This window comes from Micromonospora inyonensis, from assembly GCF_900091415.1.
GTDB lineage: Bacteria > Actinomycetota > Actinomycetes > Mycobacteriales > Micromonosporaceae > Micromonospora > Micromonospora inyonensis.
Genome location: NZ_FMHU01000002.1, coordinates 2,180,013 through 2,410,698, shown reverse-complemented (window position 1 = coordinate 2,410,698; position 230,686 = coordinate 2,180,013). Strand labels below are relative to the sequence as shown.

Annotated in this window: 192 protein-coding genes, 14 pseudogenes, 1 CRISPR repeat array and 2 riboswitches (2 of these 209 only partly in view); of the genes and pseudogenes, 121 read left to right on the top strand and 85 right to left on the bottom strand. The window is 72.1% G+C overall.

Annotated features, from left to right (window positions below; translation table 11 throughout):
- Positions 1–732: the 3' portion of an SCO1664 family protein gene (locus tag GA0074694_RS25140; protein WP_091462497.1), read on the top strand. It extends 87 nt beyond the left edge of the window; 732 of the gene's 819 nt are visible here — the last part of the coding sequence; its start codon lies off the left edge, out of view; the stop codon is at positions 730–732.
- A 125-nt stretch (positions 733–857) separates the two neighbouring features.
- Positions 858–2,096, top strand: coding sequence for a cysteine--1-D-myo-inosityl 2-amino-2-deoxy-alpha-D-glucopyranoside ligase (gene mshC / locus GA0074694_RS25135; RefSeq protein WP_091462496.1), 1,239 nt, complete (start codon positions 858–860; stop codon positions 2,094–2,096).
- A gap of 50 nt (positions 2,097–2,146) precedes the next feature.
- On the opposite strand, the gene GA0074694_RS25130 is transcribed toward mshC, so the two are convergent.
- Together GA0074694_RS25130 and GA0074694_RS25125 are read right to left on the bottom strand one after the other, a co-directional pair.
- Positions 2,147–2,938: a GntR family transcriptional regulator gene (locus GA0074694_RS25130; RefSeq protein ID WP_091462495.1), complete on the bottom strand. Its 792-nt coding sequence runs from the start codon at positions 2,936–2,938 to the stop codon at positions 2,147–2,149.
- A gap of 164 nt (positions 2,939–3,102) precedes the next feature.
- Positions 3,103–3,972 (bottom strand): PAC2 family protein, encoded by an 870-nt coding sequence (locus tag GA0074694_RS25125; protein WP_091462494.1) that lies wholly within the window; start codon positions 3,970–3,972, stop codon positions 3,103–3,105.
- A gap of 289 nt (positions 3,973–4,261) precedes the next feature.
- Here GA0074694_RS25125 and metH point away from each other — a divergent pair, with 289 nt between their 5' ends.
- The 5 genes from metH to GA0074694_RS25100 all read left to right on the top strand — a co-directional run bounded on the left by metH (position 4,262) and on the right by GA0074694_RS25100 (position 11,234).
- The gene (gene metH / locus GA0074694_RS25120) at positions 4,262–7,765 is read left to right on the top strand and encodes a methionine synthase (RefSeq protein WP_091463956.1); all 3,504 of its coding nucleotides are present in this window, start codon (positions 4,262–4,264) and stop codon (positions 7,763–7,765) included.
- Between the two features lie 324 nt (positions 7,766–8,089).
- A complete protein-coding gene (locus GA0074694_RS25115; RefSeq protein ID WP_141714274.1) occupies positions 8,090–8,821 on the top strand; it encodes a hypothetical protein in 732 nt (243 codons plus the stop codon).
- Positions 8,818–9,504 carry a hypothetical protein gene (locus tag GA0074694_RS25110; RefSeq protein ID WP_141714273.1) on the top strand — a complete coding sequence of 229 codons (687 nt, stop codon included), beginning with the start codon at positions 8,818–8,820 and terminating at the stop codon, positions 9,502–9,504. Before GA0074694_RS25115 ends, GA0074694_RS25110 begins: the two co-directional genes overlap by 4 nt.
- 170 nt (positions 9,505–9,674) lie before the next feature.
- Positions 9,675–10,457: a neutral zinc metallopeptidase gene (locus GA0074694_RS25105; RefSeq protein WP_091463953.1), complete on the top strand. Its 783-nt coding sequence runs from the start codon at positions 9,675–9,677 to the stop codon at positions 10,455–10,457.
- Positions 10,458–10,580: 123 nt separating this feature from the next.
- Positions 10,581–11,234 (top strand): HAD family hydrolase, encoded by a 654-nt coding sequence (locus GA0074694_RS25100; RefSeq protein WP_091462491.1) that lies wholly within the window; start codon positions 10,581–10,583, stop codon positions 11,232–11,234.
- Between the two features lie 108 nt (positions 11,235–11,342).
- On the opposite strand, the gene GA0074694_RS25095 is transcribed toward GA0074694_RS25100, so the two are convergent.
- The 5 genes from GA0074694_RS25095 to GA0074694_RS25075 all read right to left on the bottom strand — a co-directional run bounded on the left by GA0074694_RS25095 (position 11,343) and on the right by GA0074694_RS25075 (position 17,858).
- Positions 11,343–13,892: an ABC transporter permease gene (locus GA0074694_RS25095; RefSeq protein WP_091462490.1), complete on the bottom strand. Its 2,550-nt coding sequence runs from the start codon at positions 13,890–13,892 to the stop codon at positions 11,343–11,345.
- Complete coding sequence (locus tag GA0074694_RS25090; RefSeq protein WP_091462489.1) at positions 13,892–14,662, bottom strand: ABC transporter ATP-binding protein; 771 nt, start codon at positions 14,660–14,662, stop codon at positions 13,892–13,894. The genes GA0074694_RS25095 and GA0074694_RS25090 overlap by 1 nt, the downstream gene beginning before the upstream one ends.
- Before the next feature lie 292 nt (positions 14,663–14,954).
- Positions 14,955–15,635 (bottom strand): response regulator, encoded by a 681-nt coding sequence (locus GA0074694_RS25085; protein WP_091462488.1) that lies wholly within the window; start codon positions 15,633–15,635, stop codon positions 14,955–14,957.
- A complete protein-coding gene (locus tag GA0074694_RS25080; protein ID WP_091462487.1) occupies positions 15,632–16,852 on the bottom strand; it encodes a sensor histidine kinase in 1,221 nt (406 codons plus the stop codon). Before GA0074694_RS25080 ends, GA0074694_RS25085 begins: the two co-directional genes overlap by 4 nt.
- A gap of 88 nt (positions 16,853–16,940) precedes the next feature.
- The gene (locus GA0074694_RS25075) at positions 16,941–17,858 is read right to left on the bottom strand and encodes a RecB family exonuclease (protein WP_091462486.1); all 918 of its coding nucleotides are present in this window, start codon (positions 17,856–17,858) and stop codon (positions 16,941–16,943) included.
- 137 nt (positions 17,859–17,995) lie between these two features.
- On the opposite strand from GA0074694_RS25075, the gene GA0074694_RS25070 reads away from it, so the two are divergent.
- Genes GA0074694_RS25070 through GA0074694_RS25060 form a run of 3 tightly spaced genes read left to right on the top strand, consistent with a single transcriptional unit; the run spans position 17,996 to position 20,770 of the window.
- The gene (locus GA0074694_RS25070) at positions 17,996–19,147 is read left to right on the top strand and encodes a M50 family metallopeptidase (RefSeq protein ID WP_091462485.1); all 1,152 of its coding nucleotides are present in this window, start codon (positions 17,996–17,998) and stop codon (positions 19,145–19,147) included.
- Complete coding sequence (locus GA0074694_RS25065; RefSeq protein ID WP_425413637.1) at positions 19,144–20,160, top strand: tRNA (adenine-N1)-methyltransferase; 1,017 nt, start codon at positions 19,144–19,146, stop codon at positions 20,158–20,160. The genes GA0074694_RS25070 and GA0074694_RS25065 overlap by 4 nt, the downstream gene beginning before the upstream one ends.
- A 37-nt stretch (positions 20,161–20,197) precedes the next feature.
- Positions 20,198–20,770 (top strand): hypothetical protein, encoded by a 573-nt coding sequence (locus GA0074694_RS25060; protein WP_091462484.1) that lies wholly within the window; start codon positions 20,198–20,200, stop codon positions 20,768–20,770.
- An 88-nt stretch (positions 20,771–20,858) separates the two neighbouring features.
- On the opposite strand, the gene GA0074694_RS25055 is transcribed toward GA0074694_RS25060, so the two are convergent.
- Positions 20,859–21,146: a ferredoxin gene (locus tag GA0074694_RS25055; RefSeq protein WP_091462483.1), complete on the bottom strand. Its 288-nt coding sequence runs from the start codon at positions 21,144–21,146 to the stop codon at positions 20,859–20,861.
- Positions 21,147–21,313: 167 nt separating this feature from the next.
- Here GA0074694_RS25055 and arc point away from each other — a divergent pair, with 167 nt between their 5' ends.
- The 6 genes from arc (at position 21,314) to prcA (ending at position 27,472) form a co-directional block, all read left to right on the top strand.
- Positions 21,314–23,095 carry a proteasome ATPase gene (gene arc, locus GA0074694_RS25050; protein WP_091462482.1) on the top strand — a complete coding sequence of 594 codons (1,782 nt, stop codon included), beginning with the start codon at positions 21,314–21,316 and terminating at the stop codon, positions 23,093–23,095.
- A 175-nt stretch (positions 23,096–23,270) separates the two neighbouring features.
- Complete coding sequence (gene dop, locus GA0074694_RS25045; protein WP_091462481.1) at positions 23,271–24,788, top strand: depupylase/deamidase Dop; 1,518 nt, start codon at positions 23,271–23,273, stop codon at positions 24,786–24,788.
- A 93-nt stretch (positions 24,789–24,881) separates the two neighbouring features.
- Positions 24,882–25,097: a ubiquitin-like protein Pup gene (locus tag GA0074694_RS25040; RefSeq protein WP_091462480.1), complete on the top strand. Its 216-nt coding sequence runs from the start codon at positions 24,882–24,884 to the stop codon at positions 25,095–25,097.
- Between the two features lie 272 nt (positions 25,098–25,369).
- The gene (locus tag GA0074694_RS25035) at positions 25,370–25,804 is read left to right on the top strand and encodes an endonuclease VII domain-containing protein (RefSeq protein ID WP_091462479.1); all 435 of its coding nucleotides are present in this window, start codon (positions 25,370–25,372) and stop codon (positions 25,802–25,804) included.
- Positions 25,723–26,562, top strand: a complete 840-nt coding sequence (gene prcB / locus GA0074694_RS25030) for a proteasome subunit beta (RefSeq protein ID WP_091462478.1) — start codon at positions 25,723–25,725, stop codon at positions 26,560–26,562. The genes GA0074694_RS25035 and prcB overlap by 82 nt, the downstream gene beginning before the upstream one ends.
- Positions 26,563–26,623: 61 nt before the next feature.
- Positions 26,624–27,472, top strand: a complete 849-nt coding sequence (gene prcA, locus GA0074694_RS25025) for a proteasome subunit alpha (protein WP_091462477.1) — start codon at positions 26,624–26,626, stop codon at positions 27,470–27,472.
- A gap of 148 nt (positions 27,473–27,620) precedes the next feature.
- Here the strand turns inward: prcA and rfbB are convergent.
- Positions 27,621–28,596 (bottom strand): annotated as a pseudogene (rfbB, locus tag GA0074694_RS25020) (dTDP-glucose 4,6-dehydratase).
- 178 nt (positions 28,597–28,774) lie between these two features.
- Here rfbB and pafA point away from each other — a divergent pair.
- Together pafA and GA0074694_RS25010 are read left to right on the top strand one after the other, a co-directional pair.
- Positions 28,775–30,133, top strand: coding sequence for a Pup--protein ligase (gene pafA, locus GA0074694_RS25015; RefSeq protein ID WP_091462476.1), 1,359 nt, complete (start codon positions 28,775–28,777; stop codon positions 30,131–30,133).
- A 92-nt stretch (positions 30,134–30,225) separates the two neighbouring features.
- A complete protein-coding gene (locus tag GA0074694_RS25010; RefSeq protein ID WP_091462475.1) occupies positions 30,226–30,405 on the top strand; it encodes a hypothetical protein in 180 nt (59 codons plus the stop codon).
- Between the two features lie 149 nt (positions 30,406–30,554).
- Here GA0074694_RS25010 and GA0074694_RS25005 read toward each other — a convergent pair whose 3' ends face one another.
- Together GA0074694_RS25005 and GA0074694_RS25000 are read right to left on the bottom strand one after the other, a co-directional pair.
- Positions 30,555–31,637, bottom strand: coding sequence for a DUF3866 family protein (locus GA0074694_RS25005; protein WP_091463945.1), 1,083 nt, complete (start codon positions 31,635–31,637; stop codon positions 30,555–30,557).
- A gap of 68 nt (positions 31,638–31,705) precedes the next feature.
- Positions 31,706–32,692: a cation diffusion facilitator family transporter gene (locus GA0074694_RS25000; RefSeq protein WP_091462474.1), complete on the bottom strand. Its 987-nt coding sequence runs from the start codon at positions 32,690–32,692 to the stop codon at positions 31,706–31,708.
- 199 nt (positions 32,693–32,891) lie between these two features.
- Between GA0074694_RS25000 and GA0074694_RS24995 the strand changes: the two genes are divergently transcribed.
- The 6 genes and pseudogenes from GA0074694_RS24995 to GA0074694_RS24970 all read left to right on the top strand — a co-directional run bounded on the left by GA0074694_RS24995 (position 32,892) and on the right by GA0074694_RS24970 (position 37,960).
- On the top strand, positions 32,892–33,887 hold the full coding sequence (locus tag GA0074694_RS24995; RefSeq protein WP_091462473.1) for a helix-turn-helix transcriptional regulator: 996 nt from the start codon (positions 32,892–32,894) through the stop codon (positions 33,885–33,887).
- Positions 33,884–34,897 (top strand): annotated as a pseudogene (locus GA0074694_RS24990) (helix-turn-helix transcriptional regulator); the annotation flags it as partial. The gene GA0074694_RS24995 and the pseudogene GA0074694_RS24990, both read left to right, overlap by 4 nt.
- A gap of 148 nt (positions 34,898–35,045) precedes the next feature.
- Positions 35,046–35,294 carry a hypothetical protein gene (locus GA0074694_RS24985; RefSeq protein WP_091462472.1) on the top strand — a complete coding sequence of 83 codons (249 nt, stop codon included), beginning with the start codon at positions 35,046–35,048 and terminating at the stop codon, positions 35,292–35,294.
- A 199-nt stretch (positions 35,295–35,493) separates the two neighbouring features.
- Entirely contained in the window at positions 35,494–35,826 is a 333-nt protein-coding gene (gene tatA / locus GA0074694_RS24980) for a Sec-independent protein translocase subunit TatA (protein WP_091462471.1), read from the top strand.
- An 18-nt stretch (positions 35,827–35,844) separates the two neighbouring features.
- The gene (gene tatC / locus GA0074694_RS24975) at positions 35,845–36,795 is read left to right on the top strand and encodes a twin-arginine translocase subunit TatC (RefSeq protein ID WP_091462470.1); all 951 of its coding nucleotides are present in this window, start codon (positions 35,845–35,847) and stop codon (positions 36,793–36,795) included.
- 223 nt (positions 36,796–37,018) lie between these two features.
- The gene (locus GA0074694_RS24970) at positions 37,019–37,960 is read left to right on the top strand and encodes a diacylglycerol kinase (RefSeq protein WP_245714898.1); all 942 of its coding nucleotides are present in this window, start codon (positions 37,019–37,021) and stop codon (positions 37,958–37,960) included.
- 27 nt (positions 37,961–37,987) lie between these two features.
- Here the strand turns inward: GA0074694_RS24970 and GA0074694_RS24965 are convergent, their stop codons facing one another.
- Positions 37,988–39,280, bottom strand: coding sequence for a CobW family GTP-binding protein (locus GA0074694_RS24965; RefSeq protein WP_425413636.1), 1,293 nt, complete (start codon positions 39,278–39,280; stop codon positions 37,988–37,990).
- 102 nt (positions 39,281–39,382) lie between these two features.
- Between GA0074694_RS24965 and rpmB the strand changes: the two genes are divergently transcribed.
- From rpmB to GA0074694_RS34005, 17 genes and pseudogenes are all read left to right on the top strand, one after another.
- Entirely contained in the window at positions 39,383–39,619 is a 237-nt protein-coding gene (gene rpmB, locus GA0074694_RS24960) for a 50S ribosomal protein L28 (protein ID WP_091462468.1), read from the top strand.
- Entirely contained in the window at positions 39,619–39,786 is a 168-nt protein-coding gene (rpmG, locus tag GA0074694_RS24955) for a 50S ribosomal protein L33 (protein ID WP_091462467.1), read from the top strand. The genes rpmB and rpmG overlap by 1 nt, the downstream gene beginning before the upstream one ends.
- The gene (rpsN, locus tag GA0074694_RS24950) at positions 39,786–40,091 is read left to right on the top strand and encodes a 30S ribosomal protein S14 (RefSeq protein ID WP_091462466.1); all 306 of its coding nucleotides are present in this window, start codon (positions 39,786–39,788) and stop codon (positions 40,089–40,091) included. Before rpmG ends, rpsN begins: the two co-directional genes overlap by 1 nt.
- 196 nt (positions 40,092–40,287) lie before the next feature.
- Positions 40,288–40,689, top strand: coding sequence for a Fur family transcriptional regulator (locus GA0074694_RS24945; protein WP_425413635.1), 402 nt, complete (start codon positions 40,288–40,290; stop codon positions 40,687–40,689).
- A 61-nt stretch (positions 40,690–40,750) separates the two neighbouring features.
- Positions 40,751–41,689: an ATP-binding protein gene (locus tag GA0074694_RS24940; RefSeq protein WP_091462465.1), complete on the top strand. Its 939-nt coding sequence runs from the start codon at positions 40,751–40,753 to the stop codon at positions 41,687–41,689.
- Between the two features lie 167 nt (positions 41,690–41,856).
- The gene (locus GA0074694_RS24935) at positions 41,857–43,401 is read left to right on the top strand and encodes a type III PLP-dependent enzyme domain-containing protein (protein ID WP_091462464.1); all 1,545 of its coding nucleotides are present in this window, start codon (positions 41,857–41,859) and stop codon (positions 43,399–43,401) included.
- Positions 43,398–44,735 (top strand): pyridoxal-phosphate dependent enzyme, encoded by a 1,338-nt coding sequence (locus GA0074694_RS24930; protein WP_091462463.1) that lies wholly within the window; start codon positions 43,398–43,400, stop codon positions 44,733–44,735. The genes GA0074694_RS24935 and GA0074694_RS24930 overlap by 4 nt, the downstream gene beginning before the upstream one ends.
- On the top strand, positions 44,735–45,979 hold the full coding sequence (locus GA0074694_RS24925) for an aminotransferase class V-fold PLP-dependent enzyme (protein ID WP_091462462.1): 1,245 nt from the start codon (positions 44,735–44,737) through the stop codon (positions 45,977–45,979). The genes GA0074694_RS24930 and GA0074694_RS24925 overlap by 1 nt, the downstream gene beginning before the upstream one ends.
- Before the next feature lie 9 nt (positions 45,980–45,988).
- Positions 45,989–47,287: an ATP-grasp domain-containing protein gene (locus GA0074694_RS24920; protein WP_245714897.1), complete on the top strand. Its 1,299-nt coding sequence runs from the start codon at positions 45,989–45,991 to the stop codon at positions 47,285–47,287.
- A complete protein-coding gene (locus GA0074694_RS24915) occupies positions 47,284–48,540 on the top strand; it encodes an ATP-grasp domain-containing protein (RefSeq protein WP_091462461.1) in 1,257 nt (418 codons plus the stop codon). The genes GA0074694_RS24920 and GA0074694_RS24915 overlap by 4 nt, the downstream gene beginning before the upstream one ends.
- Positions 48,537–49,838 carry an MFS transporter gene (locus GA0074694_RS24910; protein WP_091462460.1) on the top strand — a complete coding sequence of 434 codons (1,302 nt, stop codon included), beginning with the start codon at positions 48,537–48,539 and terminating at the stop codon, positions 49,836–49,838. The genes GA0074694_RS24915 and GA0074694_RS24910 overlap by 4 nt, the downstream gene beginning before the upstream one ends.
- A 26-nt stretch (positions 49,839–49,864) precedes the next feature.
- Entirely contained in the window at positions 49,865–51,019 is a 1,155-nt protein-coding gene (locus GA0074694_RS24905) for an ABC transporter substrate-binding protein (protein WP_091462459.1), read from the top strand.
- A complete protein-coding gene (locus GA0074694_RS24900; protein WP_091462458.1) occupies positions 51,016–52,122 on the top strand; it encodes a FecCD family ABC transporter permease in 1,107 nt (368 codons plus the stop codon). Before GA0074694_RS24905 ends, GA0074694_RS24900 begins: the two co-directional genes overlap by 4 nt.
- Positions 52,119–52,934, top strand: a complete 816-nt coding sequence (locus tag GA0074694_RS24895) for an ABC transporter ATP-binding protein (RefSeq protein WP_091462457.1) — start codon at positions 52,119–52,121, stop codon at positions 52,932–52,934. Before GA0074694_RS24900 ends, GA0074694_RS24895 begins: the two co-directional genes overlap by 4 nt.
- Before the next feature lie 114 nt (positions 52,935–53,048).
- A complete protein-coding gene (locus GA0074694_RS24890; protein WP_091463932.1) occupies positions 53,049–53,576 on the top strand; it encodes a P-loop NTPase family protein in 528 nt (175 codons plus the stop codon).
- Between the two features lie 70 nt (positions 53,577–53,646).
- Positions 53,647–54,251: pseudogene (locus GA0074694_RS24885) on the top strand (RtcB family protein).
- Positions 54,248–54,340 (top strand): annotated as a pseudogene (locus GA0074694_RS34005) (peptide chain release factor H); the annotation flags it as partial. The pseudogenes GA0074694_RS24885 and GA0074694_RS34005, both read left to right, overlap by 4 nt.
- Positions 54,341–54,430: 90 nt before the next feature.
- Here the strand turns inward: GA0074694_RS34005 and GA0074694_RS24880 are convergent.
- Positions 54,431–55,207 (bottom strand): SIR2 family NAD-dependent protein deacylase, encoded by a 777-nt coding sequence (locus tag GA0074694_RS24880; protein WP_091463930.1) that lies wholly within the window; start codon positions 55,205–55,207, stop codon positions 54,431–54,433.
- 222 nt (positions 55,208–55,429) lie between these two features.
- On the opposite strand from GA0074694_RS24880, the gene GA0074694_RS24875 reads away from it, so the two are divergent.
- Complete coding sequence (locus GA0074694_RS24875) at positions 55,430–56,707, top strand: serine/threonine-protein kinase (RefSeq protein WP_176738113.1); 1,278 nt, start codon at positions 55,430–55,432, stop codon at positions 56,705–56,707.
- Between the two features lie 86 nt (positions 56,708–56,793).
- Positions 56,794–58,575, top strand: a complete 1,782-nt coding sequence (locus GA0074694_RS24870; protein ID WP_091462455.1) for a vWA domain-containing protein — start codon at positions 56,794–56,796, stop codon at positions 58,573–58,575.
- Between the two features lie 100 nt (positions 58,576–58,675).
- Here GA0074694_RS24870 and GA0074694_RS24865 read toward each other — a convergent pair whose 3' ends face one another.
- The 5 genes from GA0074694_RS24865 to GA0074694_RS24845 all read right to left on the bottom strand — a co-directional run bounded on the left by GA0074694_RS24865 (position 58,676) and on the right by GA0074694_RS24845 (position 64,508).
- Entirely contained in the window at positions 58,676–59,518 is an 843-nt protein-coding gene (locus GA0074694_RS24865) for a carbohydrate ABC transporter permease (protein WP_091462454.1), read from the bottom strand.
- Complete coding sequence (locus GA0074694_RS24860) at positions 59,508–60,470, bottom strand: carbohydrate ABC transporter permease (protein ID WP_091462453.1); 963 nt, start codon at positions 60,468–60,470, stop codon at positions 59,508–59,510. Before GA0074694_RS24860 ends, GA0074694_RS24865 begins: the two co-directional genes overlap by 11 nt.
- A gap of 10 nt (positions 60,471–60,480) precedes the next feature.
- Positions 60,481–61,755, bottom strand: coding sequence for an ABC transporter substrate-binding protein (locus GA0074694_RS24855; protein ID WP_091462452.1), 1,275 nt, complete (start codon positions 61,753–61,755; stop codon positions 60,481–60,483).
- A gap of 15 nt (positions 61,756–61,770) precedes the next feature.
- A complete protein-coding gene (locus GA0074694_RS24850; RefSeq protein WP_091463927.1) occupies positions 61,771–63,396 on the bottom strand; it encodes an FAD-dependent oxidoreductase in 1,626 nt (541 codons plus the stop codon).
- Between the two features lie 71 nt (positions 63,397–63,467).
- Positions 63,468–64,508, bottom strand: a complete 1,041-nt coding sequence (locus tag GA0074694_RS24845; protein WP_091462451.1) for a LacI family DNA-binding transcriptional regulator — start codon at positions 64,506–64,508, stop codon at positions 63,468–63,470.
- A 340-nt stretch (positions 64,509–64,848) separates the two neighbouring features.
- Between GA0074694_RS24845 and GA0074694_RS24840 the strand changes: the two genes are divergently transcribed.
- Positions 64,849–65,868, top strand: coding sequence for a glycoside hydrolase family protein (locus GA0074694_RS24840; RefSeq protein WP_176738112.1), 1,020 nt, complete (start codon positions 64,849–64,851; stop codon positions 65,866–65,868).
- A 44-nt stretch (positions 65,869–65,912) separates the two neighbouring features.
- Here GA0074694_RS24840 and GA0074694_RS24835 read toward each other — a convergent pair whose 3' ends face one another.
- Together GA0074694_RS24835 and GA0074694_RS34370 are read right to left on the bottom strand one after the other, a co-directional pair.
- Positions 65,913–66,656 (bottom strand): YqjF family protein, encoded by a 744-nt coding sequence (locus tag GA0074694_RS24835; protein ID WP_091462450.1) that lies wholly within the window; start codon positions 66,654–66,656, stop codon positions 65,913–65,915.
- Positions 66,657–66,752: 96 nt separating this feature from the next.
- Positions 66,753–67,158: pseudogene (locus GA0074694_RS34370) on the bottom strand (transposase); the annotation flags it as partial.
- A 431-nt stretch (positions 67,159–67,589) separates the two neighbouring features.
- On the opposite strand from GA0074694_RS34370, the gene GA0074694_RS24825 reads away from it, so the two are divergent.
- The gene (locus GA0074694_RS24825; RefSeq protein WP_176738111.1) at positions 67,590–69,200 is read left to right on the top strand and encodes a hypothetical protein; all 1,611 of its coding nucleotides are present in this window, start codon (positions 67,590–67,592) and stop codon (positions 69,198–69,200) included.
- 149 nt (positions 69,201–69,349) lie between these two features.
- Here GA0074694_RS24825 and GA0074694_RS24820 read toward each other — a convergent pair.
- Positions 69,350–69,976, bottom strand: a pseudogene (locus tag GA0074694_RS24820) (transposase family protein); the annotation flags it as partial.
- A gap of 122 nt (positions 69,977–70,098) precedes the next feature.
- Here GA0074694_RS24820 and GA0074694_RS24815 point away from each other — a divergent pair.
- Positions 70,099–70,308 carry a glycosyltransferase family 2 protein gene (locus GA0074694_RS24815; RefSeq protein ID WP_176738110.1) on the top strand — a complete coding sequence of 70 codons (210 nt, stop codon included), beginning with the start codon at positions 70,099–70,101 and terminating at the stop codon, positions 70,306–70,308.
- 572 nt (positions 70,309–70,880) lie between these two features.
- Here GA0074694_RS24815 and GA0074694_RS24810 read toward each other — a convergent pair.
- Positions 70,881–71,087, bottom strand: coding sequence for a helix-turn-helix transcriptional regulator (locus GA0074694_RS24810; RefSeq protein WP_245714894.1), 207 nt, complete (start codon positions 71,085–71,087; stop codon positions 70,881–70,883).
- A 309-nt stretch (positions 71,088–71,396) separates the two neighbouring features.
- On the opposite strand from GA0074694_RS24810, the gene GA0074694_RS24805 reads away from it, so the two are divergent.
- Complete coding sequence (locus tag GA0074694_RS24805) at positions 71,397–72,509, top strand: amidase (RefSeq protein ID WP_091462446.1); 1,113 nt, start codon at positions 71,397–71,399, stop codon at positions 72,507–72,509.
- Positions 72,510–72,626: 117 nt separating this feature from the next.
- On the opposite strand, the gene GA0074694_RS24800 is transcribed toward GA0074694_RS24805, so the two are convergent.
- Both GA0074694_RS24800 and GA0074694_RS33295 read right to left on the bottom strand, forming a co-directional pair.
- Positions 72,627–73,103 carry an MATE family efflux transporter gene (locus tag GA0074694_RS24800; RefSeq protein WP_245714893.1) on the bottom strand — a complete coding sequence of 159 codons (477 nt, stop codon included), beginning with the start codon at positions 73,101–73,103 and terminating at the stop codon, positions 72,627–72,629.
- Positions 73,016–73,609: an MATE family efflux transporter gene (locus tag GA0074694_RS33295; RefSeq protein WP_245714892.1), complete on the bottom strand. Its 594-nt coding sequence runs from the start codon at positions 73,607–73,609 to the stop codon at positions 73,016–73,018. The genes GA0074694_RS24800 and GA0074694_RS33295 overlap by 88 nt, the downstream gene beginning before the upstream one ends.
- Before the next feature lie 247 nt (positions 73,610–73,856).
- Here GA0074694_RS33295 and GA0074694_RS33290 point away from each other — a divergent pair, with 247 nt between their 5' ends.
- The 4 genes and pseudogenes from GA0074694_RS33290 to GA0074694_RS33995 all read left to right on the top strand — a co-directional run bounded on the left by GA0074694_RS33290 (position 73,857) and on the right by GA0074694_RS33995 (position 75,379).
- Entirely contained in the window at positions 73,857–74,330 is a 474-nt protein-coding gene (locus tag GA0074694_RS33290) for an AMP-binding protein (RefSeq protein WP_245714891.1), read from the top strand.
- Positions 74,297–74,710: an AMP-binding enzyme gene (locus GA0074694_RS33285; RefSeq protein ID WP_245714890.1), complete on the top strand. Its 414-nt coding sequence runs from the start codon at positions 74,297–74,299 to the stop codon at positions 74,708–74,710. The genes GA0074694_RS33290 and GA0074694_RS33285 overlap by 34 nt, the downstream gene beginning before the upstream one ends.
- A 1-nt stretch (position 74,711) precedes the next feature.
- Positions 74,712–74,941 (top strand): annotated as a pseudogene (locus tag GA0074694_RS34000) (4'-phosphopantetheinyl transferase); the annotation flags it as partial.
- Between the two features lie 21 nt (positions 74,942–74,962).
- The gene (locus GA0074694_RS33995) at positions 74,963–75,379 is read left to right on the top strand and encodes a 4'-phosphopantetheinyl transferase family protein (protein ID WP_342670946.1); all 417 of its coding nucleotides are present in this window, start codon (positions 74,963–74,965) and stop codon (positions 75,377–75,379) included.
- 29 nt (positions 75,380–75,408) lie between these two features.
- On the opposite strand, the gene GA0074694_RS24785 is transcribed toward GA0074694_RS33995, so the two are convergent.
- Complete coding sequence (locus tag GA0074694_RS24785; protein ID WP_091462445.1) at positions 75,409–76,815, bottom strand: acyl-CoA synthetase; 1,407 nt, start codon at positions 76,813–76,815, stop codon at positions 75,409–75,411.
- Between the two features lie 481 nt (positions 76,816–77,296).
- On the opposite strand from GA0074694_RS24785, the gene GA0074694_RS24780 reads away from it, so the two are divergent.
- Positions 77,297–77,794, top strand: coding sequence for an RNA-guided endonuclease InsQ/TnpB family protein (locus GA0074694_RS24780; RefSeq protein WP_091462444.1), 498 nt, complete (start codon positions 77,297–77,299; stop codon positions 77,792–77,794).
- A 157-nt stretch (positions 77,795–77,951) separates the two neighbouring features.
- On the opposite strand, the gene GA0074694_RS24775 is transcribed toward GA0074694_RS24780, so the two are convergent.
- Positions 77,952–79,580 (bottom strand): glycosyltransferase family 4 protein, encoded by a 1,629-nt coding sequence (locus GA0074694_RS24775; protein WP_141714270.1) that lies wholly within the window; start codon positions 79,578–79,580, stop codon positions 77,952–77,954.
- A 51-nt stretch (positions 79,581–79,631) separates the two neighbouring features.
- Here GA0074694_RS24775 and GA0074694_RS24770 point away from each other — a divergent pair, with 51 nt between their 5' ends.
- Together GA0074694_RS24770 and GA0074694_RS24765 are read left to right on the top strand one after the other, a co-directional pair.
- Positions 79,632–82,154: a CHAT domain-containing protein gene (locus tag GA0074694_RS24770; RefSeq protein ID WP_141714269.1), complete on the top strand. Its 2,523-nt coding sequence runs from the start codon at positions 79,632–79,634 to the stop codon at positions 82,152–82,154.
- A 106-nt stretch (positions 82,155–82,260) separates the two neighbouring features.
- Positions 82,261–82,827 carry a hypothetical protein gene (locus GA0074694_RS24765; protein ID WP_091462441.1) on the top strand — a complete coding sequence of 189 codons (567 nt, stop codon included), beginning with the start codon at positions 82,261–82,263 and terminating at the stop codon, positions 82,825–82,827.
- Between the two features lie 44 nt (positions 82,828–82,871).
- Here GA0074694_RS24765 and GA0074694_RS24760 read toward each other — a convergent pair whose 3' ends face one another.
- Positions 82,872–83,462 (bottom strand): hypothetical protein, encoded by a 591-nt coding sequence (locus GA0074694_RS24760; protein WP_218105807.1) that lies wholly within the window; start codon positions 83,460–83,462, stop codon positions 82,872–82,874.
- A gap of 145 nt (positions 83,463–83,607) precedes the next feature.
- On the opposite strand from GA0074694_RS24760, the gene GA0074694_RS24755 reads away from it, so the two are divergent.
- A complete protein-coding gene (locus GA0074694_RS24755) occupies positions 83,608–84,873 on the top strand; it encodes a low temperature requirement protein A (protein WP_176738108.1) in 1,266 nt (421 codons plus the stop codon).
- 31 nt (positions 84,874–84,904) lie between these two features.
- Here GA0074694_RS24755 and GA0074694_RS24750 read toward each other — a convergent pair whose 3' ends face one another.
- From GA0074694_RS24750 to GA0074694_RS24740, 3 genes are all read right to left on the bottom strand, one after another.
- On the bottom strand, positions 84,905–85,954 hold the full coding sequence (locus GA0074694_RS24750; protein WP_091462439.1) for a cation diffusion facilitator family transporter: 1,050 nt from the start codon (positions 85,952–85,954) through the stop codon (positions 84,905–84,907).
- Positions 85,951–86,655: a substrate-binding periplasmic protein gene (locus tag GA0074694_RS24745; RefSeq protein ID WP_091462438.1), complete on the bottom strand. Its 705-nt coding sequence runs from the start codon at positions 86,653–86,655 to the stop codon at positions 85,951–85,953. Before GA0074694_RS24745 ends, GA0074694_RS24750 begins: the two co-directional genes overlap by 4 nt.
- 224 nt (positions 86,656–86,879) lie before the next feature.
- A complete protein-coding gene (locus tag GA0074694_RS24740; RefSeq protein WP_091462437.1) occupies positions 86,880–87,518 on the bottom strand; it encodes an SRPBCC family protein in 639 nt (212 codons plus the stop codon).
- A 409-nt stretch (positions 87,519–87,927) separates the two neighbouring features.
- On the opposite strand from GA0074694_RS24740, the gene GA0074694_RS24735 reads away from it, so the two are divergent.
- Positions 87,928–88,251 (top strand): TraR/DksA family transcriptional regulator, encoded by a 324-nt coding sequence (locus tag GA0074694_RS24735; protein ID WP_091462436.1) that lies wholly within the window; start codon positions 87,928–87,930, stop codon positions 88,249–88,251.
- Between the two features lie 58 nt (positions 88,252–88,309).
- On the opposite strand, the gene GA0074694_RS33990 is transcribed toward GA0074694_RS24735, so the two are convergent.
- The gene (locus GA0074694_RS33990) at positions 88,310–88,498 is read right to left on the bottom strand and encodes a cellulose binding domain-containing protein (protein WP_342670945.1); all 189 of its coding nucleotides are present in this window, start codon (positions 88,496–88,498) and stop codon (positions 88,310–88,312) included.
- Between the two features lie 2 nt (positions 88,499–88,500).
- Positions 88,501–89,043 carry a cellulase family glycosylhydrolase gene (locus tag GA0074694_RS24730; RefSeq protein ID WP_342670944.1) on the bottom strand — a complete coding sequence of 181 codons (543 nt, stop codon included), beginning with the start codon at positions 89,041–89,043 and terminating at the stop codon, positions 88,501–88,503.
- 218 nt (positions 89,044–89,261) lie between these two features.
- On the opposite strand from GA0074694_RS24730, the gene GA0074694_RS24725 reads away from it, so the two are divergent.
- Positions 89,262–89,714 carry a hypothetical protein gene (locus GA0074694_RS24725; protein WP_091462433.1) on the top strand — a complete coding sequence of 151 codons (453 nt, stop codon included), beginning with the start codon at positions 89,262–89,264 and terminating at the stop codon, positions 89,712–89,714.
- Between the two features lie 89 nt (positions 89,715–89,803).
- On the opposite strand, the gene GA0074694_RS24720 is transcribed toward GA0074694_RS24725, so the two are convergent.
- Both GA0074694_RS24720 and GA0074694_RS24715 read right to left on the bottom strand, forming a co-directional pair.
- A complete protein-coding gene (locus GA0074694_RS24720; protein WP_091462430.1) occupies positions 89,804–89,998 on the bottom strand; it encodes a hypothetical protein in 195 nt (64 codons plus the stop codon).
- A gap of 167 nt (positions 89,999–90,165) precedes the next feature.
- Positions 90,166–91,341, bottom strand: a complete 1,176-nt coding sequence (locus tag GA0074694_RS24715; RefSeq protein WP_091462428.1) for an erythromycin esterase family protein — start codon at positions 91,339–91,341, stop codon at positions 90,166–90,168.
- Between the two features lie 90 nt (positions 91,342–91,431).
- On the opposite strand from GA0074694_RS24715, the gene GA0074694_RS24710 reads away from it, so the two are divergent.
- The 3 genes from GA0074694_RS24710 to GA0074694_RS33780 all read left to right on the top strand — a co-directional run bounded on the left by GA0074694_RS24710 (position 91,432) and on the right by GA0074694_RS33780 (position 94,057).
- Positions 91,432–92,115 (top strand): TioE family transcriptional regulator, encoded by a 684-nt coding sequence (locus GA0074694_RS24710; RefSeq protein WP_091462425.1) that lies wholly within the window; start codon positions 91,432–91,434, stop codon positions 92,113–92,115.
- 509 nt (positions 92,116–92,624) lie between these two features.
- The gene (locus GA0074694_RS33785) at positions 92,625–93,536 is read left to right on the top strand and encodes an FAD-dependent oxidoreductase (protein WP_218105806.1); all 912 of its coding nucleotides are present in this window, start codon (positions 92,625–92,627) and stop codon (positions 93,534–93,536) included.
- Positions 93,537–93,541: 5 nt separating this feature from the next.
- The gene (locus tag GA0074694_RS33780) at positions 93,542–94,057 is read left to right on the top strand and encodes an FAD-dependent oxidoreductase (protein ID WP_218105805.1); all 516 of its coding nucleotides are present in this window, start codon (positions 93,542–93,544) and stop codon (positions 94,055–94,057) included.
- Positions 94,058–94,219: 162 nt separating this feature from the next.
- On the opposite strand, the gene GA0074694_RS24700 is transcribed toward GA0074694_RS33780, so the two are convergent.
- The 6 genes from GA0074694_RS24700 to GA0074694_RS24675 all read right to left on the bottom strand — a co-directional run bounded on the left by GA0074694_RS24700 (position 94,220) and on the right by GA0074694_RS24675 (position 99,466).
- Positions 94,220–95,431 (bottom strand): S8 family peptidase, encoded by a 1,212-nt coding sequence (locus GA0074694_RS24700; RefSeq protein ID WP_091462423.1) that lies wholly within the window; start codon positions 95,429–95,431, stop codon positions 94,220–94,222.
- A 142-nt stretch (positions 95,432–95,573) separates the two neighbouring features.
- Positions 95,574–96,149 (bottom strand): GNAT family N-acetyltransferase, encoded by a 576-nt coding sequence (locus GA0074694_RS24695; RefSeq protein WP_091462420.1) that lies wholly within the window; start codon positions 96,147–96,149, stop codon positions 95,574–95,576.
- Between the two features lie 305 nt (positions 96,150–96,454).
- Complete coding sequence (locus tag GA0074694_RS24690; RefSeq protein WP_176738106.1) at positions 96,455–96,943, bottom strand: C40 family peptidase; 489 nt, start codon at positions 96,941–96,943, stop codon at positions 96,455–96,457.
- Between the two features lie 117 nt (positions 96,944–97,060).
- The gene (locus GA0074694_RS24685; protein ID WP_091462415.1) at positions 97,061–97,426 is read right to left on the bottom strand and encodes a DUF4259 domain-containing protein; all 366 of its coding nucleotides are present in this window, start codon (positions 97,424–97,426) and stop codon (positions 97,061–97,063) included.
- Between the two features lie 83 nt (positions 97,427–97,509).
- Positions 97,510–98,475 carry an MBL fold metallo-hydrolase gene (locus tag GA0074694_RS24680; RefSeq protein ID WP_091462413.1) on the bottom strand — a complete coding sequence of 322 codons (966 nt, stop codon included), beginning with the start codon at positions 98,473–98,475 and terminating at the stop codon, positions 97,510–97,512.
- A gap of 121 nt (positions 98,476–98,596) precedes the next feature.
- On the bottom strand, positions 98,597–99,466 hold the full coding sequence (locus tag GA0074694_RS24675; RefSeq protein WP_091463915.1) for a serine hydrolase: 870 nt from the start codon (positions 99,464–99,466) through the stop codon (positions 98,597–98,599).
- 28 nt (positions 99,467–99,494) lie between these two features.
- Here GA0074694_RS24675 and GA0074694_RS24670 point away from each other — a divergent pair, with 28 nt between their 5' ends.
- Positions 99,495–100,463, top strand: a complete 969-nt coding sequence (locus GA0074694_RS24670; RefSeq protein ID WP_091463911.1) for a LysR family transcriptional regulator — start codon at positions 99,495–99,497, stop codon at positions 100,461–100,463.
- A gap of 98 nt (positions 100,464–100,561) precedes the next feature.
- Here the strand turns inward: GA0074694_RS24670 and GA0074694_RS24665 are convergent, their stop codons facing one another.
- Positions 100,562–100,879 carry a DEAD/DEAH box helicase family protein gene (locus GA0074694_RS24665; protein ID WP_091462410.1) on the bottom strand — a complete coding sequence of 106 codons (318 nt, stop codon included), beginning with the start codon at positions 100,877–100,879 and terminating at the stop codon, positions 100,562–100,564.
- A 583-nt stretch (positions 100,880–101,462) separates the two neighbouring features.
- On the opposite strand from GA0074694_RS24665, the gene GA0074694_RS24660 reads away from it, so the two are divergent.
- The gene (locus GA0074694_RS24660; RefSeq protein ID WP_091462407.1) at positions 101,463–101,780 is read left to right on the top strand and encodes a helix-turn-helix domain-containing protein; all 318 of its coding nucleotides are present in this window, start codon (positions 101,463–101,465) and stop codon (positions 101,778–101,780) included.
- A 36-nt stretch (positions 101,781–101,816) separates the two neighbouring features.
- Here the strand turns inward: GA0074694_RS24660 and GA0074694_RS33275 are convergent, their stop codons facing one another.
- On the bottom strand, positions 101,817–102,800 hold the full coding sequence (locus tag GA0074694_RS33275; RefSeq protein ID WP_245715038.1) for an outer membrane protein assembly factor BamB family protein: 984 nt from the start codon (positions 102,798–102,800) through the stop codon (positions 101,817–101,819).
- On the opposite strand from GA0074694_RS33275, the gene GA0074694_RS33270 reads away from it, so the two are divergent.
- On the top strand, positions 102,735–103,088 hold the full coding sequence (locus tag GA0074694_RS33270) for an aldo/keto reductase (RefSeq protein WP_245714889.1): 354 nt from the start codon (positions 102,735–102,737) through the stop codon (positions 103,086–103,088). The two genes, GA0074694_RS33275 and GA0074694_RS33270, sit on opposite strands and share 66 nt — an antisense overlap.
- 15 nt (positions 103,089–103,103) lie before the next feature.
- Here the strand turns inward: GA0074694_RS33270 and GA0074694_RS24645 are convergent, their stop codons facing one another.
- Positions 103,104–104,663, bottom strand: coding sequence for a protein adenylyltransferase SelO (locus tag GA0074694_RS24645; RefSeq protein WP_245714888.1), 1,560 nt, complete (start codon positions 104,661–104,663; stop codon positions 103,104–103,106).
- 279 nt (positions 104,664–104,942) lie between these two features.
- On the opposite strand from GA0074694_RS24645, the gene GA0074694_RS24640 reads away from it, so the two are divergent.
- Genes GA0074694_RS24640 through GA0074694_RS31965 form a run of 6 tightly spaced genes read left to right on the top strand, consistent with a single transcriptional unit; the run spans position 104,943 to position 111,596 of the window.
- Complete coding sequence (locus tag GA0074694_RS24640; RefSeq protein WP_176738105.1) at positions 104,943–105,770, top strand: TauD/TfdA family dioxygenase; 828 nt, start codon at positions 104,943–104,945, stop codon at positions 105,768–105,770.
- Positions 105,767–107,068 (top strand): DegT/DnrJ/EryC1/StrS family aminotransferase, encoded by a 1,302-nt coding sequence (locus GA0074694_RS24635; protein ID WP_091462399.1) that lies wholly within the window; start codon positions 105,767–105,769, stop codon positions 107,066–107,068. The genes GA0074694_RS24640 and GA0074694_RS24635 overlap by 4 nt, the downstream gene beginning before the upstream one ends.
- Positions 107,058–107,774 (top strand): glycosyltransferase family protein, encoded by a 717-nt coding sequence (locus GA0074694_RS24630; protein ID WP_091462397.1) that lies wholly within the window; start codon positions 107,058–107,060, stop codon positions 107,772–107,774. Before GA0074694_RS24635 ends, GA0074694_RS24630 begins: the two co-directional genes overlap by 11 nt.
- Positions 107,771–108,289 carry a phosphopantetheine-binding protein gene (locus GA0074694_RS24625; protein WP_091462395.1) on the top strand — a complete coding sequence of 173 codons (519 nt, stop codon included), beginning with the start codon at positions 107,771–107,773 and terminating at the stop codon, positions 108,287–108,289. The genes GA0074694_RS24630 and GA0074694_RS24625 overlap by 4 nt, the downstream gene beginning before the upstream one ends.
- A complete protein-coding gene (locus tag GA0074694_RS24620) occupies positions 108,286–111,024 on the top strand; it encodes a type I polyketide synthase (protein ID WP_091462393.1) in 2,739 nt (912 codons plus the stop codon). Before GA0074694_RS24625 ends, GA0074694_RS24620 begins: the two co-directional genes overlap by 4 nt.
- 8 nt (positions 111,025–111,032) lie before the next feature.
- On the top strand, positions 111,033–111,596 hold the full coding sequence (locus tag GA0074694_RS31965; protein ID WP_176738104.1) for an NAD-dependent epimerase/dehydratase family protein: 564 nt from the start codon (positions 111,033–111,035) through the stop codon (positions 111,594–111,596).
- Positions 111,597–111,611: 15 nt separating this feature from the next.
- Here GA0074694_RS31965 and GA0074694_RS24610 read toward each other — a convergent pair whose 3' ends face one another.
- Complete coding sequence (locus tag GA0074694_RS24610) at positions 111,612–112,214, bottom strand: TetR/AcrR family transcriptional regulator (protein WP_218105802.1); 603 nt, start codon at positions 112,212–112,214, stop codon at positions 111,612–111,614.
- A gap of 87 nt (positions 112,215–112,301) precedes the next feature.
- On the opposite strand from GA0074694_RS24610, the gene GA0074694_RS24605 reads away from it, so the two are divergent.
- From GA0074694_RS24605 to GA0074694_RS24590, 4 genes are all read left to right on the top strand, one after another.
- A complete protein-coding gene (locus GA0074694_RS24605) occupies positions 112,302–112,706 on the top strand; it encodes an amidohydrolase family protein (RefSeq protein WP_218105801.1) in 405 nt (134 codons plus the stop codon).
- Entirely contained in the window at positions 112,703–113,557 is an 855-nt protein-coding gene (locus GA0074694_RS24600) for an alpha/beta hydrolase (protein WP_091462386.1), read from the top strand. The genes GA0074694_RS24605 and GA0074694_RS24600 overlap by 4 nt, the downstream gene beginning before the upstream one ends.
- Before the next feature lie 44 nt (positions 113,558–113,601).
- Positions 113,602–113,865 carry an FAD-dependent oxidoreductase gene (locus GA0074694_RS24595; RefSeq protein WP_176738103.1) on the top strand — a complete coding sequence of 88 codons (264 nt, stop codon included), beginning with the start codon at positions 113,602–113,604 and terminating at the stop codon, positions 113,863–113,865.
- 507 nt (positions 113,866–114,372) lie between these two features.
- Positions 114,373–116,244, top strand: coding sequence for an FHA domain-containing protein (locus GA0074694_RS24590; RefSeq protein ID WP_218105800.1), 1,872 nt, complete (start codon positions 114,373–114,375; stop codon positions 116,242–116,244).
- Positions 116,245–116,510: 266 nt separating this feature from the next.
- Here the strand turns inward: GA0074694_RS24590 and GA0074694_RS34365 are convergent, their stop codons facing one another.
- Positions 116,511–116,705, bottom strand: coding sequence for a GntR family transcriptional regulator (locus tag GA0074694_RS34365; protein WP_425413669.1), 195 nt, complete (start codon positions 116,703–116,705; stop codon positions 116,511–116,513).
- Positions 116,706–116,751: 46 nt separating this feature from the next.
- A complete protein-coding gene (locus tag GA0074694_RS24580; RefSeq protein WP_176738102.1) occupies positions 116,752–116,952 on the bottom strand; it encodes a helix-turn-helix transcriptional regulator in 201 nt (66 codons plus the stop codon).
- A gap of 138 nt (positions 116,953–117,090) precedes the next feature.
- Between GA0074694_RS24580 and GA0074694_RS24575 the strand changes: the two genes are divergently transcribed.
- Genes GA0074694_RS24575 through GA0074694_RS24565 form a run of 3 tightly spaced genes read left to right on the top strand, consistent with a single transcriptional unit; the run spans position 117,091 to position 118,020 of the window.
- Positions 117,091–117,327, top strand: a complete 237-nt coding sequence (locus GA0074694_RS24575) for a hypothetical protein (protein ID WP_091462379.1) — start codon at positions 117,091–117,093, stop codon at positions 117,325–117,327.
- Between the two features lie 43 nt (positions 117,328–117,370).
- Positions 117,371–117,739: a Scr1 family TA system antitoxin-like transcriptional regulator gene (locus GA0074694_RS24570; protein WP_091462376.1), complete on the top strand. Its 369-nt coding sequence runs from the start codon at positions 117,371–117,373 to the stop codon at positions 117,737–117,739.
- The gene (locus GA0074694_RS24565; protein WP_176738101.1) at positions 117,736–118,020 is read left to right on the top strand and encodes a PIN domain-containing protein; all 285 of its coding nucleotides are present in this window, start codon (positions 117,736–117,738) and stop codon (positions 118,018–118,020) included. The genes GA0074694_RS24570 and GA0074694_RS24565 overlap by 4 nt, the downstream gene beginning before the upstream one ends.
- Before the next feature lie 41 nt (positions 118,021–118,061).
- On the opposite strand, the gene GA0074694_RS24560 is transcribed toward GA0074694_RS24565, so the two are convergent.
- From GA0074694_RS24560 to GA0074694_RS24550, 3 genes are read right to left on the bottom strand one after another with little or no spacing between them, the layout of a single operon-like run.
- Complete coding sequence (locus GA0074694_RS24560; RefSeq protein WP_091462374.1) at positions 118,062–118,457, bottom strand: hypothetical protein; 396 nt, start codon at positions 118,455–118,457, stop codon at positions 118,062–118,064.
- Positions 118,454–119,287 carry a hypothetical protein gene (locus GA0074694_RS33265; RefSeq protein WP_245714887.1) on the bottom strand — a complete coding sequence of 278 codons (834 nt, stop codon included), beginning with the start codon at positions 119,285–119,287 and terminating at the stop codon, positions 118,454–118,456. Before GA0074694_RS33265 ends, GA0074694_RS24560 begins: the two co-directional genes overlap by 4 nt.
- Positions 119,288–119,340: 53 nt before the next feature.
- Entirely contained in the window at positions 119,341–120,357 is a 1,017-nt protein-coding gene (locus GA0074694_RS24550) for a PaaX family transcriptional regulator (protein ID WP_091462372.1), read from the bottom strand.
- A gap of 214 nt (positions 120,358–120,571) precedes the next feature.
- On the opposite strand from GA0074694_RS24550, the gene GA0074694_RS33260 reads away from it, so the two are divergent.
- The 3 genes and pseudogenes from GA0074694_RS33260 to GA0074694_RS34355 form a co-directional block, all read left to right on the top strand.
- Positions 120,572–120,763: a cellulose binding domain-containing protein gene (locus GA0074694_RS33260; protein ID WP_342670943.1), complete on the top strand. Its 192-nt coding sequence runs from the start codon at positions 120,572–120,574 to the stop codon at positions 120,761–120,763.
- Between the two features lie 28 nt (positions 120,764–120,791).
- Positions 120,792–121,259 (top strand): annotated as a pseudogene (locus GA0074694_RS34360) (RICIN domain-containing protein); the annotation flags it as partial.
- Positions 121,260–121,283: 24 nt separating this feature from the next.
- Positions 121,284–122,041, top strand: a pseudogene (locus GA0074694_RS34355) (CE1 family esterase); the annotation flags it as partial.
- A 37-nt stretch (positions 122,042–122,078) separates the two neighbouring features.
- On the opposite strand, the gene GA0074694_RS24535 reads toward GA0074694_RS34355, so the two are convergent.
- Positions 122,079–123,656, bottom strand: coding sequence for a Na+/H+ antiporter (locus GA0074694_RS24535; protein WP_091462370.1), 1,578 nt, complete (start codon positions 123,654–123,656; stop codon positions 122,079–122,081).
- 390 nt (positions 123,657–124,046) lie between these two features.
- Between GA0074694_RS24535 and GA0074694_RS24525 the strand changes: the two genes are divergently transcribed.
- The 3 genes from GA0074694_RS24525 (at position 124,047) to GA0074694_RS24515 (ending at position 128,016) form a co-directional block, all read left to right on the top strand.
- A complete protein-coding gene (locus GA0074694_RS24525) occupies positions 124,047–125,636 on the top strand; it encodes a glycoside hydrolase family 64 protein (RefSeq protein ID WP_091462365.1) in 1,590 nt (529 codons plus the stop codon).
- 96 nt (positions 125,637–125,732) lie between these two features.
- Positions 125,733–127,286 carry a ricin-type beta-trefoil lectin domain protein gene (locus tag GA0074694_RS24520; protein ID WP_091462363.1) on the top strand — a complete coding sequence of 518 codons (1,554 nt, stop codon included), beginning with the start codon at positions 125,733–125,735 and terminating at the stop codon, positions 127,284–127,286.
- A 226-nt stretch (positions 127,287–127,512) separates the two neighbouring features.
- The gene (locus tag GA0074694_RS24515) at positions 127,513–128,016 is read left to right on the top strand and encodes a GNAT family N-acetyltransferase (protein WP_218105799.1); all 504 of its coding nucleotides are present in this window, start codon (positions 127,513–127,515) and stop codon (positions 128,014–128,016) included.
- A gap of 140 nt (positions 128,017–128,156) precedes the next feature.
- Here GA0074694_RS24515 and GA0074694_RS24510 read toward each other — a convergent pair whose 3' ends face one another.
- Both GA0074694_RS24510 and GA0074694_RS24505 read right to left on the bottom strand, forming a co-directional pair.
- Positions 128,157–128,891, bottom strand: a complete 735-nt coding sequence (locus tag GA0074694_RS24510; RefSeq protein WP_091463891.1) for a VOC family protein — start codon at positions 128,889–128,891, stop codon at positions 128,157–128,159.
- 173 nt (positions 128,892–129,064) lie between these two features.
- On the bottom strand, positions 129,065–129,856 hold the full coding sequence (locus GA0074694_RS24505; protein ID WP_091462360.1) for a hypothetical protein: 792 nt from the start codon (positions 129,854–129,856) through the stop codon (positions 129,065–129,067).
- Positions 129,857–130,047: 191 nt separating this feature from the next.
- On the opposite strand from GA0074694_RS24505, the gene GA0074694_RS24500 reads away from it, so the two are divergent.
- The gene (locus GA0074694_RS24500) at positions 130,048–130,935 is read left to right on the top strand and encodes an AfsR/SARP family transcriptional regulator (RefSeq protein ID WP_091462358.1); all 888 of its coding nucleotides are present in this window, start codon (positions 130,048–130,050) and stop codon (positions 130,933–130,935) included.
- 15 nt (positions 130,936–130,950) lie between these two features.
- Complete coding sequence (locus tag GA0074694_RS24495) at positions 130,951–131,121, top strand: LuxR C-terminal-related transcriptional regulator (RefSeq protein WP_091462355.1); 171 nt, start codon at positions 130,951–130,953, stop codon at positions 131,119–131,121.
- 18 nt (positions 131,122–131,139) lie between these two features.
- Here GA0074694_RS24495 and GA0074694_RS32370 read toward each other — a convergent pair whose 3' ends face one another.
- Complete coding sequence (locus tag GA0074694_RS32370; protein ID WP_342670957.1) at positions 131,140–131,406, bottom strand: GyrI-like domain-containing protein; 267 nt, start codon at positions 131,404–131,406, stop codon at positions 131,140–131,142.
- Between the two features lie 27 nt (positions 131,407–131,433).
- Positions 131,434–131,616, bottom strand: coding sequence for a GyrI-like domain-containing protein (locus GA0074694_RS32365; RefSeq protein ID WP_218105797.1), 183 nt, complete (start codon positions 131,614–131,616; stop codon positions 131,434–131,436).
- Between the two features lie 96 nt (positions 131,617–131,712).
- Here GA0074694_RS32365 and GA0074694_RS24485 point away from each other — a divergent pair, with 96 nt between their 5' ends.
- Both GA0074694_RS24485 and GA0074694_RS24480 read left to right on the top strand, forming a co-directional pair.
- Entirely contained in the window at positions 131,713–132,726 is a 1,014-nt protein-coding gene (locus GA0074694_RS24485) for a pyridoxal phosphate-dependent aminotransferase (RefSeq protein ID WP_091462352.1), read from the top strand.
- A gap of 259 nt (positions 132,727–132,985) precedes the next feature.
- Positions 132,986–133,501, top strand: a pseudogene (locus GA0074694_RS24480) (M23 family metallopeptidase); the annotation flags it as partial.
- Positions 133,502–133,885: 384 nt separating this feature from the next.
- Here GA0074694_RS24480 and GA0074694_RS24475 read toward each other — a convergent pair.
- Both GA0074694_RS24475 and GA0074694_RS24470 read right to left on the bottom strand, forming a co-directional pair.
- Complete coding sequence (locus GA0074694_RS24475) at positions 133,886–135,184, bottom strand: MFS transporter (RefSeq protein WP_091462349.1); 1,299 nt, start codon at positions 135,182–135,184, stop codon at positions 133,886–133,888.
- A gap of 200 nt (positions 135,185–135,384) precedes the next feature.
- Positions 135,385–136,356, bottom strand: a complete 972-nt coding sequence (locus GA0074694_RS24470; RefSeq protein ID WP_091462347.1) for an NAD(+)/NADH kinase — start codon at positions 136,354–136,356, stop codon at positions 135,385–135,387.
- A gap of 198 nt (positions 136,357–136,554) precedes the next feature.
- On the opposite strand from GA0074694_RS24470, the gene GA0074694_RS24465 reads away from it, so the two are divergent.
- On the top strand, positions 136,555–137,925 hold the full coding sequence (locus GA0074694_RS24465; protein WP_091463884.1) for a cellulase family glycosylhydrolase: 1,371 nt from the start codon (positions 136,555–136,557) through the stop codon (positions 137,923–137,925).
- A gap of 169 nt (positions 137,926–138,094) precedes the next feature.
- On the opposite strand, the gene GA0074694_RS24460 is transcribed toward GA0074694_RS24465, so the two are convergent.
- Complete coding sequence (locus GA0074694_RS24460) at positions 138,095–139,480, bottom strand: IS1380 family transposase (protein ID WP_091462344.1); 1,386 nt, start codon at positions 139,478–139,480, stop codon at positions 138,095–138,097.
- A 488-nt stretch (positions 139,481–139,968) separates the two neighbouring features.
- Between GA0074694_RS24460 and GA0074694_RS33775 the strand changes: the two genes are divergently transcribed.
- From GA0074694_RS33775 to GA0074694_RS24435, 4 genes and pseudogenes are all read left to right on the top strand, one after another.
- Entirely contained in the window at positions 139,969–159,156 is a 19,188-nt protein-coding gene (locus tag GA0074694_RS33775) for a toxin glutamine deamidase domain-containing protein (protein WP_091462334.1), read from the top strand.
- A gap of 209 nt (positions 159,157–159,365) precedes the next feature.
- Positions 159,366–159,620 carry a hypothetical protein gene (locus GA0074694_RS24445; RefSeq protein WP_425413634.1) on the top strand — a complete coding sequence of 85 codons (255 nt, stop codon included), beginning with the start codon at positions 159,366–159,368 and terminating at the stop codon, positions 159,618–159,620.
- Between the two features lie 183 nt (positions 159,621–159,803).
- Positions 159,804–161,003, top strand: coding sequence for an IS110 family RNA-guided transposase (locus GA0074694_RS24440; RefSeq protein WP_141714320.1), 1,200 nt, complete (start codon positions 159,804–159,806; stop codon positions 161,001–161,003).
- 155 nt (positions 161,004–161,158) lie between these two features.
- Positions 161,159–161,524, top strand: a pseudogene (locus tag GA0074694_RS24435) (ABC transporter permease); the annotation flags it as partial.
- Positions 161,525–161,751: 227 nt separating this feature from the next.
- Here the strand turns inward: GA0074694_RS24435 and cobF are convergent.
- From cobF to cbiE, 3 genes are read right to left on the bottom strand one after another with little or no spacing between them, the layout of a single operon-like run.
- Entirely contained in the window at positions 161,752–162,522 is a 771-nt protein-coding gene (gene cobF, locus GA0074694_RS24430) for a precorrin-6A synthase (deacetylating) (RefSeq protein WP_091462330.1), read from the bottom strand.
- A 5-nt stretch (positions 162,523–162,527) separates the two neighbouring features.
- Positions 162,528–163,298, bottom strand: coding sequence for a precorrin-4 C(11)-methyltransferase (cobM, locus tag GA0074694_RS24425; RefSeq protein ID WP_091463874.1), 771 nt, complete (start codon positions 163,296–163,298; stop codon positions 162,528–162,530).
- A complete protein-coding gene (cbiE, locus tag GA0074694_RS24420; protein ID WP_091462327.1) occupies positions 163,295–164,521 on the bottom strand; it encodes a precorrin-6y C5,15-methyltransferase (decarboxylating) subunit CbiE in 1,227 nt (408 codons plus the stop codon). The genes cobM and cbiE overlap by 4 nt, the downstream gene beginning before the upstream one ends.
- 311 nt (positions 164,522–164,832) lie before the next feature.
- Here cbiE and GA0074694_RS24415 point away from each other — a divergent pair, with 311 nt between their 5' ends.
- The 4 genes and pseudogenes from GA0074694_RS24415 to cobA all read left to right on the top strand — a co-directional run bounded on the left by GA0074694_RS24415 (position 164,833) and on the right by cobA (position 169,732).
- On the top strand, positions 164,833–166,875 hold the full coding sequence (locus tag GA0074694_RS24415; protein ID WP_218105868.1) for a magnesium chelatase subunit D family protein: 2,043 nt from the start codon (positions 164,833–164,835) through the stop codon (positions 166,873–166,875).
- Positions 166,875–167,489: a cob(I)yrinic acid a,c-diamide adenosyltransferase gene (cobO, locus tag GA0074694_RS24410; RefSeq protein ID WP_091462325.1), complete on the top strand. Its 615-nt coding sequence runs from the start codon at positions 166,875–166,877 to the stop codon at positions 167,487–167,489. Before GA0074694_RS24415 ends, cobO begins: the two co-directional genes overlap by 1 nt.
- A pseudogene (locus tag GA0074694_RS32360) lies at positions 167,483–168,868 on the top strand (cobyrinic acid a,c-diamide synthase CobB); the annotation flags it as partial. The gene cobO and the pseudogene GA0074694_RS32360, both read left to right, overlap by 7 nt.
- A 57-nt stretch (positions 168,869–168,925) precedes the next feature.
- Positions 168,926–169,732, top strand: a complete 807-nt coding sequence (gene cobA / locus GA0074694_RS33220; RefSeq protein WP_281190379.1) for a uroporphyrinogen-III C-methyltransferase — start codon at positions 168,926–168,928, stop codon at positions 169,730–169,732.
- 145 nt (positions 169,733–169,877) lie between these two features.
- On the opposite strand, the gene GA0074694_RS24400 is transcribed toward cobA, so the two are convergent.
- Entirely contained in the window at positions 169,878–170,561 is a 684-nt protein-coding gene (locus tag GA0074694_RS24400) for an alpha/beta fold hydrolase (protein WP_091462320.1), read from the bottom strand.
- A 34-nt stretch (positions 170,562–170,595) separates the two neighbouring features.
- Entirely contained in the window at positions 170,596–171,489 is an 894-nt protein-coding gene (locus GA0074694_RS24395; RefSeq protein ID WP_091462317.1) for an IS982 family transposase, read from the bottom strand.
- Positions 171,490–171,645: 156 nt separating this feature from the next.
- Here GA0074694_RS24395 and GA0074694_RS24390 point away from each other — a divergent pair, with 156 nt between their 5' ends.
- The gene (locus GA0074694_RS24390; RefSeq protein ID WP_342670956.1) at positions 171,646–172,584 is read left to right on the top strand and encodes a helix-turn-helix transcriptional regulator; all 939 of its coding nucleotides are present in this window, start codon (positions 171,646–171,648) and stop codon (positions 172,582–172,584) included.
- Between the two features lie 165 nt (positions 172,585–172,749).
- Here the strand turns inward: GA0074694_RS24390 and GA0074694_RS24385 are convergent, their stop codons facing one another.
- Positions 172,750–173,328, bottom strand: coding sequence for an SMI1/KNR4 family protein (locus tag GA0074694_RS24385; protein ID WP_091462312.1), 579 nt, complete (start codon positions 173,326–173,328; stop codon positions 172,750–172,752).
- Positions 173,329–173,644: 316 nt separating this feature from the next.
- On the opposite strand from GA0074694_RS24385, the gene GA0074694_RS24380 reads away from it, so the two are divergent.
- Positions 173,645–176,032: an ATP-binding cassette domain-containing protein gene (locus tag GA0074694_RS24380; RefSeq protein ID WP_091462309.1), complete on the top strand. Its 2,388-nt coding sequence runs from the start codon at positions 173,645–173,647 to the stop codon at positions 176,030–176,032.
- Positions 176,033–176,418: 386 nt separating this feature from the next.
- Here GA0074694_RS24380 and GA0074694_RS24375 read toward each other — a convergent pair whose 3' ends face one another.
- Positions 176,419–177,444: a hypothetical protein gene (locus GA0074694_RS24375; RefSeq protein WP_091462307.1), complete on the bottom strand. Its 1,026-nt coding sequence runs from the start codon at positions 177,442–177,444 to the stop codon at positions 176,419–176,421.
- Between the two features lie 102 nt (positions 177,445–177,546).
- On the opposite strand from GA0074694_RS24375, the gene GA0074694_RS24370 reads away from it, so the two are divergent.
- Complete coding sequence (locus tag GA0074694_RS24370) at positions 177,547–178,230, top strand: TetR/AcrR family transcriptional regulator (RefSeq protein ID WP_091462304.1); 684 nt, start codon at positions 177,547–177,549, stop codon at positions 178,228–178,230.
- 11 nt (positions 178,231–178,241) lie between these two features.
- Here GA0074694_RS24370 and GA0074694_RS24365 read toward each other — a convergent pair whose 3' ends face one another.
- On the bottom strand, positions 178,242–178,862 hold the full coding sequence (locus GA0074694_RS24365) for a TOPRIM nucleotidyl transferase/hydrolase domain-containing protein (RefSeq protein ID WP_245714885.1): 621 nt from the start codon (positions 178,860–178,862) through the stop codon (positions 178,242–178,244).
- A 263-nt stretch (positions 178,863–179,125) separates the two neighbouring features.
- Here GA0074694_RS24365 and GA0074694_RS24360 point away from each other — a divergent pair, with 263 nt between their 5' ends.
- A complete protein-coding gene (locus tag GA0074694_RS24360; protein WP_091462302.1) occupies positions 179,126–179,419 on the top strand; it encodes a hypothetical protein in 294 nt (97 codons plus the stop codon).
- Between the two features lie 105 nt (positions 179,420–179,524).
- Here GA0074694_RS24360 and cobN read toward each other — a convergent pair whose 3' ends face one another.
- On the bottom strand, positions 179,525–183,163 hold the full coding sequence (cobN, locus tag GA0074694_RS24355) for a cobaltochelatase subunit CobN (RefSeq protein WP_091462300.1): 3,639 nt from the start codon (positions 183,161–183,163) through the stop codon (positions 179,525–179,527).
- 72 nt (positions 183,164–183,235) lie between these two features.
- A riboswitch (cobalamin riboswitch) is annotated at positions 183,236–183,312 on the bottom strand.
- A 69-nt stretch (positions 183,313–183,381) separates the two neighbouring features.
- On the opposite strand from cobN, the gene GA0074694_RS24350 reads away from it, so the two are divergent.
- The 7 genes and pseudogenes from GA0074694_RS24350 to GA0074694_RS31135 all read left to right on the top strand — a co-directional run bounded on the left by GA0074694_RS24350 (position 183,382) and on the right by GA0074694_RS31135 (position 198,895).
- On the top strand, positions 183,382–184,575 hold the full coding sequence (locus tag GA0074694_RS24350; RefSeq protein ID WP_091462298.1) for a hypothetical protein: 1,194 nt from the start codon (positions 183,382–183,384) through the stop codon (positions 184,573–184,575).
- A pseudogene (locus tag GA0074694_RS24345) lies at positions 184,572–185,054 on the top strand (precorrin-8X methylmutase); the annotation flags it as partial. The gene GA0074694_RS24350 and the pseudogene GA0074694_RS24345, both read left to right, overlap by 4 nt.
- Positions 184,937–185,200 carry a precorrin-8X methylmutase gene (locus GA0074694_RS34350; RefSeq protein WP_425413668.1) on the top strand — a complete coding sequence of 88 codons (264 nt, stop codon included), beginning with the start codon at positions 184,937–184,939 and terminating at the stop codon, positions 185,198–185,200. The pseudogene GA0074694_RS24345 and the gene GA0074694_RS34350, both read left to right, overlap by 118 nt.
- The gene (locus tag GA0074694_RS24340; protein ID WP_245714884.1) at positions 185,197–186,720 is read left to right on the top strand and encodes a precorrin-2 C(20)-methyltransferase; all 1,524 of its coding nucleotides are present in this window, start codon (positions 185,197–185,199) and stop codon (positions 186,718–186,720) included. The genes GA0074694_RS34350 and GA0074694_RS24340 overlap by 4 nt, the downstream gene beginning before the upstream one ends.
- A 311-nt stretch (positions 186,721–187,031) precedes the next feature.
- Positions 187,032–188,159: direct repeats of the CRISPR family, unit length 30 nt; unit sequence GCGGAGCACCCCCACGTGCGTGGGGAGGAC.
- 274 nt (positions 188,160–188,433) lie between these two features.
- On the top strand, positions 188,434–189,276 hold the full coding sequence (locus tag GA0074694_RS24335; protein ID WP_091453604.1) for an IS5 family transposase: 843 nt from the start codon (positions 188,434–188,436) through the stop codon (positions 189,274–189,276).
- Between the two features lie 333 nt (positions 189,277–189,609).
- Entirely contained in the window at positions 189,610–198,393 is an 8,784-nt protein-coding gene (locus GA0074694_RS24330; protein ID WP_091462295.1) for a winged helix-turn-helix domain-containing protein, read from the top strand.
- Between the two features lie 298 nt (positions 198,394–198,691).
- Complete coding sequence (locus tag GA0074694_RS31135; RefSeq protein WP_141714266.1) at positions 198,692–198,895, top strand: helix-turn-helix domain-containing protein; 204 nt, start codon at positions 198,692–198,694, stop codon at positions 198,893–198,895.
- 59 nt (positions 198,896–198,954) lie between these two features.
- Here GA0074694_RS31135 and GA0074694_RS24325 read toward each other — a convergent pair whose 3' ends face one another.
- A complete protein-coding gene (locus GA0074694_RS24325) occupies positions 198,955–199,209 on the bottom strand; it encodes a hypothetical protein (protein WP_091462293.1) in 255 nt (84 codons plus the stop codon).
- 112 nt (positions 199,210–199,321) lie between these two features.
- Here GA0074694_RS24325 and GA0074694_RS24320 point away from each other — a divergent pair, with 112 nt between their 5' ends.
- The gene (locus tag GA0074694_RS24320; protein ID WP_091462292.1) at positions 199,322–199,843 is read left to right on the top strand and encodes a SigE family RNA polymerase sigma factor; all 522 of its coding nucleotides are present in this window, start codon (positions 199,322–199,324) and stop codon (positions 199,841–199,843) included.
- Positions 199,840–201,102 carry a rod shape-determining protein MreC gene (locus GA0074694_RS24315; protein ID WP_091462289.1) on the top strand — a complete coding sequence of 421 codons (1,263 nt, stop codon included), beginning with the start codon at positions 199,840–199,842 and terminating at the stop codon, positions 201,100–201,102. The genes GA0074694_RS24320 and GA0074694_RS24315 overlap by 4 nt, the downstream gene beginning before the upstream one ends.
- Before the next feature lie 68 nt (positions 201,103–201,170).
- On the opposite strand, the gene GA0074694_RS24310 is transcribed toward GA0074694_RS24315, so the two are convergent.
- A complete protein-coding gene (locus GA0074694_RS24310; protein WP_091462287.1) occupies positions 201,171–201,707 on the bottom strand; it encodes a hypothetical protein in 537 nt (178 codons plus the stop codon).
- A gap of 285 nt (positions 201,708–201,992) precedes the next feature.
- Between GA0074694_RS24310 and GA0074694_RS24305 the strand changes: the two genes are divergently transcribed.
- Entirely contained in the window at positions 201,993–203,006 is a 1,014-nt protein-coding gene (locus GA0074694_RS24305) for a type III secretion system chaperone family protein (RefSeq protein ID WP_141714264.1), read from the top strand.
- 77 nt (positions 203,007–203,083) lie between these two features.
- Here GA0074694_RS24305 and GA0074694_RS24300 read toward each other — a convergent pair whose 3' ends face one another.
- The 3 genes from GA0074694_RS24300 to GA0074694_RS24290 all read right to left on the bottom strand — a co-directional run bounded on the left by GA0074694_RS24300 (position 203,084) and on the right by GA0074694_RS24290 (position 204,654).
- A complete protein-coding gene (locus tag GA0074694_RS24300) occupies positions 203,084–204,112 on the bottom strand; it encodes a zeta toxin family protein (protein WP_091462284.1) in 1,029 nt (342 codons plus the stop codon).
- Positions 204,112–204,405 (bottom strand): hypothetical protein, encoded by a 294-nt coding sequence (locus tag GA0074694_RS24295; protein WP_091462281.1) that lies wholly within the window; start codon positions 204,403–204,405, stop codon positions 204,112–204,114. The genes GA0074694_RS24300 and GA0074694_RS24295 overlap by 1 nt, the downstream gene beginning before the upstream one ends.
- Before the next feature lie 78 nt (positions 204,406–204,483).
- Positions 204,484–204,654 carry a DUF4913 domain-containing protein gene (locus GA0074694_RS24290; protein ID WP_245714883.1) on the bottom strand — a complete coding sequence of 57 codons (171 nt, stop codon included), beginning with the start codon at positions 204,652–204,654 and terminating at the stop codon, positions 204,484–204,486.
- Between the two features lie 77 nt (positions 204,655–204,731).
- Here GA0074694_RS24290 and GA0074694_RS24285 point away from each other — a divergent pair, with 77 nt between their 5' ends.
- Positions 204,732–205,160 carry a DUF4913 domain-containing protein gene (locus tag GA0074694_RS24285; RefSeq protein WP_091463859.1) on the top strand — a complete coding sequence of 143 codons (429 nt, stop codon included), beginning with the start codon at positions 204,732–204,734 and terminating at the stop codon, positions 205,158–205,160.
- On the opposite strand, the pseudogene GA0074694_RS24280 reads toward GA0074694_RS24285, so the two are convergent.
- The 3 genes and pseudogenes from GA0074694_RS24280 to GA0074694_RS24270 form a co-directional block, all read right to left on the bottom strand.
- A pseudogene (locus GA0074694_RS24280) lies at positions 205,104–206,273 on the bottom strand (type IV secretory system conjugative DNA transfer family protein); the annotation flags it as partial. The gene GA0074694_RS24285 and the pseudogene GA0074694_RS24280 sit on opposite strands and share 57 nt — an antisense overlap.
- Before the next feature lie 482 nt (positions 206,274–206,755).
- A complete protein-coding gene (locus GA0074694_RS24275) occupies positions 206,756–207,802 on the bottom strand; it encodes an ATP/GTP-binding protein (protein WP_245714882.1) in 1,047 nt (348 codons plus the stop codon).
- A 313-nt stretch (positions 207,803–208,115) separates the two neighbouring features.
- On the bottom strand, positions 208,116–209,357 hold the full coding sequence (locus GA0074694_RS24270) for an SCO6880 family protein (RefSeq protein WP_245714881.1): 1,242 nt from the start codon (positions 209,355–209,357) through the stop codon (positions 208,116–208,118).
- Between GA0074694_RS24270 and GA0074694_RS24265 the strand changes: the two genes are divergently transcribed.
- Positions 209,344–209,712, top strand: coding sequence for a hypothetical protein (locus GA0074694_RS24265; protein ID WP_245714880.1), 369 nt, complete (start codon positions 209,344–209,346; stop codon positions 209,710–209,712). The two genes, GA0074694_RS24270 and GA0074694_RS24265, sit on opposite strands and share 14 nt — an antisense overlap.
- Before the next feature lie 122 nt (positions 209,713–209,834).
- On the opposite strand, the gene GA0074694_RS24260 is transcribed toward GA0074694_RS24265, so the two are convergent.
- Genes GA0074694_RS24260 through GA0074694_RS24240 form a run of 5 tightly spaced genes read right to left on the bottom strand, consistent with a single transcriptional unit; the run spans position 209,835 to position 213,223 of the window.
- Complete coding sequence (locus GA0074694_RS24260; RefSeq protein WP_091462279.1) at positions 209,835–210,647, bottom strand: cobalt-precorrin-6A reductase; 813 nt, start codon at positions 210,645–210,647, stop codon at positions 209,835–209,837.
- Positions 210,644–211,486, bottom strand: coding sequence for an energy-coupling factor ABC transporter ATP-binding protein (locus GA0074694_RS24255; RefSeq protein ID WP_091462276.1), 843 nt, complete (start codon positions 211,484–211,486; stop codon positions 210,644–210,646). The genes GA0074694_RS24260 and GA0074694_RS24255 overlap by 4 nt, the downstream gene beginning before the upstream one ends.
- Complete coding sequence (gene cbiQ / locus GA0074694_RS24250; RefSeq protein WP_091462274.1) at positions 211,483–212,229, bottom strand: cobalt ECF transporter T component CbiQ; 747 nt, start codon at positions 212,227–212,229, stop codon at positions 211,483–211,485. The genes GA0074694_RS24255 and cbiQ overlap by 4 nt, the downstream gene beginning before the upstream one ends.
- Positions 212,229–212,546 (bottom strand): energy-coupling factor ABC transporter substrate-binding protein, encoded by a 318-nt coding sequence (locus tag GA0074694_RS24245; protein ID WP_091462271.1) that lies wholly within the window; start codon positions 212,544–212,546, stop codon positions 212,229–212,231. The genes cbiQ and GA0074694_RS24245 overlap by 1 nt, the downstream gene beginning before the upstream one ends.
- On the bottom strand, positions 212,543–213,223 hold the full coding sequence (locus GA0074694_RS24240) for an energy-coupling factor ABC transporter permease (RefSeq protein WP_091462268.1): 681 nt from the start codon (positions 213,221–213,223) through the stop codon (positions 212,543–212,545). The genes GA0074694_RS24245 and GA0074694_RS24240 overlap by 4 nt, the downstream gene beginning before the upstream one ends.
- A 30-nt stretch (positions 213,224–213,253) precedes the next feature.
- A riboswitch (cobalamin riboswitch) is annotated at positions 213,254–213,423 on the bottom strand.
- A gap of 149 nt (positions 213,424–213,572) precedes the next feature.
- Here GA0074694_RS24240 and GA0074694_RS24235 point away from each other — a divergent pair.
- The 6 genes from GA0074694_RS24235 to GA0074694_RS24210 all read left to right on the top strand — a co-directional run bounded on the left by GA0074694_RS24235 (position 213,573) and on the right by GA0074694_RS24210 (position 219,749).
- Entirely contained in the window at positions 213,573–215,141 is a 1,569-nt protein-coding gene (locus GA0074694_RS24235; RefSeq protein WP_091462265.1) for an ABC transporter substrate-binding protein, read from the top strand.
- Positions 215,108–216,163, top strand: a complete 1,056-nt coding sequence (locus GA0074694_RS24230) for an ABC transporter permease (RefSeq protein ID WP_245714879.1) — start codon at positions 215,108–215,110, stop codon at positions 216,161–216,163. Before GA0074694_RS24235 ends, GA0074694_RS24230 begins: the two co-directional genes overlap by 34 nt.
- Positions 216,156–217,031: an ABC transporter permease gene (locus GA0074694_RS24225; RefSeq protein WP_091462259.1), complete on the top strand. Its 876-nt coding sequence runs from the start codon at positions 216,156–216,158 to the stop codon at positions 217,029–217,031. Before GA0074694_RS24230 ends, GA0074694_RS24225 begins: the two co-directional genes overlap by 8 nt.
- Complete coding sequence (locus GA0074694_RS24220; RefSeq protein WP_091462257.1) at positions 217,028–218,047, top strand: ABC transporter ATP-binding protein; 1,020 nt, start codon at positions 217,028–217,030, stop codon at positions 218,045–218,047. The genes GA0074694_RS24225 and GA0074694_RS24220 overlap by 4 nt, the downstream gene beginning before the upstream one ends.
- Positions 218,044–218,739 carry an ABC transporter ATP-binding protein gene (locus tag GA0074694_RS24215; protein WP_091462254.1) on the top strand — a complete coding sequence of 232 codons (696 nt, stop codon included), beginning with the start codon at positions 218,044–218,046 and terminating at the stop codon, positions 218,737–218,739. The genes GA0074694_RS24220 and GA0074694_RS24215 overlap by 4 nt, the downstream gene beginning before the upstream one ends.
- A 101-nt stretch (positions 218,740–218,840) precedes the next feature.
- Complete coding sequence (locus GA0074694_RS24210) at positions 218,841–219,749, top strand: hypothetical protein (protein ID WP_091462252.1); 909 nt, start codon at positions 218,841–218,843, stop codon at positions 219,747–219,749.
- Positions 219,750–219,859: 110 nt separating this feature from the next.
- Here the strand turns inward: GA0074694_RS24210 and GA0074694_RS24205 are convergent, their stop codons facing one another.
- From GA0074694_RS24205 to GA0074694_RS24185, 5 genes are read right to left on the bottom strand one after another with little or no spacing between them, the layout of a single operon-like run.
- Positions 219,860–220,747 carry a Gfo/Idh/MocA family protein gene (locus tag GA0074694_RS24205; protein WP_091462249.1) on the bottom strand — a complete coding sequence of 296 codons (888 nt, stop codon included), beginning with the start codon at positions 220,745–220,747 and terminating at the stop codon, positions 219,860–219,862.
- Entirely contained in the window at positions 220,744–221,922 is a 1,179-nt protein-coding gene (locus GA0074694_RS24200) for an ROK family transcriptional regulator (RefSeq protein WP_091462247.1), read from the bottom strand. The genes GA0074694_RS24205 and GA0074694_RS24200 overlap by 4 nt, the downstream gene beginning before the upstream one ends.
- 15 nt (positions 221,923–221,937) lie before the next feature.
- Positions 221,938–222,804: a carbohydrate ABC transporter permease gene (locus GA0074694_RS24195; protein WP_218105796.1), complete on the bottom strand. Its 867-nt coding sequence runs from the start codon at positions 222,802–222,804 to the stop codon at positions 221,938–221,940.
- Complete coding sequence (locus tag GA0074694_RS24190) at positions 222,801–223,784, bottom strand: carbohydrate ABC transporter permease (protein ID WP_091462246.1); 984 nt, start codon at positions 223,782–223,784, stop codon at positions 222,801–222,803. The genes GA0074694_RS24195 and GA0074694_RS24190 overlap by 4 nt, the downstream gene beginning before the upstream one ends.
- 2 nt (positions 223,785–223,786) lie before the next feature.
- Entirely contained in the window at positions 223,787–225,196 is a 1,410-nt protein-coding gene (locus tag GA0074694_RS24185) for an ABC transporter substrate-binding protein (protein WP_091462243.1), read from the bottom strand.
- Positions 225,197–225,333: 137 nt separating this feature from the next.
- Here GA0074694_RS24185 and GA0074694_RS24180 point away from each other — a divergent pair, with 137 nt between their 5' ends.
- Genes GA0074694_RS24180 through GA0074694_RS24165 form a run of 4 tightly spaced genes read left to right on the top strand, consistent with a single transcriptional unit; the run spans position 225,334 to position 229,524 of the window.
- Positions 225,334–226,368 (top strand): zinc-dependent alcohol dehydrogenase, encoded by a 1,035-nt coding sequence (locus tag GA0074694_RS24180; protein ID WP_091462241.1) that lies wholly within the window; start codon positions 225,334–225,336, stop codon positions 226,366–226,368.
- A complete protein-coding gene (locus GA0074694_RS24175; RefSeq protein WP_091462238.1) occupies positions 226,368–227,225 on the top strand; it encodes a sugar phosphate isomerase/epimerase family protein in 858 nt (285 codons plus the stop codon). Before GA0074694_RS24180 ends, GA0074694_RS24175 begins: the two co-directional genes overlap by 1 nt.
- Positions 227,222–228,493 carry an MGH1-like glycoside hydrolase domain-containing protein gene (locus tag GA0074694_RS24170; protein WP_091462236.1) on the top strand — a complete coding sequence of 424 codons (1,272 nt, stop codon included), beginning with the start codon at positions 227,222–227,224 and terminating at the stop codon, positions 228,491–228,493. Before GA0074694_RS24175 ends, GA0074694_RS24170 begins: the two co-directional genes overlap by 4 nt.
- Positions 228,490–229,524, top strand: a complete 1,035-nt coding sequence (locus GA0074694_RS24165; RefSeq protein WP_218105795.1) for an MGH1-like glycoside hydrolase domain-containing protein — start codon at positions 228,490–228,492, stop codon at positions 229,522–229,524. Before GA0074694_RS24170 ends, GA0074694_RS24165 begins: the two co-directional genes overlap by 4 nt.
- On the opposite strand, the gene GA0074694_RS24160 is transcribed toward GA0074694_RS24165, so the two are convergent.
- Positions 229,514–230,686 carry the 3' portion of a zinc-dependent alcohol dehydrogenase gene (locus GA0074694_RS24160; RefSeq protein WP_091462230.1) on the bottom strand. 3 nt of this gene lie beyond the right edge of the window, so 1,173 of the gene's 1,176 nt are visible here — the last part of the coding sequence; its start codon lies off the right edge, out of view; its stop codon occupies positions 229,514–229,516. The two genes, GA0074694_RS24165 and GA0074694_RS24160, sit on opposite strands and share 11 nt — an antisense overlap.

Here is a 230,686-nt window from a genome sequence, read left to right as displayed (position 1 = left end):
CTCGTGGACGCCTCCAACACCACCCTCCGCGGCACGCTCACCCTGGACGGGGTGACCGTTCGCTGCGTCTACAAGCCGATCCGCGGCGAGCGCCCGCTCTGGGACTTCCCGGACGGCACGCTCGCCGACCGGGAGGTCGCCGCGTACCTGGTCTCCCGGGCCACCGGCTGGGACCTGGTCCCGCCGACGGTGCTGCGGGACGGGCCGTTCGGCCCCGGCTCGTGCCAGCTCTGGATCGACGAGCCGTCCGACGCCGAACCACTTGTCGGGTTCGTGCCGGCGGACACGGTGCCGCCGCGCTGGTTCCCGATCGCCGCCGCCCGGGACGACGACGGCACGCCGTACGCGCTGGCGCACGCCGACGATCCGCGCCTGGCCCGGCTGGCGGTGCTGGACGCGGTGCTCAACAACGCCGACCGCAAGGGCGGGCACGTGCTGGTCGGCCCGGACGACCGGATCCACGGGGTGGACCACGGGGTCACCTTCCACGTCGACGAGAAGCTGCGCACGGTGCTCTGGGGCTGGTCGGGCCGGCCGCTGCCGGAGGACGCGGTGCGGATGCTCGACGCGCTCGCCGGCCAGGTCGACGGCACGCTCGGCGAGGAGCTGGCCGCCCACCTGACGCTGACCGAGATCCGCCGGCTCGCCGCCCGGATCCACGCGTTGCGGGAGTCCGGCCGTTTCCCCCTGCCGTCGCAGGACTGGCCCGCGGTGCCCTGGCCCCCCATCTGAGCTGCGGAACCTACCCGGACGCGGGTACGCCGCCCGCGCGCTGGCCCGACCCCGTCGGGAGCCTGTCGGGTTGATCACCAACGCGGGGCGTCCCCGCCGTCGTAACGCTCGTTAGGCTGGCGGGCATGGAGTCATGGGTGGGGCACGAGGTGCCGCGGCTGCCGGGCAGGGGCGAGCCGCTGACGTTGTTCGACTCGGCGCGTCGCGGTGCACACCGGAGTGATCCGGAGGGTACGGCGACCATGTACGTCTGCGGCATCACACCGTACGACGCCACCCACCTCGGACACGCCGCGACCATGATCACCTTCGACCTCGTCCAGCGGATGTGGCGGGACTCCGGCCGCGAGGTCCGGTACGTGCAGAACGTCACCGACATCGACGATCCGCTGCTGGAGCGGGCCGAGCGCGACGGCGAGGACTGGAAGGTCCTGGCCATGCGGGAGACCGCCCTGTTCCGCGAGGACATGGAGGCGTTGCGGATCATCCCGCCGGCGCACTACGTCGGCGCGGTCGAGTCGATCCCGGACATCGCCGACCGGGTGCTGGTGCTGCTCAAGGACGGCGCGGCGTACCGGCTCGACGACGGCACCGGGGACGTCTACTTCGACATCGCCGCGACGCCCCGGTTCGGCTACGAGTCCAACCTCTCCCGGGAGGAGATGCTGGAGATCTTCCCGGAGCGCGGCGGCGATCCGCAGCGCCCCGGCAAGCGCGACCCCCTCGACCCGCTGCTGTGGCGCGGCGAGCGCCCCGGCGAGCCCTCGTGGCCGGGCGGCGACCTGGGACCGGGGCGTCCCGGCTGGCACATCGAGTGCGCGGTGATCGCCCTGAACCTGCTCGGTGACCGGATCGACGTCCAGGGCGGCGGCAACGACCTGGTCTTCCCGCACCACGAGTGCTCGGCGGCGCACGCTGAGCGCCTCACCGGGCAGGCCCCGTTCGCCACCCACTACGTGCACGCCGGCATGATCGGCCTGAACGGCGAGAAGATGTCCAAGTCCCGGGGCAACCTGGTCTTCGTGTCCCGGCTCCGGGCCGACCGGGTCGACCCGATGGCGGTGCGGCTGGCCCTGATGACCGGGCACTACCGCAGCGACCGCTCCTGGACCGACGCCCTACTGGACGCAGCCGGGGAGCGCCTGGCCCGCTGGCGGCGCGCCGCCGCCGCCCCCGCCGGGCCGTCCGGCGCGGCGCTGCTGGCCGGGGTACGCCGGCACCTCGCCGACGAATTGGACACCCCGGGCGCGTTGGCGCTGGTCGACCGGTGGGCCGAGGAGACGCTGGCCGGCGCTGCGGACGACCCGGACGCCCCGGCACTGGTCGCCACGACGGTGGACGCCCTGCTCGGTATCCGCCTCTGAGCCACTGACCAGGAGGGTCACCGCAGCCGCGTGCGGTGGTCGGGCGGCGGTCAGCCGAGCACGAGGCCCGGGTCCGGGTCGGGTTCCGGCGTCGGACCGGGGACCCGGTACTCCTCGGTCAGCGTGGTCATCGGCCCCGGCCAGGTGGCTTGCGCCACCTCGATCGGCTTGCGCGCGCCGTCGTAGGCCACGTGCAGCAGGTGCAGCACCGGCGTGTCCGGCCGGATCTGGAGGGTCTCCGCCTCCTCCCGGCTGGGCTGGCGGGCGCTGATCGTGTCGGCGGCGGTGACGTACCGCCGGCCGATGGCCTCCTCCGCCTCCTGGTAGAGCGGGCGGCCGAACGCCTCGGCCCGCTCCAGGGAGGTGCCGGCGGTGTCGGCCGGCAGGAACCAGGACGCACCGACCTCGACCGGGGACTCCTCGGTGCGCACCAGGTGCCGCCGGACGAGCAGTTCGGTGCCGTCCGGCACGCCGAAGGCGTCGGCGACCTCGGGCGGGGCGGGGGCGCGTCCCACTCCGACGAGCTGCTGCCGGTACCGGGCGGCGAGGTCGGTGTGATAGCCGCGGAAGCCGCCGTACCGGCCCCGGGAGAGCCGGTTGAGCCGTCGCCGGGTGCCCCGGACGTACGTACCCGAGCCGGGTTTGGTGATCAGGACCCCCTCGACCCGCAGCTGGTCGACGGCGCGCTGGACGGTCTGCTTCGCCACCCCGACCATCTCGGCGATGGCCGGGATCGACGGCAGTCGCTCGCCCGGTGCCCAGTCGCCGCGCCGGACCCGGGCCTTCAGTTGGTCGGCGATCTGGCGGTGCGGGAACTCGGCGGCTCCCGGATTGATCTGCACGGCCTTCCTCCCACCGATTGACAGCTAGGTTCCTAGGATGCCCTACGGGGTATGCCCTCCGCCACCCCGGCACGCTCTCCCCGATGCCTCTCCCGGTGGACGACGACGGGCCCGGGACGTCGAGGTTGACGTCCCGGGCCCGAGTGGTCGGGTGAAGCGGTGACCTACCAGGATCCGGCGGTGGGACCGGCGGAACCACCCCGGCGACGCAGGTACTTCTCGAACTCCTGGGCGATCTCGTCCCCGGTCAGCGGGGTGATACCGGCGTCGCCGACCCGCTCCTCCAGCTCCCGGACGTACTCACCGAGTTCGGCGTCCTGCTCGGCGGCGCTGCGCACCCGCTGCTCCCACTCGGCGACCTCCTCGGCCAGGTCGGCCATGGGCACCGGCAGGTCGAGCACCTCCTCCACCCGGTGCAGCAGGGCGAGGGTGGCCTTCGGGCAGGGCGGGTTGTTGGCGTAGTGCGGAACGTGCACCCAGAACGAGACCGCGTCCACCTCGGCCCGTGTACAGGCGTCGTGGAGCACCCCGACGATGCCGGTCGGGCCGTCGTATCGGGTGGGGGTGAGCTGGTAGCGCTGGGCGGCCTCGGCGTCCGAGGCGCTGCCGCTGATCGGCAGGGGCCGGGTGTACGGAACGTCGGCCAGCAGCGCGCCGAGCAGCACCACCCGCTCGACCTCCAGGCTGTGGCACAGCTCCAGCACCTGCTCGCAGAAGGTGCGCCACCGCATGCTCGGCTCGATGCCCCGGATCAGCACCACGTCCCGTTCGGTCCCCTCCGGGCTGGCCACCATGAACCGGGTGGTGGGCCACTCGACCCGTCGGGTCGCCCCGTCGGCCATGGTGACCGTCGGCCGGCTGACCTGGAAGTCGTAGAAGTCCTCCGGGTCGATCTCGGTGACCTGGCGGGCCTGCCAGACCTGCTCCAGGTGCTCCACCGCGGCGGTGGAGGCGTCCGCGGCGTCGTTCCAGCCCTCGAAGGCGGCGATGGCCACCGGAGAGCGCAGCACCGGCAGCCCGTCGAACTCGGTCACGCCGTCACCTCACCCTGCTCGTTCCGGCCGACGCCGGCACCACGGATGGTGGTGCGGTGGCCCCGCGCGGTGGCGTCCCTGTTGTCCCTCACGTCGCCAGCCTACGTCCCGGCGCGGCATGCGGCCCGTCGGCCGCGCCGGTCGGTGGCCCGGGCCGGTCGTCCTGGCGTACCGGATGCGGTCGGTGGGCCGGACCGTGCGGGCGGTCTGGCGGCACAATGTGGGAGCGACGAGTACCGCTCCACCACGACGCGAGACTCCGCACTAACCTGAACGGGTGCGGACCTCGTTGCTGAATGAGCTGTCAGACCGGATCCTCGTCGCCGACGGCGCGATGGGGACGATGCTCCAGGCGGCCGACCTGACCCTCGACGACTTCGAGGGCTACGAGGGCTGCAACGAGATCCTCAACGTCACCCGGCCCGACGTGGTGCGGTCGGTCCACGAGGCCTACCTCGCCGCCGGGAGCGACTGCGTCGAGACCAACACCTTCGGCGCGAACCTCGCGAACCTCGGCGAGTACGACATCCAGCACCGCATCTGGGAGCTCTCCGAGGCCGGCGCGCGGATCGCCCGGGAGGCGGCCGACGCGTGGAGCACCCCGGAGCGTCCCCGGTTCGTGATCGGCTCCATCGGGCCCGGCACGAAGCTGCCGACGCTCGGCCACGCGGCGTACGCGACCCTGCGCGACGCGTACCAGCAGAACGCCGCCGGCCTGATCGCCGGGGGCGCGGACGCGTTGCTCGTGGAGACCTCCCAGGACCTGTTGCAGGTCAAGGCGGCCGTGGTCGGCTCCCGTCGGGCGATGGCCGAGAGCGGGACGACCGTGCCCCTGATCTGCCACGTCACCGTCGAGACCACCGGCACGATGCTGCTGGGCAGTGAGATCGGCGCGGCGCTGACCGCCCTGGAGCCGCTGGGCATCGACCTGATCGGGCTGAACTGCGCCACCGGTCCGGCGGAGATGAGCGAGCACCTGCGCTACCTCTCCCAGCACGCCCGGGTGCCGCTGTCGGTGATGCCGAACGCGGGCCTGCCCCAGCTGACCGCCGACGGGGCGGTCTACCCGCTCACCCCGGAGGAGCTGGCCGAGGCGCTGGAGCGGTTCGTCACCGAGTACGGCGTCTCGCTCGTCGGCGGCTGCTGCGGCACCACGCCGGAGCACATCCGGGTGGTCTCCGAGCGCCTGCACGGCGTCCGTCCGGCATCCCGGCAGCCGGTCCAGGAGCCGGGGGTCTCCTCGATCTACCACAACGTGCCCTTCGCCCAGGACGCCTCGGTGCTGATGGTGGGGGAGCGGACCAACGCCAACGGTTCCAAGGCGTTCCGGGAGGCGATGCTCGCCGGCGACTGGCAGTCCTGTGTGGAGGTCGCCCGGGGGCAGGCGCGGGACGGCTCGCACCTGCTCGACCTGTGTGTGGACTACGTCGGGCGGGACGGTACGCAGGACATGCGGGAGCTGGCCGGACGGTTCGCCACCGCCTCCACCCTGCCGATCATGCTGGACTCGACGGAGCCGCAGGTGATCGAGGCCGGGCTGGAGATGCTCGGCGGGCGGTGCGTGGTCAACTCGGTGAACTACGAGGACGGCGACGGGCCGGAGTCCCGCTTCGGGCGGGTGATGCCGGTGATCCGGGAGCACGGCGCCGCGGTGGTGGTGATGTGCATCGACGAGGAGGGGCAGGCCCGCACCGCGGCGGACAAGGTCCGCATCGCGTCCCGCATCATCGACGACCTGACCGGCCGTTGGGGCATGCGGCTGCCGGACATCATGGTCGACACGCTGACCTTCCCGATCTCCACCGGTCAGGAGGAGACCCGCCGCGACGCGGTCGAGACCATCGAGGCGATCCGGGAGATCGCCCGGCGGTACCCGGGGATCAACTTCACCCTGGGCGTCTCGAACGTCTCCTTCGGGCTCAACCCGGCGGCCCGGCAGGTGCTCAACTCGGTCTTCCTGCACGAGTGCGTGCAGGCCGGGCTGACCAGCGCGATCGTGCACGCGAGCAAGATCCTGCCGATGACGAAGATCCCGGCGGAGCAGCGCGAGGTCGCCCTCGACATGGTCTACGACCGCCGTCGTGAGGGGTACGACCCGCTCCAGCGGTTCATCGACCTCTTCGAGGGCGTGGACGCCGCTTCCGCGCGGGCGACCCGGGCGGAGGAGTTGGCCGCGCTGCCGCTGGAGGAGCGGCTCAAGCGCCGGATCATCGACGGCGAGCGCAACGGCCTGGAGGCCGACCTCGAGGCGGCGATGGCCGCCGGCACGGCGCCACTGCTGATCATCAACGACATCCTGCTGGACGGCATGAAGGTGGTCGGTGAGCTGTTCGGCTCCGGCCAGATGCAGTTGCCGTTCGTGCTCCAGTCCGCCGAGGTGATGAAGACCGCGGTGGCGTACCTCGAACCGCACATGGAGAAGGCCGACGACGGCGGCAAGGGCCGGATCGTGCTGGCCACGGTCAAGGGCGACGTGCACGACATCGGCAAGAACCTGGTCGACATCATCCTGTCGAACAACGGCTACGAGGTCGTGAACATCGGCATCAAGCAGCCGGTCAACGCGATCCTGGAGGCCGCCGAGCAGCACCGGGCGGACGCGATCGGCATGTCCGGCCTGCTGGTCAAGAGCACCGTCATCATGAAGGAGAATCTCGCCGAGATGGCCGCCCGCGGCGTGGCCGAGCGGTGGCCGGTGCTGCTGGGCGGCGCGGCGCTGACCCGTGCGTACGTCGAGGACGACCTGCGGGCGCTCTTCCCGGGCGAGGTGCACTACGCGCGGGACGCGTTCGAGGGGCTGGCCCTGATGGACCGGGTGATGACGGCCAAGCGCGGTGGCGCGCCGGTGGTGGATCCGGAGCGGGAGGCGGCGCTGGCGGCCCGGCGGGCGCGCCGCGAGCGGCAGCGGGCGATGGTCACCGAGTCGCTGCCGGAGCTGGACGACGCCTCGGTCCGCTCGGATGTGGCGACCGACGTGGAGGTGCCCGCCCCGCCGTTCTTCGGCACCCGGGTGGTCAAGGGCCTGCCGCTGGCCGAGTACGCGGCGCTGCTCGACGAGCGGGCGACGTTCCTCGGCCAGTGGGGGCTGCGTGGTTCCCGGGGCGGCGACGGGCCGTCGTACGAGGAGCTGGTGGAGACCGAGGGGCGGCCCCGGCTGCGGTACTGGCTGGACCGGCTGACGGCCGACAAGGTCCTCGAGGCGGCGGTGGTGTACGGGTACTTCCCGGCCTACGCCGAGGGCAACGACCTGGTGGTGCTGGACGAGAGCGGTCACCGCGAGCGGGCCCGGTTCTCGTTCCCCCGGCAGCGGCAGGAGCGGCGGCTCTGCCTGGCCGACTTCTTCAAGCCGCGCGGCGACCAGTTGGACGTGGTGGCGTTGCAGTTGGTCACCGTCGGCCAGCCGATCAGCGAGTACACGGCGAAGATGTTCGCCCGCAACGAGTACCGCGACTACCTGGAGGTGCACGGGCTCTCCGTGCAGCTCACCGAGGCCCTCGCCGAGTACTGGCACCGGCGGGTGCGGTCCGAGCTGACGCTGCCGTCGGGGCGTACCGTCGCCGACGACGACCCGGCGGACCTGGCCGGGCTGCTGCGCAGCGACTACCGGGGTTGCCGGTACGCGTTCGGCTACCCGGCCTGCCCGGACCTGGAGGACCGGGCGAAGATCGTGGAACTGCTCGGGGCGGAACGGATCGGGGTGCGGTTGTCGGAGGAGTTCCAGTTGGAGCCGGAGCAGGCGACCGACGCGATCGTGGTGCATCACCCGGAGGCGAACTACTTCAACGCCAAGTAGGTCCGGCAGGCAACAGGGGCGGAAGGTGCCGGCGTGACGGCCTCGGCCGCGTGTCCGGACTGCGACAGGCCGGATGGGTCGGGTCGGACGCGCACTAGGATGTGGTCGATGCGGGTTCTTCCCCTCGGACGCGCGACGTTGGCCGTCACGCTGTCCGCTGTCCTGACTGCGGCGTGTGGTGCCGGTACGCCGTCCCCGTCGCGCAGCCCGTCTTCGTCGGCTTCCGTGGCCGGCGGGTCCCCGGCGGCTTCGGGGAGTCCGCCCGAGCGTTGCGAAGCCGGTGTGTTGTCGAATCCGGCGAAGGGTGGCGGAAGCGACCTCAAGGTGAGGATCCTCCGTCAGCAGGGCGGCGGTCCGGGGTGGGACATCGCGTTGCCGGCGGCCTCCGTGAAGTCCTTTCCGGAGTTCACCGGCGACGCCAAGGCGTCCGACACGTCGGATTCCTTCGCTCGGGCCTTCGACGAGGGGGGCGCGTTCTCCCACGACGGGGCCGTCATCGAGCTGTCGTTGTACAACCGTCGGTCCAGCCGGCTCACGATCCACGACATCCGGGTCGTCAACAAGCGGATCGTGTGTCCACCCGAGGGCCTGCTGTTCCTGGAGGGCAACGAGGGCGGTGGGTTGGTGGACCTGGTCTACTCGCTGGACGCCGCGGCACCGGTCGCCCACAGCAGGAGCGCGAGCGGGGAGATCAGCACGGAGCCGTACTTCACCAACGACGTGATCCAGGTCGAGCCGACGGACCAGGCGACCGTTCAGATGGACATGAGCGGGGTCAGGTTCGCGTACGAGTTCGACATCGCGATCGACTACTCGGTCGGCGGGGAGAGCCGAAGCCAGCTCGTGCGGCGTCGGAACGGTCCCTTCCGGGTCACCACCGCGCTCTGCCCGCGTCCTGACCTGCGGTCCCGGTTGAGCGAGGGCGACGTGCAGCGCCTCAAGGCGCAGCGGTACGGACTCGTCCGGCGGCGGCTGCCGCAGGTCGATGCGTCCGGCGGGTTCGTGTACGAGAACGTCACGGCTACCGAGTTCGTCCGGTCATGCCCGACCTGGTGAGACGTGAGTGGCAGCGTACGTCGTCCGGGTTGTACGTCCCGAAGCGTGACGACGGTCCCGGTGACTGCTCTCCGTACGAGCAGGAGGATCTGAAGTACACGCGACGGCAGACCCTGGCCGCGCTGGCCGGTGCGGTCCTCTCCCTCCTGGCGCTGATCGGGTCCGGGGCGGCCCTGGTGTACACCGCCAAGGCGTGGGACGGCCAGCAGACCCTCGTCGAGCAGCAGATCGCCCTCAACCGGGTCAACCAGGAGCGCGAACGGCGGGTGTACAGCTCCCGGGTGGCCCTCTGGGCGACGATCGGCACCGACTTCAGCAGTGTCAAACCGGCCGGTGTGGACGTACACGTGCAGAATCGTTCGCCTGTGCCGCTTCGGCGGGTGCGTCTACTGGTGCCGTTGGAATCCGGACGTGTCGCCGAGGCCCGGATCGCGGACGTGCCGCCCTGTGTCGTCCGGACGATGCGGGTCGCCCCTCCGGTTGGCGAGCGTTTCGCCGATGCGCGCGAGCAGTGGCTGGGATACACCCCCGTGGTGCTGGAGTTCGAGGAGACCGGGCGGTTCTGGCGTCTCGGCGACGGTGGCCTGACGCTGACAGGGGCCGATGTGCCTGCGTACGCCGACCGGTTGCGACTGGCAGCGCCGACGGAGAGCCCGGTCGGGGACTGCGGCGAGGGCGCCTGATCCGGTGTCTTCACTGAGGGGCCGAGGTGTTCGTGATCGGGTCCGGATTCCCCTCTGCGCCTGGGTCGAGCAGCGGTGGGGAGACGGGGTCTGCCCGGGTGCTCCTTTCCGATCAGCAGTCAGGATGGCCCCACGCCGCAACCCGGGCCCTCCGGGCGGTGGGGTGCATCATCGAGGCGGGCGGGGGGTACAGCTGGCGGCGTGGCACCGATGCTGGGGAGGGCACCGTGCGGCGTATTTCCACAGGGCGGATCGGTGGGCTGCTGGTGGCGGCGGTCGTGGCGGGGGCCTGCGCGGTCGGCCCGGTGACCGACGGCGGGGACGGCGGGCCACCGGAGCCGGGTACGACCTCGCAGGACGGGACCACCCGGGCGGACACCCCGACGAACGTCGAGGAGTTCAAGAAGGACATCGACGACGCGGTCCGCTCGGCCGAGACGTACTGGTCGGCGCAGTTCCGGGCCGCCGGGGAGCGGTTCCGGCCGATTCGGCGGATCATCCCGTACCAGCGGGAGGGTGAGGTGTCCTGCGGCGGGCAGGCGCTGCCGCGCAACAACGCGGTGTACTGCTCGGCGGGGGACTTCATCGCCTACGACGTGAACTGGGCGGTGGTGGCGTTCCGGCAGATCGGTGACGCGTTCCTGTACTACCTGCTCGGCCACGAGTACGCGCACGGCATCCAGACCCGGTTGCGCGTCCGCTACCAGTACACGATCGAGCAGGAACTCCAGGCCGACTGCATGGCCGGGGCGTACCTGGGCGGCGTCATCGAGGCGAAGGTGCTGACGCTGGAGGAGGGTGACCTGGAGGAGTTCCGGGAGGGGCTGCTCGCGGTGGGTGACCAGCCGGGGCAGCCGTGGTTCGCCGAGGGGTCGCACGGCTCGGCCGAGCAGCGCACCCAGGCGTTCTTCAACGGATACGAGAAGACCCTCTCCGCCTGCGGTCTGGGGTGACCGGCGGTTGACCCACGTCTCCCCGCCGGGGACCGGTGCCACCGGCGGCGGGCGGGGCTGCGAGGATCGCCGGGACCGCCGCACCCCCGGGAGGATACGCTGAGCAGCCAGCCACCCGCCGCCGTGCTCTTCGACATGGACGGCACCCTCGTCGACAGTGAGAAACTCTGGAACGTCGCGCTCTACGAGCTGGCCGTCGAGTACGGTGGCACGCTCTCCGAGGCGGCCCGGCTCGCCATCGTGGGGACCAGCATGGACGTCTCGATGGAGATCCTGCACGCCGACCTGGCGCAACCGTGGCGTGACCCGCGGGCCAGCGCGGCGTGGATCGACAACCGGATCGTGGAGTTGTTCCGCACCGGCCTGCGGTGGCGTCCCGGTGCGTCCGACCTGCTTCGCGCGGTCCGCGACGCGGGCCTGCCGACCGCCCTGGTCACCTCCAGTGGCCGGCGGCTGGTGGAGATCGCCCTGGACACCCTCGGGCGGGACAGTTTCGACGTGGTGGTCTGTGGCGACGAGGTGGAGGCGACGAAGCCGCACCCCGAGCCGTATCTGACGGCGGCGCGGCTGCTCGGCGTGCCGATCGACCGGTGCGTGGCGATCGAGGACTCGCCGGCCGGGGTGGCCAGCGCGTTGGCCGCCGGGGCGGTGGTGCTGGCGGTGCCGGTCGAGGTGCCGGTCGAGGTGGTCGACGGGGTGCACCTGCGGGAGAGCCTCGACGGCGTGGACCTGGCGGTGCTGGCGGCCCTGCTCCGCTCCGGTCCACCCACCCGGTAGCGCTGCTCGTCCCGCTTCCCGTGCTGTTGCTCGTCGGGTGGTAGGAGGGGTCCCCTGCTCCTCAGAAAGCGGTAGAAGGGGACCCCTCCTACCTAGCAACCCACCACGTCAGTCGTGCGCGATCGCGCCGAGGACGTTGATCCGGGCGGCGCGGGTCGCCGGGACGACCGCGGCGATCACCCCGATCAGCGCGGCGAGCCCCAGGAACACGCCCATCTGCGACCAGGGCAGAACCAGCTTGGTGAAACCCTCGTCCTCCAGGGCCCGGACCACGGCGGCGCCGAGACCGGAGCCGACCACCACGCCGAGCAGCGCGCCGAAGACCGAGATCACCACCGCCTCGACGGTGATCATCCGCATGGTCTGGGACCGACGCAGCCCGATCGCCCGCAGGAGGCCGAGTTCGCGGGTGCGTTCCAGCACCGACAGGGCCAGCGTGTTGACGATCCCGAGCACGGCGATCACGATCGCCAGCGCCAGCAGGATCTGGATCATCGTGAGGAGCTGGTCGAACGCTCCGGTCTGCTGCTCGACGAAGGCCGCCCGGTCGGCGACCGACACCTCCGGGCTGTCGGCGACCAGCTCCTCCAGCCGGGACTGCACCGGCCCGATGCTGGTGCCGTCGGTGAGCTGCACCAGCGCCAGGTACGGCTGCGGGACGGTGAAGTCCGCCGCGCTCTCCCGGGGCAGCACGTACGAACCGGGCAGCCGGTCCTCGGGCACGATGGCGGCCACCGTGTAGGTGTGTCGGGCACCCCGCGCGAACTGGATGGTGAGGGTGTCGCCGACCGCCTTGCCGCGGTTGCGCGCCACCGGCTCGCTCAACGCGATCTGGTCGGGCCGGAGGGTGGCGAGGGTGCCGGAGGTGGCCTTCGCGTGGTAGATCCGTCCGGCCGCCGCCAGGTCGGTGGCGGCGTTGACGTAGCGGCGCTCGCCGTCGACCTCGGCGAAGTCGTTGAACAGCCCGACGACGGTGCCGACCCCGGGCAGCGCGGCGGCCCGGTCGATCACTGCCGGATCGAACGTCGGCTGGCGGGGGCCGGTCTGCGCCCCGGAGATGGTCAGCTCGGCGTCGACGGTGTTCGTCGTCTGGTCGGCGATCGTGGACTTCGCCGAGTCGAGCACCACGGTCACCCCGGTGACCAGGGCGATACCGACCATCAGCGCGGCGGCGGTGATGGCGGTGCGGCGCGGGTTTCGCCCGGAGTTGAGCCGGCCCAGCTTGCCCGGCACGGACCAGGCGAAGATCGCGCCCAGCAGGGAGACCACCGGCCGGCTGATCAACGGCGTGAGCAGCGCCACCCCGACGAAGGTGAACAGCACCCCACCGAGGATGGCGGCCAGGGTGTTCCCACCGGCGTTGTCGGTCAGCCCCAGGGCGAGCAGGACGGCGCCGACGGTGGTGACCACCGCGCCGGAGATGGTGACCCGGGTCAGCGGCCGGTCCGGGGTGGCCACGTCCTGCATGGCCGCGATCGGCGGGATCCGGGACGCCCGCAGCGCCGGCAGCAGCGCCGCCACCAGCGTGATCAGCATGCCCACCGCGAAGGAGCTGACCACCGCCGCCGGGGGTACGGCCAGTCCGGCCAGGGCGAGACCGCCGGCGAACTGCCCGAAGACGTACGCCAGCAGCGCGCCGATACCGATGCCGGCGGCGAGGCCGAGCAGCGAGGCGAGCAGCCCCACCGCGATCGCCTCCAGGACCACCGAACCGATGATCTGCCGGCCGCTCGCCCCGATCGCCCGCATCAGGGCCAGCTCCCGGGTGCGCTGCGCCACGATGATCGAGAACGTGTTGAGGATGAGGAAGGTGCCGACCAGCAGGGCCACCCCGGCGAAGCCGAGCAGGATCTGGTTGAAGAAGGAGAGCCCCTCCTTGAGCCCGGCCGAGGCGGCCTCGGAGGCCTGCTCGCCGGTCTTCACGTCGTACTCGGCGCCGAGGACGCCCGCCACGTCGTCGCGTAGCGTCTCGGGGCGTACGCCGTCGGCGGCGCGGACGGCGATGCTGCTGTACGTGCCGGGCTGGCCGAGCATCAGTCGCTGCGCCACCGGCGTGGTGAACATGACCTCGTGCGCGCCACCGATGCTGTCCCGGTCGCCGCTGTAGCCGAAGATCCCGACCAGGGTGAACTCGCGCTTCGGCTCGAGGGTGAGCACCCCGACCCGGTCACCGACGGACACCTTCGCCGCCTCGGCGAGGGCCGCGTTGATGACGATCTCGTCGTCGGCGCGGGGTTCGCGTCCCTCGCGCAGCCGCACCAGATCGCTCTCGCCGAGCCAGTTGCCGCCCAGCTGCGGCGGGCCGACGGTGGGAACCACCTTGCCGTTGCTGCCGATCAGGCGGGCACCCTGCCCGGCGACCACACCGGTGGCCTCGGCCACCCCGGGCAGCGCGTCGACCTTCTCCAGGACGGTGGCCGGGAACGGGGGCGCGACCTGCTCGCCCTCGGCCTCGTCAGCCGCGATCTTCGGCTTGGTGGTGACGTTGACGTCGATTCCCTCGAACGCGTCGGCGAAGATCGCGTCGAACGAGCGGCCGAGGGTGTCGGTGAGCACGAACGCGCCGGAGACGAACATGACGCCCAGCACCACCGCCAGGCCGGACAGCAGCAGGCGGACCTTTCGGGCCAGCAGGCTCTTCAGCGTCGCCCGGAACATCAGTTGGTCACCTCGGTCACCGGCGTGTCCAGCTTCTTCATGGTGTCGAGCACGGTGTCGGCGGTCGGCTCGATCAGTTCGGAGACGATCTGCCCGTCGGCGAGGAACACCACCCGGTCGGCGTACGCGGCGGCCGTCGGGTCGTGGGTGACCATCACGATGGTCTGCCCGTGCTCCCGGACCGATTCGCGCAGGAAGCGGAGCACCTCCGCGCCGGAGCGGGAGTCCAGGTTGCCGGTCGGCTCGTCGGCGAAGATCACTTCCGGGCGGGAGACCAGGGCGCGGGCGCAGGCGACCCGCTGCTGCTGGCCGCCGGAGAGCTGGCTCGGCCGGTGGTCCAGCCGGTCCCGCAGGCCGACCGTGTCGATCACCGTGTCGTACCAGGCCGGATCGGGTTTGCGCCCGGCGATCGACAGCGGCAGCAGGATGTTCTCCTTGGCGGTCAGCGTCGGCAACAGGTTGAACTGCTGGAAGATGAAACCGACCTGGTCGCGGCGGAGTTTCGTCAGCCCGGCGTCCTTCAGCCCGGTCACCGTGGTGTCCCCGATCGACACGGTGCCCCGGGTCACCGTGTCCAGCCCGGCCAGGCAGTGCATCAACGTCGACTTGCCCGAACCGGACGGGCCCATGATCGCGGTGAAGCGGCCACGTTCGAACTCCACGTTGACCCCGCGCAACGCGAGGACCTGGGCCTCGCCGCTGCCGTACACCTTCCACACCTCATCGGCGCGGGCCGCGACCTGCGCGTGGCGGTCCACCGTAACGGTCACCGTTCCCCCTCAGTTAGCTTCTTGCCGCCGCACCGCCCCCGCTGGTCGGTGCGGCATGGTGTCATCCTCGGTGCCCGGCCGAGCCGATCCGTCCGCCCGGAGGCGGAACAGGAACGGATTTTCGGCTGCGGGTGGGCCCCCATCCGTCCTCGGGGTCAGCCCTGAGTCACGCCGCCCGGGCCGTGGCCGGCGGCGGGCGCCGACGTCACGTCCGGGACAGACCACGCAACGGGCCGTTCCCGTGCGTCACGCTACGTGACCCGGGCAAACCGGGAGAGCGGGTCGGTGAGGGTCAGCCCCGGGGACGGACCAACCCCGACTCGTACGCCAGCACCACCGCCTGCACCCGGTCCCGCAGGCCGAGCTTGGTCAGGACGTGCCCGACGTGTGTCTTGATCGTCGTCTCGCTGACCGACAACGCCCGCGCGATCTCGGCGTTGGACAGGCCCCGGGCGACCTGCACCAGCACCTCCCGTTCCCGGTCGGTCAGCGAGCCCAGCGCCTTCGGTGGCGTGGACGACGGGTCGGGCAGCAGGTCGGCGAAGCGGTCCAGCAGGCGCTTGAGGATCCGGGGTGCCACCACCGCCTCGCCCGCCGCGACCGTCCGGATCCCGGTGACCAGATCCTCGGCCGGCACGTCCTTGGCGAGGAAACCGCTGGCCCCGGCGCGCAACGCCCCCACCACGTACTCGTCGAGGTCGAAGGTGGTCAGGATCAGCACTCGCACCGGCAGCCGTGCGTCGACGATCGCGCGGGTCGCCGCCACCCCGTCCATCCGGGGCATCCGGATGTCCATCAGCACCACGTCCGGCAGGAGCCGGCGGGACAGGTCCACCGCCTCGACACCGTCACCGGCCTCGGCGATGATGTCCAGGTCGTCCTCCGCCCCCAGCACCATCCGGAAGCCGGTACGCAGCAGCGGCTGGTCGTCGGCGAGCAGCACCCGCACCGGCCGCGTCGTACCCTCGGTCATGCCACACTCCTGCCGCGCCGGGTGCCCACGCCCCTGCCGGGGGCGAGCTGGTCCATCGGTAACGTCGCGCTGACCCGGTAACCGCCGCCGGGACGCCGGCCGGTGCGCAGAACCCCACCGTAGAGGCCGACCCGTTCGCGCATACCGACCAGCCCGTGTCCGATCCGGTCGGGTGCGTCACGCCCGGGGCCCCGGCCGGTGTCGGTGATCTCCACGTCGAGCGACACGTCGCCGAAGGTCAGGGCGACCTGCGCGGTGGCCGGGCCGGCGTGCTTGAGCGCGTTGGTCAGCGCCTCCTGCACGATCCGGTAGACGGTCAGGGTCACCCCCTCCTCCAGCGGGCCGGGGGTGCCCTCCACGGTCAGCGTCACCGGCAGTCCCGCCTCGCGGACCTGCTCGACCAGCGACTCGATGCCGGCCAGGCCGGGCTGCGGGGCCAGTTCGGCGGCCGGCTCGTCGGTGCGCAGCACGTCCAGCAGCCGGCGCATCTCCCGCAGCGTGGCCCGGCTGGTGTCCTCGATGGTGGCGATGGCCTCGTCGGCGGCCTCCGGGTCGCGGCCCAGCACCCGACGGGCGCCCGTGGCGAGCACCCCCATCACGCTGACGTGGTGGGCCACCACGTCGTGCAGCTCCCGGGCGATGCGTCGCCGCTCGTCGGCGACCGCCTGCTCGGCCAGGGACCGCTGGTTCGCCTCCGCCACCCGGGCCCGCTCCCGGAGCGCCTCGGTGGAGGCCCGGCGGGCGTGTACCGCCCGGCCCACCGAGAACGACACCAGGCCCACCAGCAGGTTGTTCAGCACCAGGTAGGCGGGGTTCACCTCGAACACGCCCGTCGGCGGCCAGAGCACGTTGACCGCCGCGACCGGCAGCCAGAGCGCCAGCGCGGCCAGGACCGCGGGCCGGATCCTACGGTTCGCCGCCATCGTGTACGTCAGCACCACGAACGTGATGCTCTGCGCGGCCGGGGCGTACCCGAGGAGGGCCGGCAGGAGCAGGGTCAGCACCGCGGCACCGACCGCGAGCCAGGGTGCCATCCGGCGGACCGCCACCGGCGCGGCGCAGAGCACGCTCCAGCCGAGCGCCACCGGCAGTTGCCGGGGCCAGAACTCCCGGGGCGTGAGCAGCGTGAACACGACCTCCAACAGCGCCAGGCCGACGGCGAACAGCACATCCGCGGTGAGCGGGCGCTGACGCAGCCAGTGGGGGAGTTCGGTCACACCACGACGCTAGCCGCCGCCGGGACGCGGGGGTCGTCGCCGACGGTGAACCCTGCCTCATCCTCGTGGAGGAGGACGGCTCGTCCTCTCACTCGTCCGCCCCGGGCGGCGGGGCCGGCCGGGAGCGGGCGTCCCGCAGTGGGTCGGCACTCGCGGCCGACTCCGGGAAGGGCGGCGGGGTCCCACCGAAGGTGGGGCAGTGCGCCTGGTGACTGCACCAGTCGCAGAGCCGGCTGGGCCTCGGTCGGAAGTCCCGCCGCTCGGTCGCCTGCTCGATCGCCCGCCACAGGGCCACCACCGTGCGTTCGAACCGCTCCAGCTCCTCGGCGTCCGGGGTGTAGTCGCAGACCTCGGCGTCGCGCAGGTAGAGCAGGCGCAGCACCCGAGGCACCACCCCCCGGGTCCGCCAGAGCACCAGGGCGTAGAACTTGAGCTGGAACAGCGCCCGGGCCTCGAACGCCTCGCGCGGCGCGCCACCGGTCTTGTAGTCGACCACCCGCAGCGCGCCGTCCGGTGCCACGTCGAGCCGGTCGAGGTAGCCCCGGATCAGCAACTCGTCGTCCACCACCGCGGAGATCAGGCTCTCCCGCTCGGCCGGCTCCAGCCGGCGCGGATCCTCGACGGTGAAGTAGCCGTCCAGCAGGGCGGTGGCGGAGCGGAGGAACTCGGCCACGGCCGCCGGATCGTCGCCGGGGAAGAGACCGGCCAGCTCCGGCTGCTCGGTGACCAACCGGTCCCACTGCGGGGCCACCAGGTCACCGGCGGCGGTCGGGGTCCGGCCGGCGGCCGGCAGGTCGAACAGCCGCTCCAGCACCGCGTGCACCAGCGTGCCCCGGACCTGCTCCACCGACGGGCGTTCCGGCAGCCGGTCGATGCTGCGGAAGCGGTAGAGCAGCGGGCAGGTCTTGAAGTCGGCCGCCCGGGACGGCGACAACGACGCCCGGACCGTCGGCGGCACCTGCGCCGGAGCCGTCTGCTGCTGCGTTGTCACCGGTTCCGCCGTCATGCCCAGGAAGGTTAGGGCACCGGTGTGACACCGGCACCCCCGCCGCTCCGAGGGGGGGAGGTGGCGAAGCGCCGGCGTCGACGCCGCGCCGGACCGACCCGGGCAGACGTACAGCCCGGGTCCGTAGCATCGACCCGATGGAGGAGAAGCCCCGCCCGCGGCGGCCCGACCGGCGTCCCGGCCTGGCCGTGGGCCGGGTGTTCGGGGTGCCGCTGCACCTCAACACGTCGATGGTCCTGCTGGCCCTGCTGGTCACCGTCCTGTACGCGGTGTTCGCCCGCCGCCAGCTCGGCCTCTCCCCGCTCGCCGGCTACCTCATCGGCGTCGGATTCGTGGTCTCCCTGCTGGGCTCGGTGCTGCTGCACGAACTCGGACACGCCCTGACCGCCCGGCGGTACGGCATCGGCGTGCGGGGGATCACCCTGGAACTGCTCGGCGGGTACACCGAGATGGAACGGGACGCCCCGACGCCCCGGGTCGACCTGCTGATCTCCCTCGCCGGCCCGGCGGTCTCGGCGGTGCTGGGCGTCGCCGCCGTGGCCGCCACCCTCGCCCTGCCGGAGCGTACCCTGCTCCACCAGCTCGCCTTCCAGCTCGCGGTGAGCAACGTCGTCGTCGCGATCTTCAACGTCCTGCCCGGCCTGCCCCTGGACGGCGGTCGGGCGCTGCGGGCGGCGATCTGGTCGGCCACCCGCGACCGGCACCTCGCCACCGAGATCGCCGGCTGGGTCGGGCGGGCGGTCGCCCTGGGCACCGCGGCGCTGGTCACCCTGCTGACCGTGCGGGACGTGCTGGCACCGCTGGCGCTGCCGCTGGTGCTGCTGGTCGCCGCGACCCTCTGGCGGGGTGCCGGCCAGTCGATCCGGATCGCCCGGATGAGCCGTCGGTTCCCGCTGGTCGACCTGTCCCGGTTGGCCCGCCCGCTGGTCGGGGTGCCCAGCGGCACCCCGCTGGCCGAGGCGCAGCGCCGCCGGACCGAGAACGGGCCGCCGGACGCCGCGCTCGCCGTCACCGACCCCGCCGGCCGCCCGGTCGCCCTGGTCGACCCGGCCCGTGTCGCGGCGGTGCCACCCGAGCGGCGACCCTGGCTGGCGGTGGACGAGGTGGCCCGGTCACTGGCCACGGTGCCCGCCCTGCCGGTCGGCCTCGACGGAGAACGCGTGGTGGAGGCCGTGCAGACCCACCCGGGCGCACAGTACGTCGTGACGTCAGGCGAAGATGTCGTCGGCGTTCTGCACATCGCGGATCTGGCGCAGCTCCTGGAACCCAAACGGAAGATGAACACGTGACCGCACACCCCACCGCCCTCCCGGCCGAGAACGGCACCCCGGTGCCCGTCGAACCGCCGGCGCTGCCCCCCGTGCACCGGGGGCCCTTCCGCCCCGGCGACCGGGTCCAGCTCACCGACCCGAAGGGGCGGATGCACACGGTCACCCTGGAACCCGGCAAGGCCTTCCACACCCACCGGGGCATCCTCGAACACGACGCGCTGATCGGGCTGCCCGACGGCAGCGTGGTGACCACCTCCGGTGGCGGCACCGCCTTCCTCGCCCTGCGCCCGCTGCTGTCGGACTACGTGCTCTCCATGCCGCGCGGCGCGCAGGTCATCTACCCGAAGGACTCGGCGCAGATCGTCGCGATGGGCGACATCTTCCCCGGCGCGAAGGTCCTCGAGGCCGGCGCGGGTTCCGGAGCGCTGAGCTGCTCGCTGCTGCGGGCCGTGGGCACCGGGGGAGAGCTGCACTCCTACGAGATGCGCGACGACTTCGCCCAGATCGCCCGCCGCAACGTCGAGGCGTTCTTCACCGGCCCGCACCCGGCGTGGCGGCTGCACGTCGGCGACGTCGCCGACTGCCCGGAGACCGGCTTCGACCGGATCGTCCTGGACATGCTCGCCCCGTGGGAGATGCTCGACATGGTCGAGCGGGCCCTCGTCCCCGGCGGGGTCCTGATCGGGTACGTGGCCACCACCCCGCAGCTCTCCGAACTGGTCGAGGCGCTGCGCGAGCGCGGCGGCTGGACCGAGCCACGGGCCTGGGAGTCGCTGGTGCGCGACTGGCACGCCGAGGGGCTCGCCGTCCGGCCCGACCACCGGATGATCGCGCACACCGCGTTCCTGGTCTCCGCCCGCAAGCTCGCCCCCGGCGTCACCGCGCCGCCCCGGCGGCGCAAGCCCAGCAAGGGCACCGAGGCGTACGTCCAGCGCCGGCAGCTGCTGCGCGACGCCGAGGCGGCGCGACTGGCGTCGACCCGGACGGCCGACCCGGACGGTGGTCCCGGCGAGGAGACGGACGCCCCGTGACGACGGACGGGAACCCCGAGCGGTGGGAGGCAGTGGGATGAGCCGGCCGGGCATCGGCGGGGGTGACCTGCCCGCGGTCTTCCCGGACTGGTCGCCGTACCAGGATCTCGAATCGGCGGCACGTGCCTACCTGCGTGACCCCGACGTGGCGCTGGACGCGCTCGGCGGGGTGCTGCGGGGCGCGTCGGTGCTGGGCTTCACCCTGGAACGCTTCGTCAACGAGGTCAACGGGGTGTGGCAGGAGGTCGTCGTCTGCGACGGCAGCCGGCTGATCCTGTGGCACGGCGAAGACGTACCACCGGGGGAGGGACCGCCCGGTTCGATGACCTCGTCCCTGCGGGTGGTGCCGGTCTCCACGGTCACCGAGGTCGGCTGCCGTCGTCGCCTCACCCGCTCCGACAACGGCGAGATCCGGGTCGACAGCATCGACGTCTACCTGCTGCTGACCTCGATGGACGAGGCGCCGCCGGGCGACGAGGTGGTGGGGGCACCCCGGCACGACGCGCTGCGGTTCGGCAAGACGCTCGACGACGGCGGGGCGGGGCAGATCGCCCGCCTGGAGGAGTTCGCCCGGCTCGTCGCCTCGGTGGTCGGTCGTCCGGTCCTCTGACCCCGACTCGCGGGGCGGTGGAGACCGGCTCGCGGCCCGCTGGAGACCGGCTCGACGGCCGGTCCGGTCGGTCGACGACCGGACCCGGTCAGTCGGCGTCCGGGCCGGCCACCTCGACACCGTCGTCCCGGACGACGTGGATGCACTCGCCAGGGCACTCGTTCGCCGAGTCGATCACCTCGAGGCGCAGGTGGGCGGGGACGTCCACGCGGGCGCCCGGGGTCGTCCGCAGCTCGCCGTCGGTGCCCTTGACGTACGCCAGGCCGTCGACGTCGAACTCGAAGACGTCCGGTGCGTACTGCACGCAGAGCCCGTCGCCCGTGCACAGGTCCTGGTCCACCCAGACCTGCAACTGATCGGTCGCGACCTCCGCCATCGCTGCACCCCCATGCTCGTCTCCCGTCCCCGACGGTACCCGACCGTCCGCCACCGACCTCGTCCGCGTCCCCGGCGATCAAGGTTCAGGGCGTTGCGTGGGACCGAATCGGGCTCATAGCGGCTAGTGTTAGGGCAGAACGTTCAAGCCCCCCGGGGAGGTGGGACGTGGCACGCAGCGACGACGCGGATTCGCGCGCCGCACGGTGGGAGAAGGAGGCCCACGATCTCTCCACGCAGGTCGCGTTTCTCCAGGAGGAACTCGCTCTGGTGCGGCGCAAGTTGACCGAGAGCCCCCGACACGTCCGGCAGCTCGAAGAGCGCCTGGCGGCCACCCAGGCACAGTTGGCGCGGCTGACCGAGAACAACGAACGGCTCGTGAGCACCCTCAAGGAGGCTCGCGCGCAGATCGTGACGCTCAAGGAGGAGATCGACCGGCTGGCGCAGCCGCCCAGCGGTTACGGTGTCTTCCTGGCCCGGCACGACGACGGCACGGTGGACATCTTCACTGGCGGTCGCAAGCTCCGGGTGGCCGTCTCACCCTCACTGGACGCGGACGAACTCCGCCGCGGCCAGGAGGTCCTGCTCAACGACGCGTTGAACATCGTCGACGCGTTCGGCTACGAGCGGGTCGGCGAGGTCGTGATGCTCAAGGAGGTGCTGGCGGGCCCCGCCGGCGAGCCGGGGGACCGGGCGCTGGTGGTCTCGCACTCCGACGAAGAGCGGATCGTGCACCTCGCGGACACCCTGATCGGTTCGTCGATCCGGGCCGGTGACTCACTCATGATCGAGCCCCGTTCGGCGTACGCGTACGAGCGGATCCCGAAGAGCGAGGTCGAGGAACTGGTCCTCGAGGAGGTGCCCGACGTCGGCTACACCGACATCGGGGGTCTCCAGTCGCAGATCGAGCAGATCCGCGACGCGGTGGAACTGCCCTTCCTGCACGCCGACCTGTTCCGTGAGCACCAGCTCCGTCCGCCGAAGGGCATTCTGCTCTACGGCCCGCCGGGCTGCGGAAAGACGCTGATCGCCAAGGCGGTGGCCAACTCGCTGGCGAAGAAGATCGCCGAGCGGGAGGGCAAGGAGCGGCACACCAGCTTCTTCCTCAACATCAAGGGCCCCGAACTGCTCAACAAGTACGTCGGCGAGACCGAGCGGCACATCCGGCTGATCTTCCAGCGGGCGCGGGAGAAGGCCGGCGAGGGCACCCCGGTGATCGTGTTCTTCGACGAGATGGACTCGATCTTCCGGACCCGGGGCTCCGGGGTCTCCTCCGACGTGGAGAACACCATCGTTCCCCAGCTGCTCAGCGAGATCGACGGCGTCGAGGGGCTGGAGAACGTCATCGTGATCGGCGCCTCCAACCGGGAGGACATGATCGACCCGGCCATCCTGCGGCCCGGCCGGCTCGACGTGAAGATCAAGATCGAGCGTCCGGACGCCGAGGCGGCCAAGGACATCTTCTCCAAGTACATCCTCTCCGGGCTGCCGTTGCACCCGGACGACCTGGCCGAGCACGGCGGTGACCCCCAGGCGACCGTCGCGGCCATGATCGACGCGGTCGTGCTGCGGATGTACTCGGAGACCGAGGAGAACCGCTTCCTCGAGGTCACCTACGCCAACGGCGACAAGGAAGTCCTCTACTTCAAGGACTTCAACTCCGGCGCGATGATCCAGAACATCGTCGACCGGGGCAAGAAGATGGCCATCAAGGAGTTCCTCACCTCCGGGCGCAAGGGGCTCCGGCTGCAGCACCTCCTCGACGCCTGCGTCGACGAGTTCCGGGAGAACGAGGACCTCCCCAACACCACCAACCCGGACGACTGGGCCCGGATCTCCGGCAAGAAGGGCGAGCGGATCGTCTACATCCGTACGCTCGTCTCCGGAGGCAAGGGCGCCGAGTCCGGCCGGTCCATCGAGACCGCCAGCAACACCGGCCAGTACCTCTGACCGACCAGGGGAGCCCGCGGCGCGACACGCCGCGGGCTCCCGTTGTTCCCGGCCGACGCTCGGGAAAGATCGACCACGCCGCAAACCCGGCGAAGCGCCACGCCCACTTCCCGGGTGACGCGGACTACGCTCAACGTGACACCGGAGCACGTTGGCGAGCGAAGCGGGTAGGTCGATGAGCGTACGACGGATCATGGGCACCGAGGTCGAGTACGGGATCTCCGTTCCCGGTCAGGCCGGGGCCAACCCGATGGTCACCTCGTCGCAGGTGGTCAACGCCTACGGAGCACGCCCGGAGCTCAACCGGGGTGGCCGGGCGCGTTGGGACTACGAGGAGGAGTCGCCCCTGCGCGACGCCCGCGGCTTCACCTACTCCGGCGCCGCCTACGACCCGGCGGAGGCGCTCGCCGACGAGGACCTGGGCCTGGCCAACGTCATCCTGACCAACGGCGCCCGCCTCTACGTCGACCACGCCCACCCCGAGTACTCCACCCCCGAGGTGACCAACCCGCGTGACGTGGTGCGCTGGGACAAGGCGGGGGAGCGGGTGATGGCCGAGGCGGCCCGCAGAGCGGCCACCATCCCCGGCACCCACCCGATCCACCTCTACAAGAACAACACCGACAACAAGGGCGCCAGCTACGGCGCGCACGAGAACTACCTCATGCGCCGGCAGACGCCCTTCGCCGACATCGTGGCGTACCTGACGCCGTTCTTCGTCACCCGGCAGATCGTCTGCGGCGCGGGCCGGGTCGGCGTCGGCCAGGACGGCGGGCAGAGCGGTTTCCAGATCTCCCAGCGGGCCGACTTCTTCGAGGTCGAGGTAGGGCTGGAGACCACCCTGAAGCGGCCCATCATCAACACCCGGGACGAGCCGCACGCCGACGCCGACAAGTACCGCCGGCTGCACGTCATCATCGGCGACGCCAACCTGTCGGAGATCTCGACGTACCTGAAGGTCGGCACCACCGCGCTGATCCTCACCATGATCGAGGAGAAGGCGCTCGGCCCGGACCTGGGCATCGCCGACCCGGTCAGCGAGCTGCGCGCGGTCAGCCACGACCCGGCCCTGACCCACCGGATGCGGCTGCGCGACGGCCGCCGGCTGACCGCCCTGGACCTCCAGTGGGCGTACTACGAGCGGGTACGGTCGTTCGTGGACGACCGCTACGGCACCGACGCCGACGACCAGACCCTCGACGTGCTGGCCCGCTGGGAGAGCGTGCTGGACCGGCTGGGCCGCGACGTCATGCTCTGCGCGGACGAACTGGACTGGGTGGCGAAGCTGCGGCTGTTGGAGGGCTACCGGGAGCGGGAGAAGCTCGGCTGGGGGTCGTACAAGCTCCAGCTGGTCGACCTCCAGTACTCCGACGTGCGCCCGGAGAAGGGCCTCTACCACCGGCTGGTGTCCCGTGGCGCGATGAAGACGCTGCTGACCGACGAGGAGACCCGCGCGGCGATGACCGAGCCGCCGGAGGACACCCGGGCCTACTTCCGGGGACGCTGCCTGGCCGAGTACCCCTCCGAGGTGGTCGCGGCGAGCTGGGACTCGGTGATCTTCGACATCGGCCGGGAGTCGCTGGTGCGGGTGCCGATGATGGAGCCCGAGCGGGGTACGCGGCGACACGTCGGCGAACTCTTCGACCGCTGCGAGAGTGCGAAGGACCTGCTGGAGACGCTGACCGGCGGCTGAGTCGACGGTCGGGGACGAAAGCCGGTCGCGTGAGCGGTTTTCGTCGCTCCCGCGAGGTAAGTTTCTGGCAAGCGATCGTGGAGGAGGCACCACATGGCTACTCGTGACAGCGGCGGTCAGTCCCAGTCGGGCAAGGCGCGCCAGGGCGAGGAGATCGAGGACGTCACCACCGAGGCCAACCCGGAGGTCGCCGAGCGGCACGCCGAGATCACTGAGGACGTCGACGACCTGATCGACGAGATCGACTCCGTCCTCGAGGAAAACGCCGAGGAATTCGTGAGGGGTTACATACAAAAAGGAGGCCAGTGATCATTCTGGGGTAAATCGGATATGCCGGTACCTTTGGATGATTGCGACGGTCGACGCCGCTGCCGCGACTGCGGGGAGTGGAAGCTGCTGGACGAGTTCTGTGCCAGCAGCAAGCGCCCAAGTGGTCGCGGTAGTTACTGCAAGCCCTGTTTCAACCAGCGCTCCAAAGCTAGCTATGCGAAGCGGGTGCGGGAGCAGCAGGGCCGACAGGTGAAGTCGCCCCGGGAGGTCCCCGAGGGCACCGCTTCTGCGCCGACTGCGGGACCGTCAAGATGTTGGCCGAATTCCCTCGTAACCGCTCGGACAGTTCGGGGTACGCCACATACTGCAAGCCCTGTCACAACACTAGGACCCGGGAGACGAAGAAGCGGCTCTACGGCGGGACGCGCGAGTACCACCTGCGGCGGCGGTACGGCATCGGAAAGAAGGAGTTCGACGAGCTTCTGGCCGAGCAGGGCGGGGTCTGTGCGATCTGCGGTGCCTCCGAGCCGCAACATGTGGACCACGATCACCGCAACGGGTGGGTACGCGGGATACTCTGCTTCAACTGCAACGGTGGTCTTGGTCAGTTCCGTGACGACCAGTCACGGCTGGCCGGGGCGATCACGTACCTGAGAGGAACCACGTGGCAGCGGGTTTTGATCCATCCGGGCGTCTACCAGATGTGTTCACCAACGCGGGGACGTCCTCCTTCACCCAGTTCCTGAGTCGGGTGGCACCGGAGCTGCTGCCCGGCCGACGGCCGCTGCCGCCGGGCATGGCCGCCGACCTGGCGCCGCACGCGACGACCATCGTGGCCATCACGGCCGACGGTGGCGTGGTGATGGCCGGCGACCGGCGGGCCACCATGGGCAACCTGATCGCCCAACGGGACATCGAGAAAGTGCACCCGGCCGACGCGTACTCGCTGGTGGGCATCGCCGGCACCGCGGGCATCGGCATCGAGCTGATGCGACTGTTCCAGGTGGAGCTGGAGCACTACGAGAAGATCGAGGGCGCGATGCTCTCGCTCGACGGCAAGGCCAACCGGCTCGCGGCGATGATCCGTGGCAATCTGGGCGCGGCGATGCAGGGTCTCGCGGTGATCCCGCTCTTCGCCGGATTCGACCTGGCCGCGCCGGACCCCGCCCGGGCCGGTCGGATCTTCAGCTTCGACGTCACCGGCGGGCCCTACGAGGAGACCGGGTACGACGCCATCGGCTCGGGTTCGATCTTCGCCCGCTCGGCCCTGAAGAAGCGGTTCCGTCCCGGTCTCTCCATCGCCGACGCGACCCGGCTCGCGGTGGAGGCGCTCTACGACGCGGCCGACGACGACACCGCCACCGGTGGCCCGGACCTGACCCGCCGGATCTACCCGGTGGTGATGACCGCGACGGCCGAGGGGACGCACCGGCTCACCGCGGAGGAGACCGCCGCCCTCGCGGAGAGCGTCGTGGCGGGCCGGATGGAGAACCCGGGCGGCTGACCCCGGCACGTCAGCAGTAACCAGAAGCCGTCAGCACAGCGCCTGAAGGAGAACCGCCGTCGTGGCCATGCAGTTCTACGCCTCGCCCGAGCAGATCATGCGCGACCGTTCCGAGTTGGCCCGTAAGGGCATCGCCCGGGGCCGCAGCGCGGTGGTCCTGAGCTATGCGGGCGGGGTGCTCTTCGTCGCGGAGAACATCTCCAGCGCCCTGCACAAGGTCAGTGAGATCTACGACCGGATCGGCTTCGCCGCGGTCGGCCGGTACAACGAGTTCGAGAACCTGCGGCGCGCCGGGGTGCGGATGGCCGACCTGAACGGCCTCAGCTACGACCGGCGGGACGTGACCGGCCGGGCGCTGGCGAACGCGTTCGCGCAGACCCTCGGCGCGATCTTCACCGAGCAGTCGAAGCCGTTCGAGGTGGAGATCTGTGTGGCCGAGGTCGGGGCCACCGCGGAGCAAGACGAGCTCTACCGACTCACCTACGACGGATCGGTGAACGACGAGCCGGGCCGGATGGCGATGGGTGGCCAGGCCGAGGCGATCTCCGGCGTGCTCAAGTCGGAGCACCGGCCGGACATGTCGCTCGCCGAGGCGGTCAAGGCCGCGGTGAAGGCGCTCGGCACCGTCGGTGGCGAGGGCGGCGCGGCACGGACCATCGCCGCGAACCAGCTCGAGGTGGCGGTGCTGGACCGCAGCCGGGTCGGGCGGACCTTCCGCCGGATCACCGGGGCCGCGCTGACCGCGTTGCTCGACGGTGGCGAGGAGCCGGCCGGGTCGGCCCGTGCGGAGACGCCGAAGCCGCCGTCGGCCCCGGCGGGGAAGCCGACCACCTCGGCCGGTTCGGCTGACCTGGAGGGGCAGGCTCCGGAGGCCGATGCGGGGGAGTCGACCGGCTCGGCGGAGGCGTAGGTAGCCCACGGTCGGCTGCCGGCCGGGTCGCCGAGAGGCTGACCGGACGGCAGCCGACCGGCCCGCCCGGTCCGGCCCGCGTGCGGGACGGAGGTGACGGTGGCGGGCTGCCCCCTGGATCCGTCCGCGTGCGGTGTCGACGTCCCCCTCAGGGGCGGTGCTTCAGGGGCCGCCACCAGGCCCGGTTCGAGCGGTACCAGTCGATGGTGGCGGTTAGCCCGGCCGTCAGGTCGACCCGGGGGGCGTACCCCAGTTCCTGACGGCTGCGGCTGGTGTCGAGCGAGTAGCGCAGGTCGTGGCCCTTGCGGTCGGCGACCTGGCGCACCCGGTCCCAGCCGGCCCCGCAGGCGGCGAGGATCCGACCGGTGAGTTCCCGGTTGGTCAGTTCGGTGCCGCCGGCGAGGTGGTAGATCCGCCCGGGGTGGCCGTGCCGGTGGGCCAGGACGATGCCGTGGCAGTGGTCGTCGACGTGCACCCAGTCGCGGACGTTCCGGCCGTCGCCGTAGAGCGGCACCGGCTGTCCGTCGACGAGGTTGGTGACGAAGAGCGGGATCAGCTTCTCCGGGTGCTGGTACGGGCCGTAGGTGTTCGAGCCGCGGGTGACCACCACGTCCAGGCCATGGGTGCGGTGGTACGCCAGCCAGCAGGTCCGCCGCCGCCTTGGAGGCGGAGTAGGGCGACGACGGGTCCAGCGGCGCGGTCTCGGTCCACGAGCCGGTGTCGAGGGACCCGTAGACCTCGTCGGTGGAGACCTGCACGAACCGGTCGACCCGGTGGCGCAGGGCCGCGTCGAGCAGGGTCTGGGTGCCGAGCACGTTCGTGCTGACGAAGGGGGCGGCCCCGACGATGGAACGGTCCACGTGGGACTCGGCGGCGAAGTGCACGACCAGGTCGTGCCCGGCCACGGTGGCGTCGACGAGGTCGGCGTCCCGGACGTCGCCGTACACCACCCGCAGTCGGGGGTCGGTGCGGACGGCGGCGAGCGCGCCCCGCGTACCGGCGTAGGTGAAGCTGTCCAGGACGGTCAGGACGGTCGGGGTGACCTCCGGTTCGGTGCCTCGCAGTAGGCGCCGTACGTAGGCCGAACCGATGAAGCCGGCACCGCCGGTGACGAGGATCCTCACGGCTGGCCAACTCTACGCGCGACCGTCGTCCGGCGGGCCCGGACGGTCCTGACTCGGTGCCGACGGGGTGACCGGGGAGGCGGTGACCGGCGCGGATGGTGGCGGCCCGACGACCGGGTGCGACAACGCCGCCGTCGAGCGCTGCCCAATCCGGGCCGCGGGGGGCTAATGTCTCATCATGGAGCGGCGAATCTTCGGTATCGAGACCGAGTACGGCGTCACCTGTACCTACCGGGGCCAGCGGCGGCTTTCCCCTGACGAGGTCGCGCGTTACCTCTTCCGCCGGGTGGTGTCGTGGGGCCGGTCGAGCAACGTCTTCCTGCGTAACGGTGCCCGTCTCTACCTCGATGTCGGTTCGCACCCGGAGTACGCGACGCCGGAGTGCGACTCGGTGGTCGACCTGGTCGCCCACGACCGGGCCGGCGAGCGGATCCTGGAGGGTCTGCTGGTCGACGCCGAGAAGCGGCTGCACGACGAGGGCATCGCGGGCGAGATCTACCTGTTCAAGAACAACACCGACTCGGCCGGCAACTCCTACGGCTGCCACGAGAACTACCTGGTCTCCCGGCACGGGGAGTTCGGGCGGCTCGCCGACGTGCTGATCCCGTTCCTGGTCACCCGGCAGCTGATCTGCGGGGCGGGGAAGGTGCTCCAGACTCCGCGCGGGGCGGTCTACTGCCTGTCCCAGCGGGCCGAGCACATCTGGGAGGGGGTCTCGTCGGCGACCACCCGGAGTCGGCCGATCATCAACACCCGGGACGAGCCGCACGCCGACGCCGAGCGGTACCGCCGGCTGCATGTGATCGTCGGTGACTCGAACATGAACGAGGTCACGACGCTGCTGAAGGTCGGGTCGGCGGACATCGTGCTGCGGATGATCGAGGCCGGGGTGGTCATGCGGGACCTCACGCTGGAGAACCCGATCCGGGCCATCCGCGAGGTGTCGCACGACATCACCGGCCGGCGCAAGGTACGGCTCTCCTCCGGTAAGGAGATCAGTGCCCTGGAGATCCAGCAGGAGTACCTCGCCAAGGCGACGGAGTTCGTCGAGCGGCGTGGTGGCGACCAGACCGCCAAGCGGGTGGTGGAGTTGTGGGGCCGGGTGCTGCGCGCGGTGGAGACCGGTGACCTGGAGCCCGTCTCCCGGGAGATCGACTGGGTGACGAAGCTCCGGCTGATCGAGCGGTACCAGCGCAAGCACGACCTGCCGCTGTCGCACCCGCGGGTCGCGCAGATGGACCTGGCGTACCACGACCTGCGCCGTGGCCGTGGCCTCTACGCCCTGCTGGAGCGGCGGGGGCAGGTCGACCGGGTGACCACCGACCCGGAGATCTTCGAGGCGAAGGAGACGCCGCCGCAGACCACGCGGGCCCGGCTGCGCGGCGAGTTCATCCGCCATGCCCAGGAGAAGCGACGGGACTTCACCGTCGACTGGGTGCACCTGAAGCTCAACGACCAGGCGCAGCGCACCGTGCTCTGCAAGGACCCGTTCCGCGCGTACGACGAGCGGGTGGAGCGGCTGATCGCGAGCATGTGACCGGACGGGTGGTCCCGGGCCGTACCGCCTTCCGGCGGGTGTGGCCCGGTGCCCGGCCCTGAGGTCGGACACCCCGGTACGCTTTCCCGGTTATGGTCAACTCCTCACCGCCGGATCGCGAGCGCCTGAACTGGGTGGAGCGGCGCCGGCAGAAGATCCGTGACGAGATCGCGCGGAATCGGCGCGGCGAGTACACCGTGCCGACCTGGGTGCTCACGCTCGCCCTGGTGGCGTTGGTGGGCGGCTGGCTGGCTCTGGTCTTCCTGGCCTGAGCCGTCCCGCCGTCCGGCCCTGCTCCTACGCGACCCGCCACCCGGCCCTTCCCCTTCCCCTGCGGCGACCCGCCACCCGGCCCGTTCCCCTACGGCGCCAAGTAGTCCGACGTGGGGACCGAACGCGGTCGACGCGCCCGTACCGCGGGTCAGCTGGCGAGGCGGGCGGCGTGTCGGCCGGCTGCGGCGGCGGCCAGGAAGTACGCGTGGTCGGCGTCCAGTCCGCGTCCCATCGTCGACAGCGGTACGACGCTGGCCCGCAGCGCGGCGTCCAACCTGTCGCTGTCGACCGGGACGATCCGGTGCCGCGCGGCCAGCGGCGCGAGCGCCGCGTCCACCTCGGCGGCCAGGGCCGGGGGGAGGCCGTCCGGGACGACCAGGTCCGCCGGGGCGAGCGCGACCCGCCCGTACGCGGTGAGGCTGTGGTGGGACACGCCCCGGTGCCGGGGGCGCGGGTCGGCGTCGGAGATCCGCAGGGAGCCGACCGGCCGTCCGCCGAGGACGGCGACCGCGTTGACCGCCTCGCCGACCGCCACCCCGGAGTAGCCCCACCGGGTGCCGGTGCCGAGGTTCCCCGGGCCCTGGGCGACCACGGCGACGTCGGCGTGCAGAACGTGCCGGGCGGCCAGCAGTCCGGTGTGCAGGGTGCTGGCCTCCAGGTCGCCGCCGAAGGCCTGTCCGACGCTGACCGTGCCGGCGAGGTGTCCGCGCAGCCCGCCGAGGGTGCGGGAGAACCAGGCGGGCAACGCGCCGCCGTCGGTGAGCAGGTAGGCCACCCGGCAGGCGGGGGCATCGGCGTGCACACCGGCCAGGATCGCCGGCAGCGCGGAGTGCAGGTCGGCGGTGACCACCGGCATGCCGCCCAGGTCGTCGGCCTCGGCGAGCAGCGCGTGGTGCGGGGAAGCCTCCTCGTCGACACCGAGCAGGATCGGTTGCAGCGGGGTGTACCGGGCCTTGACCAGGTGCCCGGCGTCGCGGGTGGCGGCCTGTGGGGGGTCCTCGGGCAGCCGGTCGGGCAGGGCGACGACGAGCGCGTACCCGCCGGTGCCGAGCCCCATCAGCAGTGCCCCGGCGTTGAGCAGCACGCGGTCGCCGGGTGCGGGTTCGCCGACCAGTTCCGGGTAGGCCAGTGCCCGCATGGTGGCCCCGTCGGGCAGGACCACGTCGAGTTCGATCGCGCCGTGCCACCGGCGTCGCAGCGCCGTGACCGTCCCCGTCCGCCATCGCACCATGACCGGCACGCTATCGGCGCCCACCCGGCCGTGCGCGTCCGGGTACCGCCGTCGGGTGCCGGCGCTGGTCACGTGGTGGGCGGCGAACCGCCCGGGTCCTGGGTGAACCGGGCGTCGCCGCCCGACCCGGGCCGCGAGCGGGTCGGGTCGAGGAAGACGTACCGGATTCCGGGGTGGCGGCCGGTGAGCCGCCGTTCGGCCTCGTCCGCGGCGGCCTCGATGTCCGCGCCGGTCGCCTCGTCGGCGAAGTCGACCTTGGCGGCGACCAGCACGTCGTCCGGGCCGAGTTGCATGGTGAGCAGGGTGTCGATGCGCCGCACGGTGGGCAGGTCGGTGAGTTCGTCCTCGATCTCGCGGCGGAGCCGTCCGGGCACCGCCCGCCCGACCAGCAGCGAGACGTTGCTGTACGCCAGGGTGGTCGCGACGACCAGGAGCAGCAGACCGATCAGGATCGAGGCGATCCCGTCGTACAACTCGTCGCCGGTCAGTTGGGACAGTGCCACGCCGACGGCGGCCAGCAGCAGCCCGACGAGCGCGGCGCTGTCCTCCAGGAAGACCGCCTTGACGGTGGTGTCCGCGGTCGTCCGCAGGAAGCGGCGCGGGGTGGTGCGCCAGCGGCGCGACTCCCGGCGGACCTGGCGCACCGCGCGGGCCAGCGAGACCGACTCGATGCCGAACGAGACGGCGAGCACGACGTACGACGCGAGGTAGTCGCCGCTGTGCTCGTGGACGAGGATGGTGGTGACACCGTGGGTGACGGCGAAACCGGCGCCGGCCACGAAGGTGAACAGCGCGGCGAGCAGCGCCCAGACGTAGCTCTCCTTGCCGTACCCGAAAGGGTGCCGGGGATCGGCGGGGCGCGCGCCCCGGCGCAGCGCGGCGTAGAGCAGCACCTCGGTGGTGGTGTCGGCGACCGAATGGACGGCCTCGGAGAGCATCGCGGCGGAGCCGGAGAGCAGGCCGGCGATCAGCTTGGCCACGGCGATGGCGAGGTTCGCGGCCCCGGCCACGACCACCGTGCCGACGCTCTCGGTCCGCGGTGCGGCCTCCGCCATGGGCTCACCCTACGACCGGCGGCTACTCGTCCGCCCGCCCCGGTTGGTAGCAGGGGTCCCCTGCTACCGCATTTTGATGAGGAGGGGGCCCCTGCTACCACCGAACCAGGTGGGGCGCCGCGTTGGGTGGCCGGTGGTGGCGCGCCGCGCTCGTGGGTGCGCGGTCTTCTCGCACGGCCGGGCTGCTAGCGTCTTGCACGTGTCGCGGACCCGTACCGAGCGCCTGGTCAACCTGGTGATCTGCCTGCTGTCCACGCGACGGTTCCTCACCGCCGCGCAGATCGCCGCGACCGTGCCCGGCTACGAGCACGATCCGGACGACGTCCGTGACCACGAGGCGTTCCAGCGCAAGTTCGAGCGGGACAAGGCCGAGCTGCGGGAGCTGGGCGTGCCGTTGGAGACCGGCACCGCCAGTGTCTTCGACACCGAGCCGGGTTACCGGATCGCCCATCGCGAGTACGCGCTGCCCGACATCCCGCTCGAACCGGACGAGGCTGCCGCGGTGGGCATCGCGGCACGACTGTGGCAGCACGCCGGGCTCGCCGCTGCCGCCTCGTCGGGGCTGGCCAAGCTGCGCGCCGCCGGTGTGGACGTGGACCCCCAGGCGACCCTCGGCCTGGAGCCGATGGTCACGGTGGACCCGGCGTTCGCGCCGCTGACCGCCGCCGCCAGGGACCGGCGTGAGGTCAGCTTCGACTACCGCACTCCCGACGGCGACGCGCCCGCCACCCGCCGCCTCCAACCGTGGGGCGTGGTCTGCTGGCGGGGCCGGTGGTACGTGGTCGGCCACGACCTGGACCGACGGGCCACCCGCTGCTTCCGGCTCTCCCGGGTGGTGGGCGCGGTCCGGGTCACCGGTCGCCCCGGCGCGTACACCCCGCCGGAGGTCGACCTGATCAGCCACGTCGCCCGCTGGTCCGGGCCGGTGGAGCGGACCGGTCGGGCCACCGTGCTGGTCGCCCCGGGCCGGGCCGCCGGGCTGCGTCGCTGGGCGGTCGGGAGCACCACCGGGCCGGACGGGGACCGGCTGGTCCTGCCGTACGCCGACCCGGAGTCGTTGGCCGGTCAACTCGTCGGGTACGGCCCGGACGTGCGGGTGCTGGGCCCGCCGGAGGTGCGGAAGGCGGTCGTCCAGCGGCTGAAGGAGATCGCGGCCCGGCACGACGAGGTCGCGGTGAGCGGAGGTGTCCGGTGAGTCGTACCGCCGCCCGCCCGACCGGTTCGCGTGCCTCGGCCGACCGGCTGGCCCGACTGCTGAACCTCGTACCGTACCTGCTCGCCCGGCCGGGCATCGAGATCGCCGAGGCGGCGGGGGACCTCGGGGTGACCGAACGGCAGCTCCGCGAGGACCTGGAGCTGCTCTGGGTGTGCGGGCTGCCCGGCTACGGTCCGGGTGACCTGATCGACATGGCCTTCGACGGCGACCGGGTGACCATCACCTACGACGCCGGCATCGACCGGCCGTTGCGGCTGACGCCGGACGAGGCGTTGGCGCTGGTGGTGGCCCTGCGGATGCTCGCCGAGACGCCGGGGGTGGCCAACCGGGACGCGGTCGAGCGGGCTCTCGCCAAGATCGAGAACGCCGCCGGGGACACGGTCGGCGCGCCGGTGGCGGTCCGGCTGCCGGGGGACAGCGAGCGGGTCGAGGCGCTGCGCGCCGCGGTGGAGGGTGGCCGGGCGCTGCGGATCACCTACTACACCGCGGCCCGGGACGAGACCACCGAGCGGATCGTCGACCCGCTGCGGATGCTGATGGTGGGTGGCCGGGCGTACGTGGAGGCGTGGTGCCGGCGGGCGGAGGCGGTCCGGCTGTTCCGGGCCGACCGGATCGACGCGGTCACCGAGCTGGACGAGCCGGTGGCGGTGCCGCCGCAGGCCCGCCCGTCCGACCTCACCGGCGGGGTGTTCCGCCCGTCGGCGGACCTGCCGCTGATCACCCTGCGGATCGGCCGTCGGGAGCGGTGGATCACCGAGTACTACCCGTGTGAGCGGGTGGAGGCGGGTGAGGGGGACCACTGGCTGGTCTCGCTGCGCGTCACCGACCTGGGGTGGGCCCGCCGCTTCGTGCTCGGGTTGGGTCCGGAGGTGACCGTGGTGGCTCCGGCGCAGCTGGCCGAGCAGGTGCGCGCCCAGGCGCTAGCCGCCCTCGACGCGTACGCCACCCCACCGGCGGACGACCCGGCCGGCCCCGCCGGGGCGATCGCCAGCGACGGCGACGACGTCCACGCGAAGCCGAGCCCGGTGGTCGACGGGTCGGGCCTGGCTGTCGCGGTTCCCGCACCGGGCGTGGCGACCGGGGTGTCCGGCTCGGCCGGCCCGGCGGGCGACCCGGACGGGCGGTAGGCTGACCGCCGTGGTGAAGTGGATCGTGCTCGCGGTGGTGCTCGTCCCGCTGGTCGTGCTGGCCCTCGCCGTCCGGCCGGTGCTGGCCCGTCTGCCCCGGCTGCGCCGGGCGGCGTTGACCCTGCAGGATCGGCAGGCGCAGGCGGAGACGCTCCAGTCGACCGCCGAGGTGCTCCAGGAGCGGGCCGAGGGGTTGCAGCGGCAGCTCGCCACCACCCAGCACCGACTCGAGCTGATCAAGGCGCGGCGCGGCGGTTGATCGTCGCTCGACGCCCACTCGTCCGCTGGTCGCGAGCTGCGGTTACGGTTCCCCGGGACGGTTGACGGGACACCGGAGGTTGGTCGAGACTTCACCGGCCGGGTCCACAGCCATCGGGGCCGGCGGGTGGCGCAAGCTCTCGGCGCACGTACGATGGGCTGCGACACACCACTCCGACACAGAGCGACTGGAGCTTCCCATGGGTGCCCTCCGACCGTGGCACATCGCCGTACTCGTGGTCGTGCTGATCCTGCTCTTCGGCGCGAAGCGGCTCCCCGACGCGGCCCGCTCCCTGGGCCGTTCGCTGCGCATCATCAAGGCGGAGACCAAGAGCCTGCACGAGGACGACCGCGACCTGGCCGAGAAGGCCGACGCCCAGGCCGGTTACCAGCCGTTGCCGCCGCAGGCCGCCCAGCAGGCGCCGTACGCGCAGCCGCAGCAGCCGCCGTACGCCAACCAGCCGTACCAGGCTCCGCAGCAGCCGGTCGCGCCTCCGGTCGTCAACCCGGTGCAGCGCGTCCGCGAGAACTGACCGGAAGGCCGGACAACCGTGCGCTTCGGCCTCCGCAAGCGCGGTCCGAGCAACTTCGAACGGGCCGCCGACGGCTCGATGACGCTGGTCGAGCACATCCGCGAACTGCGGAGCCGGCTCTTCCGGGCGTCGTTGGCGATCCTGGTCGGTTTCGGCTTCGGTCTCTGGCTGGCCGGGCCGGTCCTGAGCATCCTCCGTAGGCCGTACTGCGACCTGCCGAAGTTCAGGGACACCGGGCCGACCTGCGACTTCGTCCAGCTCGGGCCGGCGGACCTCTTCCTGGTCAACCTGAAGATCGGTCTCTGGGTCGGTCTGATCATCGCCGCGCCGGTCTGGCTCTACCAGCTGTGGGCGTTCATCGCTCCCGGCCTGCACCGGCACGAGCGGCGGTACGCGTACGTCTTCACCGGTCTGGCCGCGCCGCTCTTCGCCGCCGGTGCCGCGTTGGCCTTCCTGGTGACCGCCAAGGGCCTGGAGTTCCTGCTCAACGTCGCGGGTAGCGAGATCCAGACGACCCTGGACATCACCCGGTACGTCTCCTTCGTCACCAACCTGATCCTGCTGTTCGGGGTGGCGTTCGAGTTCCCGCTGATCGTGTTGATGCTCAACTTCGTCGGCCTGGCCAGCGCGCGTCGGCTGCTCAGCTGGTGGCGGGTCGCGGTCTTCGTGTTCTTCGCCTTCGCGGCGGTGGTCACGCCCACGCCGGACCCGTTCGGCATGACGGCGTTGGCCCTCTGCCTCTGTCTGCTCTACTTCGCCGCGGTCGGGGTCGCGTTCCTCAACGACAAGCGCAAGGGGCGGGGCAAGGAGATCTACGCCGGCATCGCCGACGACGAGGTCTCCCCGCTGGAGTTCGACCGGGAGTCGGTCGGCGTCGGTGAGCGGGTGGAGGCGAGCGTACCGGTCGCCGCCCCGGACCCGATCCCCGCGCCGGCACCGATCGACCGCCGGTACGACGACATGACCTGATCCGTCCGCACCACGCTGAAGCGGTAGCAGGGGCCCCCTGTTACCGCTTTTTGCGTAACAGGGGACCCCTGCCACCACCCGGCTGGGGCCGTGAGGACCGCCGACCCGCCCGTCGGTGGTCCTCGACGAACGACAGCGGGCGGGGTGGGGACCGCGGATGGCGCGCCCACACGGTCCACCGCCTGACCATTGGGTCAGCCGGAGGCGGGGCGGTCGCGCTACCGTGCTCGCCGTGACCGCAGACGACCACCTGCCCGCCGCCCCGTCACCGGGCGGCCCCGTCGCCGTTCTGACCAACCCGACCGCTGGCCGGGGGCGGCACCGCGGGATGCTGCCCCGGATGCTGGATCGGCTGGCCACGGCTGGCCGGCCGGTCCGGTTGCTGGAGGCTCGTACCCCGGAGGAGGCCGAGGCGACGTGCCGTACGGCGGTCGCGGACGGCGTGTCGGCGCTGCTGGCCGTCGGCGGCGACGGCACCGTGCACCGCGCGTTGCAGGCGGTGGCCGGGACTGCGGTGCCGTTCGGTCCGGTACCCGCCGGCACGGGCAACGACTTCGCCGTCGACACCGGGTTCCCGGCCGACCCGCTCGCCGCCGTGGAGGTGGTCGTCGCCGCCCTGCGCGACGGCCGGACCCACCCGGTCGACCTGGCCCGGATGACCGGCGCCGACGGGGTCCACCGCTGGTACGGGGCGGTCCTGGCCGCCGGCTTCGACGCGATCGTCAACGAGCGGGCCAACCGGATGCGCTGGCCCCGGGGTCCCCGCCGGTACGACCTGGCGATCCTGGTGGAGTTGGCCCGGCTGCGGCCGCGCCGCTACACGCTGCGTATCGACGGGCAGACGCAGGAGGTGGACGCGGTGCTGGTGGCCGTGGGGAACTGCCCCACGTACGGCGGCGGAATGCGGATCTGCCCGGACGCGGACCCGACCGACGGACTGCTGGACGTGGTGGTCGGCGGCCGGTTCGACCGGCGCACCCTGACGCGGGTGAAGCCGCGCATCTACCAGGGCACCCACGTAGGACACCCGTTGGTGCGCACCTATCGGGCCCGGACCGTCGACCTGGCGGCCGACGGGATCACCACGTACGCCGACGGGGAGCGGTCGCTGGACCTGCCGGTGACGGTCACCGCCGTACCGGCGGCGGTACGGCTGCTCTGCTGACCCGGTCCCACGGGCACTCCGGTGCGCTCAGGCGGGCTCTCCTCCGGTGACGGCCGGGTTTCCGGCGAGGTCGGCGAGCGGGAAGCAACCGGCGAACGGGTCGTGGTAGTCGCGCCAGCCCTCCTCGCCGTCGGCGAGTTCGGCGTCGGTGAGCAGGCAGCCGGCGAGGGTGCGGTGCAGTTCGGCCGGGTCGAGGTCCAGGCCGATGAAGACCAGGTGCTGGTGCCGGTCGCCGTAGTACGGATCCCAGTCCAGGGCGGCGGCGAGCCGCCGGTTGGCCGGCGCCTCCGCCCAGTGCGGGTCCGGCAGCGCGACCAGCCAGCTTCCGAGGGAGCCGAGGCCGAGGCCGCCGCCGGCGAAGTCCCAGGCGATCACGGTCTCGGGTTGGCTGGCCAGCCAGAGGTGGCCGCGGGAACGGACCATCTCGGCGTTGACGTCCTCCAACACGTCGTGCAGCCGTCCCGGGTGGAACGGGCGACGGGCCCGGAACACCACCGAGACCACCCCGCAGTCCGGGTGGGGCTCGTGGACGCCGAGGGTGTAGCCCTCCAGCCCGCGGACGAGCACGCCGGGGGTCTCCGGGCGGTGCCGGCCGGTGCCGCGCAGGCGGCGGCTCAGCTCGCCGGCGTCGACCACGTCGTCGTCGACGAGCACCTGCGTCGCCCACGGCGTCATCCGCGAGAGCAGCACCGACAGTCGGCTGGTGTCGTAGGCGCCTTCGCCGGACCGTCCCCACAGGACGAGCGTGTCGGCGTACTCGATCTGGCGGACGATGACGTCGGCGAGTGAGCGGTTGTCGTCGTCGGCGGCGTGGATGTGTCGGGCCCTGAGGTCGTCGGTGGTGGCCAGCCCGTCGAGCAGGTGCTCGGCGTGCACCACGGTGACGTACGAGTCGACGTGCAGCAGGTCGGTGATCGGTGTGCCGTCGACGAGGCAGTGGGCGCAGGCCACGGCGACCGCCTCCGGCTCGACCACCTCCGGCAGCATCAGTACGAGGTCCCGGTCGGGCTGGGTGCGGGCGAGCCGGGCGAGGGTGGGCAGCACGTCCTCGCGCAGGGTGCAGGAGACGCAGCCGTGGGCCAGCGAGATCCGTTCGTCCTCCCGTACGCCCGCGCCGTCGCGGACCACCCGGCGCACGGTGCCGTCGCGGACGTCGGTGAGGTCGTGCCGGACCAGCAGCAGCGACGGGTCCACGGCGAGCAGGGCGTGCGCGACGCCGTACGTGGCGGCGGGCCAGAAGCCGCTGAGCACGGTCAGGGACGGACGGGTGTCGGATTCCGCAGCGGCGCGACCGGCCGATGCGAGAGGTGACGTCGGCATCACAGCCCTCTCGACTAAGTTGGAAACGATTGTCATTATAGGATGCCTGAGGTAGAAACGAAAACGATTGTCACTCACTGATCGTCTCTCGAAGGAGTTTCCGTGTCCCGACGATGCGAGGTCACCGGTGCCGCGCCGAGCTTCGGCAACGCCGTGTCCCACTCCCATCGGCGCACCCGTCGCCGGTGGAACCCCAACCTCCAGCGCCACCGCTACTGGCTGGCCTCGGAGAAGCGGTGGATCACCCTGCGGCTGACCGCGAAGGCACTGCGCACGGTGGACCGCAGGGGCATCGAGAAGGTCGTGGCCGGGATGCGCGGCCGGGGGGTGCGGATCTGATGGCCCGGCAGACCGACCTCCGGCCCATCGTCCGGCTGCGCAGCACCGCCGGCACCGGCTACACATACGTCACCCGGAAGAACCGGCGCAACGACCCGGACCGGCTGGTCCTGCGCAGGTACGACCCGGTCGTGCGCCGGCACGTCGAGTTCCGCGAGGCGCGCTGATGGCGCGCCGGAGTTTGGGCAACCGCCAGGCCCGTCGGGTCGACCTCGTCGCCCGCCATGCGGCGCGCCGCGCCGGTCTGAAGCAGATCGTCACCCATCCCGACACCGATCCTGCGGTCCGCGCGGATGCGGTCCGTCGACTCGCCCGGCTGCCCCGTGACTCCAGTCCGGTACGGCTGCGCAGTCGCGACGTCGTCGACGGGCGCCCGCGCGGCGTCCTGAGCCGGTTCGGACTGTCCCGGGTGCGCTTCCGGGAGATGGCCCTGCGGGGCGAACTACCCGGGATCCGCAAGGCGTCCCGGTGAGCCGGCGCGCGTTGCGGTAGCGGGCCGGTTGTCACGGCCCTGACCGGTCCTGCGCAGTGGAGGTCGACCTCGTGCCGATCCCGTCCCCGGCGCCCTACTGAAATTGGTTAGCATTGCCAAAAAGCCGTTGCCGGGTGGCGGCGGTGGTCGGCGACCGTGCCGGGTGGACGCCCGGTGCGGGGAGGGGGAGGTGGCGGTGGTGGCGAGGCCGGGCCCTGCTCGTAAAACCCGGCAGCGGGCGGAGGTCGTCCGGTTGCTGGAGGCGTCCGACGGGTTCCGCAGTGCCCAGCGCATGCATGCCGACCTGCGCGACGGTGGTGTCCCCATCGGTCTGACCACCGTCTACCGGCTGCTCCAGGCGTTGGTCGAATTCGGCGAGGTGGACACCATGCGGCTGCCGTCCGGCGAGCGGCTCTACCGCCGGTGCAGCCGTACCCACCACCATCACCTGGTCTGCCGGCGCTGCGGTCGCACCGTCGAGATCGCCGGCCCCGCCGTCGAGGACTGGATGCGTCGCACCACCGCCCGCCACGGGTTCGTCGACGTCAACCACACGCTGGAGATCATGGGGACCTGCGACGGCTGTACCAGCCGGTAGTCCCGCGACGCCCGGCGCGTCTCCTTGTGACGCCGGGGGCCGGTCGCCTACCGTAATGAAAATGAGAATCGCTTTTACTGGCAAGGGTGGGAGCGGGAAGAGCACTCTCGCGGCCCTTTTCGTGGGACACCTGCGCGCCGCCGGGCACCGCGTGCTCGCCGTCGACGCGGACGTGAACGTGCACCTCGCGCCTCTGCTCGGGGTCACGGCCGGACCGGAGGGGGCGCTGTCCCGGCCGGAGAACGCCCGACAGGTGCGGCGGCACCTGCTGGGCACCAACCCGCGCGTGGCGGGCGTCGAGCACTTCGTGCCGACCACTCCACCCGGCCCGGGGTCGCGCCTGGTCACCCTGGACGCCGACGATCCGGTCCTGGTCCGCCACGCGACGGCGCTCGACGCGCGTACGCACGTGCTGCACGTCGGCACGTACGAGCCCGACGACATCGGCGCGGGGTGCTACCACGGGCACCTGGCCATCCTGGAGAACCTGCTGTCCCACCTGCGGCTCGACGTCGACGACTGGGTGGTCTGCGACATGGTCGCCGGCACGGACGCCTTCGCCAACTCGCTGCACGCCCAGTTCGACGTGATCGTGGTGGTCGCCGAGTCGACCCCGGAGTCCGTCTCGGTGGCCCGGCGCTACCGGGAGCTGGCGGCGGCGGCCGGGGTGGCGGACCTGCTGGCCGTGGTGGGCAACAAGGTCGTCGACGGGGTCGACCGGGACTACCTCGCCCGGGAACTCGGGGGTGCTCCGCTGACGGTGCTCTCCACCCAGGCCGGTCTGCGCCGGGCGCGGCAGGCCGGCGCGTGTCCACGCCTCGCGGACCTCGACGACGTCGCCCCGCTGGCGCGAATCGCCGAGTACGCCCGGAGCCGCCCGATGTCCCCCGGGCGGCGGGAGGCGCTGCTGCGCGCCCTGCACCTGCGACTGGCCGGCCAGGACTGGGTCCGCAGCGCCCACGGCGACGTGACCACCCAGCTCGGCCCGGTGCCCGCGTGACCGCTCCGCGCGCCCGCCGACCGTGAGGCGTGGTGGGTGGGTGGGGATCCCGGGTAGGCCCGGATCCGTACCCACCCACCGGACGAGGCGGCGAGTCGTCCGTTCGGGCCTTCCCTCCGGTGTTGATAACGATTATCGTGTTCTACACCGACAGGAGGGATGTGTCAATGGACTCCCCGCTGTACCTGCGTCCGCGGGTCGACGGCCGACTAGCGGAGTTGCTGGGGCAACCACCCCTGCTGCACGACCTCGTCCAGGCGCTGGGCTCACCGCTCAACGTCGTGCTGCCGGACCAGATCGCCGACAACACGGAGGCGTTCCGGGCCGTACACCAGCGGCACCACCTGCGCGGCGAGGTGTTCTTCGCCCACAAGGCCAACCGCTCCTCGGCCCTGCTGCGACGGTTGGCGGCGACCCCAGCCGGCATCGACGTGGCGAGCCTGGGGGAGTTGCAGCACGCGCTCGGCGCCGGCTTCACCCCCCAGCGGGTCATGGCCACCGGCCCCAAGACCCGCGAGTTCCTCTGGCTCGCCGCCCGCTGCGGGATCACCGTCAACCTGGACTCACCCGCCGAACTGGACGACCTCGTCGCCCTCGTCCGCCGGCACGAACTGCCGACGGTGCGTGTCCTGGCCCGCCTGTCCGCCTTCACCTCGGCCGGGGCGACCATCCTGTCCCGACCGAGCCGGTTCGGCACCCCGCTGGCCGAGGCGGACCGGCTGTTAGCCCGCCTCGCCGAGGCGCGGGACGCGGTGGAGCTGGTCGGGGTCGCGTACCACCTCGACACCATCGGTCTGACCGAGAAGGCGGTCGCCCTGGAGGCGTGCCTGACCGTCCTCGCCGGAGCGCACCGCTACGGCCTGCACCCCCGGGTGGTCGACGTCGGTGGCGGCTTCGGCGTCGACTACCTCGCCGACGGCGCGCAGTGGGAGCGCTGGACCAGCGAGCTGGCCCGGGCCGTGCTCGGTCGTCGTCCGGAGCTGACCTGGGGCGGCCACGGCTACGGGTGGCGGGCCGAGGCGGGCACCCTGCGCGGCGCCCTGGGTCTCTATCCGGCGCACCGGCCCTCCTCGGGTCACCGCTACCTGACGGAACTGCTCGGCGCCAGCGCCACCGGTCTCGGCGGTCGCACCCTCGCCACCCTGCTCCAGGAACACCTCTACGACCTGTGGGTCGAGCCCGGCCGGGCACTGGTCGACCAGTGCGGCGCCGTGCTCGCGCGGGTGCTGGAGGTACGGCCCACCGCCGCCGGCTGCCACCTCGTCCGGCTCGATCTCAACGCCGGGGACGTCAGCCTCGAGGAGCACGGCGTGATGATGGACCCGGTCCTGCTGCCGACGACCCCGACCGCGCCGGTGGACCCCGCGACGCACGGCCATCCGGTCTACCTGCTGGGCAACCTCTGCCTGGAGGCCGACCTGATCACCCGGCGCAAGGTCTTCCTGCCCGCCCTGCCCCGCCCCGGCGACCTGCTCGCCTTCGCCAACACCGCCGGCTACTTCATGGACTTCAGCGCCGATCACGCCCTGCACCAGCCGGTGGCCCGGATGGTGGCCGCCTGGCAGGACGCCGGCAGCTGGCGCTGGTGTCTCGACGAGCAGTACTGGCCCCTCGACACCGGACGGCGACCGTCCAGCGACGAACCGACCCCCACCACGACGGCCGGCCGGTCCACCCCCCGTCCGCGCCTCCAGGAGACCGCAGCCGCATGAGATACGACAGCATCACCGACGCCATCGGCAACACCCCGCTGGTCCGCATCGACCCGGCCGTGCACGGCCTGGCCCACATCGACCTCTACGCCAAGCTGGAGCTGCTCAACCCGTTCGGGTCGGTCAAGGACCGGGCGGCCTGGACGATGGCCGCACCCCGGCTGGCCGAGGCCCGCGAGGCCGGCGCGACCGTGGTCGAACTCTCCAGCGGCAACACGGCCAAGGCCCTGGCGGTGATCGCCGGCATGCACGGACTGCCGTTCACCAGCATCACCAACCGGATGAAGGTGCCCGAGATCAAGGACCTGCTCCTGCTGCTCGGGGCCACCATCGAGGAACTGCCCGGCCAGGCCGAGTGCCTGGACCCGACGAACACCGAGGACCCGCTGACCCGGATCCACCGCACGATCAGCGAGTCCGGCTCGGCGTACCTGCACACCGACCAGTACTACAACCCGCGCAACACCCAGGCGCACGTCGACGGCACCGGACCCGAGATCATCAAGGACCTCGACGGGCGCGTGCCGGACTACTTCGTGGCCTGCGTGGGCACCGCCGGTTCCTCCACCGGGGTGGCCCGGGTGCTGCGCGAGAACGACCCGGCGGTCACCGTGGTCGGCCTGGTCGCCGCCAAGTCCGACTTCATCCCCGGCATCCGCAACATCGACGAGGTCCACGAGGTGGGCCTGTTCGACCCGGACACCTACGACACCATCGAGTCGATCTCCGCCGACGAGGCGATCGACGGCCTCCTGGCGCTCAACCGCCGCTGCGGCGTGCTGGCCGGACCGACCGGCGGTGGCGCGTACACCGGGGCCGTGCGGTACCTGCGCCAGGTGGACGCCGAACTGGCCGCCGCCGGGGGCGGGCCCCGTCGCCGCAGTGCCGTCTTCATCGTCTGCGACCGTGTCGAGAGCTACCTCAGCTACATCCGTCGCCGCCGGCCGGAGCTGCTCCACCAGCCCGCCCGCGTCGGTGCGGTCAGCACGGTCACCGACGCCGAGGCGGACGCGGCCCGCACGGTGGACGTGCCCGCCGCCCGGGAGTGGATCGCCCGGGCCCAGCCGCTCGTGATCGACCTGCGGGGCACCTTCGCCTACACCACCGCGCACATCGAGGGGTCGGTCAACATCGTCGACGAACTCTTCGACGAACTGCTGCGCGGAGGGCTGCCCTTCGACACCGGACGGCCGGTGCTGCTGGCCTGCCCGGTGGGGGAGAAGTCCCGGCGGTACGCGGCCCTGCTGACCCGGATGGGGCACACCGACGTCCGCAGCCTCGACGGCGGGGTGGTGGCCTGGCGCGACGCCGGTGCCCCCCTGGTGCGCACCTGATGGCCGCCCCCGCGACGCTGCCCGCAGGGCACCCGGACCGGGTGCTCGCCGAGCTGGCCGACTGGCAGCGCGGCGTCCGCGCCCAGTTCCCCATCCTGACCGGCAGCGGCGAGGCGTACCTGGACAGCGCCGCCACCTCCCAGAAGCCGCAGGCGGTGCTCGACGCCGTGCAGCACTACCTCACCGGCGAGAACGCCAACGCCGGGCGCGGCATCTACCGGTGGGCCAACCGGACCACCGCGCTGCTGCACGACTGCCGTACCCGGGTCGGTGACCTGATCGACGACCCGGACCCGGAGCGGTCCGGTGTGCACCTGGTCGGGGGCACCACCGAGGCGCTGCGCCGGGTGGCCCTGGACTGGCTCGTCGACCTCCTCGCCGACGGCGACGAGATCGTCGTGCCCGCCGCCGACCACCTGGCCAACGTGGTCCCCTGGCAGGAGGCACGGGACGCGGCGGCCCGCCGGGGCGTGACGGTCCGCCTGGTGGAGATGCCGTACGAACCCTCCGGCGACTACGACGTCGCCGCGCTCGCCCCGCTGGTCGGGGAGCGGACCCGCCTCGTCGCGGTCACCCACGTCCACCACGTCTACGGGGTGGACATGAACGTGCACCGGATCCGCCGGCTGGTCGGCGACGACGTGGTGATCTGCCTGGACGCCGCGCAGAGCGTCGGGCACCTGCCGGTCTCGGTGACCGACCTGGACGTCGACTTCCTGGCGTTCTCCGGGCACAAGGCGATGGCGCTGCCCGGCCTCGGCGTGCTCTGGGCACGCAACCGCCGTGGCCCCCGGTACGAGCACCGGGGCTGGCAGGGCAGCCCGCACACCGTCGGCGCGGTGAGCCTGGCGGCGGCCGTGGACTGGTTCGAGGCGACCGACGTGGAGCGGATCGCCCGCTGGACGGTGGCCCTCGGCGCCCGGCTGACCGACGGGCTGAGCCGGCTGCGCGACGTCCGCGTCCTCGGCTGCCAGGACAGCCTGACCCTGGACTCGGCCGTGCAGCGCCGGCACGGCCTGGTGACCTTCCTGCACCCGGCGATCAGCGCCGCCGACCTGGGGTTCGTGCTGGCCGACCACGGGCTGATGGTGCGCGCCAACGCCCACTGCCAGGGGCCGGCGGGGGAGCGGGAGAACTCGGTCCGGGTCAGCCTGCACGCCTACAACACCGTCGAGGAGGTGGACCGGCTCCTCGACGTGCTGGCCCGCCTCGACGCCTCCGTGACCACCCCGTCCTACCACTGAGGAGCACCGTTGACCCCGCTCGCGCAGAATCCACCACCGCCGACCGTGGTGATGGTCGACGTGTACGCGCCGACGATGCGGCTGGCCCGGGCCTTCGCCGCCGCCGGCTGCGCCGTCGTCCGGGTGCGCAGCACCCCGGAGATCCCCGCCGTGTACGCCGGGCACGCCGACCCGGCGGCCGAGGCGCTCTTCGCCGACACCGTCGTCCACTCAGGCGACGTCGAGCTGACGGCCAAAGCGGTCGCCGCCCACGAACCGGTCGCCGTGGTGACCGGCGGTGAACTCGGCGTCGAGCTGGCCGACCGGCTGAGCGAGACGCTCGGCCTGACCAGCAACGGCACGCAGCGCAGCGCGGCCCGGCGGGACAAGTACCTCCAGATCGAGGCCGTGCGGGCGGCCGGGCTGCCCACCGCCCGCCAGCTGCTCGTCACCGACGCCGACGGACTGGCCGACTGGCACCGGGAGCTGGGTACCCGGGTGGTGGTCAAGCCGGTGCGCAGCGCCGGCAACGACGGGGTGACCTTCTGCGACACCCCGGCCGAGTCGGTCGCCGCCTACCGGGCGGTGGCCGGGGCACGCAACATCTTCTCCCTGCCGAACGAGGCCGTGGTCGCCCAGGAGTACCTCACCGGCACCGAGTACGTGGTCAACACCGTCAGCCGTGACGGTCGGCACCGGGCCACCGACGTCTGGCGGTACACCAAGATCTCCGCCAACGGCGTACGCGACCGGATCAGCGGGGCGGTCCTGGTCGCGCCGACCGCACCCGAGCGGGACACCCTCGTCCGGTACGCCGCCGAGGTCCTCGACGCCCTCGACGTGCGGCACGGCCCGGCGCACCACGAGATCATGCTCACCGCCGACGGGCCCCGCCTCGTCGAGGTCGGGGTACGGCTCTGCGGCGCGGACACCGCCGCCCAGGCGTTGCTGGCCCTCGGCGAGTCCCAGGTCGAACGGACCGTCCAGGCATACCTCGACCCGGCCGGGTTCCTCGCCACCGTGGACACCCCGCAGCAGGTCCGTCAGCACGTGGCGATGGCCTTCCTCACCTCCCCGGTCACCGGGATCCTGCGCGGCTACCCGCTGCTGGAGCAGGTCCGGGAACTGGAGAGCCTGCACGAGATCCAGGTCGGGGTGCACCCCGGCGAGCGGTTGCCGCTGACCGTGGACGACACCACCGAACCGATGATGGTCGTCCTCGCCCACGCCCGGGCCGAGGTGGTCGAACGCGACCTGGCGACGGTGGGCTGGCTGGACGGGCACGGCTTCTACGACGTGGAACCGGCCGCCCCCGCAGGTGCGGCGTGACCGCGACGGCAGCCCGCCCGCACGTGGTCGTGCTGCACCGCTGGCGCGACGCGTACGCCCACTACGACCGCTACGTCGACCACGACACGCACGCCGTCAGCTACGTCACCACCGACGTCGGGGCGGCCGGCGTCCCGGAGCGGGCCGCAGCCGTCGCGCTGGTCGACGCCACCGACGACGTCGAGCAGGTGGATGCCCGGATCCGCTCGCTCGCCGCCCGGTTCGGTCGGCCGGTCGCGGTGGTCGCGCTCAAGGAGGACGACCTGCTTCCCGCCGCCGTCCTCGCCGTCCGCTGGGGCTGTGCGGGACGTACCCCGCAGGAGGTCACCCTCTTCCGCGACAAGCTGGTCATGGCCCGGACGGTCGCCGCCGCCGGCATCCCGGTGCCGGCCACCGCGCCCGCGCCCGACCCGGCGGCGGTACGGGAACACGCCGCCCGGCACGGCTGGCCGGTGGTGGTCAAACCCCGCACCGGCAGTTCCAGCGCCGGGGTACGGCTGATCGCCGGCCCCGACGAGGCGGCCGACGTCGGCCACGACCCGGCCCGGCTGGTCCAGGCGTACCAGCCCGACCCGATCCACCACGTCGACGGCGTCTTCGACGGCGCGACACTCGGCCCGTGGCGGCTGTCGGCCTACCTCGACACCTGCCTCGCCTTCCGCGACGGTCGGCCGCTCGGCTCGGTCGAAGTGGACGAGCCGACCGTGGTCGCCGCCGTCGGCGCGTTCACCACCTCGGTGCTGCGTGCCCTCACCGACCGACCCACCGTGTTCCACCTGGAGGTGTTCCTCCGCCACGCCGGGGACGGCCCGCCCCACTGCACGCTGCTGGAGGTCGGGGCCCGCGTCGGTGGCGCGGAGATCCCGTTCGTCTGGCGCGACGTGCACGGCTACGACCTGATGCGGGCCGCGTTCCGGATCGCGCTGGGTCACCCACCGCCGGATCCGCCGCCGACCGGCATCCGTACCGAGGTTGCCGGCTGGCTGCTCGTACCCGCCCCCGCCGGTCGGCCCTGCCACATCGAGGAGGCCACGTCGATGACCGGACGAGACCCGGGCCCGTACGCCGAGGTGGTTCCCCGCGTGGGGGACGTGCTGCCGGCGGCGGACGCCTACTACGAGCACGTCGGTGCCCGCTACCGGTTCCGGGGCGCGGACAGCGCCGCCGTACGCGCGGCCGTGCTGGCCACCGCCCGCGACGCCCGCGTCACCGGGCGGACGGTGACCGGACTGGTCGCCGGAGGTCTCCGGTGACCGGGGGAGCCCGCTACGCGCGACTGTGGCGGGTGCCGGGAGCGCCGCTGCTGCTCGTCGGCGGGGTGGTGGCCCGGCTCGGCCAGGGCGTCACGGTGCTCGCCTGGATCCTCCTGGTCCGTGAGACCACCGGCTCGTTCGCCGACGCGGCACTGGTCGGGGCGTCGGTGTCGCTGGCCACGGCGGTCACCGCGCCGATCGGGGGGCGGCTGGCCGACCGCTTCGGCGCGCACCGGGTGCTGCCGCTCTACGGCGCGGCCTACGCCACCGCCCAACTGCTGCTGCTGGCGGCCACCCTGACCCGGCAGCCGGTGCCCCTGCTCTGCGTCCTCGCCGCGCTGTCCGGGGCGGTCTTCCCGGCCATCAGCCCGGCGCTGCGCGCGGCCTGGACCGTGCTGACCGGAGAGGGCACCGGCCGCGAGGACGTCCGCAGCACCGCGATGGCGGCCGAGTCGACGCTCTTCGAACTGGTCTTCGTCGTCGGCCCGCTGCTGCTGTCGGCGGCGATGCTCGTCGCCGACCCGCTCGCCGCGCTGACCGGCTCCCGGTCCGGGATCGCCGGCCCGGCCGCCGCGATCGTCCTGGCCGCCGCCTGTGCCGGCGGCGGCACGGCGGTGCTCGCCCGGGGCCGGACGCTGCGGCAGCTACGCCCACATGCCGGCAGCCCGACCCGGGGGCTCGGGCCGCTGCGGTCGCCCCGGATGCCGGCGCTGCTGCTCTGCGCCGCCGGTGTCGCCTTCTCCTTCGGCGCGTCGCCGGTCGCGGTGGCCGCCTTCGCCACCGAGCACGACGGCGACCGCGCCGAGGCGGTCACCGGTGTGCTGATCGCCGTCTGGAGCCTCGGCAGCGCCGCCGCCGGACTCTGGTACGGCGCCCGGACCTGGCAGACCCCGCTGACCCGGCAGTTGACCTGGCTGCTGGCCGGTCTCTCGGTCGGCTACGCCGCCTGGGCGTTGTCGCCCAACAGCACCGTGCTCGGCGGGGTACTGCTGCTCAGCGGTGCGGTGATCGCCCCGGCGATGACCGTGCAGGCCGTGCTGATGGCCCGGATCGCCCCGGCGTCGATGCTGACCGAGGCGTACACCTGGCTGACCACCGTCAACCTGTCGCTGGCCGCGCTCGGCTCCGCCGTGACCGGCGCGATCGTCGACGGACCGGCCGGGGCGGCCGGCGGCTTCCTGGCCTGCGCCGCAGCCGCCGCGGCGGCCGCCGTGCTGGCCGCCTGGCCGGGTGTGCTGGCCCCGCGTCGTGTCCGCGACGCCGTCGACCGACCGGCCGACCCGGTGCAGGTCCCCTGAATCCCCTGTTTCCCCGAAAGGTACCGATGAACGTCCCGAACATCGCCTGTCGCCGTCCCCGTGCGGCACTCGCCGGGCTGCTGGCGCTCGCCCTCGGCCTCACCCTCGCCGGGTGCGGCTCCGACAGCGCGGCCACCTCGGCCGGGTCGACCGCGAAGCCGGTCACCGTCACCGACCACTGGAAGCGGACCGTCGAGGTGCCGGCCAACCCGAAGCGCGTCGTGGTGCTGGAGTGGGAAGGTCTGATCACCAAGTCCATGCGGATCTTCGGTGTCGAGGACACCCTGGTCGGGGTCGACACCGCCACGAAGAAGATGGGCTACCGCGCCAAGCTCGTCCCCAGCATCGACCGGGCCGAGGCGCTCGGCTCCCCGTGGAGCGGGGTCAACTACGAGCGCCTCGTCGGCCTCAAGCCCGACGTCGTGTTCCTGGAAGCCTGGGTGGCCAGCCAGGAGAACCGGACCCTGCACCAGGAGGTGATCGACAAGATCGAGTCCCTCGGCGTCCCCGTGGTGGTCCTCCTCTCGCCGTCCAACTTCGACCAGCCCGACATCCGGACCGCCTGGGAACACATCACCATCACCGGTGCGGTCTTCGGCAAGCAGGCGGAGGCCGCGAAGCTCGTCGGACGGCTCCAGGCCGGCCTGGACAAGGTCACCGCCCGGACCCGCGACATCCCGGCCGCCGAGCGCACCCCGGTGGCGTACTTCGCCACGATCAACAACGTGATGGGTACGAAGAGCATCCAGTCGTACCTGCTCACCGAGATCGTCGGAGCCCGCAACGTGGCCGGGGCGGGCACCTTCGTCACCGTCTCCGAGGAGAAGCTGCTCGCCCTCGACCCGGAGGCCATGGTGGTCGCCGGACACGAGGGCTACCTCGACCCGGCCCTGATCCACGCCGGGCGGCACGCCGGCCTGAACTGGGCCAACCTCGGCGAGATGCGGGCCATCAGGAACAAGCGCCTCGTCGCGCTCGGCTACGACGAGTGGCGCGCCACCGTGGAGACCCCGATCGCCCTGCTGAAGATGGCGAAGCTGGCCTACCCGGACCGCTTCGCCGACGTCGACGTCGCCGCCGAGGAGGTCGCCTTCTACCGCGACGTCTACGGCATGGACGAGCAGCGTGCCCGGGAGGCCATCGAGGCGCAGAAGTACGTCGGGGACCTGGAGGTCAAGTGACCCCGTCCGTATCCCGCGCCGCCCTCTCCCCGGTGCCCGGCCCGCCGGACCGGGGAGTGGGCGGCGGCACCACCGCCCCCACCGCCGCGCGTGGCGACCGCGTCCGCATCCTGCTGCTGGCCTCCACGACCGTGCTCGTCGGCGTGGTGGCGGTGGTCTCCATCATGGTCGGCGCGTACGTCGTCCCGGTCGGCGACGTGCTGGCCGTGCTCGCCGCCCGGATCGGGCTGACCGACGACACCAACAACCTGCACGACGCCGTGGTGTGGGACCTGCGGCTGACCCGGGTGCTGCTCGCCGGGGCCGTCGGCGCCGCACTCGCCTGTAGCGGGGCGGCCTACCAGGGCACCTTCCGCAACCCCCTGGTGGAGCCGTTCATCCTCGGCGTCAGCGCCGGGGCGGCGTTCGGCGCGGGCGTGTCCGTCATGGTGGACGTGCCGCTGTCGATGCAGGTGATGGCCTTCGTCTTCGGCATGGTCGCGGTCGGGCTGACCTACGGCCTCTCCCGGGTACGCGGGGAACGCCCCACCGTCACCCTCATCCTCGCCGGGGTGGTGGTCGGCTCGTTCTTCTCCGCGATCTTCTCCCTCTTTCAGTACGTCGGCACCGACGAGCAGCTCCGCCGCCTGGTCTTCTGGATCATGGGAGGCTTCTACCGGGCCACCTGGAGCGACGTCGCCGTCGTCGTACCGGCCTCGGTGCTCGGGTGCCTGCTGCTCTGGCGGGCCGGTTGGCGGATGAACATCCTCAGCCTCGGCGACGACGAGGCGCGGTCCCTCGGCGTCGACCCCGAACCGCTGCGCCGGTGGGTGATCGTCCTGGCCACCGCGCTGACCGCGCTGGCCGTCTCGGTCTCCGGGATCATCGCCTGGGTGGGGTTGCTGGTCCCGCACGCCGCCCGGCTGCTCGTCGGGCCCGACCACCGCTTCGTCATCCCGCTGTCGGCCACCCTGGGCGCGGTCTTCGTGATGGTCTGCGACGACATCGCCCGGACCATCCACTCCGGCGAGGTGCCGATCACCATCATCACCTCCATTCTCGGGGCGCCGTACCTGGTCTACCTGCTGCGTACCCGGTCCACCTTCCTGGGAGCGCAGTCGTGACCCTCCGGGTACGGGGACTCTCCTTCGCCTACGGCGACCGGTCGGTGCTCGACGGCATCGACCTCGACCTGCGGGCTGGTGAACTGTGCGCGTTGTTCGGCCCGAACGGCAGCGGCAAGTCGACCCTCTACCGGTGCCTCCTCGGGCACCTGCGGCACACCGGCACCGTCACCCTCGACGGCGTCGACCTGGGCCGGCTGCGCCCCGCCGAGGTCGCCCGCCGGGTGTCGTACGTGCCGCAGCAGCACACCAACCCGTTCCCGTTCACCGTGCTGGACATGGTGCTGATGGGCCGTACCCCGCACCTCGGTGGGGTGTTCGGCCCCCGGCGGCGCGACGTCGAGGTCTGCGAGCGGGTGCTGGCGCAGGTCGGTCTGGCCGCCGACCGGGACCGGCACTACCACACCCTCAGCGGTGGGCAGCGCCAGCTCGTGCTGATCGCCCGCGCCCTGGCGCAGGACTGCGACGTGCTGCTGCTGGACGAACCCACCGCCAGCCTCGACTTCGGCAACCAGATGTGGGTCTGGCGCACCGTGCGCGACCTGGCCCGCGCCGGTCGGGCGGTGCTGGTCTGCACCCACGAACCGAACCACGTGCTGTGGTTCTGCGACCGGGTGGTGGCGCTGGGCCGCCAGGGACGGCTCCTCGCCGACGGGACGCCCCGGGAGACGGTCACCACCGACCTGGTGACCCGGCTCTACCCCTCGGTCGGGGCGCTCACCACCACCGCCGACGTCACCATCGCCCCGGCCGGCGTCGGCTCCCCGGTGACCGGGCGGGCCCGGCCCGACCACCAGCCGTCCGTGTCCTGAACGGAGGTGGCGGTCGTCGGGGCCGTCCCGGTCGTCGGGGCCGTCCCGGTCGGCCGGGGACCGTCCCGCGCCGGGCCCCCGGCGGCGCGTGCGCAGGTGCCGTACGCTGCCGCGATGAGCCAACCGGCCCGCATCCTGGTCTACGGCGTGTACGGGGCCGGCAAGTCCACCCTCGCCGCCCGGCTGGCCGACCGTCTCAATCTGCCGTGGTACCCGGTCGACGACCTGCTCTGGCAACCTGGCTGGGTCGAGGTGCCGGTCGCGGAGCAGCGCAGCCGGATCGAGGCGATCTGCCGGCGTGACCGGTGGATCCTCGACGGGGCGTACCACGGCTGGCGGGACGTGCCGTTGGCCCGCGCCGACCTGGTCGTCGGCCTGGACTACCCACGCTGGCTCTCCTTCTGGCGCCTGTTGCGCCGCACCGTCCGTCGGTTGCTGACCGGGGAGGAGATCTGCAACGGCAACCGCGAGTCGCTGGGCAGCGTGCTCTCCCGGGACTCGGTCCTGGTGTGGCACGTCACCGCGTACGGCCGGGCACGGCGGCGGATGCGGGCCTGGCAGGCCGACCCGTCCGGGCCACCGGTCCTGCTGTTCCGCTCCCCGGCGGCCCTTACCCGGTGGCTGGCCGACCTGCCCCGGTAGCCGCCGCGCAGACGGGAAAACCAGTTGTCGTGCCGCCACGGTCACCGTCCTCGCCGGCCCCCGAAGCTGGATCGAGTCCGACGCCGTCACCCAGTGCCACCAGGTGGCGGCCTTCGACGGCATGCGGCACGTCGCCGGCATGCCGGACCTGCACCCCGGCAAGGGTGCCCCGATCGGCGCGGCCATGGCCTCGACCGTGCTGTACCCGCACCTGGTGGGCTCCGACATCGGGTGCGGCATCGCCGTCTTCCCCGTCGACCTGAAGCGTGTCGTGCCCGAGCAGCTCGCCGGCCGGTTCCCCGACCTCGACCGCGCGCTGGACCCGGACCGGGACGCCGACGACCCGTCGTGGCCCACGGTGCGGGCCGCAAGATGTCCCGCGCCGACGCCCTGCGCCGGGGCCGGGCCAAGCACACGGTCGAGGAGCTGCGCCGGACGCCGGTGGGTTCGCTGGTGGTCCGCGGTGACCGGCAACTTCTCTTCGAGGAGGCACCGACGGCGTACAAGCGGATCGAGCAGGTGATCGCCGACCTCACCGAGCACGGTCTGGCCACCTCGGTCGCCTCGACGGTTCCCCTGGTCACCTACAAGACGGCCGACCGGCCCCGGAGCGACACGCGACCCGACCGGCGACGCGACCACCGGGACCACCGACGCGGACGGGGCCGGTCGTGAGCGCGGCCGGGGCCGGGCAGTTCGTCGCCGCGTGGACCGGGACGCTGTGCTGGCAGGCTCCCAGTCCCAACCGGGCGGGCCCGGCCCGGACCGGGCGTCGACCGGACGGGCCCGCCCGCAGTCCGCACGGACCCGGGGTGCCGCCACCCGTTGGATCGGCAAACGTCGTCGACGGCATCTCACCCGTCCGCGCCACCCCACACGGCGTCGACGAGGGCGGGGAGCACCCGTGCCGCCGGGCCCCGCAGGTTGACCTCGGCGATCCCGTCCAGCGGCGTCTCCTCCGGGTTGACCTGGACCACGGCGGCACCCAGGCGGGCAGCCACCTGGGGAATCTCGGCCGCCGGGTACACCAGGCCGGACGTGCCGACGGTCAGCAGCAGGTCGCAGGAGGACGCCGCCTCGACGGCCGCCTCCAGGGCCGCCCCGGGCAGCGCCTCGCCGAACCACACCACGCCGGGTCGAACCGGAGCCGCGCAGTGCGCGCACCGGGGTGGGGGCACCCGCCGGCCGTCCACCGGCTCGCCCTCCGCGTCGTCCGACACCGGTGCCGGGCGGGCACAGGACGCGCAGCGGGGGGCGAACAGGCTGCCGTGCAGGTGGACCGGATCGGGTGAACCGGCGCGTTCGTGCAGGTCGTCGACGTTCTGGGTGATCAGGACGGTGCCCGGGGCCCGGTGCTGGATCGCGGCCACGGCCCGGTGCCCCGCGTTCGGGTGGGCCAGTCGTACGGCGTGGCGACGCCACTCGTACCAGCCCCAGACGAGTGCGGGATCGGCCCGGAAGGCCTCGGGCGTGGCGAGGGCCTGGGCGTCGTACCGCTGCCACAGCCCGGTGAGGGCGTCGCGGAAGGTGGGCACCCCACTCTCGGCGGACATCCCCGCCCCGGTGAAGACCACCACCCGCCGGGCCTGTCCGAGCAGTTCCGCGGCTCGGCGCGGGGGTTGGCCCGTCAACGGTCGTGCACCCGGCTCGGCGGGGAGGTCGTCCACCCGGACAATCTACCGTCCGCCCGGCTCCGGGTCGCCCGAGGCGGAAGCGGTTCTCGGCCGGGGCCGTCCCCCGGGGGTACGTGGGCGCGGCCGGACGGGCGTCCACCACCGGCGGGTGGGGGCGTGGCACCATAACCGTGTCCTCCGCCGCCGGATGGCCGGGACACGACACTGATGGAGTCGCCGATGACAGGACTGACCGGCGCACCGGTGCCGGGGGTGGCGCCACTGTGGACGCACGATCCGGTCACCGCTGGTCCCTACCGACTGCTCGGCCGGCTGGGTGCCGGTGGGCAGGGTGTGGTCTACCTCGGCGAGGACGACCAGGGGCACCAGGTCGCGATTAAAATGATCAACGCCGATCTGAGTGATCTCCGGGTGCGGTCGCAGTTCATGAAGGAGGTCGCGGCCGCGCGCCGGGTCGCCCCCTTCTGTACCGCCCAGGTGCTCTTCGCCGAGGTGGACGGGGAGCAGCCCTACGTGGTCAGCGAGTTCATCCAGGGCCCCACCCTCTACCGGCACGTGCGCGAGCACGGCCCGGTCGCGGGCAACGCGCTGCACCGGCTCGCCATCGGCACCGCCACCGCGCTCGCCGCGATCCACCGGTCCGACGTCGTGCACTGTGACCTGAAGCCGGACAACGTGGTGCTCGGTCCCGACGGCCCCCGGGTGATCGACTTCGGCATCGCCCGCGCCCTGGGTGTCACCGAGACCGTGACCAGCCGGGTGATGGGGACCACCGCCTACATGGCTCCGGAACGTTTCCGCAACGACCCGGTCGGTCCACCCTGCGACGTCTTCGCCTGGGCCGGCACCATCGCCTACGCCGCCGGTGGACGGCCGCCGTTCGGCAACGACTCGCTCTTCGCGGTGATGCACCGGGTGCTGAACGACCCACCCGACCTGCCACCTCTGCCGCCGGAACTCGACGAGTTGATCCGACAGTGCCTGGCCAAGGAGCCGGGGGATCGGCCGGCGGCCGAGCAGGTGCTGATGCGGCTGCTCGGGCAGGACGCCAGGGTCACCGCGCCGCTCCGCCCGGAGACCGTGCTCCAGGTGGGCAACGAGACCGCCGGTGCGCCGACGCCGAACGAGCCGCTGCCGTTGCCCCGTCCCGCACCGCACACACCGGTCGCGCCGACCCGTCCGACGGTGGCGACCCGGCCGGAGCCGACGGTGCCACCGCAGGCCCGGCCGTCGTCGCTCGACCGGCCCGCGGCACCGCTACCCGACAGGCACGCCCCGGTGGACGGCGGCTGGGGGCGGCGGCTGCGCCGGGAGGCCGGCGACGCCTGGGGGATCTCGACCGCGATCTTCCTCGCCGCGGTCGGCGGTGCCACCGGGTATGTCGCGTCGAGCACGGTGGCTGCGGCCCTGGCGGCCGGAACCGCCACCTTCGTCGTGGTCTACCTGGTCCGGATGCTGGTCGCGGTGGCCCTCGGCGGCCGGTCCGACCGTCCCTGACCGATGTGGCCGGCTCCGGCACCGGTCAGGTGGTGCCGGACCGGTAGGTTGACTGCCATCAGTCGGCCGCCGAGGAGGATGTCCCCATGGCCCCATCCCACACTCGACAGTGGTTGCCGTACACCGCTGCGGTCACCGCCGGGTTGCTGGTCATCGCCGGGGCGTTCGTGCTCGTCCGGCAGCAGGACGCCGACACCGGGCGAACCCGCGACTGCACCATCGAACTGGAGATCAACTCCTCCACCGAGAAGTCGGCGCTGCTGGGTGAGCTGGCCGAGAAGTACAACACCAGCGACCGGTCGCTCGACGGCGGCGGCTGCGCCCGGGTGCACGTCAGCGGCCTGACCTCGGGCAAGGCCACCGAGGCGCTGGCCGCCGGCTGGACCGGCACCGGTCTGCCGGTGCCGCAGGTCTGGCTGCCGACGTCGAGCCTCTGGACCGGCCAGCTCCGGTTGCTCGACCAGGCCGCCGGCCGGGCACCACAGACCCCGGACCAGTACCCGTCCATCGCGAACAGCCCGCTGGTGATCGCGATGCCCAACCCCAAGGGCGAGCTGGTCCGCCAGCGCGGGCCGCTGGGCTGGGGCGAGATCCTCGGCCTCTCCGGGCGGGAGGGGTGGGCGGGCTTCGGCAAGCCGGAGTGGGGCCGGTTCACCTTCGGCAAGGACAACCCGAACCTCTCCACGTCGGGGCTGGCGGCGACCATCGCCACCTACTACGCCGCCGTGCAGCGGTCCAGCGACCTGACCCGGTCCGACCTCGCGAACCCGGCGGTGACCCAGTTCGTCCGGCGGATCGAGGCCAACGTGTCGCACTACAGCGACGACGTGGTCGACCTGCTGCGCGACCTCGCCGAGGCCGACCTGTCCGGCGAGGGTGCCAGCAAGGACGACATGAGCGCCATCGTCATGCAGGAGGAACTGGTCCACCTCTACAACGAGGGGGAGCTGAGCCCGAAGCAGGAGGGCGAGGCCCGGGGGCGCCGGCCGAACGTCCCACTGGTCGCGGTGCACCCGAAGGAGGGCACCTTCAACCTGGACCACCCCTTCGTGGTGCTGCCCACCGCCGACGAACGGCAGCGCGTGGCGGCGGCCGACTTCCTCGCCTTCCTGACCGAGGGCGACCAGCAGCGCAGCTTCGCCGAGCTCGGCTTCCGGGACCACGAGCGTCGGGCGCCGAAGGAGTTACTGGCCAGCGTCGGCACCGAGCCGACCGACGGCCTGACCTACTTCGAGCCGCCGGACCCGGCGGTGGTCGAGGCGATGCTCGGCAACTGGAGCACCTTGCGCAAGAAGGCCAACATCCTGATCGCGCTGGACACCTCCGGGTCGATGGAGAAGAAGGTCGGTGACCGTACCCGCTTCCAGGTCGCCTCGGCGGCGGCGGCCAAGGGGCTCGGGCTGCTCAACGCGGAGGACCGGGTGGGCCTCTGGTCGTTCTCCTCCGAGACGTCGAAGCGGCCGGAGGGCCCGTACCGGGAGGAGGTCCGCCTCGGTGACTACGACCAGAAGCGCATCAACAGCCGGATCGCGGGCCTGCACGTGGAGGGCAACACCGCGCTCTACGCCACGGTCCGGGCCGCCCACGAACACCTGACCCAGCGGTACGACCCGGAGCGGATCAACGCCGTCGTCGTGCTGACCGACGGCAAGAACGAGTACAACCGGGACAACGACCTGGCCCGGCTGCTCGCCGACGTGAAGCTGGACCCGGAACGGCCCGTCAAGGTCTTCTGCATCGCCTTCGACGAGGACTCCAACTTCGCCACGCTGGACCGGATCGCCAAGGCGTCCTCCGGCAAGGCCTTCGACGCCACCGACCCGGCCCTGATCGACGAGGCGTTCGTCAAACTGGTCAGCAGCTTCTGACCAGGCCCACCGCCGGTGCCGAGGAATTGACCGCCGCACGGGGGCGGAACGCCGCACGCGGTCGCACCGCCCCCGTGCGGCGGCGCGACCGCGATGCGGATCAGCCCTTGAGGCCGGTGTGGGCCAGTCCTTCGATGAACTGCCGTTGGGCGATCACGAAGATCACCAGCACCGGGATGGCGGTCATCGACGCCGCCGAGAGCTGCACGTCCCACATCGGGCCGCCGTACGCGTCGACGAACTGGGTCAGCGCCTGCGGCAGGGTGAACTTCTCCGGCGAGGAGAGGAAGACGATCGGCTCCAGGTAGAGGTTCCAGCTGTGCAGGAAGGTGAAGATCGCCACCGCGCCGAGCGCCGGCCGGGCCAACGGCAGGGCGATCCGCCAGAAGATGGCGAACCGGCCCAGCCCGTCCATGCGGGCGGCCTCCTCCAGCTCACCGGGGAGCGCGAGGAAGAACTGCCGCATGATGAAGGTGGCCAGCACGCTCGGCGCGCCGAGGATCGGCACCAGGATCAGCGGCCAGTGGGTGTCCACCATGCCCCACGAGTTGAACATCCGGAACAGCGGCACGATGGTCACCTCGCTCGGGATGAGCAGGCCGACCAGCACCACCACGAAGAGCACCTGCTGCCCCCGGAACCGGATCCGGGCGAAGGCGTACCCGGCCAGCGAGGAGACCGCCAGCGTGCCGACGGTGACCACGGCCGCGATGTACGCGCTGTTGAGGTACTGCCGGGCGAAGGGTTGCAGCTCGAACACCCGCTGGTACGCCGAGAAACTGAACTCGGTCGGGATCAGCGAGGGCGGGAAGGCGAAGATGTCGCCGATCGGCTTCACCGAGGAGGTGACCATCCACCAGGTCGGGAAGACGAAGGGTACGGCGAGCAGGCAGAGCACGCCGTAGAGGGCGACCTTCGCCCGGGGCGAGAGCCTACTGTTCATGGAAGACCCACCTCCTGCGCATCCGCCACTGCACGACGGTGAGCACCAGCACGATCAGGAAGAGCAGCACCGACAGGGTCGCCCCGTAACCGAACTGGTGGAACTGGAACGCCCGCTGGTAGAGGTAGTAGACGAGCACCGTGGTCGAGGTGCCCGGACCGCCCTGGGTGAGCACGGCGATCTGGGCGAAGACCTGGAGCGATCCGACCACGGTGATGATCGAGGTCAGCAGGATGGTCGGGCTGATCATCGGCATGGTGATCCGCCGGAACCGGGTCCAGGCGCTCGCCCCCTCCACCCGGGCCGCCTCGTACAGCTCCGCCGGCACGCCCTGGAGCGCGGCGAGGAACAGCACCATGTTCAGGCCGACGTTCTTGACCACCTGGACCACGACCACCGACAGCAGGGCCGTCCCGTCGCCACGCAGCCAGTTCGGCCCGTCCACGCCGACCGCGCCGAGCGCCCCGTTGACGCCGCCGTTGTCCTGGAGCAGGAAGCCCCAGACGATGGTCCAGGCCACCAGGGAGACGACCACCGGGGAGAAGAACAGCGTCCGGAACACGATGGTGCCGCGCAGCCGTTGGTTGAGCAGCACCGCCAGCAGCAGGGCCAGGCTGAGGTTGAACGCCACCAGCCCGATCGAGAAGAGCGCGGTGACCCGCAGCACCGACGGCAGGTTCGGGTCGTCGGCCATCGACCGGTAGTTCTCCGCGCCGACGAACTCGAAGGTGTCGGCGAGCACGTTCCACTCGTGCAGGCTGTACCAGAAGACCAGCCCGAGCGGGATCAGCACGAAGAGCACCGAGCCGACCATCTGCGGGGCGATGAAGAGCAGGCCGGCGAGCTGGTCGCGGCGGCGGGACGTCCACCAGCCCCGCCGGGCGGGCGGCGCCCCGGCGGGGGCGGACCGGCGACCGGCCCGCCCCTTCTCGTCCCTGGTCAGGACCGACATCGGCCGGTCCCTACTTCGCCAGCAGCGGGTTGATCGAGGAGCAGACCCCGTCCAGCACGCCCTTGACGTCCGCGTCGGCCTTCCAGAGTGGGTCCAGCGCGGCGCGCACCGCCTGGCTCAGCTCCGCCTGGCCGGTGTGGCTGGGCTTGACCACGCCCTTGGCGATGCCGTCGATCACCACCTTCTGCAACTGCTCGGGGGAGAGCAGCGGGTTGGTCTTGGCCAGCGTCGCGGCGGTGAGCTGCGAGGTGCGCGGCGGCGGGAAGAACTGGGCCAGCTTCGCCGAGTTGGTGGGGTTGGTGAGGAAGGCCAGGAAGTCGGCGGCGGCGTCGGCGTGCTTGCCCTTCTTCAGGACACCCATGCCGCCCTGGCCGATCACCGCGTACTCGCCCTTCGGGCCGGCGGGCAGCGGCACCAGGTCCCAGCCGAACTTCTGCCCCTTGAGCAGGGACGCCCGGGAGATCTGGGTGACGGTCATGCCGGCCTCACCGGCGAAGAAGTCGGCGGTGGTGCCCGGCCCGGGGAGTGCCTTGTCGACGAAGATCCCCTTGTGCAGGGTGGTCATCGCCTCGACCATCTCCGGGGAGTTGAAGCCGCAGCTCTTCCCGTCCTCGCTCCAGGCCCGCGCGCCCCAGCCCGTCCAGATGGTGGAGAGGTTGTCCCAGCCCTTGTAGTCGAAGTCGCGCACCACCAGGCCGGCCTTGCCGGTCTTGGCGTTCACCGCCGCGCCGGTGGCGAGCGCGTTCGCCCAGGTCCACTGGCCGGCGGCGATCAACTCGGCCGGGCTCTTGGCGCCGGCCGCCTTGACCAGGTCGGTGTTGACGAAGACACCGAACGGCGAGGTGGAGAAGGGGTACGCGTAGAGCTTGCCGTCGGTCTTCCAGAGCTTCGTCGCGGCCGGGGCCAGCTCGTCGAAGGTGTACCCCTCGGTGCCCTTGAGGGTGTCGTCCAGCGGCACCAGCGCGCCGGAGTTGACAAAGTCGGGGGCCGAGTTCTCCAGCACCCAGGCCAGGTCGGGCGGGTTGCCACCGGCGATCTGGGTGGTGAGGGTGGTGGTGTAGTTCTCGAACGGGATCGGATCGAAGGTGATCTTGGTGACCTTCGAGTTGGCCGCCATGTACTCGGCGGCGATGTCGTTGAACAGCTTCAGGTGTGCCTCGTTCGCCGACCAGGTGGTCATCCGCAGGGTGACCGGGCCGTCGGATTCGGCGGAGTCGGAGCCGCCACAGGCGGTCAGGCCGAGCAGCGCGGAGAGCGCGACGACGGCCGTCAACCGGATTCTCATCGATAGAGTCCTTCCTCAGTAGCCGGCGATGTCGGGCCAGCGAAGCTCGACGCCGGAATCGGCGAGGCGGTTCTGGAATTCGGCCAGCAGGCCGGGGGTGTAGCGCACCGCGCGGGGGGTGACCCGCCGGGCCAGGCAGAAGTCCGCGAGGAGACCGGCGACTTCGCCGACGTTCCATTCCACGGGGTGCAGGCGGTAGGAACCGTTGGTGATGTGCGTGGTGCCGATGTTCTTGCCGGCGGGCAGCAGGTTCTCCACCCGCCGGGGGATCAGTGCACCGAGCGGGATCTCGAACGGGCACGAGGCCACGTCGATGTAGTTGTCGCCGCCGGTGGAGGGGTGCAGGTCGATGCGGTACATCCCGACGCCCACCGAGTCGGCGTAGCTGACCGCGCCCTTGTCGCCCCGGATCTCCAGGGAGAGATCCTGTTCGACGACGGTGTACTCGGCGCGGATCCGGCGCGACTCGCGGATGTACGGGGCCTGGGCCAGGCCGCTGTGGGTGACGTCCCCGCCGGTCGCGGCGGTGCCGTTGCCGGTGACGTCGCCCCGCAGCCGCAGCCCGGGGAAGCCGGTGCCTCCGTCGGTGCGGGGCGCCTCGGTTTGGAGCCAGTACAGCACCGACAGGGACAGCTCCCGGGCCGCCGCGATCTGCGCGTCCGGGTCGGGCACGTCGATCACCGGATGCTCGAAGTAGTCGATCATCGGCCAGTTGACCAGGCAGATGTCGCTGTCGTAGGTCCCCGGCGTGAAGTTGCGCCGGGCGGCGATCCGCCGGAACGTCCACAGGTTGCCGTCACCGGGGTTGACCCGCTGGTCGGCCTGGACCAGCCACGGGTCGTCGTCCGGGTTCGGGGTGAAGCTGCGTTCGGAGATCTCCAGGGTGCGCGGGTTGGGGGAGCGGAACGACAGCATCCGGTCGCCCCAGAAGGCCGGCTGGTACGCGCGCCAGAAGTCGTACGCCGCCGGCTTGTCGATGGTGTGGTTCCCGTCGACGTGGTCGACCGCGAAGCAGACCGAGACGGCCTGCATGTTGGCCGGCTGGGCGTTCTCCGGGGCGCTCGGCTCGCCGGTGTCGTCCCGGGACTCGAAGCCGGTGACGTACTCGGTGCCGGTCAGCGGGAGCAGTTCCCCGGTCTCGGTGGCGTCCAGCACGTACGGGGCGCTCAGGTGCAGCCGCTCGCCGGTGTCCCGGTGGGCGACGGTGACCCCGGTGACCCGGTCACCGTCGGTGTCGGCGGCCACCGGACGGTACGGCTGGAGCACCCGCAGCCGGCCGGAACCCCGGTACGGCGCGAGCATCCCCTCCAGCACGGCGACCGCCACCCGGGGCTCGTGGCACAGCCGGCTGACGTGGCCGGCGCCCGGGTTCAGCGCGGTGGCCCGCCGGGCCCGCTCGGTCAGCGGGTACCAGCGCCGGTAGTGCTCCCGGATGCCGTCGCGCAGCGCCCGGTAGCTGGCGGTGACACCGAAGTGCTCCACCCAGGAATGCTCGTCCGGCGGTACGGCCTGGCTGGTGAGCTGCCCGCCGAGCCAGTCGTACTCCTCGGTCAGCAGCACCGTACGGCCGGCGCGCAGCGCGGCCAGGGCGGCGGCCACGCCACCGAGCCCACCGCCGACGATCAGTACTTCGGCCTGCATCTCGGGCACGGTCGGTCCTCTCAGGGGTTGGTGTCCGGCCGCCGGCGGGGTCCCGGCGGCCGGGGTGACGGTCAGGGGCGGGGGCCGGGTGGGGCGAGGGTGGCGCCGTCGACCGGCTGGCACGGCAGCAGCCGTTGGGTGACCGTGCCGGGCACCCCGGCGAGCAGCGCGGTCAGCACCTCGACCGCCTGCCAGCCCATCTCCCGGCGGGGGATGCGGAAGCCGGTGACCTCGATGTCGCTGGTCGCCGGCCGGGTCGGGTCGCCCAGCGCCAGGATCGACAGGTCACCCGGCACGGCCAGGCCACGTTCCCGGGCGAGAGCGGCGATGGCGACGCCGTCGGCGTACTCCTCGACCACGGCCGCCGTGACCCCGGCGGAGAGCAGTGTGTCGAGCAGGTCGGCGGGGCTGCGGTCGGTGGTGGGCTCGTGCCGGGCCGGCAGCCCGGCGGCGTCGAGCGCGGCCCGGTAGCCGGCCAGCCGGTCGGCGTGCGACTCCGGGCCGGCTCCCTGGCCGAAGTACGCCAGCGCGGTGTGCCCGGCGTCGAGCGCACGCCGGACCACGGTGGCGGTGGCGGTCGAGTAGTCGACGCCGACGTAGGGCACCGGCCCGCCCGCGTCGTCCCGCCGGCCGACCGACACGAAGGGGTGCCCCTCGGCGACCAGCCGGCCCAGCTCGTCCCGGTCGAGCGAGCGGCCGAGCAGCACGCAGCCGTCGGCCAGGCGCAGCCGGTTGTCGTCGTGGAAGATCCGCCGCCGGCCGTCGGTGACCGGGGCGCTGGTGAGCAGCAGCAGGTCGCAGCCGAGCCGCTCGGCCGACTCCTCGATGCCGACCAGGAACGAGTGGTAGAAGTCGCCGGTGCCGGTGGGGAAGACCGGCTCGTAGGTGAAGACGCCGATGATCCGGTTGTGCCGGGCGGCGAGCCGCCGGGCCACCGGGTCGGCGACGTACCCGGTGGTACGGATCGCGTGCAGCACGCGCTCCCGGGTCTCGGGGGCGATCCGGACGCTGCCGTCGTCACGACCGTTGAGCACCAGCGAGACGGTGGCCTGGCTGACGCCGGTCATCCGGGCGATGTCCTGCTGGGTCACCCGCCTGCGTGATCCGGTCACGTTGCGTGTCCATTCGTTTCGGCGCTAATACGCATTAGCTACGTTGGTGTGAAATCCTGCGTCTCGCTCGGCCCCGCCGTCAAGCCCTGCGGCCCGAAAATCTGTCCTGCACTCGGGCCTGCTAATTCGTATTAGTGTCTTGACGGCTGCGGATGGTCAACGTCAGACTCATGGTCCACAGGCCCGCTCCACTCCGGAGCAACATTTCACACACGGTGACCGGCGATGGTGGTACGGCCGGCCCCCACCGCGCCACCCGCCCCCACCCCCCCACAAGCCGCGCCCCCGCGCCCGGCTCCGCTCCGCCGTCGACGCGCGTCCCTCACGATCGGAGAACCAGATGGACGACCGCTCCCCGACCCCACCAGCCGCGCTGAGCCGCCGCACCGTGCTGCGCGGCGCCGCCCTGCTGGGCACCGCCACGGCAGCCGGCACCGCACTCGGTGGCGCCCTGGCCAGCACCCCCGCGCTCGCCGGACCGGCCGGATTCCCCAGCTACCGGTACGTCCGCGACGCCTTCGCCGTACCGCTGCGCTACAACCCGACCGGGGAGTTCATCTTCCCGTGCGTACGCGGCGTCTACGACAAGATCTCCGGCGCCCGGGGCCGCTACTACCTCTACTACGCCCCGCACGATGCGCCCGGCGGCATCTGCCTCGCCTACGCCGACCGCCTGGAGGGCCCGTACACCGAGTACCCGGGGAACCCGATCGTCGACCGGGTGCTGCCCACCACCACGGTCAGCCACGTCTCCTCACCGCACGTGGTGTGGAACGAGTCCAGTCAGGAGTTCTTCCTCTACTTCCACGGTGAGAACACCACCACCCGGGTGGCCCGGTCCCGGGACGGCATCAACTTCACCAACGAGACGCCGATCCTGAGCACCAGGCTGGTGCCGAACACCACCGAGACGTCCTACGCCCGGGTCTTCGCCCACCAGGTCGCCGGGAAGAACAACAAGTACGTGATGCTCTTCATGGGCCTGCACACCATCGGCCCAGGCGCCCGCAAGATCTTTTGGGGCTGGTCGCCGAACGGCTGGGACCAGTGGCAGTTCTCCCCGAACCCGCTGATCTCCCCGGCCGCCGACGGGCTGACCGACATCTCCGCGCCGCACCTGCTGCACCGCAACGGCAGCACGTACGTGGTGTACCACGGCAACGACGGCCGCATGCGTCTCACCGAGGTCGGCAACAACTTCGACCGGGAGGTGCACCTCGGTGTCTTCCACTCCCCGATCGCCTCGGACAACGGCCGGGTCGCCGCGCCCGCGTTCGGCACCGACGGTGGCGTCTCGTACATGATCTACGAGGCCGGTCCCCGCCTCGATGCCCGGATCTGCATCGCCCGCGCCGTCTGACCGGAGCGTCGCGACCCTGCCCCGCTCCGGTTGAGGCGCTGCCGTCAGCCGGGGCGGGGCAGGGTGACCGGTGGGCCGAACACCACCGGCACGCCGGGGGAGTGGAGCACGCTCACCGGCGGGCCGACCGGGGCCGGTAGCCCGGCGGCAGTGACCAGCTCGTCGTCCAGGTGCAGCAGCTCGGACCGGTGCAACGGCCAGCGCGGATGCCAGTTGGGCAGCCGCAGCGTCCGTCCGTACGCCCGGGTGTGCAGCGCCCACCGGGCGGTGAGGAAGTGCTCCAGCGGAGTGGGGTCGTCGATCGGCCCACCCACCCGGACCGTCATCCGGCTCGTCGCGCCGACCGGCCCGGGCCAGCGTCGCCGGCAGAGGTACGTGTAGCGGTCACCGTCTCGGTCCAGCCGCATCGCCGACCACAGGTACGGCAGCTGCAGGGACACCCGCGCGACCAGCACCGGGACCATCCGGGACGCGTCGAGGGAGCGGAACACCACCGCCCGCCGGCCGGTGTCGTCGACGGAGTAGAGGCGCACGTTCGTCTCCCAGAAGCTGCCGAGATACGGCACCCCCGGACCGCGTCCCGGGCCCAGCCCGACCATCCGGAAACCGACCAGGCCGACGTAGCTGACCCCGTCGAGGGTGTCCGGGTGGGTGCCGGCGGGCAGCAGGGGCGCGACGACCTCCGGCGCCACCGCCCAGTGCAGGAAGGTGACGTCCTCCCACCGCTGCCGGAGAACCGCCCGGCGGAACGCCCGCCCCGGCGCGGGGGCGATCGGCTCGATGTCCACGTGTCCATCGTGCCGTGTCGACGGTCGCGTCCGTCCGGCGGTGGTCCGGCGCCGATGGACAGTCCTATCGCGGCAGGGAATGACGGCTCCTCGAAATTAAGCGGGGTTGAGGTGTCCGCGGTGGCGTCGGGTGGTGGCGGTGCGGGTGCGTAGTCGCTGGTTGTCGGGGTTGCGAACGCCGTAGGCGTCACGGGCGATCGTCCTGATGACGCGGTTGGTGCCTTCGGAGCCGGCGTTGGTGATTCCGGTGATCAGGAACGCGTGGATGTGCGGCCACCAGGTCACGATGGTGGTGGCGAGGCGGTGGCGTTCGGGCAGGTCAGTGGCGGCGCAGCGGGCAATAGAAGCGGTGCAGCAGTCGGTGGACGTGTTCCCGGTTCGGCTGGGTGTGGGCGACGGCGAGCAGGTCGAGCAGGTCCTCTTTCGCGTTCCACGCGGTCAGGATCGGAACACCGAGTGCCGCCGGGAGGGTGTCGACGAGGCGGTCGATGTGTTTGCCGCTCGCGTCGCTGCCCGTCCTCGGCGACTACAGTCAGCACGGGCGTGCCTTCCCGACCGACGCTGCAACGTCGGCCTTGCTCGAGACCTACACGAGTCGATCGCCGGGAAGGTACGCCCCTTCCCGGCCGATCCACAGGTTCTGAGCATTCCTCCGGTTGACCCCCGTTGAATTTGAGACCATCATGCACTGACCGGCCAGTCAGGCCACGTGGCTACCCCGGTCGCCTACTGGCGCGGCGGACCCAGGTGAGGTGAGCGTTCTTGAACGTGCCGTATGGGGACCGCAAGGTTCTCTTGCTGTCCGACGGGTTCGGCGGAGCCACGATGGCCGCGTACTGTCACCTACGGGATCGGCGTGTCCAAACCGCTTTTCACCCGGCATCGACCTCTGAGGACATGATCGCAGCGGTAGGTCAGCATGCCCCGGACATCGTGATAGCTCCCACCTTGACCAAGCGGGTGCCTGCGGAGCTCTACCATCGGGTCCTCATCAACCATCCGGGGCGCTTGGGCGACCGGGGGCCGTCCTCCATCGACTGGGGACGGGTTCGCCGGGATCCGCTCGGTGGGAACACCGTCCTCCTCGCCGAGGAGGGGTGGGACACCGGTCCGGTGGTTCACACCACGAGTTTTCCCTATCCGTCCTGGCCGGCGACCAAGAGTTGGCTGTACTCCCACCTGAACCGGGCTGCGTTCCTCGCCGGCATCGACCACGTGCTGGCCGGGCTCGGGGCCCCGATGCCGCTCGACGAGTCCCAGCCGGACGTGCTGGGCCGGTGGAACGACCCGATGCGCCAGCGAGACTGCGAGATTCACTGGACTATGTCGGCGGAGGACATCGTCTGGAACGCCGCTGCCCGGGACGGCAGCCCTGGGGTGCTCACCGAGTTGGCCGGCCACCAGGTGTACGTGTATGACGTCCACCTGGGCGGGCCGGTCAACGGGAACGCGGACCCAGGTGACGTGGTGGAGTGGCAGCCGAACGGGGCCATCCGGGTGGCCGTGGGCATGCGCACTGGGGACGGGTACCGGGAGAGTGTGTGGGTCGGCTACGTCAAGCCCAAGCCTCCTGCCCAGCACGGTCCCACGTTCAAGCTTCCCGCTGCCGTATGGATCGGTCAGCAAGGGCGGTACCTGCCCTTGCGGTGGACCGGGCAGGGACCGAGGCCAGGGTACCGTCCGATACGGATGTCCTTCCCCGACACCACCCTGGCTATCGTCACCGCCGCCGCGTACAACGGCGCCTGGTCTACGGAGTTCTGTCAACGTGTCACGAGGGCGCTTGCGCACGTCGAGCGGCTGCCGGACATCCGTCGAGTCGTACTGCGCGGAGGTGGCGCCGACCCGTTCGGCAACGGGATCCACCTAAACCACATCTACGCTTCGGATCCGGGCTGTGGCTTCCCCATGCAGGCCGAGGCGCGGCGCAACATCTCGGCGATCAACGAGGTCGCTGAGGTGCTGTTCCGCCTGCGCCGCGCGGGGCGGCAGGTCATCGTGGTCGCGGACGGGGATGCTGGTGCGGGTGGGGCTTTCCTTTCCCTTTGCGGAAGCGTGGTGGTCGCCGAGGAGGGGCGGGTCCTCAACTACCACTACAAGAGCATGGGCGGGCTCACCGGCTCCGAGTACCACACGTTGACGCTGCCCGGGCGCATGCCAGACCCAGCAGACCGGCATGCCCTTCTCAATGAGTGCCTGCCCCTGAGTGCCTACCAGGCCCACCGACAGGGCTTGGTGGACTACCTCGCTCCTGCTGGACTCACCGGGCCCGCGCTCACCGAATGGATCGTGGAGTTCAGCAGGAACTACGGCGCCCAGGTCGATCGGCGCGTCATAAAGGTGAGCGACGCCCCAAGCGCCGAGGCCGAAGCCGCGACATCGCGAGCCGAGCTCTCCACCATCTTCCGGGACTTCGCCGGTAGCGACTTTCAGCAGGCGCTCGCTCGGTTCGTCCTCAAGCAACCCACTGCACCGCCGGTCGCAGCGAGGCGGTATCGCGGCGGGTACCAGGAATCGAACTTCCCGCCCCCTCAAGGCGAGTGACTCTGGCGGGGCAGCGGGAATAGGCAAGGCAACGCCGTTGCCTCTACGAGTGGTACACCGACGGCACCTGGCGGCAGAAGGCATGTTCGCCGACCAAGCAGCTGCGGCCCTTACAGGCTCTTCGAGTTTAGGCTGGGTTGAGGTGTCCGCGCGGTGGTGCGGCACTCCACCTGGGCAAGCAGACCCTGTCCGCCGGACAGATCCACGAAGCCGACGTGCCACCGGTCCGTGGTCGTGGTCCACGAGCAGGCCTGCTCGTCCCAGGCCCAGCGGGGCTTGCCGCGGCGAACCTCGTCGATGCCGAGCATCGTGACCGGCTCCGGCTCATCCGGCAGCACCGCGGTCGCGTGGGCGGTGAACGCCTGCGCGACGACCGGCCATGAGACGCCGTGATCTCGGGCGGCCTGCACGATCGTACGGCCACCGTCGGCGACCGCCGCACCGGCCGCCTGCCGCAACCGGGTGGTCAACCGGGAACGGGCCGGGACCTGAGGGACCTGCTCGGTGAACGACTTGCGCGGACAGGCCGGGGTCGGGCAGTACCAGCGCCGTTTGCGCCAGCGCAGCCGCACCGGCCGGCCGCCGACCGGCAGATCCCGTGGCCGGGTCGTGGCCCACTGCTTCACCCGCGCCGCCCGCTGCCCACACTGCGGGCAGCATCGCGCCTGCTCACAACCGGTGGACAGGTGCACCACCGGGACACCCGTGTCGTCCAGTTCGACTCGCTCAGCCACCAGGCCGTCCAGACCCAGCAGCCGGGTCGTATCGTTGACCATGCTCGCAGCTTTTCACTTGTGACCATCCGAATTCGACACTCAGATGATCACCGATGAGCTGCGAGCCCTTCACGCTCGGGTCGACTTCGGCCACGAACCCCGCTCAACTTCGAAGAGCCGGGATGACAGCAGCGAGGCTCCCGGTCGGGGCGTCGGTTCCCGGTCCACGGCTGTCCTGTCCGGTCTGCTCTGCTGCACCGCACACCCTCACGGCGCTGGCCGACCAGCGGATGCCGAGGAGCAGGTTCGAGGTCGTGGTCGCCGACGACGGATCGACCGACGACACCCGGGAGACAGTGGAGGCGTTCACCGAGCGCCTGTCACTGCGCTAGCACCACCAGGACGACCTCGGCTTTCGCGCCGCCGCCCGCAAGGCCGGCACCCGGCTCGCCAGCGGTGGCATCTCGTCATCGTCGACACCGGCGTGCTCCCCGGACCCGACTTCCTCGCCGCGCACCTCGCCGCCCACCAGCGCCCCGGCCGGCCCCGGGCGGTGCCCGAGTACACCTACGGCTACCGACCCGACGACCCGTTCCCCGCGCTGGAGGCCGACGCGGTCGGTTCTCGTACGCCGGAGGAGATCGTCCCTACGCTGGGCACCTCCGCCGGCTTCCAGGACGGCCGGTACCCCACCTTCGCGTCCTGCGGCTTCGATCTCTTCCGTATCCCCCTCTCCTGGCAGCTGTTCTGGTCCCTGAACTGCTTCGTCCGGGCTGCGGCGCTGGTCGTGCTTTCCGGGGAGACCGTCGATCCTCACGTGAGAGACATCGCAGCGGGATGCTCGGCTGCCCGTGGTGGCCGTGTACGCCATGGCGGAGGTGGGCATCGGGGGACCGGAGGAGCGGCAGCGCCGATCTCGCGAATTGCTGCGCGGGCCATCGCGAACCACTTGACGGGGCGGCTATCAGTCCTCGTCGGTGGGCCGAGGCTGGCGATGTTTGGCGATCCAATCCTCGATGTCCTCGGCCAACCACACCTTCATGCCCCGTAGCTCCTGGTACGGCTTCGGGAAGGTGGGATACCGGGCAAGCTGCTGGAACCGCTGCCGCGAGACGCCGAGGCGCTGCGCAATCTCATAGGGCCCCATCAGGCGGCCTGGCCCACGGTCCACGCCTTGAACGTAGGCAGACTTCTGCTAGTCTTCTGGATATAGCCGGTTGACTAGACGGTCGGGTGAGCGCGATTCTGGTCGTGGGACGCCATACGGCGCAAATCCGGAGCTTTCCCGTCCCCGTCATGGCCCTCCGCTCAGCCGAACGCCTATTGCTGCGTCTTGCCCTCATCTGACCGTGGCAGGAAATGAGAGTGTTGGTGGTTTCCGAGATCGTGCCGATGATCGTGTTCGGCGGCCTGGTGCCGGGGTTCCTGCTCGGGCTCCTCGCGTTCCGGGTGAAGTCACGGTGGTGCCCGCGCTGCGGGCATGGTCCACGGCCCGACGAGCACTCCGTTCGACCCTCGGTTCAACGCCGGTGGTTCCAGCGGCGGGGCGGCGGCGGCCGTGGCCTCGTTCATGACGGCCCTCACCCAGGGCTCCGACGCGGGCGGCAGTGTTCGTATCCCGGCGGCCATGTGCAACATCGCGGCACTGAAGCCAAGTGTCGGCCGCTGGCCGCAGGACGCCCCGCCGATCGCTGCGGCGCCGTTCTTCACCCCCGGGCCCATGGCCCGGACGGTGGCGGACGTGGCCATGCTGATGCAGGCCATCAGCGGTCCGTTCGAGGGCGACCCCCTGAGCATGGACGGTCGGCTGGACTACGTCGCCGCGTTCGGTAAGGGTGTGGACGGCACGCTTCCGCTCGCGGGCAAGCGCATCGCCTACTCACCCAACATGGACCTTTTCCCGGTGGAGGCACCGGTCGAGCGTGTCGTCCGCCAGGCACTCCAGGCATTCCAGAAGGCCGGGGCGACGGTCGACCAGGTGAAGCTGGGGCTCGACGAGATCCAGGTCACCGATCTGGGCGGCCGGAACCGGCGGCCCTTGACCAGTCAGCACTTCGCCGACACCTGGGTCCTCATGCAGGCCGGCCTGTACGGCCACGCACGGGACCTGTTCCTGGAGTTCGGCATTCCGTTGGATCTGCGCGAGCACAAGGACGAGCTGACGCCACAGTTCGCCGCCATGCTCGACCGGTCGGAGCACCTCCTGGCCGAGGAGTACCGGCACCTGGACTTCCTGCGCGCCGACGTGCTGCACAAGCTCAACACCGTCCTGGCCACGTACGACTACATCGTCACGCCGACGGTCGCCGTGGTGGGCGTCCAGAACACGGCCGACGGCAACACCCTCGGTCCGTCGGCCGTCAACGGGGTCGCCGTCGATCCGCAGATCGGCTGGTGCTTGACCTACCCGCTCAACTTCAGCGGGCATCCGGCGATGAGTCTGCCGGCCGGCTTCGCGCCGAACCCCCTCAATGGCCCGGAGCTGCCGGTCGGTCTGCAGGTCGTCGGTCGCATGAAGCGGGACGACGAGGTCATCACCGCTTCCGCCGCCTTCGAGAAGTACCAGCCCTGGTACCACCGCTACCCACGGTAGTGCGGAGCGGCCCCGCCATGGGGCGGTCGATCCTCGGAACGGGTGCCTCCTCGCGGTCGCCAGGCAGGCGCCCGTTCCGTGATCGTCGGGCGGGTGGCGCATCTCGGGTGCGGCGGGTCACCGGGCGTTTCCCACCGCCGACCCCAGGCGACCGCTGACCCGGAGGAACGCGGTGCCCTGCCCGACGGCGACCAGTGCGTTGGCGACGGCGAGGGCGGTCCAGAGGCCGACGACGCCGCCGAGCGACGCGACCGGCAGCGCGACCACGGCGAGGAGGCCGTAGATCGCGGCGAACACCACGAAGCTCGGGGTCGTGCGCCGCAGTCCGGTCAGACCGAACCCGAGGACCGCCTGCAAGCCGTCGCCGAGGACGGCCAGCGCCACGACCGGCAGCAGCCCGGTCATGACGGCGCGGACGTCGGGATCGTCGGTGAACACCGGAAGGACGGCAGGCCGCAGGGCCACCAGCAGGACGCAGAGGGTGCCGACGGTGCCGGTGGCGACCATCAGTCCGGCCCGTACGCCGCGTCGCACGCCCGGGAGGTCGCCGGCCGATGCCCGACCGCTGACGAGCGGTACGCCAGCCTGGCCCACCGCGACCGCGGCGGTGAAGAGGAGACCGACAAGCGAGGTGGCGATACCGTGCGCCGCCGAGGCGGGCGCGAACCGCGCAGGTTCATGACGCAGGCGGCCAGGTTCGCCACGAGCATGCCGAACCCGGCACCGGACAGTCCGAGCGCGGGCAGCGGCCCGACCCCGGCGACCAGCAACGCCGAGAGTCCAGCGGCACACCCGGCAGCCACCAGACCGGACCACATCACCATCCTCGTCCGGCCCAGCCCGACCAGGCTCGACGACGCCATCGCCCCGACCGAGCCCAGCAGCACGGCCCCGGCCAGCAGCAGCGGGAACACGCCGAGCGCGGCGACCGTCGCGGCCGGAACGCCACCGGCGCGGGCCAGCAGCGGCACGCCGCACACCGCGACGGCACCGGGCACACCGACCGCCACCGCCAGCCACGTGCCGTCGCGGACCACGCGGAGCACGTCCGCCCGGTCACCGGCGGCCGACGACACGAAGGGCAGGACACCGCGCACCACCCCCGTTCACCGCCGCGGTGACCGGAAAGTAGACCGCGCCGGCCAGCGCGATCGCGGCCAGCGCGGTCGTGCCGGACCGCCCCAGCGCCGCCGTGACCACCGTCGACCCGATCGACGCAGAGCGATCTCCGATTGGGAGACGACCGGACACCGAGGCCCCCGCACACCCAGAGTACGAAGGGTTCCCCGGCGCGATGCCCCAGCCAATGCCGAGACTCGTCAACGCCGCCGACAGGGGTTAACTCGGATGACTCTGCTGCCGGCACTGCGCGGGTCCGGCGTCGACCGGGCCGACGCGCTCCGGGTCGCCGGCAGGACCCTTTCCAGCGAGGCTCTCCAGGGCTGCGCCAACGCCGTCGCCGACCGGATCCGGGGCGCCCGCGCGGTGGCGGTCGAGGCCGCGCCGAGCATCGAGGCGATGGTCGGCATGGTGCAAGCCCTCCAGGCGGGCGTACCGCTGGTGCCGGTGTCCGGGGCGCGGATCCTGGTCTCCGGCGACGCGCCGCTCGCACCGGCGGTCAACGAGCGGATCCGGTTGCTCACCTCGCACTCCCTCATCCAGGGCTACGGCACCACGGAGACCCTCATCGCGGTGACCGGCCGCGCCGACGCGCGCGGTACCCCCGGCACCGCCGGGATCGCCCTGCCCGCGTGCAGACCCGCCTGCTCGGTGGGGACGGTCGGCCGGTGCCCGCCGACGGCGAGTCCGTCGGCGAACTGAGCATCCGCGGGCCGACGCTGTTCAGCGGGTACGTCGGCCAACCGGACCAGGTGACCCCCGGCGACGGGTGGCACGCCACCGGAGACCTGGCCACCGTCGCCCCGGACGGCTGCCACCGGATCCTCGGTCGGCGGCGGGCCGACGTGGTGCACTGCCGTAACCAGGCGGTACCCGCCCGGCAGGTCGAGGAGGTCCTGCTCACCCACCCGGGGGTCCACGATGTCGCCGTGGTGGGCGCGCCGCGCCGCGCCCTCGGCGAGATGATCGTCGCGTACGTCGTGGCGGCGGACGGACCACCCCGACGGCCACCCGTAGCCGACCCCTACCGGCGGGTCGCGGGCGACGCTTCCGGGGTCGGCGCGGGACGACGCGGCGCCTAGCATGCCGGGTGTGATCGAGCGGATCCTGCCCCCGGCCGTCGTGGTGGTCGAGTCCTTCACCGACCCGACCGACCTGACGCTCCACCCCGACGAGGAACCGTTGGTCGCGAACGCGGTGGAGAAACGCCGCCGGGAGTTCACCACGGTGCGGGACTGCGCCCGCCGCGCGATGGCCCGGCTGGGCATCCCCCGGCCCCGGTCCTCTCCGGTACGCGGGGCGCGCCCATCTGGCCGACCGGCGTCGTCGGCAGCATGACCCACTGCGACGGCTACCGGGGTGCGGCCCTCGCCCCCGCGGCGTCGGTCGCCTCCGTCGGGGTGGACGCCGAACCACACGCGGCGCTGCCCGACGGGGTGCTCGAGGCGATCGCCCTGCCCGCCGAGCGGACCCGTACGGCCGCGCTGCGCGCCACCGATCCGACGGTGTGCTGGGACCGCCTGCTGTTCAGCGCCAAGGAGTCGGTCTACAAGGCGTGGTTTCCGCTGACCGGCCGATGGCTGGACTTCTCGGAGGCCGACATCGTCGTCGATCCGGACGGGACGTTCGCCGCCCGGCTGCTCGTGCCCGGGCCGGTACTGGGTGGCACGGAGGTGACCACCTTCCCCGGCCGGTTCCTCGTCGACGACGGACTGATCCTCACCGCCGTAACCCTGCCGCCGACCGCCTGACGGCATGCGCCCGCCACCCGCGGCGGGCGTCAGACGTCGGGAAGCAGCTTCTTCTGCACCTTGCCCATCGCGTTACGGGGGAGGTCGTCGACCAGCCGTACCTGCCGGGGCCGCTTGTGCACCGACAGGTGCCGGGCGACGAACTCGATCAGCTCGGTCTCCCGTACGCCGTCGCCCACCACGAAGGCGGTCACCTGCTGCCCCAGGTCCGGGTGCGGGAGCCCCACCACCGCGGCCTCGCGGACGCCGGGGTGGGCCAGCAACGCGTCCTCGACCTCACCCGCGCCGATCCGGTAGCCACCGCTCTTGATCAGGTCGGTGGCGGCCCGGCCGACGATCCGGTGCCAGCCGTCCGGACCGATGGTGGCCACGTCGCCGGTGCGGAACCAGCCGTCCGGCGTCCGGCTCGCCGCGTCGGCGTCCGGCCGGTGCAGGTACCCGTCGAAGAGGGTGGCCCCCCGGACCTGGAGTTCGCCCATGGCGACCCCGTCGGTGGGTACGGCGTCGCCCCGCTCGTCCATTACGCGGGTCTGCACGCCGGGCAGCGGCAGACCCACCGTGCCCGCCCGACACGGCCCGTCCGCCCGGGCGCTGACCGTGATCAGGGTCTCGGTCATGCCGTACCGCTCGACGACCCGGTGACCGGTCAGCGCGGCGAGGCCGCCGAAGACGGTCTCCGGCAGCGCGGCACTCCCGGACACCAGCAGCCGCGCCGGGCGAAGCGCCCGGGCCACGGCCGGGTCCGCGGCGATCCGCGACCAGATCGTGGGTACGCCGAAGTAGAGCGTGCCGGCCGCGCCCGCGTACCGCTCCGGGCGGGGCCGGCCGACGTGGTGCAACCGGCTGCCCAGCCGGAGCGGGCCCAGCACACCGAGGACGAGACCGTGGACGTGGAACAGGGGCAGGCCGTGCACCAGCCGGTCGTCCGGCGTCCAGGACCAGGCGTCGGCGAGGCCGTCGAGGCAGGCGGCGACCGCCCGCCGGGAGAGCACCACGCCCTTGGGTGCGCCCGTGGTGCCACTGGTGTAGAGGATCAGCGCGGTGGCCTCCGGCGCCGGCTCCGGATGGTGGGTGTCCGACCGCCGGTCGAGATCGACCGGTACGACCGGTGGACCGGAGGGGTCCGTCGGCTCGGCGCCGGCGGGACCGAGCAGGACCTCGGCTCCCGAGTCCCGCAGGATGTGGTCGCGCTCGCGCGGCCCGGCGTCCGGTGGCACCGGCACCACGGCCGCGCCGGCCAGCAACCCGCCCACGACCGCGACCACGGTCTCCAGGCCCGAGGTGGCCGTCACCGCCACCCGCCGGACACCGCGCAGGTCGTCGGCGACCGCTGCGGCCGTCCGGCGCAACTCCACCCAGGACACCGACCGGTCGTCGACCCGGATCGCGTCCGGCCGCTCGTCGGTGGACTCGGACAGCCAGCTCAGCAGCGGCACGACGGCGCTCCTTCTGCGCGGACCACCCGGCGGCGTGACGCCGGCCGGCGGGGGCGCGGGCCCCGGTACGGTCGATGGGCGGCCGGGACGCCCCTACGCGTCCGGCCGGACGCCTGCGACCGTAGTCGGGCCGCACGGGGGTCGGCCACCCCTATCGGTCCGGGCGTGTCGTACGACGGTGGTGGTGGAGGAGGTGGCACCCGTGTCCGGTTCCGCAGGCCCGGTGGGAGCCGGCCCGGCGGGCGGGCCGCTCGTGCCCGGCGGGGTCCGTGCGGTCGTGCTCGACCTCGACGGCGTGCTCGTCGACAGTCTGCGACCGCGCTCACCAGGAAACCGGGCAGGGTCAGGAAGAACGCGCCGAGGCCGGCGATCGAGGCGGAACCGAACTCGGCGATGACCGAAGTGCGTAGCGCGCAAGCCCCCGGCTTCAGCCGTGGGGTTAGCGCATCCAACTGAAACGGTAGTGTGCTAGTGTTTCAGTATGTCGAGCCGAGTGGTGAAGCGGGCGTACAGGTTCCGCTTCTACCCCACCGACCAGCAGCGGGAGCTGCTGAACCGGACGTTCGGCTGCGTGCGCTACGTCTACAACCGGGCGCTGGCCGAGCGGTCCCGCGCCTGGACACAGGAACAGCGGCGGGTCACGTTCGCCGAAACCTGCCGGATGCTCACCGTATGGAAGAACGAGCCCGACACGGCTTGGCTGTACGAGGTGTCGAACGTGGCACTTCAGCAGTCGTTGCAGCACCTTCAGCAGGCGTACGTGAACTTCTGGGCGAAGCGGGCGACGTATCCGACGTTCACGTCCAAGCGCACGTCGAAGGCGTCAGCCACGTTCACCACGTCAGGGTTCTCGTTCCGCGACGGGCAGATCACACTGGCGAAGACGGACGAGCAGAGCAGCATGTTTCCCGCGAGTCGGGAGAGCGACGCTGCCAGGAGCAGTTGCGGAACGTTTCGTCCGGTCACCACCTGCCAGTAGGACAAGGGCGTGCCGCGGGAGGCTTCCCCGGGTCGGGACGCGGTCATACCGGACGTGCTTCCCGGGCCGGCAGGTGCGTCATCGGACAGATGGACACGGACCTTTGTCGTGGGCGCGTCGGGCCCGGCCCTGTCCGGCCGGGGCTGCCGGCGAGGCGTCAGGGCAGCGTGCGCAGCACGGCCGCCGCCGCGTCCGCGCTGGTGACCCGCTCGGCCAGGGTCCGGCGGATCCGCTCGGCCGCGGCGAAGGCACCCGACGGATCGCGTAGGACCCGGGCCGTGTGGGCGGCCCAGACCCGCGTGGCGACCGACTCGTCGACGTCGATCGGCAGTACGGCCAGCGCCGCGTCCTCCGGCGGCAGCACCTCCTGCAGCAGCCTCCCCAGCCCACTGTTGGCGCTGACCAGCAGCGGGGTTCCGGCGACGATGGCCTCGAGTCCGACCAGGCCGAAACCCTCGGCCCGGGAGGGCATGAGCACCAGACTGGCCCGGCGCAGGTCGTCGCGGACGTCGTCCGTGTCGGTCGAGTAGGCCCGGGGGGTGACCTGCAGGCCGGGGCGGCCCGCCCACCCGAGGACCATCTCCCGCAGCGTCCCGTGTTCGGTCGGCGGCACGCCGCGCAGCAGCAGTTCCGGCTCGGTGCCGCCCGGGCTGAGCAGTTCCACCGCCGCACCCACCGCGCGCGCCGCCAGGTCGAGCCCCTTGACCGGCCAGTCGTCGAGCCGCCCGGAGAGCATCACCTGGCGCTGGTGCCAGCGGGACGGGATCCGGGGCGTGCCGTCGTCGAGGTCGAAGCCCGGGTCGATCCGTCCGGGCGCGGCGACGTCGGGATAGGCGGACAGGTCCCGTTCGAGGAGACCGTGCAGCAGCGGCCCCACCCCGAAGGCGCGGGTCGCGGTACGGGCCAGCTCGATGTCCTCCTTCCAGCGCCGTTCTGCGATGGCACCGGCGTCGGGACGGTCCCGACGCTGCCACTCGATGTGGTCCGACCAGGTGTGCACGACGTGCGCGCGGGCAGCCGAGCGGAAGTGGTCCTCGACCAGGATCCGGGCGTGTCCACCGGTGATCCGGCCGTGCCCCACCACGAGGTCCGGCTCCCAGCCGTCGGGCAGTGGCGGCCGGCGGAGCAGTGCGTCCCGCTCGGCGCTGTCGGCCGCCGCCGGGGGAGCGGCCACCAGGGTGACTCCGGCCGCCCGGGCGTGGGCGACCTCCTCCGGGGACGGCCGGAGCACGACGCAGACGACGTCCGCGCCGGCCCGGGCGAGCGCGGCGCACAGGGCACGGTTGAACGTGCTCAGCCCGCCCTTGACGGAGAACCAGTGGGTGTCCAACGCGAGCACCCGGCGCGACCGCCCGCCGGCCGGCTCCGGCTCCGGGGCCCACCCGTTGCCGGTCCATCCCAGCGGCCCGGCGGGGGCGTCGGGCAGGACGGTGGTGAGCATTCGGGTCGCCGCCTCGGGATCGCGCGCCCGGACCCGGATCACCCGGTCGGTGGAACGCAGTTCCACCTCGACGAAACCCGGCACGGCCGTGGCGATCAACCAGTCCCGTGCGGCCTGGGCCACCCCGGTGACGACCTCCGCGCCCACGCCGGCGAGATCGTCGAGGATGGTGACCACCGCCACCGGGTTGAACCGTTCCCACAGGGATCCCCGGTCACCCAGGTCGAGCCCGGTCCGCGCCGACAGCCCCAGGTGCTCCAGCCGGGCGGTGAGCCGCGCCCGGGCCGCGTCGTCGACGTCCTCGACGAACTTGACGACCGCCTGCCCGGGAGCCGAGTGTGTCATGGGCACCATGATGACAGTCCACAGTCGATTACGGGGTGGGATGGTGGCACGATGAGTCGTCCCGGACCACGGTCGACCCTTCTCGACCACCTCGTCGACCCCGCCGCCGCGTTGCCGCCGGACCATCCCCACCGGGCCGCGGCCGAGCGTCTGTACGCGGAGCGCGGCTGGGAAGCCCTGTCCGATCTCTACCAACGGCAGTCCGCGGTGGCCTGGCGGGATCAGCACCGCGCCCTGGCGCTCCGGCTCCTGCTGGCCGAGAGCCGGGTGGCGCTGCGGGCGGGCGACCGGGGACGGTTCCACGACGCGGTCGTCATCCTCGCCCAGTGGCACCGGCTGAGCGGGGGATTCACCCCCGCCGAGGCGTGGAACCGCGTCCTGCTGCGGGAACCGCTGGGCGCCGACACCGCCTGGCTCCACGCGCAGGCGTGGCGGGAACTGGCGGCCGTGCGGGAGGTGACCCGCCGGTACGACGAGGCGCTGTCCTGCTGCGAGCGGGCCCTCGCGGTGTGCCACCGGTACGCCGACGCGCCCGGTGTCGTCGGGCGGCACGTGCGGGCCCTGTTGCAGGCGGCGGCGGTCCAGCGGATCCGGGGCGAGCTGGTGACCGCCCGGGAACTCCTGCGCGAGGCCCGCGAACTCGCCGAGACCCGGGACGTCGACCCGTTCACCCGAGGGCTGGTCTCGCTCCGGGAGGGTGGTCTGGAGATCGTCCTCGGGCGGCCGGAGGAGGCGCTCGCCGCCTACCGGCGCGCCGCGGCGGCGTTCGAAGGCGTGAGCGAGAACAACCTCCTGTACACGCGGGTGCGCGAAGTCGCGGCGCTGCGCGCGCTGGGGCGGCCCGGGGAGGCGCTGCGTATCACCGCCGACCTGGCGGACCGGTTCCGGGCGCGCGGCGACGCGTACCGGCTCGGTCAGGTCCTGCTGGAGCGGGCCGAGGTCCTCCAGAGCCTGGGGGACACGGTCGCCGTCGCGGCCACCCTCGAGGAGGCGAGGCCGTACTACGAGCGGGCCGACACGATGGAGGCGCTGCGCTGGCACCGGCACGTCGCCCGCAACCTCATCGCCTCGGGCGGCGACGGGGCGACCGTGGCCGGGCACCTGGCCGTGGTGCTCGACCTGGCCGGACGTCCGGGACGGCAGGACCTCAACCGGACCATGCTCGCGCTCCACGACCTGCACCGGACGCCGGATACCGACGCGCTGTCGCCGTCGCTGCGGCACGCCGCCGGGCGGGGTGCGCTGCTCGCCGCCGACCTGCAACGCGACTCGCTGCACGAACCGGGGGTGCGCTGGGCGATGCACGCCCAGCGGGAGGAGGTGTACCAGGCGGCGGTGCTGGCCCACACCGGCCTCGACGAGCCGGAGAGCACCGCGCGGGTCGCCGAGACGGGCCGCGCGGACGTGTTGAACCAGCTGCTCGCTACCAGGTCGGGCGGGTCGGAGGGCACCGTGGCCGAGTCCCGGATAGCCGCGCCGCCGGCCGATCCCGGGCTGGCCGACCAGGTCTTCGCGGTGGCCCGGCTCGCCGTCGGGGCGATCCGCTCCGGACGGGCTCCCGACCGCGTGTCGCTGCCACCGCTGCCGGGTCACCTGCCGCCGCCGGCCGTCCTGGACACGATGGCCGACGTCGTGGTGGTCGTCAACCTGGGGCGCGGCCCGGACGGCTGGTGGTCGTCGGTCCTGACCAGACCCCGGTACGGCGCGTGGCGGGCGGCCCTGCGTACCGCCTCCGCGGCGTTGGCGGACCGGCTCGACAGCCTGGTCGCCGGGGTCCAACTGCCGCCCCGTGGCGTACCCTGCGCGGCGTGGGAGGAACTCGGCGCGTTCCTGCTGCCCGATCCCGCCGTCTGGGCCGGGACACCGGAGCGTCCGCGATCGGTGGCGATCACTCCGGACCCGCGGATGTGGCACCTGCCGCATGCCGCGTTGCTCCGCGACGGCGTGTACCTCTGCGACGTGGCCGAGGTGAGTCTGACGCCGAGCCTGCGGACGCTGGAGCTGCTGCTGACCCGACCGTCCTGCGGCCCCGGCGCGACGCCGACCGGCCCGGCGGTGAGCCTGCTCGACCACGGCCTGCCCGGCCACCGCGTCGAGGCGGCCGCCCTCGACGGCTGGCCCGGCGGCCACCGCCACGTCGCCGGGCTGTCGGCGGTCGACCAGGTGGCGGATCCGGCGCTGTTGTACGTCTCGGGGCACGGCGACCGCCCCGGTGCCGCCGCGCTGCTGGGGCCGGACGGCGTCACGATGGACGGCCTCGCCCCCCGACGGCTGCCGCCGCTGGTGGTCCTGAACGGCTGCTGGAGCGGCACGGCGTCGAGCCGGTACGGCTACGACCCGTTGAGTCTGGCCGTGGGTGCCCTGCTCGGTGGTGCCGACACGGTGGTCGCCGGCATCGGGCGGATCGGCAGCGTGGCGTCGGCGCACGTCGGCGCGCGGCTCGTCCACCAGGTGGGGCGGGGTGTACCGGTGCTCACGGCCCTGCGGCACGCGCAGCGGGAGATCCGGGCGGAGCATCCCGATCTCGGTCCGTTCGACTGGGCCGGCCTTTGCGGCGTGGGTGCCGGCAGGTGATCCGCCGGTCGCCGTTTCCCGGCCGGTTTCCCGGTGTTTCCTCGCCCCCGCGAACTGGATACGACGGTCCGTGGTGATCGCGTCACGTTCGGGAGAAACTGGACGTGTGGAGTGGATCCCGGTTGTCGGCGTGGTCTGCGGGGCGGTCATCGCCCTCGCCACCGCCCTGATGGTGGAGTCGAAGCACAACCGCGCGCTGCGCCGCCAGCACCGTGAGGCGGAGCGGGTTCGGCACTGTCTGGAGTTCGCCCTGGCGCTCGACGCGGCGCACAGCGCGCTGCGGGAGGTCGCCCAGGGCCACGACGGCTCGCGGGACCGGCTCCGGCCCGCCAACCGGGCGGTCCACCAGGCGGGTGTCTTCGCGGCCCGGGAAAGGCTGCTCGTGTCCGGCACGGTGGATCTCGTCAAGGCCGGGGAGCTGGCCTACCACCGGCTGATCGCGGTCCGGAACGCGGTACGGTCGGGGGCGACCCTCCCGTCGCCGGAATACCACCGGGCCTACCACGCGTTCGCCGAGGCGATCTGGCAGCTCAGGATGGCGGCCCGCGCGGACCTCGACCAGGCCGTGCTGGCGCCGGCGGACCTCGACCGACGGAGCTGGTCGGAGCGGGAGGGCTGCCCCGCCTGCGTCGCGCCGGCCCGACAGGGGCCGGTGGTGACCGGGGCGACGTGACCGCGGCGTCCGCCACGAGCCCGGGGCGATGGCGGGATCGCGTGTCAGTCCGGCAGGAGGCGGCGCAGGACGCCCTTGGCGGTGGCGACACTGCGGTAGGACTGGACCAGATACGAGCCGAGCACGATGTTCGCGCCGGCCAGCGCGGGTACCGCGTACTGGGCGACGCGCTGGCGGCGCTGCCACACGGCGATCTCCTTTGGCGTGCCGGTGGTGGGCAGGGTGGCGTCCTTGACCTCCACCTGGCGGCCCCGCTGCCGGGCCTCCTCGGCCAGTTGACCGATGCGGGTACCGCAGTACGCGGAGTAACCGGTGGCCGCCGCTCCGAGCACCGCCGTACCCGCCTTCGCGAAGCCGATGGACGCGAAGCCCTTCTGCAACGCCATCCGGCGGCCACCGGTGCGGGCGAGGTAGAGGCCGGCGATCAGGGTCGCGCCGATACCCGCCCACTGGACGGGACCGAAGCGGCTCCACGCCGACTCCGCCACCCGGATGCGGTCGATGCCCTGCGTCAGGTCGCTGCCGGACTTGTTAACTCCGGCCACCCCCATGACGGTGCCGCCGAACCACAACGCCGATCCGACGTCGTGGACCGCCTGGGCGACGGCGTGGTTGTCGGTCGCGGTCATCTGCATGGCTGGATCCCCTAGCTGTACGGCGGGTCTGCGGTCGATGACCCACGGTAGAACGCCGAAGGCGATCCTTTCCCGCGTTCGCGGAAACGGGACCGCCCCAGGTGACGCGTTGGGGACCGCCGCTCGTGACCCGGTGGGAGGGAGGATGTCCATCCCGCCGGTGGACCGGAGGGCCACCGGCGGGATGGCAGGTATGGGCCTACGCCGGACCGACAAGTGGGGACAGGACCTGCTGCGCCGCCGCGAGGACGTCCGACAGGCGAACTTCCTGGCACTCTTCGTCGACCTGGTGCTGGTCTTCGCTCTCTCCGGGGTGGTCAACCGGGTCGTCCGCGACGTCACCGACGACGACCCGGTCGTGCGGGTGCGGTCCCTGGGCTACCTCCTCGTCCTGGCGCTGCCACTGATCTGGCTGTGGATCACCACCGCGCACATCACCAGCTGGTTCGACCCCCGCCGACGCCGGATCCAGTGGATGGTGCTGGCCAGTGCCTTCGGGCTGCTGGTCATGTCGTCCTCCCTGCCGGAGGCGTTCTTCGGCCGGGGGATGGCGTTCGTCCTGCCGTACGTGCTCCTGCGTGTCGTCCGGCCGCTCATCCTGATTCCGGCCCTGCGCGGGCACGCGCTGCGCGACCTCTACCTGCGGTCGGTGCTCTGGTGCGCGATGTCCGCGGTGATCTGGTTCAGCGGCGCGGCCGTGGTTGGTGACGCGCGGGCCGCCGTGTGGGGGATCGCCATCACGGTGGACTTCGTCGCGGCGCAGCTGCGCTGGCCGGTGCCGGGGCTGCGACACCCGCCGGTCGGCCCGTGGGCGATGGACAGCGGATACCACCTTCCGGAGCGCTACCAGCAGCTCCTGTTGATCGCTCTGGGCGAGAGCGTGCTGGCGGCCGGCATCACCTTCACCGGTGAGCCCTTCACCATCGCCACCTGGACGGCGCTGGTGGTGGCGTTCCTGTCGACGGTGCTGCTGTGGCGGATCTACTTCTACCGCTCCGGGCAGGTGCTGGCCGAGGCGGTCGAGGCAGCCGGTGACCGCATCGCGGCCGGCCGGGCGGTCGGCGTGGCACACCTGGTCATGGTGGTGGGCATCGTCGCCACCGCGGTCGGCTTCGAGGTCGTCCTGAAGTACCCCGGCGGACGGCCCGAACCGACGTGGCTGGCGGCGATCCTCGGCGGGCCGGCGCTCTTCCTCTACGGCCGCATCCGCCTGGAACGTGTCGTGTTCAACCGCCTGTCGCGGCGCCGGGTCGTCGCCATCGCCGCCCTGGCGGCGGTGTCCGTGCCGCTCACGTTCGCCCCGCCGCTGGCAGCCTCGGTGGTCGCGATGGTCGTGCTGCTCGGGGTGGCGTCCGCCGACGCCTGGCACGCCGCCGGGCGTCCCAGCGAGACACCCTCACCGGCCCACTGAGTCCGGGACTTGTCGCCGTCGCGGCGGTTCCTCACCCGGTGCGGACCCCGGTCGCCCGCCGCGCGGGTCCGCCGTCCGGCCGGGGGTGCGGCTGTGCCCGGTCGTCGTCCGGCCGGTCGCGGTCGTCGGCGGGTCCCTCGATGCGGGTGACCGGGCAGACCACCAGGTCGTGGATCCGCCAGTCGAGGTCGCGGACCCGGGCGCCCAGGTCCTCCAGCCGTTCGACCAGCCGGTCGGTGCCGGGCACCGGCACGACGAGCAGTTCGCCGACGAAGACGTGGCCCTCCTCGCGCAGGCGTAGCCAGGCGTCGGCGATCCAGTCGTGGTCGCGGACGGCGGTGAGCAGCTCGTCGGGGAGGGGGTGCGGCCGGCTGCCGTCGACCACGCGGGGTCGGCTGTCCACGAGGTTGGCGACCGCGCTGCGCAGGGTGCGGACGCCGTCGCGGACGATGTCGCCCCCGATCACCAGCGCGGCCACCGCGTCGGCCCACCACAGGCCGGCGCCGATGCCGAGGACGCCGAGGATCGCCGCGCCGGCGGTCAGCCAGTCGGCCCGGTTCATCTCCGCGTCGGCGTGGAGCACCTTGTCGTGCAGCTGCCGGGCGATGCGCTGCTTGATCCGGCCGAGCAGGATGGCCGGCACCATCGTGGCGAACAGCACCGCGATCATCAGCCAGCCCAGCCAGAACCGGTGGCCGAACAGTTCGACCAAGCCGATCGGCGGCCGTTCCCGGGCGAGCAGCCGGACGGCGGAGTCGTAGACGACGTACCCGCCGAGGCCCAGCAGTGCCACCGACCCGGCCAGGAAGGCGATGCTGACCGAGCGGTGGTAGCCGTACGGGAAGCGGGGGTTGGGCCGGCGGTTGCGGAACCGGGCGGCGACCAGGAAGGCGACCGGCGGCACCAGACCGAGCATGTCCTCGATCCACGCGGCCTTCATCGCCTGGGACTGGCCGAGGGTGAACGCCAGCAGGGTGACCGCCACGAGGAAGAACCCGATGGTCCACCACTCCAGCCGTACCGCTCGCCGGTGCAGCGCGGCCTTCTCCGGCGGCAGCTCGAACCGGTCGTACACCTTCACGTCGCCGCCTCCTCCCGTTCGGCGTCGACCAGCAGCTCCTCGACCTCGCGGTGCGACAGCTCCAGCAGGAAGCGCTCCACCTCGACCTGCCAGCCGTTCTCGCCCAGGGGCACCGCCCACACGTGGTCGTGCTCGGCGAGGTCGTGCCCGCTGTCCCGCAGCCCCAGTTCGGTCAGCCGCCACTGGCCGACGACCACCGGCAGCCCCTCCCGACCGGTCACCTCGGGGACGGGCACCGGCACGGCGTCCTCGCCGCGCAGCGCGGCGATCTCGGCGCCACCGGCCGGGGCGGCCACCCGGGCACCCGCCAGGTCCGACGGGGCGGCCACCCCGTCGGGCACCGCCACGACCGTGCGCATGGTGACGTAGGGCCGGGTCAGCGAGGCCTGCTTCGTCCAGGGCGCCTTCGCGTCGAGTCCGCCGACCACCAGGTCGAGGACCCGGTCCTTCAGCGCCGCCATCAGCGTGGACTCCGAACCGGGGTGCCACTCGACCCGGGCGTCCAGCCGGTCCGCCAGGCGCTGCACCAGCCGTGCCTCGGCTCCGGTGACCGTGCCGTCGTCGGCGACCCGGGTCCAGGGCGACGCCTCGCTCACGCCGACCCGCAGCACCCCGCCGCGCACGTCGTCCAGCGTGGTGCCGGTGTCCCGTGGCCACCGGCAGCCGGACAGCAGCAGCAGGACCACGCCGACCAGTGCCATCGTCGTCCGGCACGTCCGTACTCGCCCACGGCGTCGCGTCACCACGTCCACCTGCCTCTAACGGGTCCGGGACCGTCGCGACGCCTCGTCGACGTTCCCGTCGGATCAACCGACGAGGTGCCCCTGGCCCCCGGGGCCGAAACCTCGCCCCGGCTCCGCCGGACCGTCGGCGCGACGACCGACGGCCCTGCCCGGCGACCGGGCAGGGCCGTCCATCGGGTTGGTCAGTCCTGCCGCTCGGCCGTGGCCACGTCGGGGGCGAACTGCGCCAGGGACACCGCGGTCGCGGCGGTGATCTCCTCGGGGCTGGCCGTTCCCGAGGCGGTGACGACGTCGACCCAGGCGTGCACGGAGCCCCGGGAGAACTCCTGCCCCTCCGGCGAGTTCGCCGCCGCGACCGGATCGTCGCTGACCTCCCCGGGAACGAACAGGGCCAGGGACAGGAGCGCGCCATCCCAACCGGGACCCACGTAGAGCGCGCCCGCGCCGCTGCCGGCCAGATCGACGGGTGCGGTGTGGACCAGTTCGAGTGCGGTGGCGTCCTCGTCGGTGGCGGACAGGCGCAGCTCGACAAGGCTCGTGGGTGCGCCGAAGGTCACCCGGAGCAGCCGGGGCGGTTCGCAGGTCAGGATCTCCCCGCCCGCGTTGCCCTCGAGCTGGAATTTCCCGCCGACCCGTAGGTCACCGCTCACCGGCAGGAACCAGCGCCGCAGCCGCTCCGGGTCGGTGACCGCGTGCCAGACGTCGTCGATCGGCGCGTCGTAGTCGCGCCGGAGCAGGACCGTGACGGTCTCACCGCTCTCGGAGGGCTCTCTGGTGACCTGGCGGTGGATGGCGCTGAGCTGGTTGACGATATCGATCATCGTTCTTCCGTTCCTGTTGGTCGGGGCCGTGACGCTATCAACAAAGGCTTATATAAGTCACGCCTGAACCGTTAACCGTGTCGACGGGTTCGCCCGGTGCCCGGTCACGGGCGCGATGTCCGGTTGGCTTGTCCGCGCGTACGGCCTATGGTGGGCCGATGCGCCCACTCGCCCGTCCCTTCCACGCCACCCCGGTGGCGGGTGCGGCGCTGCGCGGGGGAACCGGGAGCGCCGGTGTCGCGTGCCCGCCCACGGTGGTCCGCTGCGGGCTGCCGAGCCCGGTGCCGGCCGGTCGCGGCCCTCCCGGAGATGACCACCCAGTGGTCCACATCGGTCATCTCCCCAGGGCGAAGCGGCATACCGCTTGGCCCTTTTTCTTTTTCCCGGACACGGACGAGAGGGCATCGACATGAGCATCCAGACCCCGGACACGACCCAGCCGCAGTGGCTGACCGATCTGCGCGCCACGCTCGTCTCCCACTTCGAGGAGCAGAGCGCCAGGCTGACCCAACTGACCGCGGACACCGGAGACCCGCAGCAGGCGCACACCCAGGCGGCCCTGGTGGCGGCCACCCGGCAGAGCCTGGAGCAGATCACCGGCGCACTGCGGCGGATCGCCGAGGGGCGCTACGAGGTGTGCGAGAAGTGCGGCGGGGCGATCCCCGTCGAGCGCCTGCAGGCACTGCCGCACGCCCGGTTCTGCGTGCCGTGCCAGCAGAAGCACGGCCACTGACCGCTGCCCGCCGACGGTGGCGGGGCGTCGACGCGCCCCGCCACCCGCTCCGGGCCGTTCACCCGTGTGCCGAGGTGGGACGCCGCGACCGGAGACGTGCGGCGGTGCCGCCCGCCGCGCGGTTGCGGGCGACCACCGTCGGCCCGCTGCTGGTGACGGTCGCGTTCCAGGACTGTGTGACGCTCTGCCCGTCGGCGAAGGTCCAGACGACCGCCCAGTCCCGGATCGCCGAGGTGCCGGCGGTCACCTTCACCTCACCCTGGAAGCCGCCCTGCCGCTGCCCGACGACCGAGTACGTGGCAGCGCACCGGTTCGGCGGCGGCAGCGTGGGCGGCGGGCTGGTCGGGGGCGGGGTGGTGGGCGGAGCCGTGGTCGGCGGGGCTTCTGGCTGATCCAGTAGTCGACCGCCTCGTCGAGCGAGGCGGCGGCGCCCTCCTCGCCGTATCCGGTGGTGTCGTGCACCTCCAGGACGCAGATCAGCCGGTTCTCCTTGCACAGCGAGATCACCTGGGCCACGTCGTTCGACGGGCCCCAGCGCCTGCCGCTGCCGAGCACCACCCGGACCGTGTTCGCGCCGAGCGCCTTGACGTCGGCAAAGGAGTCGGTCCGGCCGGTGTACCAGACGTGCGGGTGGTTCACCCCGCGCATGACGAACGGTTGGCCGTTGGCCTCGACGATGGTGCCGTTCTCGACGTGCAGGCCGACGGCCGCGTGGGCGGGGGACACGAACAGCAGGACGGAGCTGACCAGCGTCAGCAACGCGGCACCGAAAAGGACGAGTGGTTTCTTCATGACCTACCTCGAAAGGGGGAGGCCCGCGACCGGGGCGATGGCCGGATCGCAGGCGTACGGGCCCGACGACCCGTTGCCCCGGACGGTCGTCGGTCAGCCCGCTGTGGGACGTCACAGGACGGCCCGGCTCGTGCAGAACGGTACGCATTGACGGTTGACGACGCACTGCGTACGCCCGGCCCGGAGCGGTACCGTGCCACGCGGGTACCGTGTCGGGAATGGACGGGCAGCAGGCCGGAACGGTGCCTTCCCACCCGCCGGGACGAGGCACCCTGGTGTTCCAGTACGCCACGGTGACAATCTTCCTGCTCGGCGCGCTCTACCCGCTGCTGGCCGCCGCGGCCGGCACCGGCGACTGGGCCGGGCTGGCGGACCCCGGCCTCAGCCGCTACGGCGATCCCAAAGAGTGGGACCCGCTGCTCGGAGGTCTCGAGGAGTCCTGGAACCCGCTCCTGTGGATCTTCGGGATCAGCAGGTTGGTCGTCATGGTCTCCGGGATCACCCTGCTGGGTGTCGTCGGCGTCGTCGCCGGGGTGGTCCGGCTCGTCGGCGGGGGAGTGGGGCGGGGCCGGTTCGTGGCGCTGCTGGTCGGCACGCTGCTCTGCGCGGCGGTCACCGTGGTCATGCTGACCCCGTACGGTGCCCAACTGCGCACCTGGCTACTCGACTAGCGACCTCCGCCCGGTGGAGCGCCACCCGCCGCACCCTGCGTGCGATGAGACGACGCTCGTCGTCGTGCGACCGGCTGTGCACGAAGTCGTCAGCTGACACGAGGACGGGTCAGGCCGAGGGTGGTGGCGGGGCGGGTGAGGTCGGCCGGCGTCGGGTCAGAGCGGAGGTCGGCCGCCAGGGCGGCGTGGGCGGCGGGCCGGAGCCGGACCTCGGCGGGGGCGATGTGGTCGGCGGTGACGAGGTCGGCCGGCGGCCCGGTGGTCGCCGAGGTCGAGGTGGGCACGGGTGATGTCGATCAGGTGGGCGGCGCGGTGTCCGGCGGGGAGCCGCTGCCAGGTGGTGCCGTAGGCGGCGTGCTGCTGCAGGGCGGCGTCGGGGCGGTCGACGTCACGGCTCGCGGCGTGCCGCCTGTGGGTCGGCGATGCCCGCCCCCACGCGCCGGATGCCCGGTCAACCCAGCGGGTCCAGCCTGACGGCCTGTTTGAGGAAGACGATGCCGTCGATCCTGCCGAGCTGGGCCGGGTCCAGCGGGAAGTAGGCGAAGTCGTGGGAGACGCGCGGGGTGGGTTCGGTGAGGGCCTGGGCCAGGCGGCGGGCGTCGACGAGGGAGTGGTCCCACGGGAGCGTGGACAGGATGCCCTCGACGGTGTCCGGGGGCGGGACGTCCTCGCCGGCCGTGCCGAGGGCTGAGGCCAGGAAGGCGTACCGGTCGCCCAAGTGGGTCGCGACGATCGCGCCCGCGCTCCACCACTCCAACTGCTGGTCGCCGAGCGCCATGAAGCTCCTGTTCCGCTGGAGGTGGAGGTTGGAGGCGTAGACCAGGGCCGGGCCGTGCGCGGCGACGGCGCGCAGGTTGGCGGCCATCATCCCGTCTCTCAGGGCCGACAGCCGGGTCCACCGTGCCGGGGACGCGTCGGCCATCCAGTAGTGGTAGCGGAGCAGGCCGATGGCGGTGCGCCCGTACAGTGCCGCCCGTTCCCGGTCCTCCGCGCTCAGCTGCGGTGCCTGCGTGTCGAGCAGCGCCACCAGGTCGTCGGCGATCAGCCGCAGCCGCTGGGCGTCGGCGGACCGGCCGATCGACCGGGACGGCTCCCAGGCCGTGGCCTCGTTCGACCACCGGTCGTCCGGGCCCAGCAGTGTGTCGAGGGTTTCGCTGGTCACCACGGTGTGGGGGAGCGGGCCGTCGAGGAGTGCGTGGAGGGCGGTGAGCGCCTGGCGCGGGCTTGCCGCCCAATACTCCAGAGGGCCGTCGAACCCGAAGAACCGTAGCTTCTCGTCATGCTTCTCGTTGTACGCCCGCATCCAGCGCACGAGGTCGCGGTTGGCCGGTGAGGCGCCGAAGCCGTGGCTGAAGCCGCGTTCCATGACGTCGTCGAGCGTGCCCGCGCCCGTCGTGAGGTAGTCGTCCACCACGAGGCCCATGAGACAGTCGCTCTCGATGGCGAACGACCGGTATCCCTCGTGCTCGACCAGATGCCGGAAGATCTCGTTGCGCAGTTCGCCCAACTCCCCCACGAAGTGCCTGGCCTCGCCCAGGCCGAGCAGCACGGGCCGAGCGGGAAGCGACCGGAGGAACGCCGAGAGGGCCGCGCCGTCGAGCGGCCGGGTCGTGTCCTTGATATCCATGCTGTAAACGCTATCGTTGAACACTCGGTGTAAACTTTTCCGGAGAATGCCGCCTCCCATCGCGATGGACCTTCAATCGGTGATGCATCCATGAGGCCAGTGGACCTGGCGCGCGAACACGGCCTGTCCACCCAGGCGATCAGGAACTACGAGGATGTCGGCATCCTGCCCACCGCCGAACGCACCGTCCACGGTTACCGCACCTACACGCCACTGCACGCCCAGGCGCTGCGCGCGTTCCTCGCCCTCGCGTCCGGGCACGGTCACCGGACGGCCACGTCGATCATGCAGGCGATCAACCGGGGCGCCACCGAGGACACGCTGCGGCTCATCGACGAGAGTCACGGCCAACTGCTCGACGACCGCCGCACCGTCCAGGCCGTCGAGGCCGCGCTCCGCGATCTGGCACCCGTGCCGCAGGAGCGCGGCGACACGTTCATCGGTCCGCTGGCCCGACGGCTCGGCCTCCGCCCGGCCACGCTGCGCAAATGGGAGAACGCCGGGCTGGTCCGGCCACGCCGCGATCCGCAGACGGGCTACCGGGTCTACGACGCGGCCGACGTCCGGGACGTCCGGCTGGCCCACCAGCTCAGGCGGGGTGGCTACCTGCTGGAGCAGATCGCCCCGCTGATCGCCGAGGTCCGCTCCGCCGGAGGCGTCGCCCCACTGGAGTCGACCCTGCGCGACTGGCAGGCCCGCCTTTCCGCCCGGGGCCGCGCCATGCTCAGGGGCGCCGCCGACCTGGACGCGTACCTCCGCGCCCGCGAACCCTGAGGCCGGATCACGGCCACCGGCGGTGCCGGAAGTGACCGCGTCGACGAGCGGGCGGACATGGGCTCCGCCCTCTGGCGATATCCACCGCAGGCGATCGGAATTCCTTCGCATCAGTCAAGTCGGCGCATGGTGAACTGACGGATAGGAATTGAACGATGGCTCTTTGTAGTGTGTGGACGGATGTGAACGCCCATGTTAAAGTCGGCCCCCGCGAGTGCCTTCGATGGGGGTGGGCGGGGATCCGATCGGACTGGCGTGCACGGGCGCCTGTTGCCGTCAACACGGGTCAACGCTGATTCGATACTGCTTGCTGGCCTGCTGTCTGCCGTCAGCCGAACGGATTCGACACGGTGTTGACCTGCGGATGATTTCCGAGGATCCGCGTTTTCAAGCTGACTTCAGCGTTATTCGGCGCGCCAATGGGCCGTGCGTCGGGGTCATTCCTCCCGTCGTGCCCTTGTCGCGTCTTCGACGCCTTCGAGATCTGATCTGAAGGGCAGAGGAATCTGATGGCATCTAATGCTCACCACGACGTGGTGGTAGTCGGGAACGGGGTCGTCGGCTCCTCCATCGCCTTCGAGCTGTCGCGCCGGGGGGCCCGCGTCGCCCGCATCGGCGAACCGAACCGGAAGTACGCGGCGTCGACGGCGTCCGGTGCCATGCTGGGCTGCTTCGGCGAGGTGACCACCGCGCTGCTGGCCACCGAACATGGCCGCGCCAAGCTGGCGGTCGACTACGAGGCGCGGGGGCTGTGGGCGGGTTGGGCCGAACTCCTGGCCGACGTCGCCGCCGACGAGCGTGCGCTGGTGACCTCGCGGGGCACCCTGGTGATGCTCAACAGCACCGGCTCCAAGGCGGTCGACACCGGCAACTTCCAGGCCATCGAGTCGACCCTGCGGACCTACGACGAGCCCTACGAGCGGGTGGACCCGCAGGACGACGCCTGGCTCGCACCGAACGACCTGCACCGGTCGCTGCTGGGGCTCTACATCCCGGGCGAGCGATCGGTCGACTCGGCGCTGCTGCTGACCAAACTCGACGCGGCGCTGCGCAACACGTCGGGGACGATCGTCGACGGACGGGCCCGCGTCCTGGTCACCCAGGGGGACCGCGTCACCGGCGTCGCCCTCGACGACGGGACGGTGGTCGGTGGCTACACGGTGATCGTCGCGGCCGGCGCGACCTCCCTCGACCTCCTCGCGACCTTCGAGGACGTCGCCCGGCGCGTCCCGCCCATGGTCAGCGGGTACGGCGTCTCGGTGGTCGTCGAGACCCCGGACGGCCGGGTGCCCGACTCCGTGCTCCGGACCCCGAACCGCTCCTTCGCCTGCGGCCTGCACTGCGTGCCCCGCGCCGACGGCAGCCTGTACATCGGCGCCACGAACATCATCTCTCCCGACCCCGGCAGTACGCGCTGCTGAGCGACGTGAAGTTCCTCATCGAGTGCGCCATGGACCAGCTGCACACCGGGCTGGAGGACGCCTCCCTGCAGAGGCTCCAGGTGGGCAACCGGCCGATCCCCGCCGACGGGTTCCCGCTCTTCGGCCGGCTCGACGGGATCGCCAACGTCTGGATGGCGACCGGCACCTACCGCGACGGCCTGCACCAGTCGCCACTGCTCGCGCAGCAGATGGCCGACATGCTCGGTGGCCGCGAGGCGCACCCGGCACTGCGGGACTTCGTGCCGGTCCGTCCACCGCTGCCGACCGGCACCCGGGAGGAGATCGTCGACACCGCGGTTGACCACATGCTGGGCACCGGGTGGGAGGCGAAGTGGACCGTCAACGGGGAGTGGCCCAGGATCCTCTCGTCGAACCTGCGTGCCACGTACCTCAGCATCGCCGAGAGCCTGCACCCGACCTTCACCCGCCGTCGGAGCTGCTGGTCGAGGTGGACGACGTGCTGGACGAGGCTCTGCACGACCCGCTGCGGCAGGGCCTGACGTCCTACTACAAGGAGTGGGAGTGAACCGGTCGGCTGGTCGCCTGACCGCCCGGGTCACACGTGCCCCGGGCGGCGTCGGGCCCTGCCGCAGTGGGATCACCCATCGCGCCAGGGCCCTCGACGTTTGACGCGGAGGTCGAACCGGCCGGACGGGTTCCGGTCAGGTCAGCGGATCCATGTAGAGCAGACGCAGGTTGTTCACCAGGGTCGCCTGGGCGATCAGGTACGCCGCCACCTGGGCCGGCGTCCAGGTCGGGTTGTTCTGGAGCACACGGGCGGCCGCGCCGGTGACGTGCGGTGCCGCCATCGACGTGCCGCTCACGACGTTCGTCATGGTGTCACCGCTGTGCCAGCTCGATCGGATGTTCACCCCGGGGGCGTAGATGTCCACGCAGTCACCCCAGTTGGAGAAGCTGGCCCGCACGTCGTTGCTCTGGAAGGCCCCGACCACGATCGCCTCGCGGACCGACTGGGGTGAGTAGTTGCAGGCGTTGGCGTTGCTGTTGCCGGCGGCGACCGCGTAGACCACTCCGTCCGCGATGGAGTTGGCCACCGCCGTGTTGAGCGAGGCGCTGAAACTGCCGCCGAGGCTGAGATTGGCCGCGGCCGGCTCGCCGGGGTCGTGGTCGGCGGTCACCCAGTCGATACCGCTGATGATTCCGGCCCACGTGCCGCTGCCGGAGCAGTTGATCACGCGTACCGGGACCAGGCGCACCTCCTTGGCCACGCCGTACGTCTTCCCGCCGACGATGCCGGCGACGTGGGTGCCGTGGCCGTTGCAGTCGTCGGCGGGCAGCGCGCCGTCGACCGCGTCGTAGCCGCCCCCGGCCCGCCAGCCGAACTCGACGTGGGTGTGCCGGAAGCCGCTGTCGATGATGTACGCGGTGGACCCGAGACCCGTGCTGGTGTAGCTGTAGGTGCCGGACAGCGTCGTGGTCCGCTGGTCGATGCGGTCGAGGTTCCACGGGGCGTTGAACTGTGTGGTCAGGATCTGCACGGTGTGGTTCTGTTCGACGAAGGCGACTGCCGGATCGGCGGCGAGGCGTCGGGCGGCCGGCTCGGACAGCCGTACCTCGAATCCGTTGAGCGCGTGGCCGTAACGGTGACCGACCGTCCCGCCGTAGCGGCCGGCGAGGTCGTCGGCCCGCTGCGCCACGGCACCGACCCGGGTGCCGGCCGGGCCGCCGACGGCGTCGTCCCGGAGAACGACGAGGTAGCTACCCGGGACGGCGGTGGCGCCGCCGGCCCGCAGGATCGCACCGCCGGCCGGTGCCGCGCTCACCGGAACAGCGGCCGTGGTGGCGACCACGGCCGAGATCGCGAGCACGCCGAGGACGCCGAGTCGGCGTCGTCGGGGGCGAAGGAGTGTCATCGATTCGGTCCTCCCTGCTCTGGCCGCCATGAACACCCAGGCGGGGGCGGGCGGTGGTGTGGACGGTACCGACGACGCTAACCAATCGATCCAGGTTAGTCGATGCTTTTGGGTGTTGCTCGCGCTGACGGAAAACTGCCGGTCAGTGCTCGGTCAGGGTGTGCACCAGTTCCGGCGACAGCGGTCGGTCGCTGTGGAGCAGTCGAACGGCGGAGGCGTCGGGGTTGTCCGCGTCGGGGCCACGCCAGACCAGCTCCAGTCCGACGCGTTCCACCGACCGCCGGGAGCGGTCGTTTCCTTCCAGCACGTAGGCGGTCAGCGGCAGGTCCGGGCGCAGGCGGTGCGCCTCGGTGATCGCCGCAGCGCTGATCTCCTGCGCGTGGCCCCGCCCCCAGAACCCGGGGAGGAGACGGAAGCCGAGGTTCCACGCGACGCCGTAGCGGACGAAGCAACCACCGATCCCGACGAAGGCGTCCCCGTCCGGCTCCGCCCGCCAGGCGGTCCAGATGCCGAGACCGTCCCGGTGCCACGCCGCGCGCCAGTTCTCGATCATCCGAGTGGTCTGTCCGGTGTCGTGGTGGCGGCTCAGGGGGTCAGGCCCCCACACCAGCGGGTCGGCGTACAGCGCGAACAGCACCGGCAGGTCCGCCGGGGTCGGCTTGCGCAGGATCAGAGGCCCGGTGGTGATGCCGTCCACGGAGCGCTCGACGTCAGACATGGGGCCATCGTGGCCCAACCTGGGTGCCCCACCAAGCCATTTGACCGGGGCCACCCGCGTAGACGCCCGGCGGCGGACCCGGGAGACGGCCGGACGTCGACGGGTGGCCGGTCGTCGGCCGCGAGGAGGAGGGGATCGAGCTGAGTCTGCTGATCATTGGGCCCGGGTTCGCGCCGTTCGAGTCCGCCTCGCAGTGCAACGACCACCCGGCGCTGAAGGTCGGGGCGCGACTCAACGCCGTGGTCGATCCGACCGACGGGCTGTACGTCATCGTTGCCTGACCCCGGAGCGCCCGATCGGGGTGGTCAGTATCCGTGGGGCGTGAGGACATCCACGAAGATCGGGTCGGGCTCCGTGCCTCCGAGCGTGATCGAGTCGTACATGACGTACCCGTAGTAGGCGTTGGCGTCGATCACCCTGTTGTTGCCCACGTAGACACCGGTGTGGTCGAGGTCGCCGCCGTACCGGATGCCGTCGTTGGGGTCCGTGTCCCAGAAGACGAGGTCGCCGGGGCGGGGATCGCTGGTGCGGCGTCCCTGGTTGATCTGCCCCTGCAACCAGTAGTTGAGCTGGAGGCCCCGGCCGGTCGCCCGGTACGTGCCGTCCCAGATGGCGTGCCGGTTGAGGCATTCGCAGTCGACCGCCGCCGTCCCACACGTCCACCCGTAGGCCAGCCGGTACGGTGTGCCCAGGTAGGCCTCGGCGGCGTCCACGACGTGGGCGCGCACACCCGCCGCCTGCGCCGGACCTGCCGGGACGAGCGTCAGCCCCGCGGCGGCCAGTATGCCGCTCACCGCCGTTGCGGCCACCCGCCGCGCCGTCCGCCGCCTGTGGGTCATTGGGTGGGAGTGGCCCGCTCGGCGTCCGCATTCACGCCGCTTCGGCTGCGACCCGCGCCCACCCTGCCCCGCCTAGCGCTTCGCCAGCTCGCTCAGCTGGTCGAAGGTCCGCACGAGCACCGCGCGCCGCTGCTCCTTGTATTCCGCGGCGGGCTCCAGATCGTCGATCGTCCGGTCCCAGACGGCCAGGTAGCTGCTCTTCCAGTCGGCAATCGTCTCCGGGGCGGGCAGGCTGGCCCCGACGTACCCCTGCGCGGCGATGAGCCCGAGCAACTCCAGATTGCAGGGCACCGCGACGCCCCAGTACTCGTCGGGCTCGATGCCGACCGGATCGCCGGACATCGCCTCGGCGATCTCGGAGATCAGCCGCCCGGTCAGGTCGGACAGATGGTCGGCGGCCGTGTCGCCGTCGAAGTTGCCGCTGCCCCAGGTGCCCATTGGTCCTCGCTCCGTCCCGTGCCCGATCGTCGGGCGGGATTGAACCAGGCGCCACCGACATCGCCGCGGGGAGCCGGCCGGTACTACGCGAACGTGTACGGCGTCAGGTACTCCGGCACCAGGATCCGGGTTCCCGGCGCGACCCTGCGCACGGCGGCGAGGAACGCGTCGAGCCGGTTCCGGTCACCCGGCGTGACCGTCGGCGGGTTCCGCAGCGCCACCTCGAAGTGGTCCCAGTGCACCGGCACCACGGTGGCCGGCCAGTCGAGCGCGGCCAGCAGACGCGGCACGTAGGCCGGGGTGACATCGGTGTTCGGCACCGCGATCATCGCGACGTCCGGGGCGATGCCGGCGAGGTTCCGCTCGACGAAGTCGCTCGCACCCATGAAGAACACCGACGGCCCGCCCCGGGGTGTCAGCAGGAACGAGAGGGTGTCCCCCTCCGGCAGGTCCTCGACCTTCTCCGGCCGGGCCGGGACGGCGACGCGGACCCCGGGAAAGGCCATCGAGTACGAGCCGTTGCGGCTGTGCAGCGACGCCACCACCTCGACGGTGTGGTCGCCGAAGTCCAGTACCTCGCCGCCCTTGACCGGGCTGAGCTGGGAGGTGGGCAGGCCGTACGCCATCCCGAGGTGGTACGCGGTGAGCGTGCCGAACATCCGGGCGCCGGAGCGACCCGCGATGTGCGGTACGTCGTTGAAGTGGTCCCAGTGCGTGTGCGTCACCAGGATCGTCCGTGGGGTGCCCGGTATGTCGGCGATGCGGGCGGTGTCGACGGTCAGCCCGGTGGCCGGGTCGAACGTCCCGTCGAACAGCCCGGTGTGGAAGCGGCTCAGGTACGGGTCCACCAGCACGGTCGTCGTACCGATGTCGATCCGCCAGCCGGAGGTCCCCAGCCAGCGGAACGACGCGCCGGAACCGGCCGACCGGCGTCGACGTGGCGTGGCGGACCCGGCGGACCCGGTCGCGACGGTGGCGACCGCCGTGGACAGTGCCGCTCCGGCGGCGGTACCGAGGAACCGGCGGCGGGCGAGTGGTGAGTCGGTCATGGCAGGCAGCCAACCACCGCCGGGCGCGACGCGTCCAAGACGACCGGGGCGCACCCGTGATAGCCGTCGGCATATCGGTCCTGCGTGCCGTAGCCCGTGGCGGTGCCGGCTGAGGCGGTGGTCACATCGCGCGCAGCGCCTCGACCGCCATCCGGGCGGCTTCCCCCATCGCGAGGTCGACGTCGATGCGCCGGGTGGTCAACCGCCGGGTCTGGGCGAACACCGCGACCGCGTACCGGCCGCCGTCCGGGTACCGCACCACGCCGGCCTCCATGTGCAGCCCCGGCAGGGTGCCGGTCTTCGCGGCCACCGGGACGTCCGGCGGGAAGCCGGACGGCAACCGTGTCCAGAACAACTGCCGCGACATCAGGTCGCGGACCATCGCGCACGCGGCGGGCGGCCCGGCTTCGTCCCGCCAGACCAGGGTCAACAACCGGGTGATCTCCCGCGCGGTGCTGGACGTGGTCTTGTCGGGGTCGAACACCCGGAGTGCTCGTATCCGGTGCTCGGGGAGCGTGGCGAAGATCCGGGCGAACTCGGCGGCGTCGCGCGCCCCGACGTCGGCGAACATGGTCTCCAGGAGTTGCCGGGGTCCGCCGATCACCCGGGTGCGGGGAAGTCCCAACTCGGCGGCGAGCAGCGGGAGCAGGTCCGGACCGACCCGACGCATGAGCAGGTCGGCGGCGGTGTTGTCGCTGACCGACATGGTGAAGTACGCCAGGTCGCGCAGGGACAGCTCCACGTCATCCGCGCAGCCGGCCGTACCCCAGCCGCCCAGCCGGTCCTCGGCGCGGACCACCACCCGCTCGGTGGGGTCCAGCTGCCCGTCCGCGGCCTGCCGCGCGAACTCCAGCACCAGGAGGATCTTGAACACGGAGGCGATCACGACCTGTTCGTCCGCGCCCACGCCGATCTCGTGGCCGGTGTCGATGTCGACCGCGTGCAGGCGCGCGTCGACCCCCACGCGTGTGAAGACGTCCCCCGGCAGCATGGTCGTCACCCTAGCTATCTTGGGTCTGGTGGATCTTCTCCGGCACCTGCGCTACTTCGTGGTGGTGGCCGAGGAGCTGCACTTCGGCCGCGCCGCCGAGCGGCTCGGCATCGCCCAGCCCCCGCTGAGTCAGGCGATCCAGCGGCTGGAGCGGGAGTTGGGCGTCGAGCTGTTCGACCGCTCCCGGCGCCGGGTCGACGTCAGCGCCGCCGGTCGGCTGCTGGTGGAGCAGGCGCGCGGGCTGCTCGCCGGCGAGGAGCGGATGCGCGCGCTCATGCGGATGGTGCACGAGGGCAGTCTGGGTGCGCTGCGCGCCGGCGTACCGCCGGAGACACCCGCAGTCGCCCTCCAGGCTCTCCTGCGACGGCTGGCCGAGCGGGTACCGGGGCTCGACGTCGACCTGCAGGAGCTGACCACGGGCGAGCAGCTACGGATGCTCGCCGATGCCCGGCTCGACATCGGGCTGCTCCACCACCCGGTCGACGTGGCGGACCTGCGGTTCGGTCCCGCCGTACGGGTGCGGCTCGGGGTGGTGCTGCCGCGTGTGTCGCCCCTGGCCCGGCTGCCCGAACTGGCTCTCGCCGACCTCGCCGGCCACGACCTCGTCCTGCCGCCTCGCGTCACCGCCCCGGGTTGGCACGACCACGTCACGGACGTGTGCCGGGAACACGGTTTCGCACCGGCCCGAATCCGGCACGCCCGCAACCCGGAGTTCCTCATCGGTCTGGTGCTCGCCGGGCGGGGCGTGGCGTTCGAACCGGAGAGCGCCGTCCGCCGGGAGCCGCGCGTGGTCTGGCGACCGGTCGCCGGTCACCCCCTGGTCCGGACCACGTCCGCCGCGTGGCCCGCGCAGTCGCCGCACCCTGCGGCGGAGCGGTTCGCCGACATCGCCGCCGACACGCTGGCCGAGGGGGCGGCCGCTCCGGCGGCGCTGCGGACGCCCGCGGTGCCGGACCCCTGGACGATCGTCTACGCCCCACGTGCCACCGGACCCTGAGCTGCGTGAGGGCCTGCGAGCGCTCCGCCGGTGTCACGGATCGCGGCGACGTATCGGCACGTCGTAGGTCGATGGCGAACCGCACGCGACTCTCACCGTCACGGCACGCGATCGCCAACGCGTCGCAGCGCTGTCGCGCGATCCAGAGCCCGCGCGGTCACGGCCTGTCCCTGGGCCAGGACCTCGTGGATGAACGGGAGCAGCCCGGTGACGAACTCGTCGTCGGTGTCGTAGAACATGACGTCATGGGTGAGCGCCGCCGGCTCGGTCATCGCCTCGCTCCACCCGACCTGCGGATCGTCGCCCGGCAGGCGCCTGTCGACATTCCTGCCCCCTCCGCTGCGGTCAACCCGCGCGCAGCGGTTGACCCAACCGGTACACCGGTCGCCCGGCGCCGTCGCGTCGATCGTGGCCACGGCCGGAAACCGGACAGTCCCACCTGGAGCGGTGGAATACGGCCGGCCGGCGCCGGTGGTCCCCACGCTCGGCAGGGCCGCCTTCGTCGCGGACCGCCCGCCGAGAAAACCTGCGTCAGGTTGCCTAGATTTCCTCGGCGGCGTGGGGTAGCCTTCTTCACGTCGAGAACAGAGAACCGTAAGGACGCAGACGAACTGCCCGGCCGTGAGGTCACGACGGGCGGCTGTGGGGGAGCCGGGACATTTCGGGCTCCAGTTCGTGTCCGCCATGCGTGTCGGGGCCATGAAGTCGCGTGGGCGCCGCCGCCGGTGGACAGCTCAGCAAGGGAAACGAAGAGGAAAGGGAGGGTTTCGCACCGTTGGATCGCCCGCTGTCAGCCGCGAATCCAGGCTGCGCGGACACCGTAGTTTCCATCGAACGAAAGGTGGTCTCCGGTCACGCTTACGCGATCCCCGCACTCGAAGCCGTCACATCCGGCCGGTGCGGATGCGACTGCCCGACACGTCTGTCGGCAGTTGGTGTTCTGACCCGTAACCCTGGGCCCCGGCGCGAAAGCGCCGGGGCCCTCGACGTGGAGGTGGCATGGGGCAACACCCCGACGACATGTTCGGCGACGAGGACTACCCCGCCTACACCATCGGCCAGGCCGCCGAGATGCTCGGCATCTCGCAGGACTTCCTACGCCGCCTGGACGAGGCGAAACTGATCGACCCGCACCGCTCCGCCGGCGGCCACCGCCGCTACTCCCGTCGTCAGCTGCGTCTGGCCGCCCGTACCCGGGAGATGGTGGACCAGGGCACCGCCCTCGATGCCGCCTGCCGGATTATCACGCTGGAGGACCGCCTCGAAGAGGCGCTGCGGCACAACGGGGAGCGGCAGGGGACGCAGCAACCCGGTTGACGCCGGCCCGGCGGCCGTGACCGGTCGGCGGCCCGCTCAGAAGGTGTGCAGTTCCAGGGAGAGCCCGTCGGATTCCCAGGCGGGGAAGAGCACCGCGACCCAGTCGTCCGCGCCGCCGGCAAGGTAACCGGGGTAGCGGCCGAGTTGGTGGCCGGTCCGTACGTCGTAGACGAACACGCACGGCCGATCGTCCTTCCGGCCGCTGACCGCCACGACGCTGTCGGTCACGATCGCCCGCCAGGCCGTCGCGCCAGCGGCCAGTACCGGGTCCGGCGCGGTCCACCGGGACGCGCCGGTGGTCATGTCGAGGAGGGCCAGTTCGCCCACGTCGGTGGCGTGCCGTATCAGCACGGACCGGTCGTTCCCGGCGATCGGCACGCCGGAGGTGGCACTCTCCCACGCTTTCCGGCCGGTCCGCAGGTCGACCAGCTGCGGCTGGCCGGACGCGGTGACCGCGACGAGCCGGGTGCCGGTCCCGATCTGATCCTGCCTGCTCCCGTCGTGTGCCAGCTGCTGGGCACAGTCGCACTTCTGGGTACGTCCGCTGAAGACCTCACCGGACCACCCTCGGGCACCGGTGGCCGCGTTGACGGTGGTGATACCGACGGTGCAGTCCGTCCCGTTCCCGCGCAGAGCGTTGTCGGTGGTCACCAGCAGGTCTCCGGCGACGAAGCTGCCCCAGGCCCGGTTCGGCAGACGCCCGGCACCGGGCCTGCCGGTGGCGACCGCGACGGTGGTGTACGCGTTGGTGGTGTCGCTCAACCACACCGCCACGTACGGCGTGGCGGGCGGGGCGTACGGCGCCTGCCCGCCGAGCGCCTCGTCGCTCACCTCGGCGGAGCGGGCGGCGGGCAGTTTCCACAGCTGCCGGCCGTCCCGAGGGTCCCGGGCGACGAGCGCACACGTTGCCCGGGACCCGGTGCCGACGCACTGTCGGAGGTAGACGGCCCGCTGGTGGACGACGACGTCCTGGGCGTCCCCGGCCCGCCAGCGGGTGGCGCCGGTGGCCGCGTCGAGCACCTCCAACTGCTTCTCCTCGTCGGCAACGACGACGATCAGAGCGCCGCCCTCAACTGGCTGCTGCGACGGCCCACGGTCTCATCGGTCGTCATCGGTGCCCGCAACGAGGCGCAGCTCCGCCAGAACCTCGGTGCCGTCGGGTGGACGTTGACCGCTGACCAGATGGCCCGGCTCGGCGCGGCGAGCGAACGGACGGCGCCCTACCCGCACTTCCCGTACCACCGTCAGGAGGGTTTCGCCCGCCTGAACCCGCCGGTCGTGCGCGGCGCGGACCGACCGGCCGCATGACCACGCCCGGGGGCCTCACGTCCCACAGAAGGTCCGGTAGGTGCCGAAGTCCGGTGGGGCCGCAGCGGCGTGGCGTTCGAGGCCGGGCCGTTCGTCGTAGGGGGCGGTCACGGCGTCCAGCAGCCGCATGAGCGGGTCGACGTCGCCGTCGGTCGCGGCGGCGAGCGCCTCCTCGACGAGGTGGTTGCGCGGGATGTAGACCGGGTTGACCCGGTCCATCCCGTCGGGGTCCGGACCGAGGGCGCGCCACCGCGTCAACCAGTCGTCGACCGCACCCGGGTCGAGGAACCGGCGGCGGGTGGGCTCGGCCTCGCCACGGGCGGCGACCGCGAGCACGCGGAAGAACGACGTGAAGTCGACCCGGCTCGCCGCCAGCAGGGCGAGCAAATCCTCGACGAGTGGCGAGACGACCGCCTGGTCGAGATCGGCGCGCAGGCCGAGCTTGGCCCGCATACCGGCTGACCAGGCCGCGTCGAACCGACGACGGAACCCGCCGAGCGACTCCACCGCCAGTGCCACCGCCCGGTCCTGGTCGTCGTGCAGGAGGGGGAGGAGGGCCTCGGCGAGCCGGGCCAGGTCCCACTCGGCCATGGCCGGCTGGTTGCCGTAGGCGTAGCGCCCGCCGTGGTCGATCGAGCTGTAGACGGTGGCCGGGTCGAAGGCATCCAGGAAGGCGCACGGCCCGTAGTCGATGGTCTCGCCCGAGATCGTCATGTTGTCGGTGTTCATGACCCCGTGGACGAACCCCACCAGCATCCACCGGGCCACCAGTGACGCCTGGGCGGCGACCACCCCCTCGAACAGGGCGAGGTAGGGGCGCTCGGCCCCGGCGGCACCCGGATGGTGGCGGGCGATCGCATGGTCGGCGAGTCGGCGCAGGAGGTCGACGTCGCCCGTGGCCCGGGCGTACTGGAAGCTCCCGACGCGCAGGTGGCTCGCGGCGACCCGGGCGAGCACGGCGCCGGGCAGCGGTGTCTCGCGGTGCACCGTGCGTCCGGTGGCCACCACGGCGAGGGACCGGGTCGTGGGGATGCGCAGGGCGTGCATGGACTGGCTGACAACGTACTCGCGGAGCATCGGGCCGACCGCGGCCAGGCCGTCGCCACCGCGTGCGAACGGTGTGCGGCCGGAGCCCTTGAGGTGCAGGTCGCGGACCCGGCCGTCCGGGTCGACGAGCTCGCCGAGCAGCAGCGCGCGACCGTCGCCGAGCCGGGGGACGTATCCGCCGAACTGGTGACCGGCGTAGGCCTGTGCCACCGGGGCCGCGCCGGTGGGGACGGCCGTGCCGATCAGCAGGCGCACGCCGTCGACGCTCCGCAGCCACCCGGGGTCGAGGCCCAGTTCGGTGGCGAGCGGCTCGTTGAGCACGAGCAGTCGCGGCTCGGGAGCCTCCTCGGCCCGCCAGGGAACCGCCATCTCCGCGAGTTCGGTGGCGAAGCGGCTGTCGAGGGTCACGGTCGGGGGCGGCGCGGTGGTCACCCGACCCAGGGTACGTCGGACGCGGACGACCAGCCGCTGCTGCCCGCCCCCGGAACGGGCCTGCTCCGACGCCCCGGCCGCCCTCGCCCCGCCCACCGCCGCACTACTAACAAACGACAGGACCGGCCGACCCGGGCGGTGGGCACGATGTACCCGAGCTGGGTCGACGAGGAGTCGGTTGGTGGCACAGGCGCAACCGGTCCGCGACGTGACGGACCCCGTGGTGGCGAGGTGACGCGACATCCCGCGCCGGCTGACGCGGACCGGCCCGTCCGCGCGAGCCGGCCCGGCCGTCGACGACCTCCGTTGTCGTGTGACGGACGCCGAGATGCCGACCGGGTGGGCCCGGCCGGGAACGAGAAAGGGCCCTGCGAGTTGAAGCAGCTGTTCGTCGATTACCGGGACGCCACAGCCGCGTGCCCGGTGGCGGTGGCCCGCTCCGGGCGGGGGGTGGACGAACTCGGCGACAGGCTCGACACCTACGGGTTCGCCGTCGCGCAGATGCCCGGCGACCTGTCACCGCAGGATGCGATCGACTTCCTCGCCGAGGCGTGGTCACTCGGCGCCCCCTACGTCCCCGCGCTGTACCGGCTGCCCGGTGCCGAGCAGTTCAACCGCCCCTACGCCGACATCCGCGCGAACGACGCCGCCGACCATCCGGGCTTCGCGGTCCGGTCCGCGCAGGAGTTCCACGTCGACGGCACCCTGGACGGCCCCGGGGCCGTACCGGTGGTGATCATGTACTGCGTCCGGCCCGCCGTGCGGGGCGGCGAGTCGCTGCTGCTCAACGCGATCGGGGTGTTCCACGCGCTCCGGGAGACCGATCCGGCGGCGGCGGCCGTGCTGACCCGGCCCACCGTGCTGCGCCGGTCGTCCACGCTGCGCGGGGTCGAGGCGTACACCGACGGACCGGCCTTCGTCGTCACCGACGACGGTGGCATCGTCAACCGGTACTCCGACGTCCCCAGCACCACCACCTGGATCGCGCCCGCCGGTGAGGAGGACGCCCTCGCCCGGGCGCTGGCCTTCATCCGACAGGAGAGCGGCAGCGACGGCCGGTACCGGGTTTCCGTCCGGCTGGCGGCCGGCGAGTGCCTCGTCGTCCGCAACGACCGGGTCTCGCACGCGCGCCAGGGCTACGAGGACACCGCCGCGCACCCCCGTCAACTGCTCCGCGCGACCTTCGGGACCAGCCCTCGATGACCGGGTCCACGATGCAGGGACAGCAGGCCGCGGCGCCGGCCGACGGCCACCGCCTCCTCGGTGGGATCGCCGACCGGCTGCGCAGGGAGGACGACGTCAACCGGCGGGTCGTCAACCTGGTGCCGAGCGAGAACCGGCTCTCCCCACTGGCGAGCCTCCCGCTGCGGTACGACTTCTACAACCGGTACTTCTTCAACGCCCGGCTCGCCGAGGAGGAGTGGAACTTCCGGGGCGGGCAGGGCGTGGGCGACGTCGAGGTCACCGTCGGCATACCCACGCTCGCCCGGCTGGCCGGTGGTGCCCTGGTCAACGTCCGGCCGGTCTCCGGCATGAGCGCGATGTTCCTCGTCCTGATGGCGTTCGGTGGCGAACCGGGCGACACGGTGGTGAGCATCGACCCGGCGGCCGGCGGGCACTACGCCACCACGTCGGTGATCCACCGGCTCGGTCGCCGGCCGGTGACCGTCGGCCAGCGGGGCGGGACGGTCGACGACGAGCGCCTGCGGGCCGTCCTGCGGGAGCACCGGCCGGCGCTGGTCTACCTGGACCTCCAGAACAGCCTGGCCGAGATCGACGTGGCCGGGGTCGTCCGGAGCGTCCGCGAGGTCAGCCCGCGTACCCGCGTCCACGCCGACGTCAGCCACACCCTCGGGCTCGTGCTGGGCGGCGCGCACCGCAACCCGCTGGACGTCGGCGCGGACACGGTGGGCGGCTCCACCGACAAGACCTTCCCCGGCCCGCAGAAGGGGGTGCTCTTCACCCGGGACCCCGAACTCGCCGACCTGATCGCCCGGACCCAGTTCGAGACGATCAGCAGCCACCACTTCGCCGAGACCCTCTCGCTCTGCCTCGCCGCCGCCGAGTTCGAGCTGTTCGGCGCGGACTACGCGGCCCAGGTGGTCGACAACGCCCGGGTGCTCGGCGCGGAACTGCTCACCCACGGCTTCGAGGTGGTCGTCGGCACGGACGACATCACCGACTGCCACCAGGTCTGGGTGGACACCGGCCCGGAGACCGACCCGATGCGCTTCGCGGCGGGCCTGGCCGCGGCCGGGGTACGGGTCAATGTCATCCCCGACCTGCCCGGCTTCGACGGCCGTCCCGCGCTCCGGCTCGGGTCGGCCGAGCTGACCTTCGAGGGCGCCCGCGCCGAGTCGATGTCCGACCTGGTGCAGATCTTCGACCTGGTCCGCCGGGGCCGGGTGGACGAGGCGGGCGCGCGCCGGGTGGCGCTGCGCGAGAACCTCGGCGAGCCGTTCTTCCTCCGCCACGACCACGCCGACGGCCATGGCCGCTGACCGGCCGGGCCGGACCGGGCCGACGCTGACGGTGATCGTTCCCTGCGCCGGGGCGGCCCGCCGGTTCGACGCGCCCTACCCCAAGGAGCTGCACCGCATCGACCACGACCAGTCGATCATCGATCATGCCCTGGCCCCGGTCCGGGACTTCGCGGCCCGGCGCGGGGCGCGGGTGCGGCTGGTGGTGGTGATCCGGCCACACAAGACGGACACCGTGGCCTACCTGGCCCGCTACGCGGACGTCCTCGAGACCGTCTTCGTCCACCAGACCGACCGGCACGGTCCCGACCTGGCGGGCGCGGTCACCGCGGCCCTGCCCCTGTGCGCCGGGGCGACGGCGGTCGTGCTGCCGGACCAGGTCGTCACCGACGACGCGCTCGCCCAACGCTTCGCCGAGGCGCACGACCTGCTGGAGCGGCACCCGTACGCGGTGCTCGCGGCGCTGATCGACGACCCGGTCCGGCTCGCCAACGACGGTGCGCTGCGACTGCGTGGCCAGGGCCCGGTCCGGCGCGTCGAGCACGCGGCGGACAAACCACGTGACCCCTCCGGTTTCAACGCCGCCTGGGCGACGGTCTTCGCGGCAGCCCACCACCGGGACGCGCTGCCCCGGATCATGGTCGGTGCGGGTGCCACCGCCCTGGTCGACGCGCCGGCCGTGCTGGTCGACGGGTTCCACAACGTCAACCGGGTGGACGACCTGTGACCGGGACGCGCAGGCGGCTGCTCCTCGACGCCGGGGACTACCCGGTGTCGCAGGCCGCCGCGTCCGGGCTGGCCGTCCGGATCGCCGAACTGGCCGAGACCCTCAGCGACGAGTTCGCGGTCACCGTCTACTCGCCGGACGTGCCCGATCCGATGCACCTCGGTGGGGCCCGGCTCGAACGACGGGCCGACCGGTGGCGGGAACTGCGGGTCGGCCGGACCGACAACTTCTTCGACCTCGGCGGGCATTCACTGCTGCTGCTCCGGGTGCACGCGCGGCTGGTCCGCGAACTGCGGCTGGACCTGCCGGTGGTCACCCTGTTCCGCTATCCCACCGTCGAGGCGATCGCCGCCCACCTGGCCGGGGAGGAGGGGCCCGCGTCCGGGCGGCCCGACCTCGGGCAGGCCCGGGTGGCCGGGCGGGACCGCCTGACCCGCGCCCGGGCACGTCGTGGCGGCACCGACGACCGAACCCAGGAAGCCGTACCGCTGGACGAGACAGGAACGCAGCCATGAACCCTGACAGCACCCTGATCGCAGTCGTCGGCATGGCCGGGCGGTTCCCGGGGGCCGCGAACCTCGACGAGTTCTGGCGCAACCTCAGCGGTGGGGAGGAGTCCATCACCCGCTTCCCGGCACGCCAGTCCGGCGGGCACACGTACACCCCGGGGCGGGGCGTCCTCGACGGGGCGGACCGCTTCGACGCGGCGTTCTTCGGCTTCACCCCGCGTGAGGCGACGATGCTGGACCCGCAGCACCGGCTGCTGCTGGAGTGCGCCTGGGAGGCACTGGAGGACGCCGGCTACGACCCGGCCCGTTGCCCCTGGCCGGTCGGCGTGTACGCCGGCAGCTCGCAGTCGTCCTACGAGCGCCACGTGCGGGAGCACCTGACCGTGGACGACTGGGCGGTGCGGCTGGCCAACTCCATGGACCTGCTGACCGCCCGGGTCGCCTACAAGCTCGCCCTGACCGGCCCGGCGGTGACCGTCCAGACCGGATGCTCCACCTCGCTGGTGGCGATCCACCTGGCGGCCCAGGCGCTGCTGGCCGGGGACTGCGAGGCGGCGCTGGCCGGCGGGGTCTCCGCGGTCGTGCCCGCCGCCCTCGTGCCGTGGAGCAAGGGCGGCCCGGTGTCCCGGGACGGGTACGTGCGCGCCTTCGACGAGGCCGGCAGCGGCTTCGTCAGCGGCGAGGGGGTCGGGGTGGTCGTGCTGCGCCGGCTGGAGGACGCGCTGCGCGACGGTGACCACGTCCACGCCGTCGTCCGGGGCTCGGCGGTCAACAACGACGGTGCCGCGAAGGTCGGTTTCACCGCGCCCGGCGTCGACGGGCAGACCGAGGTCGTCCGGGCCGCCCAGGCCGTCGCCGGGGTGAGCGCGGACTCGATCAGCCACGTGGAGGCGCACGGCACCGGCACCCCGCTGGGGGACCCGATCGAGGTGGAGGCGCTGACCAACGCGTTCCGGGGTGCCACCGACGCGCGCGGGTTCTGCCGGATCGGCTCGGTCAAGACGAACATCGGTCACGCCGACACGGCGGCCGGCGTCGCCGGCTTCATCAAGACCGTGCTCGCCCTGCGGCACCGGCGGATCCCGCCGAGCCTGCACTTCCGCGAGCCGAACCGGAAGATCGACTTCGACGCCAGCCCCTTCGTCGTGAACACCACGCTCTGCGACTGGGAGCCCCGCGCCGGGGTCCGCCGGGCGGGGATCAGCGGCATGGGCATCGGCGGGACGAACGCCCACGTGGTGGTCGAGGAGGCCCCACCGCCCGCGGAAGCGCCGACCGGCCGTCCGTGGCACCTGCTGACCGTCTCGGCCCGCACCGCCGGGGCGCTCGACACCGCCGCCGCCGGGGTGGTCCGGGCGGTGGCCACCCGCGACGGGGCCGACCTCGCCGACGCCGCCTGGCCCCTCCAGCACAGTCGCGCCGGGCATCCGTACCGCCGGTTCGTGGTGTGCGCCTCCGGCGCGCAGGCGGCGGCCCTGACCGTCCCCGGACCGGCGTCCGCCGCCGGTCGGACCGGTACGGCCGCCGGCGACGTGGTGCACCTCTTCGCCGACCGGGAGCCGGCGCACCCGCCGGTGGACGAGCTGTACGCGCACGAACCGGTGTTCCGGGCCGCGGTCGACGACTGCGTCCACGCGGCCCCCGCCGGGCTCGGCGGGGACCTGCGCGCGGCCGTGCTCCGCCGGGAACCGTCCACCGCCGGGGCCGACCCGGCGGTCGGGGCGTGCGTGACCTTCGTCGTCCAGTACGCGCTGGCCGCGCTCTGGCGGCACTGGGGGGTGGCACCCGTCGCGGTGGCCGGAGAGGGCACCGGGGCGTACACCGCCGCGTGCGTGGCCGGGGTGCTCCGCCACGACGAGGCCCTGCCGCTGGTGGCGCAGCGGGCCCGGGTCCGGCCCGACGGTGCCACCGCCCGGGAGGAGCTCGCGGCGCTCGCGCGCAGGGTGCCCGCGCGCCGGCCCGCACTGCCGTGGGTGTCCGACCTGACCGGTGGCTGGATGGACACCCGGCAGGCCGTCGACCCGGCCGGTCACTGGGTGGCGCACGCCGATGCCGCCGGCTCTGTCGACGCCGCGCTCGACACGCTGCTCGACTGGCGCGCGTTGACGCTGCTCGAGGTGGGGCGGGGCACGACCCTCACCGACCGGCTCGCCGCGCGCCCGGACGCGGTACGCCGGCACACCGTCCTGGCCACGCTGCCGACGCCGGTACACGGATCGACGTACGCCGCCGTCCTCACCACCCTCGGCCGGCTCTGGGCGGCGGGGCTGGACCCGCGCTGGCGGCTGTACGAGGGGGAGCGGCGCCACCGGGTGTCCCTGCCGACCTACCCCTTCGAACGGCGCTCCTACCTGCCGGCGCCCGCCCCGACACCGGCGCCCGCCCCGACCGGGGTCCGCCCCGCCGTGCCCACGGACACCGCTCCCGCCGTGCCGGTCGACGCCGGGACGGCCGCAGCGGCCGCCACCGCCCCGGCCGTACCCGACGAGGCGATCCTGACCACGGTGCGGGCGCTCTTCGTCGAACTCTTCGGGGTGCCCGAGGTCGGACCGGACGACAACTTCTTCGACCTGGGCGGCGACTCGCTGCTGGCGATCGAACTGGCCGCCCGGATCAACGAGACCTACGAGCTGGACCTGCCGTTGCGCAGCGTGTACGCCGCCCCCGGGGTGGCGGAGCTGGCGGGCTCGGTGCGGGCGGCGCTGGCCGCCGAGGGACGCGCGGCGGGCGACGGCGGCTGATGGCCGGCATGCGGATCCTGGTCCTGGGCGGCACCTCCTTCGTCGGTCGCGCGATCGTCGCCGACGCCCTCGCCCGGGGCCACGCCGTGACCACCCTCAACCGGGGCCGGACCGGCCCGGACACCCCCGGCGTGGAGGCGGTCCGGGGCGACCGGGGCCACGACGGTGGGCTCGGCGCGCTGCACGGGCGTTCCTTCGACGCGGTGGTCGACCCGTCCGGGCTGGTCCCGGCGGACGTCCTGCGGACCGCCCGGGTCCTGGCCCCCGGCACCGGGTTCTACGCCTTCGTCTCCAGCGTCTCGGTCTACCCGGACTGGAAGTGGGTCCCGGTGCACGAGGACTCGCCGCGCCACCCGGGCGAACCGGACGAGGAGGGCGACCCCGCCGACCACCGCCGCTACGGGGCCCGCAAGGTCGGCTGCGAGGAGGCCGTACACCTGGTCTATCCGCGGGACCGTGCGCTGATCGTCCGGCCCGGCACCATCGGCAGGGGTGGGTGGCGCGGCCCAAGGGCAAGAGGTGAAGCGGGTGCCGACGCTGTTCGGGCGTCGAGAGGGCGCACGTGGTGGTGAGGGGCGGCTACCTGCTCAAGGCCCCGGGTGTGTCCGTGGAACGGACCGGTCCTTGCTTATGCGCAGGATCAAGGGCACCGCGTCCTCCGAGTGGGCTGTTGGTGTCAGAACCTCCTGCAAGAGCAGACCACGTATCGCGGCAATGGTGACGGTGGCCAGAGTCAGCGCTTCCCTGGCGTCGAGCCCTTCGCGTTCCGCCAGCGAGGCCAGCATCTTGGTCAGGTCGTCGAGCGAGTCGATGAACTCGCGGAAGTCCTCCGGGCGGTACGCGGCCAGCCCGACGACGTGAAAGAAGCCACGGACACGCGACAACTGCTCCGGTCGAGTGTAGACCCGCCAGATCGCCACGACGAGGTCGTCGAAACTGCCTTGGTGGGCGGCCTCGAAGAGTGCCTCGTTGTCACGAGATCGCTGTGCCCTGAGCATGGCCGCCAAGACGCCCGAGAGCGACCCGAAGTGGTACCGCAGGAGGGCGTGGCTGGTCTGGGTCCTGGCGGCGATCTCGCGGAGCGACATCTCCGGTGAGGGAAGCGCCTCCTCGAAGGTGTCGAGGAGGCGGGCCAGGAGACGCTCGCGTGCGTCGCCTTTGCGTTCCGCGCTTGACAGGATCACTCCCACAGTTTATCCATTGGAAAAGAGCGACTGGCGGTGCCGTGGTGCTTCCACATGGTCTCAGTCGGCTCGCAACGACGGAGGGGACGACTCGTGGGACGTTTTCAGACAGTCGGCGCCCATGACCGGCTGACCGACACCCAGTTCACCGTGGAAGGGATCGTCGTCGCTGTTCAGGAAGCTGCGGCACGTGGCACCTGCGTGACTGTCCACGCCCACAACAACGAAGGCGTCCGGAACGCGGTCGAGGCCGGGGTTCGGGAGCGGATGACCGGGGTGCTCGCTGTCGCCACGGAGGCCGGAGTGCGGATCGGGCTGGCTTCCGATCTCATCGGCCCGGCTCAGAACCGTCGAGGCGAGGAGCTCGGATTGCGCGCGGAACTCGAGACACCGATGGAAGCTCTCGTGGCGGCCACGAACGCCACTGCCGAGATCCTCGGCCTGTCCAGCGAGGTGGGGGGCATCGCTCCCGGACGCGTGGTTGAGGACCTGCGATGAGCGCCCTGTGGCAGGGCTGCCTCGCCGACACAGACTATTTCGAGACGCGTTCCCGCAGAGGGCACGACTACGGCGTCTGGGTCACCACGCCACCGGGCTACGACCCCGCCGCGACGCGAGCGCCTGTCGTGTACGTGCTCGACGGCAACTGGGCCGTGGGCATGACGGCTCCGCTCATCGTCACCCAGCGGGACCCCATGCAGCGGATCCAGCCCTACATCCAGGTCAGCGTCGGCTACGCGGGCGAGGAAGCCCGGCACTGGGAACGGCTGCGCAACAGGGACCTCGTGCCACCCGGCGAGCCCGTCGCGAAGGAATTCGTCGATGCGGTGGAGATGGCACTCCAGAGGGGCCTGATGACACGCGAGGAAGCCGACGCCTATCTCGCCGAGCTACGCGCTCCCCGCGCCGACGCGTTCCTGAGCTTCCTTACTGCGGAACTCCACCCCCGGATCGAACACGACTACGGCACGGCCGTGAGCGGTCACGGCCTCTTCGGCTACTCCTACGGCGGCCTGTTCGGTCTCTACGCCTGGCTCACCGGAAGTGCGCTCTTCGAGAGCATCGGAGCAGGCAGTCCCGGCATTGTCAGTGAAGACAGTCAGGTCTTCGCCCAGCTCGAAAAGATGGGCGACAGCCTGCCTGCCGCCAAGCTTCACCTCACCGTCAACGACCGTGAGCTTCTCGGAGACCTGGCCGTCTACCAGAACCTCACGAAGCACACGGCCACCTTCCTGCACCGCCTGACCGCCCGCGGCGGAGCCGTCACCAGTGCGGTCCTGCGCGAAACGCACGTGACCGGCCTGCAGGCCTCGTTCCTCAGCTACCTCCGGACCTGCCGTGCTCTCTGAGAGCACGACGTGTCAGTGCCGATGTGGTCGTGATCGGGGCGGGTGTGACCGTTCGGTTCAGCTTCTCCACCGCCGATCGGACTCCGATCTACGACCGCACCGAACCCGAGGGCTACTACCTCGCGATCGGAACGAGCGACAACCAGTTCAAGAACGCGCCGGCCGTGGGGCAGATGATGACGGAGCTGATCAACCTGGAGATCGACCTGGGTGCGTTCTCCCGGAAGCGCATCCGAAACACCGCGAACTCGGGCACGGTGATGGCTGAGCCTGAACTCGGACGAGGCGTTGTGTCCGGGCGCACGTGAGGACCGGATGCAACGCCAGCCGCTGTCTCCGTCGGCACGTTGCCGAGCAGTCGTGACGCCGCGCCATGCAGCACTGTCGGCAGCTCCGGGCAGTGGCGCAGGACCGGTTCGGTGGTTACCAGCACTCTGTGCGTCGGACGCATCGCGACCACCGCCTGAAGGCCCCTACACAGGTCACGGCGTCTCGGTGTCCTTGAGGGGGCGGCGCTGCGTCCGGTCAGGGGCGAGGTTGCGGACGAGTGAACTGGATGCCCGGGTGGCGGAGGGGCAGGGGGCGCGGCGGTCCGCTGTACGGGCGGATCGGCTTGTCCGGCAAGCGGTTTTTCCTGTCGGCAACCCGATCCGAATGAGCCTGTAGGCCGACTTACCGGGTGCGGGTGGGGTGGTTAGAGTGCACATGCTTCCGCAAGGATCATGGCCTTCACGTTCTGTGAGCCGGCCTCTGTCGTAAGCCCGTGACCTCGTCGATGCCCGCAGAAAGGCCCGGACCGAGTGGTAGCTGAGATCGTGGGGCGTAAAGGGCCCCTTGCCGGTCGGCGGATTCCGGTCGGCGACACCCGGTTCACCTTCGGTCGCCTGAGCGACAACGACGTGGTGATCGCCAGCAAGGGCGTCTCCCGTTTTCACGCCGAGGTGGTGCGCGAGGAGCGCGGCTACGTGCTCTACGACCGGGGCAGCCGCAACGGCACGCTGGTCAACGGCCGGAAGGTGACCTCGCACGTCCTCCAGCACGGCGACCTGATCACGATCACCGACGAGACGTTCTGCTTCGAGGTCACGGCCGACGTGACCACGATGATCTCCGACCTGACCCTCTTCCAACCCGCCGCCGAGCCGACCGCGGTCGTCGACCCGGGCCCCGTTCTGCGGGTCACCGTCTCCGGCGGCGGACCGGTCGGGCTGAGCCTGGCCCTGCTCCTCGAACGTCTGCTGGGTCACCGGGTCGCCGTCACCGTGTACGACGGCCGCTGGATCCAGGACGGCCCGCGCATCGTGTGGAAGAACGAGGCGCAGGGCAACGTACGGCGGCAGCAGGTGGTGACCGTCCAGAGTCGCCAGTACCTCAACCTCCCCGAGGAGGTGCAGGAGCGGCTCTTCGTCCCTGGCGCGTACTCGGAGATGTGGCCGTCGGGTCCCGACTCGATCCGTGGCTACGGCCCCCGGAACATCCGGATCGCCTACATCGAGGACAGGCTCCTGGAGTTGGCGAACGAGAAGCCCGAGCGGATTCGGCTGGTGCCGACCCGGTTCGACGCCGCCGAGCAGCACGAGATCATCGCCCAGGAGCATGTGCTCGCCATCTGCGAGGGTGCGCGGTCTCGTACCCGCGAGCACTTCACCACGAAGTTCGGCGTCGCCGACAGTTCGATCTACTCCCTGGACGGCCGGCACCTCCAGGACGTCGTCCTGGGCCTGCGGGTGAAGTCCGACCTGCCGGACGCGATGAGCGTCCTGCTGACCGTGGCCCAGAACCGCTTCCTGCTCAACTCCCTGAGCGGCGAGGGCTTCCTGAACATGCGCCTCACCGACGCCGAGGCCGCCGAGGTCGTCGGGCTCGACCCGGTCCGTCGTGAGTTCAAGGACTGCATCGCCTCCCGGCCCTGCCTGATGGCCCGGGAGGACGACGGCGACTTCCAGTGCTCCACCCACGGGACGCTGTTCCTGCCCGCCCTGATCAAGGGCTCGCCGTTGTGGAAGCGGGTGACGGAGGGGTTGGCGTTCTTCGGGGTCGCGCCGGAGAACCTGAGTGCCGTCACCGCCTTCCGCCTGGACATGGTGCAGCGCCCACGCTTCACCGCCCGGCTGTACGCCCCGACGTCGACCACCCCGGGCACCTACGGCTTCCTGCTGGGGGACGCCGCCAACTCGATCCACTTCTGGCCCGGCCGTGGGCTCAACAGTGGGCTGGCGTCGGCCATCTCCCTGGCCCGGTCGCTGGCCAGCGGCTGGAACGGCAGGCCCTTCCGGGACGCCGACTTCGTCCGGCACGAGGCGGCGGTGTCGATGCTCCAGTACCGGCACAAGAGCCGGGCGTGGAACGCGATGGTGACCACCGACGAGCGGGGTGCCAACCGCGCCATCAAGGACGTCATCGCCGACGTGATCGCCGGGAGCAGCGGTGCCCCGGCGACGGACGGTCCGGACCGCGAGGCCGACATCGAGGCGCTCATGGAGCGGATGCGCGAGATCCGCGCCCGGCTGTCGTCCCGCCTCAGCGGCCTGCCCGACGACCAGGTGCTCCGGGACCACCTGCGGACGCTGAAGGGCGAGACGGTACGGACCCTGCTGGCCAGCGGAGCCTGGGACACGCTGACCGTCGGCGGGGAAGAGGTCGACATCGACATCTTCTACCGGCAGGAGCTGCCCCTACCGGCCTGATCCGGCGGGCCACGTGGGCCGCCGGATCGGCGAGCTCCTTCCACCCGCTCCGACTCAGTGACGCAGTCGTGTCGCCAGCCGGGCGCGTTCCAGGCGTAGCTGAAGGCCCAGGGGTGACGCCGTACGGCTCGACGCCCGGTGGCGGTGAGCCGGCGTGCCCCGGACCATCGCCCGGTCCGTTGCTCGGTGGAGCCGCGATCGGCGCGTACGCAGCCCGGCCCGGCTGCCACGATGGTGCGGTGGCAGCCGGGCCGGTCGCTGTCGGTTCAGCAGGCGGGTGCGCCGACGGGTCCGCGTCCGGTCCAGGCGTACCAGGGGCTAGTCTCGATCATCAGGTTCACGGCCCGTCGTAGCGGGGCGGAGTCTGTCGAGTACTGGTCCACAAGCATCCGCGTGCTTGGCAGCTTGACTCCCGGCTTCAGAAGGTCAGTCCTTATCCTGGCTCGAAGACCATCGCGGATTGATCCCCGCAGCGGGGCGCGTAGGGCATGGCTACGGAGGATTGGTCTACTGCGCGGGGTCGTGGAGGTCGGGGCGGTGCTCCTTGATCCAGCGTTCCACGTCCTCGGTACGCCAGATCCGGCCGACCGACAGCACGGCGACCGGGTCGGGGAAGATCTTCGAGTTGGTTATCTGGTAGGCGCGCGTACGGGAGACGCCCAGCATCTCCTGCACCTCCTGGCTCGCCACGAGCCGAAGCTTCCCCATGAGGTCACGTTAAGAGCGTGCGAACTGAACACCTGCTCTCTGATCGAATGCTCTGTTCAGCTGTTCCCTGGGCGAGGAGCCTGTTCAACTGTTCACCTTCTCGTTGGTCGATGAGAGAGGCAGAGAAGTGTCCAGGCGGTGGAGTGGTTCTTGCGGCCGGAGCAGGTCGTGCTCGACGTGATCGGGCAGGTGCGCCCGGAGGAGCGGGACGCCCCGACGCGGCGTCGGCGGCGGGCGGGCGCTCACGGCGTACCCGATGAATCGGCCGGGCCGGGTGATGGCGTGGGGCGGGCGGCGCGGTCCGGGGCGCGACGGACGCCGCCGGGGGAGATCAACCAGCGGGCGGGCCGCTACCGGCGGCCTGACGCGCGGTGACCAGCGGCCCGGTGGACCGGACGACCAGCGGAAGGGGAGGCGCATGACGGAGGACGGGGCGTCGACGGTGCCGCGCCGGCAACTCGGGCGGATGCTGCGGGAGCTGCGGCTCGCCGCCGGGGTGACGCTGGACGCGGCGGTGGTGGCGTTGCAGTGCAGCCGGCAGAAGGTGTGGCGGATCGAGACCGGCGGCGGCTCGTTCACGCTGCTGGAGTTCCCGTTCGTGCGCCGGGCCGTGCCGGAGCTGCCGGTCGTCCACCAGGAGTCGCTGACCGGGGCGCTCTACCTGGACCGGCCGGCGGAACTGGCCGCCTACGAGCGGGTGTGGGCGAGCCTCGACTCCCTCGCCCTGAGGCCAGAGGAGTCCCGACGGTTCATCGGCAAGATCGCCGAGCGGTTGCACCATGGGTGAGCTGGCACTACGGGGCCGCGAAGGCGCGCTGGGGTGACCGACGGGTCCTCGCTTCGGAGGAGGCCGTCCGGCGTTATGTCGTCGCCCCCTATCACCAGGAACTGGCCCGGCTGTGGGGATTGCTCAAGGCGCAGGCACAGTCCGCCGGGCACCCGCTCGGTCAGTCGGCGCACACCAATGACCTGTGGATCTGCGCCACGGCGATCCGTTACGAAGCGCCACTGCTGACCTTGAACCGTCGCCACTTCGACGGCTTTCCAGGGCTCGCCGTACTGCCATGATCCGACCGTCTGCCGCCGGTTGCGGTTCGACCGATCAGCGGTCAGAACGAGATCTCGATCAGGGGGATGTCGTCGCCGTACGGCTTTGGTTCGGCGGTCAGGATCCAGCAGTCGTGCTCGATCACGGCCAGGACGCAGGCGGCCAGATCGAAACGTCCGGTGGCGCGCTGCCAGTAGGCCAGCTCCTGCCAACTTCCGGCCACCGTCGGCAGCAGCTCGCAGGCGTCCGAGTCGAGCAGCTCGTGCAGGACCGCCCGGTCGTGTGGGTCGTCGAGCTGGGCGAGCGCCTCCGACACCGCCACCACCGGTACGCCCACCCGTGCCTGGTTCTCCACGACCTGGTGTATCGGCTCGGCGGCGTGCATGCTCCCGGCGGCGTACGCGAGCAGGGCGGAACGGTCAAGGATCAGCCGTACGCCCGGATTCGGATCGGTCACGCAGCCGACGCCCGTCGGTCGCCGGGGCTGTCGAACAGAGCCCGCGCGCCCTGCTTCGAGCGCTCACGCAGCTCGGCGCGGCGCTCGGGCGTCCACTCGGCCTCGGCCTCGGCCAGGGCGGCGGCGGCGCGGGCCTTCCCCTCGGCCGTGACGGTCATACCACGCCGAGCGAGGATCGCCCCCAGTTGCTCCAGGCGCATCCGGGCCCGAACCGCGCTCACGATGTAGGCGCTGGCGTTGGTCTCGGCTCCCAGACGTTCGGCGACGTCCGACGGCACCGAGATGGAGAGCTTGCGGACGGATGGTCCCATGCCGGTCATACCGAGGAGCCTACCGGGTAATACCGCCCTGGTCGCGGCTCTTACCGGGTGTGGTGTGAGCTGTCCCATGTCTGGGGCGGCTCGACAGTTTCGACGAGGTGCACGACGGCCGGTCTGGGCCGCGTCCACTCGACGGTCAGCCCAGATCGTGGTCGGCCGGGCTGCCGTTGAGCACCCAGGCGAGCGGCATGGTCGCCCGGTCGTACCGGTCTGCCGTCTGGCTCCCACCTGGTTGATCGTGACGTCGTCGACCACCTGGATGGTGACCGCCAGCAGCGCGGTCTGGAGCAGCAGGTTGACCAGGGGACGACGGTGGAACGACAGCCCGGCGGCGAACGCGGCCACCGCGAGGACCCACTGCGCCGGTGTGTCGTTGTCCGGCGTACCGAGGAGCAGGTACCCGACGCCGCTGAGGACGACCAGCGCCATCCGCACGAGCGACTCCCGAGCGTCGAAGAAGACCATCAGCGGGCGGTGCCAGTGTGCCGCCCGGCGCATCGTGGTTGTCATGCCGTCGAGGCTGCCGCCCCGGGCCGGCACTTTCGCCCGACCTCGGGCCCCGGTTACGGCCGATGGTCGGAGGCGGTGTCTCCTACCCGGGTAGGAGACACCGACGGCACGGCGGCGGGTACCACGGTTCCGGCGAGGACGTCGGTGGTGAGGTGGGCCCGGATGCCGGTGTGCGGGCTGCCGCCGAACCGGGCCACGACAGCGCGGACGTGCTGCTCCGCGGCGTCGGCGAGGCCGTCGTAGACGGCGACGAACACCTCCCGGGCCGGCTCCCGCAGCCAGCCGGGGGGAAGGAGCTCGACCGGGAGTCGCGGATCGAGGGTGGGGAAGCGCCGGAAGGTGTCCATGACCTCCGTACGGGCCCGCACCGCCTCCGCGCCGCTGACCTGTCCGGATCTCACCCGCGGCAGGAGTGGCCGCCAGCGCCGGAGGAAGGTCTCGTAGTGCCCGGCGATCGCCGCGATGTCCCAGGCGCCGAGGGGATCTCGGTTGGTGACGGTGTCGAGGCCGGCCTGCCGTCCCCGGAACACCGTGACGGTGCCGGTGACCTGGCCGAGTCGGGCCTGGTCCGGCGGGCTCAGGTCGTGCGGCGAGATCCACAGTCCGTCGTACAGCGGCGCGAAGCCCAGCCACCGGAGCTGTCCACGTAGGGCCCGCCGTTGGGTACCCCGCTCCTGGGGCAGCGAGAAGGCGATGAGGGTCCAGCATCCGTCCCACGGCTTCGGCGCGGCGGTGGCGGTGAGGATCCACCTGCCACCGCTGGCCAGGTCGGCGGCGGCGGACCGGCTGAGCCGGTAGAAGGTCTGCCGGCCCTGTCGGCTGCCCTCCAGCACGCCACGGCGGACCAGTCGGCTGATCGCGGCGCGGGCCCCGGTCGGGCTCACCCGGGCTTCGGCGAGCAACGCGACGATGGCCGCGGACGGCAGCCAGGCCAGGTCGCGCAGCGTGTAGTCGGCCAGCAGCGTCACCGCGAGCCCCTGCGGCGAGTTCCCGGCCTGCCGGCGGGGGAGTCGCACCGGGTGGTCACCGTCGTCGGGGAACATCTCCTCGATGTCGAAAGGGCTGCTCACAGGGGCGCTCCGGGGCCGGCTCGGGATGGGTGCCTCGACTGTAGACGGCGGCGCCGGCACCGGTCGGCCCGCACCTTCGCAGCATCGAGGCATTTCAATTGACACTTGTTGGACCGAGGGGGAGACTATTTGTCACTCGACGTGCGTGGGGCCGGTCAGGGCAACCCCAATGTCGTCGGCCAGGACGTGCCAGTGCGGGGAACCGGGTGTACCCGTGCCAGGGCGCGCGGCCGATCCCAACCTCAGAGGTAGGAATACGTGCGTACGAGAACCAGAGAACCTGGCCTACAACGCCGCCATCGGAGTCGGCGGCTCGGTCACCCTCGGTTTCCAGGCCACCCACGCCGGCAACTCGGCCGAGCCGAGCGCCTTCACCCTGAACGGCACACCCTGCGCGATCGCCTGACATCGGACGAGGCCCGAAGGAGCAGATGATGAGAACGATGGACGAGGCTCCTCCCGCCTGCACCCCGGAACGCCGCTGGCGGTCCGGACCGGCCGTCGTCGCGGCGGTCGTCGTCGCGACCGGCACGCTGGTCGCGGTGAACGCCGTCCCCGCCGACGCCGCGTCGGTGGACACCGGTGCCTGGTACGTGATGGTGAACCGCAACAGCGGCAAGGCGCTGGACGTGTACGAGCAGGCGGCCACCGACGGCGCGCGCCTCACGCAGTGGTCCCGGAACGACGGTGCCCACCAGCAGTGGAAGTTCGTGGACTCCGGGGGCGGCTACTACCGGCTCAGGGCGCGGCATTCGGGCAAGGTCCTGGACGTGGCGAACTGGTCGACGGCCAACGGCGGGACGATCCAGCAGTGGACCGACCACAACGGAGCGAACCAGCAGTGGCGACTCGTCCGCGTCGACGTGGCACCCCGCCCCCCCACCACCCCGCCTCCGGGCGGTGACGGGTGTGGCAGGGCCCCGACGCTGCGCAACGGCACGCACAGCATCACCAGCAACGGCACCACCCGGTCGTTCATCCTGCGGCTGCCCGCCACCTACGACAACAACCACCGGTAGCGGCTGATCTTCGCGTTCCACTGGCGTGGCGGGATCGCCAACGAGATCGACTCTGGTGGCACGAGTGGGCAGGCCTGGTCCTACTACGGCCAGTGGGAGCAGTCGGGCAACAACGCGATCCTGGTCGCGCCGCAGGGCCTCGGCAACGGCTGGGCCAACTCCGGTGGCGAGGACGTCACCTTCGTCGACGACATGCTCCGGCGGATCGAGAGCGACCTCTGCGTCAACCCGGCGCAGCGCTTCGCCACCGGCTTCAGTTGGGGCGGCGGCATGAGCTACGCCCTCGCCTGCGCCCGGCCGACCGTCTTCCGGGCCGTCGCGGTCATCGCCGGTGGGCAGATCAGCGGATGCAGCGGCGGCACCCAGCCCGTCGCGTACTTCGGCCTGCACGGCATCTCGGACAACGTGCTCACCATCGCCCAGGGACGCGCGCTGCGCGACACGTTCGTCCGCAACAACGGTTGTGCCCCGCAGACCCGCCCGAGCCGGCGGCCGGCAGCCGGGCGCACGTCACCACCGTCTACTCCGGCTGCCGGGCCGGGTACCCGGTGCAGTGGGCCGCGTTCGACAACGGGCACCTGCCCGGCCCGGTCGACGGGACGTACGCCGAGAGTGGCGTCACGACCTGGACCAAGGGTGAGATCTGGCGGTTCTTCGCGCAGTTCTCCTGACGTCGGCGGACGGACCGGCGGCGGTGCCGTCCTAGTCCGGGACATCCGGGCCCCGCAGGCGGATCTCCTCGATGTCCAGCGCCGCCTGGAGTTCCCGGAGCACGGTGTCGTCGATCGTGTTGGTGTCGCGCAGTCGGGTGATCTCGCGCCGCTTGAGGTCGAGCACCTCCAGCCGCAGCCGACGCTCGACCTCCCTGGTCCGCGCGGAGACGTGGCCCTCCCGCTCGGCCCGGATGTCGTCGAGGTGGGCCTGGTAGTCGGCGCGCACCCGGTCGACGACATCCGGCGCCGCGCCGAGCCGCCGCGCCACCTCGGGCAGCGCGGTGAGCCCGACCCGGGTGGCGCGGAGCCGGGCGTGGTGCACCTCGTCGGCGCGGGGCTGGTCGCCGACGAGGCCGGCCCAGCGGACCACCAGCGGCAGGGTGGTGCCCTGCACCAGCATGATCAGGACGATCGCTACCACCGTGCAGAAGATGACCAGGTCGCGTTGCCGGACCGGTTCGCCGGTGGCGGCGGCCAGCGGCACCGCGAGCGCCGCGGCCAGGGAGACCGCGCCCCGGAAACCGGCCCACCCGGCCGCCGTGCGGACCCGCCAGCCCACCTCCAGTTCGCGCTGGGAACGGCGGCGGTCCACGATCCGGAGGACGCCCGTGGCCAGATGCACCCAGGCCATCCGGGTCATGGCCACCGTGGCGGCCACCACCAGCGCGATGACCAGGGCCTGCCCGCCCGAGGTGCTGCTCTCGTCCCGCAGGGCGCGGGGGATCTGCATCCCGAGCAGCACGAACAGCCCTCCGTTGATCAGGAACGTGGTGAGGTCCCAGAAGGCGTAGGCCATCACCCGTGAGGGGGCCCGGACGATCCGGGGGCCGGCGTAGGAGAGCAGCAGGCCCGCGACGACCACGGCCAGCACCCCACTGGCGTGCACCTTCTCCGCCAGGAGGAACGCGACGAACGGGGTGAGCACGCTGAGCGCGCCCTCCCGGAGCGGGTCGTCGAGGCGTCGCCGGATCAGGACGACGACGCCGCCGACCGCCAGGCCCGCCGCGACACCGCCGAGGAACGACCCGCCGATCCGGCCGACGAGTTCCCACGCGCCGGGTACGGCACCTCCGCCGAGCAGGCCGAGCGCGACGGAGAACAGCACCAGCGCGGTGCCGTCGTTGATCAGGCTCTCCGCGCGCAGGACGGTGAGGAAACGGCGGGGCATCCGCTTGGCCAGGCCGGCGACGGCTGCGGCGTCGGTGGGCGCCAGCACCGCCCCGAGCACCCAGGCCGCCGCCGGGTCAACGCCGAGCGCCTGCGCGACCAGCGACACCGTGACCATGGTGACCCCCACCAGCACGATCGCGAGGAGCGCGATGGCGGGCAGGTTCGTCCGGATCTCGCGCAGGCTGGTGGTGAGGCTTTCCCGGTAGAGGATCGCGGGGAGGAAGAGCAGCAGCACCACGTCCGGTTCGAGCACCACGTCGGACAGGGGCGGGGCGAGGGCCAGCAGCGCGCCCATACCGATGAGCAGCACCGGCGGCGCTACCCGGTACCGCCCGCCGAGGGTGGTCCCGACCAGCACGGTGGCGCCGAGCACCCCGATCAGTACGAGACCGTCCACGTCGTCCCCTCGCCCGCCGTCCCCGCCGTCGCCACGGGCCGGTACCGCCCGTCGCCCTCGGCCGGGCCGCCGGACCCTCCCAGTGTCCGACGCGGGTCCGTCGTCGCGCCGGAAAACGGCGGACGGCGTTTCCGCACGTCGGGGCCGGCGTACCGCCGGACGACGGCGCGGTGGCCGCGCCGGCCCTGACCACCCTCGGCGCGGTCGAACCGGGGCTGCGCGGTCCGGCGGCGATGATCGCCCGTCACCAGAAGGCCCTTCGGCTGCGTCGACGAGGACGGGGCCCCGTCCGAGGAATGCTGACCCGATGTTAAGTATTGACAAACTTTGTTTCCAATCGCAGCCTGTGAGAGCGCTCTCTCAATCGTCTCCCACGTCTGAGGTGGTCCTATGAGCGTTCGACGACACCTGTTCGCCATCGTCTCCGCCCTCCTCGTCACCGTGGCGGCGACCATCTACGCGACGCCCGCGCAGGCGGTCGGGCCCGCGCTACTGCCCGTCACGGTCACCAACAGCACCGGCCGGGGTGAGGCGGTGCACCTGTACGTCATCGGCACCCAGCTCTCCAGCGGCCGGCTCGGCTACGTCACCGCGGGCGGCACGTTCGTACCGTGGACCGGCGGCCAGATCCCCCCGTCCCCGGCGCCGGACGCCTCGATCCCGGGCCCCGGCAACGGGGGCCGTACCACCATCCAGTTCCCCCGCGGCTTCTCCGGGCGGGTCTACTTCTCCTTCGGCGAGAAGCTGAAGTTCTTTCTCACCCCGGACGGCCTGGTGCAACCCGCCCCCTGGGCGGCCGGCGACGCGAACCGGGACATCCTGTTCGACTGGAGCGAGTTCACCTACAACGACGCCGGGCTCTGGTTGAACAGCTCCCAGGTGGACATGTTCGCCGTGCCGCACGCGGTCACCGTCACCGGCGCCAACGGCGTCACCAAGCGGACCGGTGACGTCGTCGCGGGTGGCCGCGCCGCCGTCATCGACGGAATCCGGGCGCAGGCCGGCTGGGGGAACTCCGTGTACACCCGGTCGGACGGCACCGTGTTGCGGGTCCTGGCCCCGGGCAGGGCCGCGGGTGCCGGCCTGTTCAGCCACACCTACCTGGACTCGTATATCGCGGCGGCGTGGAACGCCTACACCACGAAGACGTTGACCGTGGTGCCCTTCGCCGACCAGCCGACCATCCGCTACCACGGGCGGACCTCCGGCAGCACGATGACCTTCACCAACGGCGCCGGCCAGGTGGTCGCCTCCTTCCAGCGGCCCTCGTCGGCCAGCGTCTGGGGCTGCGACGGCCAGCTGCACGCCCCCAACGACCAGGTCGTCGGCCCGATCGCCCGGACGCTCTGCGCGGCTCTCAACCGGGGAACCCTCGGCACCATCGACACCCAGCCCAGCCTCAACCCGGCCGAGTTCTACCGCAGCAACCCCACCAACCAGTACGCCCGGCTGATCCACGCCAACATGGTCGACGGCAAGGCGTACGCGTTCGCCTTCGACGACGTCGGCGGCTTCGAGTCCCTGGTGCACGACGGCGACCCGCGCGCCGCCGGCCTGGTCCTCGGCCCGTTCGGCGGGGGCGGCGGCACGCCGCCCACCGGCGTGCCGCTGGTGAGCAACTGGAACAACAAGTGCATCGACGTGCCCAGCTCGAACTTCGTCGACCGCGCGCAGCTACAGATGTGGACCTGCAACGGCACCAACGCCCAGAAGTGGACGTTCAGCGGCGGGGCGGTGCGTAGCCAGAACAACAAGTGCATGGACGTCGACGGCGGCGCGACCGGCAACGGCGCGGTCATCCAGCTCTACACCTGCAACGGCACCGGCGCGCAGCAGTTCACCCTCACCGCCGCCGGTGACCTGGTCAACCTTCGTGCCAACAGGTGCGTGGACATCAAGGACTGGAACAGCGGCGACGGTGCGCGGTTGCAGCTGTGGGACTGCGCCGGCACGGCCAACCAGAAGTGGCGCACCGGCTGATCCACCGTCCGTGCCCGACCCCCCGATCCACTCCTGCCGGCGGCGGGTGGCGACCCGCCGCCGGACACCTCCGAACCCCTGCTCGAAAGGACATCGATGAAACCATTCGTCGCCCTGCTCGCGGCCGGCCTGGCGGCCGTCGGGCTGGTCGGGCCCGCCGCCGCGTCCCCCGCCGAACCGGAACCGACCGGTCGGGCCGGGGCCGCCCCGGCCGACGTGGCCAACCTGCCGCCCGGCATGGCCGAGGCGATGCGCCGGGACCTCGGCCTGACCGACCGGCAGCTCGCCGACCGGTTGCGGATCGAGGCCGCCGCCGCCCGGATCGACCAACGGCTGCGCACCGCGCTGGACGGGCGGTACGCCGGCTCCTGGCTGGCCGCCGGGAACCGGCTCACGGTGGGGGTCACCGACGACTCCGTCATGGACACCGTCCGGGCGGAAGGGGCGGAACCCCGACTCGTCCCCCGAAGCCTGGCCGCGCTCACCGCCGCCCAGACCGCCCTCGACAGGTATGCCGCCGGCCACCGCCCGACCAGCGCGGTACGGGGCTGGTACACCGACGTCACCGACAACAGTCTCGTGGTGACGGTGGCCCCCGGAGCCACGGCGTCGGCCCGTGCCTTCGTGGCGCGCAGCGGGGTGGCCGCCGACCTCGTCCGTTACGTCGTCGAACCGGAGGCGCCCCGCCCGCTGTACGACATCCGCGGTGGCGACCAGTACGTGATCAACGGCAACACGCTCTGCTCGGTGGGCTTCGCCGTCGCGGGTGGCTTCGTGACCGCCGGCCACTGCGGCGGCACCGGAAGCCCCACCCTCGGTTACAACAACGTGTCCCAGGGCACCTTCGCCGGTTCGTCGTTCCCGGGCAACGACTATGGCTGGGTCCGCACCAACAGCAGCTGGACGCCCCGGCCGTGGGTCAACAACTACGCCGGTGGCAGCGTGTCGGTCGCCGGCTCCACGGAGGCCGTGATCGGCAGTGGGGTGTGCCGTGCCGGCCGGACGACCGGCTGGCGCTGTGGCACGCTGCTCGGCCGCAACGAGACGGTCAACTATCCGCAGGGCGCGGTGTCGGGGCTGCACCGCAGCAACGCCTGCGCCGAGGGTGGCGACTCCGGCGGCGCGTGGCTCGCCGGTAACCAGGCGCAGGGCGTCACGTCCGGCGGCTCGGGCAACTGCACGACCGGCGGGACGACGTGGTTCCAGCCGGTCAACGAGATCCTCGGCGTCTACGGTCTGTCGCTGGTCACCACCGGCGGTGGGGGACCGGGCACCCGGATCATCAGCAACTGGAACAACAAGTGCATCGACGTGCCCAGTTCCAATTTCTCCGACGGCGTACCGCTCCAGACCTGGAACTGCAACGGCACGTTGGCGCAGAGCTGGACCCTCACCGGCGGCACGTTGCGTACCCAGAACAACAAGTGCATGGACGTCGCCTGGGGCTCCCGGGAGAACGGCGCGGTCATCCAGATCGCCCACTGCAGCGGCAACCCGGCCCAGCAGTTCGTCCTCTCCGGCGCCGGCGACCTGGTGAACCCGCAGGCCAACAAGTGTGTGGACATCAAGGACTGGAACAGCGGCGACGGCGCGCGGTTGCAGCTCTGGGAGTGCGCCGGCACCGCCAACCAGAAGTGGCGCACCGGCTGACCGTCGCTGGGCCCGCACCGGGTCACCTGTCGGCCGTGGACCGGCCGGGCCGTTCACAAGCGGTCCGGCCGGTCCCCGCCGTCGGTCGGTCCGGTTGCGCTGCACCGTCCGGCTCCGGGCGGGGCCGGCGTGGCCGAGGAAGCCGGCAACCGCGGCCGTCGACGCACGACCCGGCCGGGTGGGTAAGGTCCTGGCCATGGCGGGTTGGGTACGGCTTGAACTGGACGTGGAGCAGTTCGACGACGCGGAGTTCGAGCCCTACCTGCAACGGGCACGGACGTCGGGCACCAGGTTCACGACGATGGCGGAACTCGGTGACACGCCGCAGAACCGGCGCGCGCTCTACGACCTCAACAGGACGTGCTCGGCCGATATCCCGGACCGGGGAGCCTTCTACACGTACGCCGAGTACGTCACCCAGCGCATCGACGTGGCCACCTTCAACCCGGGCGGCGTCGTCCTTGCGACCCGTGACGGCGCCTGGATCGGAATGTCCGCGACCTCTCTGCATCCGGACAAGCGGTATGCGTTCTCCGAGATGACCGGTGTGCTCGCACCCCACCGTGGGCAGGGCCTGTCCCTGGCATTGAAACTACTCGCGATCCGGTTTGTCCGATCGTCGGGTTACCAACGGCTGGTGACGTTCCAACACTCCCGCAACACGTCCGCGATCGCGATGAACCGGCGACTTGGCTTCGTCGATCTGGCAGCCGAGGACCGAGCCGGCTGAGGCCGAAGTATCCGCAGTTGCGCCTCAGCACTGCCCCGGGCCGCGATCGCCTGAGGTGCGGGCGTCCCACCCGGGCACACCGGACGGGGCGCCGGTCGATCCGCGGTGCCCGGATCCAGACGGGTCGGGAGGGTGAGCACCTACGTCAGCCAATCGCGCAGTCGGACGATGTCGGCGACCTCGCTCTCCATCCGCTGCCGGTCGGCGTCGGTCAGTTCCATCGCCCGTAGCTGGGCGACCCACTCCTCGGCTCGGGCGGGCTCGTCGAGGGCGACCGCCAGTTCGGCCAGGGCCGCCAGGGCCAGGGCGCGTTCGACCGGCGGAGCCGTGTCGCGGTACCGGCGCAGCGCCAAGGTGAGCGTCCGCACCGCCGCCCGGTCGTCGTTCTTGAACTCCCGGAGGATGCGCGCGTTGTCGAGCGCCCGGGCGATGCCCTTCAGCTTCTTCGACCCGCCGTACTCCAGATCCTTCTCCTCGTCACGCTGAATGAAGATGATCGAGTTGCCGGAGGGGTCGACCAGCGTGAACCGGCTCGCGCCGGGTCGGTAGCGGGTGATGCGGGGGAGACCCCGGGCCAGCACCTTGCCGTACGCGCGGCGCATCGCCTCGGTGAACGCGGCGTGGTACGGCGCGACGGCGTCCACCATCACCAGGCATCCGCCGCCGTTCTCCCGGCTCGGGTGCACGTCCGCGGGTGCGGCCCCGTAGTGCAGCTCGAACCCGCTCCACGCGAACGCGAGGTAGAGGTAGGGGCGGGTCTGCTGGTAGGTGACCCGGAAGCCGAGCGCCTGGTAGAAGGCGAGTGTCTCCTCGGCGGACACGCAGGGCAGCAACGGCACGGTGGTCTCGTTCGGACGTATTTCGGGATCGGTCATGGCGGCCATTGTGCCGAAGTGGAGGGTCGATCCGCCCGGGGGTGATCATCGAGGTCACGGCAATGACCTGTGTGCATACGGGTGGGCGGGGTGCACCGGCGGGTGGCCCGGGGGACGGCGTCGAGAGCACGCCGTCACCCGGGCCCCCGGCGTTCGTCGTCGGGACGGGCGAGTCAGTCGAGGGTGGAGACGCCGCCGGTGGTCGGGGTGGAGATACGGCCGTTCTCCTTCGTGCGGACGTAGAACCGGTAGAAGGTGTTGGACACGAGGCCGGTGACGGTGTGGGTGTACCAGCCGGTGCCAGGGCCGGGGCCGACGTGCACGGTGCGGGACTCCGGGGTGAGCACCCAGTGCCCCTCGTCGTCCATCCGCCGGGCCATCCAGTCGTAGGTGATCGAGTAGCCCTCCTCGGCGGTGGAGAGGTCCGTGAAGCCGACCACGATCGCGTCCTGACCGTCGACCATGACGGGCGTCAGGCTGAGGTTGGCCGGCGGGGTGGGCTCCACCGTGTACGTCAGGTAGTTCAGGATGCTCGAGTACGGCGCCGCCGGCTCCGTCCCGTCGGGCACGTTGACCAGGGTGATCATCACCTGGTGGGTGCCGACGGTCGAGGGCGCGGGCACGGTGATGTCAAAGCCGACGCTGGCGCCCTGCCCGGTGTGCCACAGGTTGGCGGGGTACCCGCCAACGAACGGCCCGTCCACGTTCACCCAGATGGTGACGGGTCCACCGTTGACGTCCCGGGCCCAGCCCTGGACGCGGAAGCTGCCGTCGGCGAAGCCGTACGACTCGACCCGGCCGGTGGGCGACTTGTCGCTGCCCTCCGGCGGCGGCGGATCCTCGACCGGGTTGCAGATCGGTGGTGGCGAGGGGACGTCGCAGACAGGTTCGGCGGCGGCGGGAGTCGCGACGGCGACCGTGGCGGCCAGCACCGCACCGGCGACGACGGCGAGGAAACGTCTCATGTCCGGCAGCGAACCCGCACTGTCTGGGATCCGTCTGGGAAACCGACGTCGACAGTCGGCTACCCGACTCCGCCGTCCGGCGCCCAACCTTCCCGATCACCGACGGCGTCTCCTCTGGTCGACAGCAGACCGTCGTGATCGACCGACCCCGTGCGGGGTGGGGATGACGGCGGAGGGAGGGATGGACACCGGTGGGGGATACCGACGCAACCGACGTCGACCTGTGTGTACTCGGTCCGGTCGGGGCCGTGCGGGCCGGCCGGCCGGTCGCGCTCGGCGGTCGGCGGCAGCGGATGGTGCTGACGGCCCTGCTCGTCGCCCGGGGCCGGATGCTGCCGGTGGACCGGCTGCGGGAGCTGGTCTGGGGGGACCATGACCGGGTCGCCAGCCGCGCCACGCTCTACGGGTACGTCGCCGGCCTGCGCCGGGCGCTGGAACCGGAGCACTCGGCCCGCCGGGGCGACGTGCTCGTCCACGAGGGGACCGGCTACGCGCTCCGCCTGCCGCCGGGGCGGGTCGACGAGGACCGGTTCACCGCGCTGGTCGACCGGGGTGCGGCGCTGCTCGACCAGGGGCGGGCCGTCGAGGCGGCGGCCACCCTCGACGCCGGGCTGGCCCTCTGGCGGGGCCCGGCCTTCGCCGACCTCGGCGACGCGCCGTTCCTCCTGCCGGCGGTGGCCCGGCTGGAGGCGGCCCGCGCCACCGCCGTGGAGCTGCGGATCGCGGCCCTGCTCCAGGTGGGACGACACGCCACCCTGCTCGGTGAGCTGGAGTCGCTGGTCGCCGAGGAACCGCTACGGGAGCGGGGCTGGGAGATGCTGGCGACCGCGCTCTACCGGGCCGGCCGGCAGGGGGACGCGCTCGGCGTGCTCCGGCGGGCCCGGCGGACGCTGGCCGAGCAGCTCGGCGTGGACCCGGGGCCGGCCCTGCGGCGGCTCGAAGCCGCGATCCTCCGCCAGGACGGCACGCTCGCACCGGCCCTCGCCACCGAGCCTGTCTCCACCGGGCCGGTGCGGTACCGACCTCGCCGTCCCCCGACCTGGCGGGTCTCCCGGGTGCGTCGGCGTGCCGGCAGGTGACCACCCGCGGCCCGGCTGCTGACCGGTCAGCAGCTGCGGGTGGCGCAGCCGGTCGCGGAGGGGCTTACCAACCGGGAGGTCGCCGACCGGATGTTCCTCTCCACCCGCACCGTCGACCACCACCTGCGCAACATCTTCCACCGGCTCGGCATCCGCTCGCGCACCCAGCTGGCCCGGGTGCTCTGACGAGGCACCGGGAAGGCGTCAGCGGCGACTCACCGGTGCCTGTAGCTCGGTCACCCAGTCGTCGCGGTTCGCCGGGCACTCCAGGGTGACCTCCCGCGGGTATCCCATCGCCCGGTACCCGTTGCCGTCGATCCAGCGGGTCAGGGTCTGCGCGGTCGGGACGACCGCCTCCATCGAGCCCCGGTGCACGATCGTCGCCGCCTGGTCGATGGGTGGAAGGTCCCGTACCCGGAGGGCGCCGTCCTGGCAGGGGGCGGCAACCTCGACGGCGGCGTGCACGATGATCCGGCCGGCTCCCTGCGGTTCGTCGGTTTAGTAGGCGATTCCGGGCCCGGTGCAGGTGATGCCGGCCGCGTCGAGGCGTCGGAAGAGCTCGTCGTAGAGGGGTCCGATGACCGGGCTGATGTCCTCCGGTTGGTAGCTGGCGGCGATCGCGGTCAGTTCCGCGACCCGGACCGCCGGGACGTCCCTGATGACGATGTCGTTGGTGGGCATCTGCCCCTCGCTCTCGATCGCTCGGAGCCTCGCCTCGACCTGGACCAGCCGGGCGGCTTCGAGGTCGCCGTCACCTGGACCGGGACCCGCTCCGCCATGTTCGACTTCGGGCGGCTGCTGCGGGACCAGGACGAGGGTGACCGTCGTACGCCGGTGGTGGTGGCGGCCGGCCCGAGTTGGGACTACCAGGGGGTGTACGAGGCGCTCGGCTACCGCGTCCGGTACCACCAGCTGCGGCCGGAACGTGGGTTCGCCCCGTCCGACGACGACCTGGACGTACTGCTGGCCGAGGTCGACGCGCGACCCGACGAGCGCCTCGCCCTGATGGTCGTCAACGCCCAGCACAACCCGACGGCGGTCAACTGGGACCCGCAGTTCGTGGCGTCCTCGATCCGCAAGGCGGCCGGTCGGGGCGCCGGGATCCTCGTCGACGACGCCTACTACGCGGTGCACGACGACGAGGTCGTCCCGACCTCGGCGCTGGCGGTGCTGCTGGAACAACTGGCGGACCTGCCGGCGTCGGCGCGACAGCGGTGGCTCATGGTCCGCTCGCTCGGCAAGCAGTTCCACTGCAACGGCTGGGGGATCGGTGCCATGGTCGCCGACCCGCAGACGCTGGACCTGCTGGTGAACCGGTACTGCCTCCACAACTGTCTGATGTACGGGGGCGGCTACCAGCCGGCCATGGCGCGTTGGCTGGCGGATCCGGCGAGTGGGGAGTTCCTGGCCCGGCAGCGGGTGACGTACCGACAGCGGCGGACGGTGATCGGGGAGTTCCTCACCGGCCGGCTGGGCTATCCGACCGAGGCGGTCCACCTCGGCGAGTGCAGTTCCTACCTGATGCTGTCGGTCCCCCGGGAGTACGCCCTGCTCCCGGACGGCGTGGAGCGGTTCCGGTGGGACTGTTTCGCGGCCACCGGGGTGCTGCTGGCACCCGCCTGGCCGTGGCCCTACCCGGCGTCGGTCGACACGCCCCTTCCGTACGTGCGCATGTTCATCGGCCCGGAGACGGAACTGATCCGGACCGCGTTGACGCGCCTGGAGTCGGCCGGCTTCCACCATGACATGCCGGTCCGGCGACCGGAGTCGCGATCCGTGCCGATGGGCTAGGCGGCTCCCGCCGGTGATCGGGCGGCTCCCGGCCGGTCGGGAGCCGCCCGCGCCAGGGAGGGGACCCGGCGGCCGGGGGTCGGTCGCAGAAAACCTACGGGAGGTGGCAGCCAGTAGAATGCTTATCTACATCGATCGATATCGTGCCTACGATCACGATACTGCGCACGCATCGACATGGTTCTATCCCTAGCCGCAAGGATGAACCGTGCGACCAATCAGGTACCTCGTCACGCTCCTGGCCGCCCTCGCCACCGCCCTGACCGCCACGCTCTTCGTCGCCGCCCCCGCCCAGGCCGCTCCGCTGTTCAAGGCGCCGTACCCCTGCGGCCAGCGGTGGACCTACAGTCACCACAGCGCCGAGGTGCGCCTGGCCCTCGACTTCGTCCGCGCCGACGGGGGCAGCACCGCCGGCACCCCGGTCCTCGCCTCCGCCGCCGGCACCGCCACCCGCTACTACCAGGCCAGCGGTGCCGGCAACTACATCGTCATCGACCACGGTGGGGGCTGGAAGACGTACTACTTCCACCTCGCCGCGTTCTCCGTCGCCAGCGGCGCGTGGGTCAACCAAGGCCAGCAGATCGGCACCACCGGCAGCACCGGCAACTCCTCCGGCGCGCACATCCACTACGAGCAGCTCTACAACGGCGTCGGCCAGAACATCGTGATCAACGGGGCCTCGCTCGCGCCGTATCCCGGCTCGTACCACCAGTGCTACCTGACCAGCGACAACGGCTGCGGGGGCGGCACCGCCTTCTGGACCTGGGGTTCGGGCATCCGGGTCCGCAGCGACGTGCGACTCGCCGCGCCGGTGGTCGCCACCCTGGCCGGTCCCACGCTGGTGTACGTGCTCTGCCAGAAGCAGGGCGACACCGTCACCGCCGACGGCTACACCAACAACTGGTGGGCCCGCCTGCGCGACCAGAACGGCTACATGACCAACATCTACATCGACCACCCCGCCGCGCAGTTGCCGGGCGTGCCCGTCTGCTAGCCGCTGCGGCCGGAACCGGTCGTGTCCCGGGTGCCCTCCGGCGGACACGAGCCGCACCCACGGTCCGCGCCGGAAGCCACCCCGGCGCGGACCGCCCGCTGCCCGGGCCGACGGTGGGCCACCGTCTCGTCGCCGAGATCAGGCCCGGACGACGCCCGACGCCGACTACGGCGACGCGGGCGGCCGGCGGTCGGCGAGGCTGGCGGCGAGCAGGCCGAGCGCGAGAAGCTGGGTCATGCCGAGGGCGGTGATCAGCGCGGGAAGCGAGCGGGCGTACAACGCTCCGACCAGCACGCCACCCGCCAGCGCCGCGCCGCCCTGGACGGCGGCGAAGACGCCGTAGGCGGTGGCGCGGCGGGCGGCGGGGACGAGGTCGGCCACGAGAGCCTTGACGGTGGAGTCCTGCACGCCCACGGCGGCACCCCACAGCAGGGTTCCCGTCACGACGGCGACGAGGCTGTCGGACAGGGCCAGCGCCGGCACGGCGGCACCGAGCACGGGCAGCGCGAACAGGACCCGTGACGACCACCTGTCGTACAGCTGCCCGCTGACCAGGGCGGCGAGGGCGGCGGCGGCCATCGCGGCGGCGTACAGCAGGGGAATCCCCGCGACGGGGATCAGGCCGGTCCGGCTGGCGTGGAACGAGATGACCCCGTAGGTGACCAGCCCGGCGGTGGCGGCCCCGGCCGCCGCGGCGAACAGCAGGAAGCGGCGCGGCAGGTCGGTACCGAGCCAGCGGCTCAGCCGGGTCGGCGGAGTGCTGCCGGCGCGTGGCCGGGAGACGGTGGGCGCGGCGGGGTCGGTGTCGAAGACGGCCGGGTCGGGCACGCGCAGGCGGATCCAGAGCAGCAGACCGATGGCGAGCGCCCCGGGCACAGCGAGAACGGCCAGGGCCGGCCAGATCACGCTGGTGGTCGCCAGGACGCCCGCGACCACCAGGGGCCCGGCGAAGGCACCGACCTGGTCCAGGGCCTTGTGGACCGCGAAGCCACGACCACGACCGACGGCGCCGGCGGCCTGCGCCAACAGCGCCGACTTGGCCGGGCTGCGGACGGCCTTGCCGGCGCGTTCGGCGAGGATCAGCGCGGCGGCGACCGTCAGACCCGCCCCACCGAGAAAGGGCGCCACGGCCAGCAGGGGAACGCAGACGGCGGTCGACGCGTACCCGAGCAGCGTCAGGGACCAGTACCGGCCGGTCCGGTCGGCCAGGGGACCGGAGGCCAGCCGCAGCAGCAGCGACATCGCCTCTCCCGCGCCGGAGACCAGGCCGACGACCAGAGCCGACGCGCCCAGGGCGCCGAGCAGCGGTCCGGTGATCGACCTGGCGCCCTCGTAGACCATGTCGGCGGCCAGGCTGACCATCCCGAAACCGACCACGACCCGCCAGGCGGACCATCTGGGGTCCGCCCGCGAGGGCGACGGTGACGTGGCGGGACCGGCGGGACCGGTCGAGATCTGCGACATGTGGTCAGCCGGTGGTGTCGCGGGCCGGGACCCGACCGTCCGGTGCCGGGTCCTCGGCGCCGTGGCCGTACGGCACGTGCGGAAGTAGGTGTCTCACTCGTGTCCTCCCTGACGACCGGTGGACCGCGCGGAGGTCTACGGGAGGTCGACCGCCGACTCCCACCGCCTCGCGGGCCGGTGTCGAGCGTAGGACACCACCGTCACCAGGGGTTCTCCCGCTCCGGGGCCGGGCCGGTGGTCGGCGGGCGGAGGTGCTCGGGGAACAGGCCGAGGAGTTGGTCACGACGCATCGGCAGGTCGAGCAGGCTGAGCTTGATCTGGCTCCGCCTGGTGTACCGGCTGGTCGAGAACCGGACGACCTGGCCGGCGTCCTCGCGTAGGCAGACGGTCAGCACCCTGCCGGGGCCCAGCTCGGCAGACGGGGTGCCGTCGACGTCGACGTCGACCGGCCGGCTGTCCGGAGCGATCCGCAGCGACACGCGGTCACCGGTGCCGAGCACGACGGACCGGCCGATGCCCGCCATCGGTGCCACCGGCGTGATCACCATCGTTCGCGCCGACGGCGAGACGACCGGCCCTCCGGCGGCGTAGTTGTACGCGGTGGAGCCACTGGGCGTGGCGACGACCAGCGCGTCGCACCGGTAGTAGCCGTACTGCTCGTCGTTGACGCCGAGGTCGACCGAGACGGTGCCGGTCCGGCGCTGCTGGGCCAGCACGATGTCGTTGAAGCCGGTGCCGGTCCGTAGCGGCGGGCCCCCGGAACAGTCGGTGACGAGGCAGCTGTGGGACTCGACGGTGAAGTCGCCGTCGACCATTCGGGCCAGCGCCCGGTCCAGGGTGTCGGGAGTGATCTCGACGAGGAAGCCGAGGTTGCCGTGGTTGACACCGAGTACCGGCACCGGGCGTTCGACGACCAGTCGCATCGCTCCGAGCATCGTGCCGTCGCCGCCGAGGGCGACGACGCCGTCGACCTGGGCGACGAACCGGTGGTCGGGCACCGTCTCGATTCCCTGGCCGATCCGGTCGCGGTCCTGGTCGCGTCCGACGACCCGGACCGAGTGGGTACGGGCCCAGCCGAGGATCGTGGCGACCGATTCGCCCACCGGCCGGCTGGGGTGGATCACCAGCCCCAGCGTGGAAACCCCGGTGTCGCCGGCTGCCGGACGGCTCATCAGCTGAGCGTAGCCGGGGCCGGAGCCGCCACTTCGACCTTCGCCCGTTCCCACCCCGGTCGGTGGACCCGGCCACGGTCGCCTGCGGGCCGCGCACTACGTTGCGTCAATAATTAACATTCTTTATAGTTTGATGACGGTAGATTTCATAGTCGTTTGCGGAGGTACCTCGTGCGACTGCGCGGCAGACCGATCCTGATGGCCGGCCTCATCGCGGCGGTGGCGCTGGTGCCGCTCGCCCTGACCAACACCGCCGGTGCGGCAGCGACGCCGACCGCGAGCTTCACCAAGGTCAACGACTGGGGCTCCGGGTGGGAGGGGCGCTACACGATCACCAACTCCGGTGCCATGACGATCACCTCCTGGCGCCTGGAGTTCGACCTCCCCGCCGGCACCACCGTCGGCACCTACTGGGACGCACTGCTGACCAGCAGCGGGCAGCATCACACCTTCACCAACCGCTCCTGGAACGGCACGGTCGCCCCGGGCGCCTCGGTCACCTTCGGTTTCGTCGGCAACGGCTCCGGCACTCCGGCCCGCTGCACCCTCAACGGTCAGCCCTGTGGCGGCGGCACCACGCCGACCACTGCGCCGCCGTCCACCACCGCCCCGCCCACGACGTCGCCGCCGACCGCCAGCACACCGGTCGCGGCCAACGGCCAGCTCCGGGTCTGTGGTCGCCAGCTCTGCAACCGCAACGGCAAGGCGATCCAGCTGCGCGGCATGAGCACGCACGGCATCCAGTGGTACGCGAACTGCGCCACCCCGGCCTCGCTGGACGTGCTGGCGGGGGAGTGGAACGCCGACGTGCTGCGCATCTCGATGTACATCCAGGAGGGCGGTTACGAGACCGACCCGCGCCGCTTCACCGACATGGTGCACAACTACATCGAGCTGGCCACCGCCCGGGGCATGTACGCCATCGTCGACTGGCACATGCTCAGCCCCGGCGACCCGAACCACAACCTGACCCGGGCCCGTACCTTCTTCGCCGAGATCGCCGACCGGCACAAGGACAAGGTCAACGTGCTCTACGAGATCGCCAATGAGCCGAACGGGGTGGCGTGGAGCGCCATCAAGAGCTACGCCGACCATGTCGTCCCGGTGATCCGTAGCCGTGACCCGGAGGCCGTGGTCCTGGTCGGCACGCCGGACTGGTCCTCGCTCGGCGTCTCCGGCAGCGGCGGCGGGGTCGACACGATCGTGGCGAATCCGGTCACCGGCGGGAACCTCATGTACGTCTTCCACTTCTACGCCGCCTCGCACGGCGACGCGTACTACAACACCTTCGCCCAGGCCGCCGACCGGCTGCCGCTCTTCGTGACCGAGTTCGGCACGCAGGACTACTCCGGTGACGGCGCGAACAACTTCACCATGGCCCAGCGGTATCTCGACCTGATGGCCAGCAAGAAGATCAGCTGGGCGAACTGGAACTTCTCCGACGACTTCCGCTCCGGCGCCGTCTTCACCACCGGCACCTGCGGCACCGGCCAGTTCGGCGGTACCAGCCGCCTCAAGCCCGCCGGTGCCTGGATCCGCGACCGGATCCGCACCTCCGACGACTTCTGAGCCGATCCGTGGACCGGCTTCGAGTCGAGATGGTTGCGCGTGAGTCGATCTTGATGTTGGTGTGAGGGTGTGGCTGTGCTGCTGGTCTGCCCAGCGTTCTCGGTTCCTGGTCGTGGGGTCAGCGTGGATGGGTGTGGTGGCCGGGGGTGGTGTGCACGGGTCGAGGTGTTCAGGTGGTGAGGACGGCCGTCCAGAGGGTGAGCCAAGCCTGGGTTCGAGGCCAGTGGCTGGGTAGGTGCAGCACGGGGCGGCGTTGTGGGCGGGCGAGTCGGGCTGGGATGTTGATCAGGTGGGTGCGCAGGGTGGCGCCTCGGGCCACGGCGTAGCGGGCGGTGCCGGTGAGGGTGCCGGCGGCGCGGAGCAGGTTGTGAGTGATCGCGGCGAGGGTGGTCCAGGCGGCGTTGGCGCTGAACGAGCCGGAGGGCTGGTGTGCCCAGGGGCCGTCGATGAGGTCGGACCAGACGGTTTCGCAGATGGCGTGGTGTCGGTGGGTGATGTCGGCGTCGGCGACGGGTGCGGGGTTGTTGGTGAAGAACGGGTGGTACCGCCAGACCGGGAACAGGGGGTCCTGGGTGTTGGCGTCGGGGACACGGCGGACGATGAGCCGGCCGGTGATGCGGTGGCGGGTGTCGGCGAAGGCGGTGTAGGGCACTTCGGCGACGTGGGCGTCGGAGATCAGCTCGCCGGTGTCGGGATCGACGACCGCGCCCGGGTAGCGCACCGGCGTGTAGGCGTGGTCGCCGATGGTGGCGATCGCGGCGGCGACGGCCGGGTTGCGGGCGATGGCGAACGAGAACCGCGCTCCGGCTTTGACGACTGCGGTGATGACCTTGCCGCTGCAGGATGCGGAGTCGCCGCGTACCAGGATCTTCGCCGGGTCCGCGCCACAGGCGATGGCGGTGTTGATGCCCTCGGTGAGCATGGACGCGGCACCTTTGCCGGAGCCGGCGCGGCCGGCCCGCAACCGCACACCGGCCAGCACGGGTGCCGCCGTCGCGGTGCAGATCGTGACCGCCAGTGGGGACAGGCCCCGGCGCAGGATGGTCTTGCCCGCGATCTTCGTGTGCCCGAACGAGGCGCCCTGCTTGGCGTGCCCGTACACCGGACGCAGCAGGGAGTCGATGTCGATGAAGGTGCGGTCGTCGATGCCGTCCAGCACCGGCGTGCGCTGGGCGAGGGCGACCAGGTGCCGGCGCAGTACCGCCGACAGTTGCCGGGTATGGCCGTGGGTGAACTCCCGCAGGAAGATCCCCAACGTCGCGGCCGCGTAGACCCCGCCGAACAGTTTCTTCATCCCACCGGCCCGAATGGTGTCCAGGTCGCTGATGCTGTCCGCGCCGGCGGCCATCCCGGCGATGATCGAGGTCAGCTTCGGCGTCGGCTTCGCCGCACCGGATTTGACCCGCTCGCAGGCGAACTGGACGTGCTCGTCCAGCAACCGGGACAACCCGGCCTGCTCGGCCAACTCCAGCACGGGCACCAGCCCCGCACACGACACGAGATTGTCCTCGTCGAACACCGCGCTGTCCGCACGCCAGGCATGAGATCCTCGCACCGAGAGTGCCCTTCTGGGTTGGTGTGATCTGAGTTCTTGACAAACCCGATCATCCCAGCTCAGAGGGCACTCTCGTCACATATTCGCGCTGTTCCGGCCACAGTGGATCACCCGTCGTCCACGGATCGAGGTTTAGGACGAACGGCTCCGGTAGGGGGAGGGTAATGTGCGGTCGGGGTGGTGAACCCACTGCCACGGTTCAGTCGTGAGGTAACAGAGGGAGGTGTCGGGATGAGCACGTTGAGCGACGAGGAACTGTTGGCCGAGATGCGTGCGGCCCTGGATTTCAGGGCGAGAAGGTGGACCTCTGTCGCTGTGTCGGGGAGGACCGAGGGCACCGGCACCCGAGCTGGTTCCCGACATGAGCGGCGGTGCGCGGGGTTGATCCGCGGGGACGAGTGGCCGAGGGCTGGGGTGGTGGTCTGGGCCGCTGGGTGATTCGCATCGGGTGCCTCTGATCGGGGCGGGTGGGGAGGGGGCGTTACGCGATGGGTGAGGCCGCCGTTCCTTCCGTTGGGCTCAGTGAGTCGTCGAAGCGGGCGTTGGAGGCGTTCACCGGGATGCGGTTGCACCGGTCGAATCTGCCGGTGTTGGCGTACGACCTGAACGCGTTGGAGGTGCTGGCGGGTCGGGTGCGGACCCTGTTGGTTCCGGAGCTGATCCAGGCGATCAAGGCGGTTCGGGCGGCGGGCGAGGGTGAGGTCTTCGACCGGTTCGTGGCGCAGACGGCTCCGTTCGTGGAGTTGTTGGACGGGGTCGCCGACGTGAAGGTCGGCGTGGCTCAGGCGATGCGGGGCTTCCTGAACCAGATGGAGCTGACGGATCGTCAGGCGCTGGTCATGTTCGTCTTCATGATGACGGAGTTGGCGGTCGCGTTCGCGATGGCGTTCTTCCTGCCGGTGGAGGCGGCGGCGCACATCGTGAAGACCCGGACGATCATCCAGACGATCCTGCGGTCGTCGATGGTGCGGGCGGCGGCGAGCAGCACGGCGATCCAGATGTTGTTCATGCCGGGGTCGTCGTTGTTGGCGCAGATCAGCATGCTGGCTGATGGTCTGATGCCGGGGGTCGACTGGGCGCAGGTCGGTAAGCAGGCGTTGTACGGGTTGGCGGTGGCGGGTGTGACCACGGCGGCCGGGCCGGCGTTGGGCCGGTTCGCCGGGGTCGTGGGTGGTGCTCTGGCGAAGTTCGAAGTGTCGGATGCCACGCGTAACCTGCTGACCAGCCTGATGATGGTGCCGGTGTCGGAGATCGGCCTGGAGGTGGTCGGCGACATCGCCGCCAGCTACATCGTCGACGGGACCTACGACCCCGGTGGTCTCGGTATGGCCGTGATTTCCGGGGCGTTGTCGGGGTCGGGTGAGTTGGGCGCGTCCGGGGCCGGGGCCGCTGCGCGTCGCGTGGCTGTCGGTTTGGGGTTCAATCCGACCCGGCCCCGGTGGAACATGCCCGCCGGTACCGGTTTCACCGCCGACGGCAGGCCGGTCGCTCCGGTCACTCCGGCACCGTCCACGTATCAGCCGGAGGTCGACGATCCGGCGGGTGCGGGCTCTGGCGGGCCGGCCCCGGTGCCCGTCCCGCTGGTGTCGGCACCGGCGCTGTCGCCACCGGCGCCTGCGGCGCCTGAACCGATGCCCGTGCCGGCGTGGTCGACGCCGGCCCTGTCCGCGCCGTCGTGGTCGACGCCGGACCTGCCGGTTCCGTCGTGGTCGACGCCGGACCTGCCGGTTCCGTCGTGGTCGACGCCGGACCTGCCGGTTCCGTCGTGGTCGACGCCGGACCTGCCGGTTCCGTCGTGGTCGACGCCGGACCTGCCGGTTCCGTCGTGGTCCGTGCCGAACTTCTCGGTGCCGACGGTGCCGGTGGTGCCCGTGCCGGAGTGGGTAGCGGTCGCCGGCGCGCCGGTGGTGGAGCAGTGGCAGCGGTTCCAGCGGGAACTGGTGGATCACTACGGTGGGCTGCTCGCCGGGACGGGGCAGGCGCGGCAGTTCCTGGCCGCGCTTCCCGTGCCGGTCGAGCAGGTCTTCACCGAGTGGGCCGCCACCCGGCAGAACGACCCGGCCGTTCCCGCTTTCCTGTCCCGGATCGGCCTACCCGCCACCGCTCTCACCGGCCAGTATCTGACCGGTGTCCGGGACCAGGCCGTCGCCCGGATCACCGAAGCCCTCGCACAGTCGGTCACCACCGGTGGGCCGATCCCGGCGGCGGTACGCCCGGAGCAGGTCGTCGCCGCGTTGCCGGCGGAGTTCGACCGGCAGGCGCTGCGCGCGGCCGTGCATCTGGCCGCCCAGCACCACATCGACCAGTACCTCACCACCGGCACACCGGCGACCGCCACCCTGCCAGACGGCGTCGTCCGACCAGGGAGCGCTTACGTGCCGGGGGACGCTTACGTGCCGGGGGCCCCTGGTCTGCCGGGAGGCGCCGCCCTGCCGACAGCCGTCGGCACGTCAGGGAGCGCTGGCGTGCCGGGAGGATCCGGGACGGCGGCGGTCCCGTCGGACGCCGTGCGCGCGGCGGTCGTCCGTGACGTGCGGGCCCAAGTGGACGGGAGCCTCGACGCGATCCTCGGCCCCACCCCACCACTCACCGCACCCCTCACCGTGTCGCCCAGCGTTTTGCCGGCTGCGGCGACCAGCCCGGGTGCCGCGCAGGTCAACGCTGTGGCGGACGTGGTCCGGCAGGTGGTCACCGACCTGCCCGCCCGCTTCACGGCCGCGACCGTCCCCGACAGCACTGGACCGGACACCACCCCGTCCCCAGTGGACACCCCGGCAAGCCGGCGCACCGACGTGCCGGTGACTCCCGAGCAGCACACCCCAGCGGCGGCCAGCCTGGCGCAGACCCAGTTCACCGCCCTGGCCGACCAGTACGGCGTCGAGCCTGCCCGCCACGACGCCCTCGCCAGGTCCTTCCAACGGGACTGGGTCGACGGATACCACCAGGTACTCGCCCAGGCCACCGGCAGCGCCACGCCCGCCACCCCCCATACGCCGGGCACTTCGGGTATGCCCAGCACGCCGGGCGCGCCGGATGCGGCCGGGGGCCGCAGTACGGTGCCGGGGGGCGTTGCCCCCCGCACCGACGGCACGCTGATCCACGACAACGCCAGCGACCGGACGTCGGTCAGTGACATGTCCGTCTCCAGCGACGACATTAGTGACGACTGGACGGTGCGGTTGTGGTCTCTGTCCGGTGGTGCTGGCGGGCCGGCGGGATTGCCCGAGGTGCCGGATGGGCCGGTTGATGCGGGGAATGACTCCGAGGCGGGCGGGTCGGATTCTTCGGCGGATGTGGCTGGTGAGGCGGGACGCGGGGGCGTGCTGCTGCCGAGTCAGCTGTCGGAGGATGACGTGTCGGCCCGGTTCGGGTGGCTGGGCAGTGTGAATCCGGGTCGTGGTGACGACCCGGACAGTCCGGGTTCGCGGTGGCGGGATTCGGCGACGAACTGTGTGTTGGCGGTGATCGGTACTGACATGTCGTTGGCGGACGGGGTGGTGTGGCAGGTGCCGCCGGAGGTGCCGTCGCCGGTGGTGTGGTTGCAGCGGTACGCGGAGGGTCGGCCGTTGGTGGATGTGGCTGACTACGACGCGGTGGTGGAGGTGATGGCCGGGGCGGAGCCGGGTGCCCGGGGTGTGCTGGTGATGACCGGTGAGGGCGACAGGGTTTCCCATGCCGTGAACGTGGTGCGTACCGATGACGGGAGGGTGGTGTTCCTCGACGGTCAGTGGGGCGGGCTGGCTCGGGGGCCGGTCGAGCCTGGCCGGTTGCGGTTCGTGGCGACCACCGACGGTGTGGGCACCCCACGCCCGCCGTCGAGGGTGGCAGACGACCCGACCACCACCGTCCCGGAAGAAGCAGATTTGGCCGGGATGGACCGGAGGGCGCCGGAGGAGGAGTTCCGGACGGGGTCTGATTCCCCTGCCGTGGGTTCGGATGTCGATTCGGAGGAGAGGTTGTTTGCGTCGAGGCCGGCGTCCTCGTTGGGTATTCCGGACGTGGGGGAGTCGTACGGTCCTTTGTATGCGCCGCCGGCGGGTGTGGGGGACGACGCGACTGCGGTTGTTCCGGGCTATTCGGAGGAGGAGTTGTTTGCGTCGAGGCCGGCGTCCTCGTTGGGTGTTCCGGACGTGGCGAGCTTGCTCGGGCCGTATCTGTCCCAGGTGTCTGGCGACCCTACCGGTCTGTCCCAGCCTTTTGGCGACGCTACGGGGGCGGCGGGGTGGTCGGTGGTGCCGGGTGACGGGTGGGTGGTGGTGCATCCCGACGGTGTGGGCGCTGGGGTTGACGTGGAGCGTCTTGCTGTGGTGGCCCGGGAGCAGGCGGTGACGGATGCCGCGGCGTGGGCGGCGCGGACGGGGCAGGATCGGCCTGCGGGTGATGCGGTCTCGCGGGTGGTGTTGGTGTACGAGGACCCTGGGCCTGAGGGTGTGCTGGATCTGGTCGGGAGCTTGCTTCTTGGTGATCTGAGGTCAGACGTGGAGGTGCCGGAGGCGGCGGTGGTCGAGCTGTCGCCGTACGGTGCTGACCCGTTTGGTGTTCCTGAGGTGCAGCCGGGAACGTTGGTCGCGGTCGCGGAGTTGCGGGCGGCGTTCAACCAGTCGGGGGCGGTGGCGGCCCGTTGGCAGTATGTGGCGGATTCGGGGGCGGAGGCGGGGGTTGTTCCGCCGGGTCTGCGCGCTGTCGATTTCTCGGGTCGGGAGACGTTCCCGGCGTTGTCCTGGGAGGTCCAGGCGCATCCGATCAACGAGGAAGCTGATCTTGAGTATCGGCGGCGTCGGGCGGATGCTCAATTGCCCGTGAACCATGGGCCGTACCTCCTGTCTTTTGATTGGGATTGGGCGCGGTTGGGGCAGCGGGCGTTCTCGTATTTCCGGGATTGGGTGTTCCTTCCGGATGTGCCGTCGGAGCGTGGTTTGCGGGTGACGCAGTTGCGGCCGGCGGGGTTGCTCGCCGGGGAGGTCGCGGCGGCGAGTGCGGGGGAGAGTCTGGCGGTGGTGCCGGATGTGGGACGGGGGTGGGTGCCGGATGGTGCGCGGGTGTTGGTGGTGGGTGTGCCGGGCCCGCGTCCGGTGCATCCCGGGGCGGTCCTGTCGTCGATCCTCGACGTCTTCCTGAATGGTGCGTTGCCACCGGCGGCGTCGGGGTTGCGGGAGCCGGTGTACGTGGTGGTGCACGGGTTTGGTGGGTGGACGTCGACGGTGGTGTTGACGCATGTGGCTGAGGATGACCTGTGGCCGGTGCGGATGGGTGAGCTGGCCATCGGCGAGCCGGCGGTTGGCGGCCTTCGGGAGCCGCGGGATCAGATCGAGGCCGAGGAGTGGGCTCGTGTGCGGGCGGAGTTGGCGGGGATCGCGGAGGCGGTGGAAGGGCCGGGTGGGGCGGCTCGGAGTTGGGTGGCCCGGCGCGAGGAGTTGAGGGCGGCGCTTCCCGATGTGACGGTGACTGATCCGGCGGTGGGGGCGCAGGAGCATCGCCGGGTGGGTGAGCGGGTGGATCAGTTGGTGGCGTTGGGCGAGCGGCTGGTCGGGCACACGCGTGGGTGGGCGGGCGTGGCGGGGCGGGTGCCGGAGGTGTCCGATCGGTGGCGCGCGGAGCTGTTCTCCGCGGTGAGCGCGTTCGGCCTGGCGCGGCAGTGGTTGGAGGAGCAGATCTCGTCGTTGCCGGTGGGCCCGGCGGCGCTGCCGGGTCGGGCCGGGGATGGTGCGACCGCCTTCGGTGGGAGGCCCACCGAGTCCGACGGCCAAGCGGTGGCGGCCAGGTCGGCTGAGCAGGCGGTGTCCGTTTCCGACGGTGGGGTCGCTGCTGTGCGTGCGGATCTGATCCGACGGTGGCAGGCTCTTGCCGACGGCCACGCGAGGCGGATGGACGCCGCTGACTGGCAGTCGCAGCGGATGGCCGCCCCCGGTCAAGGCGACAGCCCGGCGCGGTCCGCCCTGGCGGGGGTGTCCGACCGGTACCTCCAGGAGATGCAGGGTCTCAGCCGTGCGCGTATGCCACGGACCGTGGACGCCTACGTCGATTCGTTGCCCGCGACCGAACTCGGGGGGTTGGGGGACCGGCTCGGCCAGGTCGAGACAGCGGCCGCGGAGTTGGACCGGCACCTCGAACAGGCGCGAGCTGCTGCTGGCACCCCACAGATTTCCGTTGTGTCGGATGAGCGGGGTCCGCTGACCGGCCACGACGGCCCGGTGTGGGCGGTGACGTCGTGGCTGGGGGAGTCGGGCCCACGGGTGGCCTCCGCCAGCGACGACGGGACGGTGCGGATCTGGGACGTGGCCAGCGGTCAGCGGCTCGTGACGTTCGAGGGCCACGACGGCCCGGTGTCGGCGGTGGCGTCGTGGCAGGCGGGGGCGGAGCGGCTGGTGGCCTCCGCCGGCAATGACGGGATGGTGCTGATCTGGGACGCGGCCAGCGGTGTGGAGCGGCAGAGGTTGGAGGGCCACGACGGCTCGGTGTCGGCGGTGGCGTCGTGGCAGGCGGGGCCGGACCGCCTGGTGGCCTCCGCCAGCATGGACGGGTCGGTGCTGATCTGGGACGCGGCCAGCGGTGTGGAGCGGAGGTTGGACGGCCACGAGGGCGCGGTGTTGGCGGTGACGTCGTTGCAGGGGGCGTCGGGCCCGCTGCTGGTCTCTGCCGACAGCGACGGGCTGGTGCTGATCTGGGACGCGAACGGTGGTGTGGAGACCGGCAGGTTCACCGGCCACGACGGCCCGGTGTTCGCGTTGACGTCGTGGCCGTCGGAGTCGGGCCCGCTGGTGGCCTCCGCCAGCGCGGACGGGACGGTGCGGATCTGGAACGCGGACAGCGGCGCGTTGCTGTGGACCTTGGGGGCCACTGACGGCACGGAGTGGGCGGCGGTGACGTCGTGGCCGGCGGGGACGGGTCGGCTGGTGGCCGCGGCCAGCGTGGACGGGACGGTACGGATCTGGAACGCGGACGGTGAGTTGATCGAGACGGTGGAAGCCCCCGCCCCGTTGCTGGCGCTGACGTCGTGGCCGGCAGGGCCGGGCCGGTGGGGGATGGCCGGCGGCGACGCGGACTCGATGGTGCAGTTGTGGTCCCTGTCCGGTGGTGCTGGCGGGCCGGCGGGGTTGCCCGAGGTGCCGGATGGGTTGGTTGATGGGGGGAACGGCTCCGATTCGGGTGGGTCGGATTCTTCGGCGGATGTGGCTGGTGAGGCGGGACGCGGGGGTGTGCTGCTGCCGAGTCAGCTGTCGGAGGATGACGTGTCGGCCCGGTTCGGGTGGCTGGGGAGTGTGAATCCGGGTCGTGGTGACGATCCGGACAGTCCGGGTTCGCGGTGGCGGGATTCGGCCACGAACTGTGTGTTGGCGACGATCGGTACTGACATGTCGTTGGCGGACGGGGTGGTGTGGCAGGTGCCGCCGGAGGTGCCGTCGCCGGTGGTGTGGTTGCAGCGGTATGCGGGTCGGCCGTTGGTGGATGTGGCTGATTACGACGCGGTGGTGGAGGTGATGGCCGGGGCGGAGCCGGGTGCCCGGGGTGTGCTGGTGACGACGGGTGTGGGCGACGAGGTTTCCCATGCCGTGAACGTGGTGCGTACCGATGACGGGAGGGTGGTGTTCCTCGACGGTCAGCGGGGTGGGCTGGCTCGGGGGCCGGTGGAGCCTGGCCGGTTGCGGTTCGTGGCGACCACCGACGGTGTGGGCACCCCACGCCCGCCGTCGAGGGTGGCAGACGACACGACCGTGACCGTCCCGGAAGAAGCAGATCTGGCCGGGATGGACGGGGTTGCCCGGCCCCCGTCGGAGGCGGTTTCGGTTCCTGTGCCGTTGCCGTCCCTGCCGGCTGGGGTGCTGCGGTCGGACGTGTGGGATCGGTTGTTCGCGCAGTTCCTCGACAGGGTGGGGGCTGGGGTTGCGGTGTCGCTGGGGGAGCGGACGCCGGACGCCGTGCGCGACCTTCTGCGCGACTCGTTCGACTACCTCGTCGACAGAACGGACGTTCTCGACGGGGGAAGGGCCGGTCTGTCCCCGGAGGACAGGGCGTTGGTGCGGCAGGCCCTGGATGCGCGGGGGACGTCGGTTCCCCGTCTCACGGGGGCGCTGCCGCATCTGCTGTCCGAGGCGTTCGCTGTCAACGTCACCGTGGCCCCGGCCGAGTCGGGACCTCATGAGAACGGCGGTGTCGCACCCTGGCATGACCGGACTGTCGCACTGGACCTTCCCGTCGCCCACCTGTCCGTCGTGCCGGATGGGCGGGGTCCGCTGATCCACCGCTACGACGCGTCGGCGGTGGCGTCGTGGCAGGCGGAGTCGGGCCCGCGGGTGGCCTCCGTGGACGGGGTCGGGGCGGTGCGGATCTGGGACGTGGACCGTGATGTGGTGCTCCAGACGTTGGCGGGCCGCCACTACGGGGTGTTGACGTCGTGGCAGGGCAGGTTGGGCCAGCAGTTGATGGCTTCCGCTGGCAGGGACGGGGCGGTGCTGGTTTGGGATGTGGACCGCGGTGTGGTGCTCCAGAGGTTGACCGGCCACACCGGCGAGGTGGTGGCGTTGACGTCGTGGCCGGCGGGGGCGGGCCGGCGGTTGGCCTCCGCCGGCTACGACGGGACGGTGCTGGTCTGGGACGTGGACAACGGTGTGGAAGTCCGGAGGTTGACCGGCGACCCCGGACCGATGGCGTTGACGTCGTGGCCGGACGAGTTTGGCGGGGTGCTGGCCTCCGCTGGCGGGGTCGGGGCGGTGCTGGTCTGGGACGTGGACCGCGGTGTGGAAGTCCGGAGGTTGACCGGCCACACCGGCGTGGTGTTGGCGGTGACGTCGTGGCAGGAGGGGGCGGGCCGGCGGGTGGCCTCCGGCGGCTCGGGCGGGACGGTCCGGATCTGGGACGTGGACCGCGGTGTGGTGCTCCAGACGTTGGAGGGTCACGACGGCTTGGTGAACGAGTTGACGTCGTGGCAGGACGAGTCGGGCTGGCGGCTGTTGGCTGCTGCCGACGTGGCCGGGACGGTGCGGATCTGGGACGTGGACCGCGGTGTGCTGCTTCAGACGTTGGAGGGCCACGACGGCGTGGAGGCGTTGACGTTGTTGCCGGAGGGGCCGGGCCGGTGGCTGTTGGCCGTCGGCCAGAGGCGGATGGTGCGGTTGTGGTCCCTGTCGGACAGTGCCCCGGAACGGTTCCGGACAGTGCCGGGTCGTGGGTCGGTGGTGGTGTATCCGGAGGGCGTGAGCGCCGGGATCGATGTGGAGCGTCTCGCTGTGGTGGCGCGGGAGCAGGCAGTGACGGATGCCGAGGCGTGGGCGGCGAGGACGGGGCAGGATCGGCCTGCGGATGATGCGGTCTGGCGGGTGGTGCTGGCGTTCGAGGACCGTGGGCATGAGGACGTGCTGGCTCTGGCGAAGCGGTTGATTGACGGTGAGTTGGGCGTGGAGGTGCCGAAGGAGGCGGTGATCGAGCTGTCGCCGTACGGTGCTGACCCGTCTGTTGTTCCTGGGGTGGAGTCACGGACGTTGGTCGAGGTCGCGGCGTTGCGGGCAGCGCGTGACGAGTCGGGGGCGGTGGCGATCCTCGGGCGGCATGTGGCGGACGTGGGCGCGGGGGTGGTTCCGGACGGTGTGGTCATTGTCGATTTCTCGGGTCGGGAGACGTTCCCGGCGTTGTTGTGGGAGGTCCAGGCGCATCCGATCAACGAGGACGCTGATCTTGATTATCGGGGCCGGCGGAGGCTGGATGGATTGCCCGTTAACCATGGGCCGTACCTCCTGTCTTTTGATGTGGATTGGTGGCGGTTCGAGCAGCTGGCGTTCTCGCATTTCCGGGATTGGGTGTTCCTTCCGAGAGTGCCGTCGGAGCGTGGTTTGCGGGTGACGCAGTTGCGGCAGGCGGAGTTGCTTGCGCCGGAGATTCTGAATGTGGCTCTGGGGGCGAAGAATCTGCCGATGCCGGATGTGGGGCCGGTGGGGTGGGTGCCGGATGGTGCGCGGGTGGTGGTGGTAGGTGTGCCGGGGCCGCGTCCGGGCGACCCGAAGGCGGTCGTGCCGTCGATGTTCGACTTCCTGAATGGGGCGTTGCCGCCGGCGGCGTCGGGGTTGCGGGAGCCGGTGTATGTGGTGGTGCACGGGTTCGGTGGGTGGACGTCGACGGTGGTGTTGACGCATGTGGCCGAGGATGACCTGTGGCCGGTGCGGATGGGTGAGCTGGTCCCGGGCGGACCGGTGGGTGGGGGCCTTCGGGCGGCGCGGGATCTGGCCGAGGCGGAGGGGTGGACCCGCGTGTTGGCCGAGGTGGAGCGGATCGCGGCGGCGGTGGGGGCGGCGGCTCCGGGGCGGGTCGGTTGGGCCGGGGAGTTGAGGGCGGCGCTTCCCGACGTGGTGGGTGATCCGGCGGCTGTGGACGGGCAGCGTCGGATGGGTGAGCGGGTGGACCAGTTGGTGGCGTTGGGTGAGCGGCTGGTCGGGCTTACGCGCGGGTGGACGGGTGAGGGTGCGCTCCCGGTGGGGACGGATCGGCCTGATCTGCGGTTGGAGAGGTGGGCCGGCCAGGAGCGCAACCGGCGGCTGGCGGCGGCGGGGGCGCGGGTTTACGGGGTGGTGGCCGAGGAGGTGACGGACCGGGTCGAGGAGGAGATCGACCGGGTGTGGGACGCGGTGGCGACACCGGGGGAGAAGGTGCCGGAGGCCGTTCGGTACGTGTTGGAGGCGGTGTATCTGGGTGCCTGGGCCTTCTATACGGCACCGGGCCGGCCGGTGGTGATCGACAGACCTGAAGACCCGGACGAGGACCTGCCGGAGGGGGTCCAGAGAGAAGATGGCCAGTGGATTGTCGATCCGTCCGCTGTGCTAGGTCTCGGGTTGGCGAAGTTCGACGAGTTCCTGGCGGATCATGGCCAGGACGTGGCGATGTTGTGGTCGGCGGACGGTGCGGTAGCGCAGGTTTCCGAGCTGCGGGCGGCCCTTGGGGTGTCACCGCCGGTGCCCCACGTGCGTGTGGTGGGGCGGGTGCCGGAGGTGTCCGAGCAGTGGCGGGCGGAGTTGTTCTCCGCGGTCAGCGCGTTCGGTCTGGCGCGGCAGTGGTTGGAGGAGCAGGTCTCGTCGTTGCCGGCGGCGGCGGTGCCGGGGCAGGCCGGGGACGGTGCAGCCGGGTCGGGTGAGCAGGCGGTGCCCGTTTCCGACGACGGGGTCGCCACTGCGCGGGCGGATCTGATCGGGCGGTGGCGAGATCTTGCCGACGGCCACGCGAGGCGGATGGACGCCGCTGACGGAGCGTTACGGCGGATCGATGCCGCTGACCGGGCGATTCGGCTGATGACCGACTTCGGTCAGGACCACAGCGGGACGCGGTCCGCCCTGGCGCGGGAGCGGTCCGCCCTGGCGGGGCTGTCCGACCGGTACCTCCAGGAGATGCAGGGTCTCAGCCGGGCGCGGATGCACCGCACCGTGGACGCCTACGTGGAATCGTTGCCCCCGGGCGAGCTCGGGGGGCTGGGGGACCGGGTCGGTCAGGTCGAGACAGCGGCCGCAGAGCTGGACCAGCACCTCGGACAGGCGCCTGACCCATCTTCGGTGGACGTGGTCGACGGTGTGGAGCTCCGGACGTTGGAGGGTCACACCGGCGCGGTGTGGGCGGTGACGTCGTGGCCGGGGGAGCCGGGCCCACGGGTGGCCTCCGCCAGCGACGACGGAACGGTACGGATCTGGGACGCGCTCACCGGTGCGCCGCTCCGGACGTTGCGGGGCCACACCGACGGGGTGGTGGCGGTGGAGTCGTGGCAGGCGGGGCCGGACCGGCGTTTGGCCACCGCCGACATGCAAGGGGCGGTGTTCGTCTGGGACGCGGTCACCGGTGCGCGGCTCCTGACGTTGCGGGGCCACATCGGCCCGGTGTGGGCGGTGACGTCGTGGCCGGGGGAGCCGGGCCCACGGGTGGCCTCCGCCAGCGACGACGGGACGGTGTTCGTCTGGGACGCGGTCACCGGTGCGCGGCTCCTGACGTTGGGGGGCCACACCGGCGGTGTCGGGGCGGTGGCGTCGTGGCAGGCGGGGGCGGACCGGCGGTTGGCCTCCGCCGACTGGGCGGACGGGACGGTGTTCGTCTGGGACGTGGCCAGCGGTGCGCGGCTCCTGACGTTGCGGGGCCACACCGGCGGTGTGGTGGCACTGGCGTCGTGGCAGGCGGGGCCGGACCGGCGGTTGGCTTCCGCCAGTTGGGACGGGACGGTGCGGGTCTGGGACGCGGTCACCGGTGCGCCGCTCCTCACGTTGCGGGGCCACGCCGGCGCTGTGGTGGCACTGGCGTCGTGGCAGGCGGGGTCGGAGCGGCGGTTGGCCTCTGCCAGTGAGGACGGGACGGTGCGGGTCTGGAACGTGGTCACCGGTGCGCCCCTCCTGACGTTGGAGGGCCACACCGGCGGGGCGGTGGCCGTGACGTCGTGGCAGGCGGGGTCGGAGCGGCGGTTGACCACCGCCGATGCGCACGGAACGGTGCGGGTCTGGAACGCGGACAGCGGTGCGCTGCTCCGGACGTTGGAGGGCCACACCGGCAGGGTGCGGACGGTGACGTCGTTGCAGGGCGAGTCGGGCCGACGGGCGGTGGTCTCCGCCGGTGACGACCACACGGTGCGGTTGTGGTCCCTGCCCGATGATGCTGGCGGGCCGGCGGGGTTGCCCGGCGTGCCGGATGGGCCGGTTGATGGGGGGAACGGCTCCGATTCGGGTGGGTCGGATTCTTCGGCGGATGTGGCTGGTGAGGCGGGACGCGGGGGTGTGCTGCTGCCGAGTCAGCTGTCGGAGGATGACGTGTCGGCCCGGTTCGGGTGGCTGGGGAGTGTGAATCCGGGTCGTGGTGACGATCCGGACAGTCCGGGTTCGCGGTGGCGGGATTCGGCGACGAACTGTGTGTTGGCGGTGATCGGTACTGACATGTCGTTGGCGGACGGGGTGGTGTGGCAGGTGCCGCCGGAGGTGCCGTCGCCGGTGGTGTGGTTGCAGCGGTACGCGGAGGGTCGGCCGTTGGTGGATGTGGCTGACTACGACGCGGTGGTGGAGGTGATGGCCGGGGCGGAGCCTGGTGCCCGGGGTGTGCTGGTGATGACCGGTGAGGGCGACAGGGTTTCGCATGCGGTGAACGTGGTGCGTACCGATGGTGGGAAGGTGGTGTTCCTCGACGGTCAGCGGGGTGGGTTGGCTCGGGGGCCGGTGGAGCCTGGCCGGTTGCGGTTCGTGGCGACCACCGACGGTGTGGGTGTCCCGCGCCCGCCGGCGGGGGTGGCAGACGACCCGACCACCACCGTCCCGGAAGAAGCGGATCTGGCCGGGATGGACCGGACGGCGCGGACCACGCCGACGTCGCCCCCGCCGGTCGAGCCGGACCCTTCGGCTTTTCCGTGGTGGGACGACCCGCTGGCCGGATTCGATATGACGACACCGGCGGCCGGCTCGGGATCGCCCGTCGAGGTCGTGCTCGACGAAGTCACCGAGGAGATCGTTCCGGAAGAAGAGGATCTGGCCGGGATGGACGGGGCGGCGCGGACCACGTCGACGTCGCCCCCGCCGGTCGAGCCGGACCCTTCGGCTTTTCCGTGGTGGGACGACCCGCTGGCCGGATTCGATATGACGACACCGGCGGCCGGCTCGGGATCGCCCGTCGAGGTCGTGCTCGACGAAGTCACCGAGGAGATCGTTCCGGAAGAAGAGGATCTGGCCGGGATGGATGGGGGTGCCCGGCCCCCGTCGGAGTCCGTTTCGGTTTCTGTGCCGTTGCCGTCCCTGCCGGCTGGGCTGCTGCGGTCGGACGTGTGGGATCGGTTGTTCGCGCAGTTCCTCGACAGGGTGGGGGCTGGGGTTGCGGTGTCGCTGGGGGAGCGGACGCCGGACGCCGTCCGCGACCTTCTGCGCGATTCGTTCGACTACCTCGTCGACAGAACGGACGTTCTCGACGGGGGAAGGGCCGGTCTGTCCCCGGAGGACAGGGCGTTGGTGCGGCAGGCCCTGGATGCGCGGGGGACGTCGGTTCCCCGTCTCACGGGGGCGCTGCCGCATCTGCTGTCCGAGGCGTTCGCTGTCAACGTCACCGTGGCCCCGGCCGAGTCGGGACCTCATGAGAACGGCGGTGTCGCACCCTGGCATGACCGGACTGTCGCACTGGACCTTCCCGTCGCCCACCTGTCCGTCGTGCCGGATAGGCGGGGTCCGCTGAGAAACCCCCACGATGTGTTGGCGGTGGCGTCGTGGCAGGCGGAGTCGGGTCCGCGGGTGGTCACCGCCGGCAGGGGCGGGACGGTGGTGATCTGGGACGTGGACCGTGGTGTGTGGCTCCGGACGTTGCCTGGCCACAACGGCGGGGTGCGGGCGTTGACGTTGTGGCAGGAGGGGGCGGGCTGGCGGGTGGCCGCCGCGAGCATGGACGGGGATGTGCTGATCTGGGACGTGGACCGTGGTGTGTGGCTCCGGACGTTGACCGACCCCGTCGGCCCGGTGTGGGCGCTGACGTCGTGGCAGGACCCGGGCCGGCGGCTGTTGGCCACCGCTGGCTTCGTCGACCAGACGGTGCGGATCTGGGACGTGGACCGCCGCGTGGTGATTCAGACGTTGGAGGGCCACACCCGCCCGGTGACGGCGTTGACGTCGTGGCAGGGCGAGTCGGGCCGGCTGGTGGCCTCTGCGAGTCTGGACGGGACGGTGCGGATCTGGCATCCGGGCGACGGTGTGTTGATGCGGACGTTGGAGGGCCATACCCACCGGGTGTCGGCGGTGACGTCGTGGCAGGAGGGGGCGGGCCGGCGGCTGGCCTCCGCGGACGTGGCCGGGACGGTGCTGATCTGGGACGTGGACGAGGGTGTAGTGCTCCGGACGTTGACCAGCCACACCGGCCCGGTGCGGGCGTTGACGTCGTGGCAGGGGGAGTGGGGCCAGCTGCTGGCTTCCGCCAGCATGGACGGGGCGGTGCGGATCTGGGACGCGGCCGGTGGTGTGTTGCTCCGGACGTTGGCCGGCCACGACCGCGGGGTGCGGGCGTTGACGTCGTGGCCGGAGGGGCCGGGCCGGCGGCTGTTGGCCGCCGCCGGCGGGGACCGGGCGGTGCGGTTGTGGTCCCTGTCGGATGACGCTGTCGGGTCGGTGGGGTTGTCGGTGGTGTCGGGGGAGCGGTTCCGGACGGAGTCGGGTCGTGGGTGGGTGGTGGTGTATCCGGAGGGTGTGGGCGCTGGGGTTGATGTGGAGCGTCTTGCTGCGGTGGCGCGGGAGCAGGCGGTGACGGATGCGGAGGCGTGGGCGGCGAGGGCGGGGCAGGATCGGCCTGCGGGTGATGCGGTGTGGCGGGTGGTGGTGGCGTTCGAGGACCGTGGGCATGAGGGTGTGCTGGGTCTGGTGGGGCGGTTGCTTGATGGTGGGTTGGGGGTAACGGTGCCGGAGGCGGCGGTGATCGAGTTGTCGCCGTACGGTGCTGACCCGTCTGTTGTTCCTGGGGTGGAGTCACGGACGTTGGTCGAGGTCGCGGCGTTGCGGGCGTCGCGTGGCCAGTCGGGGGCGGTGGCGGTCCTCGGGCGGTATGTGGCGGGCGCGGGCGCGGGGGCGGTTCCGGACGGTGTGGTCGCTGTCGATTTCTCGGGTCGGGAGACGTTCCCGGCGTTGTTGCGGGAGTTCCAGGCGCATCCGATCAATGAGGACGCTGATCTTGCTTATCGGGGCCGTCGGAGGCTGGCTGGATTGCCCGTTGACCATGGGCCGTACCTCCTGTCTTTTGATGTGGATTGGTGGCGGTGGAATCAGCTGGCGTTCTCGCATTTCCGGGATTGGGTGTTCCTTCCGAGAGTGCGGTCGGAGCGTGGTTTGCGGGTGACGCAGTTGCGGCAGGCGGAGTTGCTCGCGGACGAGATCGCGGTGGCGGCTCTGGGGGAGAGTCTGGCGGCGGGGGTGCCGGATGTGGGGCCGGCGTGGGTGCCGGATGGTGCGCGGGTGTTGGTGGTGGGTGTGCCGGGGCCGCGTCCGGGCGACCCGAAGGCGGTCGTGCCGTCGATGTTCGACTTCCTGAATGGGGCGTTGCCGCCGGCGGCGTCGGGGTTGCGGGAGCCGGTGTATGTGGTGGTGCACGGGTTCGGTGGGTGGGTGTCGACGGTGGTGTTGACGCATACGGCTGAGGATGACCTGTGGCCGGTGCGGATGGATGAGTTGGCCGTCGGTGATCCGGTGGGTGGGGGCCTTCGGCCGGCGCGGGATCTGGTCGAGGCGGAGGGGTGGACCCGCGTGTTGGCCGAGATGGAGGAGATCGCGGAGGCGGTGAGGGCGCCGGGTGGGGCGGCGGCTCGGGGTCGGGTGGGTTGGGCCGGGGAGTTGAAGGCGGCGCTTCCCGATGTGGTGGGTGATCCGGCGGTGGGGGTGGACGGGCAGCGTCGGATGGGTGAGCGGGTGGACCAGTTGGTGGCGTTGGGTGAGCGGCTGGTCGGGCTTACGCGCGGGTGGACGGGTGAGGGTGCGCTCCCGGTGGGGACGGATCGGCCTGATCTGCGGTTGGAGAGGTGGGCCGGCCAGGAGCGCAACCGGCGGCTGGCGGCGGCGGGGGCGCGGGTTGACGGGGTGGTGGCCGAGGAGGTGCAAGACCGGATCGTCGCCGAAATTGAGCGGGTGTGGGACGCGGTGGCGACACCGGAAGAGGAGGTGCCGGAGGCCGTCCAGTACGTGTTGGAGGCGGTGTATCTGGGTGCCTGGGCCTTCTACACGGCACCGGGCCGGCCGGTGGTGATCGACAGACCTGAAGACCCGGACGAGAACCTGCCAGAGGGGGTCCAGAGAGAAGGTAGTCGGCGGATTGTCGATCCGTCCGCTGTGCTGGGTCTCGGGTTGGCGAAGTTCGACGAGTTCCTGGCGGATCATGGCCAGGACGTGGCGTTGTTGTGGTCGGCGGACGGTGCGGCAGCGCAGGTTTCCGAGCTGCGGGCGGCCCTTGGGGTGTCACCGCCGGTGCCCCACGTGCGTGTGGTGGGGCGGGTGCCGGAGGTGTCCGAGCAGTGGCGGGCGGAGTTGTTCTCCGCGGTGAGCGCGTTCGGGTTGGCGCGGCAGTGGTTGGAGGAGCGGGTCTCGTCGCTGCCGGTTCAGGCGGCGGTGGTGCCGGGGCAGGCTGGGGATGGTGCGGTCGGGTCGGGTGAGCAGACGGTGCCCGTTTCCGACGCCGAGGTCGCTGCTGCGCGTGCGGATCTGACCCGACGGTGGGAGACCCTCGTCGGGGACCACGAGACGCGTATGGACAGGTTGCAAGCCGCTGAGGAAGCGTTGCGGCGTTTGACCGCCTTCGGTCAGGACAACAGCCAGGCGCGGTCCGTCCTGGCGGGGCTGTCCGACCCGTACCTCGGGGCGATGCAGGGTCTCAGCCGTGCGCGGATGCCGCGCACCGTGGACGCCTACGTCGAATTGTTGCCCGCGAGAGAGCTTGGGGGGCTGGGGGTCCGGCTCGGCGAGGTTGAGGCAGCGGCCGCGGAGCTGGACCAACACCTCGAACAGGCGCGAATCGATGCTGACACATCAGCGGCGGACGTGGTCGATGGTGTGGAGCGCCGGACGTTGGCGGGCCACACCGACGAGGTGGTGGCGGTGACGTCGTGGCAGGGGGCGGCGGGCCCGCGGGTGGCCTCCGCCAGCGACGACGGGTCGGTGTTGATCTGGGACGCGGTCAGCGGTGAGCGGCTCCTGACGTTGGAGGGCCACACCGACGGGGCGTGGGCGGTGACGTCGTGGCAGGCGGGGTCGGACTGGCGGTTGGCCTCCGGCAGCGGGGACGGGACGGTGCGGATTTGGGACGCGGCCACCGGTGTGGAGCTCCGGAGGCTGAGGGGCCACACCAGGGCGGTGTCGGCGGTGACGTCGTGGCAGGCGGGGTCGGACTGGCGGGTGGCGTCCGCCAGCTGGGACGGGACGGTGCGGGTCTGGAACGCGGTCACCGGTGAGCGGCTCCTGACGTTGCGGGGCCACATCGGCGCTGCGGTGGCGGTGATGTCGTGGCAGGCGGGGTCGGACCGGCTGTTGGCCTCCGCCGGGGGCTGGGACGGGTCGGTGTTGATCTGGAACGCGGTCACCGGTGAGCGGCTCCTGACGTTGGAGGGCCACACCAACAGGGTGGTGGCGTTGGCGTCGTGGCAGGCGGGGTCGGACTGGCGGGTGGCGTCCGCCAGCGACGACGGGTCGGTGCGGGTCTGGGACGCGGTCACCGGTGAGCGGCTCCTGACGTTGGAGGGCCACACCGGCGGTGTGGGGGCGTTGGCGTCGTGGCAGGGCGAGTCGGGCGGGCGGTTGGCCTCCGCCAGCAGGGACGGGACGGTGCGGGTCTGGGACGCGACCAGTGGTGAGCGGCTCCTGACGTTGGAGGGCCACACCGGCGGGGCGGTGGCGTTGGCGTCGTGGCAGGCGGGGTCGGACTGGCGGGTGGCGTCCGCCAGCGACGACGGGTCGGTGCGGGTCTGGGACGCGGTCACCGGTGAGGAGCTCCTGACGTTGGAGGGCCACACCGGCGGTGTGGGGGCGTTGACGTCGTTGCAGGGCGAGTCGGGCCGGCGGGTGGTGGTCTCCGCCGGCGACGACCAGACGGTGCGGTTGTGGTCCCTGCCCGATGGTGCTGCCGGGCCGGCGGGGTTGCCCGACGTGCCGGATGGGCCGGTTGACGCGGGAAATGACGCCGAACCCGTGATCGCGAACAGCGGTGTGGAGCTGCGGACGTTGGAGGGCCACGACGGCGTGGTGTGGGCGGTGACGTCGTGGCAGGGGGCGGCGGGCCCGCGGGTGGCCTCCGCCAGCGAGGACGGGACGGTGCGGATCTGGGACGCGGCCAGAGGTGAGCGGCTCTGGACGTTGGAGGGCCACACCAACGCGGTGGTGGCGGTGACGTCGTGGCAGGCGGGGTCGGACTGGCGGTTGGCCTCCGCCGGGGTGGACGGGACGGTGCGGATCTGGGACGCGGCCACCGGTGTGGGGCTCTGGACGTTGGCGGGTCACACCGGCGTGGTGAGGGCGGTGACGTCGTGGCAGGCGGGGTCGGACTGGCTGTTGGCCTCCGCCAGCTGGGACGGGACGGTGCGGATCTGGAACGTGGCCACCGGTGTGGAGCTCCGGACGTTGAGGGGCCACGCCGGCCAGGTGTCAGCGGTGACGTCGTGGCAGGCGGGGTCGGACCTGCGGTTGGCGTCCGCCGGCGCGGACCGGACGGTGCGGATCTGGGACGCGGCCACCGGTGTGGAGCTGCGGACGTTGGAGGGCCACACCAACGCGGTGGCGGCGTTGGCGTCGTGGCAGGCGGGGTCGGACTGGCGGTTGGCCTCCGCCGGGGTGGACGGGACGGTGCGGATCTGGGACGCGGCCACCGGTGTGGAGCTGCGGACGTTGGAGGGCCACGCCGGCCCGGTGACGGCGGTGGCGTCGTGGCGGGTGGGGTCGGACTGGCGGTTGGCCTCCGCTGGCGGGGACGGGACGGTGATGATCTGGGACGCGGACAGCGGTGAGCGGCTCCGGACGTTGGAGGGCCACACCAACGCGGTGCTGGCGTTGACGTTGTGGCAGGACGAGTCGGGGTGGCAGGGCGAGTCGGGCCGGCGGGTGGTGGTCTCCGCCGGCTGGGACCGGACGGTGCGGTTGTGGTCCCTGTCCGATGGTGCTGCCGGGCCGGCGGGGTTGCCCGAGGTACCGGATGGGCCGGTTGCCGCGGGACATGACGCCGAACCGGGCGGGAGATAGCCGACATTGATGAGTGACAAATTCGAGCATTCCTGTCGGCTGCTGGCCGGCATCGTGGAACCAGAACGAGTGTTATGCGTCGGTATCAGGCGTCCTGTCGGTGAACCTGGTAGTAGCCGAGTCCGACCTGGTGATGCAGCGGCGGATCACCAACCAGTGTCCGTCCCCGTCGACCGTGCCGGGCAGAGGCCACAGCCCGTCGTACAGTCATGGCCCTCTGGCGCCGTCGCCGCAACTGCGGCGCTTCCAGGCCAGGGGCGGCGCGGCGGCTGCGCGCCCAGCCGGGGGTGACCGTGGTCGACCTGGACGGCGCGTACGCCGTCTTCGACCTGGCCGCCGGCGTCGACGACCAGTCGGTGCTGCGCGCGGTAGTCGATCGTGGGCCGGTGCGCGCGTTCCGTCCCCCCCGTTACCCTTTTGATCGTCCCCAGCCGGGGACTCCTCGGTCGCCCGGCCCGGTATGACTTACTGCCCCTGTCGTTGATGATCCGGGGGGTGTTGTCGCCGGGTCGGGTGGCGTCGGCGGACCGCTGATAGGGACACGGCCACCCCGTGCGGGGTAGGTCTCTTCGTAACGTGGCTGCCGGCAGTCCGACGCCCTGACTGTGGCCGGGGAACCCACGCGACGAGGTGTGGAGGCGGGTCTGGTGCACGGCGGATACGGCGTCTTCCTCGGCTTGGACGTCGGTAAGGAAGGCCATCACGCGGTCGGGTTGACCCCGGACGGCAGACGGCTGCACGACGCGCCGCTGCCGAACACCGAGACCCGGCTGCGGCACCTGTTCGACAAACTCGGCCGTCACGGCGCGGTTCTGGTGGTGGTCGACCAGCCTGCCTCGATCGGCGCCCTGCCCGTCGCGGTGGCACGGGCGTGCGGTCATCAGGTGGCCTACCTACCCGGCCTGGCGATGCGCCGCATCGCCGACCTGCACCCCGGCAACGCGAAGACCGACGCCCGAGACGCCTACGTCATCGCTGATGCCGCCCGCACTCTGCCTCACACGTTGCGGCGGGTCGACACCGGCGACGAGACCCTGGCCGAGCTGGAAGTCCTCGTCGGCTTCGACGACGACCTCGCCGGCGAAGCCACCCGCATCTCGAACCGGATCCGGGGACTGCTCACCCAGATCCACCCCGCTCTGGAACGCGTCCTCGGCCCGAAGGTACAGCACAAGGCCGTCCTGGAACTGCTGTCCCGCTGCGGCGGACCAGCAGGTCTGCGCAAGGCCGGCCGCCGCAAACTGCTCTCCATCGCCACCGTCCACGCGCCCCGCATGGGCGAACGTCTCGTCGAGCAGATCATGACCGCCCTCGACGAGCAGACCGTCACCGTCCCCGGCACCCAAGCAGCCGAGGCGATCCTGCCCCGCCTCGCCGACAGCCTCCGCGACACCCTGCGGCAACGCGACCAGGTCGCCGGCGAGGTTGAAAGGATGCTCGATGCGCACCCTCTCGCCTCGGTCCTGACCTCGATGCCCGGCATCGGCGTCAGGACCGCAGCCCGGATCCTGCTCGAAGTCGGCGACGGCACCGCCTTCGCCACCCCCGGCCACCTCGCCGCCTACGCCGGCCTCGCCCCCGTCACCCGACGATCCGGCAGCAGCATCCGCGGTGAGCACCCACCCCGAGGCGGCAACAAACAGCTCAAACGCGCGTTCTTCCTCGCCGCGTTCGCCGCCCTCGCCGACCCCACCAGCAGGGCCTACTACGACCGCAAACGAGCCGAAGGCAAACGCCACAACGCCGCCCTCATCTGCCTCGCCCGACGCCGCTGCGACGTCCTCTACGCCATGCTCCGCGACAAGATCCCCTACCAACCCCGCCCGACCACGCCGATCGCTGCTTGACGAAACCCATAGGGACACCCCCCGGATCTCCCGGGCCGCGACGAGGCGGACGGCGTCGTGCGTGGTTATCGGGCGAGCTCGCGGAAGATCTCGGCCAGGGAGGGGTAAGGCAAGCTGCGGGACAAGGCGTTCATCTGGAGCACGGTCATTTTCCTGTCCGCGCGGGCGACGTCGACGCGGCGGTAGTCGACGGCCCACGGATGCTGGCGATGGACGAGGAACCGTCCGAGGTGGTCGACGTGCTCAGCGCGCGCCCGACCGTCGAGCTGCTCGACCCGAACGCCGTCGACCCGGCGCTCGCCTTCCTCATCCCGTACGCCTTCGCGTCCGTCTTCTTCGTCACGTCCCTGACGTTCGGACTCCAGATCGCGCAGAGCGTCACCGAGGAGAAGCAGACCTGGATCGTGAGAATCCTGGTAGCGGCGGTGCCGGTCCGGGCGCTGCTGGCCAGCAAGGTGGTCGGCGGGGCGGTCCTGGCCTTCGGGCAGATCGCACTGATCGCGGTCGGCGCGTACGTCGGGGCGTCGGTCGCCAGCGCGCCGGGCGACGTGCGCTGTTCCTGTCGCTGGCGGTCCTCGCGGTCACCGCGGTGGCGATGGTGTTCGTCGGCGCCCGGATCTACGAGGGGTCGCTGCTCAAGACCAGCGGCCGGACCCGCTTCGCGACCGGGAGGCCGCCCGCCTGTCCGACTGAGACACGTGCCGGCCCCGCCCGGGGGAGTCCCCCGGCGGGGCCGGGCGCGATCCGGTCAGCCAGCCGTGGCGGGGTCGCGGCGGCGCAGCAGGTAGGTGTCCATGATCCAGCCCTTGCGCTCGCGTGCCGCCCGCCGCGTCTCGACGATCTCCTGCGCCACCTCGGCCAGCGGCCCGGCGACCAGGATCTCGTCGGCGGTGCCGAGGTACGCCCCCCAGTAGATGTCGAGGTTCTCGTCGACGTGGCGGGTGAACGTGCAGTGCGCGTCGAGCATCACCACGATGTCGTCGACGTCCGGCGGCAGGCGATCGGCGATCCGCCGGCCGGTGGTCACCAGGAACGGGCGGCCGACCCGGTTCAGCCCGATCCGGTGCCGGGCGGCCAGCGTCGACACGCTGCTCACCCCCGGGATCACCACGTGGTCGACGTCGAGCTTCCCCCGGGCCTCGATCTCCTCGACCACGGCGAGGGTGCTGTCGTAGAGGGCCGGGTCGCCCCAGACGAGGAACGCCCCGGTGCCGCCGTCGGCGAGGTTCTCGGCCATCGCGGCCTCCAGCAGGTCGGCCCGGTCCCGCCGCCAGTCGTCCACCGCCCGGACGTACCCCTCGGCGGTGCGGTCCCGATCCGGGTCGCGGACCTCCACCACCCGGTGGTCGTCCCGGGCGAAGCGGCGCATCAGCTCCTGTCGCAGGGCGATGAGGTCCTGCTTCTCCACGCCCTTGTCGAGCACGAAGAAGACATCCGTCCGGCCGAGGGCCTCCGCCGCCGCCAGGGTGAGCTGGCCCGGGTCGCCCGCGCCGATACCGATGATCAGGATTGTCCGCACGGCGCTCAGTGTGCCCCAGGGCGGCGACGCTTCGCCGCCCGGTCCCGGTCGGGGGAGTAGAGGTAGCTGTCCGGGAAGGCGTCCGCGGCCAGCACCTGACCGACGATGATCACGGCGGTCCGGCGTACCCCGGCCTGCTCGACGGCGTCGGCGATGTCGGCCAGGGTGCCGCGCAGGATCACCTCGTTCGGGCGGCTGGCGTTGGCCACCACCGCGACCGGGCAGTCCTCGCCGTAGTGCACGGCGAGCTGGGCGGCCAGCTCCCGGGTCCGGGCGACCGCCAGGTGCAGCACCAGGGTGGCCCGGCTGCGACCGAGTTCGGCGAGATCCTCCCCGGCCGGCATCGGCGTGGAGCGGGCCTGGGTGCGGGTGAGGATCACCGTCTGCCCGACCGTCGGCACGGTCAGCTCGCGGCCCAGCGACGCCGCCGCGGCCGCGTACGACGGGACGCCCGGCACGATCTCGTAGGGCACGCCGGCCGCGTCGAGCCGGCGGACCTGCTCGGCGACGGCGCTGAACACCGCCGGATCGCCGGAGCAGAGGCGGGCGACGTCCTCCCCGGCGGCGTGCGCGGAGGTCATCTGCGCGACGATCTCGTCCAGGTTCAGGTCGGCGGTGTCGACCAGCCGCGCCCCGGGCGGGCAGACGGCGAGCAGGTCGTCCGGGACCAGGCTGCCCGCGTAGAGGCAGACCCGGGCGCGGGCCAGGATCCGCTGCCCCCGGACGGTGATCAGGTCGGCGGCGCCCGGTCCGGCGCCGATGAAGTACACGGTCACGGTCGTACCACCGCCCACTGCACCAACGGCCGGGCCGGTTTCCAGCCGGTGAAGCCACCCAGCGGCGCGGCCCGATCCACCGCCAGACGGGTCAGGTCGCCACCGAGGCGGGCGGCCCGTTCGCCGAGTTCGCGCTCACCCTCCAACGTGACCGCGTGGGCGACCAGCCGGCCACCGGGACGCAGCGCGTCCCACACCACGTCGAAGAGCCCGGGAACGCTGAGCCCACCGCCGACGAAGACCGCGTCCGGGGTGGGCAGGTCGGCCAGCGCCTCCGGTGCCCGTCCCTGCACGATCCGCAGGTGCGGCACCCCGAGCGTGCGGGCGTTCCCGGCGATCCGTGCGGCCCGCTCCGGGCGGATCTCCACCGCGATCGCGGCCGAGGCCGGGTCGGCGCGCAGCCATTCGACGCCGATGCTGCCGCACCCGGCCCCGACGTCCCACAGCAGCTCACCGCCGGTGGGGGCGAGACGGGACAGGGCCAGCGCGCGGGCCTCCCGCTTGGTCAGCGCCCCGTCGTGGTCGAAGGCGTCGTCGGGCAGCCCCGGCACCGTCGACAGTGGCCGGGTCCCGTCGGCGGCGACCACCCGGACGGCGACCACGTTGAGCGGGTCGCCGGGCGGTGCCGTCCACTCCCCGGCCGTACCGGTGACCCGCTCCTCCCGGTCGGCGCCCAGCGCGGCCAGGACGGTCAGTTCGCTGGGCCCGTAACCCGCGTCGGCCAGCGTTGCGGCCAGTGCGGCGGGGGTGTGCGCGTCGGTGCTGAGCACCAGCAGCAGCCGGCCGGGGACGAGGTCGCGCCGGACCCGGTCCAGGTCCCGGGCGACGGCGCTGTGCACGGTGACCCGCTCCACCGGCCAGCCCATCCGGGCGCAGGCCAGCGAGATCGCCGACGGGTGCGGCACGGTGTGCACCCGGTCCGGCCCGAGCAACCCCACCAGGTGGGTGCCGATGCCGTACCACATCGGGTCACCGCTGGCCAGGACGCAGATCCGCCGGTCGGCGTGGGCGGCGAGCAGGCCGGGCAGGGCGGGCAGCAGAGGCGTCGGCCAGGGCACCCGCTCGGCCCGGACCGATTCGGGCAGCAGGTCGAGGTGGCGTCGGCCGCCGACGACGACCTGGGCGTCCGTCACCGCCCGCCGGCCGGCCGCGCCGAGGCCGACCCAGCCGTCGGCGCCGACGCCGACCACGGTGACCGGGTCCAGGGTTGTCGAGAGGCTCACGCGGTCGAACGGTAGCCGAGGATGATCGGCACCTGTCGTGGCGGGGGTGGATGTGACATCATCTGCGGCGACGGCGCGGTGAGGAACACCGGTGGGTCGGCCCGGAGAGGTCGACGAGCCCGGGGCGGTCCCGCCACTGTGATCCGTCCGGCGGTGCCGCCGGGCGGAGAGCCAGACACTCGTCTCGCCGTCGCGTGCTGCCGGCGGACGCTCCTCCGGTGGCGCGGTCGTTGACCGGTCGCGGGCGAGGAGACCCGTGCGAGGTGAAAGGTGTGACCGTGCGGTCGTACCCCTTTTCCGCCGTCGTCGGGATGGACGACATGGCGTTGGCCCTCAGTCTCTGCGCCGTCTCACCCGGGATCGGCGGGGTGCTGGTGCGTGGCGAGAAGGGCACCGCCAAGTCCACCGCGGTCCGGGCGTTGACCGCGCTGCTGCCCCCGGTCGAGGTCGTGGAGGGTTGCCGGTTCTCCTGCGACCCGACGGCGGTCGACCCGCGCTGCCCGGACGGCCCGCACCCCGAGCCGGTGGCCTCCCGGGTGCGTCCCGCCCGCCTGGTGGAGCTGCCGGTGGGGGCCAGCGAGGACCGGGTCCTCGGCGCGCTGCACCTGGAGCGCGCCCTCAGCGAGGGCGTCACCGCCTACGACCCGGGCCTGCTGGCCGGCGCGCACCGGGGCCTGCTCTACGTCGACGAGGTCAACCTGCTGCACGACCACCTGGTCGACGTGCTGCTCGACGCGGCGGCCATGGGTCGGGCCACCGTGGAGCGGGAGGGCGTGTCGGTGACGCACGCCGCCCGGTTCGTCCTGGTCGGCACGATGAACCCCGAGGAGGGGGAACTGCGGCCGCAGCTGCTGGACCGGTTCGGCCTGACCGTCGAGGTCGCCGCCAGCCGGGACCCGCAGGTGCGGGCCGAGGTGATGCGCCGCCGGCTGGACTACGAGGCCGACCCGGAGGGGTTCGCCGCCCGCTACGCCGACGCCGACGCCGCCCTCGGTGACCGGGTCGCCCAGGCGCGCGCCCTGCTGCCGAAGATCCGCCTCGACGACGACACGGTGCTGCGTATCGCCGCGCTCTGCGCCGCCGCCGAGGTCGACGGGATGCGCGCCGACCTGGTCATCGCACGTACCGCCATGGCCCACGCGGCGTGGTGCGGGCGCACCCACGTGCAGGTGGGCGACGTGCGGGTCGCGGCGCGGCTGGCGCTGCCGCACCGACGCCGCCGCAACCCCTTCGACCCGCCGCAACAGGACCAGGCCGAACTCGAGCGGGCGCTCAGCGAGGCCGGTCTCGACGAGCCACCCCCGCCACCGGAGGACCCGGAACCGCCGCAGGGCCCGGACGGTCCCGACGGCCCGCAGGGCCCGGACGGTCCCGACGGCCCCGACGACCCGGGCGGCCCCGGGGGAGCAGGTGGACCCGAGGGCCCGGCCAGCGGGGACGAGTCGCCTCCGGACGGGCAGCGGCCCGCCGGGGAACCGTCGGCACCGGCCGGCTCCGGGCCGGCCACCCCGACGCCGGTGCCGGCGGGCGCACCCTTCCGCGCCCGGCTGCTGACCGTGGCCGGCACCGGTGCCGGCACCGCCGGCCGGCGCTCCGCCGCCGTCACCTCCGTCGGCCGGACCGTGGGCACGGCGCGGCCCACCGGCCCCGCCTCCGGCCGTCCCCACCTGGTGGCCACCCTGCGGGCCGCCGCGCCCCACCAGCGGATCCGGGGCCGGCGTGGCCCCGGCATCCTGGTCCGTCCGGGGGACGTCCGCCTGCCGGTACGCCAGGGGCGGGAGAGCAACCTGATCCTGTTCTGCGTGGACGCCTCCGGCTCGATGGGGGCCCGGCAGCGCATCGGCGCGGTCAAGGCGGCGGTGCTGTCCCTGCTGCTCGACGCCTACCAGCGGCGGGACAAGGTGGGCCTGGTCACCTTCCGGGCCGCCGACGCGGAACTGACCCTGCCGCCGACGTCCAGCGTGGACGTCGCCGCCGCCCGGCTGGAGGCCCTGCCGACCGGCGGACGGACCCCGCTGGCGGAGGGGCTGCTGCGCGCCCGCGAGGTGCTGCGCGTCGAGGCGATCCGGGACCCGCGTCGCCGTCCGCTGCTCGTCGTGGTCACCGACGGGCGGGCCACCGCCGGGCCGGAGGCACTGCCACGTGCCCTGCGCAGCGCCCGCCTGCTGGCCACCGACGGCGTGCCCGCCGTGGTGGTCGACTGCGAACAGGGACGGATCCGGATGCGCCTGGCCGCCGAACTCGCCGCGAGCCTGGCCGGTGAACACCTGCCGTTGGCCGACGTCGCCGCGCCCACCCTCACCCAGGCGGTGCGCTCCCGCACCGCCGTCCGACACGGAAGCGGGGCAGCCTGATGCCACAGGGACAACCGGTCGCCGTTCCCGACGACGGCCTCACCACCCGGCAACGGCGCAACCGGCCGCTGCTGATCGTCCACACCGGTCAGATGAAGGGCAAGTCCACCGCCGCGTTCGGCCTGGCCCTGCGCGGCTGGAACCAGGGCTGGTCGATCGCCGTCTTCCAGTTCGTCAAGAGTGCCAAGTGGACGGTGGGGGAGGAGAACGCCCTCACCACGCTCGGCCGGGTGCACGAGGAGACCGGCCAGGGTGGCCCGGTCAGCTGGTACAAGATGGGCGCCGGCTGGAGTTGGAGCCGTACCCAGGGCACCGAAGCGGACCACGCCGCCCAGGCCGCCGAGGGCTGGGCGGAGATCAAGCGCCGGATCGCCGCCGACGAGCACGACCTGTACGTGCTCGACGAGTTCACCTACCCGATGAAGTGGGGCTGGGTCGACGTCGACGACGTGGTGGCCACCCTCCGGGACCGCCCCGGCCGGCAGCACGTCGTGATCACCGGGCGCGACGCGGACCCGCGCCTCGTCGACGCCGCCGACCTGGTGACCGAGATGACCAAGATCAAGCACCCGATGGACGCCGGCCAGAAGGGCCAGCGGGGGATCGAATGGTGACCGCTCCGCCCCGGATCCTGGTCGCCGCGCCGGCCTCCGGGCAGGGCAAGACCACCGTCGCCACCGGCCTGATGGCGGCCCTGCGGCAGCGTGGCCTGACCGTCAGCGGCCACAAGGTGGGCCCCGACTACATCGACCCCAGTTACCACGAACTCGCCACCGGTCGCCGGGGCCGCAACCTCGACCCCTTCCTCCAGGGCGAGCAGCGCGTCGTGCCGCTCCTGCTGCACGGGGCCACCGTGGGCACGCCCGCCGACGTCGCCGTGATCGAGGGCGTGATGGGCCTGCTCGACGGGGCCGTCGGCCGGGCCGGCTTCGCCAGCACCGCCCACGTCGCCCGGCTCACCCGCACCCCGGTGCTGCTGGTGGTCGACGTGTCCGGCACGTCCCGCAGCATCGCCGCGCTGGTGCACGGCTTCGCCACCTTCGACCCGCAGCTCACCGTCGCCGGGGTCGTCCTGAACAAGGTCGGCTCCGCCACCCACGAGGCGGAGATCCGGGAGGCGCTCGTCTCCACCGGCGTGCCGGTGCTCGGCGCGCTGCGCCGGGACGCGTCGCTGGACACCCCCAGCCGGCACCTCGGGCTGGTCCCGGTCGCCGAACGGGCCGCCGCGGCCCGCCGTACCGTCGACGCGCTCGCCGCCCACGTCGCCGCCGGGGTCGACCTCGACGCGGTGCTCGCCCTCGCCCGCCGCGCGCCCGCCCTCACCGGCCCGGCCTGGGATCCGGTCGCCGAACTCGGCGGGTTCACCGCCGACGCCACCGTCGCGGTCGCGTCCGGGGCGGCGTTCACCTTCCGGTACGCCGAGACCGACGAACTGCTCAGCGCCGCCGGCCTGCGCCTGGCCACCGTCGACCCGCTGCGCGACGAGACGCTGCCCGCCGACTGCGCCGGCCTCTACCTGGGCGGTGGCTTCCCCGAGGTGTACGCGGCAGACCTCTCCGCCAACCGACCGATGCGCGAGGTGGTGGCCGCGCACGCCGCCGCCGGCCTGCCCGTGGTGGCCGAGTGCGCCGGCCTGCTCTACCTCGCCCGGGACCTCGACGGCGCGCCCATGGCCGGGGTGCTCGACGCCACCGCCCGGATGACCGACCGGCTCGTCCTCGGCTACCGGGAGGCCCGCGCGGTCACCGCCAGCGTGCTGACCGACGCCGACGACCTGGTCACCGGGCACGAGTTCCACCGCACCCGGGTCGACCCGGTCGGCGAGCCGACCCACGCCTGGCGGTTCCGGCCCCGGCCGTCCGTGGCGCACGGCACCACCAGCCACGCCGTGGACGGCTTCGTCGCCGGACCCGCCGCCACCGTGCACGCCTCCTACCTGCACGTGCACTGGGCCGGGCACCCCCGCCTGGCCGCCGGATTCGCCGCCGCAGCACACGGGCACCGCAGCGGCACGACTATCTCCGTCCCGCGCCGCTCCGAGGAGGACACCGTGGACCCGACGCCCACGCCGGCGGTGCCGCCGTCCCATGCGGACGGCCCGGTCACCGGCCGGGTGACCCTGGTGGGAGCCGGCCCCGGCGACCCGGACCTGATGACCCGGCGCGGACTCGACCGGCTCGCCGAGGCCGACGTCGTGGTCGCCGACCGGCTGGTGCCGCACGCGCTGCTGCGCGAACTGCGGCCCGGGGTGCGGGTGATCGACGTGTCCAAGGTGCCCCGGGGGGCGTTCGTCCCCCAGGAGCGGATCAACGAGATCCTCGTGGCGGAGGCCCGCGCCGGCCACCGGGTGGTCCGACTCAAGGGGGGCGACTCCTTCGTCTTCGGCCGGGGCATGGAGGAGGTCCAGGCCTGCCAGGCGGCGGGCGTCCCGGTCGAGGTGGTGCCCGGCATCTCCAGCTCGATCTCCGTACCGGAGCTGGCGGGGGTGCCGGTCACCCACCGGGGGCTGACCCAGGGCTTCACCGTCGTCTCGGCCCACCTGCCCCCGGGCGATCCGGGCAGCACCGTCGACTGGGCCGGGGTGGCCCGCGCCAACACCACGATCGTGCTGCTGATGGCGGTGCAGACCCTCCCCGACGTCACCGCCGCGCTGATCGGTCACGGCATGGACCCGGCGACCCCGGCGGCCAGCATCGAGAACGGCGGTACCGAGGCGCAACGGGTGCTCACCGGCCGGCTGGACGACATCGCCGACGTCGCCGCCGCGCACGGGCTGCGTCCACCGGCCATCACGGTGATCGGCGAGGTCGCCGCGTTCGCCCGTACCACGCACGCCTCGCCGTCGGCCGCCGTCTGACCCCTCCTTCCCATGGGGGTCGGCGTTCAGCTCTCCTCAGCTCCGCCTGAGGTCGAAGGCCGTCTCCGCCAGTCGGAGACGGCCTTCTTCGGCTGGGCCAGGCAGGGCCACCGGGCCGCCACCGGCCTGGTCGTCGAGGACGTCGCTAGACCGTCGCCAGGATCATCGCCAGCTCCGCTGGACGCGTGATCATCGGCCAGTGGCCGGAGTCGATGTCGACCAGGTCGACCTGCTTCGCCCGGGCCAGCTCGGGCACCTCTCCGGCGGCGATCCACTCGCGTGCCTGGGTCGGCGTGAACTCGGGGCACACCACCACGACGGGTACGTCGAACCGCCGCTCGTCGGTCAGCTGCACGAGGCCCCTGGCCACGCCCTCGGGGACCGGGATCGCCGCCGCCGTGAACGCCTGCCGCGCCGGCTCGTCCAGGTCCGCCGCGTCCGCTCCGTCGAACGGCTCCCAGCCGGGGAACGGCATGACGCCGTCGACGATCGGGAAGAAGTCCGCGTACGGCTGCCCGTTGCCCGACGGGAACCCGCCGATCAGCACCACCCTGGCCACGCGTCCGGGCCGCGCGTCGGCTGCCAACCAGGCCAGCGTGCAGACGGCGGAGTGCCCCACCACCACCGACCCGCCGGGCGCCGCGTCCACGGCGGCGAGCACCGCGGCCACCTGGTCGGCGAGTGTCGCCGAGGTGTTGCCGTCGCCCTGGCCCGGCAGGGTCACCGGTACCGCGTGACGGCCCCGTTTCGTCAGCTCGGCCGCGACACCGGTCCACGCCGAGCCGTCCAGCCACAGGCCACCCACGAGCACGATCTGTTCTTCGGTCATGCGACCAACCTAGACGAGTAGTTCCGAAACCCGGTCAGTGGTCGTAAGCGATCAGTGACCGGGTGACGGGGGCGCCGGTCTTGTTGTTGTGCCAGATCGCGGCGGCCATGGCGAGCAGGCGTTGGGCGACACGGACAGCAACACCGGCGAAGGTCCGTCCGCCGTGTTGTTCCAGGTCAAGCTGACCCTTGAGGGTGTCGTTGACCGACTCGATCAGTTGTCGGACCTTCTTGAGCATCGGCTCGCCGTAGCGGGCCTTCTCCCGCTTGCGCGACGGGCGCAGCAGTTCGATGCCCTGCTCGGCCAACTGTCGCTCGAACGGCTTGGAGGCGAAGCCCTTGTCGCTGATCAGCAGGATCCCGTCGTGCTCGGCGACCACGCCGGCCTCGACGTCCAGCATCGCGGCGAGGACCTCGCGTTCGCCGATCTTCGGGTTGGCCAGGGCCCACAGGATCGGCATGCCGGTCGGGGTGCACACCAGGTAGAGCCGCAGGCCCCAGAAGAAGCGGGAGTGTGAGGCGCAGTAGCCGTATCCGGCCCAGCCGGCCAGGTCGGAGCGTTGCACGGTGGGGCGGGACATACCGCAGGGTATCGGCGTGGAGTCGACGATCCAGTGGTTGTCGAACCAGAAGTCACTGTCGCGGGCCAGGTCCCGGATCGCCTTCTTGATCAGTGGGAGGGCGGCGCGGAGCCGTTTGTTGTAGCCCGATCGCTGCGGCAGGTAGGGGAACATGCCGGCCAGGTGGATACGGGCGTAGCGGATCCAGTGGGCCTCCGAACGGGCACCGAGCAGGACCTGCGCCACGGCCAGGCAGACCAGCTCGGAGTCGGTGAGCAGCGGTGGCCGGCCTCGCCACCGGGGCGTCCGGATGGTGTCGTCGATCTTCACGTAGAGTGCGGTCAAGAGGGTGTCCAAATCTTGCGTCACAACACGATCTTGGACGCCCTCTCTTCATGCCCAGACATCGACCCCTGACATCGGAACTACTCGTCTAGAACCGATTCCGGACGATCTGCTTCCGGTACCCTGTTCCTCGTGCCGACTGGTTCGAGCCCGACCGCCCGTGCCCTGCGCACGTTCGAGATCCTGCAGGCCCGTCCCGGCACGACCGCCGACCAGCTCGCCTCGTCCCTGGGCGTGACGGAACGGGCAGCGCGGCGCTACGTCGGCATCCTCCGCGAGGCCGGCATCCCGGTCGAGTCGGCTCGCGGCCCGTACGGGGGCTACCGGCTGGGCCGTGGCACCCGGCTGCCGCCGGTCGTCTTCACCGAGGAGCAGGCGCTCGGCCTGGTCATGGCCGTGCTCGACGGGCAACCGGCCGCGATCGACGCCGACGACCTGGTCGGCTCGGCGCTCAGCAAGGTCATCCGGGCCCTCCCCGAGAGCATCGGACGGCAGGCGGCGGCGCTGCGGGCCCACGCCTCGCCCGCCCCGGACCGGCAGTCCGCCCGCCCCGACCCCGCCGTCATGAGCGCGCTGGTCGCCGCCGTCGCCGACCGGCGTCGTGTGGTGGTCACCTACCGGAGTGAGAGCGGCGAGGAACGGGACGCCGAGGTCGACCCGTGGGCGGTCGTGGTGAGGTACGGGCGCTGGTACCTGCTGTGCCATTCGCACCGCGCGGAGGCGGTCCGCACCTACCGGGTCGACCGGATCCGCGCCACGCGACGTACCCCGCACGACTTCACACCGCCCGGCGACCTGGACCCGGTCGCCGCGCTCGAGGAGAACCTGGGCACCGGCTGGACGTACCCCACCCGCGTGGTGTTCGACGCGCCACGGGAGGAAGTGGCGCCGTGGATCCGCCCGCCGATGGGCCGCCTCAAGCCGGACGGCGACCGGTGCGTCCTGGTCGGCAGCACCCGCAATCCCGCGATGTACGCGCAGGAGTGGCTCGCCACCGTCCCGTTCGATTTCGTCGTGGAGGAGGGCGCCGAACTACGCGCCGCCGTGGCCACGGTCGCGGCCCGCTTCAACGCGGCACTTTCACCTTCATCGGAAACACGGTCGCGAGGACGAGGCTGATTTCCAGGCTGTCGGCTCCGGTCGCCGTGTCTGCTCCCGCCACAGGCAGGCGGCAACAGCCTGGACACTCTGAGGAGTTCGCGGTGAGTTGCCGGCCGGGCCCACCACGCCGCCAGGTGGTCGGGATCGGCGTCGGTTACGTGGTTCCTTTCCCGCGGTTCGTCGTCACCCTCGTGGTGGCCCGAGCGTGACCGCGCGGTTCCTGGCTTCCCGCCAGGGTGGCATGTCGTCGAGGTCCTCGCCCTCCTCGGCCCTGACCCACCAGCCGGTGTCGTCGACGTAGTGCTCGAACCACGCCGCCAGACTGGGTGAGTCGATCCACCAGGCGGCATCGGGATTCCCGGGGTTGGGTTCGAAGAGCAGAACCGTCCCCTGGTCGCTTCGGCAGTCGACGCACGCGTACATGCCGCAACCCCAGGTGAGGATCGGCAGAACGCCTTCCGGCCACGCCCACTCCGTGCCGGCGCGTCCGGCTCGAACGTCGAGGTAGCACTCGACCGCCTGCTCGGAGGTCGGTCCGTCCGTCAGGCTGAGGAGCTGGTAGTCGGGACCGAAGCCACCGTTCGCGAGGTCTCGGTAGATCGCCGCCAGCAGAGGGTGCAGCCCGAACCCCAGTCGCTTCTCGGCGCTGTCGATCGTGCTCTGGGGAAGCGGCGCCGGCAGGCCGGCGGCAAGCGGCATCATGGGCTCATCCTCCCGGGCCCGCCGGGCGATGCGCGCCAGAAGGTCGGTGTGGTCCGTCACGGGAAGCGATCATGCCGTAGGGGGACGTCAGTGTCGGGTAAGCCAGGTGTCAAGGGTGAGCGCACCTCGCCGGTGTCGGGGTTAGGCTGCTCCAGCCGCAGCGTGTGCCCGGTGAGGTCCGCGCGGACGGGTAGCGGGATCGCGCCGCCTCCGGCGTAGAGGCTCGGGCGCGGACGCCCCCGCAACTGATCAGGAGTCGAGAAGCGCCGGCCCCCGAGCCGCACGTAGCGTGACCGTGAACGACCTGACGATTCACGCGAGCTGGTTGGATCGAGCCAGGCGACGCCGACGGAAGACCGCAACAGTTGGAGACACGATGAGCACCGCCACCAGGACGGACACGCAGTTGCCCACGCCGCACGTTGCCGACAGTCACGATCTCATCCGCGTGCAGGGTGCGCGCGTGAACAACCTCAAGGACGTCAGCGTCGAGATCCCGAAGCGCCGGCTGACGGTCTTCACCGGCGTCTCCGGCTCGGGCAAGAGCTCGCTGGTCTTCGGCACGATCGCCGCCGAGTCGCAGCGGATGATCAACGAGACCTACAGCGCCTTCGTGCAGGGCTTCATGCCGACGCTGGCCCGGCCGGAGGTCGACCTGCTGGAGGGGCTGACGACGGCGATCATCGTCGACCAGGAGCGGCTGGGCGCGAACCCACGCTCCACGGTCGGGACGGTGACCGACGCCAACGCGATGCTGCGCATCCTCTTCAGCCGGCTCGGGCAGCCGCACATCGGTTCGCCCCAGGCGTACTCCTTCAACGTCCCCTCGGTGCGGGCCAGCGGTGCGATCACGATCGAACGCGGTGCCACCAGGACGGTGAAGCAGACCTTCACCCAGATCGGCGGGATGTGTCCGCGCTGCGAGGGCATGGGCCGGGTGACCGACTTCGACCTGTCCGCGCTCTACGACGACAGCAAGTCGCTCAACGAGGGTGCGATCACGGTCCCCGGCTACAGCGTCGACGGCTGGTACGGCCGCATCTTCAGCGGCTGCGGTTTCTTCGACCCGGACAAGCCGATCCGCAGGTTCACCAAGGCCGAGCTGCACGACCTGCTCCACAAGGAGCCGACCAAGATCAAGGTCGACAATATCAACCTGACGTACGAGGGCCTGATCCCGAAGATCCAGAAGTCGTTCCTCGCGAAGGACCGGGAGGCGATGCAGCCGCACATCCGGGCGTTCGTGGACCGGGCGGTCACCTTCACCACCTGTCCCGAGTGCGGCGGCACCCGTCTCAGCGAGGCGGCCCGGTCGTCGCGGATCAACGGTGTCAACATCGCCGACGTCTGCGCGATGCAGATCAGCGACCTCGCCGGGTGGGTGCGGGGCCTCGACGAGCCGTCGGTGGCACCGCTGCTCGTCACGCTGCGGCGGACCCTCGACTCGTTCGTGGAGATCGGGCTGGGCTACCTCTCGCTCGACCGGTCGTCGGGCACGCTGTCGGGCGGCGAGGCGCAGCGCGTGAAGCTCATCCGCCACCTCGGCTCCGCGCTCACCGACGTCACCTACGTCTTCGACGAGCCCACCATCGGCCTGCACCCCCACGACATCCAGCGGATGAACGAACTGCTGCTACGGCTGCGGGACAAGGGCAACACGGTGCTCGTCGTGGAGCACAAGCCGGAGACGATCGTGATCGCCGACCACGTCGTCGACCTCGGCCCCGGCGCCGGTACGGCGGGCGGCGCGGTCTGCTTCGAGGGCACCGTCGAGGGACTGCGGGCCAGCGACACCCTCACCGGCCGCCATCTCGACGACCGGGCCGCCCTGAAGACGACGGTGCGGACGCCCACCGGCGTGCTGGAGATCCGCGGCGCGAACGCGCACAACCTGCGCGACGTCGACGTCGACATCCCGCTCGGGATGCTCGTCGTCGTCACCGGTGTCGCCGGTTCCGGCAAGAGTTCGCTCGTGCAGGGGTCGATCCCGGCCGGCGCGGGGGTGGTGTCCATCGACCAGGGCGCGATCCGTGGCTCCCGCCGGAGCAACCCGGCGACGTACACCGGGCTGCTCGACCCGATCCGCAAGGCGTTCGCGAAGGCCAACGGCGTGAAGCCGGCGCTGTTCAGCGCCAACTCCGAGGGCGCCTGCCCCACCTGCAACGGTGCCGGTGTCATCTACACGGACCTGGCGATGATGGCCGGTGTCGCCACCACCTGCGAGGAGTGCGAGGGGAAGCGGTTCCAGGCGGCGGTGCTGGAGTTCCACCTCGGCGGCCGTGACATCAGCGAGGTGCTCGCGATGTCGGTGACCGAGGCCGAGGAGTTCTTCGGTGCCGGCGAGGCGCGTACGCCGGCCGCCCACGCCATCCTCGCCCGGCTCGCCGACGTGGGGCTCGGCTACCTCAGCCTCGGCCAGCCGCTCACCACCCTCTCCGGCGGCGAGCGGCAGCGGCTCAAGCTCGCCACCCACCTGGGCGAGAAGGGCGGCGTCTACGTCCTGGACGAGCCGACCACCGGCCTCCACCTCGCCGACGTCGAGCATCTGCTCGGCCTGCTCGACCGACTCGTCGACGCCGGCAAGTCGGTCATCGTCATCGAGCACCACCAGGCGGTCATGGCGCACGCCGACTGGATCATCGACCTCGGCCCCGGCGCGGGCCACGACGGTGGCCGGATCGTCTTCGAGGGTCCGCCCGCCGACCTCGTCGCCGCCCGCTCCACCCTCACCGGCGAGCACCTCGCGGCCTACGTCGGCGGCTGACCGGACACCGCCCGGTTCTTCCGCGCGGCGGCCTACCGGTCGGTCGGGGTGGGGTGAACCGGTACGGCTGCCAGCCAGGTGCTGGACGCCCAGCGGGCCCGGGGAGCGAAGATCGCCGAGGTACGGGCCGTCGAGAGTGGGGAGCCGCCGGCCTTCACGGTCGCGAACGCCCAGGGCGGTACCTCTCGGACAGCCCGGTGCAGGGGCGGAGTACCGAGCGGCGTGGTTCCTCGACGCCGCCGGTGTGCCGGTGACGCGGAGCATGACGCTGGTCAGGGCGCCGACGACTGGCCCGACACCTGGCCGCAGGGCTGGCCCTCGTGGCGCGCGATGAACCTGCCCCGCAGGCACAGTTGATCCCGCTCCGGTGCGTTCGTCGGCGCGGGTCAGCCGGCGTAGCGTTCGGCGACCGTGGCGAAGGCGGCCTTGGGTTCCCAGGGCAGGTCGGGGTAGGTGTCGCCGCTGCGGCCGTCCAGCACCCTGACGATTCCGAGGCTGGCAAGGTCGAGGTCGTCGCGGGGATCGCCGTCGGGGCGGTGGGGCAGGCTTTCGAGCGCGAAGAGGAACACGAAGGCGCTGTCGACGCCCTCGCTGTCGAAGATGTCGAGCAGTTCGCCGAGGTACGCCGCCTGGCCGGCCTCGTCCCGCTCGTAGTGCCCGTCCAGTCGCAGTGGATCGCCGGTGGCCTCGTCGTACTCGAGGATCTCCATGCTGCGTGGTGCGACGTCGCCGGCCCCGCGCCAGGTCGCGGTGCCGAAACCGGTGACGGCGACCGGTCGGGATCGGGCGACGAGACCGCGCACCCCGTCTCGGAACCGGTCGGCGACCTCCGCCGACCGGATGAGTTCGAGGGTCACGAAGTCGAACAGGTTCCAGTCGACACCCTCGAACGGTATGGCGGCGTAGGCGACCTTTCCGTGGAATCGTTCGCGGACGGCTGCCACGGCGGTGCGGAGGAACCCGCCCAGACGGGAGCGGACCTCGGCGATCCGCTCGATGCGGCCGTCCGGGTCGCCCAACAGGCGGCTGAGGCGTTCGTCGATACGGTCGCCGTCGACGAATCCCCGGTTCATGATGCTCAGCTCGACGCCGGTGACGAACACGACCTCGGCCCCCGCCGTACGTAGTCGCTCGGCACGCTCGGCGCAGTCGAGGAACAGGGCGAGGGCCTGGTCGGTCGACAGGTCCAGCGGGTACGGCGAGAACCAGATCTCCAGTCCGAGGTCGGCGGCGGCACGGGCGGCGATCTCCAGGCGCTGCGGGTCCCCACCGATGATCTGGACGCCGTTGCAGTTCAGGTCGTCGCGGATGATCGCCAGCTCCCGTCGAACCCGTTCGGGGTCGAAGCGCTCCACCGAGTTGCGGCCGTCACGCACGAAGCCGGTGTCGTAGGTCATCCCCTTGACGCGCATGTCGTGGGTCCTTCCGGTCGGGGGCAGGTAGGCGGGAACGCTACCAAATCTCTGCGTGCACGCAAATTTGCGTCTCCGCATGAAGTGTGTGATGGTGAGGGCATGACAGCGGGTCGGCCCACGTTGCGGGAACGGAAGAAGCAGGCCACCAGGGAGGCGCTCCGGGCGGCAGCGCTGCGCCTCGCGCTGGAGCGCGGGCCGGAGAACGTCCGTGTCGACGACATCGCCGAGGCCGCAGGCGTGTCCCCGAGGACGTACAACAACTACTTCTCCAGCCGCGAGCAGGCGATCATCGCGGCGGTCACCGCGGAGCGCGCGTCACACGTCGCGGCAGCCGTGCTCGGCCGCCCCGCCGGTGTCAGCCTCGCCGACGCCGTCGTCGACGCCGTCGTCGGGCAGTACACCGACCCGGGGGACCATGCGCGTGACGCGCTGCTGATGATCACGAGCAGTTCCGCTCTGCGTGCCTGCTACGTCGACACCGTCACCGCGATCGAGGGACCGCTCGCCGAAGCCATCACCGGACGCTGCCCGGCCGTGGACCGCCTGACCGCCCAGGTGCTGTCCGCCAGCGTCGGCGCGGCCGCCAGGGTCGCGCTCCGGCAGTGGTTGCAGTCCGCGAACGTGACGCCGTCGATGCCCGGGTTCGTCGTGCCGTCCGGGTCCCTGCCGGACCTTGTGCGGACCGCGTTGCTGCCGCTCGCACCGGCGCTCGACGCAGTGGCGACAGGCTCAGGCCCCGGCGTCGGGGAGACGACCGAGCCACGACGACGGCCGAGGGCCTGACCTCCAGCGAGTCAGAGGGCGGTGAGCAGCGCGTCGAGCGGCCGGGGCAGGGCATCCCGGCCGACTGCCGCCTCGACGAGCAGCCGTGCGTAACGCAGCTTGCGGCGCGAGCCGCTGCCCAGGAACCGCCGCATCTGCGCTTCCGGCCGCCGGCCACGCCAGGCCGGCTGGTTCTGCATCGAGCGGAACGACCCGAGGTCGCCCTGCGACTCGAAGAGCGCTTCGACCTCCACGGTGCCCACGGCGCGGATCAGCTCGTCCTCCAGATCGTCGACGCAGACGTGGAACCCGTGGGCTTCCAGGTCGGTGCGGGCGGGGGGCGAACCGGTCCGGGCGGCGAGGCCGCGCCGGAACAGCTCCTCCTCACGAAGGTCGCACAGGCCCGCGAGTCGCACCTGCAGGGGCTCCAGCATGGTCAGGAAACGGCCGATGGCGTGCGCCCCGCCGATCGGCACGACCACGATCCGCTCCGCCCCGAGGTCCCGGCCCCGGCCCACGGCGGCGGTCTCCACCGCGATCTGGTCGCTGATGCCCTCGACGAGCACCACGGCCAAGGCGTCGTCGACCTTCGCCAGGGCGAGGGCCGTCGCCAGGATCGTGGCGTCGGGGCCACTGATGTCGGGGTAGCTCACGCGGGGCGTCGTCGGACGGTCTGCCGTCCGGCGCAGGTGTCGGCTCGGCGGATCATGGCCATGGCAGCAATCATCGGCGACCAGCGGGTCTGCCGGCCAGGGAATGTGGCTCCGTCCTTCGACCGGCCGGCACGGCAGGTTGTGTCGTGGTGCGGGATGCTGCTCGTCCGGGCCGCGCGGTAGCCGGGGAGGGCTTCCCATACCGGCCGGCGCGCAGGTTGATCACAATCGGAGTCGCGTACGACCACGATGGAAGGACACGAGTGAAGCGCCGACTCCTGCACACCATGACGGCCCTGACCGTCGTTCTCGCCGGCTCGGCCGTGGCGGCCGCACCGGCCTCGGCGAGCGACGCGCCCGGCACCGTCTGCATCCTGAAGGAGAACACCTGGCTGCGTACCGCGCCGCACGGCACGGTGCTGCTCACCCTGACGGCCGGGCGCGGGTTCCGCTACCACGGCCAGGGCTGGTCCGACGGCACCGACTGGATCTACGGCCATGGCGCCGAGTACCCGTCGGTCGACGGCTGGGTTCCGGCCGGCAACACCACCTGCTGAGCGTGATGCCGGGGACGGCCGCAGTCCTCTGCGGTCGTCCCCGGCACCCGTCGTCACCTGCGGTGCTGGGTCGCCGTCACGCCCCGGACGGGACGGCGACACAGGTCAGTTCCCGTCCTCCAGGTCGCCCTCGACCTCCAGGTACGCCTGGCGCAGCGCGTCCATCAGCTCCGGGTCCGGCTTGGACCACAGCCCCCGGTCGGCGGCCTCGGTGAGCCGCTCGACGATGCCGCGCAGCGCCCACGGGTTCGACCGGCGCAGGAAGCGCTGGTTCTCCGGGTCCAGGACGTAGCTCTGGGCGAGCTGCTCGTACATCCAGTCGGTGACCACTCCGGCGGTCGCGTCGTAGCCGAAGAGGTAGTCCACGGTCGCGGCCATCTCGAACGCGCCCTTGTACCCGTGCCGGCGCATCGCCGCCATCCAGCGCGGGTTGACCACCCGGGCCCGGAACACCCGCGCGGTCTCCTCGGTCAGCGACCGGGTCCGCACCGCGTCCGGCGTGGTGCTGTCGCCGATGTACGCCCGCGGCGCCTGGCCGGTCAGCGCTCGTACCGTGGCGATCATGCCGCCGTGGTACTGGAAATAGTCGTCGGAGTCGGCGATGTCGTGCTCGCGGGTGTCGGTGTTCTTCGCCGCCACCGCGATCCGCCGGTACGCCGACTCCATGTCCTGCCGGGCCGGCCGGCCTTCCAGGCCGCGACCGTAGGCGAAGCCACCCCAGACGGTGTACACCTCGGCCAGGTCGGCGTCGTCGCGCCAGTTGCCGCTGTCGATCAGCGGCAGCAGCCCCGCCCCGTACGCGCCCGGCTGGGAGCCGAAGATGCGGGTGGTGGCCCGCCGCTCGTCGCCGTGTTCCCCGAGGTCGGCGCGGGCGTGCGCGGCGAGGTAGTTCTCCTCCTCCGGCTCGTCGAGCGCGGCGACCGCCCGGATCGCGTCGTCGAGCAGGAGCACCACGTGCGGGAAGGCGTCCCGGAAGAACCCGCTGATCCGCACGGTCACGTCGATGCGCGGGCGGCCCAGGTCAGCGAGCGGGACGACCTCGAAGCCGGTGACCCGCCGGGACATCTCGTCCCAGGTCGGCTGCACGCCGATCAGCGCCAGCACCTCGGCGATGTCGTCACCGGCGGTGCGCATCGCCGAGGTGCCCCACACCGACAGCCCGACCGACCGGGGCCACTCGCCGGTGTCCCGGCGGTACCGCTCGGCCAGCGAGGTGGCCATCGCCTGCCCGGTCTCCCAGGCCAGCCGGCTCGGGATCGCCTTCGGGTCGACGGTGTAGAAGTTGCGGCCGGTCGGCAGCACGTTGACCAGGCCACGCAGCGGGGAGCCGCTCGGCCCGGCCGGGACGTACCCGCCGTCGAGGGCGTGCAGCACCGCGTCGATCTCGCCGGTGGTGCCCGCCAGCCGGGGCGCGACCTCGGTGGCGGCGAACGTCAGCACCGTCCGGACGGCGTCGGCGTGCGGAGCGTCGTCGCCGAGCACCTCGGTGCAGACCCCGGCTACGGCCTCCGCCGCCCAGCCGTGCCGCTCCATCGCCTCGGCGAGCCGCCGCGCGACCGCCTCGACCCGGTCCACCTCGGCGGTCTGCTCCGCCGCCGTCTCGTCCAGCCCGAGCGCGGTCCGCAGCCCCGGCACCGCGCCGACCTGCCCGCCGAAGACCTGCCGGGCACGCAGGATCGCCAGGATCAGGTTGACCCGCGCCTCACCGGTCGGCGCCTGCCCGAGCACGTGCAGGCCGTCGCGGATCTGGGCGTCCTTGATCTCGCAGAGCCAGCCGTCGACGTGCAGCAGGAACTCGTCGAACTCGGCGTCGTGCGGGCGCTGCTCCAGCCCGAGGTCGTGGTCGAGGCGGGCGGCCTGGATGAGCGTCCAGATCTGCTGGCGGATCGCCGGCAGCTTCGCCGGGTCCATGGTGGAGATGTTCGCGTACTCGTCGAGCAGCTGCTCCAGTCGGGCGATGTCGCCGTAGCTCTCCGCCCGGGCCATCGGCGGGACGAGGTGGTCGACGATGGTGGCGTGCGCCCGGCGCTTCGCCTGCGCGCCCTCGCCCGGGTCGTTGACCAGGAACGGGTAGATCAGCGGCAGGTCGCCGAGGACCGCGTCCGGGCCACAGGAGGCGGAGAGGCCGACGTTCTTGCCGGGCAGCCACTCCAGCGAGCCGTGCTTGCCCAGGTGCACCACGGCGTGCGCGCCGAACTCCTCGTCCAGCCAGCGGTAGGCGGCCAGGTAGTGGTGCGTGGGCGGCAGGTCCGGGTCGTGGTAGATCGCCACCGGGTTCTCGCCGAACCCGCGCGGCGGCTGGATCATCAGCAGCACGTTCCCGGCGCGCAGGCCGGCCAGCACGATGTCCCCGTCGGCGTTGCCCGACCGGTCGACGAACAGCTCGCCCGGGGCCGGACCCCAGTGCTCGGTCATCGCCTCCCGCAGGTCGTCGGGGAGCGCGTCGAACCAGCGGCGGTAGATGGCCGCCGGCACCCGCACCGGGTTGCCGGCCAGCTTCTCCTCGGTGAGCCACTCCGGATCCTGCCCGCCGGCGGCGATCAGGGCGTGGATGAAGCGGTCCCCGTCGGCGTCGTCGCCGTCCCCGCCGGGCACCAGGCCGGGCAGGGCGTCCGGACCGTCGACCGGGCCGACGTCGTAGCCGGCGTCCCGCAGCTCCCGCAGCAGACGGACCGCGCTGGCCGGGGTGTCCAGGCCGACCGCGTTGCCGACCCGCGCGTGCTTGGTCGGGTACGCCGAGAGCACCACCGCGATCCGCCGCTGCGCCGGGGGAACGTGCCGCAGCCGGGCGTGCCGCACGGCGATGCCGGCCACCCGTCGGGCCCGCTCCGGGTCGGCCACGTAGTGCGGCAGCCCGTCGGCGTCGGTCTCCTTGAACGAGAACGGCACGGTGATCACGCGCCCGTCGAACTCCGGCACCGCGACCTGGGTGGCGGCGTCCAGCGGGCTCAACCCGTCGTCGTTCTCCGCCCACGTCCGCCGGTCGCTGGTCAGCGCGAGCGCCTGGAGGATCGGCACGTCCAACGCGGCCAGCGCGCCCACGTCCCAGGCGTCGTCGTCGCCACCGGCGGACGCCTCCGCCGGCCGGGTGCCACCGGCGGCGAGCACGGTGACCAGCAGCGCGTCCGCCCGGCCGAGGGTGCGCAGCAGCTCGACGGCGGCGGTACGCAGGCTCGCGCAGTACACCGGCAACGGCACCCCGCCGGCGTCCTCGATCGCCGCGCAGAGCCCTTCGACGAAGGCAGTGTTCCCGCTGAGCTGGTGTGCCCGGTAGAAGAGGACCGCCACGGTCGGCCCGTCGACCTGCCGGCCCGTCCGCTCCAGCAGTCCCCAGGTGGGCTGCTCGGCCGGTGGCGCGAAGCCCTGCCCGGTGAGCAGCACCGTGTCGCTGAGGAAGGCATGCAGCTCGCGGAGATTGTCCGGCCCGCCCTGGGCGAGGTAGGCGTGCGCCTCGGTGGCGATGCCCCGGGGCACGGTGGAGCGCGCCATCAGGTCCGCGTCGGGCAGCGCCTCGCCGCCGAGCGCCACGACCGGGACGTTCCCGGCGAGCAGGGTGTCCAGGCCCTGCTGCCACATCCGGTAACCGCCGAGGATCCGGACGACCACCAGGTCGACGCCGTCGAGCAGGGTGGTCAGCTCGGCCGGATCGTCGCCGAGCCGGGCCGGGTTGGCCAGGCGGTAGTCCGCCGCACTGGCCCGCGCGCTCAGCAGGTCGGTGTCCGAGGTGGACAAGAGCAGGATCATGACGTAACTCGGCCAGGCATGGCTGACTCCTCCCCGGGTCCGCGCCCGTGGTCGTCGCTCGCGGCCAGCCGAAGTGTCTGGCTCCCGGCCCGGCGGGACGCCGACCCGGTGACAGTGGCGGGACCGCCCCGGACTCGCACCGGGTTCCTCCGCGCCGACCGCGTGATGCTGATCTCGGCGCGGATCCGCGCCCAGAGCCACGACTCTACGATGACGAGGTGCCCGATGTCTCCTCCCCGTCCCGTCGTCCCGCCGACGACCGCTGCCCGGGAGCGCTCCGCGCCCACCAGGCCGCCGACGGGGCACTGGTCCGCGTGCGGATCCCGGGAGGTCGGCTCGGCCCCGCGCAGTTGCGGTGTCTGGCCACGGCGGCGCGCCGCGACGGCGACGGCACGCTGGAGCTGACCTCCCGGGGCAACGTGCAGGTGCGGGGCATCACCGACCCGGCCGGCGTCGACCGCATCGCGTCCGCTCTGGTCGGGGTGGGCCTGTTGCCCAGCGCCACCCACGAGCGGGTCCGCAACATCGTCGCCTCGCCGTTGAGCGGCCTGGACACCACCGGCCGCGCCGATGTACGCCCGCTGGTGGGCGCGGTGGACGCCGCGCTCTGCGCCGCCGGAGACCTCGCCGGACTCAGTGGCCGGTTCCTGATCGCCCTCGACGACGGCCGGGGCGACCTCACCGGCCTCGGCGCGGACCTCTGCTGGACGGCCGGAACCGGCGCGCTCCTGGTCAGCGGCACCGACGTCGGCATCCGGGTGACCACCGACGTGCCCGCCGCGATCGTCACCGCCGCCCGGGTGTTCCTGCGGCTCTGCGCCGGACGCACCGGGCTGTGGCGGATCGCCGACCTGCCGGACGCCCCGGCCGCGATCGCCGCCGCGCTGGACGGTCCGCAGGCCACGCCGGTGGAGCCACCCCGTGGCGTCCCGCCCACGGTCGGTGTCCACCCCGGGGGTTTCACGGTCGTCGCCGCGCCGCTCGGCCGGCTCACCGCCGACCAGGCCGACACGCTCGCCGCCGTCGCGTCCACGCTGGTGGTGACCCCCTGGCGCACCGTGGTCGTCACGTCCGCCGAGCCCACGGCGGTGTCCACGCTGGCCGCCGCCGGGCTCGTCGTCGACCCGACCTCGCCGTGGGTCGGGGTGACCTCCTGCACCGGCCGGCCGGGCTGTGAGAAGTCCCTGGCCGACGTCCGGGCCGACGCCACCGCCGCCCTGGCCGCCGCCGGCCCCCGTACCCCGGAGGCGCTGCCGCTGCACTGGGCCGGCTGTGACCGGTGCTGCGGACGGCCGGCGGGCCCGGCGGCTCTGGCGGTGGCCACCGGCTCGGGATACCGTGTCGCGGGCCCGGCAGGGGAACCCCACGGGCCGATCGGCGTCCGACTGGCACAGGCACGGGGAGCACAGTGAGCTACGACTACGTCCGCGAGGGCGCCGAGATCTACCGGCGGTCCTTCGCCACCATCCGGGCCGAGGCCGACCTGTCCCAGCTGCCCGGTGACGTCGCCCAGGTCGTCGTCCGGATGATCCACGCCTGCGGCATGGTCGACCTCGTCGACGACGTGGCGGCCCATCCGGACGTGGTCTCCGCCGGCCGAGCCGCCCTGGCGGCCGGCGCGCCGATCCTCTGCGACGCGGCCATGGTCGCCGCCGGGGTCACCCGGGCCCGGCTGCCGGTCGACAACGACGTGGTCTGCACCCTGCGCGACCCGGCGGTCCCGGAGCTGGCGAAGCGGCTCGGCACCACCCGCAGCGCCGCCGCCATGGAGCTGTGGCGGGACCGGCTCGACGGCGCGGTCGTCGCCATCGGCAACGCCCCCACGTCGCTGTTCCGGCTGCTGGAGATGATCGACGAGGGCGCGCCCCGGCCCGCCGCGATCATCGGGGTGCCGGTCGGCTTCATCGGGGCCGTCGAGTCCAAGCAGGCCCTGGCGGCACACCCGGGGGGATCCCGTACCTGGTCGTGCACGGTCGCAGGGGCGGCAGCGCGGTCACCGCCGCGGCTGTCAACGGCATCGCTAACGAGGTGGAGTGAACGTGTCCCCAACCGGAAGGCTCTACGGCGTCGGTGTCGGCCCCGGTGACCCCGAGCTGCTGACCGTCAAGGCGGCCCGGCTGATCGCCGAGGCCGACGTGGTCGCCTACTACTCCGCCCGGCACGGCCGCAGCATCGCCCGCTCGATCGCCGAGGGCCTGCTGCGCGAGCACCACGTGGAGGAACCGCTGGTCTACCCGGTGACCACCGAGGACACCGACGACCCGGGCGGCTACGAGGGTGTCATCCGGCAGTTCTACGACGACAGCGCCGAACGGCTCGCCGTCCACCTCGCCGCCGGGCGCACCGTCGTGGTCCTCTGCGCCGGTGACCCGATGTTCTACGGCTCCTACATGTACCTGCACGAGCGCCTCGCCCACCGGTTCCCGGCCGAGGTGGTGCCGGGCGTGACCTCGGTCAGCGCCGCGTCGGCCGTCCTCGGTCGCCCCCTGGTGGAACGGGACGAGGTGCTGACCATCCTGCCCGGCACCCTGTCGGCGGAGGAGCTGTCCCGCCGGCTCGCCGACACCGATGCCGCCGCCGTGCTCAAGCTCGGCCGCACCTTCGACAACGTCCGCGCCGCCCTCGACGACGCCGGCCGCCTGCCGGAGACCTGGTACGTCGAGCGGGCCACCTCGTCCCGCAGCCGGCACGCCCCGCTGGCGGACGTCCCCGCCGACGAGGTGCCGTACTTCTCGCTGGCGATGCTGCCCAGCCCCACCAGCGCGGCGGCCCGCGACGACCTGCCCGCCCCGGCCCCGACCACCGGCCGGGGTGAGGTCACCGTGGTCGGCCTCGGCCCGGCCGGACCCCGCTGGCTCACCCCGGAGGTGGCCCGGGCGCTGCGCGAGGCCGAACACCTCGTCGGCTACGGCCCGTACGTCGACCGGGTGCCGGCCCGCCCCGGACAGCAGCGGCACACCTCCGGCAACCAGGTGGAGACCGAACGGGCCGCGCACGCCCTCGAACTGGCGCTCGACGGCGCCCGGGTGGTGGTCGTCTCCTCCGGCGACCCGGGCGTCTTCGCGATGGCCAGCGCCGTCTACGAGGTGGCCACCGGCCAGCCCCGGTTCGCCGGGGTGCCGGTGCGGGTCCTGCCCGGCCTGACCGCCGCCCAGGCCGCCGCGAGCCGCATCGGCGCGCCGCTCGGGCACGACTTCGCGGTGATGTCCCTCTCCGACCGGCTGAAGCCGTGGCCGGTGATCGAGTCCCGCCTCGCCGCCGCCTCGGCGGCGGACCTGGTGCTCGCCCTCTACAACCCGGCCTCGGCGAGCCGCCGCTGGCAGGTGGGCGCGGCCAAGGACGTCCTGCTTCGGCACCGCGACCCGAAGACCCCGGTGGTCGTCGCCCGGGACGTGGGCCGTCCGGGCGAGAAGATCACCGTGGTGTCCCTCGGTGACCTCGACCCGGAGACGGTCGACATGAAGTGCCTGCTGATCATCGGCTCGTCCACCACCCAGGTCAGCACCCGGGGCGACGACTCGGTGGTGGTCTGGACGCCGCGCACCTACCCGGCCTGACCCGGCGACCCGGCCCGGGTGGACGCCCCTCGGCGACCACCCGGGCCGGGTCGCATGTTCTGGGCCGGCAGCCCGCCCACCCACACGCGACCACGGCGTAGTCGTCGAGCTGATCTCGATGTACGTGGCACCTGTGAGACGTAGCCCCGGCGTGGGGGACCATCCCGTGCGGGCGGTCGGGTTGGCCCCGCGGTGCACGATGGTCTGGTGGGCGACGGAGTGCGGCTGCGACGGGACACGGCGAAGATGCGCGGGAACTACTTCTGGTCGTTCTACATCGAACCTGCGCCCACGCCTCCCGAACCACCTCCGCGGAGCACCCCCACGTGCGTGGGGAGGACGCAGCCCTCCGCAGGTTCTGCTGCCCCTGCACTGGAGCACCCCCACGTGCGTGGGGAGGACTGGAAGCAGTAGTCAGCGACCTGGAGCGCCATCGGAGCACCCCCACGTGCGTGGGGAGGACCAGGTCCGGGCGGGTGCAGATAGACACCGTCTCGGAGCACCCCCACGTGCGTGGGGAGGACTTCAGCCCATCGCTGTTCGACTCGCTGAACGGCGGAGCACCCCCACGTGCGTGGGGAGGACGCCCGGCAGGCCGGCGGGAACATTGACGTCACCGGAGCACCCCCACGTGCGTGGGGAGGACTTCGGGGCGGACGCCCGGACCGGCTGCGCCGCCGGAGCACCCCCACGTGCGTGGGGAGGACAGCGCCCGCCCGCCGGGCGGCGGCGGCGGCAGCGGAGCACCCCCACGTGCGTGGGGAGGACACCGCCGTGCTCGCCCTGGCGGTCGCGTTCGGCGGAGCACCCCCACGTGCGTGGGGAGGACCCGTATTCGGTGGTCCACGGGAACGGCTCGCGCGGAGCACCCCCACGTGCGTGGGGAGGACACCAGCCGGGCGTACGAATAAGCGATGATCGGCGGAGCACCCCCACGTGCGTGGGGAGGACCACGGCGCGCGTCACCACATCCAGGTGGGTGGTGGAGCACCCCCACGTGCGTGGGGAGGACACCGAACCGACGACCTCGGCCCGGACCGGGCGCGGAGCACCCCCACGTGCGTGGGGAGGACCGCCCAGCGGGCGCCGACATCCACTGGTGCGGCGGAGCACCCCCACGTGCGTGGGGAGGACGGGACGTCGTTCACGACCAGCTCAAGGTCCGGCGGAGCACCCCCACGTGCGTGGGGAGGACTCGTGACGGGCAGCCTGGACGGCCTGCCGTACCGGAGCACCCCCACGTGCGTGGGGAGGACGGTGAGGTCACCCGCCGGTCCAGGGCTGGCGTCGGAGCACCCCCACGTGCGTGGGGAGGACTCGGTCGGCTCAGTGCCGCCGGCTGACCACGCCGGAGCACCCCCACGTGCGTGGGGAGGACTTGATGGTGGTGCCGAGACTCGACGCCGCCGCCGGAGCACCCCCACGTGCGTGGGGAGGACACTTCGCGACCTGCGCTTTTATCTGGCCGGTGCCTGGTTTTTGGTTGGGTGATTGGAGATGTCGTACGGCTGTGGTTGCATGCGGTGCCCTTGTGAGTGGCATGTGGACGGAGGACGGCGGGTTGAGTTCCGATCAGGAACAGGTCGATGCGGGGATCTGGGGGAAGTCTAAGAGGTCGCGCGGAATGGTGGGTTGATCGGCGCGCCTGAACGGATGCAGGCACAGAACTGGTGATCATGAAGTTGCTGACGCTCCGTGATCACGGGAGGTTCTGTGCCTGCCATCCCAGCATGGCTGATCGAGCCGTTGTGGGTCCAGTTCGCCGCGCTGCTCCCCGATCGGCCGACCTACCAACCGACACATCCGCTGGGCTGTCACCGCAAGCGGATCGATGACCGCATCGTGTTCGACAAGCTGGTCCAGGTGTTGCGGTTCGGCTGCGCCTACGAGGCGATCGCCGATGCCACCTGTTCGGCCACCACGATCCGCGGCCGCCGTGACGAGTGGATAGAGCTTGGGGTGTTCGCCCAGCTCAAACAGATCGCCCTGGACGCCTACGACCGGCTCGTCGGCCTGGTCCTCGACGACATCGCCGTGGACGGCTGCATCACCAAGGCTCCCGGCGGCGGCGAGGCCGCCGGACGCTCACCGGTCGACCGGGGCAAGCAGGGCATGAAACGCTCGTTGATGGTCGACGGCTACGGCATCCCCCTCGGCCGGGTCCTGGCCGGCGCGAACCGACACGACTCACCCCTGCTCGGCCCCACCCTCGACCACCTCGACGACCTCGGCCCACTACCCCAGGCCATCACGGTGCACCTCGACGCCGGATACGACTCCCAGGTCACCCGCGCCCTGCTGGCCGAGCGCGGCCTGACCGGTGAGATCGCCCACAAGGGCGACAAGGCGCCCATCCAGGCGAGCCAACGGTGGCACGTCGAACGGACGAACAGCTGGCACAACGCGTTCAACCGGCTGCAACGCTGCTACGAACGAACAGAGAAGGTCATCGACGCCTTCTTCGACCTCGCCGACGCGATCATCACCGTCCGCAGCCTCATCCGGCGTGCATGGACCCTCTACCGGTGGAACAACCGACCCGCCCGCCGCCGATGATCAACAACCATTCCGCGCGACCTCTCAGTCGTGGGGTAACGGGGGTGTGATGGGATGAGCGCGTTGAGTGATGAGGAGCTGTTGGTCGAGGTGTGTGCGGCCTTGGATTTCAGGGCGAGGCGGTGGGCGTCTGTCGTTGTGTCGGGGTGAACACCGCGGCCATCGGTTCCGAGCTGGTTTGCGGACATGAGTGGCGGTGCGCGGGGCTGCTCCGCGTGGGAACGAGATGGCCGACGGCCGAGGCGGTGGTGCGCTGCTGGGTGATTGGCATTGAGTGCCCCTGGTGGGGGTGGGGAGGGGGCGTTGGCGGTGGCTGAGGCTGCTGTTCCTTCCGTGGGTCTCAGTGAGTCGTCGAAGCAGGCCCTGGAGGCGTTCACCGGGATGCGGTTGCACCGGTCGGATCTGCCGGTGTTGGCGTACGACCTGAACGCGTTGGAGGTGCTGGCGGATCGGGTGCGGACCCTGTTGGTTCCGGAGCTGATCCAGGCGATCAAGGCGGTTCGGGCGGCGGGGGAGGGTGAGGTCTTCGACCGGTTCGTGGCGCAGACGGCTCCGTTCGTGGAGTTGTTGGACCGGGTCGCGGATCTGAAGGTGAACGTGGCTCAGGCGATGCGGGGCTTCCTGAACCAGATGGAGCTGACGGATCGTCAGGCGCTGGTCATGTTCATCTTCATGATGACGGAGTTGGCGGTCGCGTTCGCGATGGCGTTCTTCCTGCCGGTGGAGGCGGCGGCGCACATCGTGAAGACCCGGACGATCATCCAGACGATCCTGCGGTCGTCGATGGTGCGGGCGGCGGCGAGCAGCACGGCGATCCAGATGTTGTTCATGCCGGGGTCGTCGTTGTTGGCGCAGATCAGCATGTTGGCTGATGGTCTGGTGCCGGGGGTCGACTGGGCGCAGGTCGGTAAGCAGGCGTTGTACGGGTTGGCGGTGGCGGGTGTCACCACGGCGGCCGGGCCGGCGTTGGCCCGCTTTGCCGGTGCGGTGGGTGGTGGTCTGGGGCACCTCGGGGTGTCGGGTTCCACGCGTGACCTGTTGACCAGTCTGTTGATGGTGCCGGTGTCGGAGGTCGGCATGGAGGTGGTCGGCGACGCCGCCGCCAGCTACATGGTCGACGGGACCTACGACCCTAGTGGTCTCGCTCTGGCCGCGGCGTCCGGGGCGGTGTCGGCGGGAAATGAGCTGGCCGGGACCGCGGCCGGGGCCGCTGCGCGTCGTGTGGCGGTCGGTTTGGGGTTCAATCCGACCCGGCCCCGGTGGAACATGCCCGGTGGCACCGGTTTTACCGCGGACGGTAGGCCGGTCGCGCCGGTGCCGCCGCCCATCCCGGTCACTGCGGACCCGTCCGCGTATCAGCCGGAGGTCGGCGATCCGGCGGGTGCGGGCTCCGGCGGGCAGGCCCCGGTGCCTGTCCCGCCGGTGCCGGTACCGGCCCTGTCGGCGCCGGACCTGTCCGCGCCGGCGTGGTCGGTGCCGGCGTGGTCGGCACCGGACCTGTCCGCGCCGTCGTGGTCGGTGCCGGACCTGCCGGTTCCGTCGTGGTCCGTGCCGAGCTTCTCGGTGCCGACGGTGCCGGTGGTGCCGGTGCCGGAGTGGGTCGCGGCCGCTGGTGCGCTGGTGGTGGAGCGGTGGCAGCGGTTCCAGCGGGAACTGGTGGAGCACTATGGTGGACTGCTGGCCGGGATGGGGCAGGCGCGGCAGTTCCTGGCCGCGCTTCCCGTGTCGGTTGAGCGGGTGTTCGCCGGGTGGGTCGACGCCCGGCGGGGTGATCGGGCTGTTGCGGCTTTCCTGTCCGCTGTCGCGCTTCCTGTGCCGGTTGAGGGGGTGTTCGCCGGGTGGGTCGATGCCCGGCGGGGTGATCGGGCTGTTGCGGCTTTCCTGTCCGCTGCCGCGTTGACCGAGGGGTTTCTGACGGGTGTCCGGCAGCGGGCGGTGGCCCGGGTGGTCGAGGCGTTGGCGTTCTCCGGTGGGCGGATCCCGGCCGAGGTGCGGGCGCGGCAGGTGATCGCCGGGCTGCCGGCGGAGTTCGACCGGCAGGCGCTGCGCTCGCTCGCGCACCTGGCCGTTCAACACCACATCGACCAGTACCTCGCCGCCGGCCTACCCACAGGCGCTGGCACGCCGACAGGCCCCGGCACGCCGCCAGGCGCTGGCGTGCCGCCAGGCCCCGGCACGCCGCCAGGCCCCGGCACGCCGCCAGGCCCCGGCACGCCGCCAGGCCCCGGCACGCCGCCAGGCCCCGGCACGCCGCCAGGCCCCGGCACGCCGCCAGGCCCCGGCACGCCGCCAGGCCCCGGCACGCCGCCAGGCACCGGCGTGTCGCGGGGGGCTGGTGTGTCGGGGGGCGGTGGGGCGGTGGTGTCGTCCGCTGGTGTGCTCAGGGTGGTCGAGGGCGGCGTGTGGGGCCAGGTGGATCGAGGGGTCGATGTGATCTTCGGTGCCCCTGCCGTGTTGCCGGGTGTGGTGGCCGGTCCCGACGCCGGGCAGGTCAGTGCTGTGGCGGGGGTGGTCCGGCAGGCGGTTACCGACCTGTCCGCGCGTTTCTCGGGCGTGGTCGTCCCCGGTGTCACCGCGGCGGCCGCCGGTGTGGCTACCGTCGATATGGGGGAAGGCGGGCGTGTCGGCGGGCCGGCGGTGCCGGTGATGTCCGAGCGGCACACCGCGGCGGCGGCTGGTCTGGCGCAGGCCCAGTTCACCGTGTTGGCCCGCCGCTACGGTGTCGATCTGGCCGGTCATGCGGCGTTGGTCGCCTCGTTCCAGCGGGAGTGGGTGGACGGGTACCACAGGGTGCTCGCCTCGGCCGGCGGGAGCGTGACGTTCGGGACGGTGGATGTGGTCGGGGTCCTCGGTACGGTGCCGGGTGGTGTCGGCTCCCGTGTCGGTGGCATGTCGATCGTCGACGTCGTCAGCGTCGGTGATACGGCGTCGGTCGGTGACGTGTCTGCCGCGAGCGGTGCGGTGTTCAGCCCTGATCTCGGCTTCCGGGACACGGATTCGACCGGTTTCGGGGATACGGGTGCGATCAGTGGTGTGTCGGTGCTGGACGAATCGGTCAGTGCCGGCTCTGGCGGTTTCGGCGAGCCGGCCGTCGCGGCGACCGGGCCGGCCGCGCAACGAATCCACGAGCTCGCCAGTGGCGGTTACGGCCGTGCCAGCGAGGTTCAGCTGCGCCGGCTCGCTGCGGACCTCGGTATCCAGGCGGCGTCGCCGGACGGGGTCCTGCCGCGGCTGTTCGAGGTGTCCAGGGATGTCGTCATGGCGGACACGGTCAGCGGTGTGTACTTCGCCGACCCGGTGGTGGCGGATCTGGACGCGGCGGCGGATCGCACGGCGGCGCAGGCGCTGCCGTCGGTGGAGGGATGGTTCACCATCGCCGGGCACCGGAACCTGGCCGAGCGGCTGGCCGACGATCCGGTGCGTCAGGCCTTGTTCCTCCGGATGCTCACCGCCTCGCCCGCCTGGCAACACGCTGTCGCGCAGGCGCGGCAGCGTGGCGGCGACGCACCCGATATCTTGCTGGTCTGGTGTGACGCGGCATGGCAGGGACCGGGACAGGCCACCTCCTTCGGTGAATGGTTGCGCACCCGGCTGCGCGCCCGGCGGCTGATGTCGTCCACGCACGAGGTGGACCAGATGCCCGGCGAGTTGCGGCCACACGGGGACGAGCCGGTGCGGTCGGTGTTGTTCTCGGATGGTTCGGTGGAGTTGTTCGGGCCGGATCTGGTGGAGGCGGTACGGACCGCGGACATCGTCGAGAACGGTCAGGAACCCGGCGTGCGCTGGCCGGATCAGGAGGACTTCGCCGCCGCTGGCGGTCGGCACCGGTGGGCCGGCTCCGCCTCAGGCGGGCAGTCGCCCGATCCAGCGGAAGGCGGCGACCCGTCTGGTCCTGGCCCGGTGTCCGCTGCCCAGTGGGTGTGGGGCCCGTCGCGGGATCCAGGGGCGCAGTTGCCGGTGCCGGGCCCTGCCCTCGGACCGGACCACCCGCAGGGTGAGGACCTGTCCTGGCTGGACCACTGGGATACGCTGCCGATGTCCGGGCCTGCACCTGCCCCGCCGGCGGGCACGGGCCTGCCCGGGCTACCCGGGCCGCTGGACGACCCGGACGCCCCCACCGCGTCGTCCTGGCCAGCGGGGTGGGCGGAACCGGGGTGGCCGGTACCCGGCATGGGCGTGACCGACGGGCACGGTGCTGCGATGTTCGACCAGCCGGGCATCGACGATCAGGCCAGCGACGGCGGGAACCTCGGCGACTGGGCCGGCGAGGGCGGGAACCTCGGCGACTGGGCCACCTACCAGGGGCCGGACATGGACTGGCAGCCATCCCTCGCGCCCTCCCCGGCGGTGGCCCGCACCGACGCCGGCACTGTCCACGCCGGCGACACCCTCCATCACCCGGCCGACGAGCCACCCACCACGCCCGCCTCGCCGCACCCCGACCAACCCCAACCCCAACCCCAGCCCGCTGCGGGCAGCCGGCGGGTGCGCGACCCGGGCGAGGCCCGGGCGCTGTTCGACCAGCACGCCGGCCACATCGCCACCACAACACGGCAGCCGGAACAGCTGCGGCAGTTGTGGAACGCCCTGATCGACCGTATGGACGACAACGGGATCATCACCGCCAGCCTGTCAGACCTCGCCGAGGCGACATCCACACCGCAGCGGACGGTGCGTGACCGGATCGGGGTATTGCGCGACCGTGGTCTGCTGCAGCGGGTCCAGGGAGGTCGCGGTCGCGTGGCGGCGCGGTACGGGGTGAGCGATCCGGGTCAGCCCCGGCAAGCACCACTGCCGGCCCCTCCCGAGGGCAGCCAGTGGGTGCGCGACCCGGGCGGGGCCCGGGCGCTGTTCGACCAGCACGCCGGCCACATCGCCACCACAACACGGCAGCGGGAACAGCTGCGGCAGTTGTGGAACGCCCTGATCGACCGGATGGACGACAACGGGATCATCACCGCCAGCGAGCCAGACCTCGCCGAGGCGACATTCACACTGCGGCAGACGGTGCATGACCGGATCGGGGTATTGCGCGACCGTGGTCTGCTGCAGCGGGTCCAGGAAGGTCGCGGTGGCGTGGCGGCGCGGTACGGGGTGAGCGATCCGGGTCAGCCCCGGCAAGCACCACTGCCGGCCCCTCCCGAAGGCAGCCAGTGGCTGCGCGACCCGGGCGAGGCCCGGGCGCTGTTCGACCAGCACGCCGACCACATCGCCACCACAACACCGCAGCGGGAACAGCTGCGGCAGTTGTGGAACGCCCTGATCGACCGTATGGACGACAACGGGATCATCACCGCCAGCGAGCCAGCCCTCGCCGAGGCGACATCCACACCGAAGACGACGGTGCATGACCGGATCGGGGCATTGCGCGACCGTGGTCTGCTGCAGCGGGTCCAGGAAGCACACGGTGGCGGGGCGGCGCGGTACGGGGTGAGCGATCCGGGTCAGCCCCGGCAAGCACCACTGCCGGGCCCTGCCCTCGGACCGGACCGCCCGCAGGGTGAGGACCTGTCCTGGCTGGACCACGGGGCTACGGTGCCGATGCCCGGGCCGACACCTGCCCCGCCGGCGGGCACGGCTCTGCCAGGGCTGCCCGGGCCGTTGGACGACCCGGACGCCCCCACCGCGTCGTCCTGGCCGGCGGGGTGGGCGCAACCGGGGTGGCCGGTACCCGGCATGGGCGTGACCGACGGGCGCGGTGCGGCGATCTCCACCGACTTCGACCAGCCGCGCATCGACGATCAGGCCAGCGAGGGCGGGAACCTCGGCGACTGGGCCACCTACCAGGGGCCGGACATGGACTGGCAGCCATACCTCGCGCCCTCTCCAGCGGTGGCCCGCACCGACGCCGGCACTGTCCACGCCGGCGACACCCTCCATCACCCGGCCGACGAGCCACCCACCACGCCCGCCTCGCCGCACCCCGACCAACCCCAACCCCAACCCCAGCCCGCTGCGGGCAGCCGGCGGGTGCGCGACCCGGGCGAGGCCCGGGCGCTGTTCGACCAGCACGCCGACCACATCGCCACCACAACACGGCAGCGGGAACAGCTGCGGCAGTTGTGGAACGCCCTGATCGACCGTATGGACGACAACGGGATCATCACCGCCAGCGAGTCAGACCTCGCCGAGGCGACATCCACACTGCAGCGGACGGTGCGTGACCGGATCGGGGTATTGCGCGACCGTGGTCTGCTGCAGCGGGTCCAGGGAGGTCGCGGTCGCGGGGCGGCGCGGTACGGGGTGAGCGATCCGGGTCAGCCCCGGCAAGCACCACTGCCGGCCCCTCCCGAAGGCAGCCAGTGGCTGCGCGACCCGGGCGGGGCCCGGGCGCTGTTCGACCAGCACGCCGACCACATCGCCACCACAACACGGCAGCGGGAACAGCTGCGGCAGTTGTGGAACGCCCTGATCGACCGGATGGACGACAACGGGATCATCACCGCCAGACTGTCAGACCTCGCCGAGGCGACATCCACATCGCAGCCGACGGTGCGTGACCGGATCGGGGTATTGCGCGACCGTGGTCTGCTGCAGCGGGTCCAGGGAGGTCGCGGTCGCGGGGCGGCGCGGTACGGGGTGAGCGATCCGGGTCCGCCCCGGCAAGCACCACTGCCGGGCCCTGCCCTCGGACCGGACCGCCCGCAGGAGGACCTGTCCTGGCTGGACCACGGGGCTACGGTGCCGATGCCCGGGCCGGCACCTGCCTCGCCAGCGGGCACGGGCCTGCCTGGGCTGCCAGGGCTGCCAGGGCTGCCCGGGCCGTTCGACCCGGACGCCCCCACCGCGTCGTCCTGGCCGGCGGGGTGGGCGGAACCGGGGTGGCCGGTACCCGGCATGGGCGTGACCGACGGGCACGGTGCGGCGATGTCCACCGACTTCGACCAGCCGGGCATCGACGATCAGGCCAGCGACGGCGGGAACCTCGGCGACTGGGCCGGCGACGGCGGGAACCTCGGCGACTGGGCCACCTACCAGGGGCCGGACATGGACTGGCAGCCATCCCTCGCGTCCTGGCCGGCGGTGGCCCGCACCGACGCCGGCACTGTCCACGCCGGCGACACCCTCCATCACCCGGCCGGCGAGCCACCCACCACGCCCGCCTCGCCGCACCCCGACCAACCCCAGCCCGCTGCGGGCAGCCGGCGGGTGCGCGACCCGGGCGAGGCCCGGGCGCTGTTCGACCAGCACGCCGGCCACATCGCCACCACAACACGGCAGCCGGAACAGCTGCGGCAGTTGTGGAACGCCCTGATCGACCGGATGGACGACAACGGGATCATCACCGCCAGCCTGTCAGACCTCGCCGAGGCGACATTCACACTGCGGCAGACGGTGCATGCCCGGATCAGGGTATTGCGCGGCAGTGCTCTGCTGCAGCTGGTCCAGGAAGGTCGCGGTGGCGGGGCGGCGCGGTACGGGGTGAGCGATCCGGGTCAGCCCCGGCAAGCACCACTGCCGGCCCCTCCCGAGGGCAGCCGATGGCTGCGCGACCCGGGCGGGGCCCGGGCGCTGTTCGACCAGCACGCCGGCCACATCGCCCCCACAACACGGCAGCGGGAACAGCTGCGGCAGTTGTGGAACGCCCTGATCGACCGGATGGACGACGACGGGATCATCACAGCCAGCGAGTCAGCCCTCGCCGAGGCGACATTCACACTGCAGCGGACGGTGCATGCCCGGATCGGGGTATTGCGCGACCGTGGTCTGCTGCAGCTGGTGCAGGAAGGTCGCGGTGGCGGGGCGGCGCGGTACGGGGTGAGCGATCCGGGTCAGCCCCGGCAAGCACCACTGCCGGCCCCTCCCGAAGGCAGCCGATGGCTGCGCGACCCGGGCGGGGCCCGGGCGCTGTTCGACCAGCACGCCGGCCACATCGCCACCACAACACGGCAGCGGGAACCGCTGCGGCAGTTGTGGAACGCCCTGATCGACCGGATGGACGACAACGGGATCATCACCGCCAGCGGGTCAGACCTCGCCGAGGCGACATCCGCACCGCAGTCGACGGTGCATGCCCGGATCGGGGTATTGCGCGACCGTGGTCTGCTGCAGCGGGTCCAGGAAGCACACGGTGGCGGGGCGGCGCGGTACGGGGTGAGCGATCCGGGTCAGCCCCGGCAAGCACCGCTGCCGGGCCCTGCCCTCGGACCGGACCGCCCGCAGGGTGAGGACCTGTCCTGGCTGGACCACGGGGCTACGGTGCCGATGTCCGGGCCTGCACCTGCCTCGCCGGCGGGTACGGGTCTGCCAGGGCTGCCCGGGCCGTTGGACGACCCGGACGCCCCCACCGCGTCGTCCTGGCCGGCGGGGTGGGCGCAACCGGGGTGGCCGGTACCCGGCATGGGCGTGACCGACGGGCACGGTGCGGCGATGTCCACCGACTTCGACCAGCCGGGCATCGACGATCAGGCCAGCGACGGCGGGAACCTCGGCGACTGGGCCAGCGAGGGCGGGAACCTCGGCGACTGGGCCACCTACGAGGTGGACCCAGCCCGTTCGCTCGATGTGGACCCGGCCGATCTGCTCTATCTGCTTGAGGCCGTGGGCACGGAACCCGACCCCGCGCCGCAACCGATGGATCCGCCCCGGCCGCAGGCCCCGCCCGGCCCGACATCATGGTCGCCGCCCAACGGCGACCAGCCCAGCCAGTCCCCAGGAACTCAGTCGTTCCCGCCCGGACCGGGCATGCAGGATCCGGCACCTCAGTCGCCGATGCCCGGGCCGGCACCTGCCCCGCCGGCGGGCACGGGCATGCCAGCGCTGCCCGGGCCGTTGGACAACCCGGACGCCCCCACCGCGTCGTCCTGGCCGGCGGGGTGGGCGGAACCGGGGTGGCCGGTACCCGGCATGGGCGTGACCGACGGGCACGGTGCGGCGATCTCCACCGACTTCGACCAGCCGGGCATCGACGATCAGGCCAGCGACGGCGGGAACCTCGGCGACTGGGCCACCTACGAGGTGGACCCAGCCGGTTCGCTCGATGTGGACCCGGCCGATCTGCTCTATCCGTTTACGGCCGTGGGCACGGAACCCGACCCCGAGCCGCAACCGATGGATCCGCCCCGGCCGCAGGCCCCGCCCGGCCCGACATCGTGGTCGCAGCCCAGCGGCGACTAGCCCAGCCAGTCCCCCGGGACTCAGTAGTTCCCGCCGGGACCGGGCGTGCAGGACTCGGCACCTCAGATCGCGCGGCCTGCCGGTCCGGGCGGCTGACCGCCCCGGCGGGCCTGTCCGCGTGGACAGCTCCGAGACCAGATCCAGTACATGCTTCTGGCAATCGGCCAGGGTCGCCCCGGCTGCGTTTGCCGAAAGGGCCTCGCCGTAGTTTCCGGACCGAAAACAACGCCAGCCCTGATCGCGGCCCCGTACGAACGCCAGGGAACTTGGATATCCATCACGTCCTTGACCAGCGTTGGTGTTGTTTTCGGTCCGGAAACTACCGGCGGGCCCCATCGCCAAACTCCTCGGCGTCTCCCGCACCACCCTCTACAAGGCCCTGCCCGACCTCACCCCACCCCAGCCCGCCAACCGACCCACCCCGCAACTCCCGACCCCGCCCACCACCGACCAGCGACCAGATGCTCACCTCCACACCCCGGCCTCTCGCATACTGCGGTAGTGGCGTGGAACGGGAGGAGCGTTCGATCGGGTCTCCGTGGCGCCCGTTGGCGGGGGCGGTCAGAGCGACTGTTTGTACAGGTGCCACCACTGCGCGGCGGGTATGCCGGCGTCGGCGAGGTGGTCCAAGCCGTCGAGGCCGTTGACCGGTAGGACCTCCATCAGTTCCTCGTGGAAGAGGAAGAAGTTGCCCTGCAGCGCGTCGCAGTGCTGGCAGCCGTTGGACGGAGCGCCCCACGGGCACCAGGCGCAGTTGCGGCCTCGACCAACCGCTGCGGTCCCCTGCTGCTTGCCCGACGACCACGATCTGCGCACTGGTTCTCGCCAGGGGCCTGGTTGGTACCTGTTTCGCAAGGGTCGGCAACCTGGCGCGTGGTTCGGTGCGTAGGTGAGGGGGCGGGCAGAGGGAGGACCGGGTTGGAGACGGATGCGTAGCGCGGCGGAGGAGGAGATCAGCGAGTTCGTGCGGGCCCGTTACGCCCGGCTGTCGCGGCTTGCTTATCTGCTTTGTGGCGATCATGGCAAGGCCGAGGACCTAGTGCAGACGACACTGACGAAGGTCGCTCTGGTGTGGCATCGCTTGGACGAGAACGTCGATCACTACACCCACCGAGTGTTAACCAATACCTACATCAGCGCGCGGCGGCGGCGTTCGTGGTTCGAGCGGCCGGTAGCGCATACGCGGGAGTGGGCAGGCCGTGATGAGTTCGCCTCGGTCGACGACCGGGATCTGCTGCGGCGTGCATTGGCCCGGCTGCCGTCCCGGCAGCGGGCGGCGGTGGTGCTGCGGCACTACGAGGACTTGAGCGAGGAGCAGACCGCAGCGGTTCTGGGTTGCGCGGTGGGCACGGTGAAGAGCTTGACGTCGCGAGGCCTGCGGTCACTGCGTGCTGATCTGGATGCCGGTCGGCTGCCAACAGCGGCTGGTCGAGGAAGGGATGGTTCGTGAGCATCGATCGGGAGTTGCGGAATCGGTTGATCGATCTAGCCGACGAGGTGCGAGTGCCGGCGACACCTGACATGGCCGTCCATCGCCGGGTCAGGGCGGTGCGCCGCCGCCGTACGGCGCTCGCGGGATCGGCTCTGCTGACCGTCGCGGTGGTGGCGACCTCCATGGTCCTCGCGGGTGTGGTGATGCCCCGGGGTGGAGACCTGACGGCGGCGCCAGGTGACGGCCCGTTCTTGGCGTGGAACCGCGTGGGTGATGCTCCCGAGTCCATGGTCGATGACGCCAAACGGGCGTGGGACCAGGCGCGGCCTGGCAATGTGACCGGTGCTCATACCGAAGTGCGGGCGCTGTTGACGGCGGAGGATCCGCACCTGGGACGGGTGGTCGTACTACAGGCCTACGACGGTGCGGGCCAACCCCGGATCGGGTTCTTCGTGGCGTCTTCAACCGCAGGGCCGGAGATGCGGCTGCTGGCCGATCGGCCAGCGCCTGTTCCGGAGCAGACGCGGGTGGTCAGTCTGGTCAGCCCACGCGCGCCTGCGGGTAGTTTTACCGATTCCTACTGGAGCGGCTACGCGATCGCGGTGGCGATGCCGGGGGTCACCCGGTTGCAGATCACGAGCACGAGTATCGACGACGAGATGGTCGAAGGGGGCGGTGCTCCCACCGGCCGATACCTCATTCGGCGGTTGCCGCAGTCATCGACCGCTCTGACCGTGCGCGTCAAGGGCTTTGCCGGCGGTGAGTCGGTCTTTGACAGCCCCGCGCAGGGTGGCGCTGTCGGCGACGCGGAGTACCTGCCCGCGATCGTGACTGAGCGCAGGGCGGACCATCTGACGGTGTCGGTGGCCGAGGCGGGCCGCGTTCGTACTGGGCAGCTCGTCGCCGTTGCCCACGGCCTCGTCGGCCAGGTGGCGCAGGTTGACCCGGCTGGCCGGGAGGCGCGGGTGCAGCTGCTCAACGCAGCGGGGTTCGAGATTCCCGCCTACACCGATATCAGCAACCAGCCCGGCGTCCTGCGCCAACGCGGCGGTCTCGTCTTCGGTGACCTGGCCCCCACCTCCGAGGTCAACGAGGGCAACCGGCTCCTGGTGGCCGATCCCGCTCAACACGATCCACTCGCCGGAGCCATCACCGCTGCCCACGCGGCCAAAACCCGCACCAGTGGTCAGGTCACGGTTCCAGCCCGCCCGGCTGTCTCCATCGACGGGCTGCGGGAGGTCTTCATCAGCGTGCCCGCCCTCTCTCCGCCTGCCTGACCCTCGACCAACAGAGGCGGGACGCCATCACCGGCGTCCCGCCTCGTCTGTTGTGGGCTCAGATCAGCTCAGCTGTTGGTCGCGGTTCCACTGCCGTGCGCGTAGGCGCCGTTGCCCGCACTACCGAAGCCGAACCAGAAGTAGTAGGTCCGATTGTTCGTCACCGGCGTCCAGCAGTAGTGGTAGGTCTGGCCGTCGTAGGGCCACGGCACCGGCGAACCGATCTGGATGTCCGAACCGAGGCTGATGTCCTCGTACAGCTTCACCGTCAGCGTGTTCGCGTACGGACTGCCGGAGGTCAGATCGACCGCGAGCCACGTGCACACCTTACCGTTCGTCGTGGTGAACCGCCGCGACTCGAGTCCCCATGAGACGTCGAACGTGTAGTTGAACGGCAAGGAATCGACGAAGGGGCCGACCTGACCAGTCGTGGCGCCCTCGCCGAAGTAGTACGTCGGCCCGTCCACCTTCGGCACCTGCCCAGGCTGCACCAGCGTCGGACGCACCTCGCCGGAACCCGAGTCAGCCGGTGCCGCACTGGCCGGCGAAACGAACGACAGCGTTCCGAACGTCGCGGCCAACACCAGCACCGCCAGCTTCCGCATTCCCACCTTCGCTACTTTGTGCAACCTCCTCGTTACTCAGAGACATGAGCCGTAAGTATGTCTGACCTGCCATCAATAATCAAGTCCGTCAATATTTGGTTTGATGTGGCCATCTGATTGCGTTTGTTAAGCCCTTGCTGAGGGATCAGCGCTTCCGTTCCCAACCGTCGGCGATGAGCTGTGCCACGTGGAGGTACTGGCCACACGACCGCTCGGCACCCCCAAATCAACTACTTAGCGCGTTGACCTTGCAACCCTGGGTGCGACGTTCGTATGGTGCCGGTCGTGGCGCTCATCTATGCGTTTCAGGACAAGGACGGCACCTGGCACGGCGACCCCGACAGGACCCACCGTGGCATGGGACCGGCGACGTACGCGGCGTTGACGTTCCATCCCGGACCGGACGACCCGGGGGCCGACAGCCGCTTCGCCGGACAGACGCTGCGCGTCGCGGTGGCCAGCATCCACGAGCGGGTGGCCGGCGACGTCGCGTACCGGCTCGACGACGGCACGGTCCACTACGCCACCTACGACGTCGACGAGCTGCTGTTCGGCGTCGACCTCCACCAGTCGCCCATCAGCTCCTGGCCGCCGGCCGCACCGTACGACCCGGCCCCGGCCAGGCCCGCCACAACGACGCCAGCACCGGTGGCGAATCCGGTGCCGGTGGTGCTGTCGTGGGATGTCAGCGACGCCGGCCTGCACTACACGCTGACCCTCACCGCCGGCATGGACGGCCCGACCGTCGAGGTAGTCGGCGCCGACGACGCCGGCCAGCTCATCGCCCACCTCGCCGGGCACCTGCCCGGCGGTGACCTGTCCCTGGTGGCCCGGTTGTTCCTCGCCGCCGCGACCAACCCCGGCGCGTCCGCCCGGGTCCCCTCACCCCGGCGTCCCCGGGCCTGGTCAGAGCAGGAAACCGCGTACGTGGCCAGCCGCCACCACGACGGAGTCGACCCCGAGACCATCGCCGCCGAACTGGACCGCACCGCCAACAGCATCCGCTACAAGCTGCACGCCCTGGGCCTGGGGCCGTGGCCCGGCCCGAACAGCAGCCGCCCGCCCGCCGCCCCGCCCCACACGCCGGCGTACACGATGGAAGACCTGCGCAAGGTCCACCCCAACTCCCACAAGCCGTGGGAACCCGAAGACGACGAACGGCTCGCCCAACGCGCCGCGCAGGGCGCGAGCATCCCCGACTTGATGGCCGAGTTCGGACGCAACCACGGCGCGATCACCTCCCGCCTGGCACGGGTGCGCCCACCAGGCGCGCCCAGCCCGCCAGCACTCGCTCCCTAACAACTCCTAACTCTTCGAGCGTTGGAGTCGTCGGCGCCAGCAGATGATGGCGCAGGCGAGGGTGAGGAACGCCTGAGTTAGCGGCTGGGTTCCTCGCCTCTGGAGGCTCCGCGGCTCGACTTCGGTGGCGTCGACTCGGCGTCGCGTACCGCCGGCTGCCGGGGTAGGGACTGACGGGTGCTGGTCGGGAAGGCCTGCGCGGCCGCCGTGATCCCGGGAGAGACGTCGACGATCTGAGGCAGCGGAGTCTGCGGGTCGGTGAGGGGTGCCGCGAGCCGGACGATGTTCCGGAGTTCTCCGTACCACTCGGGGCCCATCTCGTCGGTGAGCTGCTTGACTGTGGCCGCGAACTTCTTGGTCTCCTCCGGGGTCCATGGTCGCTGGCGCTCAGCGTCGATGGCCGCGGCGGTGCCGGCCGGCCAGCGCCAGGCGCCGGTGGCGTCGAGATAGTTGATGTGCAGCTGGTGGTTGCCGCGCCGGTAGACGGTGGCGACGTCGACCACCCGCGCCCGGTCGATAGCCTCGGCGGCCTGGCGGACCCCCTGGTAGGAGGCGTCGTGGTTGTCCCGAGCGGTCAACCTGCCGTGGCCGAGCTTCTGGACCTGGTCGTGATAGCGGTGGACGATGCCGAGTCGGCTGAGCGGCTCGGGCACCGCCATGATCGCGGCCTCCACCCGGTAGCCTGCCGCGCGGAACATCGCTGCGGGTTCCAGGAAGTCTCCGGGGTCCCGCATCGTCGTCTCGATGATCGTGTCGACTCGCCGGTCGATGAGGTACTGCTCGGCGGCGGCCATCCACCGGCGTCCATCCATGCTGGTGTACGGCGCGGCGTTGCGGTCGTCCTCGCGCAGCAGCCTGCTGTACTCAGGGTGGTAGGGCTTGTAGAAGTCGGAGTTGACCACGATCGCGCCGCCGCGCTGATCGAGTTCGCGCTTGACCGACTCGGTGGTCATGGTCTTGCCCGCGCCGGGCTGCCCGGCGACGAAGACGACCACCGGCTGGTCTTGGGAGACCCCGTGGGCGAGTTCCTCCGGCGCGATCTCCTCGCGGAAGATCTGCTGCGACTGTTCCTCGGGAAGCAGGTAGCGTCTCGGGTCGATCGGCATCAGGCAGCGCGCCGACCGAGTTGCTCTGCCAGGTTCCGGTAGTGCTGCGTGGCGTCGGCGATCGCTTGGTGGTCGGTCGGTCGCAGCTCGTTACGTGCGGCGATGCACTGCTTCCGTAGGTTGATCAGCTCTGCTACCGCGGCGTCGTTGTCCTGCTGCCGAGCGGTGGCGATGAGCGGGGTGATGGCGGCGACCGCCTGGCTGACCGCCTCGATAGCGACCTCGTAGGAAACGGACTCGGTCGAGTCCCACTCGAACTGGCCCAGGTTGGCCAGCACGGACTGTTCGGTCACGGCTCGTACCTCCTAGTCACTCAGGGTCAGAATATCGGAGGTGATCAAGGTGTAGCGGGTGCGGGTGATGCTGCGGAATCAGAGGCTATCGGCGTCGGGAAGCTGCGCGAGCACCTCCGGTGGCGCCGGCTCGACGGGTAGCGGCCGGGGTTCGGTGTGCTTGTCAGGGCTGCACCTGCTGAACGGCCCGTACTCGGCGGCCAGCGCGGCGAGGTGGGGGTCGAGGTGGTCGCGCCACCAGATGCTCATGCCGGTGCCCGCTGGGACCCCCACGGCCGCACCGACTGGACCCTCACCCCCGACGACGCCCCGCCGGAGCCGACTCCATGACCCTGCCGCAGCCTGGACCGGCCGGTGACCCGGTTGCCGACCTCAACGCCCTGCTGGGCCAGCTCGCCGGTGACCCGGACGTGACGCCGCCGGCCGCCACACCGCCAGCCGGCGACGACGCCGCACCGGAGCCGGCCTACCGCAACGTCGAGGCGTTCGTCGCCGACTACCTCGCCCACGTCGTCGAGCGGCGCCTCGCCTCCGGACCCACCAGCGGGGTGAACTGGTGCCCCCGCTGGTGGGCGCACCCCGAGGCGATCTCCCGCCTGTACGCGCTGTGGCGAGCCTGGGAAACGCTGCGGGTCAGCGACCCCCAGGATCGAGGCGCGGATCGCCTCGGCGTGCGGCCCGTCTTGCCAGGGTGCGGTGCGGGCGAGCGCGGGTGGGGCGCCGGAGGCGTAGACGACCATCCGGCCTCGGGGTAGGGCGTGTAGGTCGGAGACGTCGAGGATGCGTTGGCGGCGGGTGGCGTGGGAGACGGACCGTTGGCCCCATCCGGATCCGCTGCTGCTGGTGGAGCGGGTGGTGACGTCGTGCTCGCCGATGAGTTTGGAGAGTTCTTCGAGCCAGTCGGGGTCGGCGACGCCGCCGCCGTAGGTGCGGACGTTCGCCGCGGACCAGAGTTTGCGCATGCCTTCGCGTCCCCATACGTCGACGCCTTGGGGGTAGGACTGCAGGATCGTGATGATGGGCAGGCCGTGGGAGCCGTAGTAGGAGTAGAGGTTGGGCAGCTGTCGGAGGCGGCAGATGTTGGCGGCTTCGTCGAGGATGCTCAGCAGCGGCGGGTCGAGGCGCCGGCCGGGGCAGGTGCGGGCGCGTAGCTCGCCGGCGTGTAGGACGGCGTCGGTGAGGGCGGCGACCAGTGGGGCGGGGGAGCCGGGGCCGCCCTGGGAGAGCAGGTAGAGCACGTCGGTGCTGGCCGCGAACGCGGCCGGGTCGATCTCGAGGACCCCGCCGCGCGTGGGTGGGGTGACCCAGGCGGTGACGGCGGGTTCGGTGAGGCACGTGAGCATTTTTTGGGCGCCGGCGTAGATGCCGCCGCGGGTCTTGTCGGGCATGTTGACCACCCCGGACACCGCGTCGGCGGGCAGGTCGAAGCCGTGTTCGCGCAGCAGCATTGCGGGTTCGTCGTCTCGGGGGCTGACGGCCCACCGGTACGCGGCGAGGATGTCGCGGCCGGACACGGCGGCCGCGAGGAGCAGGTTTGCCACCAGCTCTTCGGAGCTGGGGTCGAAGAAGGCGTCGCGGCTGACGCCGGGTTCGCGTTCGGCGGAGGCGAAGTGTTCGGCGAGGCGGCGGGCGTCGGTGATGGTGGCGACTGCGCGCAGGGGGTTCCACCACATGCCCTGCTTGGGTCCGAGGATGTGCTGCGGGTCGAACGCCCAGACGGTGCCGCGGGCGGCGCGGATGTCGCGGGTGGCGTCGACGATGTCGCCTTTGACGCTGGTGACCAGGGTCGGGCCGGGGGCGGCGACGATGGCGGGGATCGCCCGGCAGGTGGTCTTGCCGGTTCGTGGGCCCCAGATGTCGACGGCCATGTCCTCCCAGGACTGGCGCAGCGGCATGCCGCCGGCGACGGTGTGGGCGATCAGCACGCCGAGCTGGTCGGGGTCGGGCCGGTCGACGTCGGCGAGGCTGGGCCGTAGCCGCCGGCCGCTGTCGGCGACGCCCTTCGGGCCCAGGTGCGCCAGGTCGGCGCGGCTGGCCATGCGTCGGGCGGCCGAGTCGACGCGGGTGCGCCGCCGACGAGCCCACCGCCAGGCGGTGACCCCGCCGACGGCCAGCAAGACCAGGACGGTCACCTCGGCGACGGCGATGAGGGTGCAGGTGGTGGTCCAGGTGATGTCACCGCGCAGCACCGCGGCGGCGACCTGGATCGGTCCGCCGCCGGTGTATCCGGGCGGGCGGGCCAGCACGACGGGCAGCCACGCGCCGCTGGCGAGGACCAGGACCGCGGCGGCGATACCACCGGCGATCAGGCCCGCGTCGCCGTGGCCGCCGCGCGGCCCGGCGGGCCGGCTCACGTCATCGTCCAGCGGAAGTCGGTGTTGCCGAGCCGCATCTCCGTCTCGGTGGGTTCCAGGTGCACCGGGATACCCGGCCGTGACCCGACCTTGATCAGGAAGTTTCCGCGACCGACGGTGCCGCTGCCCTCGGCGGCCGTCCACGACGGCGGCGCCGACCAGGACAGCACCTCGCGCCGCTCGGCCTGCGACAGCGGCCGAACCCGGGAGACCGCGTCGAGTTCCTGCTCGGAGCAGGGACCGATCATCAGCACCGCGGAGCGTTCGGCGAAGCCGCGGGCCTTGGCCCGGTCGTGGGCGGTGGGCAGCGCCTCCAGGTCGGCCAGGCTGTGGGTGATGAAGGCGGTGCCGGTGCCCTTCTGCCGGTTGAGCCGGGTGAGTCCGTCGGCGCGGTCGACCAGGCCGTGGCCGACGCGCAGCGCCCGCCACAACTCATCCAAGACCGTGAAGAAGGTGCGGGCCGGGGCCAGGCCGAGGTCGGCCATCAGGTGCGCGGCCTCCACCTGGGCGAAGCCGTAGGACCAGGTCGACAGCAGGGTGGCGGCGGTGCGCAGCTCGTCGGTGTCGTCGATGCTGGAGATGTCGACGCACACGGCCGGGGTGTCGAGGCGGATCGGCGTGGTGGTCTGCCCCTCGAAGGTCGTGCCGAGCGGGCCGTGCAGCAGCGCCAGCAGGGTGCGGTGCAAGCCGGCGACGTCCTCACGGAACCGGGGGACGTCCCCGTCTTCCTGCCACAGCGTGACCGCGCGGACCTCGGCCGGGGCGTCGCGGATGACGCGCAGGACGTCGGAGAGCACCGGTGGGGTGTCGGTCTCCCGCTCGGCGAGGTAGCGCAGCGCGGCGGCGAGGACGGTGGTCTCGTCGGAGGTGACAGGCCCGCGCCGCACGAGGGTGGACAGGGCGACGAGCATGTTGAGCCGCCGGTCGGTGACTGCGGCGCGCACGACGGCGCCGGTGCGCTCGTCAACGCGGTCGAGGACCTGCCGCCACGGGCCCGCATCGAGGGGGTTGATGCGGTCCAGGCCGGGCCCGATGCGCAGCACCTGCCCGCCGAGGGCGCGGACCAGTTCGGGCGTAGTCGGGTTTGAGGTCGCCGAGGATCAGCGGGGTGACGCCCTGGGCGGTGAGGCCGAGGACCATCCGCCGTACCGCCGTGGATTTGCCCATGCCGGGTTCGCCCTCGATCCACACCGACGGGTTGTTGATCAGCCGGGCGCGGGTGTACCAGGAGATCGGGTCGAAGCAGACCGCCGAGCCGGTGTAGAGGTGCCGGCCGACCGGTACGCCGATCATCGGCGTCGACGCGCCGGTGCCGAACGGGTACAGGCCGCACACCTGCCGGTCATCGCCGCTGTCCTAGAAGGGGATCGTGGCGTGGGTGGGCAGGACCACGCCGGCGGGCAGGCCGGCGGCGAACCCGGCGGCCTGGCAGCCGTACATCGGCCGGATCGTCAGGCGGGCCTCGCCGGCGCGGGCCCGGATGATGCCGGTGGCCTCGTCGAGCTGGGTGTCGTCGGCGACGGTGGCGGTGACCAGCACGGTGAAGCGGACGACGCCGGCGCCGGTGGCCTCTTCCTGGGCGGCCTGGTCTGCGGCGGCCAGGTCGGTGAGGACCCGGGCGCTGGGCCGCGGCTTCTTGGCGGCCATGAACCGAGCGTCGCGCTTGTCGGCCTCCACGAGCCGCGCCGCGTCGGCGGGGGAGTACGGCCGGTAGACCATGGTGACCCGCTTGCGCAGCAGTTGCGGGTCCGGGTCGGTGAGCCGGGCGAACAGCCGCGAGTACACCACCCCACGGGGGGCCTCGACCATGCACCAGGTGCGCGACACCCCGGAGTCATGCCGGTAGGAGTCCCAGCTTTCCCGGGTGGCCACCGGCCCGGGCTGCGTCCAGTCGGGGGTGAGCTGCGGGTCGCGGGCGAGGTCCAGGGCGGCGTCCGGGTCGTAGGCGGCGCGCACCACCGCGGCGAGGCTGCGGGCGGACATCGGCACGATGCCGGCGCCGGTGGCGCCGGTCAGCCCGGCGTGCAGGTGCGGCAGCCGGGCGGCGACCTCCCGGCAGACGTCCTCGTGCGACATCGACCGGCCGGGCGGGGCGGTGTAGGTCAGCGACACGCGGGTGTCGACGGCCGCCGACCCGGCCGGATATGAGCGTACGACGTCGTCGAGGACCTGCAGGGCCAGCGACGGGGCGTCGGGTCGAGACGTGGCGGTGACCTCGGCGGCCAGGCGGGTGCCCGGGTCCGGGGTGGTCTCGACGGTGACCTGTGCCTGCACGAGCTGCGGCTCACGCGACAGGGCCGCCAGCCAGGACGCCAGGTGCCCGACGCGGGCGTCGATGACGGCCTGGTCGACCAGGTCCATGCCCTCGGGCGCGCACCGCAGGGTGACGGTGTAGTGCCGGCTCTGCGGCACCACGACGACCGCGACGAGCCCGGACCGTCCGGTCTCCACCTCGTACACCTCGGAGCGGGCCAGCACCCCGGGCAGCTGGTGCGCGGCGGTGACCCGGGACGCCACCCCGGACACGTACACGTGGTGGCGGCGGGCCCGCGCCAGCCACCACGCGATCGTCGACGAGGCGGGGATGACTGTTCGCACGCGGGGCGCCACAACGCGGCTGCCGTGGAGTTCGGTGGAGATGGTGACGGCGGTGAAGATCGGCAACGACTGGAAGAATCCGATGTTGGAGATCCGGGTGGCGCCTGGTGTGCGGATCAGGAGGCGCTTCGGCCTTAAGCACGAGGGCCGGCGGGTGTACGGCCTGCTGTTTCTGGAGAACTTCACTGTTCCGCCCGAGCAGGTGGTCGCCGTTGTGGACAAGTACAGCGGTGGCAAGGTCGACGCGCAGGACTACCTCAACATTCGGGCGGGCAAGCGGGCGGTCGCCCAATGGTTGATCGAACAGCAGCGCACCCGTGACCGGTCCGACGACGAAACGGGCGAGGACGAATAGCCCTCAGACGTCGTGACTGAATCAACTGACAAACGCTTGTCGACTCCTGCCGACCTCTCTGTGGCAGCTCAGGTATACGACACGCCGAGCGGATCACACCTCAGCCAGCCACGAAGCCTCGGTCACCCAACGGGCAGGTGCCGGTCCAGCCAGCGCACGGCGTCGTCGACGGTGGTCACCGTAGCGGGCGGGGTGGCCGGCGCGGGCCGGTCGATCATCAGCACCGGTAGGCCCAGGTGCCGGGCGGCGGTCAGCTTCGCCTCGGTGAGCGCGCCACCGCTGTCCTTGGTGACGACCACGTCGATGCGGTGCTCGCGGATCAGGGCGGTCTCCCCGTCGACGGTGTAGGGGCCACGACTGCGCAGCAGCCGTACGTGCGCCGGCACCGGCTCGTCCGGGGCGTCCACCACCCGGGCGAGGAACCACAGGTCGGCCAGGGGAGCGAACGCGGCCAGGCTCTGCCGGCCGGTGGTCAGCAGCACCCGCCACCCCAACGTGGGCAGTGCCGCGACGGCGGCGGGCAGGTTCGGCACCCGGTGCCAGCGGTCGCCGGGCTGGGCCGTCCAGCCCGGACGCTCCAGCCGCAGGTGTGGCACGCCCGCCGTGGCGGCCGCCTCGATGCCGGAGACCCGCATCCGGGCCGCGTACGGGTGGGTGGCGTCGACCACCGCGTCGATCCGGTGCTCTTCCAGCCAGGCGGCCAGGCCGGCCGCGCCGCCGAAACCGCCGATGCGCACCTCACCGACCGGCAGCCGGGGCTCGGCCACCCGCCCGGCCAGCGAGGAGACGACCGCGACGTCCGGCCGGGTGGTCACCGCCGCCGCGAGGGCGCGGGCTTCGGCCGTCCCGCCGAGGATCAGCAGCAGCCGCCCCGGGACGCGGCGCGCTTCACGGCGGTCGGGGACCGTCGGGTCGGGATTGTCGTCGCGGGTCATACGGCCCCTTCTTCGGTGGTCGCCAGTAGGGCCGCCAGTTCGGCGGCGGAGCGGGGGCGGGCCCGGGACAGGTGGGGCAACCGGTCGATCAGCCGGTGCACCAGGGGAGCCCAGGCGGGTGTCAGCCGCGCCGCCGCGAGCAGATCCGGGTCGGCCAGCGCCTCGGTGGTCGGCACCCGGCGCACCCCGCCGCCGGCCACGACCACCACCTCGTCCGCCCACCGGAACGCGAGGTCGACGTCGTGGGTGGAGACCAGGATGGTGGTCCCGGCGGCGTGCAGGTCGTCGAGGGTACGCAGCAGCGCCTCCACGCCGGCCGGATCGAGTCCGGCGGTCGGCTCGTCGAGGATCAGCAGCTCCGGCCGGAGCGCCACCGCCCCGGCGATGGCGACCCGCTTGCGTTGGCCGTACGACAGCAGATGGGTGGGACGGTCGGCCAGCGCGGTGACCTGCAACGCGGCCAGTGCCTCGTCGCAGCGTTGCCGCACCTGCCCGGGGTCCAGGCCGAGGTTCACCGGCCCGAACGAGACGTCCTGGCGGACGCTGGCGGAGAACAACTGGTCGTCGGGGTCCTGGAGCACCAGCTGCACCCGCTGCCGCAGCTCCAGCAGGCCCGAGCGGGTGCGGCGCACGAGGCTGCCGGCCACCTCGATCCGCCCGGCGTCCGGGGCGAGCGCGCCGACCGCGAGTCGGAACAGGGTGGTCTTCCCGCCGCCGTTGGGCCCCACCACGGCCAGCCGCTGGCCGGGCAGGACGGCCAGCTCGACACCGGTGAACACGGGCTGGCGGGGCTGGTAGGCGAAGTCCACCCCGGACATCCGCAGCAGCGGTTCGGTCATCGCCACCGTCCACCCGAGAGGACCGTCAGCGTGACGATCGCCGTCAGCAGTGCGACGGTCGCGACCACGAAGGGCGGGGAGAGCCGTCGGACCTCCACCTGCACCGCCAGCGAGCCGGTGTAGCCCCGTACCGCCAGGCCCTCCTCGAGCCGGCGGGCCCGGGTGAAGGCCCGGACGAAGATCGCCCCGGCCTGCCCGGCCAGGGACCGGTACGTCGTGCGCCAGGTCCGGTAGCCCAACCGCGCCGCCTGCGCCTCCCGTACCGCACGCACGCTGTCGACCAGCAGGAACAGCATCCGGTACGTCAGCGCGGCGACCTCGGTCACCGCCGACGGCACGCCGAGCCGGACCAGCCTCGGCAGGACGTCGGAGAGGGGAGTGGTGGCACTGAACAGCAGCAGGCACAGCAGGGCCGCCGCCGCCCGGCCGGTGGTCGTCACGGCCACCCCGACCCCGGCCGGGTTCCAGCCGAGCCGGGTCGGGGAGTGCACGGAGACCAGCAGGGGCAGCGCGGAGGTGGCGATGAACAGCGCCGGCATCCGGGCCGCCCGCAACAGCACCGGCACGGGCACCCGGGCCGGACCGACGAGCAGCAGCGCGGCGGCGCTGCCCGCCAACGCGGCTCCCGGCCAGGTGGGCAGGATCACCGCGCAGCCCAGCAGGCCCAGCGCCAGCAGTGCCTTCTCGCCCGGGTGCCGTAGCCGCCAGGGACCGGTGTGCGCGGCGACGTCGAGGGCGAACACTAGTCGGCGGAGGCGTTGGTGTCGCGCAGCCGCTGCCGGGTGCGGGCGACCCCGAAGTAGTAGCCGAGGAAGCCGGCGCCCACCGCCGCCTGGAGGGCGAACAGGCCCGACTCGATCTCGGCGGAGGGCGGCTCGTAGATGGCGGAGAACCACGGCTCGTAGTCCGGGTGGTCGGTGACGATCGCCTCCTCCGCCTGGGCGTCGGCGCCCGCGAACGGCTCCTCGGCCGATCCGCCGAGCCCGAGCAGCAGCGGGGCCGCGGCCAGCGCGATCACCACCAGCAGCAGGAACAGGTTGACCCGTCCGAAGCGCTTCACGCCGCTACCTCCTGGGGCTCGCGCAGCACGCCGAGGCGCCGCAGCTCGTCTCCGCTGACCCGGGTGAGCAGCCGTACCACCAGCACCGACAGCAGTCCCTCGCTGATCGCGAGGGGAATCTGGGTGACAGCGAAGATCCCGGCGAACTTCGCCACCGCGCCGGGGAAACCGGACGCCGGGTCGGGGAACGCCCACGCGAGCTGCACGCTCGTGACGCAGTAGGTCGCCAGGCCGCCCAGCGCGGCGGCCAGGAAGACCGCCACGTCGAGCCCGCCGCCGAGGCGGCGGGTCAGCACATAGACGCCGTAGGCCACCCAGGGGCCGACGACGGCCATCGAGAAGACGTTGGCACCGAGGGTGCTCAGCCCGCCGTGGGCCAGCAGGACCGCCTGGAACAGCAGCACGAGGCCACCGAGGACGCTCATCACCGGGGGCCGGAACAGCACCGTGCCGAGGCCGGTGCCGGTGGGGTGGGACGAGGATCCGGTCACCGACGGGATCTTGAGGGCCGACAGCGCGAAGGTGAAGGCACCCGCCGCTCCCAGCAGCAACTTGGATTCGGGGTCCTGCCGGACCTGCCGGACCAGAGCCCGGCTGCCGTGGACGACGAAGGGTGCGGACGCTGCGAACCATGCCGCTGCCTGCACCGGGGGTAGGTACCCCTCGGCGATGTGCATCGAAGACCTTCCTCTCCAGCACCTCGTGGACGAGATCCGTGCATCAAGGCCGGTCTCCTGGCTCCCGGATCGATGCTTCCCCCGGCCTTCCCAGGCCGTCGGCCTAGTGGCGCAAGTCGGAGGTCACTCCCCGGTCACAGTGGCGAGGGCCGCGCCGGTCTTCCACCGGCTTCCCGAGCACCTTGACGGCGAGAGGCTATCGACCCGCCACCCGGCGGGGCAAGCGGCCCGTCCCTCCGTGGCCGCTGTTGCACATCATTGGCAACTGCGTAAGGATGGCCTCTGCGGTGCGTCGGCCACCGCGGCACGTCGTCGACCAGGAAAGAGGAGCCCCTTGGGGTCTGCGCGAATGGTGACGATGGTCGCCACCGGTCTTCTCGCCCTGTCCGCCTGTTCGACCCCGACAGCCACCTCCACGGCCGCTGGTGCCGACACCCTCGTGGTGGCGACGGCGGGCGAGCCGGACACGCTGAACCCGGTGCTGAACTACGGCGTCGACGGCGGTTCGCTCATCTTCGACGGCCTCGTCGCCCGCGACGCCCGCAACCAGCTCGTGCCGGCCCTGGCCCGGGATCTGCCGACCGTGTCGGCCGACGGGAGAACGGTCACGGCGAAGCTGCGCGACGGGGTGGTCTTCCACGACGGCAGTCCGCTGACCGCGCAGGACGTCGCCTTCACCTACCGGGCGGTGCTGGACCCGAAGGTCGACTCGACGCTCCGGTCCGACCTGGACATGCTCGCCTCCGTGGCCGCACCCGACCCGTCGACCGTGGTCTTCACCCTCCGGTACGCCTACGCGCCGTTCCTCCAGCGCCTCGCGCTCGGCATCGTGCCGGCGAAGGCCCTCGCCGGGCAGGACGTCAACAAGGCCGCGTTCAACCGCAGGCCGGTGGGCACCGGCCCGTACCGGGTCACCTCCTGGACCCCGGGCGACCGGCTGGTGCTCGCCGCCAACGAGCGGTACTGGGGCGGCCGACCGGCCAACTCCGGGGTGGTGGTGGCCTTCGTCCCCGACGACAACGTCCGCGCCCAGCGGACGCGGGCAGGGGAGTTCGACGTCGCCGAGCTGGCCCCGAAACTGGCGGTCGGTTTCGACGGGCGGGCCGGCTACCAGGTGCAGCGGGTTCCCACCGCCGACTACCGGGGCGTCATGCTGCCGATGGGCGGGCCGGTCACCGGAGACCCGGCCGTGCGGAAGGCGCTGCACGCGGCGGTCGACCGTTCGGCGATGGTGGCCGGTGTGCTCGGCGGGGCCGGGGAACCGGCGTTCGGGCCGATCCCGCCGACGTCGGAGTTCGCCGAGCCGTCCATCGCCGGCAAACCGGCCGCCGACCCGGCCGCCGCCACCGCCGCCCTCGACGCGGCCGGCTGGAAGCCCGGCCCGGACGGCGTCCGCGTCAAGGACGGCCGCCAGGCGGCGTTCTCCCTGATGTACCCGGCCGCCGACAGCCTGCGCAAGGAACTCGCCCTGGCGGTGACCGCCGACGCGCGGAAGGTCGGCATCAGGATCACTCCCGAGGGGCTCACCTGGGACGCGATCACCCCCCGGATGGGGACCGACGCGCTGGTCATGGGGTTCGGCACACCGTACGACCCGGACTTCGTCTCCTTCAAGCTGTTCACGTCGACCTTCGCCGGCCAGGGCTTCTTCAACCCCGGCTCCTACCGTTCCCCGGTGGTCGACCGGGCGCTGCGCGACGCCCGCGCCAACGCCGAACCGGCCGCCCGCCGGGCCGCGTACGCGACGTTCCAGAAGCAACTCGCCACCGATCTGCCCTGGGTGTTCCTGACCTATCTCCAGCACACCTACGTGGTGCGCGACGGTGTCAGCGGGGTGACCCCCCGGGTGGAGCCGCACGAGCACGACGTGGCCAACAGCCTCTGGTGGAACATCCACACCTGGACGAGGACATCGTGACCGCGCCCGCTCCGGCGAAGGCCCCGACCGCTCGGCGTCCCCGCCGGCTGGCGGGCGCCGGTGCGGTCGTCCGCCGCCGGTTGCTGGTGGCCGTGCCGATCCTCGCCGTCACCAGCGTCGGCATGTTCGCGCTCGGCGCGGCCTCGCCGATCGACCCCGCGCAGCAGTACGCCGGTGCCGCCGCCTTCACCGCGAGCGAGGAGAACCTCGCCCAGATCCGGGCCAACTGGGGCGTCGACGACCCGCTGCCGGTGCAGTACGCCCGCTGGGTGGGCAACCTGCTCCGGGGCGACCTGGGCTGGTCGACCAGCCGGCACGAGCCGGTCGCGTCGGTGCTCGCCGCCCGCGCCGGATGGACCCTCCTGCTGGTTGCCCTCGCCCTCGCCCTGGTCCTGGTGGCGAGCCTGGTGCTGGGCACCCTTGCCGCATACCGGCGCGGTGGGTGGTTCGACCGTGCCCTGCGGGCCACCGCCTACGCCGTGCAGTCGATGCCGGTCTTCTGGATCGGGTTGGCCGCGATCGCCGTGTTCGCCCTCACCCTCGGCTGGCTGCCCGCCGGTGGCCTCACCGACGTCGCGGCCACCGGCACCGATCCCGCCGACGTGGCCCATCACCTGGTCCTGCCGGTGACGGTGCTGGCGCTGTCGCAGGCCCCGTGGTTCGTCCTGTTCATCCGCGACGCGGTCGCCGACAGCCTCCGCGACGACCACGTGCTCGCCGCCCGGGCCCGGGGCCTGCCCGGCCGGACGGTGCTCTTCGGCCACGCGCTGCGTACCGCGTTGCTGCCGTTCCTGACGCTGGTCGGCACCCACCTGCCCGAGATCGTCGGCGGTGCCGTCCTGGTGGAGACGGTGTTCTCCCTGCCCGGCCTGGGCGCGGTCACCGTGCAGGGCGCGCTGGGCAGCGATTTCCCGCTGCTGGCCGCGATCACCCTGGCCACCACCGTCGTGGTGCTGGCCGCGAACCTGGCCACCGACCTCGCCTACGCCGCCGCCGACCCCCGGGTGCGCCTCGATGACTGACCTCGCGCCGCGGATCCGCGCCGTCCGCGTCCGGCGACCGGGACACCCCGGACGCGGTGGCGTGCTCGTCGCCGCCGCCATCCTGGCCGTCGCGGTCGTCGCCTGCCTGCTCGCTCCCGTCCTCTGGCCGCTGGACGAGAGCGCGGTGGACCTCGCCCGCACCCGGCTCGCCCCCTCTCCCGCGCACCCGGCCGGCACCGACGACCTGGGCCGCGACGTGCTCCACCGCAGTCTCTACGGCCTGCGCGTGTCACTGCTCGTCGGAGCGGTGGCCGCGCTGGTCGCCGCCGTCATCGGCGGTTTCGTCGGCGCGGTCGCCGGCAGCCTCGGCGGCTGGGTCGACCGGGTGCTGATGCGGACCGTCGACACCATCGCCGCGCTGCCGCACCTGCTGCTGGGCATCTTCATCGTGGCGATGCTGCGTCCCAGCCTCGGCGCGGTGATCCTGTCCATCGGACTGACGCACTGGCTCTCCACCGCCCGTATCGTCCGCTCCGAACTGCTCAGCCTGCGGAACCGCCCGTTCGTCGACGCCGCCGTCGCCGGTGGTGCCAGCCGGACCCGGGTGCTCACCCGGCACCTGCTGCCGCACGTGCTGCCCCGCCTGGCGTTGGCCACCACGCTGATGGTGCCGCACGCCGTCTGGCACGAGACCGCCCTGTCCTTCCTCGGTCTCGGCCTGCCCCCGCACCTGGCCTCCCTCGGCAACATGATCAACGACGGGCAGCGGTCCCTGCTCACCGGCGCCTGGTGGGCCAGCCTGGTCCCCGGACTGCTGCTGGTCGTCGTCACACTGGCCCTGGCCACCCTCACCGGCCGGTGGCGCGACCGCCTCGACCCCCGCGTACGAGCGGAGCTGAACCTGTGACCGCCACCCGTGCCGCACCCGCCACGACCCGCACCCGCACCCGCACCGACGATCCCGCCCTGCTGGAGGTCGACGGGCTGACCGTCCGCTTCCGGCTCCGGGACGCCGTGGTGCAGGCCGTCACCGACCTGCACCTGACTGTCCACCCGGGGGAACTGCTCGCCGTGGTGGGGGAGTCCGGCTGCGGCAAGTCCGTGCTGGCCCACGCCCTGCTGGGCCTGCTCCCCGGAAACGCCACGGTCACCGGGCGGGCCCGGCTCCGCCCGCCCGGCGGGGACGTGGTCGACCTGGTCGGCTGCGGCGAGCGCCACCTCGCCCGGACCGTACGGGGGCGGGCCGTCGGCCTCGTGCCGCAGAGCCCCGCCACCGCGCTCACCCCGGTACGCACCGGCCGGCACCTGCTGGTGGAGACCCTGCGGGCACACGGTCACACCCGGCGCGACGCGCCCGTCGCCGCCGACCGGGTCGCCGTCGACGTCGGGCTGCTCCCCGACGACCTCGACCGCTATCCGCACGAACTCTCCGGCGGCATGGCCCAACGCCTGGCCACCGCGCTCGCGCTCGCCCCCGACCCGCCGCTGCTGCTGGCCGACGAGCCCACCACCGGCCTGGACCGCCCGTTGGTCGACCACACCCTCGACCTGCTGCGCCGACGCTGCGACAGCGGCGCGGCGGTGCTGCTCATCACCCACGACCTCGCCGCCGCCCGCCGTGTCGCCGACACCGTCGCCGTCATGTACGCCAGCCGCATCGTCGAGCACCGGCCCACCGAGGCGCTCTTCGCCGCCCCGGCCCACCCGTACACCGCCGGCCTCCTGGACGCCCTGCCCGACCGCGCGTTCCGCCCGGTTCCCGGCCACCCGCCGATGCTCACCGACCTCCCGGCCGGCTGTGCGTTCGCCCCGCGTTGCGGTCGTGCCACCGACGGCTGTGCCACCCTGCCCGCCGCCGCGACGGTGGGCGACTCCGGTCGGCTCTCCTGTCACCACCCGCTGCCCGCCGGAGCGGTCGCATGACCCCCGCCGGGCTCGCCGCCTGCCAGGTCACCGTTTCCTACGGCCGCCAGCGCGTCCTCGACCGGGTCGACCTGCACGTCGCCCCCGGGGAGACGGTCGGGCTGCGTGGCCCCTCCGGGAGCGGCAAGTCCACCCTGGCCCGGGTCCTCGCCCTGCTGCACGCCCCCGATGCCGGGCACGTCAGCCTCGACGGGCAGCCCGTCGCCGGGGCCCGGCACCGGTTGCCGGCCGCCGTCCGTACCCGGGTCGCGGTTCTCTTCCAGAGCCCCCGCGCCGCGACGGACCCCCGGCTGAGTCTCACCGACATCATCGCCGAGCCACTGCGCGCCACCGGCACCCCGCCGGAGCGGGCCCGGGACCGCGCGGTGGAGCTGGCCGACATGGTAGGGCTCACGCCGGACCTGCTGACCCGCCGCCCGCACGCGGTCAGCGACGGACAGCTGCAACGCGCCTGCCTCGCGCGGGCCCTCGTGCACCAGCCGGGTTACCTGATCTGCGACGAGGCCACCGCGATGCTCGACGCGTCCACCCAGGCCCACCTCGCCGGGGTGGTCACCGCGCACCAGCGGCAGCACGGCACCGGCGTCCTGGTCATCACCCACGATCCGGCCCTGATGGCCCGCTGGGCCACCCGCGTGGTCGACCTGCCCGCCTCGGACGGCATCCGGTCGGCGACCGGCTCGGTGCACTGACCTGGTAGGCGGCCACCCGCTACAGTGGACCGGCCCCGCAGCGCCGTCGGTCTCCGTCGAGGCGTGCGCGTTGCCGGGGCGGCGGTCGTGCAAGGACGGTGATGGCGATCCTCCTGGCCCTGGTGGTGCTCGCGGTCGTGGCGTTCCTGCTCGCCATGATGATGGGCATCTGGGAACTGGCCACCTGGCTGGTTCAGCTACCGTTCCTCCGTCGGGCGGAACGCCGTTGGCACGCGATCCCGCACGACCGGTGGATCACCGTGGCGACGATTCCCCTGGCCACCGTCTACGGCGGGATCCTGCTCTCGTACGGGGTCAATCTGCTCAGCGACGCCGACGGTGGACGGACCCTGCTCGGCGCGGTCATGGTGGCCTTCGGGATCGGCGTGACCGGCTGGTACCTGTCCCGCCATGCCGCCGGCGCCTACCAGCGCCCCGCACCGCAAATCCGCAACCGGCAGGTGATCGCCGCGGCCGCGACGGCGCTCGCCCACCGCCCGCCGCCGGACCTGCGGTCCCTCGAGGCGCACCGGGTGGCCCTGCTCCGGGTCAACCGGTTCGGTGAGCGCCTCGCCACCGCCACCGACGGTGGCTGGCGCGACGCCTGGCGGCGGGAGCGTCGGTGGCTGGCTGTCCTGGCCGTCGTGGTGGCCGCAGCTCCGCTCCCCACGCTGGCGGTGAGCGTCTGGCGCCTGGCCACCCGGCCTCCGACAGCGGGCCGCCTCGGGGCCGTCGCCATGCTGGTCGGGACCGTGGTGGTCGTGCTCCTCGCGATGGGCAGCCGCCGCTACCGCCTCCGACGGGAACGGCGTCTGCTCGGCCGGGAGTTGCCGCAGGCGAGCGCCGACCTGCTGGGCCGGATGTTCGACCCGACCAGGGGCGAGCGGGTGCCCGCCCCGGTGCTCGCCGAGATCGCCGAAACACTGCGCCGGGTGTACGGCCACGGTTCCCGGCCGGACCCCACCGCCGCTGACCGTGGGGACGGCCGGCACGCCGGTCCCGTCCGGTGATCCGTATCCATCGATGTAGATAAATACCGTAGGCCGGTCGGGTGCTGAAGGGAAGCTTCGTGCAGATGGCGGTGAGCACGACGCCCGGGATGGGCGGTCGGAGGGGCGGTTCAGTCTCGCAGGGCGGGGTCCGCCGCCGCCCGCGCCAGGAGCTCCTGGATCATCAGCCCCCGGTGCACGTCCAGCGGGTGCGGCCGGCCGGCCCGGACGGCGGCGGCGAACTCGGCGCGGACGACCGGCCAGCACTCGTCGTGGTCCATGCCGGCGGTGTCGTACGCCAGCCGGCCCGCCGGCCCGAAGAGTTCCACCGTGGTCGTCACCCGGGGCAGGGCGACGCTGCCGGAGAGCGACGCCTGGCTCACCGCGCCACCGCGGTGCGTACAGGTCAGTTCCGTCCACCGGGACCGGCACCCGGCGGCGCGGACCTCGACGATCGGACCGAGCGTGGCGTCGAGCAGGTCGAGCAGGTGCGGGCCCAGGTCGAACAGGGCCCCGTGGGTGAGCCGCCAGCCGGTGGCGAACTCTCCGCCGAGGAAGCCGCCGTGCAGGTAGCAGGCCCGCCCGCCGTCGGCGTCGAAACCGCCGGCCGCGGCGAGGAACGCGCGCGTACGGGCGTGGTAGCGCTTGGTGAAGACCACCTGGGAGACCACACCGGACTCGCCGACCACGTCGGCCAGTCGCCGGGCGGCGTCCAGGTCGAGGGCGATCGGCTTCTCCAGCAGCACCGCCCGGCCGGCGCGGGCCGCCTGCACGGCGAGGGCCGCCTGGATGTCCGGCGGCACGGCGAAGGCCACCGCCTCGCACTCCCCGAGCAGGTCGGCGAAGGTCGGCGCGGCGGGCACGCCGTGCGCCGCGGCCAGTGCCCCGGCGGCGTCGCCGCGTCGGGACCAGACGCCGCTGAGGACGGTCTCCGGGCCGGCCGCGAGCATCGGCGCGTGCATCCGCGCCGCCCACGTCCCGGCGCCGACGAGTCCGACCCGGACGGGAGGTGTGGTCATCGGCCGTTCCTCGCGTCGGGAGCGTCGCTCAGTTGTCGGTTCACGGCCTCCGGGGCGTACACGCTGTCGACCACCATGGCGTGCGCGCCGACGATCCCGGCCCGCTCGCCCAGCCGGCTGGTGGTCACCGTGAGGCGCTGCGTGGCGCGGGGCAGCGCGCGCTGGTACAGCAGTTCGCGCACGCCGGTGACGAAGTGCGTCTCGGCGAGGTCCCCGGCGATCACCAGCACCCCCGGGTTCAGCAGGCACACCACGGTCGCCAGCACCTCGCCCACCCGCTGGCCGGCGGTACGGGCCAGCCGCCGCGCCTCCGGGTCACCGGCGGTGACCCGGGCGAGGAACTCCCGGCTGGACGCGGTGGGCGTGCCCGCCGCGCTGAGCTGCTGGGCCAGCGCGCCGCCGCTGGCGACGGCGGCGAGGCAGCCGTACGAGCCGCACATGCACCGGAACGTGTCGTACCCGTGCAGCCGGATGTGGCCGAGGTCGCCCGCCCCGCCGTCGATGCCCCGGTACACCGCGCCGTTGACCACCACACCGGCGCCGATCCCGGTCGCCACCTTGATCAGCACCATGGCCGGGCAGTCCGGGTGGACCGCGACCTGCTCGCCGAGCGCCATCAGGTTGGCGTCGTTGTCCACCAGCACCGGCACCGCCCAGCGGCGGCGCTGGTGCTCGACGATCGGGTAGTCGTCCCAGCCCGGCATGATCGGCGGCTGGCGTACCCGGCCGGTGGAGAAGTCCACCGGGCCGGGTACGCCGAGACCGACGCCGCGTACCTCGTCGGGGCGACGCCCGGCGATCGTCAGCAGCTTGTCGTGCCGGTCGCCGATCCACTCCAGGACGGCCTGCGGCCCGTCGGCGATGCGCGGGTTGACCCGCTCCTCGGCCAGGGACCGTCCGGCGAGGTCGAGCACGGCGAGGTGGGCGTAGGTGGCCCCGAGGTCGGCCACCAGGACCACGCCGTGCTGGTCGTTGAACTCCAGCAGGATCGAGGGCCGGCCGCCGCTGGACTCGTCGACCCCGGTCTCCCGTAGGTATCCGCCCTGGATGAGCCGGTCGAGCCGTTGACCCACGGTCGACCGCGACAGGCCGGTCACCCGTTGCAGCTCGCCACGGGTCCGGGCCCGTCCGGACCTGATCAGTGCCAACAGGTCACCGGCGGACGTGCCTGGCATCTCCGACCGTGCCTCCTAACCCTTGTCCGCCCCGCTGGTGAGCCCCTCGGTGAGCATGCGCTCGGCCGCGAAGAAGAGTGCCACGATCGGCAGGGTCAGGACCACGGACCCGGCCATCAGGACGGTCTTGGACACCTCGATGCCGCCGGAGAGCTGGGCGAGGCCCAGCGAGACCGTCCAGCTCTCCCGCTTCTCGGCGAGGAACAGCAGGGCGAAGAGGAACTCGTTCCAGGCGATCATGAAGATGTAGAGGGCGTTGGCCATGATGGCCGGTGCCGCCAACGGCAGCACCACCCGCCGGATGGTCTGGAAGCGGCTCGCGCCGTCCATCGCGGCGGCCTCCTCCAGGCTGTCCGGGATGGTGCTGAAGTAGCTGCGCAGCATGTAGATCGAGACGGGGATCGTCTGCGCGATGTACACCAGCACCAGCCCGCCGAGCGAGCCGCGCAGCCCGAGCCGGGTGAAGAGCACGAAGAGCGGGATCGCCAGCAAAATGCTGGGGAACAGGTACACCGACAGGAACAGCGCGCTGACCTGCCGCCGGCCGACGAAGCGCAGCCGGCTCACCGCGTAGGAGCCGGGGATGGCCACCAGCAGCGTCACCGCGACCGTGGCCAGGGAGACCAGGGCGGAGTTGCCGAGCAGGGCGAGGAAGCCCTGCCCGCCGCCGGAGACCGACCGCAGCACGGCGCGGTAGGTGTCGACGGTCAGCTCCTGCCCCGACACCCACAGCTTGCCGGGGTCGAGGATGACCCGGTCGATCGGGCGCAGGGAGAGCAGGACCATGTAGTAGAAGGGAAAGACGGTCACCAGGACCAGGCCCACGATGACCACCCGGCGCAGGAACCCGAAGATCCGGGTCTCCAGGACGTCGCGGTTCACCGTTCCCCCTCCTCGATGCGCGGCGCGAAGAACCTCAGGTACACCGCGAGCAGCACGACCAGGACGGCCGCGATGACCAGGGCCTGGGCCGCAGCGGCGCCGATGTCGAAGCGGGCGGTCAGGAACTCGTAGACCCGCACGCTGACCACGTCGGTGCCGGCCCCGCCTCCGGTGAGCAGGTAGACGTCGTCGAACTTGGTGAACGTCATGATGAAACGCAGCACGCAGAGCAGCGCGATGACCGGGCCGAGCTGCGGCAGCAGCACGTACCGGAAGCGCTGGCTGGGCGTCGCGCCGTCGATCCGGGCGGCCTCCTCCAGCTCGGGCGGCACCGCCTGCAACCGGGCGAGCAGGAAGAGGAAGGCGAACGGGAAGTAGCGCCAACCCTCGAAGACGATCACCGTCAGCAGGGCGGTCGGGACGCCGACGCCGAACAACTCCGACTCCCGCTGGCTGAGGAAGGCCACCGGCTGGTCCCAGCCGAGGAAGCGGGTGCCCCACTCGTTGACGATGCCGAACTGCGGGCTGAGCATGACCTCCCAGACGAAGGTCACCGCGACGACCGGCGCGACGTAGGGCAGCAGCATCGCGGCCCGGGCCACCGTGCGTCCCCGTGACGGCCGGCGCAGGGCGAGCGCCGCGACCAGTCCCAGCAGGATGGAGAGGCCGGTCGCGCCGATGGTGAACGCCAGCGTGGTGCCCAGCGAGCGCCAGAACCCCGGCGAGTCCAGCACGGTGGCGAAGTTGCGCAGGCTGTACTCACCGAAGATGCCCGCCCGCCGGATGTTGATCAGACGGATCTGCTGGAACGCCAGCATGACGGTCCAGAGGATCGGCACCACGACGACGACCAGGACCACGATCAGCGTGGGGGTCAGGAACGCGAGTCCGGTGCGGTTCTCCCGCTGTTTGAGGGTCGGACCGGGCCGACGGCGCTTCTCGCGCGGCGTCGCCGGCCCGGCGGACTTGAGGGTCGTCATCGCTACTTCAGCGACGTCTTGATCGATTCCACCGCGTCGGCCGCCTGCTTGCAGGCCCCGGCGGCGTCGACCTGGCCGGTGGCGAGAGCGTTGATCGCCTTCGGCACGGGCAGCTCACCGAGGGTCGCGCCGACCAGCTTGCCCTGCCCCTGGGTGATGCCCCACCGGCGGATGGTGTCCGGGCTGGTCCGCAGCGCCTCCATGACGTCGGCGGGGTAGATCTCGCCGAGCGGCTTCTTGGTGTCCACCCCGGCGGTGAGGCCGTTCCACGCCTCGGTGAACTTCTGCGGGCTGTCCTTCGTGCCGGTCCGCGCCGGCATCTTGCCCTCGGGAGCGACGCCCAGCCAGTCGGCGTAGCCCTCGTCCATCATGAACGCGACGAAGTCCTTGGCGGACTCGGACGCGCCGTCCGTGATCGACCAGGAGGTGATCTCGCCGAAGCCCGCCGGCTCGGTGCCGCTGGGGCCCTTGACCGCGGTGACGAACCCGCTGTTCTTGGCGAGGAAGGCCGGGTCTGCTTGGCACTGCGGGCAGTTGGGTTTGGCGTCGTCGCGCAGGCCGGCCATCTCGTCGAGGATGAACGACGACCAGACGACCATCGCCGCCTTGCCGGCGAAGTACGTGGCCCGGGTGGAGTCGACGTCCTGCGCACCCTGCACGGAGTACTTGCGCGCCAGGTCACCGTAGAGCCCGAAGGTCTCGGTGCAGGGCTTCGAGTCGAGGGTCACCGTGCCCTTGTCGTCCACCAGCTCGCAGCCGTTGCCCAGGCCGAGGAACTCCACCGACTGTGCGGTGAACGCGTCGTTGGCGACGGTGGCCAGGGTGATGCCCGCCGTACCGCCGGTGTCGAGCTTCTGCGCGGCCCGCGCGATGGCCTCGTACGAGTCCGGTGCCGGCAGGCCGGCGGCGGCGAAGAGGTCCTTGCGGTAGACCAGCAGCTGCGCCCACGCGTCGGACGGGACGGCGAGCTGCTTGCCGTCGTTGCGGGTCAGGTCGAGGGCCCGGTCGGAGAACGTGTCCGCCCCGAGGTCGTTGACCACGCTCTCGGCGGCGGCGGTGTCCAGGATGTCGTTGGCCGACAGCTGCCACACGGCGGACAGCGGCAGCGCGCCGACCACGTCGGGCAGGTCGCCCGCGGCGGCGGCGGACGTGATGAGCTGGGTGAACTGATTCTCGTCCGTGGCCACGATCTTGACCTTGACACCGCTCCTGGCGGTGAACCGGTCGGCCACGGCCTGGGCGGCCTGGACGCGGTCGGTCTGGTTCTCCAGGCTCCACACGGTCAGCGTTCCGTCGTCGGCCGGGTCGTCCGAGGCGCAGGCGGTCAGGGCGAACGTGCCCGTCAGGACCGTCACCAGCAGCGCGCTGGCGACGGGGGAACGCCGTACGGACGGGGGTGATTTTCTTCGCATCGTTGCTCCTATGCACGAGCGAGGGCGGTCGATGGAATCACAGCAAGACTTTTGACGGAACACAAGACAAAACCCTTATACACTTTGGACCAAAGTTCCACTATCGTCGCCGCACCACGGCAAACATGGAGGCGTCAGTGGAAGTCGTCGTGCAGTTCTCCGCGCCGCGACGGGTCGAGGTGGTGTCCCGTGAGGCGACGCCACTGCCGCCCGGGCACGTGCGGGTCCGTACCCGTTACTCCGGCATCTCGGCCGGCACCGAGCTGACCGCCTACCGCGGCACGAACCCCTACCTGACCCGGATCTGGGACCCGCAGCGACGGCTGTTCACCGAGGGCACCGGGGGTCTGGAGTACCCGGTCGCCGGCTGGGGCTACTCCGAGGTCGGCCAGGTCGTCGAGATCGGCGACGACGCACCCGCCGGGACGCCCGAGATCGGGACGTACGTCTGGGGCATCTGGGGCCACCGCAGCGAGGCGGTCCTGCCCGCCGAGCGGATCGTCGGGCACGAGGTGCCGGCCGGCGTGGACCCGGTCGCGGCCTCGTTCGCCCGGGTCGGCGCCATCGCCCTCAACGCCGTGCTCGCCGCGGACATCCACCTCGGCGAGACCGTAGCCGTCTTCGGGCAGGGCGTGCTCGGCCTGCTCACCACCCGGCTCGCGGTCCTCAACGGCGCCACCGTCGTCGCCGTCGACGCGCTGCCGGCCCGCCGGGAGTTCGCGCTGGCCTTCGGCGCGGACGTCGCCCTGGCCCCCGAGGGGGCCGCGGAGGAGATCCGTACCCGCACCGGTGGCCTCGGTGCCGACGCGGCGGTCGACATCAGCGGCTCCTACCGGGCCCTGCACGAGGCGACCAGGTCCGTCACCGTCGGCGGACGCGTCGTCGCCTCCGGCTTCTACCAGGGCGACGGCCTCGGGCTGCGCCTCGGCGAGGAGTTCCACCACAACCGCGTGCAGCTCGTCTGCTCGCAGATCGGCGGCGTGCCCCCGCACCTCGCCCCCCGCTGGAGCCAGGACCGCCTGCAACACGTCTTCCTGAGCCAGCTCGCCGCCAAGACCGTCGACGTGGGCACGCTGGTCAGCCACGTCATCCCGGCGGACCGTGCCGCCGAAGCCTACGACCTGCTCGACCAGCGTCCAGCCGAGGCGCTGCAAGTCATGTTGGAGTTCTGATGTCCCACCCCACCACGTCCGCGCCCCGCACCGACCCGACGGCGGCGAACGTCGCGCCCGCGCTCCGCATCGCCTGCCAGGAACAGCTGCTCCCCGGGGACACCCTCGAACAGAAGTGGGAGTTCGCCCTCGCCGCCGGCTACGACGCGATCGAACTGCGCGGCAAGGCCGGGTTCGCGTTCCGCGAGCGGCTGCCGGACCTGCGCCGGGCCCTCGCCAACGGTGTCGTGATGCCGACCGTCTGCGTCGACATGCTGCACTTCTTCGGTGCCTTCGACCCCGACCTGCGCCGCGACGCCATCGACCAGCTCAAGTCCCAGCTGTCCGTGATCGCCGAGATCGGCGGGCGGGGGGCGATGACCCCCGCGTCGTACGGGATGTTCTCCCGGCGGCTGCCCCCGTTCGAGCCGCCCCGCAGCGAGGCCGCCGACCGGGAGGTGCTCGTCGAGGGACTGGTCGACCTCGGCACGCATGCCGCGACCGAGGGCGTCGAGCTGTACCTCGAACCGCTCAACCGGTACGAGGACCACATGGTCAACCGCCTCGACCAGGCGGTCGACCTGGTCAAGGCGGCCGGCATCGACGCGGTCCGGGTGGTCGCCGACACGTACCACATGAACATCGAGGAGGACGACCCCGCCGCCGCGGTGCGGGCCGCCGGCCCCTACCTCGGGCACGTGCAGGTCAGCGACTCCAACCGGTTCCAGCCCGGCGCCGGCCACCTCGACTGGCCCGCGGTGCTGGGCGCCCTCGACGCCGTCGGTTACCAGGGCTACCTGGCGGTCGAGTGCCGCCTCCGCGGGGAGCCGGAGGCGGCGGTCGCCTCCGTCCCGTCCTTCCTGCGCAGGCAACGGTGAACGCCGCCCTCGACCGCGCCGCGGTGGACGTGCTCCTGGCCAACTGGACGGGTGCCTACACGGTGCCCTCGCGGGCCCTCTACCCGCACCAGTGGAGCTGGGACTCGGCGTTCGTCGCGATCGGGCTTCGGCACCTGTCGGTGCGCCGCGCCCAGCGCGAACTGGAGAGTCTCTTCGGCGCGCAGTGGGCCGACGGGCGGGTGCCGCACATCGTCTTCGACCGGGCCGCCCCGCCGGAGGGCTACTTCCCCGGGCCGGAGTTCTGGCGCTCCGCCGCCCACCCGGCGAGCCCGGCGGTGGCCACCTCCGGGCTCGTCCAACCGCCGGTGCACGCGCTCGCCGCCTGGCTGACCTTCCGCGCCGACCCGGCGCAGGCCCGGCGGCGTGGCTTCCTGCCCCGGCTGTACCCGAAGCTGGTGGCCTGGCACCGCTACCTCGCGACCCGTCGGGGCGTGGACGACCTCGTCGCGATCGTCCACCCCTGGGAGTCGGGCATGGACAACAGCCCGGCCTGGGACGACGCGTTGGGCCGGGTGGAGCCGACCCCGGCCGACGCGTTCCGCCGCCGTGACCTGCACCACGTGCAGGCCGCGCAACGTCCGACCGACACCGACTACGGTCGCTACGTCCGGCTGGCCGCCGACTACCGGGACTCCGGCTACGCCGACCACCTCGCCGACGCGCAGTTCGTGCTCCTCGATCCCATGGTCAACGCCCTGTACGCCGCGTCGGAGTCCGCCCTCGCGGACATTGCCGCCGAGATCGGCGCGGACCCCCGGCCGCACCGCGAGGCCGCGGCCCGCACCGGTGCGGCCCTCGTCGCCCGGCTCCTCGCCGACGAGTTCTGCCACGCCTGGGACGTGCACGAGCGCCGGCTGGACCGGCAGCGCACGGTTGCCGGCCTCACCCCGCTGGTCGTGGCGGACCTGCCGGTCGCTCCGGCACTGGTGAAGTCCGCGCTGGGCGAGCACTTCCGGCTCGGGCGGACCGCCCTGCCGCCCAGCTACGACCTGACCGGCCCGGCCTTCGACCCGGACCGCTACTGGCGTGGCCCCGGCTGGTTCAACACCACCTGGCTGATCTGGTACGGCCTGACCCTGCACGGCGAACTCGGCCACGCCGACCGGCTGCGCGACGCCACGCTCACCGCCGTCCGGCAGGCCGGTTTCCGGGAGTACGTCCACCCCTTCAGTGGCGAGGGACGGGGGGCGACCGACTTCAGTTGGACCGCGGCCGTCGTCCTGGACCTGCTGCGGACGGCGCCGTGACGCCCCGGGAACTGCTCGGTGAGGGCACCCTGCTGCGGACCGACCCCGCCGGGGACGTTCCCGACACCGGCACGTACGGGCTCTTCCTCGACGACACCCGGCACCTGTCCCACTGGGAACTCACCGTCGACGGCACCCGGCCCCGGCTGCTCACCGGCGACGGCGACGAACTGGTGCTCACGCCGTGGACCCGGCGGGGAGCCGACCCGTCCTGCACGGTCTTCCGCCGCCAGACCGTCCGCTACGGCCGGCTGACCGAACGGGACCGGCTGGGCTGGCTGGTGTACCGCACGGACGGCGCCGGCCTGGTCCACCAGTGCTGGAAGGACTCCGCCCGGGGCATCTGCTTCCGCTCCGGGGAGCCCGCCGGGGGCCGGCTGGCCGTGGCCGAGGTGCAGGCGTACGCGTACGCCGCCCTGCGCGGCACGGCCGGGATCGCCCGCCGGGTCTGGGGCGACCACGCCTACGCCGACCGTCTCGACCGGACGGCCACCGACCTGCGGGCCCGCTTCGTCCGGGAATTCTGGCTCGACCGGGACGACTTCGTGGCGCTCGCCCTCACCGAGGACGGCCGGCAGGTCGATGCGCTCGCCTCCAACGCCGGCCACGTGCTCTGGACCGGGCTGCTCGACGACGACCGCGCGACCCGGGTCGGTCGCCGGCTGGCCGGGCCGGACTTCTTCAGCGGCTGGGGCATCCGGACCGTCGCCGCCGGCCAGCCCGCCTACCACCCGGTCTCCTACCACACCGGTGGTGTCTGGCCGCACGACACGGCGATCGTGGTCGCCGGACTGGCCCGCCACGGCCTCCACGCCGAGGCGGAGACGATCGCCCGGGGCCTGCTCGCCGCCGCCGCGCACCAGCGGTACCGGTTGCCCGAGGTGTTCGCCGGGTTCGGCCGCGACGAGCATCCCGTGCCGGTGCCGTACCCGCACTCCTGCTCGATCCAGGCCTGGGCGGCGGCGGCCCCGCTGCTGCTGCGCCGCACCCTGCACACGACCCAGCCGGAGGACCCCACGCCTACGGCTTGAGCACCACCTTGACGCAGTCCTCCTGCTTGTTCTTGAAGATGTCGTAGCCGTGCGGGGTGTCGTCGAGGCGCATGGTGTGGGTGATGACGAAGCTCGGATCGATCTCGCCCCGGCGGATCCGTTCCAGCAGGGGCCGCATGTGCCGCTGCACGTGGGCCTGGCCGGACCGCATGGTCAGGGAGCGGTTCATGAACGAGCCCATCGGGAACTTGTCGACGAACCCGCCGTAGCCCCCGACCACCGAGACGGTGCCGCCGTTGCGGCAGCTGAGCACCGCCTCCCGAAGGGCGGGCGGGCGGTCCGTCTCCAGCTTCACGGCCTGCTTGGCCCGGTCGTAGGCGTGCAGCGCGGCCGAGGCGTGGTGCCCCTCCATGCCGACCGCCTCGATGCAGGCGTCCGGCCCGCGTCCCGCCGTCATGTCCCGCAGGGCCTCCAGGACGTCGGTCTCCTCGTAGTTGATGGTCTCCGCGCCGGTGTGCTCCTCGGCCATCCGCAGGCGGCTGGGGAACCGGTCGATGACGACCACCCGTTCCGCGCCGAGCAGGAACGCGCTGAGGGCGGCGAACTGTCCGACCGGGCCGGCACCCCACACGGCGACGGTGTCGCCGGGGGTGATGTCGCACCACTCGGCGGCCTGGTAGCCGGTGGGGAGCACGTCGGACAGGAAGAGCGACTTCTCGTCGGGCAGGTCGTCGTCGACCTTGAGGGCGCCGACGTCGGCGAACGGGACGCGGACGTACTCGGCCTGCCCGCCGGCGTAGCCACCGAGCAGGTGCGAGTAGCCGAAGATCCCGGCGGGGGAGTGGCCCATCGCCATCTCGGCGACGGGCGCGTTCGGGTTGGAGTTCTCGCACACCGAGTAGAGGCCGCACCGGCAGGAGAAACAGTCCCCACAGGAGATGGGGAACGCCACCACGACCCGGTCGCCGACCCGCAGACCGTCGCGCACGCCCGGCCCCAGTTCGACGACCTCGCCCATGAACTCGTGTCCCAGGACGTCGCCCTTCTTCATCGCCGGCACGTAGCCGTCCAGCAGGTGCAGGTCGGAGCCGCAGATCGCCGACGAGGTGACCCGCACGACGGCGTCACGCGGGTTCAGGATCTGCGGGTCCGGGACGTCCTTGACCGCCACCCGGTTGGGGGCGATCCAGCAGTTCGCTCT

Bases quoted from the DNA above. Each gene is read 5' to 3' on its own strand.
- mshC (WP_091462496.1), top strand. From the start codon at position 858: ATGGAGTCATGGGTGGGGCACGAGGTGCCGCGGCTGCCGGGCAGGGGC.
- GA0074694_RS25095 (WP_091462490.1), bottom strand. From the start codon at position 13,892: ATGTTCCGGGCGACGCTGAAGAGCCTGCTGGCCCGAAAGGTCCGCCTG.
- GA0074694_RS25085 (WP_091462488.1), bottom strand. From the start codon at position 15,635: ATGACCGAGGGTACGACGCGGCCGGTGCGGGTGCTGCTCGCCGACGAC.
- GA0074694_RS25075 (WP_091462486.1), bottom strand. From the start codon at position 17,858: ATGACGGCGGAACCGGTGACAACGCAGCAGCAGACGGCTCCGGCGCAG.
- GA0074694_RS25070 (WP_091462485.1), top strand. From the start codon at position 17,996: ATGGAGGAGAAGCCCCGCCCGCGGCGGCCCGACCGGCGTCCCGGCCTG.
- GA0074694_RS25060 (WP_091462484.1), top strand. From the start codon at position 20,198: ATGAGCCGGCCGGGCATCGGCGGGGGTGACCTGCCCGCGGTCTTCCCG.
- GA0074694_RS25055 (WP_091462483.1), bottom strand. From the start codon at position 21,146: ATGGCGGAGGTCGCGACCGATCAGTTGCAGGTCTGGGTGGACCAGGAC.
- dop (WP_091462481.1), top strand. From the start codon at position 23,271: ATGAGCGTACGACGGATCATGGGCACCGAGGTCGAGTACGGGATCTCC.
- GA0074694_RS25040 (WP_091462480.1), top strand. From the start codon at position 24,882: ATGGCTACTCGTGACAGCGGCGGTCAGTCCCAGTCGGGCAAGGCGCGC.
- GA0074694_RS25035 (WP_091462479.1), top strand. From the start codon at position 25,370: ATGTTGGCCGAATTCCCTCGTAACCGCTCGGACAGTTCGGGGTACGCC.
- pafA (WP_091462476.1), top strand. From the start codon at position 28,775: ATGGAGCGGCGAATCTTCGGTATCGAGACCGAGTACGGCGTCACCTGT.
- GA0074694_RS25010 (WP_091462475.1), top strand. From the start codon at position 30,226: ATGGTCAACTCCTCACCGCCGGATCGCGAGCGCCTGAACTGGGTGGAG.
- GA0074694_RS25005 (WP_091463945.1), bottom strand. From the start codon at position 31,637: ATGGTGCGATGGCGGACGGGGACGGTCACGGCGCTGCGACGCCGGTGG.
- GA0074694_RS25000 (WP_091462474.1), bottom strand. From the start codon at position 32,692: ATGGCGGAGGCCGCACCGCGGACCGAGAGCGTCGGCACGGTGGTCGTG.
- tatA (WP_091462471.1), top strand. From the start codon at position 35,494: ATGGGTGCCCTCCGACCGTGGCACATCGCCGTACTCGTGGTCGTGCTG.
- GA0074694_RS24965 (WP_425413636.1), bottom strand. From the start codon at position 39,280: ATGCCGACGTCACCTCTCGCATCGGCCGGTCGCGCCGCTGCGGAATCC.
- rpmG (WP_091462467.1), top strand. From the start codon at position 39,619: ATGGCCCGGCAGACCGACCTCCGGCCCATCGTCCGGCTGCGCAGCACC.
- rpsN (WP_091462466.1), top strand. From the start codon at position 39,786: ATGGCGCGCCGGAGTTTGGGCAACCGCCAGGCCCGTCGGGTCGACCTC.
- GA0074694_RS24940 (WP_091462465.1), top strand. From the start codon at position 40,751: ATGAGAATCGCTTTTACTGGCAAGGGTGGGAGCGGGAAGAGCACTCTC.
- GA0074694_RS24935 (WP_091462464.1), top strand. From the start codon at position 41,857: ATGGACTCCCCGCTGTACCTGCGTCCGCGGGTCGACGGCCGACTAGCG.
- GA0074694_RS24930 (WP_091462463.1), top strand. From the start codon at position 43,398: ATGAGATACGACAGCATCACCGACGCCATCGGCAACACCCCGCTGGTC.
- GA0074694_RS24925 (WP_091462462.1), top strand. From the start codon at position 44,735: ATGGCCGCCCCCGCGACGCTGCCCGCAGGGCACCCGGACCGGGTGCTC.
- GA0074694_RS24905 (WP_091462459.1), top strand. From the start codon at position 49,865: ATGAACGTCCCGAACATCGCCTGTCGCCGTCCCCGTGCGGCACTCGCC.
- GA0074694_RS24890 (WP_091463932.1), top strand. From the start codon at position 53,049: ATGAGCCAACCGGCCCGCATCCTGGTCTACGGCGTGTACGGGGCCGGC.
- GA0074694_RS24875 (WP_176738113.1), top strand. From the start codon at position 55,430: ATGACAGGACTGACCGGCGCACCGGTGCCGGGGGTGGCGCCACTGTGG.
- GA0074694_RS24870 (WP_091462455.1), top strand. From the start codon at position 56,794: ATGGCCCCATCCCACACTCGACAGTGGTTGCCGTACACCGCTGCGGTC.
- GA0074694_RS24865 (WP_091462454.1), bottom strand. From the start codon at position 59,518: ATGAACAGTAGGCTCTCGCCCCGGGCGAAGGTCGCCCTCTACGGCGTG.
- GA0074694_RS24860 (WP_091462453.1), bottom strand. From the start codon at position 60,470: ATGTCGGTCCTGACCAGGGACGAGAAGGGGCGGGCCGGTCGCCGGTCC.
- GA0074694_RS24855 (WP_091462452.1), bottom strand. From the start codon at position 61,755: ATGAGAATCCGGTTGACGGCCGTCGTCGCGCTCTCCGCGCTGCTCGGC.
- GA0074694_RS24850 (WP_091463927.1), bottom strand. From the start codon at position 63,396: ATGCAGGCCGAAGTACTGATCGTCGGCGGTGGGCTCGGTGGCGTGGCC.
- GA0074694_RS24840 (WP_176738112.1), top strand. From the start codon at position 64,849: ATGGACGACCGCTCCCCGACCCCACCAGCCGCGCTGAGCCGCCGCACC.
- GA0074694_RS24815 (WP_176738110.1), top strand. From the start codon at position 70,099: ATGACAGCAGCGAGGCTCCCGGTCGGGGCGTCGGTTCCCGGTCCACGG.
- GA0074694_RS24805 (WP_091462446.1), top strand. From the start codon at position 71,397: ATGGTCCACGGCCCGACGAGCACTCCGTTCGACCCTCGGTTCAACGCC.
- GA0074694_RS33290 (WP_245714891.1), top strand. From the start codon at position 73,857: ATGACTCTGCTGCCGGCACTGCGCGGGTCCGGCGTCGACCGGGCCGAC.
- GA0074694_RS33995 (WP_342670946.1), top strand. From the start codon at position 74,963: ATGACCCACTGCGACGGCTACCGGGGTGCGGCCCTCGCCCCCGCGGCG.
- GA0074694_RS24780 (WP_091462444.1), top strand. From the start codon at position 77,297: ATGTCGAGCCGAGTGGTGAAGCGGGCGTACAGGTTCCGCTTCTACCCC.
- GA0074694_RS24775 (WP_141714270.1), bottom strand. From the start codon at position 79,580: ATGACACACTCGGCTCCCGGGCAGGCGGTCGTCAAGTTCGTCGAGGAC.
- GA0074694_RS24770 (WP_141714269.1), top strand. From the start codon at position 79,632: ATGAGTCGTCCCGGACCACGGTCGACCCTTCTCGACCACCTCGTCGAC.
- GA0074694_RS24760 (WP_218105807.1), bottom strand. From the start codon at position 83,462: ATGCAGATGACCGCGACCGACAACCACGCCGTCGCCCAGGCGGTCCAC.
- GA0074694_RS24755 (WP_176738108.1), top strand. From the start codon at position 83,608: ATGTCCATCCCGCCGGTGGACCGGAGGGCCACCGGCGGGATGGCAGGT.
- GA0074694_RS24745 (WP_091462438.1), bottom strand. From the start codon at position 86,655: ATGGCACTGGTCGGCGTGGTCCTGCTGCTGCTGTCCGGCTGCCGGTGG.
- GA0074694_RS24740 (WP_091462437.1), bottom strand. From the start codon at position 87,518: ATGATCGATATCGTCAACCAGCTCAGCGCCATCCACCGCCAGGTCACC.
- GA0074694_RS24735 (WP_091462436.1), top strand. From the start codon at position 87,928: ATGAGCATCCAGACCCCGGACACGACCCAGCCGCAGTGGCTGACCGAT.
- GA0074694_RS24730 (WP_342670944.1), bottom strand. From the start codon at position 89,043: ATGAAGAAACCACTCGTCCTTTTCGGTGCCGCGTTGCTGACGCTGGTC.
- GA0074694_RS24725 (WP_091462433.1), top strand. From the start codon at position 89,262: ATGGACGGGCAGCAGGCCGGAACGGTGCCTTCCCACCCGCCGGGACGA.
- GA0074694_RS24715 (WP_091462428.1), bottom strand. From the start codon at position 91,341: ATGGATATCAAGGACACGACCCGGCCGCTCGACGGCGCGGCCCTCTCG.
- GA0074694_RS24710 (WP_091462425.1), top strand. From the start codon at position 91,432: ATGAGGCCAGTGGACCTGGCGCGCGAACACGGCCTGTCCACCCAGGCG.
- GA0074694_RS33785 (WP_218105806.1), top strand. From the start codon at position 92,625: ATGGCATCTAATGCTCACCACGACGTGGTGGTAGTCGGGAACGGGGTC.
- GA0074694_RS24700 (WP_091462423.1), bottom strand. From the start codon at position 95,431: ATGACACTCCTTCGCCCCCGACGACGCCGACTCGGCGTCCTCGGCGTG.
- GA0074694_RS24695 (WP_091462420.1), bottom strand. From the start codon at position 96,149: ATGTCTGACGTCGAGCGCTCCGTGGACGGCATCACCACCGGGCCTCTG.
- GA0074694_RS24685 (WP_091462415.1), bottom strand. From the start codon at position 97,426: ATGGGCACCTGGGGCAGCGGCAACTTCGACGGCGACACGGCCGCCGAC.
- GA0074694_RS24680 (WP_091462413.1), bottom strand. From the start codon at position 98,475: ATGACCGACTCACCACTCGCCCGCCGCCGGTTCCTCGGTACCGCCGCC.
- GA0074694_RS24675 (WP_091463915.1), bottom strand. From the start codon at position 99,466: ATGCTGCCGGGGGACGTCTTCACACGCGTGGGGGTCGACGCGCGCCTG.
- GA0074694_RS24660 (WP_091462407.1), top strand. From the start codon at position 101,463: ATGGGGCAACACCCCGACGACATGTTCGGCGACGAGGACTACCCCGCC.
- GA0074694_RS24635 (WP_091462399.1), top strand. From the start codon at position 105,767: ATGACCGGGTCCACGATGCAGGGACAGCAGGCCGCGGCGCCGGCCGAC.
- GA0074694_RS24630 (WP_091462397.1), top strand. From the start codon at position 107,058: ATGGCCGCTGACCGGCCGGGCCGGACCGGGCCGACGCTGACGGTGATC.
- GA0074694_RS24620 (WP_091462393.1), top strand. From the start codon at position 108,286: ATGAACCCTGACAGCACCCTGATCGCAGTCGTCGGCATGGCCGGGCGG.
- GA0074694_RS31965 (WP_176738104.1), top strand. From the start codon at position 111,033: ATGCGGATCCTGGTCCTGGGCGGCACCTCCTTCGTCGGTCGCGCGATC.
- GA0074694_RS24600 (WP_091462386.1), top strand. From the start codon at position 112,703: ATGAGCGCCCTGTGGCAGGGCTGCCTCGCCGACACAGACTATTTCGAG.
- GA0074694_RS24580 (WP_176738102.1), bottom strand. From the start codon at position 116,952: ATGGGGAAGCTTCGGCTCGTGGCGAGCCAGGAGGTGCAGGAGATGCTG.
- GA0074694_RS24570 (WP_091462376.1), top strand. From the start codon at position 117,371: ATGACGGAGGACGGGGCGTCGACGGTGCCGCGCCGGCAACTCGGGCGG.
- GA0074694_RS33265 (WP_245714887.1), bottom strand. From the start codon at position 119,287: ATGACAACCACGATGCGCCGGGCGGCACACTGGCACCGCCCGCTGATG.
- GA0074694_RS24525 (WP_091462365.1), top strand. From the start codon at position 124,047: ATGAGCGTTCGACGACACCTGTTCGCCATCGTCTCCGCCCTCCTCGTC.
- GA0074694_RS24520 (WP_091462363.1), top strand. From the start codon at position 125,733: ATGAAACCATTCGTCGCCCTGCTCGCGGCCGGCCTGGCGGCCGTCGGG.
- GA0074694_RS24510 (WP_091463891.1), bottom strand. From the start codon at position 128,891: ATGACCGATCCCGAAATACGTCCGAACGAGACCACCGTGCCGTTGCTG.
- GA0074694_RS24505 (WP_091462360.1), bottom strand. From the start codon at position 129,856: ATGAGACGTTTCCTCGCCGTCGTCGCCGGTGCGGTGCTGGCCGCCACG.
- GA0074694_RS32365 (WP_218105797.1), bottom strand. From the start codon at position 131,616: ATGCCCACCAACGACATCGTCATCAGGGACGTCCCGGCGGTCCGGGTC.
- GA0074694_RS24485 (WP_091462352.1), top strand. From the start codon at position 131,713: ATGTTCGACTTCGGGCGGCTGCTGCGGGACCAGGACGAGGGTGACCGT.
- GA0074694_RS24475 (WP_091462349.1), bottom strand. From the start codon at position 135,184: ATGTCGCAGATCTCGACCGGTCCCGCCGGTCCCGCCACGTCACCGTCG.
- GA0074694_RS24470 (WP_091462347.1), bottom strand. From the start codon at position 136,356: ATGAGCCGTCCGGCAGCCGGCGACACCGGGGTTTCCACGCTGGGGCTG.
- GA0074694_RS24465 (WP_091463884.1), top strand. From the start codon at position 136,555: ATGGCCGGCCTCATCGCGGCGGTGGCGCTGGTGCCGCTCGCCCTGACC.
- GA0074694_RS33775 (WP_091462334.1), top strand. From the start codon at position 139,969: ATGGGTGAGGCCGCCGTTCCTTCCGTTGGGCTCAGTGAGTCGTCGAAG.
- GA0074694_RS24445 (WP_425413634.1), top strand. From the start codon at position 159,366: ATGGCCCTCTGGCGCCGTCGCCGCAACTGCGGCGCTTCCAGGCCAGGG.
- GA0074694_RS24415 (WP_218105868.1), top strand. From the start codon at position 164,833: ATGGACGACATGGCGTTGGCCCTCAGTCTCTGCGCCGTCTCACCCGGG.
- cobO (WP_091462325.1), top strand. From the start codon at position 166,875: ATGCCACAGGGACAACCGGTCGCCGTTCCCGACGACGGCCTCACCACC.
- GA0074694_RS24400 (WP_091462320.1), bottom strand. From the start codon at position 170,561: ATGACCGAAGAACAGATCGTGCTCGTGGGTGGCCTGTGGCTGGACGGC.
- GA0074694_RS24380 (WP_091462309.1), top strand. From the start codon at position 173,645: ATGAGCACCGCCACCAGGACGGACACGCAGTTGCCCACGCCGCACGTT.
- GA0074694_RS24375 (WP_091462307.1), bottom strand. From the start codon at position 177,444: ATGCGCGTCAAGGGGATGACCTACGACACCGGCTTCGTGCGTGACGGC.
- GA0074694_RS24370 (WP_091462304.1), top strand. From the start codon at position 177,547: ATGACAGCGGGTCGGCCCACGTTGCGGGAACGGAAGAAGCAGGCCACC.
- cobN (WP_091462300.1), bottom strand. From the start codon at position 183,163: ATGATCCTGCTCTTGTCCACCTCGGACACCGACCTGCTGAGCGCGCGG.
- GA0074694_RS24320 (WP_091462292.1), top strand. From the start codon at position 199,322: ATGCGTAGCGCGGCGGAGGAGGAGATCAGCGAGTTCGTGCGGGCCCGT.
- GA0074694_RS24310 (WP_091462287.1), bottom strand. From the start codon at position 201,707: ATGCGGAAGCTGGCGGTGCTGGTGTTGGCCGCGACGTTCGGAACGCTG.
- GA0074694_RS24300 (WP_091462284.1), bottom strand. From the start codon at position 204,112: ATGCCGATCGACCCGAGACGCTACCTGCTTCCCGAGGAACAGTCGCAG.
- GA0074694_RS24290 (WP_245714883.1), bottom strand. From the start codon at position 204,654: ATGAGCATCTGGTGGCGCGACCACCTCGACCCCCACCTCGCCGCGCTG.
- GA0074694_RS24285 (WP_091463859.1), top strand. From the start codon at position 204,732: ATGACCCTGCCGCAGCCTGGACCGGCCGGTGACCCGGTTGCCGACCTC.
- GA0074694_RS24265 (WP_245714880.1), top strand. From the start codon at position 209,344: ATGACTGTTCGCACGCGGGGCGCCACAACGCGGCTGCCGTGGAGTTCG.
- GA0074694_RS24260 (WP_091462279.1), bottom strand. From the start codon at position 210,647: ATGACCCGCGACGACAATCCCGACCCGACGGTCCCCGACCGCCGTGAA.
- GA0074694_RS24255 (WP_091462276.1), bottom strand. From the start codon at position 211,486: ATGACCGAACCGCTGCTGCGGATGTCCGGGGTGGACTTCGCCTACCAG.
- GA0074694_RS24240 (WP_091462268.1), bottom strand. From the start codon at position 213,223: ATGCACATCGCCGAGGGGTACCTACCCCCGGTGCAGGCAGCGGCATGG.
- GA0074694_RS24235 (WP_091462265.1), top strand. From the start codon at position 213,573: ATGGTGACGATGGTCGCCACCGGTCTTCTCGCCCTGTCCGCCTGTTCG.
- GA0074694_RS24225 (WP_091462259.1), top strand. From the start codon at position 216,156: ATGACTGACCTCGCGCCGCGGATCCGCGCCGTCCGCGTCCGGCGACCG.
- GA0074694_RS24215 (WP_091462254.1), top strand. From the start codon at position 218,044: ATGACCCCCGCCGGGCTCGCCGCCTGCCAGGTCACCGTTTCCTACGGC.
- GA0074694_RS24210 (WP_091462252.1), top strand. From the start codon at position 218,841: ATGGCGATCCTCCTGGCCCTGGTGGTGCTCGCGGTCGTGGCGTTCCTG.
- GA0074694_RS24205 (WP_091462249.1), bottom strand. From the start codon at position 220,747: ATGACCACACCTCCCGTCCGGGTCGGACTCGTCGGCGCCGGGACGTGG.
- GA0074694_RS24200 (WP_091462247.1), bottom strand. From the start codon at position 221,922: ATGCCAGGCACGTCCGCCGGTGACCTGTTGGCACTGATCAGGTCCGGA.
- GA0074694_RS24190 (WP_091462246.1), bottom strand. From the start codon at position 223,784: ATGACGACCCTCAAGTCCGCCGGGCCGGCGACGCCGCGCGAGAAGCGC.
- GA0074694_RS24185 (WP_091462243.1), bottom strand. From the start codon at position 225,196: ATGCGAAGAAAATCACCCCCGTCCGTACGGCGTTCCCCCGTCGCCAGC.
- GA0074694_RS24175 (WP_091462238.1), top strand. From the start codon at position 226,368: ATGTCCCACCCCACCACGTCCGCGCCCCGCACCGACCCGACGGCGGCG.